Annotated in this window: 234 protein-coding genes, 5 tRNA genes, 1 other RNA gene, 1 pseudogene and 1 riboswitch (1 of these 242 running past the window's edge); of the genes and pseudogenes, 83 read left to right on the top strand and 158 right to left on the bottom strand. The window is 49.5% G+C overall.

Annotated features, from left to right (window positions below; translation table 11 throughout):
* The first annotated feature begins 6 nt into the window (after positions 1 to 6).
* The 10 genes from ygfZ to QUE64_RS04850 are packed head-to-tail and all read left to right on the top strand — an operon-like array spanning position 7 to position 7,197.
* Complete coding sequence (gene ygfZ, locus QUE64_RS04805; protein ID WP_286224790.1) at positions 7 to 939, top strand: CAF17-like 4Fe-4S cluster assembly/insertion protein YgfZ; 933 nt, start codon at positions 7 to 9, stop codon at positions 937 to 939.
* A gap of 17 nt (positions 940 to 956) precedes the next feature.
* Positions 957 to 1,814, top strand: a complete 858-nt coding sequence (locus QUE64_RS04810; RefSeq protein ID WP_286224791.1) for an NRDE family protein — start codon at positions 957 to 959, stop codon at positions 1,812 to 1,814.
* Positions 1,793 to 3,283: a protein adenylyltransferase SelO gene (locus QUE64_RS04815; protein WP_286224792.1), complete on the top strand. Its 1,491-nt coding sequence runs from the start codon at positions 1,793 to 1,795 to the stop codon at positions 3,281 to 3,283. Before QUE64_RS04810 ends, QUE64_RS04815 begins: the two co-directional genes overlap by 22 nt.
* A 21-nt stretch (positions 3,284 to 3,304) precedes the next feature.
* Positions 3,305 to 3,715 (top strand): peptide-methionine (R)-S-oxide reductase MsrB, encoded by a 411-nt coding sequence (msrB, locus tag QUE64_RS04820; protein WP_286224793.1) that lies wholly within the window; start codon positions 3,305 to 3,307, stop codon positions 3,713 to 3,715.
* Positions 3,712 to 4,263, top strand: coding sequence for a septation protein A (locus tag QUE64_RS04825; RefSeq protein WP_286224794.1), 552 nt, complete (start codon positions 3,712 to 3,714; stop codon positions 4,261 to 4,263). Before msrB ends, QUE64_RS04825 begins: the two co-directional genes overlap by 4 nt.
* Positions 4,260 to 4,538 (top strand): BolA family protein, encoded by a 279-nt coding sequence (locus QUE64_RS04830; protein WP_286224795.1) that lies wholly within the window; start codon positions 4,260 to 4,262, stop codon positions 4,536 to 4,538. The genes QUE64_RS04825 and QUE64_RS04830 overlap by 4 nt, the downstream gene beginning before the upstream one ends.
* 28 nt (positions 4,539 to 4,566) lie before the next feature.
* Entirely contained in the window at positions 4,567 to 5,358 is a 792-nt protein-coding gene (locus QUE64_RS04835; RefSeq protein WP_286224796.1) for a peptidylprolyl isomerase, read from the top strand.
* A 1-nt stretch (position 5,359) separates the two neighbouring features.
* On the top strand, positions 5,360 to 5,743 hold the full coding sequence (gloA, locus tag QUE64_RS04840; protein ID WP_286226171.1) for a lactoylglutathione lyase: 384 nt from the start codon (positions 5,360 to 5,362) through the stop codon (positions 5,741 to 5,743).
* A 23-nt stretch (positions 5,744 to 5,766) separates the two neighbouring features.
* Positions 5,767 to 6,960 (top strand): GNAT family N-acetyltransferase, encoded by a 1,194-nt coding sequence (locus QUE64_RS04845; protein ID WP_286224797.1) that lies wholly within the window; start codon positions 5,767 to 5,769, stop codon positions 6,958 to 6,960.
* Between the two features lie 3 nt (positions 6,961 to 6,963).
* A complete protein-coding gene (locus QUE64_RS04850) occupies positions 6,964 to 7,197 on the top strand; it encodes a DUF1289 domain-containing protein (RefSeq protein ID WP_286224798.1) in 234 nt (77 codons plus the stop codon).
* On the opposite strand, the gene QUE64_RS04855 is transcribed toward QUE64_RS04850, so the two are convergent.
* From QUE64_RS04855 to QUE64_RS04875, 5 genes are all read right to left on the bottom strand, one after another.
* Positions 7,194 to 8,801, bottom strand: coding sequence for an ABC-F family ATPase (locus tag QUE64_RS04855; protein ID WP_286222962.1), 1,608 nt, complete (start codon positions 8,799 to 8,801; stop codon positions 7,194 to 7,196). The genes QUE64_RS04850 and QUE64_RS04855 overlap by 4 nt on opposite strands.
* A gap of 71 nt (positions 8,802 to 8,872) precedes the next feature.
* A complete protein-coding gene (locus tag QUE64_RS04860) occupies positions 8,873 to 10,513 on the bottom strand; it encodes a gamma-glutamyltransferase family protein (protein WP_286224799.1) in 1,641 nt (546 codons plus the stop codon).
* Entirely contained in the window at positions 10,510 to 11,118 is a 609-nt protein-coding gene (locus QUE64_RS04865) for a protein-methionine-sulfoxide reductase heme-binding subunit MsrQ (protein ID WP_286224800.1), read from the bottom strand. Before QUE64_RS04865 ends, QUE64_RS04860 begins: the two co-directional genes overlap by 4 nt.
* Before the next feature lie 3 nt (positions 11,119 to 11,121).
* Entirely contained in the window at positions 11,122 to 12,090 is a 969-nt protein-coding gene (msrP, locus tag QUE64_RS04870; protein WP_286224801.1) for a protein-methionine-sulfoxide reductase catalytic subunit MsrP, read from the bottom strand.
* Positions 12,087 to 12,794 carry a queuosine precursor transporter gene (locus QUE64_RS04875; RefSeq protein ID WP_286222966.1) on the bottom strand — a complete coding sequence of 236 codons (708 nt, stop codon included), beginning with the start codon at positions 12,792 to 12,794 and terminating at the stop codon, positions 12,087 to 12,089. The genes msrP and QUE64_RS04875 overlap by 4 nt, the downstream gene beginning before the upstream one ends.
* 96 nt (positions 12,795 to 12,890) lie before the next feature.
* Here QUE64_RS04875 and QUE64_RS04880 point away from each other — a divergent pair, with 96 nt between their 5' ends.
* Positions 12,891 to 14,069, top strand: coding sequence for an acyl-CoA dehydrogenase (locus QUE64_RS04880; RefSeq protein ID WP_286224802.1), 1,179 nt, complete (start codon positions 12,891 to 12,893; stop codon positions 14,067 to 14,069).
* Here the strand turns inward: QUE64_RS04880 and mnmH are convergent.
* The 19 genes from mnmH to QUE64_RS04975 form a co-directional block, all read right to left on the bottom strand.
* On the bottom strand, positions 14,062 to 15,117 hold the full coding sequence (gene mnmH / locus QUE64_RS04885) for a tRNA 2-selenouridine(34) synthase MnmH (protein ID WP_286224803.1): 1,056 nt from the start codon (positions 15,115 to 15,117) through the stop codon (positions 14,062 to 14,064). The two genes, QUE64_RS04880 and mnmH, sit on opposite strands and share 8 nt — an antisense overlap.
* Complete coding sequence (locus QUE64_RS04890; protein ID WP_286222969.1) at positions 15,114 to 15,539, bottom strand: acyl-CoA thioesterase; 426 nt, start codon at positions 15,537 to 15,539, stop codon at positions 15,114 to 15,116. The genes mnmH and QUE64_RS04890 overlap by 4 nt, the downstream gene beginning before the upstream one ends.
* Positions 15,540 to 15,588: 49 nt before the next feature.
* Positions 15,589 to 16,026, bottom strand: coding sequence for a DUF2244 domain-containing protein (locus tag QUE64_RS04895; protein WP_286224804.1), 438 nt, complete (start codon positions 16,024 to 16,026; stop codon positions 15,589 to 15,591).
* A 5-nt stretch (positions 16,027 to 16,031) separates the two neighbouring features.
* Positions 16,032 to 16,337 carry a 4a-hydroxytetrahydrobiopterin dehydratase gene (locus QUE64_RS04900; RefSeq protein WP_286224805.1) on the bottom strand — a complete coding sequence of 102 codons (306 nt, stop codon included), beginning with the start codon at positions 16,335 to 16,337 and terminating at the stop codon, positions 16,032 to 16,034.
* A gap of 8 nt (positions 16,338 to 16,345) precedes the next feature.
* On the bottom strand, positions 16,346 to 16,690 hold the full coding sequence (locus tag QUE64_RS04905) for a protein tyrosine phosphatase family protein (protein ID WP_286224806.1): 345 nt from the start codon (positions 16,688 to 16,690) through the stop codon (positions 16,346 to 16,348).
* Between the two features lie 29 nt (positions 16,691 to 16,719).
* Positions 16,720 to 17,157, bottom strand: coding sequence for a YeeE/YedE family protein (locus tag QUE64_RS04910; RefSeq protein ID WP_286222973.1), 438 nt, complete (start codon positions 17,155 to 17,157; stop codon positions 16,720 to 16,722).
* 4 nt (positions 17,158 to 17,161) lie between these two features.
* On the bottom strand, positions 17,162 to 17,593 hold the full coding sequence (locus tag QUE64_RS04915; protein WP_286224807.1) for a YeeE/YedE family protein: 432 nt from the start codon (positions 17,591 to 17,593) through the stop codon (positions 17,162 to 17,164).
* Between the two features lie 16 nt (positions 17,594 to 17,609).
* Positions 17,610 to 18,737 carry a YeeE/YedE family protein gene (locus QUE64_RS04920; RefSeq protein ID WP_286224808.1) on the bottom strand — a complete coding sequence of 376 codons (1,128 nt, stop codon included), beginning with the start codon at positions 18,735 to 18,737 and terminating at the stop codon, positions 17,610 to 17,612.
* An 8-nt stretch (positions 18,738 to 18,745) separates the two neighbouring features.
* Positions 18,746 to 19,063 carry a hypothetical protein gene (locus QUE64_RS04925; RefSeq protein ID WP_286224809.1) on the bottom strand — a complete coding sequence of 106 codons (318 nt, stop codon included), beginning with the start codon at positions 19,061 to 19,063 and terminating at the stop codon, positions 18,746 to 18,748.
* A gap of 141 nt (positions 19,064 to 19,204) precedes the next feature.
* Positions 19,205 to 19,639: a DsrE family protein gene (locus QUE64_RS04930; protein WP_286222977.1), complete on the bottom strand. Its 435-nt coding sequence runs from the start codon at positions 19,637 to 19,639 to the stop codon at positions 19,205 to 19,207.
* 27 nt (positions 19,640 to 19,666) lie between these two features.
* Positions 19,667 to 21,397: a thiosulfohydrolase SoxB gene (gene soxB, locus QUE64_RS04935; protein ID WP_286224810.1), complete on the bottom strand. Its 1,731-nt coding sequence runs from the start codon at positions 21,395 to 21,397 to the stop codon at positions 19,667 to 19,669.
* A 20-nt stretch (positions 21,398 to 21,417) separates the two neighbouring features.
* The gene (gene soxX / locus QUE64_RS04940; protein WP_458574674.1) at positions 21,418 to 22,026 is read right to left on the bottom strand and encodes a sulfur oxidation c-type cytochrome SoxX; all 609 of its coding nucleotides are present in this window, start codon (positions 22,024 to 22,026) and stop codon (positions 21,418 to 21,420) included.
* 15 nt (positions 22,027 to 22,041) lie between these two features.
* Positions 22,042 to 22,905, bottom strand: a complete 864-nt coding sequence (soxA, locus tag QUE64_RS04945) for a sulfur oxidation c-type cytochrome SoxA (RefSeq protein WP_458574675.1) — start codon at positions 22,903 to 22,905, stop codon at positions 22,042 to 22,044.
* Between the two features lie 45 nt (positions 22,906 to 22,950).
* Positions 22,951 to 23,259 carry a thiosulfate oxidation carrier complex protein SoxZ gene (soxZ, locus tag QUE64_RS04950; RefSeq protein ID WP_286222979.1) on the bottom strand — a complete coding sequence of 103 codons (309 nt, stop codon included), beginning with the start codon at positions 23,257 to 23,259 and terminating at the stop codon, positions 22,951 to 22,953.
* 52 nt (positions 23,260 to 23,311) lie between these two features.
* Positions 23,312 to 23,764 (bottom strand): thiosulfate oxidation carrier protein SoxY, encoded by a 453-nt coding sequence (soxY, locus tag QUE64_RS04955; protein ID WP_108508443.1) that lies wholly within the window; start codon positions 23,762 to 23,764, stop codon positions 23,312 to 23,314.
* Between the two features lie 110 nt (positions 23,765 to 23,874).
* Positions 23,875 to 24,201, bottom strand: a complete 327-nt coding sequence (locus QUE64_RS04960) for a c-type cytochrome (RefSeq protein WP_286222980.1) — start codon at positions 24,199 to 24,201, stop codon at positions 23,875 to 23,877.
* A gap of 31 nt (positions 24,202 to 24,232) precedes the next feature.
* The gene (locus tag QUE64_RS04965; protein WP_286224811.1) at positions 24,233 to 25,327 is read right to left on the bottom strand and encodes a c-type cytochrome; all 1,095 of its coding nucleotides are present in this window, start codon (positions 25,325 to 25,327) and stop codon (positions 24,233 to 24,235) included.
* A 7-nt stretch (positions 25,328 to 25,334) separates the two neighbouring features.
* Positions 25,335 to 26,708: a sulfite dehydrogenase gene (gene soxC, locus QUE64_RS04970; RefSeq protein WP_286222982.1), complete on the bottom strand. Its 1,374-nt coding sequence runs from the start codon at positions 26,706 to 26,708 to the stop codon at positions 25,335 to 25,337.
* 45 nt (positions 26,709 to 26,753) lie between these two features.
* Complete coding sequence (locus tag QUE64_RS04975) at positions 26,754 to 27,128, bottom strand: ArsR/SmtB family transcription factor (protein ID WP_286224812.1); 375 nt, start codon at positions 27,126 to 27,128, stop codon at positions 26,754 to 26,756.
* A 154-nt stretch (positions 27,129 to 27,282) separates the two neighbouring features.
* Here QUE64_RS04975 and modB point away from each other — a divergent pair, with 154 nt between their 5' ends.
* Together modB and QUE64_RS04985 are read left to right on the top strand one after the other, a co-directional pair.
* The gene (gene modB, locus QUE64_RS04980; RefSeq protein ID WP_286224813.1) at positions 27,283 to 27,933 is read left to right on the top strand and encodes a molybdate ABC transporter permease subunit; all 651 of its coding nucleotides are present in this window, start codon (positions 27,283 to 27,285) and stop codon (positions 27,931 to 27,933) included.
* Complete coding sequence (locus QUE64_RS04985) at positions 27,899 to 29,038, top strand: ABC transporter ATP-binding protein (protein WP_286224814.1); 1,140 nt, start codon at positions 27,899 to 27,901, stop codon at positions 29,036 to 29,038. Before modB ends, QUE64_RS04985 begins: the two co-directional genes overlap by 35 nt.
* Here QUE64_RS04985 and QUE64_RS04990 read toward each other — a convergent pair whose 3' ends face one another.
* The 23 genes from QUE64_RS04990 to QUE64_RS05100 form a co-directional block, all read right to left on the bottom strand.
* Entirely contained in the window at positions 29,039 to 30,244 is a 1,206-nt protein-coding gene (locus QUE64_RS04990) for an O-succinylhomoserine sulfhydrylase (protein WP_286224815.1), read from the bottom strand.
* 70 nt (positions 30,245 to 30,314) lie between these two features.
* Positions 30,315 to 31,853, bottom strand: coding sequence for an amidophosphoribosyltransferase (gene purF, locus QUE64_RS04995; protein WP_286224816.1), 1,539 nt, complete (start codon positions 31,851 to 31,853; stop codon positions 30,315 to 30,317).
* Between the two features lie 2 nt (positions 31,854 to 31,855).
* Entirely contained in the window at positions 31,856 to 32,407 is a 552-nt protein-coding gene (locus QUE64_RS05000; RefSeq protein WP_286222988.1) for a CvpA family protein, read from the bottom strand.
* 2 nt (positions 32,408 to 32,409) lie between these two features.
* The gene (locus QUE64_RS05005; protein ID WP_286224817.1) at positions 32,410 to 33,174 is read right to left on the bottom strand and encodes an SPOR domain-containing protein; all 765 of its coding nucleotides are present in this window, start codon (positions 33,172 to 33,174) and stop codon (positions 32,410 to 32,412) included.
* 3 nt (positions 33,175 to 33,177) lie between these two features.
* Positions 33,178 to 34,455: a bifunctional tetrahydrofolate synthase/dihydrofolate synthase gene (gene folC, locus QUE64_RS05010; protein WP_458574699.1), complete on the bottom strand. Its 1,278-nt coding sequence runs from the start codon at positions 34,453 to 34,455 to the stop codon at positions 33,178 to 33,180.
* 30 nt (positions 34,456 to 34,485) lie between these two features.
* Positions 34,486 to 35,388 (bottom strand): acetyl-CoA carboxylase, carboxyltransferase subunit beta, encoded by a 903-nt coding sequence (accD, locus tag QUE64_RS05015; protein WP_286224819.1) that lies wholly within the window; start codon positions 35,386 to 35,388, stop codon positions 34,486 to 34,488.
* A gap of 19 nt (positions 35,389 to 35,407) precedes the next feature.
* Positions 35,408 to 36,208 (bottom strand): tryptophan synthase subunit alpha, encoded by an 801-nt coding sequence (gene trpA, locus QUE64_RS05020; RefSeq protein WP_286224820.1) that lies wholly within the window; start codon positions 36,206 to 36,208, stop codon positions 35,408 to 35,410.
* Between the two features lie 3 nt (positions 36,209 to 36,211).
* Complete coding sequence (gene trpB / locus QUE64_RS05025; protein ID WP_286222993.1) at positions 36,212 to 37,405, bottom strand: tryptophan synthase subunit beta; 1,194 nt, start codon at positions 37,403 to 37,405, stop codon at positions 36,212 to 36,214.
* A gap of 31 nt (positions 37,406 to 37,436) precedes the next feature.
* The gene (locus QUE64_RS05030; protein ID WP_286224821.1) at positions 37,437 to 38,120 is read right to left on the bottom strand and encodes a phosphoribosylanthranilate isomerase; all 684 of its coding nucleotides are present in this window, start codon (positions 38,118 to 38,120) and stop codon (positions 37,437 to 37,439) included.
* A 2-nt stretch (positions 38,121 to 38,122) separates the two neighbouring features.
* The gene (gene truA, locus QUE64_RS05035; protein WP_286224822.1) at positions 38,123 to 38,947 is read right to left on the bottom strand and encodes a tRNA pseudouridine(38-40) synthase TruA; all 825 of its coding nucleotides are present in this window, start codon (positions 38,945 to 38,947) and stop codon (positions 38,123 to 38,125) included.
* Positions 38,948 to 40,321 (bottom strand): FimV/HubP family polar landmark protein, encoded by a 1,374-nt coding sequence (locus QUE64_RS05040; protein ID WP_286224823.1) that lies wholly within the window; start codon positions 40,319 to 40,321, stop codon positions 38,948 to 38,950.
* 10 nt (positions 40,322 to 40,331) lie between these two features.
* A complete protein-coding gene (gene asd, locus QUE64_RS05045; protein WP_286222997.1) occupies positions 40,332 to 41,495 on the bottom strand; it encodes an aspartate-semialdehyde dehydrogenase in 1,164 nt (387 codons plus the stop codon).
* Between the two features lie 24 nt (positions 41,496 to 41,519).
* A complete protein-coding gene (leuB, locus tag QUE64_RS05050) occupies positions 41,520 to 42,590 on the bottom strand; it encodes a 3-isopropylmalate dehydrogenase (protein WP_286224824.1) in 1,071 nt (356 codons plus the stop codon).
* A gap of 53 nt (positions 42,591 to 42,643) precedes the next feature.
* The gene (gene leuD, locus QUE64_RS05055) at positions 42,644 to 43,291 is read right to left on the bottom strand and encodes a 3-isopropylmalate dehydratase small subunit (protein WP_286222999.1); all 648 of its coding nucleotides are present in this window, start codon (positions 43,289 to 43,291) and stop codon (positions 42,644 to 42,646) included.
* A gap of 2 nt (positions 43,292 to 43,293) precedes the next feature.
* Entirely contained in the window at positions 43,294 to 43,506 is a 213-nt protein-coding gene (locus QUE64_RS05060; protein WP_286223000.1) for a hypothetical protein, read from the bottom strand.
* Positions 43,507 to 43,525: 19 nt separating this feature from the next.
* Complete coding sequence (leuC, locus tag QUE64_RS05065) at positions 43,526 to 44,935, bottom strand: 3-isopropylmalate dehydratase large subunit (protein WP_286226174.1); 1,410 nt, start codon at positions 44,933 to 44,935, stop codon at positions 43,526 to 43,528.
* A gap of 31 nt (positions 44,936 to 44,966) precedes the next feature.
* The gene (gene gltA / locus QUE64_RS05070; RefSeq protein ID WP_286223001.1) at positions 44,967 to 46,280 is read right to left on the bottom strand and encodes a citrate synthase; all 1,314 of its coding nucleotides are present in this window, start codon (positions 46,278 to 46,280) and stop codon (positions 44,967 to 44,969) included.
* 30 nt (positions 46,281 to 46,310) lie between these two features.
* Complete coding sequence (locus QUE64_RS05075; protein WP_286223002.1) at positions 46,311 to 46,568, bottom strand: succinate dehydrogenase assembly factor 2; 258 nt, start codon at positions 46,566 to 46,568, stop codon at positions 46,311 to 46,313.
* Positions 46,565 to 47,269 (bottom strand): succinate dehydrogenase iron-sulfur subunit, encoded by a 705-nt coding sequence (locus QUE64_RS05080; protein WP_286224825.1) that lies wholly within the window; start codon positions 47,267 to 47,269, stop codon positions 46,565 to 46,567. Before QUE64_RS05080 ends, QUE64_RS05075 begins: the two co-directional genes overlap by 4 nt.
* Positions 47,270 to 47,285: 16 nt before the next feature.
* A complete protein-coding gene (sdhA, locus tag QUE64_RS05085) occupies positions 47,286 to 49,061 on the bottom strand; it encodes a succinate dehydrogenase flavoprotein subunit (protein ID WP_286224826.1) in 1,776 nt (591 codons plus the stop codon).
* A 3-nt stretch (positions 49,062 to 49,064) separates the two neighbouring features.
* Positions 49,065 to 49,430: a succinate dehydrogenase, hydrophobic membrane anchor protein gene (sdhD, locus tag QUE64_RS05090; protein ID WP_286223005.1), complete on the bottom strand. Its 366-nt coding sequence runs from the start codon at positions 49,428 to 49,430 to the stop codon at positions 49,065 to 49,067.
* A gap of 10 nt (positions 49,431 to 49,440) precedes the next feature.
* Positions 49,441 to 49,866 carry a succinate dehydrogenase, cytochrome b556 subunit gene (sdhC, locus tag QUE64_RS05095; RefSeq protein ID WP_286224827.1) on the bottom strand — a complete coding sequence of 142 codons (426 nt, stop codon included), beginning with the start codon at positions 49,864 to 49,866 and terminating at the stop codon, positions 49,441 to 49,443.
* 169 nt (positions 49,867 to 50,035) lie between these two features.
* Entirely contained in the window at positions 50,036 to 50,770 is a 735-nt protein-coding gene (locus QUE64_RS05100) for a GntR family transcriptional regulator (protein ID WP_286224828.1), read from the bottom strand.
* A 108-nt stretch (positions 50,771 to 50,878) separates the two neighbouring features.
* Between QUE64_RS05100 and QUE64_RS05105 the strand changes: the two genes are divergently transcribed.
* Both QUE64_RS05105 and QUE64_RS05110 read left to right on the top strand, forming a co-directional pair.
* The gene (locus tag QUE64_RS05105; protein ID WP_286224829.1) at positions 50,879 to 51,868 is read left to right on the top strand and encodes a malate dehydrogenase; all 990 of its coding nucleotides are present in this window, start codon (positions 50,879 to 50,881) and stop codon (positions 51,866 to 51,868) included.
* Between the two features lie 37 nt (positions 51,869 to 51,905).
* Positions 51,906 to 52,286 carry a hypothetical protein gene (locus QUE64_RS05110; protein WP_286223009.1) on the top strand — a complete coding sequence of 127 codons (381 nt, stop codon included), beginning with the start codon at positions 51,906 to 51,908 and terminating at the stop codon, positions 52,284 to 52,286.
* A gap of 15 nt (positions 52,287 to 52,301) precedes the next feature.
* On the opposite strand, the gene QUE64_RS05115 is transcribed toward QUE64_RS05110, so the two are convergent.
* From QUE64_RS05115 to QUE64_RS05125, 3 genes are read right to left on the bottom strand one after another with little or no spacing between them, the layout of a single operon-like run.
* On the bottom strand, positions 52,302 to 53,513 hold the full coding sequence (locus QUE64_RS05115; RefSeq protein WP_286224830.1) for a DUF2863 family protein: 1,212 nt from the start codon (positions 53,511 to 53,513) through the stop codon (positions 52,302 to 52,304).
* Positions 53,514 to 53,553: 40 nt separating this feature from the next.
* Complete coding sequence (yaaA, locus tag QUE64_RS05120) at positions 53,554 to 54,333, bottom strand: peroxide stress protein YaaA (protein WP_286224831.1); 780 nt, start codon at positions 54,331 to 54,333, stop codon at positions 53,554 to 53,556.
* 51 nt (positions 54,334 to 54,384) lie between these two features.
* Entirely contained in the window at positions 54,385 to 55,647 is a 1,263-nt protein-coding gene (locus QUE64_RS05125) for a SulP family inorganic anion transporter (RefSeq protein ID WP_286224832.1), read from the bottom strand.
* Between the two features lie 60 nt (positions 55,648 to 55,707).
* Between QUE64_RS05125 and QUE64_RS05130 the strand changes: the two genes are divergently transcribed.
* From QUE64_RS05130 to QUE64_RS05145, 4 genes are read left to right on the top strand one after another with little or no spacing between them, the layout of a single operon-like run.
* Positions 55,708 to 56,946 (top strand): methionine aminotransferase, encoded by a 1,239-nt coding sequence (locus tag QUE64_RS05130; RefSeq protein ID WP_286224833.1) that lies wholly within the window; start codon positions 55,708 to 55,710, stop codon positions 56,944 to 56,946.
* A 35-nt stretch (positions 56,947 to 56,981) separates the two neighbouring features.
* Positions 56,982 to 57,698 carry a glutathione binding-like protein gene (locus tag QUE64_RS05135; protein WP_286226175.1) on the top strand — a complete coding sequence of 239 codons (717 nt, stop codon included), beginning with the start codon at positions 56,982 to 56,984 and terminating at the stop codon, positions 57,696 to 57,698.
* On the top strand, positions 57,695 to 58,552 hold the full coding sequence (locus QUE64_RS05140; RefSeq protein ID WP_286224834.1) for a 3-hydroxybutyryl-CoA dehydrogenase: 858 nt from the start codon (positions 57,695 to 57,697) through the stop codon (positions 58,550 to 58,552). The genes QUE64_RS05135 and QUE64_RS05140 overlap by 4 nt, the downstream gene beginning before the upstream one ends.
* Positions 58,533 to 59,021: a DUF3429 domain-containing protein gene (locus tag QUE64_RS05145; RefSeq protein ID WP_286224835.1), complete on the top strand. Its 489-nt coding sequence runs from the start codon at positions 58,533 to 58,535 to the stop codon at positions 59,019 to 59,021. Before QUE64_RS05140 ends, QUE64_RS05145 begins: the two co-directional genes overlap by 20 nt.
* Before the next feature lie 16 nt (positions 59,022 to 59,037).
* Here QUE64_RS05145 and QUE64_RS05150 read toward each other — a convergent pair whose 3' ends face one another.
* On the bottom strand, positions 59,038 to 59,580 hold the full coding sequence (locus tag QUE64_RS05150) for a TIGR00645 family protein (protein ID WP_286223015.1): 543 nt from the start codon (positions 59,578 to 59,580) through the stop codon (positions 59,038 to 59,040).
* Between the two features lie 76 nt (positions 59,581 to 59,656).
* Between QUE64_RS05150 and QUE64_RS05155 the strand changes: the two genes are divergently transcribed.
* From QUE64_RS05155 to QUE64_RS05200, 10 genes are all read left to right on the top strand, one after another.
* Positions 59,657 to 60,964, top strand: coding sequence for a replication-associated recombination protein A (locus QUE64_RS05155; protein ID WP_286224836.1), 1,308 nt, complete (start codon positions 59,657 to 59,659; stop codon positions 60,962 to 60,964).
* A gap of 57 nt (positions 60,965 to 61,021) precedes the next feature.
* Positions 61,022 to 61,468, top strand: coding sequence for a LexA family protein (locus tag QUE64_RS05160; RefSeq protein WP_286223017.1), 447 nt, complete (start codon positions 61,022 to 61,024; stop codon positions 61,466 to 61,468).
* A gap of 6 nt (positions 61,469 to 61,474) precedes the next feature.
* The gene (locus QUE64_RS05165) at positions 61,475 to 62,770 is read left to right on the top strand and encodes a Y-family DNA polymerase (protein ID WP_286224837.1); all 1,296 of its coding nucleotides are present in this window, start codon (positions 61,475 to 61,477) and stop codon (positions 62,768 to 62,770) included.
* 39 nt (positions 62,771 to 62,809) lie between these two features.
* Positions 62,810 to 63,388: a peptidylprolyl isomerase gene (locus tag QUE64_RS05170; protein WP_286224838.1), complete on the top strand. Its 579-nt coding sequence runs from the start codon at positions 62,810 to 62,812 to the stop codon at positions 63,386 to 63,388.
* A gap of 4 nt (positions 63,389 to 63,392) precedes the next feature.
* Positions 63,393 to 65,207: a bifunctional chorismate-binding protein/class IV aminotransferase gene (locus QUE64_RS05175; protein ID WP_286224839.1), complete on the top strand. Its 1,815-nt coding sequence runs from the start codon at positions 63,393 to 63,395 to the stop codon at positions 65,205 to 65,207.
* Positions 65,204 to 65,758, top strand: a complete 555-nt coding sequence (locus QUE64_RS05180; RefSeq protein ID WP_286224840.1) for an NUDIX hydrolase — start codon at positions 65,204 to 65,206, stop codon at positions 65,756 to 65,758. Before QUE64_RS05175 ends, QUE64_RS05180 begins: the two co-directional genes overlap by 4 nt.
* A 15-nt stretch (positions 65,759 to 65,773) precedes the next feature.
* Positions 65,774 to 66,511: a leucyl/phenylalanyl-tRNA--protein transferase gene (gene aat, locus QUE64_RS05185; RefSeq protein ID WP_286224841.1), complete on the top strand. Its 738-nt coding sequence runs from the start codon at positions 65,774 to 65,776 to the stop codon at positions 66,509 to 66,511.
* Complete coding sequence (locus QUE64_RS05190; protein ID WP_286224842.1) at positions 66,508 to 67,269, top strand: arginyltransferase; 762 nt, start codon at positions 66,508 to 66,510, stop codon at positions 67,267 to 67,269. The genes aat and QUE64_RS05190 overlap by 4 nt, the downstream gene beginning before the upstream one ends.
* On the top strand, positions 67,262 to 68,290 hold the full coding sequence (locus QUE64_RS05195; RefSeq protein ID WP_286224843.1) for a quinone-dependent dihydroorotate dehydrogenase: 1,029 nt from the start codon (positions 67,262 to 67,264) through the stop codon (positions 68,288 to 68,290). The genes QUE64_RS05190 and QUE64_RS05195 overlap by 8 nt, the downstream gene beginning before the upstream one ends.
* A 97-nt stretch (positions 68,291 to 68,387) precedes the next feature.
* Entirely contained in the window at positions 68,388 to 69,194 is an 807-nt protein-coding gene (locus QUE64_RS05200) for an IclR family transcriptional regulator (protein WP_286223025.1), read from the top strand.
* A gap of 3 nt (positions 69,195 to 69,197) precedes the next feature.
* On the opposite strand, the gene QUE64_RS05205 is transcribed toward QUE64_RS05200, so the two are convergent.
* From QUE64_RS05205 to QUE64_RS05215, 3 genes are read right to left on the bottom strand one after another with little or no spacing between them, the layout of a single operon-like run.
* Positions 69,198 to 70,295, bottom strand: coding sequence for a serine hydrolase (locus QUE64_RS05205; RefSeq protein ID WP_286224844.1), 1,098 nt, complete (start codon positions 70,293 to 70,295; stop codon positions 69,198 to 69,200).
* A 43-nt stretch (positions 70,296 to 70,338) separates the two neighbouring features.
* Positions 70,339 to 71,223, bottom strand: coding sequence for a DMT family transporter (locus QUE64_RS05210; protein WP_286224845.1), 885 nt, complete (start codon positions 71,221 to 71,223; stop codon positions 70,339 to 70,341).
* Positions 71,220 to 72,143, bottom strand: coding sequence for a histone deacetylase family protein (locus QUE64_RS05215; RefSeq protein ID WP_286224846.1), 924 nt, complete (start codon positions 72,141 to 72,143; stop codon positions 71,220 to 71,222). Before QUE64_RS05215 ends, QUE64_RS05210 begins: the two co-directional genes overlap by 4 nt.
* 157 nt (positions 72,144 to 72,300) lie before the next feature.
* On the opposite strand from QUE64_RS05215, the gene QUE64_RS05220 reads away from it, so the two are divergent.
* A complete protein-coding gene (locus QUE64_RS05220; RefSeq protein WP_286224847.1) occupies positions 72,301 to 72,861 on the top strand; it encodes a phasin family protein in 561 nt (186 codons plus the stop codon).
* A gap of 81 nt (positions 72,862 to 72,942) precedes the next feature.
* On the opposite strand, the gene lpdA is transcribed toward QUE64_RS05220, so the two are convergent.
* Genes lpdA through aceE form a run of 3 tightly spaced genes read right to left on the bottom strand, consistent with a single transcriptional unit; the run spans position 72,943 to position 78,739 of the window.
* Positions 72,943 to 74,724, bottom strand: a complete 1,782-nt coding sequence (gene lpdA / locus QUE64_RS05225) for a dihydrolipoyl dehydrogenase (RefSeq protein ID WP_286224848.1) — start codon at positions 74,722 to 74,724, stop codon at positions 72,943 to 72,945.
* 9 nt (positions 74,725 to 74,733) lie between these two features.
* Positions 74,734 to 76,035 carry a dihydrolipoyllysine-residue acetyltransferase gene (gene aceF, locus QUE64_RS05230; protein WP_286224849.1) on the bottom strand — a complete coding sequence of 434 codons (1,302 nt, stop codon included), beginning with the start codon at positions 76,033 to 76,035 and terminating at the stop codon, positions 74,734 to 74,736.
* A 7-nt stretch (positions 76,036 to 76,042) separates the two neighbouring features.
* Positions 76,043 to 78,739, bottom strand: a complete 2,697-nt coding sequence (gene aceE, locus QUE64_RS05235) for a pyruvate dehydrogenase (acetyl-transferring), homodimeric type (protein ID WP_286224850.1) — start codon at positions 78,737 to 78,739, stop codon at positions 76,043 to 76,045.
* A 184-nt stretch (positions 78,740 to 78,923) separates the two neighbouring features.
* On the opposite strand from aceE, the gene QUE64_RS05240 reads away from it, so the two are divergent.
* From QUE64_RS05240 to folD, 3 genes are read left to right on the top strand one after another with little or no spacing between them, the layout of a single operon-like run.
* A complete protein-coding gene (locus tag QUE64_RS05240) occupies positions 78,924 to 81,500 on the top strand; it encodes a PAS domain-containing sensor histidine kinase (RefSeq protein WP_286224851.1) in 2,577 nt (858 codons plus the stop codon).
* Positions 81,463 to 82,095, top strand: coding sequence for a response regulator transcription factor (locus tag QUE64_RS05245; RefSeq protein WP_215368546.1), 633 nt, complete (start codon positions 81,463 to 81,465; stop codon positions 82,093 to 82,095). Before QUE64_RS05240 ends, QUE64_RS05245 begins: the two co-directional genes overlap by 38 nt.
* 17 nt (positions 82,096 to 82,112) lie before the next feature.
* Positions 82,113 to 82,982, top strand: coding sequence for a bifunctional methylenetetrahydrofolate dehydrogenase/methenyltetrahydrofolate cyclohydrolase FolD (folD, locus tag QUE64_RS05250; RefSeq protein ID WP_286224852.1), 870 nt, complete (start codon positions 82,113 to 82,115; stop codon positions 82,980 to 82,982).
* On the opposite strand, the gene QUE64_RS05255 is transcribed toward folD, so the two are convergent.
* A complete protein-coding gene (locus QUE64_RS05255; protein WP_286224853.1) occupies positions 82,975 to 83,106 on the bottom strand; it encodes a hypothetical protein in 132 nt (43 codons plus the stop codon). The genes folD and QUE64_RS05255 overlap by 8 nt on opposite strands.
* 143 nt (positions 83,107 to 83,249) lie before the next feature.
* On the opposite strand from QUE64_RS05255, the gene QUE64_RS05260 reads away from it, so the two are divergent.
* Positions 83,250 to 85,376, top strand: a complete 2,127-nt coding sequence (locus QUE64_RS05260; protein WP_286224854.1) for a M3 family metallopeptidase — start codon at positions 83,250 to 83,252, stop codon at positions 85,374 to 85,376.
* Here the strand turns inward: QUE64_RS05260 and QUE64_RS05265 are convergent, their stop codons facing one another.
* The 11 genes from QUE64_RS05265 to hrpA all read right to left on the bottom strand — a co-directional run bounded on the left by QUE64_RS05265 (position 85,377) and on the right by hrpA (position 99,674).
* On the bottom strand, positions 85,377 to 85,928 hold the full coding sequence (locus QUE64_RS05265; RefSeq protein WP_286224855.1) for a hypothetical protein: 552 nt from the start codon (positions 85,926 to 85,928) through the stop codon (positions 85,377 to 85,379).
* 170 nt (positions 85,929 to 86,098) lie between these two features.
* Positions 86,099 to 86,950, bottom strand: coding sequence for an exodeoxyribonuclease III (gene xth / locus QUE64_RS05270; protein ID WP_286224856.1), 852 nt, complete (start codon positions 86,948 to 86,950; stop codon positions 86,099 to 86,101).
* A 30-nt stretch (positions 86,951 to 86,980) separates the two neighbouring features.
* Entirely contained in the window at positions 86,981 to 88,444 is a 1,464-nt protein-coding gene (gene ntrC, locus QUE64_RS05275) for a nitrogen regulation protein NR(I) (protein ID WP_286224857.1), read from the bottom strand.
* Positions 88,441 to 89,577: a nitrogen regulation protein NR(II) gene (glnL, locus tag QUE64_RS05280; RefSeq protein WP_286224858.1), complete on the bottom strand. Its 1,137-nt coding sequence runs from the start codon at positions 89,575 to 89,577 to the stop codon at positions 88,441 to 88,443. The genes ntrC and glnL overlap by 4 nt, the downstream gene beginning before the upstream one ends.
* Positions 89,578 to 89,600: 23 nt before the next feature.
* Positions 89,601 to 91,016 (bottom strand): type I glutamate--ammonia ligase, encoded by a 1,416-nt coding sequence (gene glnA, locus QUE64_RS05285; RefSeq protein WP_108508496.1) that lies wholly within the window; start codon positions 91,014 to 91,016, stop codon positions 89,601 to 89,603.
* A 187-nt stretch (positions 91,017 to 91,203) separates the two neighbouring features.
* Positions 91,204 to 92,019 carry a competence/damage-inducible protein A gene (locus QUE64_RS05290; RefSeq protein WP_286224859.1) on the bottom strand — a complete coding sequence of 272 codons (816 nt, stop codon included), beginning with the start codon at positions 92,017 to 92,019 and terminating at the stop codon, positions 91,204 to 91,206.
* On the bottom strand, positions 92,012 to 92,881 hold the full coding sequence (locus tag QUE64_RS05295; protein ID WP_286224860.1) for an EI24 domain-containing protein: 870 nt from the start codon (positions 92,879 to 92,881) through the stop codon (positions 92,012 to 92,014). The genes QUE64_RS05290 and QUE64_RS05295 overlap by 8 nt, the downstream gene beginning before the upstream one ends.
* 18 nt (positions 92,882 to 92,899) lie before the next feature.
* Complete coding sequence (locus QUE64_RS05300; protein ID WP_458574700.1) at positions 92,900 to 93,892, bottom strand: sterol desaturase family protein; 993 nt, start codon at positions 93,890 to 93,892, stop codon at positions 92,900 to 92,902.
* A gap of 19 nt (positions 93,893 to 93,911) precedes the next feature.
* Positions 93,912 to 94,661, bottom strand: a complete 750-nt coding sequence (locus QUE64_RS05305; RefSeq protein WP_286224862.1) for a polysaccharide deacetylase family protein — start codon at positions 94,659 to 94,661, stop codon at positions 93,912 to 93,914.
* 10 nt (positions 94,662 to 94,671) lie between these two features.
* The gene (locus QUE64_RS05310; RefSeq protein WP_286224863.1) at positions 94,672 to 95,658 is read right to left on the bottom strand and encodes a YVTN family beta-propeller repeat protein; all 987 of its coding nucleotides are present in this window, start codon (positions 95,656 to 95,658) and stop codon (positions 94,672 to 94,674) included.
* Positions 95,659 to 95,723: 65 nt separating this feature from the next.
* Positions 95,724 to 99,674, bottom strand: coding sequence for an ATP-dependent RNA helicase HrpA (gene hrpA, locus QUE64_RS05315; RefSeq protein ID WP_286224864.1), 3,951 nt, complete (start codon positions 99,672 to 99,674; stop codon positions 95,724 to 95,726).
* A gap of 85 nt (positions 99,675 to 99,759) precedes the next feature.
* Between hrpA and argA the strand changes: the two genes are divergently transcribed.
* Together argA and QUE64_RS05325 are read left to right on the top strand one after the other, a co-directional pair.
* Positions 99,760 to 101,109, top strand: coding sequence for an amino-acid N-acetyltransferase (gene argA / locus QUE64_RS05320; protein WP_286224865.1), 1,350 nt, complete (start codon positions 99,760 to 99,762; stop codon positions 101,107 to 101,109).
* A gap of 77 nt (positions 101,110 to 101,186) precedes the next feature.
* Complete coding sequence (locus QUE64_RS05325) at positions 101,187 to 101,459, top strand: oxidative damage protection protein (protein ID WP_286224866.1); 273 nt, start codon at positions 101,187 to 101,189, stop codon at positions 101,457 to 101,459.
* A 6-nt stretch (positions 101,460 to 101,465) separates the two neighbouring features.
* On the opposite strand, the gene rpiA is transcribed toward QUE64_RS05325, so the two are convergent.
* Complete coding sequence (gene rpiA, locus QUE64_RS05330) at positions 101,466 to 102,191, bottom strand: ribose-5-phosphate isomerase RpiA (RefSeq protein WP_286224867.1); 726 nt, start codon at positions 102,189 to 102,191, stop codon at positions 101,466 to 101,468.
* Between the two features lie 47 nt (positions 102,192 to 102,238).
* Here rpiA and tal point away from each other — a divergent pair, with 47 nt between their 5' ends.
* Complete coding sequence (gene tal / locus QUE64_RS05335) at positions 102,239 to 103,183, top strand: transaldolase (protein ID WP_286224868.1); 945 nt, start codon at positions 102,239 to 102,241, stop codon at positions 103,181 to 103,183.
* Here tal and rlmB read toward each other — a convergent pair whose 3' ends face one another.
* Both rlmB and rnr read right to left on the bottom strand, forming a co-directional pair.
* Entirely contained in the window at positions 103,184 to 103,945 is a 762-nt protein-coding gene (gene rlmB / locus QUE64_RS05340; RefSeq protein ID WP_286224869.1) for a 23S rRNA (guanosine(2251)-2'-O)-methyltransferase RlmB, read from the bottom strand.
* Positions 103,942 to 106,269 (bottom strand): ribonuclease R, encoded by a 2,328-nt coding sequence (gene rnr, locus QUE64_RS05345; protein ID WP_286226176.1) that lies wholly within the window; start codon positions 106,267 to 106,269, stop codon positions 103,942 to 103,944. Before rnr ends, rlmB begins: the two co-directional genes overlap by 4 nt.
* Before the next feature lie 74 nt (positions 106,270 to 106,343).
* On the opposite strand from rnr, the gene QUE64_RS05350 reads away from it, so the two are divergent.
* A tRNA-Leu gene (locus QUE64_RS05350) sits at positions 106,344 to 106,430 on the top strand.
* Positions 106,431 to 106,461: 31 nt separating this feature from the next.
* On the opposite strand, the gene QUE64_RS05355 is transcribed toward QUE64_RS05350, so the two are convergent.
* The 13 genes from QUE64_RS05355 to ndk form a co-directional block, all read right to left on the bottom strand.
* A complete protein-coding gene (locus QUE64_RS05355) occupies positions 106,462 to 107,793 on the bottom strand; it encodes an adenylosuccinate synthase (protein WP_286224870.1) in 1,332 nt (443 codons plus the stop codon).
* Between the two features lie 53 nt (positions 107,794 to 107,846).
* Positions 107,847 to 109,022, bottom strand: a complete 1,176-nt coding sequence (locus tag QUE64_RS05360) for an ATP phosphoribosyltransferase regulatory subunit (RefSeq protein WP_286224871.1) — start codon at positions 109,020 to 109,022, stop codon at positions 107,847 to 107,849.
* A gap of 11 nt (positions 109,023 to 109,033) precedes the next feature.
* Positions 109,034 to 109,903, bottom strand: a complete 870-nt coding sequence (hflC, locus tag QUE64_RS05365) for a protease modulator HflC (protein WP_286223055.1) — start codon at positions 109,901 to 109,903, stop codon at positions 109,034 to 109,036.
* Positions 109,904 to 109,923: 20 nt separating this feature from the next.
* On the bottom strand, positions 109,924 to 111,330 hold the full coding sequence (gene hflK / locus QUE64_RS05370) for an FtsH protease activity modulator HflK (protein WP_458574676.1): 1,407 nt from the start codon (positions 111,328 to 111,330) through the stop codon (positions 109,924 to 109,926).
* On the bottom strand, positions 111,287 to 112,543 hold the full coding sequence (gene hflX, locus QUE64_RS05375; protein WP_286224872.1) for a GTPase HflX: 1,257 nt from the start codon (positions 112,541 to 112,543) through the stop codon (positions 111,287 to 111,289). Before hflX ends, hflK begins: the two co-directional genes overlap by 44 nt.
* Positions 112,521 to 112,769 (bottom strand): RNA chaperone Hfq, encoded by a 249-nt coding sequence (hfq, locus tag QUE64_RS05380; RefSeq protein WP_108508513.1) that lies wholly within the window; start codon positions 112,767 to 112,769, stop codon positions 112,521 to 112,523. Before hfq ends, hflX begins: the two co-directional genes overlap by 23 nt.
* Positions 112,770 to 112,883: 114 nt before the next feature.
* Entirely contained in the window at positions 112,884 to 114,242 is a 1,359-nt protein-coding gene (gene der / locus QUE64_RS05385; RefSeq protein WP_286224873.1) for a ribosome biogenesis GTPase Der, read from the bottom strand.
* A gap of 12 nt (positions 114,243 to 114,254) precedes the next feature.
* Complete coding sequence (gene bamB, locus QUE64_RS05390; protein ID WP_286224874.1) at positions 114,255 to 115,385, bottom strand: outer membrane protein assembly factor BamB; 1,131 nt, start codon at positions 115,383 to 115,385, stop codon at positions 114,255 to 114,257.
* Positions 115,385 to 116,038, bottom strand: a complete 654-nt coding sequence (locus tag QUE64_RS05395; RefSeq protein ID WP_286224875.1) for a YfgM family protein — start codon at positions 116,036 to 116,038, stop codon at positions 115,385 to 115,387. The genes bamB and QUE64_RS05395 overlap by 1 nt, the downstream gene beginning before the upstream one ends.
* A 50-nt stretch (positions 116,039 to 116,088) precedes the next feature.
* Positions 116,089 to 117,375, bottom strand: a complete 1,287-nt coding sequence (hisS, locus tag QUE64_RS05400) for a histidine--tRNA ligase (protein WP_286224876.1) — start codon at positions 117,373 to 117,375, stop codon at positions 116,089 to 116,091.
* On the bottom strand, positions 117,362 to 118,639 hold the full coding sequence (gene ispG, locus QUE64_RS05405) for a flavodoxin-dependent (E)-4-hydroxy-3-methylbut-2-enyl-diphosphate synthase (RefSeq protein WP_458574677.1): 1,278 nt from the start codon (positions 118,637 to 118,639) through the stop codon (positions 117,362 to 117,364). Before ispG ends, hisS begins: the two co-directional genes overlap by 14 nt.
* An 18-nt stretch (positions 118,640 to 118,657) precedes the next feature.
* On the bottom strand, positions 118,658 to 119,812 hold the full coding sequence (gene rlmN, locus QUE64_RS05410; protein WP_286224877.1) for a 23S rRNA (adenine(2503)-C(2))-methyltransferase RlmN: 1,155 nt from the start codon (positions 119,810 to 119,812) through the stop codon (positions 118,658 to 118,660).
* Positions 119,813 to 119,819: 7 nt separating this feature from the next.
* Positions 119,820 to 120,245, bottom strand: a complete 426-nt coding sequence (gene ndk / locus QUE64_RS05415) for a nucleoside-diphosphate kinase (protein ID WP_108508520.1) — start codon at positions 120,243 to 120,245, stop codon at positions 119,820 to 119,822.
* 269 nt (positions 120,246 to 120,514) lie between these two features.
* Here ndk and QUE64_RS05420 point away from each other — a divergent pair, with 269 nt between their 5' ends.
* Positions 120,515 to 121,216, top strand: coding sequence for a Bax inhibitor-1/YccA family protein (locus tag QUE64_RS05420; RefSeq protein WP_286223063.1), 702 nt, complete (start codon positions 120,515 to 120,517; stop codon positions 121,214 to 121,216).
* Positions 121,217 to 121,261: 45 nt separating this feature from the next.
* Here QUE64_RS05420 and QUE64_RS05425 read toward each other — a convergent pair whose 3' ends face one another.
* From QUE64_RS05425 to dnaX, 9 genes and pseudogenes are all read right to left on the bottom strand, one after another.
* On the bottom strand, positions 121,262 to 121,819 hold the full coding sequence (locus tag QUE64_RS05425; protein WP_286224878.1) for a peroxiredoxin: 558 nt from the start codon (positions 121,817 to 121,819) through the stop codon (positions 121,262 to 121,264).
* A 40-nt stretch (positions 121,820 to 121,859) separates the two neighbouring features.
* Positions 121,860 to 123,218, bottom strand: coding sequence for a 23S rRNA (uracil(1939)-C(5))-methyltransferase RlmD (rlmD, locus tag QUE64_RS05430; protein ID WP_286224879.1), 1,359 nt, complete (start codon positions 123,216 to 123,218; stop codon positions 121,860 to 121,862).
* A gap of 35 nt (positions 123,219 to 123,253) precedes the next feature.
* A complete protein-coding gene (locus tag QUE64_RS05435) occupies positions 123,254 to 124,066 on the bottom strand; it encodes a 3'-5' exonuclease (protein ID WP_286226179.1) in 813 nt (270 codons plus the stop codon).
* Positions 124,067 to 124,092: 26 nt separating this feature from the next.
* Positions 124,093 to 124,926, bottom strand: coding sequence for a peptidoglycan DD-metalloendopeptidase family protein (locus tag QUE64_RS05440; protein ID WP_286224880.1), 834 nt, complete (start codon positions 124,924 to 124,926; stop codon positions 124,093 to 124,095).
* Positions 124,923 to 125,546, bottom strand: a pseudogene (locus tag QUE64_RS05445) (protein-L-isoaspartate(D-aspartate) O-methyltransferase); the annotation flags it as partial. The pseudogene QUE64_RS05445 and the gene QUE64_RS05440, both read right to left, overlap by 4 nt.
* Positions 125,547 to 125,572: 26 nt before the next feature.
* The gene (gene surE, locus QUE64_RS05450) at positions 125,573 to 126,358 is read right to left on the bottom strand and encodes a 5'/3'-nucleotidase SurE (RefSeq protein ID WP_286224881.1); all 786 of its coding nucleotides are present in this window, start codon (positions 126,356 to 126,358) and stop codon (positions 125,573 to 125,575) included.
* 20 nt (positions 126,359 to 126,378) lie between these two features.
* Entirely contained in the window at positions 126,379 to 127,011 is a 633-nt protein-coding gene (gene recR / locus QUE64_RS05455; protein WP_286224882.1) for a recombination mediator RecR, read from the bottom strand.
* Between the two features lie 6 nt (positions 127,012 to 127,017).
* Entirely contained in the window at positions 127,018 to 127,341 is a 324-nt protein-coding gene (locus QUE64_RS05460) for a YbaB/EbfC family nucleoid-associated protein (protein ID WP_286224883.1), read from the bottom strand.
* 23 nt (positions 127,342 to 127,364) lie between these two features.
* The gene (gene dnaX / locus QUE64_RS05465) at positions 127,365 to 129,029 is read right to left on the bottom strand and encodes a DNA polymerase III subunit gamma/tau (protein ID WP_286224884.1); all 1,665 of its coding nucleotides are present in this window, start codon (positions 129,027 to 129,029) and stop codon (positions 127,365 to 127,367) included.
* A gap of 33 nt (positions 129,030 to 129,062) precedes the next feature.
* On the opposite strand from dnaX, the gene ffs reads away from it, so the two are divergent.
* Positions 129,063 to 129,160, top strand: an RNA gene (gene ffs / locus QUE64_RS05470) — signal recognition particle sRNA small type.
* 34 nt (positions 129,161 to 129,194) lie between these two features.
* Here ffs and QUE64_RS05475 read toward each other — a convergent pair.
* The gene (locus tag QUE64_RS05475; RefSeq protein ID WP_286224885.1) at positions 129,195 to 129,347 is read right to left on the bottom strand and encodes a hypothetical protein; all 153 of its coding nucleotides are present in this window, start codon (positions 129,345 to 129,347) and stop codon (positions 129,195 to 129,197) included.
* A 126-nt stretch (positions 129,348 to 129,473) separates the two neighbouring features.
* Complete coding sequence (locus QUE64_RS05480) at positions 129,474 to 129,956, bottom strand: TlpA family protein disulfide reductase (RefSeq protein WP_286224886.1); 483 nt, start codon at positions 129,954 to 129,956, stop codon at positions 129,474 to 129,476.
* A gap of 130 nt (positions 129,957 to 130,086) precedes the next feature.
* On the opposite strand from QUE64_RS05480, the gene QUE64_RS05485 reads away from it, so the two are divergent.
* The 3 genes from QUE64_RS05485 to QUE64_RS05495 are packed head-to-tail and all read left to right on the top strand — an operon-like array spanning position 130,087 to position 131,909.
* On the top strand, positions 130,087 to 131,064 hold the full coding sequence (locus QUE64_RS05485) for a helix-turn-helix transcriptional regulator (RefSeq protein WP_286224887.1): 978 nt from the start codon (positions 130,087 to 130,089) through the stop codon (positions 131,062 to 131,064).
* 45 nt (positions 131,065 to 131,109) lie between these two features.
* On the top strand, positions 131,110 to 131,463 hold the full coding sequence (locus tag QUE64_RS05490; protein ID WP_286224888.1) for a DUF6152 family protein: 354 nt from the start codon (positions 131,110 to 131,112) through the stop codon (positions 131,461 to 131,463).
* The gene (locus tag QUE64_RS05495; protein ID WP_286224889.1) at positions 131,463 to 131,909 is read left to right on the top strand and encodes a hypothetical protein; all 447 of its coding nucleotides are present in this window, start codon (positions 131,463 to 131,465) and stop codon (positions 131,907 to 131,909) included. The genes QUE64_RS05490 and QUE64_RS05495 overlap by 1 nt, the downstream gene beginning before the upstream one ends.
* A 43-nt stretch (positions 131,910 to 131,952) precedes the next feature.
* Here the strand turns inward: QUE64_RS05495 and parC are convergent, their stop codons facing one another.
* Together parC and QUE64_RS05505 are read right to left on the bottom strand one after the other, a co-directional pair.
* On the bottom strand, positions 131,953 to 134,328 hold the full coding sequence (gene parC / locus QUE64_RS05500; RefSeq protein ID WP_286224890.1) for a DNA topoisomerase IV subunit A: 2,376 nt from the start codon (positions 134,326 to 134,328) through the stop codon (positions 131,953 to 131,955).
* An 8-nt stretch (positions 134,329 to 134,336) separates the two neighbouring features.
* Positions 134,337 to 136,325, bottom strand: coding sequence for a DNA topoisomerase IV subunit B (locus QUE64_RS05505; RefSeq protein WP_286224891.1), 1,989 nt, complete (start codon positions 136,323 to 136,325; stop codon positions 134,337 to 134,339).
* Between the two features lie 59 nt (positions 136,326 to 136,384).
* Between QUE64_RS05505 and QUE64_RS05510 the strand changes: the two genes are divergently transcribed.
* From QUE64_RS05510 to QUE64_RS05555, 10 genes are all read left to right on the top strand, one after another.
* Entirely contained in the window at positions 136,385 to 137,602 is a 1,218-nt protein-coding gene (locus tag QUE64_RS05510) for a CaiB/BaiF CoA transferase family protein (protein ID WP_286226180.1), read from the top strand.
* Entirely contained in the window at positions 137,599 to 138,822 is a 1,224-nt protein-coding gene (locus QUE64_RS05515; protein WP_458574678.1) for an MFS transporter, read from the top strand. The genes QUE64_RS05510 and QUE64_RS05515 overlap by 4 nt, the downstream gene beginning before the upstream one ends.
* 51 nt (positions 138,823 to 138,873) lie before the next feature.
* The gene (locus QUE64_RS05520) at positions 138,874 to 139,032 is read left to right on the top strand and encodes a hypothetical protein (protein WP_286224892.1); all 159 of its coding nucleotides are present in this window, start codon (positions 138,874 to 138,876) and stop codon (positions 139,030 to 139,032) included.
* Positions 139,033 to 139,038: 6 nt separating this feature from the next.
* A tRNA-Arg gene (locus tag QUE64_RS05525) sits at positions 139,039 to 139,113 on the top strand.
* A 235-nt stretch (positions 139,114 to 139,348) separates the two neighbouring features.
* Positions 139,349 to 140,173, top strand: a complete 825-nt coding sequence (locus QUE64_RS05530) for an NUDIX hydrolase (protein ID WP_286224893.1) — start codon at positions 139,349 to 139,351, stop codon at positions 140,171 to 140,173.
* A gap of 48 nt (positions 140,174 to 140,221) precedes the next feature.
* Positions 140,222 to 140,318, top strand: a riboswitch (TPP riboswitch).
* Between the two features lie 41 nt (positions 140,319 to 140,359).
* A complete protein-coding gene (thiC, locus tag QUE64_RS05535) occupies positions 140,360 to 142,261 on the top strand; it encodes a phosphomethylpyrimidine synthase ThiC (RefSeq protein WP_286223084.1) in 1,902 nt (633 codons plus the stop codon).
* An 8-nt stretch (positions 142,262 to 142,269) separates the two neighbouring features.
* Positions 142,270 to 143,385, top strand: coding sequence for an FAD-dependent oxidoreductase (locus QUE64_RS05540; protein ID WP_286224894.1), 1,116 nt, complete (start codon positions 142,270 to 142,272; stop codon positions 143,383 to 143,385).
* Positions 143,382 to 143,582 (top strand): sulfur carrier protein ThiS, encoded by a 201-nt coding sequence (gene thiS / locus QUE64_RS05545; RefSeq protein WP_353506761.1) that lies wholly within the window; start codon positions 143,382 to 143,384, stop codon positions 143,580 to 143,582. The genes QUE64_RS05540 and thiS overlap by 4 nt, the downstream gene beginning before the upstream one ends.
* A gap of 18 nt (positions 143,583 to 143,600) precedes the next feature.
* A complete protein-coding gene (locus QUE64_RS05550; protein ID WP_286224895.1) occupies positions 143,601 to 144,413 on the top strand; it encodes a thiazole synthase in 813 nt (270 codons plus the stop codon).
* Positions 144,414 to 144,422: 9 nt separating this feature from the next.
* On the top strand, positions 144,423 to 145,352 hold the full coding sequence (locus tag QUE64_RS05555; RefSeq protein WP_286224896.1) for a thiamine phosphate synthase: 930 nt from the start codon (positions 144,423 to 144,425) through the stop codon (positions 145,350 to 145,352).
* Positions 145,353 to 145,357: 5 nt separating this feature from the next.
* Here QUE64_RS05555 and thiD read toward each other — a convergent pair whose 3' ends face one another.
* The gene (gene thiD, locus QUE64_RS05560; protein ID WP_286224897.1) at positions 145,358 to 146,233 is read right to left on the bottom strand and encodes a bifunctional hydroxymethylpyrimidine kinase/phosphomethylpyrimidine kinase; all 876 of its coding nucleotides are present in this window, start codon (positions 146,231 to 146,233) and stop codon (positions 145,358 to 145,360) included.
* Between the two features lie 82 nt (positions 146,234 to 146,315).
* Here thiD and QUE64_RS05565 point away from each other — a divergent pair, with 82 nt between their 5' ends.
* A complete protein-coding gene (locus QUE64_RS05565; protein ID WP_286224898.1) occupies positions 146,316 to 146,834 on the top strand; it encodes a zeta toxin family protein in 519 nt (172 codons plus the stop codon).
* Between the two features lie 203 nt (positions 146,835 to 147,037).
* Positions 147,038 to 147,113: transfer RNA gene (locus QUE64_RS05570), tRNA-Asn, on the top strand.
* Positions 147,114 to 147,167: 54 nt separating this feature from the next.
* Here the strand turns inward: QUE64_RS05570 and QUE64_RS05575 are convergent.
* Together QUE64_RS05575 and QUE64_RS05580 are read right to left on the bottom strand one after the other, a co-directional pair.
* Positions 147,168 to 147,938, bottom strand: a complete 771-nt coding sequence (locus tag QUE64_RS05575) for a substrate-binding periplasmic protein (protein ID WP_286224899.1) — start codon at positions 147,936 to 147,938, stop codon at positions 147,168 to 147,170.
* 38 nt (positions 147,939 to 147,976) lie between these two features.
* Positions 147,977 to 148,873 carry a hypothetical protein gene (locus tag QUE64_RS05580; RefSeq protein WP_286224900.1) on the bottom strand — a complete coding sequence of 299 codons (897 nt, stop codon included), beginning with the start codon at positions 148,871 to 148,873 and terminating at the stop codon, positions 147,977 to 147,979.
* Here QUE64_RS05580 and QUE64_RS05585 point away from each other — a divergent pair.
* Positions 148,857 to 149,129, top strand: a complete 273-nt coding sequence (locus QUE64_RS05585) for a hypothetical protein (protein WP_286224901.1) — start codon at positions 148,857 to 148,859, stop codon at positions 149,127 to 149,129. The genes QUE64_RS05580 and QUE64_RS05585 overlap by 17 nt on opposite strands.
* Here the strand turns inward: QUE64_RS05585 and QUE64_RS05590 are convergent.
* Together QUE64_RS05590 and QUE64_RS05595 are read right to left on the bottom strand one after the other, a co-directional pair.
* Positions 149,126 to 150,820: a GMC family oxidoreductase gene (locus QUE64_RS05590; protein WP_286224902.1), complete on the bottom strand. Its 1,695-nt coding sequence runs from the start codon at positions 150,818 to 150,820 to the stop codon at positions 149,126 to 149,128. The two genes, QUE64_RS05585 and QUE64_RS05590, sit on opposite strands and share 4 nt — an antisense overlap.
* A 24-nt stretch (positions 150,821 to 150,844) precedes the next feature.
* Positions 150,845 to 151,489: a lipid-binding SYLF domain-containing protein gene (locus tag QUE64_RS05595; protein WP_286224903.1), complete on the bottom strand. Its 645-nt coding sequence runs from the start codon at positions 151,487 to 151,489 to the stop codon at positions 150,845 to 150,847.
* Positions 151,490 to 151,633: 144 nt separating this feature from the next.
* On the opposite strand from QUE64_RS05595, the gene QUE64_RS05600 reads away from it, so the two are divergent.
* Genes QUE64_RS05600 through QUE64_RS05615 form a run of 4 tightly spaced genes read left to right on the top strand, consistent with a single transcriptional unit; the run spans position 151,634 to position 154,613 of the window.
* Positions 151,634 to 152,143 (top strand): ZrgA family zinc uptake protein, encoded by a 510-nt coding sequence (locus QUE64_RS05600; RefSeq protein ID WP_286224904.1) that lies wholly within the window; start codon positions 151,634 to 151,636, stop codon positions 152,141 to 152,143.
* Positions 152,144 to 152,845 (top strand): ABC transporter ATP-binding protein, encoded by a 702-nt coding sequence (locus tag QUE64_RS05605; protein ID WP_286224905.1) that lies wholly within the window; start codon positions 152,144 to 152,146, stop codon positions 152,843 to 152,845. It begins immediately after the preceding gene.
* Positions 152,845 to 154,077, top strand: coding sequence for an ABC transporter permease (locus QUE64_RS05610; protein ID WP_286224906.1), 1,233 nt, complete (start codon positions 152,845 to 152,847; stop codon positions 154,075 to 154,077). The genes QUE64_RS05605 and QUE64_RS05610 overlap by 1 nt, the downstream gene beginning before the upstream one ends.
* Positions 154,074 to 154,613, top strand: coding sequence for a DUF3299 domain-containing protein (locus QUE64_RS05615; RefSeq protein WP_286224907.1), 540 nt, complete (start codon positions 154,074 to 154,076; stop codon positions 154,611 to 154,613). The genes QUE64_RS05610 and QUE64_RS05615 overlap by 4 nt, the downstream gene beginning before the upstream one ends.
* Here the strand turns inward: QUE64_RS05615 and QUE64_RS05620 are convergent.
* From QUE64_RS05620 to QUE64_RS05630, 3 genes are read right to left on the bottom strand one after another with little or no spacing between them, the layout of a single operon-like run.
* Positions 154,604 to 155,260 carry an aquaporin gene (locus tag QUE64_RS05620; RefSeq protein WP_286224908.1) on the bottom strand — a complete coding sequence of 219 codons (657 nt, stop codon included), beginning with the start codon at positions 155,258 to 155,260 and terminating at the stop codon, positions 154,604 to 154,606. The two genes, QUE64_RS05615 and QUE64_RS05620, sit on opposite strands and share 10 nt — an antisense overlap.
* Positions 155,257 to 155,745 carry an arsenate reductase ArsC gene (locus QUE64_RS05625; protein WP_286224909.1) on the bottom strand — a complete coding sequence of 163 codons (489 nt, stop codon included), beginning with the start codon at positions 155,743 to 155,745 and terminating at the stop codon, positions 155,257 to 155,259. Before QUE64_RS05625 ends, QUE64_RS05620 begins: the two co-directional genes overlap by 4 nt.
* Positions 155,736 to 156,065, bottom strand: a complete 330-nt coding sequence (locus tag QUE64_RS05630; protein ID WP_286224910.1) for an ArsR/SmtB family transcription factor — start codon at positions 156,063 to 156,065, stop codon at positions 155,736 to 155,738. Before QUE64_RS05630 ends, QUE64_RS05625 begins: the two co-directional genes overlap by 10 nt.
* A gap of 99 nt (positions 156,066 to 156,164) precedes the next feature.
* On the opposite strand from QUE64_RS05630, the gene QUE64_RS05635 reads away from it, so the two are divergent.
* Together QUE64_RS05635 and QUE64_RS05640 are read left to right on the top strand one after the other, a co-directional pair.
* On the top strand, positions 156,165 to 156,428 hold the full coding sequence (locus tag QUE64_RS05635; protein ID WP_286224912.1) for a type II toxin-antitoxin system RelB/DinJ family antitoxin: 264 nt from the start codon (positions 156,165 to 156,167) through the stop codon (positions 156,426 to 156,428).
* Entirely contained in the window at positions 156,415 to 156,672 is a 258-nt protein-coding gene (locus QUE64_RS05640) for a type II toxin-antitoxin system YafQ family toxin (protein WP_286224913.1), read from the top strand. The genes QUE64_RS05635 and QUE64_RS05640 overlap by 14 nt, the downstream gene beginning before the upstream one ends.
* 46 nt (positions 156,673 to 156,718) lie before the next feature.
* Here QUE64_RS05640 and QUE64_RS05645 read toward each other — a convergent pair whose 3' ends face one another.
* The 7 genes from QUE64_RS05645 to QUE64_RS05675 form a co-directional block, all read right to left on the bottom strand.
* Positions 156,719 to 157,372, bottom strand: coding sequence for a DUF502 domain-containing protein (locus QUE64_RS05645; protein ID WP_286224914.1), 654 nt, complete (start codon positions 157,370 to 157,372; stop codon positions 156,719 to 156,721).
* Between the two features lie 36 nt (positions 157,373 to 157,408).
* On the bottom strand, positions 157,409 to 158,107 hold the full coding sequence (locus QUE64_RS05650) for a pirin family protein (RefSeq protein ID WP_286226183.1): 699 nt from the start codon (positions 158,105 to 158,107) through the stop codon (positions 157,409 to 157,411).
* A 3-nt stretch (positions 158,108 to 158,110) separates the two neighbouring features.
* A complete protein-coding gene (locus QUE64_RS05655; RefSeq protein ID WP_286224915.1) occupies positions 158,111 to 158,665 on the bottom strand; it encodes a flavodoxin family protein in 555 nt (184 codons plus the stop codon).
* A 31-nt stretch (positions 158,666 to 158,696) separates the two neighbouring features.
* Positions 158,697 to 159,113, bottom strand: coding sequence for a MarR family winged helix-turn-helix transcriptional regulator (locus QUE64_RS05660; protein WP_286223118.1), 417 nt, complete (start codon positions 159,111 to 159,113; stop codon positions 158,697 to 158,699).
* A 135-nt stretch (positions 159,114 to 159,248) separates the two neighbouring features.
* Positions 159,249 to 160,136, bottom strand: coding sequence for a protease HtpX (gene htpX / locus QUE64_RS05665; protein WP_286223119.1), 888 nt, complete (start codon positions 160,134 to 160,136; stop codon positions 159,249 to 159,251).
* Positions 160,137 to 160,236: 100 nt separating this feature from the next.
* Positions 160,237 to 160,653 carry a DUF4149 domain-containing protein gene (locus tag QUE64_RS05670; protein WP_286224916.1) on the bottom strand — a complete coding sequence of 139 codons (417 nt, stop codon included), beginning with the start codon at positions 160,651 to 160,653 and terminating at the stop codon, positions 160,237 to 160,239.
* A complete protein-coding gene (locus QUE64_RS05675) occupies positions 160,619 to 160,873 on the bottom strand; it encodes a TIGR03643 family protein (protein ID WP_286223121.1) in 255 nt (84 codons plus the stop codon). The genes QUE64_RS05670 and QUE64_RS05675 overlap by 35 nt, the downstream gene beginning before the upstream one ends.
* Before the next feature lie 45 nt (positions 160,874 to 160,918).
* On the opposite strand from QUE64_RS05675, the gene QUE64_RS05680 reads away from it, so the two are divergent.
* The gene (locus QUE64_RS05680) at positions 160,919 to 161,614 is read left to right on the top strand and encodes an SDR family NAD(P)-dependent oxidoreductase (protein WP_286224917.1); all 696 of its coding nucleotides are present in this window, start codon (positions 160,919 to 160,921) and stop codon (positions 161,612 to 161,614) included.
* Here the strand turns inward: QUE64_RS05680 and QUE64_RS05685 are convergent, their stop codons facing one another.
* The 9 genes from QUE64_RS05685 to QUE64_RS05725 form a co-directional block, all read right to left on the bottom strand.
* The gene (locus QUE64_RS05685) at positions 161,615 to 162,601 is read right to left on the bottom strand and encodes an NAD(P)/FAD-dependent oxidoreductase (RefSeq protein WP_286224918.1); all 987 of its coding nucleotides are present in this window, start codon (positions 162,599 to 162,601) and stop codon (positions 161,615 to 161,617) included.
* A complete protein-coding gene (locus QUE64_RS05690; protein ID WP_286224919.1) occupies positions 162,602 to 163,840 on the bottom strand; it encodes a DASH family cryptochrome in 1,239 nt (412 codons plus the stop codon).
* Positions 163,841 to 163,851: 11 nt separating this feature from the next.
* Positions 163,852 to 164,193, bottom strand: coding sequence for a hypothetical protein (locus QUE64_RS05695; protein WP_286224920.1), 342 nt, complete (start codon positions 164,191 to 164,193; stop codon positions 163,852 to 163,854).
* A 100-nt stretch (positions 164,194 to 164,293) separates the two neighbouring features.
* A complete protein-coding gene (locus tag QUE64_RS05700) occupies positions 164,294 to 165,808 on the bottom strand; it encodes a cryptochrome/deoxyribodipyrimidine photo-lyase family protein (protein WP_286224921.1) in 1,515 nt (504 codons plus the stop codon).
* A gap of 110 nt (positions 165,809 to 165,918) precedes the next feature.
* On the bottom strand, positions 165,919 to 167,304 hold the full coding sequence (locus tag QUE64_RS05705) for an APC family permease (RefSeq protein WP_286224922.1): 1,386 nt from the start codon (positions 167,302 to 167,304) through the stop codon (positions 165,919 to 165,921).
* A gap of 119 nt (positions 167,305 to 167,423) precedes the next feature.
* Complete coding sequence (locus tag QUE64_RS05710; protein WP_286224923.1) at positions 167,424 to 167,669, bottom strand: EF-hand domain-containing protein; 246 nt, start codon at positions 167,667 to 167,669, stop codon at positions 167,424 to 167,426.
* 19 nt (positions 167,670 to 167,688) lie between these two features.
* Entirely contained in the window at positions 167,689 to 169,395 is a 1,707-nt protein-coding gene (locus QUE64_RS05715; RefSeq protein ID WP_286224924.1) for an amidohydrolase, read from the bottom strand.
* Between the two features lie 110 nt (positions 169,396 to 169,505).
* Positions 169,506 to 170,348 (bottom strand): GGDEF domain-containing protein, encoded by an 843-nt coding sequence (locus QUE64_RS05720; RefSeq protein WP_286224925.1) that lies wholly within the window; start codon positions 170,346 to 170,348, stop codon positions 169,506 to 169,508.
* On the bottom strand, positions 170,345 to 171,520 hold the full coding sequence (locus QUE64_RS05725) for an HD domain-containing phosphohydrolase (protein WP_286224926.1): 1,176 nt from the start codon (positions 171,518 to 171,520) through the stop codon (positions 170,345 to 170,347). The genes QUE64_RS05720 and QUE64_RS05725 overlap by 4 nt, the downstream gene beginning before the upstream one ends.
* A gap of 147 nt (positions 171,521 to 171,667) precedes the next feature.
* Here QUE64_RS05725 and QUE64_RS05730 point away from each other — a divergent pair, with 147 nt between their 5' ends.
* From QUE64_RS05730 to QUE64_RS05740, 3 genes are read left to right on the top strand one after another with little or no spacing between them, the layout of a single operon-like run.
* Positions 171,668 to 172,972 (top strand): glycosyltransferase family 2 protein, encoded by a 1,305-nt coding sequence (locus QUE64_RS05730; protein WP_286224927.1) that lies wholly within the window; start codon positions 171,668 to 171,670, stop codon positions 172,970 to 172,972.
* Positions 172,969 to 173,907, top strand: a complete 939-nt coding sequence (locus QUE64_RS05735; protein ID WP_286224928.1) for a hypothetical protein — start codon at positions 172,969 to 172,971, stop codon at positions 173,905 to 173,907. The genes QUE64_RS05730 and QUE64_RS05735 overlap by 4 nt, the downstream gene beginning before the upstream one ends.
* 16 nt (positions 173,908 to 173,923) lie before the next feature.
* The gene (locus QUE64_RS05740) at positions 173,924 to 174,409 is read left to right on the top strand and encodes a hypothetical protein (RefSeq protein WP_286224929.1); all 486 of its coding nucleotides are present in this window, start codon (positions 173,924 to 173,926) and stop codon (positions 174,407 to 174,409) included.
* A gap of 30 nt (positions 174,410 to 174,439) precedes the next feature.
* Here QUE64_RS05740 and QUE64_RS05745 read toward each other — a convergent pair whose 3' ends face one another.
* From QUE64_RS05745 to QUE64_RS05760, 4 genes are all read right to left on the bottom strand, one after another.
* On the bottom strand, positions 174,440 to 175,513 hold the full coding sequence (locus tag QUE64_RS05745) for a patatin-like phospholipase family protein (protein WP_286224930.1): 1,074 nt from the start codon (positions 175,511 to 175,513) through the stop codon (positions 174,440 to 174,442).
* Between the two features lie 153 nt (positions 175,514 to 175,666).
* Positions 175,667 to 176,965 carry a lipase family protein gene (locus QUE64_RS05750; protein WP_286224931.1) on the bottom strand — a complete coding sequence of 433 codons (1,299 nt, stop codon included), beginning with the start codon at positions 176,963 to 176,965 and terminating at the stop codon, positions 175,667 to 175,669.
* A 44-nt stretch (positions 176,966 to 177,009) separates the two neighbouring features.
* Positions 177,010 to 177,855, bottom strand: coding sequence for a hypothetical protein (locus QUE64_RS05755; RefSeq protein ID WP_286224932.1), 846 nt, complete (start codon positions 177,853 to 177,855; stop codon positions 177,010 to 177,012).
* Positions 177,856 to 177,871: 16 nt separating this feature from the next.
* A complete protein-coding gene (locus QUE64_RS05760; protein ID WP_286224933.1) occupies positions 177,872 to 178,681 on the bottom strand; it encodes a hypothetical protein in 810 nt (269 codons plus the stop codon).
* A gap of 149 nt (positions 178,682 to 178,830) precedes the next feature.
* Here QUE64_RS05760 and QUE64_RS05765 point away from each other — a divergent pair, with 149 nt between their 5' ends.
* Positions 178,831 to 179,946: a DSD1 family PLP-dependent enzyme gene (locus QUE64_RS05765; RefSeq protein ID WP_286224934.1), complete on the top strand. Its 1,116-nt coding sequence runs from the start codon at positions 178,831 to 178,833 to the stop codon at positions 179,944 to 179,946.
* 16 nt (positions 179,947 to 179,962) lie between these two features.
* On the opposite strand, the gene QUE64_RS05770 is transcribed toward QUE64_RS05765, so the two are convergent.
* The 3 genes from QUE64_RS05770 to QUE64_RS05780 form a co-directional block, all read right to left on the bottom strand.
* Entirely contained in the window at positions 179,963 to 181,060 is a 1,098-nt protein-coding gene (locus QUE64_RS05770; protein WP_286224935.1) for a patatin-like phospholipase family protein, read from the bottom strand.
* Complete coding sequence (locus QUE64_RS05775) at positions 181,057 to 182,742, bottom strand: alpha-keto acid decarboxylase family protein (RefSeq protein WP_286224936.1); 1,686 nt, start codon at positions 182,740 to 182,742, stop codon at positions 181,057 to 181,059. The genes QUE64_RS05770 and QUE64_RS05775 overlap by 4 nt, the downstream gene beginning before the upstream one ends.
* Positions 182,743 to 182,991: 249 nt before the next feature.
* The gene (locus tag QUE64_RS05780; protein ID WP_286224937.1) at positions 182,992 to 183,900 is read right to left on the bottom strand and encodes a LysR family transcriptional regulator; all 909 of its coding nucleotides are present in this window, start codon (positions 183,898 to 183,900) and stop codon (positions 182,992 to 182,994) included.
* Between the two features lie 86 nt (positions 183,901 to 183,986).
* Here QUE64_RS05780 and QUE64_RS05785 point away from each other — a divergent pair, with 86 nt between their 5' ends.
* Positions 183,987 to 184,955 carry a sodium-dependent bicarbonate transport family permease gene (locus QUE64_RS05785; protein WP_286224938.1) on the top strand — a complete coding sequence of 323 codons (969 nt, stop codon included), beginning with the start codon at positions 183,987 to 183,989 and terminating at the stop codon, positions 184,953 to 184,955.
* Positions 184,956 to 185,055: 100 nt separating this feature from the next.
* On the opposite strand, the gene QUE64_RS05790 is transcribed toward QUE64_RS05785, so the two are convergent.
* On the bottom strand, positions 185,056 to 186,738 hold the full coding sequence (locus QUE64_RS05790; protein WP_286224939.1) for an amidohydrolase: 1,683 nt from the start codon (positions 186,736 to 186,738) through the stop codon (positions 185,056 to 185,058).
* A gap of 167 nt (positions 186,739 to 186,905) precedes the next feature.
* Positions 186,906 to 188,684 (bottom strand): sulfatase-like hydrolase/transferase, encoded by a 1,779-nt coding sequence (locus QUE64_RS05795; RefSeq protein WP_286224940.1) that lies wholly within the window; start codon positions 188,682 to 188,684, stop codon positions 186,906 to 186,908.
* A 147-nt stretch (positions 188,685 to 188,831) separates the two neighbouring features.
* On the opposite strand from QUE64_RS05795, the gene QUE64_RS05800 reads away from it, so the two are divergent.
* Positions 188,832 to 189,437: a GNAT family N-acetyltransferase gene (locus tag QUE64_RS05800; RefSeq protein WP_286224941.1), complete on the top strand. Its 606-nt coding sequence runs from the start codon at positions 188,832 to 188,834 to the stop codon at positions 189,435 to 189,437.
* Between the two features lie 11 nt (positions 189,438 to 189,448).
* On the opposite strand, the gene QUE64_RS05805 is transcribed toward QUE64_RS05800, so the two are convergent.
* The 3 genes from QUE64_RS05805 to QUE64_RS05815 form a co-directional block, all read right to left on the bottom strand.
* Positions 189,449 to 190,462, bottom strand: coding sequence for a GNAT family N-acetyltransferase (locus QUE64_RS05805; protein WP_286224942.1), 1,014 nt, complete (start codon positions 190,460 to 190,462; stop codon positions 189,449 to 189,451).
* A gap of 30 nt (positions 190,463 to 190,492) precedes the next feature.
* Positions 190,493 to 190,855 (bottom strand): Rap1a/Tai family immunity protein, encoded by a 363-nt coding sequence (locus QUE64_RS05810; RefSeq protein ID WP_286224943.1) that lies wholly within the window; start codon positions 190,853 to 190,855, stop codon positions 190,493 to 190,495.
* A gap of 49 nt (positions 190,856 to 190,904) precedes the next feature.
* Positions 190,905 to 190,981, bottom strand: a tRNA-Arg gene (locus QUE64_RS05815).
* 110 nt (positions 190,982 to 191,091) lie between these two features.
* Between QUE64_RS05815 and QUE64_RS05820 the strand changes: the two genes are divergently transcribed.
* The 3 genes from QUE64_RS05820 to QUE64_RS05830 are packed head-to-tail and all read left to right on the top strand — an operon-like array spanning position 191,092 to position 194,208.
* A complete protein-coding gene (locus QUE64_RS05820) occupies positions 191,092 to 191,934 on the top strand; it encodes a methyltransferase domain-containing protein (protein WP_286223151.1) in 843 nt (280 codons plus the stop codon).
* A gap of 22 nt (positions 191,935 to 191,956) precedes the next feature.
* Positions 191,957 to 193,300, top strand: a complete 1,344-nt coding sequence (locus QUE64_RS05825; protein WP_286224944.1) for an APC family permease — start codon at positions 191,957 to 191,959, stop codon at positions 193,298 to 193,300.
* A gap of 53 nt (positions 193,301 to 193,353) precedes the next feature.
* The gene (locus QUE64_RS05830; RefSeq protein ID WP_286224945.1) at positions 193,354 to 194,208 is read left to right on the top strand and encodes a hypothetical protein; all 855 of its coding nucleotides are present in this window, start codon (positions 193,354 to 193,356) and stop codon (positions 194,206 to 194,208) included.
* 28 nt (positions 194,209 to 194,236) lie between these two features.
* Here the strand turns inward: QUE64_RS05830 and QUE64_RS05835 are convergent.
* Positions 194,237 to 194,313, bottom strand: a tRNA-Pro gene (locus tag QUE64_RS05835).
* 82 nt (positions 194,314 to 194,395) lie between these two features.
* Here QUE64_RS05835 and QUE64_RS05840 point away from each other — a divergent pair.
* Together QUE64_RS05840 and QUE64_RS05845 are read left to right on the top strand one after the other, a co-directional pair.
* On the top strand, positions 194,396 to 194,809 hold the full coding sequence (locus tag QUE64_RS05840; protein ID WP_286224946.1) for a hypothetical protein: 414 nt from the start codon (positions 194,396 to 194,398) through the stop codon (positions 194,807 to 194,809).
* 100 nt (positions 194,810 to 194,909) lie between these two features.
* Positions 194,910 to 197,000 (top strand): TonB-dependent receptor, encoded by a 2,091-nt coding sequence (locus tag QUE64_RS05845; protein ID WP_286224947.1) that lies wholly within the window; start codon positions 194,910 to 194,912, stop codon positions 196,998 to 197,000.
* Here the strand turns inward: QUE64_RS05845 and QUE64_RS05850 are convergent.
* Entirely contained in the window at positions 196,990 to 197,739 is a 750-nt protein-coding gene (locus QUE64_RS05850) for a lysophospholipid acyltransferase family protein (protein WP_286224948.1), read from the bottom strand. The two genes, QUE64_RS05845 and QUE64_RS05850, sit on opposite strands and share 11 nt — an antisense overlap.
* A 96-nt stretch (positions 197,740 to 197,835) precedes the next feature.
* Between QUE64_RS05850 and QUE64_RS05855 the strand changes: the two genes are divergently transcribed.
* The 4 genes from QUE64_RS05855 to QUE64_RS05870 all read left to right on the top strand — a co-directional run bounded on the left by QUE64_RS05855 (position 197,836) and on the right by QUE64_RS05870 (position 201,161).
* Complete coding sequence (locus QUE64_RS05855) at positions 197,836 to 198,702, top strand: UDP-2,3-diacylglucosamine diphosphatase (RefSeq protein ID WP_286224949.1); 867 nt, start codon at positions 197,836 to 197,838, stop codon at positions 198,700 to 198,702.
* The gene (locus QUE64_RS05860; RefSeq protein WP_286224950.1) at positions 198,699 to 199,727 is read left to right on the top strand and encodes a glycosyltransferase family 4 protein; all 1,029 of its coding nucleotides are present in this window, start codon (positions 198,699 to 198,701) and stop codon (positions 199,725 to 199,727) included. The genes QUE64_RS05855 and QUE64_RS05860 overlap by 4 nt, the downstream gene beginning before the upstream one ends.
* Positions 199,727 to 200,128, top strand: a complete 402-nt coding sequence (locus QUE64_RS05865; RefSeq protein ID WP_286224951.1) for a diacylglycerol kinase — start codon at positions 199,727 to 199,729, stop codon at positions 200,126 to 200,128. The genes QUE64_RS05860 and QUE64_RS05865 overlap by 1 nt, the downstream gene beginning before the upstream one ends.
* 85 nt (positions 200,129 to 200,213) lie before the next feature.
* Positions 200,214 to 201,161: a GNAT family N-acetyltransferase gene (locus tag QUE64_RS05870; protein WP_286224952.1), complete on the top strand. Its 948-nt coding sequence runs from the start codon at positions 200,214 to 200,216 to the stop codon at positions 201,159 to 201,161.
* Here the strand turns inward: QUE64_RS05870 and QUE64_RS05875 are convergent.
* Positions 201,158 to 202,726: a Ppx/GppA phosphatase family protein gene (locus QUE64_RS05875; protein ID WP_286224953.1), complete on the bottom strand. Its 1,569-nt coding sequence runs from the start codon at positions 202,724 to 202,726 to the stop codon at positions 201,158 to 201,160. The genes QUE64_RS05870 and QUE64_RS05875 overlap by 4 nt on opposite strands.
* 77 nt (positions 202,727 to 202,803) lie before the next feature.
* On the opposite strand from QUE64_RS05875, the gene ppk1 reads away from it, so the two are divergent.
* Complete coding sequence (gene ppk1, locus QUE64_RS05880; protein WP_286224954.1) at positions 202,804 to 204,897, top strand: polyphosphate kinase 1; 2,094 nt, start codon at positions 202,804 to 202,806, stop codon at positions 204,895 to 204,897.
* On the opposite strand, the gene phoR is transcribed toward ppk1, so the two are convergent.
* The 12 genes from phoR to QUE64_RS05940 form a co-directional block, all read right to left on the bottom strand.
* Complete coding sequence (gene phoR, locus QUE64_RS05885; RefSeq protein WP_286224955.1) at positions 204,863 to 206,155, bottom strand: phosphate regulon sensor histidine kinase PhoR; 1,293 nt, start codon at positions 206,153 to 206,155, stop codon at positions 204,863 to 204,865. The genes ppk1 and phoR overlap by 35 nt on opposite strands.
* Positions 206,156 to 206,206: 51 nt before the next feature.
* The gene (phoB, locus tag QUE64_RS05890; protein ID WP_286224956.1) at positions 206,207 to 206,917 is read right to left on the bottom strand and encodes a phosphate regulon transcriptional regulator PhoB; all 711 of its coding nucleotides are present in this window, start codon (positions 206,915 to 206,917) and stop codon (positions 206,207 to 206,209) included.
* A 3-nt stretch (positions 206,918 to 206,920) separates the two neighbouring features.
* Entirely contained in the window at positions 206,921 to 207,625 is a 705-nt protein-coding gene (gene phoU, locus QUE64_RS05895; protein ID WP_286223165.1) for a phosphate signaling complex protein PhoU, read from the bottom strand.
* A 12-nt stretch (positions 207,626 to 207,637) separates the two neighbouring features.
* Entirely contained in the window at positions 207,638 to 208,444 is an 807-nt protein-coding gene (gene pstB / locus QUE64_RS05900) for a phosphate ABC transporter ATP-binding protein PstB (protein ID WP_286224744.1), read from the bottom strand.
* Between the two features lie 14 nt (positions 208,445 to 208,458).
* Positions 208,459 to 209,316 carry a phosphate ABC transporter permease PstA gene (pstA, locus tag QUE64_RS05905; protein WP_286223166.1) on the bottom strand — a complete coding sequence of 286 codons (858 nt, stop codon included), beginning with the start codon at positions 209,314 to 209,316 and terminating at the stop codon, positions 208,459 to 208,461.
* The gene (gene pstC, locus QUE64_RS05910) at positions 209,316 to 210,302 is read right to left on the bottom strand and encodes a phosphate ABC transporter permease subunit PstC (RefSeq protein ID WP_286224957.1); all 987 of its coding nucleotides are present in this window, start codon (positions 210,300 to 210,302) and stop codon (positions 209,316 to 209,318) included. The genes pstA and pstC overlap by 1 nt, the downstream gene beginning before the upstream one ends.
* A 70-nt stretch (positions 210,303 to 210,372) precedes the next feature.
* Complete coding sequence (gene pstS, locus QUE64_RS05915) at positions 210,373 to 211,410, bottom strand: phosphate ABC transporter substrate-binding protein PstS (protein ID WP_286224958.1); 1,038 nt, start codon at positions 211,408 to 211,410, stop codon at positions 210,373 to 210,375.
* 165 nt (positions 211,411 to 211,575) lie between these two features.
* A complete protein-coding gene (locus QUE64_RS05920; RefSeq protein ID WP_286224959.1) occupies positions 211,576 to 212,202 on the bottom strand; it encodes a phasin family protein in 627 nt (208 codons plus the stop codon).
* A gap of 96 nt (positions 212,203 to 212,298) precedes the next feature.
* Entirely contained in the window at positions 212,299 to 213,642 is a 1,344-nt protein-coding gene (gene glmM, locus QUE64_RS05925) for a phosphoglucosamine mutase (protein ID WP_286224960.1), read from the bottom strand.
* 6 nt (positions 213,643 to 213,648) lie between these two features.
* Positions 213,649 to 214,524 carry a dihydropteroate synthase gene (folP, locus tag QUE64_RS05930; RefSeq protein ID WP_286224961.1) on the bottom strand — a complete coding sequence of 292 codons (876 nt, stop codon included), beginning with the start codon at positions 214,522 to 214,524 and terminating at the stop codon, positions 213,649 to 213,651.
* A 2-nt stretch (positions 214,525 to 214,526) separates the two neighbouring features.
* The gene (gene ftsH / locus QUE64_RS05935; RefSeq protein ID WP_108508702.1) at positions 214,527 to 216,413 is read right to left on the bottom strand and encodes an ATP-dependent zinc metalloprotease FtsH; all 1,887 of its coding nucleotides are present in this window, start codon (positions 216,411 to 216,413) and stop codon (positions 214,527 to 214,529) included.
* A gap of 162 nt (positions 216,414 to 216,575) precedes the next feature.
* Positions 216,576 to 217,241: an RlmE family RNA methyltransferase gene (locus QUE64_RS05940; RefSeq protein WP_286223172.1), complete on the bottom strand. Its 666-nt coding sequence runs from the start codon at positions 217,239 to 217,241 to the stop codon at positions 216,576 to 216,578.
* A 55-nt stretch (positions 217,242 to 217,296) separates the two neighbouring features.
* Here QUE64_RS05940 and QUE64_RS05945 point away from each other — a divergent pair, with 55 nt between their 5' ends.
* Complete coding sequence (locus QUE64_RS05945; RefSeq protein ID WP_286224962.1) at positions 217,297 to 217,752, top strand: YhbY family RNA-binding protein; 456 nt, start codon at positions 217,297 to 217,299, stop codon at positions 217,750 to 217,752.
* On the opposite strand, the gene QUE64_RS05950 is transcribed toward QUE64_RS05945, so the two are convergent.
* The 9 genes from QUE64_RS05950 to gloB form a co-directional block, all read right to left on the bottom strand.
* Positions 217,720 to 218,220 carry a DUF4149 domain-containing protein gene (locus QUE64_RS05950; protein ID WP_286224963.1) on the bottom strand — a complete coding sequence of 167 codons (501 nt, stop codon included), beginning with the start codon at positions 218,218 to 218,220 and terminating at the stop codon, positions 217,720 to 217,722. The genes QUE64_RS05945 and QUE64_RS05950 overlap by 33 nt on opposite strands.
* 8 nt (positions 218,221 to 218,228) lie before the next feature.
* Complete coding sequence (locus QUE64_RS05955; RefSeq protein ID WP_286224964.1) at positions 218,229 to 218,555, bottom strand: type II toxin-antitoxin system PemK/MazF family toxin; 327 nt, start codon at positions 218,553 to 218,555, stop codon at positions 218,229 to 218,231.
* Positions 218,555 to 218,809 (bottom strand): AbrB/MazE/SpoVT family DNA-binding domain-containing protein, encoded by a 255-nt coding sequence (locus QUE64_RS05960; protein ID WP_286224965.1) that lies wholly within the window; start codon positions 218,807 to 218,809, stop codon positions 218,555 to 218,557. Before QUE64_RS05960 ends, QUE64_RS05955 begins: the two co-directional genes overlap by 1 nt.
* 64 nt (positions 218,810 to 218,873) lie before the next feature.
* Complete coding sequence (gene greA, locus QUE64_RS05965) at positions 218,874 to 219,356, bottom strand: transcription elongation factor GreA (protein ID WP_286224966.1); 483 nt, start codon at positions 219,354 to 219,356, stop codon at positions 218,874 to 218,876.
* A 38-nt stretch (positions 219,357 to 219,394) separates the two neighbouring features.
* On the bottom strand, positions 219,395 to 222,643 hold the full coding sequence (carB, locus tag QUE64_RS05970; protein ID WP_286224967.1) for a carbamoyl-phosphate synthase large subunit: 3,249 nt from the start codon (positions 222,641 to 222,643) through the stop codon (positions 219,395 to 219,397).
* Positions 222,643 to 223,821: a glutamine-hydrolyzing carbamoyl-phosphate synthase small subunit gene (gene carA, locus QUE64_RS05975; protein WP_286226184.1), complete on the bottom strand. Its 1,179-nt coding sequence runs from the start codon at positions 223,819 to 223,821 to the stop codon at positions 222,643 to 222,645. The genes carB and carA overlap by 1 nt, the downstream gene beginning before the upstream one ends.
* A gap of 191 nt (positions 223,822 to 224,012) precedes the next feature.
* Positions 224,013 to 225,890, bottom strand: coding sequence for a propionate--CoA ligase (locus QUE64_RS05980; RefSeq protein WP_286224968.1), 1,878 nt, complete (start codon positions 225,888 to 225,890; stop codon positions 224,013 to 224,015).
* A 40-nt stretch (positions 225,891 to 225,930) separates the two neighbouring features.
* Positions 225,931 to 227,325, bottom strand: a complete 1,395-nt coding sequence (locus tag QUE64_RS05985; protein ID WP_353506762.1) for a transglycosylase SLT domain-containing protein — start codon at positions 227,323 to 227,325, stop codon at positions 225,931 to 225,933.
* 1 nt (position 227,326) lies between these two features.
* Positions 227,327 to 228,145: a hydroxyacylglutathione hydrolase gene (gene gloB / locus QUE64_RS05990; protein WP_286224969.1), complete on the bottom strand. Its 819-nt coding sequence runs from the start codon at positions 228,143 to 228,145 to the stop codon at positions 227,327 to 227,329.
* Positions 228,146 to 228,186: 41 nt separating this feature from the next.
* Between gloB and QUE64_RS05995 the strand changes: the two genes are divergently transcribed.
* From QUE64_RS05995 to QUE64_RS06005, 3 genes are all read left to right on the top strand, one after another.
* Entirely contained in the window at positions 228,187 to 228,981 is a 795-nt protein-coding gene (locus QUE64_RS05995; RefSeq protein WP_286224970.1) for a class I SAM-dependent methyltransferase, read from the top strand.
* Between the two features lie 7 nt (positions 228,982 to 228,988).
* The gene (gene rnhA, locus QUE64_RS06000) at positions 228,989 to 229,438 is read left to right on the top strand and encodes a ribonuclease HI (protein ID WP_286223182.1); all 450 of its coding nucleotides are present in this window, start codon (positions 228,989 to 228,991) and stop codon (positions 229,436 to 229,438) included.
* Positions 229,439 to 229,509: 71 nt separating this feature from the next.
* Positions 229,510 to 230,686, top strand: partial view of an efflux RND transporter periplasmic adaptor subunit gene (locus QUE64_RS06005; RefSeq protein WP_286224971.1) — the 5' portion only. 89 nt of this gene lie beyond the right edge of the window; the window shows 1,177 of its 1,266 coding nt (coding positions 1-1,177); it begins with the start codon at positions 229,510 to 229,512; its stop codon lies beyond the right edge, outside the window.

Consider the following 230,686-nt stretch of genomic DNA (forward strand, 5'->3'; position numbering starts at 1 on the left):
AACGCTATGAACCCACCCACCATTTGCCGCTTACCAGACTGGGGCCTGATTCTGGTTGAGGGACCCGATGCAAGTTCATTTTTACAAGGTCAGTTAACGAATTCAGTGCTCGGGTTAACCACCACCCCCACCGGAGGAGTTGCTCATGGAAGTTCAGCCGTCCGATTGACTGGATATTGCACTGCCAAGGGTCGCTTACTCGCCTCTGCATGGATTAGTTTGCATTCATCCCAAACAGCAACACAATATGCATTATTTGTCTCGCGTGATCTTGCGTCGGCTTTTGCAAAACGACTGAGCATGTTCGTTTTGCGTTCCAAAGTTACGATTCGTGACGCAAGTGATGATTGGCTCGTATATGGCTCTCTTGAGACTATTGAGGGGCTTCTCCCTCGCCTTCCAGCCGATGCAATTGCCTTAGCGATGCAATCCCCCGGTGACACAAATCCTACAAAGCGGATTGTGTTTGCATCCCAAATGACAGTCGACGCCCAACTCAATTCAAGCGAGTGGAATGCAGCAGAAGTAGCCAGTGGCATTCCCCGAATTGTGGCGGCTACGCAGGACCAATTTGTTCCTCAAATGGTGAACCTGGAATCCGTGGGTGGGGTCGATTTCAAGAAAGGGTGCTACCCAGGCCAAGAAGTCGTTGCTCGCAGCCAATATCGAGGGGCGATTAAGCGTCGCCTCTATTTGGCTAAAGCACAAATTCCTTCTGAGTCCTGCCTGCCAGCAACCGAGATTTTTCATGAAGAGGATCCAGGCCAGCCGGCCGGAATGGTCGTGCTCTCAGCGCCTAATTCGAATAACCCTGATTGGATAGATCTTCAAATTGAATGCAAATCAGAACTTGCGCAAAGCGGCAAACTTCACCTTGGTGACGCTAGCGGCCCCAGTCTGGAGCTTGGAAAACTACCCTATTCCCTAGTTGAGATTTAATCAGGCATAGTATTGATATGTGCCTCATTTTATTTGCCTGGAAATCGCACCCAAAATACCCATTGGTGGTAGCTGCCAATCGGGATGAGTTCTACGAGCGCAATACCACTGGCATTGCTTGGTGGCCTGAGCATCCAGATGTATTGGCCGGTCGAGATCATGCTGATGTGATTGGTAGTCCAGGCACCTGGTTAGGGCTCAATCGGCAGGGGCGTTTTTCTGCACTTACGAACGTGCGCTCACCCAGTGAGAAAAAACCCGATGCGAGAACCCGAGGTGAGCTACCCTTTTTATATCTTACGAACCCAGATAAACCCAGCCACTTTATTGAGAAGCACAGCAAGCGCTTTGATCAGTACAACGGTTTTAATCTATTGATGGCTGATCTGAGTGATCCGAGCGATGCTCAAATGCACTGGGTGAGCAATCGCGTGGTGATGGGTAAATCCGTGCGCCCCCGCAAAACATTTCCAAGTCAGCCACTAGCTCCAGGCGTCTATGGGCTATCGAATGCCATGCTCGATACTCCATGGCCCAAAGTGAATCACCGGATTGCTGCGTTTGCTCAAACTCTAGCCATGGATGCTGGCGGCTTAAAAAATGCCGATGCCTATCTCCACGTATTAGCCGATGACCATCAGGCACCTGAACGTGAACTTCCAAGCACCGGTGTTAGTTTGGAATGGGAAAAAGCGCTTTCTTCGGCTTTTATTCGGACCGAACATTACGGCACGCGTTCAAGCACAGTATTGCGAGTTCGTAACGACGGCAACTATGAGATGGTGGAGCGACGCTTTGATGCCAAGGGCGTGATTGCGCACGATGTAATTACCGGAAATTTAATTGGCTCCGCTTGGGCCAATTACTCGGTGTAGCAATGGCTTTTCCCTTACAGGGTGACAATACCTGTCAATCAATTGCACCCACACCCATACCAGAGCCCTATTGGGTCGGATTCTCATCTTTACTCGGACAAGAGCTCGGTATTGCCCTTAATGAATCTGGTCTTCCTGCCGACCTACTTTGGTTGGATGTCTTAAGTGGTAATACATTAGCTACCAAAGAACATGCTTTTTCTAACCCAATCGCCACAGCATATAGCGGTCACCAATTTGGTGTCTGGGCTGGGCAACTGGGTGATGGTCGCGCCATTCTCTTGGGCGACATTGGTCCCTATGAGATTCAATTAAAAGGCTCCGGAATCACCCGCTATTCGCGTATGGGAGATGGTAGAGCTGTTTTGCGTTCATCCATTCGTGAGTTTTTGGCTAGTGAGGCCATGCATGCTCTTGGCGTACCAACTAGTCGAGCTTTAGCGGTGACGGGATCCAAAAAACCAGTCATGCGAGAGACCCTTGAAACTGCAGCGGTCTGTACGCGCTTAGCCCCCAGCTTTCTGCGCGTAGGTCATTTTGAGCACTATGCGGCTGCGCGCCAAACCGAGCATCTCCAGCAATTGGCCGAGTATCTTCTCGATAGCCATTACCAAGAGTGCAGAGATGGTGATGATCCTTATCTTTCATTATTCTCAGCGATTAGTCGTCGTACTGCTGAGCTTGTGGCACATTGGCAATCCTTGGGCTTTTGCCATGGGGTTCTCAATAGTGACAACATTAGTGTTTTAGGTCTTACCATCGATTACGGCCCCTTTGGAATGATGGATCGCTTTCAAATGGATCACATCTGCAACCACAGTGATTCGCAAGGAAGGTATGCCTATCATCGCCAACCACAAACCATGCATTGGAATATGGCGTGCTTGGCAGGCGGCATATTGCCTTTATTAGAGAAGAGGTATTCAACCGAAGAGGCCCAGCAGAAATTACAAACTGCGCTCGAGCAATTTCCGAATCAATACCGTGAGGCTTGGTTACGGCGCTTTCGTGCAAAGCTGGGTTTAATGAATGAGCACGCCAATGATTTCGCATTAATTGAGAACTTACTGGAATTAATGCATCAGAATCGAGTGGATTTCACAAACACATTCCGTCTTTTTGCTCAGGTTCAATCGCATGCCGATGATCAAACCAATCCATTACGCGATCAGTTCATTGACCGCCAAGGGTTCGATCTATGGATGCAATCCTACTTGGATCGACTAAAACTTGAACGGCTGTCTGATTTTGATCGACAGAGTGCCATTCTCAATACCAATCCAAAATTTATTTTACGCAATTACTTGGCACAGCGCGCCATCGAACTCGCCCAGCAGGATGATTTTTCTGAAGTCCAAAAACTTCTCAAGATCCTCGAAAATCCGTTTGCAGAGCAAGCTGAACATGAGGCTTACGCTACCCCTCCCCCCAAAGAGCTCGAGGATGTTGTCCTTAGCTGCTCCTCTTAATCCTTCTTTACAATCCAATCTATGACTAAAAGTGATGAGCAATACCGTCAAGAGCTATCGGAGATTGAGTATCGGGTAACGCGCCAAGCGGCGACCGAACCACCCTTCTCAGGTCGGTACTGGGATCATTGGGAAAATGGTCTCTACCGTTGTGTCTGCTGTGGCACGCCATTATTTGTATCAAGCACCAAATTTGATGCCGGATGCGGTTGGCCAAGTTATCACAGCCCCGCCAATCCTCAGGTTATTAGCGAACATCGTGATTTGACGCATGGCATGATCCGAACCGAGGTCCGTTGCTCAAACTGCGATGCCCATCTTGGACACGTCTTTGAAGACGGTCCAGAGCCTACTGGACTGCGCTATTGCATTAATTCTGCGTCATTGCGCTTTGAGCCAAGTCAAAACGCCACCCTCAAGCAATCCTCATGAAAAAATTTCTCTTTGACCTATTCCCGGTCATCCTCTTTTTTGCTGCATTCAAGCTTGCCGATATCTATGTAGCAACCATCGTGGCGATCATTGCAACTATTGCCCAAATTGTGTGGCTTTATCTGCGTCGGCAAAAAATTGAGGGCATGCAGTGGGCGAGCTTAGTGCTCATTGTTGTCTTTGGTGGTCTCACCATACTGTTAAAAGATAAAACCTTTATCCAGTGGAAGCCCACCGTCTTATATTGGTTATTTGCAGCAGTGCTCTTCTTTAGCGCCCAGTTCTTTAAGAAAAATTGGATTGAGAGCCTCATGGGAAAGCAAGTGACCTTGAAACCCGGTAGTCCACGCTCAGTCTGGATTAAGCTCAATCATGCCTGGGCGGCATTTTTCTTCTTCATGGGTGTTCTGAACCTTTATGTGGCCTATACCTTTTCTGAGGATGTGTGGGTGAACTTCAAACTCTTTGGTGGCATTGGTTTGCTTATTCTCTTCATCATTGCCCAAGGACTGTGGTTAAGTCGTCATATGGAGACGGATGAAGCATGATGACCAATCAAGAGCGTATTGCCGCATTTCAGTCTAGTTTGCAAAAGCAACTCCAGCCATCTCATCTAGTCATTGAAGACGAGAGTCATTTGCATGCTGGTCATGCGGGTGCTGCTGGGGGCGCAGGTCACTTTCGGATCAAAATTACAGCGCAGGCATTTATGGGTCTTAACAGCGTGGCACGTCACCGCTTAGTATATGGTGCATTGAAAGGGTTCATGCCGCACGAGATCCACGCACTGGCCATCCATGCACTTGCACCAAATGAGTCATAATTCCTCTTTTATCCCCTTTATTCTCTATATGCGTCTGACCAAAAAAATCATCTTCGCCTGCTCTATCGGCTTCATAAGTACCGCAGTAATGGCTCAAAATGCAGCGATTGTGAACGGCAAGCCCATTCCCAAGGCGCAACTTGATCGCCTCATTAAAAATTCAGGGCAATCTGCAAGCGATCCAAAAATTCGTGAGCAAGGCCGTGAACTTCTCATTACCCGTGAACTGATTATTCAAGAATCGGATAAACGTGGTGTTAGTCAAAAGGATGATGTCAAAGATCAAATTGAGCAGGCTCGCTTAGGAGTATTAGTAGCAGCCCTGTTTGATGATTACATTGATAAAGGCGGCGTTACCGAAGAAGATTACAAAACAGCATACGACTCCATTAAGAGTCAATTTGGCGGTAAAGAATACAAAGTACGGCATATTTTGGTAGAGAAAGAAGCCGATGCCAAAGCTCTCATTGCCAAAATCAAGGCCGGTGCAAAGTTTGGTGATCTGGCCAAGGCTAACTCCAAAGATCCGGGCTCTGCTCCTGAGGGTGGAGAGCTTGGTTGGGTAAGCGATAAGGCACTCGTTCCTGAGTTTTCTAAGGCAATGATCTCTTTGCAAAAAGGCCAGATGACCGATAAGCCTGTGAAGTCCCAATTTGGCTGGCATATTATTCAGCTCGAAGACGTACGTGATGTGAAGATACCCCCAATGGCTGAAATCAAGGAGCAGTTAAAGACAATGCTGATGCAAGATCAGGCCTGGCAAAAGGCTAAGTTCTCTGAAATGATGAAGAAGATTCGCGAGAGAGCCCGGATTGAGTAAGATGATTTTGCACACCATGCTGCGCGTGGGCGACATTGCCCGCTCGGTTGATTTCTACACCCGCGTATTAGGTATGAACTTACTGCGCACAACGAATCGCGAGGAGCAAAAGTACTCTCTCGCCTTTGTGGGATTTGGGCGTGGTAATGAGGATGGGCAGGCGGAGATTGAGCTCACCTATAACTACGGCGTGAGCACGTATGACCACGGTAGCGCATACGGTCATATCGCAATTGCTGTCCCCGATGTTTACAAGGCATGCGAGGATATTGCTGCTGCTGGAGGCACGATTACTCGTTCTGCCGGCCCAGTTCAGGGTGGCAAAACATTGATTGCCTTCATCACCGACCCCGATGGATACAAGATCGAACTGATTCAACGCTGATTGAATGCACTTGGCTGATTTATATGCAAGCTAAGTATGAGGTTCGGGTTCTAAATCAAATTTCGGATGTCCCGCAGCAGGCATGGGACTCAATCCTCCCGCCCACTGCTGGCCCCTTCATGCAGTATTCATTTCTGAGTCTTTTAGAGAAAACCGGTTGCGTGAGTGCAGAAACGGGATGGCAGCCATCGCATCTGGTGCTCTATGAAGCTGGTAGTGACGCGCTTCTTGGCGTATTGCCTCTCTATCTCAAAACTCACTCCTATGGAGAATATGTCTTTGATTGGTCCTGGGCAGAGGCCTATACCCAAGCAGGGCTTCCCTACTTTCCAAAAGCACTGAGCGCCATCCCATTTACTCCGGTTACCTCTTCGAGATTATTAGCCCGATCAACTGAGCATCAAGAAGCCCTAATTACCGGTTTAAAACAATTGGTTGGCGAGCTAAATCTATCATCTGCCCACCTTCTTTTTCCTGTCGAAGAGGAGGCAAAGCTTCTTAGTGAGGCGGGATTCTTAAAGCGGGAGTCGGTCCAGTTTCATTGGCATAACCATGGCTATCATGATTTTGAGTCCTTTTTATCTACCCTCACCATGAAGCGCCGCAAGAATATCAAGCGTGAACGTAAGCAGGTACAAAGTGCAGGGATTACCTTTGAACACCTTCCCGGAGAGTTAGTCACCGAGGAGGATGTGCTGTTCTTCTATCGCTGTTATCGCAATACCTATCAGAACCACTACTCCACTCCCTATCTAAATCAACTCTTTTTTCAGGAGTGGGTACAGCAGATGCCCTGCAATCTTCATTTGATTGTTGCAAAGCGTGAAGGTCAAGCGATTGCCAGCGCTCTATTGGTCGTTGATCGTGAACAAAGTAAAGCCTATGGACGGTATTGGGGATGCGTGGAGCAACATGCCTGTCTACATTTTGAGACCGCCTTCTATCAAGCAATTGAGTATTGCATCCGCGAGGGAATCCAAACCCTGGAAGGTGGTGCGCAAGGTGAGCATAAGATGGCGCGAGGGTTTATGCCAACCAGCGTCTTCTCATACCACCATCTGAGTGATCCACGCTTTGCTGCTGCAGTGGCACGATTTCTGGAGCGTGAGCGTCAAGGGATTGGCCTATATCTTGATGAATTAGCTGAACATAGCCCCTTGCGCCAAGACCCTAATTCAAGCAGCCTCGGCAGGATTGAACTTGATGCATTAAAGTAAGGCATGAGCTCAATCAATAACGGTGCTAATTCTTTGGGAATCGGTGATAGTGATTCTGATTCCCCATGCATTGGGATCTGTTCCACCCTCTTTGACGAGATCTGCAAAGGTTGTGGCCGTACTGCCTTAGAAGTCAGTAACTGGGTCTTTATGAGCCCCGAAGAGAAGCAATCGGTCTGGGCTCGTATTCAGGCAGAAGGTACTGCCATGCGCTTTACCCGCGAGCAAAAATCTTAACCCGCAAGTTCCTGGCTTCGCAAATACTCCTCATAGGTGCCGGAGTAGTCATTAATCGTGCCATCAGGTTTGATCTCCAGAATCCGATTTGCTAAGGCTGAAACAAACTCGCGGTCATGGGAGACAAAAATCAGAGTGCCATCGAATTTCTCAAGGGCGATTTGTAAACTCTCAATTGACTCCATATCCATATGATTGGTTGGCTCATCCATTGCGAGCACGTTATGCTTTTGAAGCATCAACTTACCCCAAATCATGCGCCCCTTCTCGCCACCCGAAACCACCTTCACCGATTTACTGATCTCATCGCCTGAGAATAAGAGGCGCCCTAAAATCCCGCGTACGACCTGATCGTCATCACCTGGTTTGCGCCATTGGGTCATCCACTCAATGAGGTTCTCATCTTTAGGAAAGCATTCGCTGGTATCTTGCGGCATCACACCCACATTGGCATTCTCAGCCCACTTCACATCCCCAGTATCAGCAGCAATGCCATCAAAGCGTTTACTCAGAATGGTTTTCAGTAAGGTGGTCTTCCCTGCGCCATTCTGACCAATAATCGCGATCTTCTCACCCGGACGAATCGCAATCTTGAAGTTCTTAAAGATCACCCGATCAAACTGTTTGGTGAGCGCATTACACTCCACTGCCATATTGTGTAACTTCTTCTCAGTTTCAAACCGTATAAATGGGTTCTGGCGCGATGAGGGCTTAATATCAATCAGCTCAATCTTCTCGAGTTGGCGCTGGCGTGAGGTCGCCTGTCTAGCCTTTGAGGCATTGGCCGAGAAGCGACTCACGAATGCCTGAAGTTCAGCCATCTTCTCTTTGGCCTTGGCATTAGCCGCCATTTGCTGGGCCCGTGCCTGGGTGGATGCCAACATATAGGAATCGTAGTTGCCAGGATAGACCTTCAGCGTACCGTAATCCATATCGGCCATATGCGTGCACACTTCATTTAGGAAGTGGCGATCATGCGAGATGATGATCATGGTGCTATTGCGTTGATTCAGAATTTCTTCGAGCCAATGAATCGAATGAATATCTAAGTTATTGGTTGGCTCATCAAGCAGCAAGACATCTGGATCCGAGAATAATGCCTGAGCAAGCAAGACACGCAATTTCCAGCCCGGTGCAATATTGCTCATCGGGCCATTGTGTTGCTCTAGTGGAATGCCAATCCCAAGCAGCAACTCGCCAGCACGTGCTTCAGCGGTATAGCCACCAAACTCGGCATACTTGGCTTCGAGCTCAGCCGCACGCATATAGTCTTCGTCAGTGGCATCGGGGTTGGCATAAATCGCATCGCGCTCTGCCGCCGCTTGCCACATTTCGGCATGGCCCATCATCACTACATCGAGCACCCGAATATCTTCGTACGCAAATTGATCTTGACGCAACTTTCCTAAACGAATATTGGGTTCAAGGCTGACATTGCCAGCCGATGGCTCCAACTCTCCGCCAAGGATTTTCATAAAGGTTGATTTGCCACAACCATTGGCGCCAATTAAGCCGTAGCGATTGCCGCCACCAAACTTGACTGAGATGTTTTCAAACAGGGGTTTTGCCCCAAACTGCATGGTGATATTAGACGCGTTTAACACAAGAACTTTCTCAATAATGATGCCGTGCTGGCAAAGCTCGTTATTTTAACGGTCTTCCATGCCAGTGATGCTTAATACGCAGCAGCAAGCCCATCTCGGCGACTATCGCTTGCTGCAACATAGCCATCGTCAATTTGATCAGATAGGCGCCAGATAAATTGGCCAGAACCAAAATCCATATAGGGATCATCCACCTTTTTCAGAACATGCCCCCGTTCGATGAGGCCCTTAACCGTTTGAGGATCCATATTGGCCTCGACATCGAGACTGAAATCTCGATTGATCTTCCAACGCGGTGCATCACACGCAGCTTGGGGCTGCTGTTGATAGACCAACATGCGCAAGAGGGTTTGTAAATGCCCTTGCGGTTGCATATCACCTCCCATCACTCCAAAACTCATTTGGGGAACGGTTTTGCCATTCACTTCTTTAGTTAAGAATGCCGGAATGATCGTATGAAATGGTCGCTTATTGCCTGCCACCACATTGGGTGATTGAGGGTCTGATGAAAATCCATATCCCCGATTCTGAAAACTAATTCCCCAGTTCGGTTCCACTACACCAGAGCCAAAACCCATGTAATTACTCTGAATAAACGAGATCATGCGTCCCTTTTCATCAGCCGCACTTAAATAGATAGTGCCTCCCGTATTGGGCATGCCAAAGGTAAATTGGGTGGCGCGTTGTAAATTAATTTCCCCTGCTCGCTTGGCAAGGTATTTGGGATTAAGCATCTGTTCGGGGCTGACCTCCATCGAGCGCGGATCCGCTACATATCGATAAATATCTGCGAAGGCTAATTTCATGGCCTCGATTTGCAAATGCTGACTATCGACACCGTCTACTGGATACTTTGATAGATCATGGTTCTCTAAGATCCCCATCGCCATTAGAGCGCCAATCCCCTGGCCATTTGGGGGTATCTCATGGACGTCATAGCCCTGCACCCGTGTTGAGATGGTACCAACCCAGTCTGGCTGATAGTTAGCCAAATCACTGGCCTTCAATGCCGCTTGGTGCTCCTGAGCAAATTCAACGATTGATTTGGCAATCTCACCTTCATAAAAATCACGGATGCCCTTTTGGGCAATTTGCTTCAATGCTCGTGCAGCTGCTGGAAAATGAAAGATCTCACCCGTGAGTGGTGCTCGACCATTTGGCATGAATGCCTTAGCAAAACCTGGCTGGGGGCTAAGCTCCTTCACAGCGGCAGCCCACTTATGCGCCACGATTGGTGCAACCGCATGCCCACGCTCTGCAATCTCAATGGCGGGCTGCAGGATATCAGCCAAAGGCAAGGATCCAAAGCGCTGATGCAGCGCCTCCCAGCCAGCAATGGCGCCCGGCACGGTCACACTATCCCACCCTCGCATGGGGCGATTAACAAACCCCTTTGAATCGCGTCCATACTTCGTGGTAAAGTAGTCAATACTCCAGTCGGCTGGTGAGACCCCTGAGGCATTTAAGCCATGTAGTTCATGCCCATCCCAAACGATGGCAAAACAATCGCTGCCTAAACCATTAGAAACTGGCTCAACGATCATTAAGGCCGCTGCGGCAGCAATGGCAGCGTCAATTGCGTTACCCCCCTGCTGCATCATCTTCAATCCTGCTTGAGCGGCATAGGGATGGGAGGTTGAGCAAATATTGCGGCCAAAAACGGGCATCCGTACAGTGGGATATGGGTTGTGCCAATTAAACGGTGAGCTCATGATCGTGTCTTTATTCTTCGAAGTTGTTCACGGATAACGGGAATCCGCACTACTAACAATATCAAGATTATCCCAGCATAGATGTAAACGGTCTGAAAATCGTTTTTGCCGGCCTTATGCCAAAAGTAATGCAGTACCCCAAGGATGGCAATCAAATAAATGAGGCGATGCAGTGTGCTCCAGCGACGTCCTAACCAGTGCATCGCTGCTCTGTTCGAGGTAATAGCCAAAAGACTCATGCATGCAAAGGCAACAAACCCTACGGTAATGAATGGGCGTTCAATCACGTCTGCAAACATCTCTTGGAAATCAAGATTGTGATCCAGCCAATACCAAATCGTGAAGTGTAAGAATGCATAGAAGAATGTAAATAGCCCCAGCATCCGACGCATTTGGATCCAGCCAGACCATGCCGTTATCCAATGCATTGGACTCATGGCCAAGGTGATGCACAAAAAGGTAATGGTCCAGGTACCAGTTGAACGAGTAATGAACTCGACAGGATTAGCACCCAGCTGTCCAGCATAGGCAAGAACAAATAATCGGGCAAGCGGAATCAGCGCTACAACAAAGAGCCAGCGCTTGATCTGCGTAATTGCAAGCATGCTTTAGTAAAACTTACGCAAATCCATCCCTGCATAGAGCTTGGCAACATACTCGCCATAGCCATTAAAGGGCTCAGTTTTAATCTTGGGTGCAAAGATCCCCCGACCATCAATGCGACGCTCCGTGGCTTGACTCCAACGTGGATGACTCACCGCTGGATTGACGTTTGAATAAAAACCATATTCGCGTGGTGCGGATGCGCTCCAGCTCGTGAGCGGTTGTTTCTCGGTCAAGCGAATCGTTACTAAGGATTTGGAGCTCTTAAAGCCATACTTCCAGGGTACGATCAAACGAATGGGCGCACCATTTTGTTTGGGCAATAACTCGCCATACATCCCAAACGTAAGAAGAGTTAATGGGTTCATGGCCTCATCCATCCGCAGACCCTCACGATAAGGCCAATCGAGTACGGGTCGCTTTAATCCAGGCATCTGTTTAGGGTCAGCCAGACTAATAAACTCGACATACTTGGCAGAGCCCAGGGGCTCCACTCGATTGAGAAGATGTGATAAGGCATAGCCATTCCATGGAATCACCATCGACCAACCTTCCACGCAGCGCAGTCGATAAACGCGCTCTTCCATGGGTGCCAACTTCAGTAGTGCATCAATATCGAGTGTGACCGGTTTTTTTACCATCCCCTCGATTGATACGGTCCAGGGTCTAGTTTGTAAACGATCGGCAAACTTGGCAGGATCATCCTTATCCATTCCAAACTCATAGAAATTATTGTAGGTGGTTGCATCCTCATACGAGGTTTGGGTCTCGCGGGTGGAGTATTGCTCATTAAGCTTAGAAGGTAATTTCTCGCGCGGTGCTGCTGTTTTAGCAAAGGCATCGCGCTCAAGCCAGGATCCCATGCCCACTGCTGCACTTCCCAGGGCAATGGTTTTTAACCATTGACGACGGTTCTCAACAATCGCACGTGGAGTGATTTGACTGGGATGAATTCTTGGGTCTTTAAATATCATCGATCTACCTTTAATTGAAATGGTGTGAAATTAGTATTGGTATCGTAATAATCCTCGTTCTCTTTACGCTTCAAGTATCCCACCACCGCATAGGTCAGCGGGGTTGCCAAAATCTCCCACGAGGTTTTGAGGATATATTGTGCAATCGCTACCTGAATAATCTCATTCGTGGGCCAAATCGCATAAAAGGCCAAGAAATAGAATAATGAAGAATCCACCAGCTCACCAACCGCCGTTGAGCCGATCGTGCGGGTCCATAAATACTTCCCTTGGGTCCAGATCTTCATCTTGGCCAGCACATAACTATTCGTAAAACTGCCGCACCAAAATGCCAGCATGGAAGCCAATGCGATCCGCCAAGAATTACCAAAGACCGTTTCTAGACCATGCTGATAGTTCGCCATATAGGATCCCGGTGCCACTGGTAGCGCGATCACGATCAAGGCCATGATGGCAGCAAAGCCAAGGGCTGTAAATCCGGCCCATACTGCGCGACGATCATAGGCATAGCCATAGACCTCGGTCAGAATGTCGCTAAAGAAGTACGAGATGGGGAAAAATAGAATCCCGGCGCCAAAGATGACGTAACCAAAATATGGCAGCTCAACCGTCGCCGCCTTACCGGCTCCAATGAAGTTTGAGCAAAGCAGCACCGCGACGAATGCCCCCAGGATTAGGTCGTAATAGCGATACTGGCGACGCATGGGATGTTAAGGCCTTATAGGTTCGGTGAGGCGGTTAAAAGGGGAAATATTTCATAGAATAGCGGTATTGGCATGAATTCACAGAATAGGTAAATAATGAGTAAGCCGCAGTTTCATTGGGAAGACCCCCTCCTCTTGCAAGACCAATTGACCACCGAGGAGCGCATGATTGCCGATGCGGCCCGTGAGTATGCTCAGGGGAAGCTGGCCCCGCGGGTGCATGAGGCCTACCGCTCTGAAACAACCGATCCAACCATCTTTCGAGAAATGGGTGAATTGGGCCTACTTGGCATTACCATTCCCGAGGAATACGGTGGCGCTAACCTCAATTACGTCTCCTATGGCCTCATTGCCCGTGAAATTGAACGGGTTGACTCTGGCTACCGTTCCATGATGAGTGTGCAATCCTCCTTAGTGATGGTACCCATTTACGAATTCGGTAGCGAGGCTCAAAAGCAAAAGTACCTTCCTAAATTAGCTACTGGAGAATGGATCGGATGCTTTGGTCTCACAGAACCAAATTACGGCTCAGATGCTGGTGGCATGATCACACGCGCCAAGAAAGTTCCTGGCGGATATTCGCTCACAGGCTCCAAGATGTGGATCTCCAACTCCCCGATTGCTGATGTATTTGTGGTGTGGGCAAAGAACGATGATGATCAAATTCGGGGCTTCATCCTTGAAAAAGGCATGAAGGGCTTAAGCGCCCCCAAAATCACTGGCAAACAAGGGCTGCGCGCCTCGATTACCGGTGAAATTGTGATGGATGAAGTATTTGTGCCCGCTGAAAATGAGTTCCCAGAAATTACGGGTCTGAAAGGCCCCTTCACTTGTCTAAACTCAGCGCGTTATGGTATCTCGTGGGGAGTACTCGGTGCTGCGGAATTTTGCTGGCACGCAGCACGCCAATACACTTTAGATCGAAAACAGTTTGGCAGACCTTTAGCGGCCAATCAACTCATTCAGAAAAAATTAGCCGATATGCAAACCGAGATTACCTTGGCACTGCAAGGCGTTCTGCGATTGGGGCGCATGAAGGATGAAGGAAGCGCTGCCCCTGAGATCACCTCCATCATGAAGCGCAACTCCTGTGGCAAATCGCTTGATATTGCACGGATGGCACGCGATATGTTGGGCGGGAATGGTATCTCGGATGAGTACGGTGTGATCCGTCACATGCTCAATCTTGAGGTGGTTAATACCTATGAAGGCACGCACGATATTCATGCCCTCATTTTGGGTCGAGCCCAAACTGGTATCCAGGCGTTTAGCTAGATTGCAAAAGTTGCTGCGCTAATTCAAGATAGCTTGCCTGCTGCGCACTTTGGACCTTGAGAGTACGAGCATTTTGATATTGGCTAAAGTTGCGAGCAATTGAATCTTGATACGCTGGATCGTAGTGCTTAATCAGTAATTCTTCGACTAATACTGGGTAGCGCCCCTCAGTGGCCAATTGCTGCCATTTTGTAATTTGTTCCTTGCCATAGCGTTGCGTCAACAGACTCAGCAAATGCCGCAGCCCATCATGATCACTTAAGAGATGGACGTACTCTTCCATCAGTACATCGACCCGCACCGAGCGATCCGCTTTGATTTCAACGCAATCTCCCTGCCGAATTTGATCCATCAGAGCATCTGGAATATGCAGGCAACCCACCTTCTTACTCTCCGACTCGACATAAATGGTTTGATCAAATGTAAATTGCCGTAACGCATTCCATAGGCGACTCTCAAACATTTTCTGACTGGGCTGCACTTCATTAGGCAAGCCACCCAGCACTGAGCCACGATGGGCCGCGAGACCCTCGAGATCCAAAACTTGAGCATGACTATTTAAGGCTTGTAATAAACGAGTTTTACCGGTGCCAGTCATGCCACAAATAACGGTGAACTTTGCAAGCGGCGCCCAGCGCTCAAGATCAGCAATCACCTGACGCCGATACCCTTGATAGCCACCTTGCAGCTGCTGGGCCCTCCAACCAATTCGTTGCAGAATATGAGCAAAGGCACCACTTCGCTCCCCGCCCCGCCAGCAATACACCAAAGGTCGCCACTCACGCGGCTTTTGAATAAAGTGTTCTTGCAAATGACTGGCAATATTTTTAGCAACTAGAGCAGCACCTAATTTCTTGGCTGCAAAGGGAGACTCTTGCTTATACAGTGTGCCAACAGTAGCACGCTCTTCATTGTTTAATACCGGGCAATTGATCGCGCCTGGAATATGATCTAAGGCATACTCAGCAGGTGAGCGCGCATCAATAATGCAATCAAACTGACCTAAGCTCTGACCCAAGGTCTCGGGGGAGAGTAAAGCGGAACTCAACGCAGCCCTAAATTTTGCTTAATTGGTTCTGGCCACGGTGCAGGACGATTAGTCTTGAGATTAACCCACACCAAGGTTGCGCCACCGGCTGCACATAGTTCTTCTGGATTGCTCGCAAGCGACATGAGGTTATAGGTATCCACGCTGGTACGCCCCACTTTACCAATATAGGTACGCACCACAATATCAGCAGGGTAACTTACTTGGGCATAGAAATTACAAAATGCGTTTGCAATTAAGGCACCACCTTCATCGTGATGCGCACCGAATCCAAACGACTCAATCCAATGAATACGGCCTTGCTCCATGTACCGAAAGTAAAGTGTATTGTTCACGTGACCAAATGCATCCATATCACCCCAACGTAATGGGATGATCGTTTCATGAACAAATTTCTTATCGGCAGGAATTTCAATGCGCATGATTGAGGAGTTCTAAATGACAAAGCAAAGCGCTAGTTTACCTCTAGGCTTATGCTTCCATCCGTATTTGGGCGCGCAGATCCCGGTAGAACTGAGGCCTTGCATCAAGAGGCACGAAGATACCGATCGGCATTTCCTTGCTTCTCTCCTCCACCCGAATTAAACGCTTACCGCTCTCCTCTTGCGTAAGCGTTAGCCAACGGGTATTAAATACATGGCGCTCGAGCTTTCCACCAATACTTTTTTCGATCTTCAGGGCCGTGCCATCGATAGCAATTGATTCGTAGTCGAGCGCATGCCGTGCGTAGACGATCAGCGCAATACCAAGTACGGTTAACTCAATCACGGTGAAGATCAAAATCATCCAAACGCCATGAAGCAAAAAGTACGTGGCAATAAACGATGAAAACAGAAACATCGATAAATAGAAATAACCAACCTGGCGTGGCGTGAACGAACAATTTCGTTTCGTGTGCCACGTACGCATGGGGATTATTTTGCTAAGAGAGCATTGGCGTATTGATCCATGGATCGCGCCAAATCCAGATCAAGTTTTGTGAGACCGCCAGCGTCATGAGTCGAGAGCGTAACCTCAACCCGATTCCAGACATTAAACCACTCGGGATGATGATTCATTTGCTCAGCCATGAGTGCACACTGGGTCATGAATGCAAAAGCTTCCTTGAAGTCCTTAAACTGGTACGAACGGGTAATGGCATCTCGATTAGCAACCATTGCCCAATGCGCTAGATCAGTCGCAATGGCCAAGCGCTCGTCTGCACTGAGAAGGCTTGCCATGGCAATACTTAAGAGTTTTGTAAGGCCAGTTGATACAAAAAGGTTGAGCGCGCGCCCGAGCGGCAAAAGGCTAAGATCGGTTGCGGCATTGCCTTAAGGAGATTGGCCATCTCCACCACTTGCTCGGGAGTAATTGCACCGCTCACCACGGGTAAGTAGGCATATTCAAGGCCATGCTCTTTGGCCATGGCAGCGATGGAAGCATTGCTAGGTTGCTCTGGGCCCTCTTCACCATCTGGGCGATTATTAATAATGCTCTTGTAACCCTGCTGTGCAATTTGAGCAACATCGGTCGGCTCAATTTGACCAGCGGTTCCAAAATTGGGGTTGTGACATGAAATATGAACGCTCATAGGATCCTTACAAATATCTCATCAAGAATTTAAACAGACTTTTTCTGGGTTCGCTCGAACAACCACATCCCCGCAACCATGGCGACGACAAAAACTAAGGCTTTGGTTTCACCGGAACCAAGAGAGACCAGCGCAGGCCCCGGACAAAAACCAGCAAGTCCCCAACCCACACCAAACATTGCACTACCAATAATTAAGGGACGATCAATGTCGCGCCGAGTTGGGATATGCATTGCGCCACCCAAAAAACTCTGGGTGCGTTTCTTGGCTAAGTAGAAAGCAATGAGCCCTACAAGCACAGCACCGCCCATCACAAAAATGAGAGATGGATCCCAGTTGCCAGCCAGATCAAGGAAGGCCAAGATTTTGGCAGGATTGGTCATGCCTGAAATCATTAAACCAAGACCAAACAAAACGCCGATGAGATACTCGCTACCGTTTGAAAAGAAGGATTGATTTTGATTCATCGACTTAGATCCAATGCCGCACGAGATACACCACTAAGAATCCACAACCCATAAATGTGAGGGTTGCAAGCAAGGAACGTGGTGACAGGCGCGATAAACCACAAATGCCGTGACCACTGGTGCAGCCCGATCCATAGCGAGCACCAAAGCCTACTAATAAACCAGCTACGATGAGCGTGATGTAATCCGCATCAATGACTGCGTTTGTGCTCATCTGGAACACATACTTTCCCCACAAAGGAGCGGTTAACAATCCCAATATGAAACTGGCGCGCCATAACCAATCGCTTTTCTTGGGGCCAATCAAGCCACCCAAAATGCCACTGATTCCGAGAATGCGGCCGTTGATGAGAACGTATAGCGCAGCCGCAATTCCCAGCAAAATACCGCCTACTAGAGCGGGCCCCGGGGTAAAGGATGTCCAATCGACTGTCATGACATCATTTTAATACTTAACAGGGTTTTGGACTCATGCGCCACTGTAAGTATTGAAGCCCCAAATAGCCTCCCAAGAAAAATCCAGGGAGTGCAATAAATGCATTGAGTGCTAAAGTTGATATTCCACTCAAGCCCTGCCCGACCGTACACCCCATCGCAGTGACTCCGCCAAATCCCATCAGCGCGGCACCCACGAGATGATTGGCAGTATCCTCAACACCCCGAAATGCTTCCCAACGAAAACGTTTGCTGATGATGGCGCTAATCGCCGAGCCAACAATCATGCCCAACACCGCCACAATGCCAATGGTGAGCACTTTAGACTTATCACTCGTGAACATTAACCAATCCAAGGAATAGGCATACGGCGCCACAAATGAGAGGCTTTCCATCCGACCCGAGTTCGTCACCAAGAATGCTTCTTGCAATGTATTGGGGTCCTCTTCAAGATGCGCAAAGTGCCCGGATACCCACCAAATAGCGGTGATCGCCAAGCCAACCCCGACTCCTGCTAAGAGATTATCAATAGTCCAAAACGATTTCTTTAAAAGTGCGTAGGCAATAAAGGCGCCACCAATCACAAGGGACAGAATCCAACGTAGTTGTTCTTTGCCCATACCAACGCTGGCGGAAAGAACGCTTGGCAAATCTTGTGAGGTTTTGAGATTCAATGCCACTTGGTCGATCGAATTGGTTCTCAGGACTCCTAAAAATCCACGCATGGTCATATAGGCAACGAGTCCCAACACAATAAATACCACGATGGATTTCAGATTGCCACTGCCGATCCGAACGAGGGTTTTGCTACCGCATCCGGATGCCAGAACCATCCCGATCCCAAATAGAACGCTACCGATTAGGGTCGATAGATAAAGCACGCGGTTACCGGTATAGAGGGATTTGGTGACATCAATCCATCCAAGGTGGGACATCGTAGCAACCCCCAGTATTGCGATGCCAATCGCTAAGCACCATTGGCGCATACGAGACCAATCTTCCATTAGGAGGCCATCGGATACGGCACCCAGTGTGCAAAAGTTCGTGCGCTGCATGATGGCGCCCAACACTGCGGTAATCGCAAAGGTAATCAGCAAAGCCTGACTACCCAGAGAGCGAATCTGCTCTGGTGATAAATCAGTCATGATGATTCCTAGGGTTTAAATTTGTAGTATTGTTGGTTTAGGTAAGCAACGACGTCTGCTTCATCCTCTGGGAATAGATCTAGGCGTAATTCGGTATTACAGCGTGCGACCATCACTTTCAAGCGATCTAAGCCCTTCACCCGACGATCCTTGCGGGTGTAAATCAAAGTGCCATCACCCAAGCCAGACTTCTCAGCATGGCATTGATAGCACTTGGTATCTTCAATCTTCTTGCCATTGGCAAGGTTGGGCGCAGCCACGACAGGCTGCGCGGCTAATCCACCTAAAACACCGATGAAAATTGCTAAGGTCGATAAAGTCTTCATAGTATTTGTATGTATCAATTTCTGAAGATGTGATTCTATCGGACTGAATTAAAAAACTACAGCAAAATCAGTGTTTTAGAAGCCAAAATCAAGATTATTCCGTAATGCTAATATAAGCAAAAGTTATAAAGCAATGAGTAATCAGGGCCGGATATAGGCGTATTTATCCTTAAATTGCAGGTCAGCAATCCGAACCACGCCGGAGGGGGTGAACTCGGCATCTAGGATAAATTGATCGCGCTTGAGGTTGCGGTTGCGCAGGGTAATCTCGCAGACTTCAAAACGTACCCCACGAGACTTTAAGGCGGCAACCAGTGGAGCGTATTCGGTTCCATTCTTGTCTTTGCCACCCTCCATCAGAATATCGACCCCGTTGGCATGGGTCACCACAATAATTTTGGTCTGTGGTGAGACATCGAGGTGATTGCGTATATTGCGTAAGCCTTTTAAGCCTTGGGTAGCTGCATCATCGATGTGATAAACCACCCGGGTTGATTCGGCTTTTGCTAAATTAGAGCCAATCGTTAAAGCGATGGCTAGAAAGCCCATCAATACTGCACGAACGAATGCTTTCATACCATCCTCCAGTTAAAAAAGGAACGACTAAATAGGAGCCATCCCCGGATTACCCTTGACACCTTTAATGACAGGCTCATTAAGCTTCACGGCCTTAATGGTCTTCACCTCCCGCAAGTGACGTGCCATTAGATCCCAAATGGCTTCGCCGCCGGCATTCTTTGCCTCTTCCGAAACCGGCGCCCAGCCAGCTACTTTATAGGTCTTACCTGCCTCAATCAGATTGCCATTTAAGCGCATCTCAGAAATGCGTTTGCCAGCACCACCCGCTGGATCAATCGTATATTGCAAGCCACCGACCCGCACCATATCACCACCCTGTTGGTAGTAGGGATCGGGGTTGAATAAATTATCAGCGACGTCTTCCAATACGGTTTTGATCATCTCACCACTCATATTGGTGACCGTGGTGTAGGGATAAGTAATCGCGGTCTGATCGAGTAGATGCTCCATCGTGATCGACTCACCAGGCAATAAGGAGGTGCCCCAACGGAAGCCAGGCGAGAATGAAATCTCCGCATTCTTTTGCTTTAAGAGCCCATCTAAGATCACTTGATCAAAACTACCATTGAAGTTACCACGGCGATACAAGAGGCCATCGGTCACTGCGAGCTTCTCAGCAAGCTTAGACTCATACGGTGCCCGAATCTTCTTAATCAAAGCACTCATCCCTGCGTCTGCGGGCAATAAGTTGGAGAATACCGGTAGAAGTTTGTAGCGGAAGTCGCTTACTTTGCCGCCCTTCACATCAAAATCCAAAACGCCTAAGAACTTACCATTGGATCCAGCGTTGGTAACCAAGGTGACGCCACCAGGATTTTTCACTTTCACGGGGGCTGGCACGCCATCGTGCGTATGGCCACCCATGATGGCATCAATGCCCCGTACGCGGGAGGCCATCTTTAAATCCACATCCATACCATTGTGTGAGAGCACAACAACGACTTTTGCACCCTTCGCACGCGCTTCATCCACCACCTTTTGCATATTCTCTTCTTGAATACCAAAGGTCCAGTTGGGTGTGAAATAACGGGGGTTCGCAATCGGTGTGTATGGGAATGCTTGGCCAACTACGGCAACCTGAACACCATTCATGGTCTTCATGGCATACGGCGCAAAGACGGCATCACCAAAGTCGGCAGTCTTAATATTTTGAGCGACAAACGAGACCTTACCCCGGAAATCCTTCTCCACAATCTCCATGACGCGTTTCTCACCCAAGGTCATTTCCCAATGGGGGGTCATCACGTCAACGCCCATCGCTAGACAGGCATCCACCATATCCTGACCATTAGTCCAAAGCGCTGTTCCTGAGCCCTGCCAGGTATCGCCCCCATCAAGTAATAATGCGCCAGGTCGGCTCGCCTTAATTTGTTTAACCAATGCCGCCAAGTGAGCAAAGCCACCAACCTTGCCATAGGTCTTCGCTGCAGAAGCGAAGTCTAAATAGGTAAAGGCATGCGCATCACGCGTGCCAGGTTTCACCCCGTAGAACTTCAATAAATACTCACCCACCAAATGGGGTGGCTTGCCTTCTTGTGCGCCAATGCCTAAATTGACATTGGGTTCACGAAAGTAGATTGGGAGCAATTGCGCATGGCAATCCGTGAAATGCAAGAAGTGCACATTGCCAAACTTTGGCAGGTCATAAAACTTCTGTGCAGCACTTTGAGCATGAGAAAAATTGGACTGCAAGCTCATTCCACCAGCCGATGCCACTGCAAGGGCTTGCAGAAACTCCCGTCTACTAAAAGACATACAACTCCTTTGAAATTGGTTTACTGATTAACGGGGGAGTTCGGATCTAATAACAAGGCCATCACGTCTTGCATTTGCTTCTCGGTCAACAAATTGAAGTGACCAAAGCGCGGCATATTGCTGCACACGTTATAAGCCTTGGAGTTGTAGATTCGATTCCAGGTATAGGTCACAACTTCTTTGCTGTAACCGCGTAGCTTGCCGTAGTTCCAGAGGCTTGGGCCAATGTTTCCGTAGGAGAGCTCAGCTTTATTAATTTGATGACAGTTATAGCAACCACCACCATTCACTGCATCCGCTTTATCACTCCAGGTCGCGCCGCGACCACTCTGCGCAATTCGCTCACCGGCCTTCCAGTCGCCGATGTATTTGCCATCAGCGGGTTGCTTAATACTTGCCATATTGGCCTTCTGAATCGACTCAGCCTGCTTAGGGTTGCCCTTACCTGCTAATACCGCAGGATCCGAGCAATACTTTTGTGCAGCATCTTGCTTCAGACGATCAATCGAGGCGATGCCTTTCGTTTGAAAACTATCCTTCATCATCTTGTCAAACTTTGCATCGGCGAAGGCAGACCCCATGGGTAACGCCAATAATGTTGCTGCTGTAATTAGATATTTATTCTTCATGTTGTTCTCCAGCGATTAGCGTTTCAAACCAGGAGCGGCCATCTTGCCGCCATTTGCCGTGACGGCCATATACATCGATACCGCAATCGTGTCATCGGATATATAGATCGGCTCTGGGAAACGTTGCTGACGATAACAATCGTTCAAACGGTATTGCATGGTCCAGAAGGTACCGCTTGATACGCGATACGCTGGCCAAGCACCCCAACCGAGCGCGGCGCCCTTTTGTTGGGTTAAATCAGGCAAATCTTGCAAGCGAATCCGCTTACCAGGATCAGCATGGCAGGAAGCGCATGAGAAATCCATCGGACCGGCTTGATAGAAGAATGACTTCTTACCAAGCTCGTACATTTCTTTCTCTTTGGGGTGCTTCATGGAAACATTAATGGTTGCACCTTTGGAGTTAGCAACCACATAAGCCACAATCGCCTCAACGTCTTTGCGCTTACCTTTTCCAAAACTACCAGCAATAATTTCTTTGCCATCAAAACCTTGAAGGCGTTCCATGCAGGTCACAATGCGTGACTCAAGATCTTGAACCTTATTCGTATCTTTAAAGTACCTGGGTAATACGGCATAGACACCCTTCACCACACCGGGTCCCAAACCAAGATCACACTTTTCTAGAGTGGCATTCTTGGGGCCCATGGCTTTCTTCCAAAGCTCTTCGCCAGCCATTTCATACAAATCAGAGGGATTACCATCAGCAATCATTGCACGGTACTTCTCAATCTCAGCCGTTGGTGCGCCAGCCGGTGCGGCTGCTTGAGGCGCCGGAGCAGGAGCCGCCGCTTTCTTAGGTGGCTCAGGTGTAGTACATGCTTGCAGAACAAATAGCGATGACACAATAAGCGCCCCGCGAGTCCAGTGTTGTCTCATGATATCCCTCTTCTTGTTATTAATCAGTGAAGTACAAACTATCAATTACGAAACGGTTGCCTCATCGGTGCGCTTACCACCTTTGTTATCAACCCAGCTAACGGTGACTTTGTCGCCTTTGGCGCCTTTGTACTTGAAGTTCAAGAATGGGTCTTTGGATACTGCTGGGCCAAATTCGCCCACAAAGACATCTTTACCATTGGCTTTGGCAGTTACGGTGCTAATAAACCAAGCTGGAATCGCCTTGCCAGACGCATCTTTGCGTTGACCAGTTTCCATATCATGTTTCATTAGGATTTTGACATCCACTACACCGCCGCTCTCGGTTGCTCGTACGCGCATCGGATCTGACATTTTGCTTCCTCTCTAATTCGTTAAATAAGTAATCGACTATTCGGCTTAATCATTAACCGCCGCAACCACCGAGGGTTACTTTCACTTCTTTCACGGCCACGCTCCACTTGTTATCAGCTTTCACCAAAGCGTAGACATTGGAGGTTTGACCCATCTTGATACGAGTTGTAACAAATGGCTCGGTCCCGGCCGGAATGAAAAACTGGGCAGCCAATGCGCTGGGGTTCTTATCCACCAAAATTGCCATTTGCTGGGCCTTGAGGGTGGTGTTAATGCCAACAGGAACCACGGCGCCGTTCTCGGCAATATCGGGTGCGATCATGGTAATTGCTGCCGAGGTCTCTGGCTTACCAGCACCTAGCACTTTGAACACATCATCCAAAGTTTTACCTTCAAAGGCGGCTTTGTTCCACTCTTGCGCTTGTGCGGGAGTAATCAAACCGGCTGAAGCCATCAAACCAAAGATGGCTGAGTATTTCAGTACATCACGTCGTTGCATATCCATAAAAACTCCTTGTTATCAACTGCTACTCATTCGTTGTTGCTTACCTAAAACTATAAAGCCGATGGGGTGTTACCTTCGTTAGTAATAACCCCTAATTTCTGACGAAATACTTATTTTGCTCCACTCAGGATCCACTGCACGATCGCTTTGTTATCAGCATCCGATAACTGCGCTTGAGCAGGCATTGGAATTGGACCCCAAACACCTGATCCTCCGGCCTTGACCTTCTTCTCTAACTTCGCTTGGGCGTCGGCTTGACCTTTGTATTTATTAGCAATATCTGCCAATGAGGGGCCAACCATTTTGGCAGCTGGAGCATGGCATGCGGCGCAGCCATTCTTTTTAAAGAGCTCTCCTGGGGAGGCATAGACCGCACCCGCGAATAGAGCCGCCGAACTAAGCACTGCCATTTTTCCAACTAAATTACGAACTTTCATATTGTTCCTTTATTTCAAGTGTTAACTAATCTTATTTGCCGCCGTTTAACATCCACTGCACCAAAGTCTTATTGTCGGCATCCGAGAGCTGTGGTTGAGCGGGCATTGGAATTGCACCCCAGACTCCCGCACCACCCGCCTTCACCTTCTTCTCAAGTATCGCTTGCGCATTCGCAACGCCTTTGTACTTATTGGCAACATCCGCAATCGATGGGCCTACTAATTTCGCTGCAGGTGCGTGGCAAGCCGAGCAATTTTCTTTCTTGAATAAATCCGCAGGACCCGCCGCTTTCGGTGCCGCAGCACTTGCAGTCGATACCATCATCATGCCGGCCGCTGGCAAAGCAGATAAAGGTGGTTTGGTGGTATCAACTCCACGATACGGACCATACTCTCGGTTTTGCTCTGCCAGGTTATTGTGCGCATTGCGAGCATAGTCAGGTAAGACCGATCCAATCGCAACGTGTTGGGCGCAATTGCTCATACAAGCTGTATTCTTCACATCGGGTGTACCCTTCACGGTCCATAAACCGTGTTTCTGGGTCATGCCATTGCGATTAGGCATCATGCCTTGCACTTGCGCAATATTTTTGTTCGATAGTACAAAGTCATCCGGAACCACTTCACTCAAGTTGAGCATGAAAGCAACTAGCGCATAGGTCTCGTCAACCGTCAGTGTGCGCGGCGCATTCCATGGCATGGCACGATAAACATAATCCCACAAAGTTGAAATCGTGGCCACCTTCATAATCGTGGTTCGCTGCGGTTGCTTCTCACTCGTTAATGAAGCAACACGGCCGGTTTTAACATCATCCTTTGTGGTTCCACCGGCAATTGGCGTAAAGACCTCGTTGGATTCGCCGAATGTGCCATGGCAGCTCGCACATTTTTGCTCCCAAATACCCTGCCCCTTGGATACTGAGCCAGATCCAGGTGGTAAGCCCTTAAAGTCAGGGCGCACATCAATGTCCCAGGCTGCTACTTCTGCAGGGGTCGCATTACGGCCCATATTCATATAGGGCTTTGGTTTACTTGCCGCTGGAGTAGCTTGAGCAGATTGCGCATGCGCAGCACTGCTGGAGAAAATAACAGTAGCAACTAGGGCGCTTGCAAAAATGGGTTTCATCAAAACATTAGCCGACTTGAACATTGCTGACCTCGCCATTGGTATCAACCTTCCACGATTGAATTGCATTGTTGTGATAGATGGAGCGCGTACCACGCACGGCTCGTAATTGACGAATCGTGGGTTGCACATAACCCGTGTCATCGATCGCACGCGATTGCATGATGGTGGGCGAGCCATCCCAAACCCAATCGATGTTAAAGCGCGTAAGAGCCTTCGTTAAGATAGGGGTCTCAAGTCGTGCAGTGCGCCAATTATTACCACCATCAAACGAAACATCCACGCGCTTGATCTTGCCACGACCCGACCACGCCAAACCACTCACGTTGTAGTAACCCTTATCAAAGAGTTGCTGACCACCTGATGGTGTAGTGATGACGGATTTGCATTCCTGAATTGAAGTGTATTGACGATGCAAGCCATCTGGCATCAAATCAATATAGTGAATTGCCTCATCCTTGGTGGCGTATTTCATATCACCCACCTCAAGACGTCGTAACCACTTCACCCAACTGACGCCCTGCACACCTGGCACGACTAAGCGGAGTGGGAAGCCATTTTCTGGGCGCAACATCTCACCATTCATGCCCCAAGCAACGATGACATCGTCCAACGCCATTTCCATGGAGATGGTGCGGGTCATACCTGAGCCATCGCCACCTTCGGCCAAAATGTACTTGCCCTTCTTTAGATCAGCGCCACAGATATCCAGAAGCGTTGATAGTGGTACGCCCGTGAACTCGCAGCATGAGAGCATGCCATGGGTATATTGCACGGTTGGTACAGCCACATTGCCCCACTCTAAACCGGTGTTGGCACCGCACTCGATAAAGTGAATGCGTGATACCGATGGCAATCGTAAGAGGTCGTTCATCGTGAACACTTTTTCATTCTTCACGAGGCCATTAATCATCAAGCGATGCTTATTGGGATCAATGTTGTACCAACCCTGATGGTGGCGCTCGAAGTGCAAGCCATTGGGCGTAATGATGCCAAACAACCCTTGCAGTGGAGTAAACGCCACGGATGCCGCCGATACGCGGGTTAATCCCGGTGACTCGCGACGGATTAAGTTCTTTTCATAAATGGATGGGGTGCCATAGGGCTCGGTAGCCACATTCTTACCGAGAGTCGTTTGCCAAATTTGCTTTTCCAGAATCGCTGGGTCGCCCTGGGGATTAGCAAGGGCCAAGCCGCTTCCTGCAGCGCCTACACCACCAAGGGCCGCCATGAAACTCTTGCGCAGAAATCCGCGGCGGGTCTCATCAGCGCCATGTTGGTTGATTTCAGCGATTGTCTCTTGCGACAGAAAGTTCTCGGGCGCCTTCCGAATGAGATTCGGATTACCCAGAGATTGCGTGGTTTTGGTTCGTTCACTCATATTCATTAAGGATTAGATGGTTAAACAAAAATTCATCAGACTTAATCAAGACAATTCATTCATGACGCGGCCACAAACGCGTTGACAGATTTCAAGCGTGGCGTCGTCGCAGATCGAGTAATAAACCGTGGTACCAACTTTGCGACGCGTTAATATCCCGGCCTGATGGAGTGTTCCCAAATGGCGCGACACGTTTGCTTGACTCGATTTCGAGAACTCAATCACCTCACTGACGGATTTTTCACCCTCGCATAATGCATACATGATGCGCAGACGGGATGGCTCAGCAAGAACCGCAAAGAACGCAGAGACCTCTTTAAAAAGGGTTTCCATTTGTTCCGGGGATAAATGTTTTTTAGACAAGCCATCCGCAAAGCCCTGGGCTAAAGAGTTTTTAGTTTGAGGTAATGGACTTGACATAAATATGCGTAATTGCGCATATTACACCGAATATTTGTCTAAATAAATATACAGAGTTACCCTGATTCGATCCGACTAGAATAGAGACTTGGTAAACATCAATACCCAGATTCATTCTAGAAACATTTTATAAGTAACTGATTTAAATAATTAATTGTTAGATACCCAAGCAATTTTCCTGTCCTTACAGTTGGCCTTTTGGACCTTGGTGGTCTTGATCCCCATTGGGATCTGGCTTGGCTATCAGTTAGCCCAAGCTGGCCCCTGGAAATCCTGGGCCGAAGCCGCACTCGCCCTACCCTTGGTCTTGCCGCCCACGGTCTTGGGTTACTACTTTATCGTGGCGTTTGCTGGCAAAAGTCTCTTTGGGGAACCCCTGGTGTTCTCATTCACTGGTCTCTTAATTGCCTCCATCATCGTCAATCTACCGTTTGCAATCCAACCCATCCAACGGGCCTACGAAGCGATCCCCACAGAGATTAAGGAAGCAGCCAAGGTCAGTGGACTTAGTACTTGGCAGCGCTTTCGCTTCATTGAGCTGCCCTTGGCCTGGCGAGGCATCCTTAGTGGTGCGGCGATGACCTTTGCCCATACCTTGGGTGAGTTTGGAGTGGTCCTTATGGTGGGGGGCGCCATTCCTGGAGAAACCAAAACTGCATCGATCGCAATTTACGACAAGGTGCAGACGTTTGATAGCGCAGGAGCCAGTGCTCTTTCTGTGATCCTGTTGTTGATCTCGCTTGTTGCCATTGCTATTTCCTATGGAGTCTTTGGTCGCAATACTGCTGGGGCGCGCCGTGCTTAAGGTTCATCTTCAGCAAACGCTTCCCAACCCCCTGTCGATTCAGCTAGAGATTGATGCCGGTGAAGTTCATGCCTTAGTGGGCCCCTCGGGCAGCGGCAAGACCAGTATCTTGCGTTCCATTGCCGGCCTTCACCATCCGGAGTTTGCTTACATTGAATGCGATCATCAGGTCTGGCTCAATCGTGATCCGGCCCGTGGGCCTATGATCATCTTGCCACCCAATCAACGCTCATGCGGATTCTTATTCCAACAATACGCTCTTTTTCCCCATCTCAGCGCCCTCGATAACGTATGTATGGCGCTTTACAACGCCATCAGCGATCCACAAAAGCGTAGGGCTGAAGCTCAGCGTTGGCTCGATGAACTCAATATTGGCGAACTTGGAGAGCGCTTACCCAAACAGTTATCGGGTGGGCAGCAACAACGTGTTGCTCTGGCGCGCGCCTTAGCACGTTCACCCAAGATGCTTTTGCTCGATGAGCCTTTCTCAGCAATCGATATACCGACTCGCCAGAAACTGTATCAAACGCTGGCTGAGCTTCGCAAGCAACTCAACATCCCCATCATCTTGGTCACGCACGATCTGCGTGAGGCCCATTTATTAGCCGACCGCATCACCGTGCTCGATCACGGTGTGGGTTTACAAACCGCGAACCCACAATCCTTATTTACTAAGCCCCGTAATGCACGTGTTGCCCAGCTCGTTGGCATCCCTAATCTCTTTCATGGGGTGTTTAATGGCGGCACTCTGTCGTGGGGTTCAAGCCCCTGGACCTTTCAAGTGATTGATAAAGGTCGCATTCCACCCAATGCTCAAGTAGCATGGGTGATTCCTCAAGAGGGGCTCAGTGTGCACATCAACCCAGACAGCCATCGCATTCCGTGTCGCGTTAACGCCATCAGTGCTTTGGGTCAGATTGCACTCATTGAGTTCTCGATCGATGGTTTGAATGAACTCTTAACATGGGAAGCTTCTGCTGCAGAAGTGAAGCGTTTAGGTTTGGAACGAGATGCGCAGGTGTATCTCGAGCTCGATTGCAAGCTGATTCATATCATGCCGCTGCGCCCAATTAACGACCCGCGACGTTTTGTTGGTGTTACTTAATTACTTCTTTAATCCAGCCGATAGGTCGCGCTTGAGATCGTCAATGTTCTCAAGGCCAACGGCAATCCGGACTAGACCATCAACAATGCCGGCGTCTTTACGTGCTTGCGGTGTAATACGAGCGTGGGTCGTACTGGCTGGATGTGTAATCGTAGTACGCGTATCGCCAAGGTTTGCTGTGATGGAGCATAAACGTGTTTGATTAATGAGCTTATACGCCGCTTTCTTGCCACCCTTCAGAACAAATGACACAATCGGGCCACCTGCTTTTTGCTGGCGCTTTGCCAAGGCATGCTGCGGATGGCTCTTCAGACCTGGGTGATACACGCGCTCGACTCCAATTTGTTTCTCTAACCACTGCGCCAATGCTAGAGCATTCGCACTTTGCGCTTGCATTCTCAGCTCTAAGGTCTCGAGCCCTTTCAAAAAGATCCAGGCATTAAACGCGGAGAGCGTGGGACCCGCGGTACGAACAAAAGGAAATACTTTACCCATGACGAAATCACGACTACCCACAATTGCCCCGCCGACGACCCGCCCTTGCCCATCAAGATACTTGGTCGCTGAATGAATCACCACATCTGCACCGAGCGCCAAAGGCTTTTGTAAGGCCGGGGTACAAAAACAGTTATCCACTACCAATAGCGCTTTGGCTTTCTTAGCAATCTTCGCAATTCCCGCAATATCCGCAATCTCCGTTAAGGGATTGGACGGAGTCTCTAGATAAAAGAGCTTGGTATTGCTTTGTACCGCTGCTTGCCAAGCCTTCAGGTCAGCAATTGCCACATAGCTTGTCGTAATGCTAAAGCGACTCAGAATTGATGAGAACAGCTGGGTGGTTGCACCAAACACAGATTTTGAGCACACGACATGATCACCTGCTTGCAGATGCGCCATCGCCGTGGTCAAAATGGCGGCCATTCCAGAGGATGTGGCAATGCATGCCTCGCCACCTTCGAGTGCCGCAAGACGGTCCTGAAACATACTGACCGTTGGATTGGTAAACCGTGAATAGATAAATCCTTGATCGGCATGGGCAAAGCCATGCTCTGCCTCTTCGGCTGAGTTAAAACAAAAGCTGGAGGTCAAGAACATCGCCTCCGAGTGCTCCTGATAATCGCTTGAACGACGAGTACCAGCTCGAACCGCTAGGGTCTCAGGTGCCAAGGTTTTGAGATTAGGTTTAGGCCGTATGGATTTTTTCATAACAGATCAAGTTTGACAGGTAAATGACGGGCTGTCACGCAGAGCATGCTGCAAATGCCACGACTGTTGTTTAGTCTCCGTTGGCTAAATGCAAATGCAGTTGTGAGCGTGCAAAGTCACTAGGGTCGCTCTTGCGATCCTCTTCCTTGTTTGCAATATTACGTGCTGCCTCGAGTGCATCCAAATAAGCCTCGGTGATATCGCCCGTAATGTAATGGCCATCAAAGCACGATGCCTCAAAATTTTTGATATTGGGATTAATGTCTTGGACCGCTTTTTTCATATCCTCAACGCTTTGATAAATCAGCTGATCGGCTCCGATGAGATCATTAATTTCGTCATGGGTGCGGCCATACGCAACCAGCTCACTGCGGGTTGGCATATCAATGCCGTAGACATTGGGAAAGCGCACTGGCGGTGCAGCAGATGCAAAGATCACCTTCTTGGCTCCTGACTCACGCGCCATCTGCACAATCTCATACGAGGTGGTGCCGCGCACAATCGAATCATCGACAATTAAGACGGTCTTATCCTTAAACTCAATCCGCATCGCATTTAACTTCTGACGCACAGACTTTTTGCGTACCGCTTGACCAGGCATGATGAAGGTGCGACCGATGTAGCGATTCTTAAAAAATCCTTCACGATAGGAGATGCCTAAGCGCTTTGCCACTTGAAGTGCAGCCGGTCGACTCGAGTCAGGGATTGGCATCACCACATCGATCTTACTAACGTCGGTCTCCGCCCGAATCTTCTCGGCCAAGTAGTCACCCATGCGCATGCGAACGTTGTACACGGTCACGCCATCAATGGTTGAATCGGGACGAGCCAAGTAGACATACTCAAAAATACATGGATTAAGACTAGCATTGGGTGCGCACTGCCGCGTATGAAAGTTTCCATCGAGATCAATGTAGATCGCCTCACCCGGCGCCACATCCCGCACGAAGGTGTAGCCCAATCCTTCCAGCGCAACCGACTCGGAAGCCAACATCCATTCCGGCCCATCGGGTGTATCGACCTTACCGATGCATAAAGGACGAATCCCAAAAGGATCCCGAAATGCTAACAAACCAAATCCAGCAATGAGAGACACCACTGCGTAGGATCCCTTCACCCGTTTGTTAAGGCCTGCGACGGCTTTAAAGATCGAGTCATCATCCAAGGCAGCACTGTTGGTCTCTTTTTGTAACTCATCAGCGAGGACATTGAGTAAGACCTCGGTATCGGAGCTAGTATTAATATGGCGGCGATCACGATAAGCCATTTCACTCCGCAGCATAGGGGCATTGGTTAGGTTGCCGTTATGCGCCAAGATAATGCCAAAGGGTGCGCTGACATAAAACGGTTGTGCCTCCTCTTCACTGCTAGCCGAACCAGCAGTGGGATAGCGCACCTGGCCGATGCCTGCATTGCCTACAAGACTGCGCATATTGCGAGTGCGGAATACATCGCGCACCAAGCCATTGGCCTTATGCATCGCAAACGAATTACCGTTCATGGTGGCAATCCCGGCTGCGTCCTGGCCGCGATGTTGCAGCAGGAGCAAGGCGTCATATAAGAGTTGATTTACAGGTCGATGCGAAATCGTTCCGACAACACCACACATAGTTAGCCCCCTGCCGATCGGGAACGATCGGTCATTGAAATTGCATTTAACTGCTTTGCCCAGTTTTCAGGCAACCATGAACGGATTAGGCCCGTTCCCTGTTCAAGCACTGGCCGAATTGCAGAAGCTTGCCATGCCTGCGTCTCCTGCGCACCAGTGAGCGCCCCCAGCGTGCTCAATACAACCAGTACCAAGGCGCCCCGCACAAAACCAAACAATAATCCAAAGAAACGATCAACCAAGGTAAGCCCAGCGCTCGAGAGTAAGGACTGAAAGGCGCGAGCCAATAACCCAGCGGCAATGAGGACGGCAACAAAGATGAGTAGGAAAGCAGCGGCTAAGCGCGCGGTCTCATTGGGAATAAATGCCGAGAGCCATTCGGTCGCCAAATAATTACAGAAATGGTAAGCGAGCCACGCAGCAGCAAACCAAGATGCGAGCGCAATGATCTCCCGAAAAAATCCGCGCCACAAGCCAATCACTGCTGAAACTATCAAGATGCCAATCGCAAAGTAATCTAAGGTTGTTAGTTGGATGGCGCCGAGTGACTGCATGATTAACTCTTATTCAGCTCAACGATGCGAGGGCTTAAGCCAAGGGAGCGGATTCGTTTCTCGGCCGACTCTGCCGCCTCGCGCTCCGAAAATGGGCCAGCTCTTAGCAAATAGAGCTTGACGCCCTCGGCGTTATTACGGGTTAAAACGTAATACGGAATCTTGTTCTCTTTTAACTTAGCAACCCAACCATTGGCACGCTCCTCAGAAGCAAAGGCCCCAATCTGAATCACAAACTTGCCATTGGCTGCTACCTTGGCATCAGCTGCGCCAGCAGGCTCTTTGCTGGTGCTCACCAATTCTTCACCCGGTGCTAAACCTAAACTTTTATTTGGGGCATTCGAAGTTGCTGGGGCTGGGCTAGCTGGTTTTGGCGCTGCCACCGGAGGGCTCGCAGGGGCTGCTGGCGCAAGCTCAGGTTTTGGTTCTGCTTTCACTTCCACCGGTGGTTTTTTATCAGGTTCGGCATTGAGCACACCAGCTGCAGGATTAGGCAAGTTACTCACAATTTGCACCGTGATGTCATTAGCGACTGGTTTGGGTTGTTGATCCAAAATCTGCGGCAAGCCAATCACTGCAATTAATACCAGCGTAGCAGCACCGATTAAGCGGTGACGAGCACGTTGCTTTTCAGGGTCCTCGGTCAGCGCAAGGTCTTCTCCATTATCTTCAGCAGACTTTGCGCGCTTTGCTAGGGTGCGACGAGCCAGGGGCTCAATTTTTTGGGGGGCAGGCTTGCGTCGAAACAGATTCGATAAGAAGGTCATGGATCAATGTGCCTGGTTATTTCGATAAGCCATTACGCCTGCAACGGTATAGAAGGATCCGAAGACTGTAATTCTATCACCCTCACCTGCTTTATCCAATGCCGCTTGATAGGCAGCTCCTGGATTTGGGAACACTAAGGCTTCTTTGTTGAGAGCCTGCAAGCGTTTTACAAGATCGTGCGCTGAGGCAGCTCTTGGCGTTGGTAAATCGGTGCAATACCAATAATCAACGATATCTAACATTGGTTTGAGTACACCTTCAATGTCTTTATCGGCCATTGCCCCGAACACGGCATAGGTGTATGGGTGATATGCCATAGCTTCAATACTTTGAGCCAAGGTCGCTGCCGCATGCGGATTATGGGCAACATCTAATACCACGGTGGGCTTGCCTGGCAGAACCTGAAAGCGTCCAGGTAACTCCACCAGCGCTAAGCCATTCCGAATATCCTGAGCGCTAACCGGTAATCGATCATGCAAGGCCATCAATGCAGCAATTACTGCTGAAGCATTGAGAAGTTGATTAGCGCCCCGTAATGCAGGATAGCCAAGACCACTAAAGCGCTTACCCCGTCCCGACCAACCCCATTGCTGTTGATCGCCCGTAAATGAATAATCCTTGCCCATCAGGTAGAGGTCAGCACCAATCTCCTTAGCGTGATTGATCAAAGACGTGGGAGGCATCGGATCACCGCAGATTGCAATCGCCTTGGGTCGGAAGATACCTGCTTTCTCAAAAGCGATCGCCTCACGGGTATTACCTAAATAAGCCATGTGATCCAAATCAATACTGGTCACAATCGCGCAATCCGCATCGACAATATTGACCGCATCGAGTCGCCCGCCCATCCCGACCTCTAAGATCGCAGCATCAACCTTCGCATTGGCAAAGAGATCCATGATTGCTAAAGTGGTGAACTCAAAATATGTGAGGGTTGGTGGATCACTCAATCGACAACGCGCCTGTTCAACTCGCTCAAAGGCGTTTAGTAAATCAGCATCACCGACATCAGCCCCATTGATTCTGGCGCGCTCGTTAAATCGCAAGAGATGGGGTGATGTATGACAGGCTACCTTATATCCGGCCGCCAGTAAGATACTTTCTAGAAATGCACAAGTCGAACCTTTGCCATTCGTTCCGCCCACCGTAATCACGGGGCATGGAAACTTCAGTCCCAGCGATTCCTTGACCCGGGTAATACGGCCAAGTCCCATATCGATTCCTACTCGATGCGCAGTCTCCAAGTGGGATAACCACTCGTCTAGGTTTGTAAATAGAATTGGTTGGCTCTGCTGGGGTTCAAGCACGACTTAGCTCGAACTATTAGTTTGCAGCAATTGCTTCGGTAGCTTCTCAGCCGGGATCCTTTGCAATAAGGCGAGTAATTTTGCGAGCTCGGCACGCATCTGACGACGGTCAACAATCATGTCGATACCGCCCTTTTGCATCAGAAACTCGGAGCGCTGAAATCCTTCGGGTAATTTCTCACGCACGGTTTGCTCAATCACGCGCGGACCGGCAAAGCCAATCAAGGCCTTTGGTTCAGCTATCACCACATCGCCCATGAATGCAAAACTGGCTGAGATACCCCCCATCGTAGGATCGGTTAGAACGCTAATGTAGGGCAAGCCCGCTTGCGAGAGCTTAGTTAGCATCGAGTTTGTTTTGGCCATTTGCAGGAGTGATAACAAGCTCTCCTGCATGCGTGCGCCGCCAGTTGCTGTTATACAAATGAAGGCGCATTTTTTCTGGATGGCCTCTTGAACACCCCGCACAAAGCGCTCACCCACTACCGAGCCCATCGAGCCACCCATGTACTCAAACTCAAAACACGCCACCACTGCAGGAATGGATTCAATCTTGCCAGCAATTACTACTAGGGCTTCTGATTCACCCGATGCATCACTGGCTTGCTTTAAACGATCGGGGTATTTTTTACTATCTTTGAACTTGAGAGCATCAACCGGATACACTGATTCACCAATTTCAACGCGAGGCTTAGGATCTAATAAATGATCAAGGCGTTTGCGCGCATTGATGCGCATATGGTGGGAGCACTTTGGGCAAACCGAAAGATTGGCTTCAATATCGCTGCTGTAAAGAACCGCATCGCACCCGCCACATTTGACCCATAAACCCTCGGGGACGGTCTTCCGACTGGCCGGATCGCTTTGTTGGATCTGGGGCGGAAGTATTTTGTCAATCCAGCTCATAGCGGTATTGTAACGACCTTCAATCGTGGTCTAAAGCCTGGCGGATTTCGTGGATAAAGCGCTCAAGCACCACCAACTCTTCACCCTTTTTTGCCTCTTCAAGTAATTGAACAATCCGACTACCAATCACGACTGCATCAGCTGTTTTAGAAACCGCTTTGGCACTCGCCGCATCCCGAATCCCAAACCCAACGGCAACCGGAATCGAGGTCGCTTGCCGAATCAGGGGCAATACACTCGCTACATCTTGCGTATTTAAGTTACTTGCACCGGTGACGCCACGCAGCGATACGTAATAGATGTAACCCGCTGCAATTTGTGCGGCATGATGAATACGTTCTTGACTTGAGGTGGGCGCCAACAAGAAGATTGGATCAATACTCTCACTGCGCATTTGTTTAGCAAACTCTTCGCATTCTTCAGGTGGATAATCCACAATCAATACACCATCAACGCCAGCTGCTTTAGCAGCTTTTGCAAATACCGCGTGACCCATCTGCTCAACTGGATTGGCGTAACCCATCAACACCACGGGAGTGTTTTGATTCTTTTGTCGAAACTGCTGCACATTGGCTAAGCATTGCTTGAGTGTTACGCCTTGTGCAAGGGCGCGCTCGGACGAACGCTGAATCACAGGGCCATCAGCCATTGGGTCTGAGAAAGGAACGCCCAACTCAATGACATCAGCCCCGCCCTTCACCAAGGCATGCATGACGTCCACGGTTAAATCAGGATGCGGGTCGCCCGCTGTAACAAAGGGGATCAGCCCTTTTTTATTTTTGGCCTTGAGTTCTGCAAATACGCCAGCAATCTTTGACATGAATTAGCCTTCCGAACCGGTTGCTTGAGCAACGGTATGCATATCTTTATCGCCCCGACCCGAGAGATTAATCAAGATCACTTTATCTTTACTTAAGGTCGGTGCCAATTTGCAGGCATACGCCACTGCATGAGAAGACTCAAGTGCAGGAATAATGCCCTCAATGCGGCAGCAGTCATGGAAGGCCTTTAACGCATCCTCATCCGAAATCGCCACATACTCTGCCCGACCCGAATCTTTTAACCACGCATGCTCTGGTCCAACACCGGGGTAGTCCATACCCGCTGACACTGAATGGGTCTCGGCGATCTGACCGTTCTCATCTTGCAAGAGATAAGTACGATTGCCATGGAGTACGCCCGGTTTGCCGGCGCATAGTGCCGCGGAGTGATCACCGGTACTCATGCCGCGACCTGCAGCCTCAACGCCGACCAAACGTACGTTAGGCACATCAATATACGGATAGAAGATGCCCATGGCATTTGATCCACCACCCACGCACGCTAATACATAGTCGGGCTGGCGACCAATCATCTCTGGCATTTGGACTTTGCACTCTTCTCCAATCACACTCTGAAAATCCCGCACCATCATGGGATAAGGATGGGGGCCAGCGACTGTACCAATGATGTAGAAGGTGTTTTCCACATTGGTAACCCAATCGCGCATGGCTTCATTGAGCGCATCTTTGAGCGTTTTACTACCTGACTCGACTGGCACCACTTTGGCGCCGAGCAACTTCATGCGATATACATTTTGGGCTTGGCGCGCAACATCGACAGAGCCTTGATAAACCGTGCAGTCCAGACCAAAGCGAGCACAAATGGTAGCGGTTGCCACGCCGTGTTGACCCGCACCAGTTTCGGCAATGATGCGAGGCTTACCCATGCGCTTAGCCAACATCGCTTGGCCAATCACATTGTTAATCTTATGAGCTCCGGTATGGTTCAGATCTTCGCGCTTGAGATAAATCTGCGCCCCACCCAATTGCTCACTTAAGCGTTTAGCGTGGTAGACCGGGGACGGACGACCCACAAAGTGTTTGAGTTCGTAATGAAACTCCTCAATAAATGCTGGGTCATGTTGGTATTTTGCATAGGCTTCTTTGAGCTCGTTTAAGGCATACATCAATGTCTCAGAGACAAAGATGCCACCATAGGGGCCAAAGTGACCACGTTCATCTGGTTTGTCGTACATAGGTACCTCGACTTGGTTTAACGCCTGAGCGTTAGGAATAACTGCTTGGATCTGTTTGATCGGCGCTTCGTACTGCATCCGCAAACTGCCTGATTAATACCGGGTCTTTTACCCCTTTACGAACCTCGACTCCGCTCGAGATATCAACCGCGCAGGGGCGCAGACGAGCGATCGCCTCGCCAACGTTGTGCGAGTTCAATCCACCACTCAAAACGACCCGATGCGCGTTTACGTTTGCCCATGTGTCCGGTATTAGGTTCCAATTGAAGGCGGTACCACTACCGCCGTAGCCATCGACGAGTGCATCTAGCAAAAAGCCGGCGGCATCCCCATATTGTAGGGAAAATTCTGGGAAATTGAAGGACTGGCCAATTCGGGCGGCTTTGATCCAGGGTAGACCCCCTGAAAGCCGCCGACACTGCTCAGGGGTCTCGTCCCCATGAAATTGCCATAGAGTAATGGCAGCATTCGCCCGAATCTCCTCCATCTGATTGGGGGTGGGATTAACCACCAACCCTACAGCATCCATGGAGGCAGGTAATTGGGTAATGAGGGTGCCAGCATCTTCTGGGCTAATCGCTCTAGGGCTTTGGGGATAAAAGACAAAACCCACCGCATCGACCTGAGCCGCCACCGCCGCCTCAATATCGGCGGGTGTGCGCAAGCCACAGATCTTGATCCGGGTTCGGTTAGGGGTGAAAGTGAGTAAGCCCATCGTTAAGATTGGAGCATAAGCTCTTTTGGAAAACCGGCATTTTGCAGATGCGGTGCTGGGATGGCAAATTCGTCTGGATAGGCCACCCTTACCAAGTACAGCCCATCCGGAGCAAAGGTTGGCGCTGCTAAGTCCCGATTTTTGCCATCAAGGATGGTTTTCATCCAGTGACTGGGTTGCCGCCCTTGGCCAACATGCAAAAGACTCCCAACAATATTGCGCACCATGTGATGTAAAAAGGCATTGGCCCTAATCTTGAAATACACAAAGGGTTGTTGATCCAAGATAGCACATTCATAGAGATGCTTCACAGGGGTTTTACTCTGACACTCCGACGCCCGAAATGATGAGAAATCATGTTCACCCACTAAGTGCTGTGAAGCAGTTTGCATTTGCTTAATATCAAACCATTGACCGGCTGGCAGCATCTGGTAGCCGTAGCGCTGATGCAAAACGGGCGAGCGTGTTGGTCCAGCCAGTAAGGCATAAATATAGGTGCGCTCTTTTGCACTAAAACGTGCATCGAAATCATCGGCGACAGGCTTTGCCCAGTTCACCACCACATCGTGCGGCAAGAAGGTATTGATGCCTCTCACCCATGACCAATCCTCACGCTCTACCTTCGCATCAAAGTGCACCACTTGCCCAAGGGCATGCACCCCCGTATCGGTTCGCCCTGCCGCGGTGACTCGCACTGCTTGTCCGTCCCCAACGAACTGACAAATCGCTGATTCAAGGGTGGCTTGAACGGTCGGTTGATTGGGCTGAACTTGCCATCCGCAGTAGGCGCGGCCGTCATATTGCACGCCTAGAGCAATCCGCATCATTTAACGATCGTTGCGTTGATTAATCTGTGCCATCATGCCACGAGCGGCGATGGTAATCTGCGGATCAACCTGACTACTCACCAGCAAAATCTCTTCCAAGGCTTTGCGCGCTGCGACAAAGTCTTCAATCGTGATGTAAGCCTTTACCAAATTGAGCTTTACCCGCAAGGCATCAGCCTCATGCTGCTTAGGTGAGTCTAAATTGAGGTCAAGACTCGACAAAATAGCGGCCGCTTTGGGCGGAATCGCTGTGGGGCTCGGAGCTAGCTTGGTCTCTTTGGCATCAACGGATGATTCATGAGAATGCGATTCAGCACGGCGGGTGTAGCGGGCTAGAGACCAAAGCAGCAAAGCTGTGATACCAATGAACCCAACCCCTACTACGGCTGGTCCCCATTGATCCATGCCTGACTTCGGTGTAGCAGAATCACTCGGGCTCTCGCCCTCTTTGCGAGCCTCTAAGAGCTTTTGGAGGTCAGCAATATTTTTCTCAAGCTCTGCCACGCGTGCCTTGCTTTGTGCCAAGGCCTTTTCTTGGGCAACCATCTCCTCCACATAACGCCGTGTATCCGCCTCGCTACCTGCGCCTGGGCCAATGCGCAAGCGATCCTCGCCAACACCCGGTGTCGGGTTCAAGGCCTGATTCGCTACACGACTTGAGGCAGCGCTCTGACCCGATCCACCCTCCTGTTCCAGCCATGCGCGGTTTGCCTCTTGTGCAAACTCTTTTGCTTGTGCGGGAGTAATGGAACCCAACAAGCTGGCATCGGGCCTATTGAGTTGTGCGCCAGCTTTTAGGCGGTGAATACTACCCCCAATAAATGCATCGGGATTGGCTTTGTATAAAGCAAGCAAGGCTTCGTCCATATCGGCGCTACCCAATTGCGGTCTGATCTGCGAAGCGATCTCACTCAAACTTTGGCCCGGTCGCACCGTGACCTGGCTAACGTCGCCGACCATCAAGCTATAGGTCTTGGCAATACCACCGTTCGTCCATTTGAGCCCCAAAATGATGTCAACAAATGGATCCTTCCCGGTTTCAATGGGGTTCTCGGTTTGCACCACGATCAGAAATTGCTCGGGCTGATTACGCTTGAGGGTAATGGATGGCTTGTAATCCAAAACGCGTGTAGAGATCCCCAAGCGCTCATAGTCAGCCTTGGTAACCGGATCAATCGCTAGCGACTCGAGATAGGGTCGATCCTCAATACCGGTTCGCACTGGAATCTCCGCACGCAATGGCTCCTTAGGTTTGGACAAAACAATGGGCGATCCCAAGGTCACCGCCTGCGCGGTCGGCCACATGAAAAAGATCACGATGGCCAGTACGAGCCAGTTAAAAAGGGTTTGCAGAACGCAACGCCAAGGCATCATAGATCTTGTCTTAGGTATTAAGCAGAATGCGTAGCATGCGACGCAGAGGTTCAGCGGCACCCCATAGCAACTGATCGCCGACCGTGAATGCACCGAGATACTCGGGACCCATGGCTAATTTATGCAAGCGCCCAATTGGAATCGTCATGGTGCCACTTACTGCTGCTGGTGATAGCTCACGCTCGGTGATCTCCCGCTCATTAGGAACCACTTTCACCCACTGATTATCGGCCGCCAACATCTTCTCGATCTCAGCGAGCGGAATATCTTTCTTTAACTTGACGGTTAAGCCCTGTGAGTGGCAACGCATCGCGCCAACACGCACACAAATGCCATCAATGGGAATGCTGCCTGGTGACCGAAATGGCGGATTGCCCATAATCTTGTTGCACTCGGCTCCTGCTTTCCATTCTTCTTTGGTCTGACCGTGTTCAACCGGCACATCAATCCAAGGAATCAAGCTCCCAGCTAATGCAGTGTTCCGAAAGTTGGTTTTGGGAAACTCTGCCGAACGAATGGTCTGCGCTACCTTGCGATCAATATCCAAGATCCATGAGGCTGGATTAGCGAGTTCGCTGGCAACGCTATGATGCAAAGTGCCCATTTGTTCGAGAAGCTCGCGCATATTGGCAGCTCCAGCACCAGATGCTGCTTGATAGGTCATGGCACTGATCCATTCCACATGACCGCTTTTGAGAAGTCCGCCCATCGCCAGCATCATCAAGCTAACCGTACAATTACCACCGATCCAGTTCTTACCGCCCGAGTCCAGCGCCTTATTAATCACAGGCCGATTAATGGGATCCAACACAATCACTGCGTCGTTTTCCATCCGCAGTGCACTCGCTGCATCAATCCAATGCCCCTGCCAACCCGCTGCGCGTAGTTGGGGGTAGATCGCTTTGGTGTAATCACCGCCCTGACAGGTCAAAATCACATCGCAGCGAGCTAAGGCCTTTACATCATTGGCATCTTGCAAACGAGTCTCACTTTTAGTAACGCGTTGACCATTGATCAATGGCACCTCGCCACCGGCATTACTAGTGCTAAAGAAGACAGGTTCGATATGAGTAAAGTCGTTCTCGTCTTGCATGCGTTGCATCAGCACACTGCCAACCATGCCGCGCCAGCCGACCAAACCAACTACAGGATTAATTAAAGGGGTATATGCCATATTCAAGTTCTTTTAAAGAATTTATTAACTAAGAGCTGCAACCACGGCATCACCCATCTCTGAGGTAGATACACGTTTCATTCCAGCGGTATCTATATCAGCCGTACGATAACCTTGAGCCAGAACGGTTTGTACAGCCTTCTCAATCCGCTCTGCTTCATTTGCTAAGTTAAGAGAAAAGCGCAACATCATTGCTGCTGACAAAATGGTCGCCAAGGGATTGGCAATATTCTTTCCAGCAATGTCAGGGGCTGAACCATGGCTGGGCTCATACAAACCTTTATTGTTCTTATCAAGCGATGCCGAGGGCAACATCCCAATCGAACCCGTGAGCATGGCAGCCTCATCAGAGAGAATGTCTCCAAACAAGTTACCGGTCACGATCACGTCGAAGGATTTGGGGGCTCGCACTAATTGCATGGCAGCGTTATCCACATACATGTGACTTAACTCTACATCGCTGTATTCCTTCGCAATGCGGGTCATGACCTCGCGCCATAATTGCGAGGTCTCCAACACATTCGATTTATCCACACTACACACTTTGCGATTGCGCTTGCGTGCCGCTGCAAATGCTACATGTGCAATACGCTCAATCTCGGGTTCGCTATAGCGCATGGTGTCAAAACCTTCGCGCGCCCCAGTAAAGAGGCCATCAGGAGCATTACGAATACCCTTGGGGGAACCAAAATAGATATCGCCGTTGAGTTCGCGCACGATCAAGATATCGAGGCCACCCACAATTTCAGGTTTTAGGCTCGAGGCGGCAGTTAACTCCTTGTAGCAAATCGCTGGACGGAAGTTTGCAAAGAGGCTCAAATGCTTACGCAAACCCAAGATCGCTTGCTCGGGTCTTAACTCGCGCGCTAGAGTATCGTATTTCCAGTCGCCCACCGCTCCAAATAAGATGGCATCGGCTGCTTTGGCTAAATCGAGAGTGGCTGGGGGTAAGGGATGACCCGCCACGTCATAGGCGGCCCCGCCAACTGGAGCAGTTTCCATCTCGAGAGGCAACTTGAGCGCTTCTAGAACTTTTACGGCTTGCGCAACAATTTCCGGACCAATGCCATCGCCCGGGAGAACAGCAATTTTCATGATGAACCTTTATGTAATGGCGCTAGCCCATTGAGCGCCAGGAATGCGTCAGTCTACGGGAGCTGGGTCGCAAGCCATGGCATGCGCAATATGCGTTCTGCCTCAAAAGCTTTTATTTTATCGGCATGCCGTAAGGTCAGACCAATATCGTCTAGACCGTTGAGCAAACAATACTTCCGAAATGGGGTGACCTCAAAGCGATAGCGACGCCCATCTGGGGCAATCACTTCTTGGCTCTCAAGGTCAATGGTGAGCTGATAGCCTGAGAACGCCTTGGTCTCATTAAATAGATGATCGACCTCTTGCTCCGATAAAACGACGGGTAAGAGGCCATTCTTAAAGCAGTTATTAAAGAAGATATCGGCAAAACTTGGGGCAATAATGGCCCGGAATCCGTATTGCGCTAAGGCCCATGGCGCATGCTCACGGGAGCTTCCGCAACCAAAGTTCTTACGAGCCAGCAAAATACCAGCCCCTTGGTAGCGCGGTTGATTTAGGACAAAGTCAGGATTTAGGGGGCGCTTCGAACAGTCTTGACCAGGCTCACCCTGATCCAAATAGCGCCACTCATCAAAGAGGTTCTGACCAAAACCGGTCTTCTTAATTGACTTCAGAAACTGCTTAGGAATAATCGCGTCGGTATCGACGTTCTCGCGATCCAATGGGGCAACTAGCCCCTGGTAAACCGTAAATGCATCCATGATTATTTGACCGGTGTGACTGTAACGTCTTTGTTATTGGTACTTGTGCTTGGAGTACTTGCTGGATTAGGTGCGGTCTCAGCGGGCTTCGCCTGAGGATCCATTTTCTTGCCCATCTCCTGCAAATCCTTACCAACGCCTGTCCAAGTGTTGGAGCAGGCCACTAGCGTGATCACTGATAGAAACATTAATCCAGAGCGCATCAAAGAGTTCATATTCGTATTCTAGAAAAGATCAGGCAATCTTGCGCACATCCACAAAATGCCCCTCAATTGCTGCTGCGGCTGCCATGGCAGGACTCACCAAATGGGTTCGGCCACCCGCCCCCTGACGCCCCTCAAAATTACGGTTGGAGGTTGAGGCACAGCGCTCCTCAGGTTCCAGACGATCAGCATTCATTGCCAGACACATCGAGCAACCAGGCTCGCGCCACTCAAAGCCCGCGGCCTTAAAGACGCGATCAAGACCTTCGCGCTCTGCTTGTGCTTTCACCAAGCCAGAGCCGGGAACGACCAAGGCTTGCTTGACATTGACCGCTACCTTCTTACCTAAACGCTCAACTACTTTTGCGGCAGCCCGCAAGTCCTCAATACGGCTATTAGTGCATGAGCCAATGAATACTTTATCGACATAGATCGTATCAAGCGGCAAATTGGGTTCAAGCCCCATGTATTGCAGGGCACGCTCCATCGCTTGACGCTTGACAGGGTCACGCTCGCGCTCCGGGTCGGGCACGCGACTACCAATCGGCAGAACCATTTCTGGGGAGGTGCCCCAACTAACTTGGGGGGCGATCTCTTCAGCCCGCAACTCAACCACGCGATCAAAATGGGCGCCAGGATCTGAATGCAAGGTGCGCCAATATTGCAAGGCTTGGCGCAAAGTCTCGCCCTTGGGAGCGTAGGGTCGACCTTGAATGTACTCAATGGTAGTTTCATCGACCGCCACTAGGCCAGCACGCGCACCGGCTTCAATAGCCATATTGCAAATGGTCATGCGCCCTTCCATCGATAGCTGACGAATGGCTTCACCTGCAAACTCAATGGTGTAACCGGTACCACCGGCGGTACCAATCTTGCCAATCACAGCCAAGATAATGTCTTTTGCAGTGCTTCCTGGTTGCAGGCGACCCTCAACCCGCACCAACATGTTTTTGCTCTTTTTCATGAGCAAGGTTTGGGTTGCAAGCACATGCTCAACCTCGGAGGTACCAATCCCAAAGGCCAATGCTCCAAATGCACCATGCGTGCTCGTATGCGAATCCCCGCACACTACGGTCATCCCAGGCAAGGTAGCGCCCTGCTCAGGGCCAATCACGTGTACGATGCCTTGCCGTTGGTCATTCATCTTGTATTGGGTAATACCAAAGCGATCGCAATTTTGATCTAAGGTATCCACTTGCAACTTCGATACCGGATCGGCAATCCCTTCGGAACGATCCGTAGTTGGGACATTGTGATCCGAGACCGCGAGGTTGGCTGACACACGCCAGACTGGGCGTACAGCGAGACTTAGGCCCTCAAAAGCTTGCGGGCTCGTCACCTCATGAAGTAACTGTCGATCGATATAGATGGTTGCTGTACCATCTTCCTCCGAATGAACGACGTGTTCATCCCACAACTTGTCATAAAGCGTACGCATAATTCCCTTTAAAGCAAAAGAAGCAATATAACGCTTATTTTCGCCCAGAAATGGGAGGTACGGCTCGTGGGGTTGCGCCGATGAACAACTGACGTGGACGACCAATCTTGTATTCAGGATCGGTAATCATTTCTTCCCACTGGGCAATCCAACCCACGGTTCGGGCAAGCGCGAAGATGCAGGTGAACATCTCGGTTGGGATGCCGAGTGCTCGTTGAACGATGCCGGAGTAGAAATCCACGTTGGGATAAAGCTTGCGACCCACAAAGTAATCGTCCTCAAGCGCAATCTTCTCAAGGGTCATCGCGAGCTTAAAGAGCGGATCGTTCTCCAATCCAAGCTCTTTGAGAACCTCATGACAGGTCTCACGCATGAGCTTAGCGCGCGGATCAAAGTTCTTGTAGACGCGATGGCCAAAGCCCATCAAGCGAACATTGGAGTTTTTATCTTTCACTTGGGCAATAAACTCACCAATTTTCTCGACACCACCACTTGCTTGAATATCATTCAACATTTCAAGGCAAGCTTCATTAGCACCGCCGTGGGCTGGGCCCCAAAGGCATGCAATACCGGCAGAGATGGCAGCAAACGGATTAGTCCCTGAGGATCCAGCCAAGCGAACGGTAGAGGTCGATGCATTTTGCTCATGATCGGCGTGCAAGATGAAGATGCGATCGAGCGCACGAACTAAGACCGGATTGACTTTATAAGGCTCGCATGGCGTTGCAAACATCATGCGCATGAAATTTGCCGTGTACGACAGGCTGTTATCTGGGTACATGAACGGCTGGCCAATCGAATACTTGTACGACATAGCCACTAGGGTCGGCATCTTGGCAATCAAGCGAATTTGAGCAATCTCCCGCGCCTTGGCGTCACCATAATCAATCTCATCATGGTAGAAGGCCGCCATGGCACCAACCAAGCCGGTTAATACGGCCATCGGATGCGCATCGCGCCGGAATCCCCGCAAGAAGAACTGCATTTGCTCGTGCACCATGGTGTGATGCATCACCATGTCCTGAAACTCACGATTTTGCTTCTGATTCGGTAACTCACCATTAATTAAGAGTTGGCAAACTTCTAGGAAGTCACAATTCTTGGCTAGATCTTCAATGGGATAACCGCGATAGAGTAATTCGCCTTTATCCCCATCAATGAAGGTGATCTTTGAACTACATGAGGCGGTCGATAAAAAACCAGGGTCGTAAGTGAACTTTCCAGTTTGACCGTAGAGCTTACGAATATCAATCACATCGGGACCTTGGGTACCCTTATAGATTGGCAGCTCGATATCGGGCGTACCGTCTGAGAAAGAAAGTTTGGCTTTGATGTTCGATTCAATCATGGTTTATTCCCAATCAGTCAATGCAATTTATTATCGTTGACGCAACATACCCAATACCGCTCGAGCAGGCTCAGAATCCATCGCTGGATTTAACTCTTTGCGAGCCAACAACAAATCCAGCAAATCATTGTCATCCAATTCCAAGAGCGTGGATAACGCCCTGCCCTGCTCATCATTTAGTTCATGAGCGTATCGATGAAAGAAACGCTCCAGAATTAAATCGTTTTCCAACAATCCGCGTCGCGCTGCACTGCGAAGCTGATAAATCTTCTTAGCGTCAAGGCTCATACTGCCCGACGCACCATCAATTCTTTAATCTTGCCAATCGCTTTAGTTGGGTTGAGATGCTTTGGACAAACATCAACGCAGTTCATGATGGTATGGCAACGGAACAAGCGATACGGATCTTCCAAATTATCTAAGCGCTCAGCGGTTGCTTGATCACGGCTATCGGCAATAAATCGATAGGCTTGAAGCAGGCCTGCCGGACCAACAAACTTATCGGGATTCCACCAAAACGATGGGCATGAGGTTGAGCACGACGCACACAGAATACACTCATACAAACCATCGAGCTCCTCACGCTCTGCTGGACTTTGCAAACGCTCTTTCTCGGGTGGCGGCATGTCGTTAATCAAGTAAGGCTTGATCGAGAGGTATTGCTTAAAGAACAAAGTCATGTCGACGATCAGATCGCGAACCACCGGTAGTCCTGGTAATGGACGCAAAGTAATCTTCTGCGGTAAGGAGCGCATATTGGTCAGACATGCAAGGCCATTCTTACCATTGATGTTCATCGCATCGGAGCCACACACGCCCTCACGACAGGAACGACGATAGGAAATACTTTCATCTTGTTTCTTCAGCGAGATCAGGGCATCTAAGAGCATGCGCTCACCCTTGAGCTCTAACTCATAGCGTTGCATCCGAGGAGCTTTATCAACGTCTGGATCGTAGCGATAAATTTCAAAGATACGGGTATCACTCATAGTCTTTATCCAAGTATTAGAACGTACGCTCTTTGGGTGGAACTGATTCCACCGTCAGGGGTTTAAGTTGCACCGGCTTGTAATCCAATTGATTACCTTCGTACCACAGGGTATGTTTCATCCAGTTGGCATCATCCCGCTTCGGATGGTCATCATGGGCATGCGCACCACGACTCTCTTTGCGAGCAGCTGCCGAGATCATCGTGGAGTTTGCCGTCTGAATTAAGTTATCAATTTCTAGCGCCTCAATCCGTGCAGTATTGAAGATCTTTGATTTATCTTTCACCCACAAGTGTTTGGCACGCTCAGTGAGCTCTGCCATCTTGCGCACACCCTCATCAAGCAACTCTTGATTACGGAATACGCCGGCGTAGGTTTGCATGGTCTTACGAATATCGTTCGCAAGATCTTGCGCATATTCACCCGAACTGCTGTTATCAAGCTTAGCAATGCGCTCAAGCGTGAACTCACCTGCGTCTGCAGGCAATGGTTTGTGCTCACGCGCTTTCAGATTGGCCTGCACGACGTGATTACCTGCGGCGCGACCAAAGACCAGTAGATCTAAGAGCGAGTTGGTTCCTAGACGATTTGCACCGTGCACTGATACACACGAGCACTCGCCAATTGCGTAGAGACCGTTCACAATCGTGTTGGGATTGCCATTCTTGGGAACCACCACTTGACCATGAATATTCGTGGGAATACCGCCCATCTGATAATGAATCGTTGGAACCACAGGAATGGGTTCTTTAGTCACATCCACGTTCGCAAAGTTCATACCAATTTCGTAGACCGATGGTAAGCGCTTCATGATGGTCTCTGCACCAATGTGCGTGAGATCCAACACCACGTAATCACCATCTGGACCACAACCGCGGCCTTCTTTGATCTCTTGATCCATCGAACGTGATACAAAATCACGTGGGGCCAAATCTTTCAGTGTGGGTGCATAGCGTTCCATAAAACGCTCACCATTTTTGTTACGCAGAATCCCGCCTTCACCACGACAGCCCTCGGTCAGCAAAACACCTGCGCCTGCCACACCGGTTGGATGGAACTGCCAGAACTCCATATCCTCTAGAGGCAAGCCGGCACGCGCCGCCATGCCCATACCGTCACCGGTATTGATGTATGCGTTGGTTGAGGCGGCCCAAATGCGGCCTGCTCCACCTGTAGCCATCAAGGTAATCTTGGCTTCGAGGATATAAACCTCGCCCGTTTCCATTTCTAGTGCGGTAACACCAACTACATCACCCTCTGCGTCCCGAATTAAATCAAGCGCAAGCCACTCAACAAAGAAATGGGTCTTTGCTCTGACGTTGCGTTGATACAAGGTATGCAACATGGCATGTCCGGTGCGGTCAGCTGCTGCACAAGCGCGTTGCACAGGCTTCTCGCCATAGTTTGCGGTGTGGCCACCAAAGGGGCGTTGGTAAATCGTGCCATCGGCATTGCGATCAAACGGCATACCGAAATGCTCAAGCTCATAGACTACCTTGGGTGCCTCGCGGCACATGAACTCAATCGCGTCTTGGTCACCCAACCAATCAGAACCCTTCACCGTATCGTAGAAGTGATAGTGCCAGTTATCCTCGCTCATATTGCCAAGCGATGCGCCAATGCCACCCTGCGCAGCAACGGTATGTGAGCGGGTTGGGAATACTTTTGATAAGACTGCAACGCTAAGTCCTGCTTCTGAGAGCTGCAAGGCTGCACGCATCCCAGAGCCGCCGGCCCCCACGATCACAGCATCAAAACGCCTGCGGGGAAGTGATTTTTTAATGGCTGTCATTTCTTAGACTTTCCATAGGATCTGAATGGCATACGCAGCACAGCCGACGAGCCATAAAACGGTAATAACTTGTAAACCCAAGCGAATGCCAACGGGCTTGACGTAATCCATCCAAATATCACGCACACCAATCCAGGCGTGATAGAAAAGGCTTAACAATGCGAGAAGGGTCAGCACCTTCATCAAAGGGTTGGCAAACAATCCTGCCCAACCGTCATAGCTGGGATTGCCATTCAGAAGATAAACAATCAATAGAACAATGGTGAATGCGACCATCACGATCGCGGTGACGCGCTGAATAATCCATTCTTTAAGCCCATAATGGGCGCCAACCACCAGACGCTTAGGACCAATATTATTTTTTGACATAGCGCGTGACCTAGAAGAGACCAAATAAACGCAGACCCAAAATCACTGTCAACGTGAGACTAATCACCATCACCGATACTGCTGAACGATTTGCAGCAGCCTTGTCCACACCGATCTCGAGATCAAGAAATAAATAACGAATTCCGGCGCAGAAATGGTGCAAGTAGCCCCAAATTAAGCCCAGGCAAATTAATTTGACGAGCGGGTTACCCAGCAAGTTCGAGAAGTAAGCAAAGCTGACCTCAGACGCTAGGCTTTTATCAAACAAAAAGAGAATAAAGGGAAGAAACAGAAATAAGGCGGCGCCAGAAATACGGTGGAGGATAGAAACTTTACCGGGCCAAGGAAGTCGATATTGGGCAAGTTGCGCAATCCCGATGTTCCGGAATACTGGCCGCTGCTGGGCTGGATTTGAGTCCTGGTGTGAGTCACTCATAGCTGGTTGTAATCCTGAGTAATGAAGGGCCAAATTGTTAAATTGTTGTATTGCAACATATTCTATTAGAAACGTCAGACTTAGTGGACACTTTTTTACATTAACCGGTCTAAATTATTGATTTTAATTAGTTTTATTAATTTATCTTTAGGTGTTTATCCATAATGGGTTAGCTTAATTCGTTCACATAGTGCAACTTCGTGGTCTCGTAATACGCCATACGGACCTCAACCGGCTTATTGCCGTATGTGAAGCTGCGGCGCTCAACCGATAAAAGCGCAGCACCAGGGTCAAGATTGAGATGTTTGGCTAACTCGGCACTCGCATTCACAGCCTTGATTTGCTCCTCGGCCCAGACCATATGAGTATTGAATTCGCTCTCATAAAAGCCGTATAAGGGTCCATGCCAAGTACTCAAGCGCTCAAGGCTGATTCCCTCAAAACGCTTTGGCAAAAGGTAAATGGTCTCAAATACCGTTGGTTGCCCACCAAAGCGCTGAATTCGTTTGACTTCGATCACTGAGTCGCTTGGCCTGAGCTCCAAAAGCGAAGCGATATGTGCGTCGGCCTGGCGTGACGCGCAGCTCAGAAAACTACTCTTCAGAATCAGCTCTTTGCCATCATCTGGAACGAGACGCAAGAACCGAAATTGCACGGCATCTTCGCGATGGCTAGCCACAAAGGTGCCCTTCCCTTGATGTCGCACCACCACATTCTCAGCTGCAAGCGCGTCGATAGCTTTGCGCACAGTTCCTTGACTGACCTTATAGCGCTCGGCCAGGTCCATTTCACTGGGGATCGGATGCCCGGGTTGCCATTCACCAGCTTGCAAGCTCTGCAATAAGAGACCTTTGATCTGTTGATACAGAGGACTAAAACTGGCGGATTGTTCTACGGATCGCATCGTGACTAATCTTAATTCTTTTATCTTATAAAAGACTTGGCTCTAGTGTAAATGTAAACTAGTGGTTTGTAAGCAAGTTCATCATTAACCCTTTATCCGGAGTTTGTAATGGCAAAAGCCCCTATGCGTGTCGCTGTCACTGGTGCAGCAGGTCAAATTGGTTATTCCCTACTGTTTCGTATTGCCAATGGCGATATGTTGGGTAAAGATCAGCCCGTCATTTTGCAGTTACTCGAAATCCCGGATGAGAAGGCACAAAAGGCCCTCAAAGGGGTCATGATGGAACTGGAAGACTGCGCATTCCCTCTATTAGCCGGAATGAGTGCGCATAGCGATCCAATGACCGCCTTCAAAGACATTGATGTAGCCCTTCTCGTTGGCGCTCGTCCACGCGGTCCCGGTATGGAGCGTAAAGATTTACTCTCCGCCAATGCACAAATTTTTACGGCTCAAGGCAAAGCTCTCGATCAAGTTGCCAAGCGTACCGTCAAGGTATTGGTGGTTGGTAACCCCGCCAATACCAATGCCTACATTGCGATGAAGTCTGCACCTAGCCTACCGGCTAAGAACTTCACTGCCATGTTGCGCCTTGATCACAACCGCGCCCTCTCCCAATTGGCAAGCAAGACCAACAAGGCAGTAGCTGATATTGAGAAGCTCATTGTGTGGGGCAATCACAGCCCAACCATGTACCCCGACTATCGCTTTGCAACGGTCAATGGTCAGTCGGTTAAAGATCTAATTAATGATCCTGCTTGGAACAAAGATGTCTTTATTCCAACGGTGGGTAAGCGCGGTGCTGCCATCATTGAAGCGCGTGGCTTATCGTCAGCCGCCTCTGCAGCGAATGCGGCGATTGATCATGTGCGCGATTGGGTCTTGGGTACCAACGGTAAATGGGTCACCATGGGCATTCCCTCCGCCGGTGATTACGAGATCCCTGCTGAGATCATTTATGGCTTCCCCGTAATTTGCGCCAACGGTGAATACACCCTCGTTAAGGGCTTAGAAATTGATGCGTTCTCCCGCGAGCGCATGACCGTAACCTTAAATGAGTTGCTTGAAGAACAAGCGGGCGTCAAGCATCTTTTGGGTTAAGATTGATTTATTGAAGAAGTTCACTCTTGGAGATAGCATGCGTAAATTACCAAGCTCATTACTTGCAGCACTGCTCGTGAGTATGGCGCTTGGTGTTGCGCATGAAGTTCGTGCGCAAGAAAGTGCATTGACTGTGCCGCATGTCTGGACCTGCAGTAACAATGAACGCTTCATTACAAGCGGTCCAGTTGAGAAGCTGGAAGTTCAATGGCGCTCTAAGTCCTATGCTATGCAGAAAGAGCAGTCCTTGCCAGGTAGCATGCGATTTAAGAACTACGACAGTGGTCTTGATTTAGTGGTGATTGGTCCTAAAGCGATGCTGTTTAATATCAAATCGGGCATTCGGTTGGCAGACGAGTGCAAGACCGTGGCGATGAAAGAGGGTCGAGAGGCCCACCTTCTCGCCTTCGAGAAGTAATTGATTCAATACCTATCAATGAAATAAGGGTTGCTGCGAAGGACTATCTTCGGGCATCTCGGCGTGAACCACCTCACCCTGCCGATCGGGAAATAGCGGCACCCCACAATCATCACATAACTCGGGTGTAAATAAGACGGCGTGTCGAAATACGTCTTCCACACCAGCGTCATGCAAAGCATCGCAGATCCGTTTTATCGGACTTTCCTCGTCCGAGACATCATTGAGTGCATCACTTGCCACACTCTCACGATCGTATAGGGGCCAAATCACGCCATAGATAATCTCTGAAGAACCCTTGAGACTAAACGAGATGCGGTACTCATCGGCTTGCTCTTCACCAAAGGCTCCAACCACACATGACAAGCCAGCAGGTAGCACGCCCAGGGTAGATTCAAGGAAATTGACTGCCGCACGAATACTCAAGGGTCGCACATGCTTATCCGCCAAGCGGCAGTTCGTGAAATACGCCTCCGGCAAGAGGAGTTCAAACTCACAACCGGGCAAGAGCTGACATAAGGGATCGTACATGGCGCTTTGCCATTCTGCTAAAGCCACGCCGCGCTCTTGGCGTTGTGGACCATCCATTTGCCACCGAAAGATCGGTTGCTGATGTGGCGCAATAATGACCGCCAGAATGAAGCGCGGATCGGCCAGAACAGCAATGGTCTCTGACATATCACGCAGCTCGAGTTTCATTTCGCCACCGGATACGGCGGCATTCGCTAGGGTTTCAAGTAAGGTACGAGTTTGGGTATGCGAATGGGGCATCTGATCAATGCTATAGAGCCAGGGCACGATGGCAAATTGCGTGCCCTCGGCAGCTACGGCTCGTTGTAATGCGCCCGCCGATGCTTCAATTAAGGAAACGGGCAAGGGTCCTGAAGGAATTTGATAACGAGTATGAGCCACAATGGGCATGGCAATCAATAATGCATCCCAATGCGTACCCTCATGCTCAAAACTCATGGACTCGGCCAAGGTCTCGGCGGTATCGGCTAACACCTCAAAGGCAACCGTATTGATCCGAAAGGTTTGATCAAGCGCCGCGTCAATCACTGATTGATGATGATTCTTCAAAAGCTTAAGAAGACGGGTTCGTAACCGCTCTTCCCAAAACCGATCTTCAACCTGACTACCCGATGCCGCCAACGAGATGGAATCGGCTACTAAGCGCTCGGTCTCGGGCGAGGTCCGTTGAGATGTTTTGGAACGATGAACCGCCATAATGAATGATCACTCCTGCTAAATGAATTTACTTCAGAATTTACTTCGCTTGTTCCGCACGACGAAATACGGGTTTATCCGGCTTCGATTCGGCAGCACTGTAGCGATAGCCTTCGGATTTAAAGTGCTTGAGCTCTGCAGGATCGGTAATGCGATTCTCCACCACAAAGCGCGCCATGAGTCCTCGTGCTCGCTTGGCGTAAAAAGAGATGATTTTGTACTTGCCATCCTTCTCATCCTGAAAAACCGGTGAGATCACTGGACACCCCAAAGCATCGGCTTGCAATACTTTGAAATATTCTTCCGATGCTAAGTTCAGTAAGAATAGTTTTTTCTGTTGAGACAGTGTTTTCTCAAGAGCTTTAGTAATGCGATCACCCCAAAAGGCATACAAATCTTTACCACGGGCATTTTTCAAAGCAGTACCCATTTCCAGGCGATAGGGTTGCATTAAGTCCAAGGGCCGCAAGACTCCATACAGACCAGACAAAATCCGCACATGCTCTTGTGCAAAGTCTAGCGCCTTCGCATCCAAGGATTTTGCGTCAAAGCCCTCGTACACATCCCCATTAAAAGCGAGGAGCGCTGGCCGACTGTTCTCGGTCGTGAATGTTTTGGACCAATCGCGATAACGTCCCACATTCAGTGCTGCTAATGGGTCTGAGATTCCCATTAGTTTTCCAACTTGCTGGGGAGAAAGTTTTTTGAGATCCGCTATCAGCTTGGCGGACTCCCCCACAAAATCAGGCAGGGTGTGTTTTTTAACTTTCAGCGGTGATTCGTAATCGAGAGATTTGGCGGGCGATAAAACAATTAACATAAATGATGGCTCGTTTAATAGTGCTTAGTACCCTATTCTAGTCACCTTCAATTATTTTGCAGACGCGCTAATCCGCTTGGCAATCGCGGCGCTGCAAATACCAGCCAGAACGGCCCATTCCAAAGAGATGGTTACGGTACCAACGCCAGTAATGACCATCGGAATCCATTCTTGTGCCCCCGAGCGAAATTCATGGCGAATCTGCCTAAGATCAATCAGGTTCCAAGCCACCGCCAAGAGTAAGGCAGCAATTACGGCATACGGTAGATGCTCTGCCAAAGGCGAAACAAAGATCAAGATCACTAATAAGAAGACCGCGGCACAAATCGCGGCCAGCGGCGTTTGCGCATTAGCTGCTAGGTTTACGCCAGAGCGATTAAAGGAGCCGCTCGAAGGATAGGCAGAGAAGAAGGATCCGCCCACATTCGCAAGTCCCTGACCAATGAACTCTTGGTTTGCATCAAACGAGTCATTGCGTTTCAGGGCTAGAGCACGTGCAATTGCCATTGCCTCGGTCGATGCCAACAGAGTCATTACTAAGACGGGCCCAAATAGGAGTTGCAGATGCTCTAACGTGAGGGCTGGATACGAGAGTGGTGGCAATGCCCCAGGAATCGCGCTCACCTTGCGGATCCCAGAAAATTCGGTGAAGTACTGTTCCAGAACCAGCAGGGCAACACTACCCGTAATCACCGCAATCAGCATCGCGGGGATCCAACGATTGAGCGGTTTCCACAAACGCATGGTCACCAAAGTAATCAGTACTAGAGCCAATACCTGTGGTCGCCACTGGCCTTGATGAATCGCAATGATGGTTTGCACGATAGTGTCAACGACACTCGTGCCACGCGCGATCTCAATACCCAATAAGGTTCCGACCTGACTATTGATAATGAGTACAGCAGCGCCAGCGGTAAATCCCACGATCACCGAATGCGGTACTTTCTCAACCCACTTTCCTGCCCCACCCAAACCCAATGCAATCTGAATTACACCAATTAGAAAACTAAGCGTGAGTACCAGCACTACGTAATGCTCGCTCTCTGGAATCGCGAGCGGCGCAATCAATGCCATGGTGGTTAGCGAAATTGCATTGGCCGGTCCGGTCACCATTAAGCGGCTTGATCCAAAGAGTGCGGCAATGATGCATGGGACCATCGCAGCATACAACCCATAGTGCGGGGGCATGCCTGCTAATAGAGCAAATGCAATCCCTTGAGGCAACACCACGATGGCACCCGTTAATCCAGCAAGAAGATCTGCGCGCACTACTCCCGGCTTCTGATATTCGGGTAACCAACGGGTAAAGGGCAAAGAGAACCGCAATTTATGAATGATCCTAAGTACTTAGAGTTAGCGTGGCACAATTTAGTTATGCCATCACCGCTTCTCCAAACTCCACATTCTAGCGATAGTCTTGCGCCCGAGGGCTGGTTTACCTCCAAACTACCGCAAGTTGGCACCACGATTTTCACCACCATGTCGGCTTTGGCCGCTGAGCACCAAGCCATCAACTTAGGGCAAGGATTTCCGGACTTTCCTTGTGATCCGGCCCTACTCGATGCCGTCAATCACGCCATGCGATTTGGTCATAACCAATATGCCCCCATGCCGGGCATTCTTGAACTGCGTGAGGCACTTACGCAGAAGATTGCAAGCTTGTATGGCCATCACTACGATCCGTACTCTGAAATTACGGTGACCGCTGGGGCAACCCAAGCAATCTTTACTGCAATTGCCGCTTGCGTTGGTCTCAATGATGAAGTGATTGTGATTGAACCCGCCTTTGATAGTTACTTACCAGCCATTCAATTGGCTGGCGGCAAAGCGGTTCCTGTGGCGATGGAGATTGTGCGCGATCACAATGGACTCGTCGATGCCTATGCCTTGCCATGGGAAGCACTAGCGAATGCCATTACTTCAAAGACCCGTTTAATTATTACCAATACGCCACATAATCCTACGGCCAGCATTTGGGAAGCCGCCGATTTGGAACGCTTATATAGCTTGGTCAAAGATACCTCGATCTTGATCCTTAGCGATGAGGTCTATGAACACATGGTGTTTGATGGCAAACCTCACGAGAGTATCGCGCGCCATGCGGCACTCGCAGAGCGCAGCTTCTTGGTTTCTAGTTTTGGCAAGACCTTTCATGTCACGGGCTGGAAACTGGCCTTCATTGCTGCCCCCGCTGCACTCATGCATGAATATCGCAAGGTACACCAATTTAATGTGTTCTCAGTGAATACACCCATGCAATACGCCATTGCTCAATATATGAAAAACCCCGAACCTTATCTTGCACTTCCTGCGTTTTATCAAGCCAAGCGCGATTATTTCCGGGCGGGGCTTGCCAGCACCACACTGAAGTTATTACCGTGTGCAGGTAGTTATTTTCAATGCGTTGATTACACCGCTCTGCCACGCAAAGAGGCCAGTCTTCCAGAGGCAGAGTTCTGTCGTTGGTTAACCACGGAGTTGGGCGTTGCAGCCATTCCAAACTCGGCCTTCTATGCCAATCAAACGGAATCGGGTGTCATCCGTTTTTGTTTTGCCAAACAAGAATCAACACTGAAGACCGCGCTGCTTCGTTTACAAGCCTTAGTACCCTAATCAATACCGACAAGAGAACCATGATGAAAAAATCTATGATCGATGTATATAGCTGGGCCACTCCCAATGGCCATAAGATCCATATCATGATGGAAGAATGCGGCTATCGCCTAGATCGCGATTGGCGTGCCATTCCGATTGATATTGGTAAGGGGGATCAATTTAAGCCCGCCTTTCTGAAAATCAGTCCCAACAATAAGATCCCAGCGATCGTAGACCCCAAGGGACCTGATGGCAAACCGATTCATCTATTTGAATCTGGCGCCATCTTGCTCTATCTCGCTAATAAAACGGGGCGCTTCCTACCGAAATCGATTCGGGGTAAATACGAGACCATGGAATGGCTCATGTTTCAGATGGGTGGCTTAGGACCGATGCTGGGTCAGAATCATCATTTCCGCTTATACGCACCTCAAAAAATTGATTACGCGATTGAGCGCTATACCAATGAAGCAAAACGCTTATATGGTGTGTTGGATGAACGCCTAAAGAAACATCAGTTCATCGTTGGTAATGAATACACGATTGCTGATATTGCAATCTATCCATGGACACGACGTTGGGATAAACAAGGGATGGATCTCAAGGACTACCCAAACTTCAAACGCTGGTTTGAAATGATTAGTGCAAGACCAGCAGTGCAACGCGGTGTTGAAGTACTAACAAATCTGCGTAAGCCCGAGATGGATCCAAAGGAAAAGGAACAGTTGTTTGGTGCAACCCAATATCAACGCAGGAAGCAAACAAAATGACCATCACTTCGATTGGAATCATTGGCGCTGGCACGATGGGCAATGGGATTGCGCAAGTGGCTGCAAGTGCTGGATACGATGTTGTATTACTGGATGTTAGCGATGCAGCACTCGAGAAAGGCTTAGCAGCACTGAATAATAGCCTTGATCGCCTCATCAAAAAAGAGGTCATCAGTGCTGAGCAAAAGTCGCAAACCTTGGCGCGGATTAAAACTACTACGCAATACTCTGAGCTTGCACCAGTTTCTTTGGTGATTGAAGCAGCTACTGAAAATCAAACAATTAAAGAGTCGATCTTGCAGCAAGTAGATCGGGCGGTTAGTCAAGATACGATTATTGCGAGCAATACATCGTCCATTTCGATTACGCATCTGGGTGCACTCAACTCACGGCCCGAGCGCTTTATTGGGATTCATTTTTTCAATCCCCCACCCCTCATGGCTCTCATCGAGGTCATCATGGGCAAGCAAACTAGTCCTGAGACCCTGAAGGCAGTCCTGGCGATGGCCGCTCGTATGGGCAAAGAGCCTATCACTGTACAAAGCTCACCTGGCTTTGTCGTCAATCGCATCCTTTTACCAATGATTAATGAAGCCTTCTTTGTCTTACATGAAGGAATTGCTAGCCCCGAAGACATTGATACCGGCATGAAACTTGGTTGCAACCACCCCATTGGCCCCTTAGCATTGGCCGACCTGATTGGTCTTGATACCTGCCTTGCGATCATGGAGGTGTATCACCAAGAATTTAAGGACGATAAATATCGTCCATCACCCTTACTGATTGATTTGGTTGCCAAGGGTCATCTAGGACGCAAGACTGGACGCGGAGTGTATGTCTACGACAAAAAGTGAGTTGCCAACGATTGTGCGGATCCTCGGATACGCGGGGCTCATCCCATTTATTGGGCTGGCGTTCATGGTCCAGTTAGCGGATAGCCCCAACGACCTCATCGCTCTTGAGTCATTGGTTGCCTATGGTGCAGTGATTGTCTCGTTTTTGGGCGCCTTGCACTGGGGCGCTTGCTTTAAGACCATCGGCGAGTCAACCCAAAATCGCTGGCTTGATCATAGCGTTTGGATTTGGGGCATCATGCCAGCACTGATTGCGTGGTTGGCGATTCATATCTTTATTCCATTGGCACTACTCTTACTAGCAGCCACTTTGATCGTACAACGGGCGATTGATCAACGCACTTACGCGTACTATTTTGAGAACACTCAAATGGCCAATGCGTTCTTACGCATGCGCACTCACTTAACAGTGGTGGCTTCAGTGTGCTTGATCTGGGCGGGTCTAGCTAGCTTGATTCGTAATTACTAATCGAGTTTTTCTGATGCTAGTGCTTCTGGTGGGCAGCAGAAATAATTTTCTCGGTATACGCAATTGCTAATGCCGACAACACAAACGTCACATGAATTAGGGTCTGCCAGAGCAAGGTCTTCTCATCATAGGATGCGGCATTGATAAATGTCTTTAGCAAATGAATCGAAGAGATCCCAATAATCGCGGTAGCCAGCTTGACCTTTAATACCCCAGCATTGACATGCGAGAGCCACTCGGGCTGATCGGGGTGATCTTGCAAATCAAGACGTGAGACAAAGGTCTCCCAACCGCCCACGATCACCATGACCAAGAGATTGGAGATCATCACGACATCAATCAATCCCAAGACGATCAGCATCAGTGCGGTCTCGGTCATCTCATTGGCACCCATCATCGTAATGAGATGAATCAACTCTAACCAGAACTGCCAAACGTAGACGCCTTGGGCAATGATGAGGCCAATATAAAGTGGGGCCTGCAACCAGCGGGACATAAAGATCCAGCGCGGCAAGGGGCGCAATTTTTTCTCGAACACAAATTCTTTGTTTTCACTCATGGCGAGGATTTTAACGAAGTTTGTGTCATGGCCATGACGCCAGGGGCTTCCTTAAAAGTGTGAGAATATCAAGGCCATGCCTAGCCTATTTGACTCCAAACCGATTGCGCCATTAGCTGAGGCCTTGCGCCCCAAGACCATCGATGAAGTGATTGGTCAAGCGCACTTATTGGGGCCCGGTAAACCATTACGCTTAGCCTTTGAAAGTGGTCAACCGCATTCGATGATTTTGTGGGGGCCGCCTGGAGTCGGTAAAACTACGATTGCTCGATTATCCGCGCAAGCCTTTCATCACTCCTTCATCGCGATCTCCGCTGTCTTAGCAGGTGTTAAAGAAATCCGAGAAGCGATTGAACAGGCGCACCATGACATGGCTCAGTTTGGTCGACAAACAATTTTATTTGTTGATGAGATCCATCGGTTTAATAAGAGTCAGCAAGATGCATTGCTACCGCATATGGAATCGGGTCTCTTCACCGTGATTGGCGCAACTACCGAAAATCCTTCCTTTGAGGTCAACGCCGCCCTTCTCTCGCGCGCTCAGGTCTATGTTCTCAAATCGCTCACTGGGGATGAGTTAAGACAACTCTTGGTGCGTGCCTGCGATCATGCTTTGCCAAGCGTTACGCTTAGTGACGATGCGAGAACAACCATCGCGGCCTATGCCGATGGAGATGCACGGCGCTTAATGAACTTGGTCGAGCAATTGCAACAAACCGTCCGCACTCAAGGTATTACTTCTGTGGATCGGACTCTGATTGAGAACACCCTCAATCTCAATGTACGACGCTTTGATAAAGGTGGTGATCAGTTTTATGACCAGATCTCAGCCTTGCATAAATCGGTGCGCGGCTCACACCCCGATGCTGCGCTCTATTGGTTATGCCGCATGCTCGATGGCGGTGCTGATCCGCGTTACCTCGCACGTCGGATTATTCGGATGGCCTGGGAAGACATTGGTCTAGCCGATCCACGGGCGATGCAACTTGCCAATGATGCTGCGCAGACTTATGAGCGTCTGGGATCGCCCGAGGGCGAGCTAGCCTTAGGACAAGCCGTGGTTTATCTAGCGGTGGCGCCCAAGAGTAATGCGAGCTATCGCGCATTTAATGCGGCTCGCGCTTTTGTTGCCACCGATCGCAGTCGTGAAGTGCCGGTGCATTTGCGTAATGCCCCAACCCAACTCATGAAAGACCTCGGGCATGGTCATGCCTATCGCTATGCGCATGATGAACCCCATGCCTACGCTGCAGGAGAATCGTATTTACCCGAAGGGATGGCAGAGCCGCGCTGGTATGAGCCGGTTGAGCGTGGCCTTGAAAATAAGATTGCAGAACGCATGGCCTTCTTGCGCAGTTTGGATGAGCAGGCCAATAAAACGTAAGGTATGGCCCGTTTCTGAACTAACAAAATTACTATATACTGTATAAATATACAGTATATGAAATCCCCTGATTTAAACCCTCTGCTGTCTTCGTGCTTCGCCCCCATCCGGCGTGGATCTTGCTATCGACCCCTGATTGCTGGGCGCGCACCTGCCGGGTTTCCATCACCCGCCGCTGATCATTACGACAAGCGCCTTGATCTCAACGAGCACTTGGTCTTGCATCCGGAGGCTACCTTCTTCTTGCGAGTGAAAGGCAACTCAATGATTGGGGCGGGGATTCATGATGGGGACTTATTGGTGGTGGATCGCTCGCTTGAACCCAGTCACGGTCGCGTCGTGATTGCCGCGCTCGATGGAGAGCTCACCGTCAAACGCTTACATCAACAACGCGGCAAGATTTTGCTCTGTGCTGATAACCCCGATTACCCTGCGATTGAGATTCGTCAGGGGCAAGAGTTACAAATTTGGGGGGTGGTCGCGCACGTGATCCATAAGGTGTAGTTATCCATGCGCCCTGTCTTTGCTCTGGTGGATGGCAATAATTTTTATGTCTCGTGTGAGCGGGTCTTTAACCCTCGTCTCGAAGGCAAACCCGTTGTGGTGTTATCCAATAATGATGGCTGCATCGTTGCCCGCAGCCAAGAAGCACGCGCACTCGGCATTCGGATGGGAGCCCCCTTCTTTGAAGCCAAACATCTGATTCGCTCACACGGCCTCATTTGGCTCAGCTCCAACTACACCCTCTATGGCGATATGAGCGCTCGCCTGATGGCTTTGTTAGGGGAGTTTGCACCTCACCAAGAAATCTACTCCATCGATGAATGCTTTTTAGATCTAACTGGTATCCCAAATGACTTGGTAGCCCATGCCCACCAAATACGTAAGCGCATTAAGCAGTACCTAGGACTACCAACCTGCGTTGGGATTGGGCAGAGCAAGACCTTAGCTAAATTAGCAAACCACATTGCCAAGAAACGCTTGCGCTATCAAGGCGTATTTAGTTGGTCGCATTGCAATCGCCTGGAGGCCGATGCCTTAATGGCCGATATTGAGATTGGTGAAGTATGGGGGGTGGGTCGACGCCTAAAGATCAAACTCGAGCAATGCGGTATACGGAGCGTATGCGACCTGAAATATGCCCCAACTAGTTTGATTCGTAAACGCTTTGGTGTAGTGCTTGAGCGCACCGTGCATGAGCTCAATGGGATTAGTTGCCTTGATTTAGAGGATACCGAAGACCATCAGGCAGTGCGTAAGCACCAAATTATCTCGAGCAAAAGTTTTGGTAAGCCCGTGCATCAACTCGATGAGCTACGCCAAGCAGTAGTGAGTTATGTCACGCGCGCCGCCGAGAAATTGCGCCAACAAGGTTCGTGGTGCTCCCATCTTCTGGTTTATCTGCGCACGAATCCATTTGCACCCCATGATCCTCAATACGCCAAGAGCATGACCATCCCCCTATTGGTGGGTACGGATGACACACGCGTCTTGGCCAAATACGCTAGCGCAGGTATTGAGCGTATTTATCGTCCTGGCTTTGCATATAAGAAAGCAGGTGTGATGTTGTTAGGTCTGCACCCAGCGGGTCAGGATCTTGGCGATCTTTTTTACAATCTGCCACAACGTGAGCGCTCATCGCAACTCATGCAAGTGATGGATCGACTCAATCAAGAGTACGGCTCCAACACCCTGCGCCTAGCAGCCGCTGGTTTGCGTCCGCAGTGGACCATGCGCTCTTCGCAGCGCAGCCCCAACTACACCACGGCCTGGCATGAACTTGCGCAGGCATGCGCAAATCGCTAATACAATGAAGCATCCATAACCATTGCAATTAAAGGAAATATGATGCGCAAATTTTGGCTCTCGCTTGGTCTCGCGATTGGTATCGCTACCCTCTCTGGGTTCTCATACGCAGGACCCAAAGTAGAATTTAAGACTAATCTCGGTAACTTCGTTGTCGATCTTGACTCCGATAAAGCCCCCAAGACCGTCAATAACTTTTTGACCTATGTAAAGAGCGGTTTCTATAACGGCACCGTGTTCCATCGCGTAATTAATGGTTTTATGGTGCAAGGTGGTGGCTTTACCACCGAGCTGGTACAAAAACCAACGCAGCCACCCGTGGTCTCTGAAGCACAAAATGGTTTAAAGAACCAGATCTACACCATTGCCATGGCAAGAACCTCGGATCCCGATTCAGCAACTGCGCAGTTTTACATCAATGTCAAAGATAATCCAGGCTTGGATTTTCCGAATGCGATGGGAAGCGGTTATACCGTCTTCGGAAAAGTGATTTCAGGGACACAAACCATTGATAAGATTAAGCAAGTCCCAACCGGGGTTGCTTCAACCCCACGCGGTCGCATGGCCGATGTGCCCAATACGCCTGTCGTGATTGAGTCGGTTACCATCCTCAAATAAGCCAATGCTATTGTTAGACGATGTTGAGAGCAGTCGGGAGCAACCCACCAGTCGACTCTATCAACACGTCCAACACGAGTGGTGTGCCAATCGATTTAATGAGTTAGACACTTGTTTTGATAGTATCGAGACCGCTCTCGGTCGGGGTCAATATGTGGTTGCACTCTTTGCCTATGAGCTTGGTTATTACTGGCAAGGCATTGCGTGTAAGCACCCTGAACCACTGCCTTTACTCAGAGCGTGGTCCTTTGCTGAGGTCAGCAAACTTTCCAAAGAGGCGGTCGATGCGTTTTTACACGAACGCCTAACGATTGAGTCAGCGCCCAGTGGCATCCTCAATCGGCATGACTCAATCAATCACGCACGTTTTACCGAGGATATTGAGCGTATTCAAGCATGGATTGCGGCGGGCGATACCTATCAAATTAATCACTCCTACCGGGTGTATGGCGAGGCCTATGGCTCACCCCTTGCTCTCTATGCGCGCTTGCGAGAGCGGCAACCGGGGCGTTATGGTGCGTTCATTGAAGATGGCCATCAAGTAGTCTTATCGCAATCCCCCGAACTATTTATTCGGCGCTCTGGTGACACCTTAATAGCAGAACCGATGAAGGGCACGGCCGATGCAACATTGGCACAGGCCAGTGAGCTAGCCAATGATCCCAAGAATCAAGCGGAGAACGTCATGATTGTGGATCTCCTGCGTAATGATCTAGGGCGCATTGCACAAACTGGATCGGTTCATGTTCCCGCACTCTTTGAGGTCAAGCAACACGGTCAGGTCTTGCAAATGACCTCAACCGTACAAGCAAAGCCACGAGCTAATCTTCGGATTGAGGATGTGTTGCGAGCTGTGTTCCCATGCGGCTCGGTAACTGGGGCTCCCAAAAAACGCAGTATGGAGATTATTCAAGCGCTGGAGGATCAACCACGCGGCTGGTATTGCGGGGCATTAGGCTGGTTTGATCCCAACGGAGACTTTGCGATGAGTGTGCCAATCCGCACGCTGCAGATGGATCACGACCCACAATCCGACTCATCGTCGTTTGTCTTGGGTGTTGGCGCCGGAATTACCATAGACTCTGATGCTGATACGGAATACCAAGAATGCCAACTCAAGGCATCATTCTTAACGAGCCTGCCAAGCGGTGTAGGGATTTTTGAAACCATCCGCTTTGATCGCGGTAGCGATCTCAACCGAATTGCAAATTGGTCAAAGCATCTCGAGCGCCTATCGAGCTCAGCTCGTGATTTAGGAATTCAATTTGATGATGATGCCTTGCAGAGTATCGTGCGAGCGGCTGCAAGGGATTTGGCGCACGATCACATCCATCGCGTGCGGATTGATTTAAGTGCAGCCGGCCAACTATCACTATCGCATTCCATCATTGAGAAGCTCCCCGGTCCTGTTCAATTATTTTGGGCCCATGAGATTTTGCAAGATCAATACACACCACAGCAACTCACCATGCAGTCGCATAACCCCTTATTGCGTCACAAGGTTAGTGAACGTGTAATCTACGACGCCGCCTGGCACAAGGCAGTTGAGCTGGGTGGCTTTGATGCCTTATTTATGAATGAGCATAGGCACGTCACCGAAGGTGGTCGTACTAGCGTATTGATCCGTGAAGATGTCAATGGTCCATGGCTCACACCACCGCTATCGGCAGGTGTGTTGCCGGGTGTGATGCGATCGGTCATCTTGGCCGATCCAAGCATGAATGTCCGCGAGGCCAACCTGACTATTTCCCAGGTAGCAAATGCTAATGAAATAATGCTATGTAATGCTTTGCGCGGAATGATCCCGGCTCATTTATGAACTACTGCTCCTCCTGCGGCTCCAATGTCCGCCTGCAAATACCGCCTGACGATACTCGCATGCGTCATGTCTGTGCGCAATGCGGTGAGATTCATTATCAGAATCCGCGCAATGTAGTTGGCACCATTCCCATTTGGGAGAATCAAGTTCTACTCTGTCGACGCGCGATTGCACCACGACATGGTTACTGGACTCTGCCAGCAGGCTTTCTAGAGGTTGGTGAGAGTACTGAACACGGCGCTGCCCGCGAGACCCTTGAGGAGGCAGGCGCGTATGTTGATATTGGCCCCCTCTTCTCACTTCTGAATGTGGCGCATGTTGAGCAAGTCCACCTCTTTTATTTAGCGCAGATGCGCACACCCCACTTTGAAGCGGGTATCGAGAGTTTAGAGGTCGGCTTATTTACCGAAGCACAAATCCCCTGGTCGGAGCTTGCCTTTCCGACCGTGAAGCAGACCTTGCAATGGTATTTTGAGGATCTCCGTAGCGGTGGGATCTTGCAAGGCCGCACGCGCTCGCGTGATATTTTGCCCGGTGAGCGCATTGAGTAAATTGCATCACTGATCATGAGTACCATCCCATGGCTTGGCCCAAGCGATCCATTCCCTAACCCACTCACCCAGCCTGATCCTGACCCAGAGGTGCCGGGATTGCTCGCAGTGAGTGAACGGATCTATCCTGGACAGTTAGAGCGTGCTTACCGCAGCGGTATTTTCCCCTGGTACTCCGATCATCAGCCCGTCTTGTGGTGGTCACCTGACCCGCGCATGACTCTCAGGCCCGCGAATCTCAAAATTAGTCAGTCATTACGTAAAACAATCCGCGCATGCTTGGATGATCCAAATATGACATTGCAGGTTGATCATGATTTTCCGGGGGTAATGCGCGCCTGCGCCACCACCGAGCGCCAAGGCCAAGATGGTACCTGGATTACGCATGAGATCATGGATGCATACACAGCATTGCATGATCAAGGGCATGCTCATTGCATCACCGTGGAGCAGAATCAGCACGCCATTGGTGGCCTATATTGCGTCTCTTTTGGGGCGATGGTGTTTGGCGAGTCGATGTTTTCTAGGGTTCGGGACTCGTCTAAGCTTGCTTTAGCAGCCTTGTGCGCATGGTGCTACGATCATGGAGTGACTTTCATTGATTGCCAACAAGAAACCGCCCATCTTCGCTCTTTGGGTGCCTTGCCGATTAGCCGCTCTGAGTTTTTAGGGCATATCGAGCGTGCGGTATCCACCCCAATCCAAGAAAAATGGGTAATGGATAAGTTCATTCTAGAGAGATACCTGCGATGAGCCGTGTCCATGAACTACCGATTACGGCAATCCAGTTTTATGCCACAGCACCCTATCCGTGTAGCTACATTCCCAACCAAATTGCTCGCTCGCAAGTTGCCACCCCTACGCATTCCATCGGCGCCGATGTTTATAGCAATTTAGTGAATGCGGGTTTTCGTCGCAGCGGCTCTTATACCTATCGACCCTATTGCGATCATTGCAAGGCCTGTATCGCAACACGTATTCCAGTAGCCTCCTTTACTCCTAATCGCAGTCAACGCCGCGCTTGGCAAAAACACGCCGGATTGCAGACTCAGGTCTTAAGCCTTGCGTTTACTGACGAGCACTACCAACTCTATCAGCAGTATCAATCAACCCGTCATCACTCCAGCTTGATGGAGCACGACAATCAAGAGCAATACACACAGTTCTTATTGCAAAGCCGAGTTAACTCGCGCATGGTAGAGTTTCGGGATGGTCCGAATGATCCACATCCCGGGCGGTTGCGGATGGTGAGCATGATTGATGTCTTGGAGCAAGGCATTTCCTCGGTCTACACCTTTTATGATTCCAGTCAAGCAGGTACGAGCTATGGCACCTATAGTGTCTTGTGGCAGATTGATCAGGTTCAAAAACTGGGTCTACCCTATTTATATTTGGGCTACTACATTGCACAAAGCCCTAAAATGTCATACAAGATTAAATTTCAACCACTGGAAGGATTGATCAACGATCAGTGGCAACCCTTGTTGCCGCATCAGCTTACTGATGATTAATACCTACCCGCTTGTTCGTCCCCTGCTGTTCTCAATGGACCCCGAAGAGGCTCATGACTTCTCCTTCGCACAACTAGATCGCTTAGAGCGCTGCGGACTTCTGAAAGCCTTAATTGGCAAACCCATCATCAAGCCGGTTGAGCTCTGCGGTTTACGATTTCGTAATCCAGTGGGTTTGGCTGCCGGTTTAGATAAAGATGGCAAACATATTGACGCACTTGCAAGCCTTGGATTTGGGTTCTTAGAAATTGGCACCGTGACCCCCTTACCACAACCAGGTAATCCCAAGCCGCGCATGTTTCGTCTGCCAAGTGCAAACGCCTTAATTAATCGCATGGGCTTTAATAATGATGGAGTTGATGCCTGTATTGAACGTGTCAAACGCTCTCGGTTTTACCAAGAGGGTGGCGTGATTGGTCTCAATATTGGTAAGAACGCCAGCACTCCGATCGAAGATGCTGCTAATGACTACGTGACCTGCATGCGCAAGGTGTATCCAGTGGCAAGCTACATCACGGCTAACATCTCATCACCAAATACCAAAAACTTGCGCGATCTTCAGGGTGAAACGATGTTGCGCCAGTTATTACAAGCGCTTCACCAAACCCGTCAAGATTTAAGTAATCAGTTAGGCGTGCGTAAGCCACTCTTTCTTAAAATTGCACCGGATCTTGAGGCCGCTGATCTTAGGCTGATTGCCGAGCTCTTAATGGAGTTTGAGATCGATGCGGTGATTGCTACGAATACCACTATTGCACGCACCGGTGTAGAGGAGCTCGAGCATGGTCATGAAACTGGGGGTCTCTCAGGGTCGCCTGTTTTGGCTCGCTCCAATCAAACGATTTATGATTTATTTCAGGTGCTTCATAACCGTATACCCATTATTGGGGTTGGCGGCATACTGTCTGGCGAGAACGTCAAACAGAAACTCGATGCAGGCGCTAGTATGGTGCAAATTTATACGGGGCTCATCTATCAAGGACCTAAACTCATTGCAGATTGCGTCCGGGCCTTTCCATAAACATTTCATTCGCTTCTCAGTTGTTGAATTGCCTGTGTTGATTTACTATTAGATTTCACAATACGCAACGCTGTAAAAACTCATTACAATCATCAATATGGATAGCAAGGCAACCAAAAACTCCGGTGATGTTGGCAAGACGGCAATTCAGGTCGTTGAGCGCATGATGAACCTGCTTGATTGTTTGGCCGATCAGGAAGAAGCGAGTAGCCTCAAACTGCTCTCTCAAAAAACCGGATTACATCCTTCTACGGCGCACCGCATTCTCAACGACATGGTTGCCTGTCGCTTAGTCGAGCGTGGTGATGGTGGAACTTATAAATTAGGCTTACGGCTCTTAGAGCTTGGTAATTTGGTCAAAGAGCGTCTATCCGTTCGAGAAGCTGCTCAACTGCCTATGCGAGCCCTTCATAAGCTGACCGGGGAAACCGTCAATCTCTCTGTTCGTCAGGGTGATGAAATTGTCTATGTCGACCGTGCCTATAGTGAACGCTCTGGGATGCAAGTGGTGCGCGCCATTGGTGGTCGTGCCCCATTACATCTCACCTCCGTTGGTAAATTATTCTTGGCGGTCGATGACCCCAATCAAGTACGCGCCTATGCTACCCGAACGGGTCTTGCCGGCCATACGCGCAACAGCATCACACAGTTAGCGAAGCTTGAGAGTGAGCTTGGTAGTGTTCGTCACGTGGGCCACTCACGGGATAACGAAGAGCTTGAGCTCGGAGTGAGTTGCCTCGCGGCTGGCATTTTGGATGACACGGGTAAGTTAGTGGCAGGTCTATCACTGAGCTCACCAACCGATCGCATGCAACCCGATTGGCTCAAGGCCTTACAAGAAACTGCGCTACAGATTTCTAAGGGTCTGGGATATAAACCCCAAACCAGCTCTAAAACCGACTAGTCTCTACATTGTCAGGCGGCGAATCGGCTTGGGCTCACCAGGCTGATAACTTTCAATCCAGTCTCGTACCCGAACGGCATCCGCAAAGCGCGATTGGGTTCCAACCGAATCCAAGAACACGAGCAGTATGGGTAGGCCGTTTACTTTGGCTTGCATCACTAAGCACTTACCGGCCGCACTAATGAACCCCGTTTTTTGCAAGCCGATTTCCATATCACCCGCGCGCACCAGTCGGTTGGTATTTAAGAATACCTGTGGGCGTTTATTAATGACCAAGGTCGTATCGGGCCAGACTGAGAACTCCCGAATCAATTTGTAGTTATAAGAAGCAACCAACATTCTGGCTAAATCCTCAGCGGTCGATACATTGGTCGCCAATAAACCGGTTGGATCGGTAAAGTTGGAATGGGTCATTCCCAAAGAATAGGCTTTGTGATTCATGGCCTCGACGAAGGCCTTCGCACCGCCTGGATAATTGCGAGCCAATAAATACGAGGCGCGGTTCTCTGAAGACATCAACGCCAGGAGGAGCGCTTCCTCACGGGTTAACTTGGTCCCCAAAGACAAGCGAGATTTAGCATAAATCTTCACATCCTCTTGGGTAATCGTGAGAACTTCGTTCAGTGGTGCGTTGGAATCAAGCACCACCATCGCGGTCATGAGTTTAGTAATGGATGCAATAGGCAAGCTGACATCTGGATTTTTCTCAAAGAGGATATCTTTAGAGTGCTGATCCACTACCATCGCCACACTCGACTTGAGATTGAGATCATCGGGTTGGTTTCGTAACCCCATGGCAGTTGCAAATGATGGACGACCAGAGGCCTGGGGGGGATTCTTGGGGCGATTGACCGTGGTTCGAACCTGCTTCGAATTAGCAGACTTGGGCTTTTGAGCCGCCGTCGACTTGTTTCCCTGGACGCTCTGTTTCGGCTTGTTCGCTTGAGAACTATTTGAAGACTGCGCCAAGGCTGGCTCAGTAACACCAAGAGTAATGCTAAGAATGCCAAGGAAAAGAATCTGGAGGGGGCGTCGGGCCCTTGTCTGCTGTTCAGACAAATGACGAGTAACTGAATTAATAAACGCTTGAATCAATCTCAATATAAATCCCAGAATTCAGTACAGTTACATAATAATAACTGGATTAGCGCTTGGCTGGTATTTTTCCTTGGTAGTTGACCAAGATCACCGCGGTCATCGTTAGCAATAGCCCCGCTAGCATCATGAGAGTCAGGGGTTCGTCAAATAGTATCCAGGCCATCAACGCTGTGGTGGGTGGTGTTAGATATAAAAGACTCGTAACCTTGGTGGCAGCACCCTTACGAATCAAAATAAACAATAAACTAATTGCACCAATCGAGGTGGGCAAAATGCCCCAGAGCAAGGCCCCAATCACTGGCGTATTCCAGATAATCTCACGGGTCTCAAAGAGCAAGGCAACAATCAAGCATAAGAGAGCTGAGATCGAAAACTGAATCATCGATCCAGCCCGAAGATCAAAATCTGGGCAGTATTTTTTCTGGTAAAGCGTACCAAAGGTAATGGCAAATAAGGCGGCAATCGCAAAACCATAGGCACTGATTGGAATATCCAAAAAGCTGGTTTTATCAGCCACCACCAAAGCCACACCACCAATGCCCAAAACCAAACCAAGCCATTGGCGATAGTTAACCCGCTCGGCAACCCATGACGCACTCCACGCCGTTAAGATGGGTTGCAATCCCACAATCAATGCGATCAGTCCAGCGGTCATCCCCAAACGCACCGCACTCCATACCCCCATGACATAGCCAAATTGCAATAGCACTCCAGCGACTGCAATATGGATGGTCTGGCTGCGGTTGGGCCAGATGGGTTTCCAGAACAAAATGATGAGACCCATCACGAGCAATACGCCAGTAAAGCGTAAGAATAAAAATGTGGCGGGCTCCATGTATGGCATACCAAAGCGCGCAATGATGAAGCCCGTACTCCAGATAAATACAAATAATGGCGCGGCAAATGCCTCGATTGGAGTGGCTGACTTCATGAAGAGGGTCGAGATTTGGAGGTTCTCATTTTATGCTGATGCGCACTTGCAATTTGGATCGTTTGATAATGAATCTGCACGGTATCCTCAATTGGATTAGCGTACCCTCCTGCCATCGCAATGGCGATGGAGATACCCCGCTCTCCCACAAATGCCATGACGCGCTGATCACGTAGCGCTAGTCCCTCTTTTGTGAGTCTTAGGCGTCCCAAGCGATCACCCTCAAAAGGATCGGCACCGGCCAAGTAAATCAGAAATTCAATGTCATGTTTTGCAAGAAACTCGAGGGCCTGTTCGACAGCCTCTAGATAGATGGTGTCGCCACTACCGTCGGCTAAGGCAATATCCAGATCACTGTTCGTTTTTGCGAATGGATAGTTTTTCTCACCATGGATCGAGACCGTGCAAATCGCAGGATCATGTTGCAAAATCGCTGCCGTGCCATCGCCTTGATGAACATCGAGATCCAGAATGCCGACTCTTTGAGGACCGATTGGGTACTTCATCAGCATCCGCGCCGCAATCGCGGCATCGTTGAAAACGCAAAAGCCCGAGCCCTTGTTACGGTAGGCGTGATGGGTACCACCCGCTAGATTGACTGCGACACCCTCCTCGATAGCAGATTGACAAGCGGCAATCGTGGCACCCACCGAGCGGCGGGAACGCTCCACCATTTTCTCTGACCAAGGAAATCCGATTTCTTTCTGCTCTGCCTCGCTCAGGGTTCCACTAATCACCCGTTGCAGGTAGGAAGCGTCATGGGCTAAGAGCAGTTCTGTATCACTTGCCCTGGGTGCCTCAAGTAATTGAGCGTCTGGAAGATCAACAACCAAATCTCGCAGCATCTTGTACTTCGCCATCGGAAACCGATGCCCCGCGGGCAAGGGTAATACAAAGTGATCGCTGTAGTAGGCTTTCAAGGAATCTAAGGTTTATTGTATAAGTTACTGATTATATTGAATTATTAATATTAACCTTACGGCTAATATTTTTTGTTGCGACGCAACAAATCTTCTCCTATAATCAAAGGTAAGATGACTATAACCAGTCTCCCCCATTTAATTAAAGGAGTTCATCATGAACCTAACCCCAGAACAAATTGCGGCCGCCCAAAAGGCTAATCTGGAGACCCTTGCCGGTCTTACCAATCAAGCCCTCAAAAGCGTTGAGAAACTCGTTGAACTCAATATGCAAATCGCCAAGAATAGTTTGAGCGAGAGCATGAGCAATGCCAAGAAAGCACTAGAAGTACGCGATGTTCAACAACTCATTACCCAGCAAGCTGAAATGATTCAGCCAATGGCTGAGCGCATGATGAACTACGGTCGTGATCTCTATGAGATTGCACAAGATAGCTCCCATGCGTTTACCAAAACGGCAGAGGCAGAGTTCGCTGCTAACCAGAAAAAATTGCAATCCATGGTTGATGAGTGGACCAAAAATGCTCCCGCCGGGTCAGATGCTGCCGTGCAAATGATGAAGCAAGCAATCGCGGCAGCAAACAACAGCTATGAGACCAGCCAAAAGGCTATCAAGCACGCGATGGAAGTGGCGCAAGCCAATATGCAAAATGCAGCAGATACTGTGACCAAAGCGGCTAGTAAAGCAGCAAAAGCCTCGAAGAAGTCTTCTGAGTAATTTATAGAACGATTGAAGTTGAAACCCCGCTGCGGCGGGGTTTTTTCTTGGGGCCCAGGATTCGTAAATCGTTTATATGCGCTATTTCTTCTTGGCGGGTGGCAAATCGGTACACGATCCATGATGTGCTTCTGCTGCCAATCCCACGGACTCCCCTAGGGTTGGATGCGGATGAATAGTCTTACCAATATCAACCGAATCGGCTCCCATCTCAATGGCTAAGCACACCTCACCAATGAGGTCACCCGCATTGGTTCCCACAATGCCTCCACCAATAATGCGATGGGTGTTGGCATCGAAGAGCAATTTAGTAAAGCCTTCGTCGCGACCATTGGCAATTGCTCGTCCACTAGCTGCCCATGGGAATAAACCTTTCTCATAGGCAATGCCTTGTGCCTTGCATTGCTCTTCAGTCAGCCCTGCCCAAGCAACCTCGGGATCGGTATAGGCTACCGACGGAATTTGCTTCGCATCAAAGTAGGATTTCTGACCAGCTGCTGCTTCAGCTGCTACATGGCCTTCATGAACGGCCTTGTGCGCCAACATGGGTTGCCCAACGATGTCGCCAATCGCAAAGATATTGGCTACATTGGTTCGCATTTGTGCATCTACGGGAATAAATCCGCGCTCGTCAACCTGCACACCGGCAGCACCTGCATCAATCTTCTTACCATTGGGGGTACGCCCTACTGCTACCAACACGAGGTCGTAGCGTTGTGGACTGCCTGGTGACTTCTCACCCTCAAAATAAACCTCAATGCCATCCGGCTTGGCTTCTGCACGAACCGCCCGAGTTTTGAGCATGATGTGATCAAAGCGATGCGAGTTCATTTTTTCCCAAACGCGCTCGAGGTCACGATCAGCCCCAGCCATCAAACCATCCATCATCTCCACAATATCGATGCGAGAGCCGAGTGCGCTATAGACGGTGGCCATCTCTAAACCAATAATGCCACCACCAATGACCAGCATCCGCTTTGGAATACTCTTTAATAGCAATGCGCCCGTACTATCCACCACCCGGGGGTCTTTAGGCATAAAGGGCAAGGCAATGGGTTGACTACCAGCGGCAATAATGGCTTTCTGAAAACGGATCACCTCTTTCTGACCCGATAGATCTTGTCCACTACCTGTGCATAGATCCACTTCAACGTGATGAGCATCCAGAAAACGTCCCAGACCTCTGACGACATTGGCCTTGCGCATCTTAGCCATACCCGCTAGACCACCAGTTAATTTAGCAATCACGCCCTCTTTGTGTTGGCGCAATTGATCGAGATTAATTTTGGGAGGAGCAAATTCAATGCCATGCTTAGCCATGTGCTTCACCTCATCCATCACCGCTGCGGTGTGCAAGAGTGCTTTGGATGGAATGCAGCCCACATTGAGGCAAACGCCACCGAGGGTTGGGTAGCGCTCGACCAAAATGACATTCGCACCAAGATCTGCACTCCGAAATGCGGCACTATAGCCACCGGGGCCGGCACCTAAGACAAGTACTTCGCATTCATGCTGTACCTTACCCTGATACGCGCCAGCGGGAACTGGAATGGCTGCAGGCGGTGCTGGTGGTACTGGTGGTGCAGATGATTTTGTAGTCGCTGGAGTAACTGATGATGCTGTACCCGATACTTCAAGCTGCCCAATCACCGAACCTTTACTTACCTTGTCACCCACTTTCACCGCAAGACTAGTGACGACACCCGCTTGATCCGCGGGGACCTCCATCGTGGCCTTGTCGGACTCCAGAACAATCAGTGGCTGCTCTTTCTCAATTGCATCACCAACTTTCACCAAAACCTCAATGACCGGTACATCAGAGTAATCGCCAATATCAGGCACTACGATCGCATGTTGACTCATCACCTTCTCCTACAAAACAGCGCGACGGAAGTCGGCGAGTAACTGCGAAATGTAAACATTAAAGCGCGTCGCTAACGCCCCATCAATTACTCGGTGATCCGCTGTGAGTGATAGTGGGCAGATTAATCGCGGCACAAAGGCTTTGCCATCCCAAACGGGTTTCATGGCAGCTTTACTAACGCCCAGAATCGCTACCTCAGGAGCATTAATGATGGGCGCAAAGTATGTACCACCAATGCCACCCAAGGATGAAATCGTGAAACTGGCTCCTTGCATTTGCTCGGGCTTTAACTTGCCCTCACGTGCAAGCGCTGCGAGTTCTGCGGTCTCTCTGGCAATCTCGAAGATCCCTTTTTGATCCGCATTGCGAATCACTGGCACAACCAGACCATTGGGGGTATCGGCTGCGAAGGCAATATGGAAATACTTTTTGAGAACGAGATCATCACCATCGAGTGAGGCATTGAACTCAGGGTACTTCTTCAATGCGGCAACCGAAGCCTTAATCAAGAATGCAAGCATCGTAATTTTGCTGCCCTGCTTCTCATTCTCTTTATTGGTCTGAACTCTAAATGCCTCAAGGTCGGTAATATCCGCATCCTCATGATAAGTAACCGCCGGAATCATCACCCAGTTACGTGCCAAATTAGCAGCTGAGAGTTTCTTGATTCGGGAGAGCGGTTGACGCTCGGTCTCACCAAATTTACTGAAGTCAACCTTAGGCCATGGCAAGAGATTGAGGCCTCCTAAACTGCCGCCTGGGTTTTGACTTGCTGGCGCACTCGCACCGGTCATCACGGATTTAACAAACGCTTGCACATCCTCTTGTGAAATCCGCCCTTTGGGGCCTGTGCCTTTGACCTGCGCAATCGTTACGCCCAACTCACGGGCAAACTTACGAACCGATGGGCTGGCATGGCTTGCGCCATCAATTGAGCTTACTGGCTCAGCTCGCACAGGAGTTGCGGCAGGTATTGGTGCTGGTGGGGGTGTTGGTGTGGATGCTGAGACAACCGGCGCAACTTGGGCTGGCGGAGCTGCAGGGGCAGCGGGCGCAGACGCACTCGCATCGCTTGGTTCCAGCAAGAGAACGACGCCGCCTTCTGAGATGTTATCTCCCACTTTGACCTTCACCTCTTTCACCACTCCTGCGTGGGAGGATGGCACATCCATGGTCGCTTTATCAGACTCGAGCGTGATGAGGGATTGTTCTTTCTCAACGCGATCACCTGGTTTGACATGCACCTCGATGACCGGCACATCCTGATAGTCCCCAATATCAGGAACTTTGATTTCAAGTAATTGACTCATGATGGCCTTACATCTTCATGGGGTTGGGTTTATTGGGATCAATTTGGTACTTCGTAATCGCTTGTGCAACCTTACTGCGATCAATCTTCCCATCATCGGCCAAGGACTTCAGTGCAGCAACCGCAACCCAGCGACGATCCACCTCAAAGAAGTGACGCAGTTGCTCGCGTGTATCGGAGCGACCAAAGCCATCGGTTCCCAACACCTCATAACGACGACCCAGGTTCTGAATCGCTGGGCGTATTTGCTCTGCAAACATACGCATGTAGTCGGTGGCAGCAATGACTGGACCCTGATGATCTTTCAGTAAGCGCTCGACATGCGATAACTTCGGTGTGGCAGTTGGGTTAAGTAGATTGCTGCGGTTGGTTTGATTCCAATCCCGCCCAAGTTCGTTCATACTGGGGCAACCCCATAGATCCGAAGCAATTCCCCAATCCTGGTTTAATAGTTCTGCAGCAGCAATCACTTCGCGGAAGATCGTGCCACTACCGAGTAATTGAACGCGTAATGGATTTTTTGCGTCACCCATCGACTGCAACTTGTACATTCCCTTAATAATGTCTTGCTCAGCACCCTGAGGCATCGCTGGGTGAGCATAGTTCTCATTCATTAAGGTGATGTAGTAATAGATATCCTCTTGCTCGGTCAGCATGCGACGCATACCATCCTGAATCACAACCGCTAACTCAAACGCAAAGGTGGGGTCATAGCTCACGCAGTTCGGCACGGCTGCCGCCCAGATCTGACTATGGCCATCCTCGTGTTGCAAGCCTTCACCGTTCAGAGTCGTGCGACCGGCAGTACCACCAAGAAGGAAACCGCGACTGCGCATATCCCCAGCAGCCCATGCTAAATCACCAATGCGTTGGAAGCCGAACATCGAATAGAAGATGTAGAACGGTAACATCGGCACGCCGTGGGTGGAATATGATGTCGCGGCTGCAATCCAGTCACACATGCCACCGGCCTCGTTAATACCCTCTTGCAGAATTTGTCCGGCCTTATCTTCTTTGTAGAACATCAACTGATCGTGATCTTCTGGGGTGTAAAGCTGTCCTAACTGATTCCAGATACCAAGTTGGCGGAACATACCTTCCATACCAAAGGTACGTGACTCGTCAGGCACGATCGGTACAACTCGGCGACCAATGGTCTTGTCGCGCACCACCGTATTGAGTAAACGCACAAAGGCCATGGTGGTTGAGATCTCACGGCCTTCAGTCGTTGCTTCTAAAAGAGGCGCGAAGGCATCCAAAGCAGGCACTGGTAAGCTCTCAGCTTTTGTGCGGCGCTGTGGCAGATAACCACCTAACTCCATGCGACGTGAGCGCATATATTCCAGTTCGGGGCTGCCCTCTGGGAACTTCACAAAGGGCATATCAGCCAATTGTTCATCGCTTACCGGAATCTCAAAGCGATCCCTAAAGCGCACCACATCGTCATGACTCATCTTCTTCGCTTGGTGAGCAATATTCATGCCCTCACCCGAGCCACCCATGCCATAACCTTTAATGGTTTTTGCCAAAATCACTGTTGGTTGACCACGATGGTTCACAGCCGAATGAAACGCGGCGTAGACTTTATGGGGATCATGGCCACCGCGATTGAGGTTCCAAATATCCTCATCACTCCAGTCGGCCACTAAGGCTTTTAGTTCCGGAGTATTAAATACCTTCTCACGGACATAGGCACCATTTTTGGCTTTCATGGTCTGGTACTCACCATCTACAATCTCACCCAAGCGCTGCATCAAGATGCCATTCTTATCGCGGGCAAAGAGTGCGTCCCAATGACCACCCCAAACCACTTTAATGACATTCCAACCAGCGCCTCGGAACTCGCTCTCTAGCTCCTGAATAATCTTGCCATTACCACGAACCGGCCCATCAAGGCGCTGTAGGTTGCAGTTCACCACAAAAATGAGGTTGTCGAGTTTCTCGCGGCCCGCCATACCAATAGCACCGAGCGACTCGGGTTCATCGGTTTCACCATCGCCCAAGAAGGCCCACACTTTGCGACCTTCGGTCTTCGCAAAACCGCGATCCTCGAGGTAACGCATAAAGCGTGCTTGATAAATAGCCATGATGGGACCAAGGCCCATCGATACCGTGGGGAACTGCCAGAAATCAGGCATTAGCCAAGGATGGGGGTAGCTTGAAATGCCTTTGCCATCCACCTCTTGGCGGAAATTATTAAGCTGCTCATCGCTTAGGCGTCCCAACATATAGGCACGAGCGTATACACCGGGCGCCGAGTGTCCTTGGACGAAGATTAAATCGCCGCCATGTTGTTCGGACGGCGCATGCCAGAAGTGGTTGTATCCAACGTCATATAAGGTAGCAGCCGATTGGAAGGAAGAAATATGCCCGCCAACGTTTGTGTTCTTGTTGGCGCGCAATACCATCGCCATGGCATTCCACCGAGTAAAGGATCGAATCCGATGTTCAATATTTTGATCCCCTGGAATCCGCGCTTGGATCTCTACTGGAATCGTATTGATATACGGTGTTTCTGCATGAAAGGGTTGATCAACACCATTCACACGCGCATGCGCGATTTGCTGATCAATCAGATACGCAGCACGATCGGTGCCCTCATGCTTGATCACGCCATCGAGTGCTTCTAACCACTCTTTGGTTTCAACTGGATCAACATCCATTGGATTCATTTGACCTGCCACTTGCTCGGGTACAGCTGCCATGGTTTGCCTCCGTTTTAATCTGTGACGAGGGATTGTGTCCCTCTATGGCTAATATTCTAAGAATAGGTGACGATTGTGACAATTAATTTTCCACATTCCGGTAATCTTTATCACTATATGGAATAATATTGCAGTGCAAAGCCCTTTATATTAGGAACTTCTTTTAATTAGAAAGACCCTTGGATTGGCTACTGGGAACTCCTTGCAGGTAAAGCTCTACGAAGCGTTTAAACGAATGCCTTCGATCCGGCGCTTTATTGGTTCGCGCTTGGTTTACACGCCACTAATGGCGATTGTGATCTTTTTGGTGGTGATGGCCATCATTCTTGGAACACTGCAAGTTCAAGAGCGACAACAACAAGAGGGCTCCCTCTTTCGTGAACTAAGTTTGGTGAAGCAGCGGATTCAGCTGCGCTTTATCAATAACAGCGAAGCCTTGCAATCCTTTAGTCGTGATCTCGCCCAAACCCAAAATGATCGCGCCGGACGTGACAAGGTCTTAGCTCAAATCGAGTCCTTTGTCTTAGGCAACCCCGAGATATTGCAGCTCATCTGGTTAAACGATAACGAGTGGCGGCAATGGATGGTCCCTCCCCCTGCTCGTAATCATGAATGGTTTGATATCGTGCCCCAAGCAACCGATATTGATCGAGAACTAAAGAAAGCTCTGTTCTTAAGTCGTGAGACTAATCGACCCGCCTATAGTCAGGTAATTAGTATTACCGTCCCGAAAGACGATCCAATCATGAGTGAGCGTCAATCGGTTTTTTGGGAGGTTATTTCAATCTTCAAAGATGGGGAAGCGACAGGTGCATTAGCTGTGATGTACTCGAGCCAAGGGATCTTGCAATACATTATTCCACCCGAGCTAAAGAGCCAGCACCGCTACTCCTTAATTGGTAAAGATAATCGAGTGCTCGCCATCTCATCCGATCGCGATACACCCACGCGCTCACTCAGTAATGAAACGAGTCTGGACTTTGGTGCGCTGGGCCCCAACATTATGTTACGCGTGGATACCTATCCACCTCCAACTGACCTCACCTTTCGGATGCTGCTGGGTGTTGTGATTGGCTTATCCGCTTTTGTGGTCTGGAGTTTGTGGTCGGTTCTAAAACAGATGCAAGTGCGTCAACTCACTGAAGCAAACTTACGAACTGAGAGTAGCTTCCGTAGGGTGCTAGAAGACTCCATGCCGGTCGGAATTCGGGCGCATGATATGGAAAAACGCATTACCTATGTCAATCGATCATTTTCTGAAATGACCGGCTGGGCCCAAGAGGAGTTGCTTGGATTAAAACCGCCCTTTCCATTCTGGCCAGCCGAGCTTCACGAAGAATTAATGCAAAAGATGGCTGGGGCGCTTGAGGGTAATGCGAAGAATGGGATCGAGGGCACGATTCAGCGTAAGAATGGAACCCGGATTGCAACACGTACCTTTATCGCCCCATTAATCAATGATAAGGGCCAGCAAACCGGTTGGGTGACATCGGTGATTGATATCTCAGAACCCAAAAAGATCCGAGAAGAATTATCGGCTACTCAAGAACGCTTTGTCACAGTGCTTGAGGGCTTAGATGCGGCCGTATCGGTGGTCTCGATTGAAACTGGCGAACTGCTATTTGCTAATCGCTATTACCGTGAGCGCTTTGGTGATACCGCCAAGGGGCATATTGATCTAACCGGCCATGAGATGGATCCATCTTCCATCTTCCATTTTGAAGGTGATAACGTCGATGCCTTAGCAGGCTTGCCTGCCTCTGCCTTAAAACAATCCAATGAAATTGAATCTGAGGAGATTCAGTTACGAGGCGATACGACGCATTGGTACGAGGTACGGCGCCGTTATATTTCCTGGGTGGATGGTCACCTGGCACAGTTACTGATTGCTACGGATATCACGCTGCGCAAGAATACCGAGGAGCTCGCCAGACAACAGGAAGAGCGGATGCAATTTACTAGCCGTCTTACCACCATGGGTGAGATGGCATCCTCACTCGCACACGAGCTCAACCAACCTCTCTCTGCGATCTCGAACTATTGCATGGGAATTGCTAAGCGGCTATCGAGCACCCAAAATCCGCTTTCCACTGAATTAGTTCCTGCACTCGAAAAAGCCAGCGACCAAGCACATCGGGCAGGCACCATCATTTCGCGCATTCGTAGCTTTGTAAAACGGAGTGAGCCACAAAGTAAGTTATGCAATATTGGCGACATCATCGCTGACTCTGTTGGTCTGGTGGAGATTGAAGCAAATCGCCATCGCCTCAAGATTATTTCCGAGATAGCCCCTGATATTCCTCAGGTTCAGCTTGACCCTGTTCTGATTCAGCAGGTCTTGGTCAACCTCCTGAAAAACTCCTTAGATAGCCTGCGCGAGGTTTACCCCCTCTCCTCACGTTGGTCGGCCCCACCGGTGAAGATTAGCGCTGACCTCGAAACCAGCACCTTCCCTAGCATGCTGCGGATTCGGGTGACCGATGCTGGGGCCGGCATCGCCGAGTCGGTTCTCAACCGAATGTTTGAACCCTTTTTTAGCACCAAATCCGATGGAATGGGCATGGGCCTAAATATCTGCCGCTCCATCATCGAGTCCCACCATGGTAGGCTGTGGGCCAAAAATCACATGGATACCGAGCACACACGCTTAGTCGGCTGCACCTTTACAATTCTGTTACCGTTGGAATCCAGTCAAATAACAAAGACGTCAATAGGAAATAGCAATGAACATGAGCAATCCACCGAAAACAACCCAGGCTGAAGTCGTTTATGTGGTTGACGACGATGAGGCAGTGCGCGACTCTCTGACCTGGTTACTTGAAAGCAATGGCTACACCGTCCGTTGTCATGCCAGTGCCGAGCGCTTCTTGCAGTCACTCCAAAACACTGATAAGTCGACAATCTCGTGCTTAATCTTGGATGTGCGCATGCCTGGTATGTCTGGTCTTGAGCTCCAAGAGCGTCTCATCAGCGAGAACTTACCGATGCCCATTTCGTTCATCACTGGTCACGGGGATGTCTCGATGGCAGTGTCGACCATGAAACGTGGCGCGGTCGACTTTATTGAGAAGCCCTTTAAAGAGAATGAACTATGCGCGCTGGTTGAGCGAATGCTCACCAAGGCACGCGTGGATTTTGCACAGGCAGATCAACGTAAGAACACACAGAGCCTCTTGAGCAAACTCACCGGTCGTGAGCGCCAGGTTTTGGAGCGCATTGTGGCAGGTCGTCTGAACAAACAAATTGCCGATGATCTGAGCATCTCTATTAAGACCGTTGAAGCACATCGTGCCAACATCATGGAGAAGCTCAACGTCAACACTGTTGCCGACCTGCTACGTCTGGCACTCTCTTAATCATTCGAGTAAGCGCGATGCCAGCCCAACTGATTGACGGTAATCTTCTCTCGAAAAAACTTCGGGCTGAGATTGCAACCCGCTCGGCCATTCTGACCGCCAAAGGTGTGCGTCCCGGATTGGCTGTGATTGTGGTCGGAGATGATCCTGCGAGCCAAGTGTATGTTCGCAATAAAGTGAAAGCCTGTGAGGATGTGGGATTTCATTCGGTCTTGGAGCGCTACCCTGCGGAGCTTGATGAAGCCCAACTTCTGGCGCGCATTGCGACTCTTAATGCAGATCCGAGTATTCATGGGATCTTGGTGCAATTACCCTTGCCTAAGCATATCGCTGCTGATCGCGTCTTAGAGGCGATTGCTTCCGAGAAGGATGTTGATGGATTTCATGTGGCTAATGCTGGCGCCCTCATGGTCGGCGCCCCACTCTTTAAGCCCTGCACACCTTATGGCTGCATGAAGATGCTCGAGAGCATTGAGTACCCACTGCGTGGTGCGCGTGCGGTTGTGATTGGGGCATCCAATATTGTGGGCAAGCCCATGGCAATGCTTTTACTTCAAGCGGGCGCCACGGTCACGATTTGCAATAGCAAGACCAAAGATCTCACAGCTCACACTAAAGAGGCGGATATCCTCGTGGTTGCAACTGGCAAACCCAAGATGATTACTGGCAATATGATCAAGCCAGGGTCGGTTGTCATTGACGTGGGTATTAATCGCCTACCAGATGGCAAGCTCTGTGGCGATGTGGATTTTGATACGGCCAAGTATGTGGCAGGTTGGATTACCCCCGTACCAGGCGGCGTTGGTCCCATGACCATCACCATGCTCCTCATGAATACCTTAGAGGCGGTTGAGCGTAGTACCAAGCCAGTGAGTAAGCTTAGCTAGTTTTTACTTCCCCTAAGTTTTGATTCATTTGTTTTGGTTTTCTAGTTGAAATAGATTGATATTCGGCTATTTGCTGAGCGTTAATCACTCCGGCCTTTTTTAAGGTAGAAAAAGTTTTATTCATGTCTTGAATAATTCGACTTTGCTTTTTTAAGTTCTCCACCACGAAATCCTATTCATAAATTCCATATTTTATGACTCTTAATAAAGATGCAGTCATCTAGTGTTGATAAAACCTTTTGAAGAAAATTCCATTAAGCTATCCCTATGAATGCTCCAATCAATCCCTCCTCCCTCGATTCCCGAAATCCCCTTTTATCCTTTGGTCGCGGCATTGCGCAGTACGATGCCGTGCGTCCTGACCAAATTGCTCCAGCCATTGAGCACTTGCTAGGTATTTGCGAGAGTGCGGTTACTGTGGCGGTCGATCCAAAAACACCAGCAACGTGGCTTGATTTAGTCGAACCACTTGAGGATGCCACCGAGCAATTGGGTCGTTCATGGGGGGTGGTATCGCACCTCAATGCAGTCGCTGATACTCCAGAACTTCGTGCAGCGTATGGTGCGATGTTACCCAAAGTTACCGCCTTCTTTGCCAGTCTTGGGCAAAACTTAGCCCTCTACCAGCGCTATAAAGAGTTAAGGAATAGCTCTTCATTTGAAGCTCTAAGTGTTGATCAAAAGAAAGTGATTGAGAACTCCTTGCGTGACTTTCGTTTGGGAGGCGCGGAGCTACCCGATACTGATAAGCCCCGCTTTGCCCAGATCCAGGATGAGCAGGCGGTTTTGGCTAAAGCTTTTTCAGATCACGTGCTCGACGCCACCGACGCATTTGTGCATGTGGTGACCTCGATTGACGATCTGGCTGGATTGCCTGAGGATGTGATTGCGGCAGCGGCTGATACTGCCAAACAAAAGGGTTTGGAAGGTTGGGCATTTACTCTGCACTTTCCATCCTATTATCCTGTGCAACAGTATGCTGAGAATCGCTCACTGCGGCGTCTCATGTATGAGGCATACGTCACCCGCGCCTCCGAGCTAGCTGCGCAATATGGTCGTGGTCAACTGGAATGGGATAACACCCAAAACATGATTGATCAATTACGTCTGCGGGATGAAGAAGCAGGAATGCTTGGGTTTGCAAACTATGCGGCACTCAGCTTAGCTCCCAAGATGGCACGAGATGTGGCTGAGGTCGATACCTTTTTAAGTGACTTTGCCCAACGCGCCAAACCATTTGCACAAAAGGATTGGTTAGAGCTGCAAGAGTTTGGAATGAAGTCCCTAGGCCTTCAAGAAATTGAGCCATGGGATATGGCATTTGTATCCGAGAGGCTCAAGCAAGCTCGTTATGCGTTCTCTGAGAATGAACTCAAACAGTACTTCCCTCTTCCAAAGGTTTTAGAGGGATTGTTTAAGGTAATCCAGACCCTATTCTCAGTGAGTATCCGCCCTGCATCGCTGCCCACATGGCATCCTAGCGTTCAATCGTTTGAGATCCTAAATGGTCAGCAGCAACCCATTGCTTACTTTTACCTAGATCCCTATGCGCGTCCAGGCAAACGCGGTGGTGCATGGATGGATGATGCGCGTGGCCGTCGTGTTTTTAGTAATGGCGAGGTGCAGGCACCAGTTGCGTATCTGGTTTGTAATTTTGCTGCACCCGTTGAGGTTGATGGTCAATTGCGCCAACCAACAATTACTCACGATGATGTGATTACCCTCTTTCATGAAAGCGGTCATGGTCTTCACCACCTTCTCACGCAAGTGGGCGCATTGGGTGTCTCTGGTATTAATGGAGTTGAATGGGATGCAGTTGAGTTACCCAGCCAGTTTATGGAGAACTTCTGCTGGGAGTGGGAAGTGTTACAAGGCATGACCGCTCATATTGATACGGGCGAGCCTTTACCCCGATCCTTATTTGACAAAATGCTGGCTGCCAAGAACTTCCAAAATGGCTTAACCACCATGCGTCAGCTAGTGTTTTCCTTAACTGATTGGCGTTTGCATTCGCGCTTTGATGCAAATACCGCACAAGGTCAGGCGGTCTTAGACCTGGCCCGATCGATCAATAACGAATACCACGTGATCCCACAAGCATCGATCTCACGCTGGCCCAATACCTTTAGTCATATCTTTGCGGGCGGTTATGCCGCAGGCTATTACAGCTATAAATGGGCTGAGGTTTTATCGGCAGATGTGTATGCTGCATTTGAGGAAGCGGCCAAGATTAAGGGTACGGTCTTGGATCCAGAGACGGGTGTTCGGTATCGCCAAGAGATTTTGGAGGTAGGCGGTAGTCGCCCGGCTGCTGAGTCATTTGCGGCGTTTCGGGGGCGTCCTCCACAAATTGATGCGCTACTGCGTCATGGTGGCTTGGTGGCGCAGGCCTAGCTACTGCTTAATCCAAGCCTTTATTTGATCAATGGTTTGCTGCTCAATGTCATGAAAGCCATGATAAGAAAATGCTTGGCACGCATCGCCCGTTGAGCTCCCACCTTCCATGGTAATCAAAGGTGTTTTATACCGCTCATGATTAGATTGGGTACTGGCATAGGTGGTCAAATGGCATGGATCATTTTTATGATGAACCATCAGGTGTCTACTCTTGAACTTGCGAGTATCAAAGCGGGCAATTTGGTTCATGGATGCTGTATGAATGATGCAATTGATCTTACCGTCAAACTTTTCTGCCAATCCCATTGTGGAGTAGGTACTCCGACTGGTTCCCACCATACAGATTTTGGCATTTGGGAAGCGTGTCCCTAAATCATTAATTAAGGCACCCATCCTCTCTGGGCTCTCCGTTGAATTAGTTGAGGCTGTTGCAAATTGCGAATCACAAAACCGGTTCCTGGAACGAATCAGGAAGTTGCCAGCGAAGTCAAATTGCAACTTACCCTCATTATTGATGTGCGGATTGAGAGTACCAGCTCCTCCGGGCATTAAGATTAAAACGTACTGGGGTGATTGATTTTGACTAGTTAATATGTATGGAACTGTAAATTCATTTGAATACTTCACATTATCAATAAGCTGATCAGTACAGCTTGCATGTAGATGCAAACCTGTAAGAGACAAAATAGCAAAGACTATTAATCTCATGAGGCTACTTTTCAATAGGCAATCTGTGCGATTACCGGCGCATGATCCGATGGTTGCTCCCAGCCTCGGGGGGTCTTATCGATAGTGCTGGCTATACACTTCTCTTTGAGTTCTTTGCTGAGTAATACGTGATCTATGCGAAGACCCGCATTGCGCCTAAACCCCATCATGCGATAGTCCCACCAGCTATAGGTCTTGGGTGCTTGTTCAAAGAGTCTGAAAGAGTCGTGCAATCCCAATTGAATGAGTTTCTGAAACTGCTCTCGCTCTTGGGGTGATACTAGATTTTGCCCTTCCCAGGCCTTAGGGTCATGCACATCCTGATCTTCGGGGGCGATATTAAAGTCTCCCAAGAGTGCTAGACGTGGATAGGTTTTCAGCTCGGTGGCGAGCCATATTCTGAGAGCATGAAGCCAATTAAGTTTATAAATAAACTTATCACTAGCAGGATCTTGACCATTTGGGAAATAGGCCGAGATTAAGCGTATCGGTGGCATCTCTTTAAAACAAACGGTAGCAGCAAGGATGCGTTGTTGCTCATCAGCGAAATTTGGGATGTTCTTGGTCACTTTCAGAAAAGTGGTTTGATGATCGGTGCTGATAGCGCCAAGCGCAGCCTTACGCACCACAATTGCGACCCCGTTATAGGTTTTTTGACCATTGGTAAGACTCAAGTAGCCGGCTTGCTCCAACTCGTGATGGGGATATTTATCGTCAGTGAGCTTAAGCTCTTGAAGGCACAGAGCATCGATTGGGCGTTGCGCTTTTTCCTGGCCCTCTAACCACTGAATCACATGCGGCAAACGAACCTTGATGGAATTAACATTCCAAGCCGCTAAACGAATACTTGAATGAGTAGACATCACTGGATTGTAAAGGCCAGCGATGTTAACTTAGGCTTCGATCTGCAACTCTTGCAGTTTGCGAGTGATCGTATTGCGTCCAATTCCTAAGCGGGTTGCTGCCTCTACCTTACGGCCGCGCGTGACCTCAAGCGCCGCACTTAAGACCGAGCGCTCAAACTTAGCTAAGAGAGAATCAAATACCTCGTCTTGGTTTTCTTGCAGCATCTTGACCGCCAAGCGATGTAAGTTACTCTCCCAATCCCCGCCCCTCTGACCAATGCTCGGCTCTAGGCTTGGTATGGAAGTAGCTACTGATGAAATTGCGCTTGCAGCAGGTGGATTGGCCGATTGCAGTAAATCCTCGGGGAGATCATGAACCCCAACAATGGTGGAGGGTGACATCACGGTCATCCAGTGGCAAAGGTTCTCGAGTTGGCGGACGTTTCCGGGAAAGGACATTTGGCTAATCGCCTTAATGGCCTCATCCGATAGGCGCTTTGCCTCAACCCCTAAAGACTTCGCACTGGAGATCATGAAGTGCCGTGCAAGTGCAGGAATATCCTCCGAGCGCTCGCGTAAAGCGGGCAAACGGATCCGAATCACATTTAAGCGATGCAATAGATCTTCCCGGAATAATCCTTGCGCCACTCTTGCCTCTAGGTTCTGATGGGTCGCAGCAATAATGCGCACGTTCGCCCGAATCGGATCATGCCCACCCACGCGGTAGTAATGACCATCCGATAACACCCTTAAGAGCCGAGTTTGCAAATCAAATGGCATATCACCGATCTCATCTAAGAAGAGTGTGCCGCCCTCAGCCTGCTCAAAACGTCCACGCCGCAGTGCTTGCGCACCGGTAAATGCGCCGCGCTCATGGCCAAATAACTCGGACTCAAGTAGGTCTTTGGGAATAGCTGCGGTGTTCAAGGCGATAAATGGTCCCTTGGCCCGTGGGCTGTGTTTATGCAGTGCGTGCGCCACCAACTCTTTACCCGTTCCAGACTCACCTGTAATCAGCACCGTGACTTGCGATTGGGATAAACGTCCGATGGCTCGAAAGACCTCTTGCATAGCTGGCGCTTGACCAATAATCTCTGGGGCCTCTTGAAGCCATGCATTGGATTCTTTATTGGGTCCTGGTGAGCGCTTGCCTTCACTAACCGCACGATGAATCAACTCCACGGCCTTATCGATATCAAATGGTTTGGTGAGATACTCAAACGCCCCACTCTGAAACGATGAAACCGCTGACTCGAGGTCTGAATAGGCGGTCATAATGATGACTGGCAAATGCGGGTGGCTCGCCTTCACATGCTGTAACAAATCAATGCCATTGCCACGAGGCATACGGATATCGGAGATCAATACCTCTGGGGATTCTTTTTCAAGGGCATTGAGCACGTCATTGGGATTGCTGAAGCTACGATGCGGTATCTTCTCGCGACTTAGTGCCTTCTCGAGAACCCAGCGAATAGATTGATCGTCATCCACGATCCAGATTGGTTTGCTCATGCCGCTATCTCCTGCTTCCGATAAGGAATCTGTATATGAAAATCTGTATAGCCTGGACGGCTCTCGCAGGCAATAAAGCCCTGATGCTGCTGCACAAAGGTTTGCGCAAGGGTTAAACCAAGACCACTCCCGCCCTCGCGTCCCGAGACTAAGGGAAAAAAGATCCGCTCCCGAATCTCATCGGGGATACCAGGACCGTTATCAATCACATGCAGATCCAAGGCTAATTTATGACGTTGCTTCGCAATCGTGACCGAGCGTGCGACGCGGGTTCGTAATTCAATCTGGGCGGTCCCACGGCGAATTTCATCAGCCAAGGCTTGCGCAGCGTTGTGCACAATATTGAGGACCGCTTGAATCAGCTGCTCCTGATCGCCTAATATATCGGGCAAGCTGGTGTCGTAGTTCCGAATAATCTTCAAGCCTTGGGGGAACTCAGCCAATACCAGGCTACGAATGCGCTCCAAAACCTCATGAATATTAAGCGGCTCCATCGCATGGGCTTTGCGATGCGGCGCCAGTAAACGATCCACGAGGGTTTGCAGGCGATCTGACTCTTTAATAATGACCTGGGTGTACTCGCGCAGGCCCTTCTCGGGTAACTCAAACTCTAAAAGTTGAGCAGCCCCTCGAATGCCACCGAGGGGATTTTTGATCTCGTGCGCAAGGTTACGCATGAGTTGTTTATTGGCTTCAACTTGATGCGAGACGCGCTCGTCACGCTCACTACGTAATTGTTGATCGATCGGGAACCACTCCATCATCATGAGCGTTGGATCTTCTAACATTGCAATCACCACATGCACTGCAAGTGGCTCACGATAGATTTTTCCAGGAACCGAGTACAACACTAACTCTTGGCGCTGAGCCGCAGCGCGGCCTGCAAAGACCTCATCAATCATGTGATTTAAGGATTGGTTATCGCCAAAGAGGTCGTACAGGGTTAAGCCTTGTAAGCTCTTGCGGGATAAATCCAAGGATGCTTCGGCAGCAGCGTTGGCATAGGCTAAATCTTTTGTGGCGCCCACAAACACCAATACCGAGTTTGGCATTTGGTCGAGCATGCTGGAAACAAAAGGGGCAGCGACTGGCGAACCAGTAACCGCCCCTTTACTTAATGGATTACGCAACATAGCGCGCGCAACCAATCAAATAATTACAGCGAGTAATACATATCAAACTCGATCGGATGCGTGGTCATTCTGAAGCGGGTGACTTCTTCCATCTTCAGATCAATGTAAGCATCGAGCATCGAATTTGTGAACACGCCACCACGAGTCAAGAACTCGCGATCCTTATCCAAGCACTCCAGAGCTTGATCCAAGCTATGGCACACGGTTGGGATCTTGGCATCTTCTTCAGGTGGCAAATCATAGAGGTTCTTATCAGCTGCTTCACCTGGATGAATCTTGTTCTGTACACCGTCCAGGCCTGCCATCAACAAGGCAGAGAATGCCAAGTATGGATTTGCTAATGGGTCAGGGAAACGGGTCTCAATCCGACGACCTTTTGGATTAGCAACGTATGGAATACGAATCGATGCCGAGCGGTTACGTGCTGAGTATGCCAACTTCACAGGGGCCTCAAAGCCTGGAACTAAACGCTTATAGGAGTTCGTACCTGGGTTGGTAATCGCATTGAGTGCACGAGCGTGCTTGATAATGCCGCCAATGTAATAAAGCGCGAACTCAGACAATCCCGAGTAGCCATTGCCTGCAAAGAGGTTCTCACCGTTTTTCCAGACCGACTGATGCACGTGCATGCCTGAGCCGTTATCACCAACCACTGGCTTTGGCATAAAGGTTGCGGTCTTGCCATAGGCGTGCGCTACGTTCTGGACGACATACTTTTGCCAAATGGTCCAATCGGCGCGCTGTACGAGCGTGCTGAACTTGGTACCCAATTCATTTTGGCCTTGACCCGCAACTTCATGGTGATGCACTTCCACGGGAATGCCCAAGGACTCAAGAATCAAGCACATCTCCGAACGCATGTCTTGGAAAGTATCAACAGGTGCAACGGGGAAATAACCACCCTTCTTACCAGGACGATGACCCGTGTTACCACCTTCAATATCAGCACCCGATGACCATGGTGCCTCTTCAGAATTGATCTTTACGAAGCAACCTTGCATGTCGACATTCCACTGCACGCCATCAAATACAAAGAACTCTGGTTCTGGACCAAAGTAAGCCGTATCTCCTAAACCGGAGCTCTTTAAATACGCTTCAGCACGCTTAGCAATCGAACGTGGGTCGCGATCATAGCCCTTACCATCGGATGGCTCGATCACATCACAGGTGAGAACCAAAGTTGGCTCTTCATAGAATGGATCGACATACGCTGCGGTTGGGTCTGGCATGAGCAACATATCCGACGCCTCAATACCCTTCCATCCAGCAATCGATGAACCATCGAACGCATGACCACTCTCAAATTTATCTTCATTGAATGCGGAGATAGGAACCGATACGTGCTGCTCTTTTCCCTTGGTATCCACAAAGCGGAAGTCCACAAAAGTACATTCCTTTTCTTTGACTAATTTCATTACGTCTGCGACAGTTTTGGTCATGCAACTCTCCTCAATGAATAGATAATGCGTTTTTCAACAACATGGTTTTAACCATGCCAATTCCGATTTAATACACAGGATGAACTGTACTCGTGCAGGATTGCACAATTTTGACATTTTGCACTACTTTGGTGAATAAATCGCGATTTAAGCCAATATTGCACTATTTAAGTGCAATAAAGTGGATTTATTGGTGAATAAAAACCTCAAAACCAAGATCAGAAGTGCCAGATTTGAGCTTTTCAAGGGCCATTGGCACGATATCTGCATCACCCTTCACGCCCAACTCAATGTGGCGTCTAGCAAACACGCCACCCCGAATCGGATCACCCACCGAAGGCAAGCTAAACACTTTAATCCCTTGAAATTCAGACTCAATGGATTCCATGAGTGGGGTTAAGGTCGATTCGATACCACTAGGAACAATGAAACTTTGCTCTAACCAGTTCGTTTGATGAAAATGATCACGGTAATGTTCATCCAAACACCAGGCCATCATCGGCGCAGCCATTACTGGAAATCCTGGAAAGAAATGGTGCTCACGGATCCGAAATCCCGGAATCTGATTGTATGGATTGGGAATGATCTCGCTACCGATTGGGAACTCACCCATCTTAAAACGATGTTGGTTCTCAGGACGATTGAGATCGGCTTTAATAGGGTCGCCCTCGGCACTGGCAACGATGCGCGCCGTAATGAGCTCTTTGGCCTGCGGATGCAAAGCAAGTTCAACCCCTAAAGCGCGAGCGGCGGCTAGACGCGTATGGTCATCCGGTGTTGCGCCAATACCACCCGTACTAAACACCACATCACCACTTGCAAAGGTTTCTTTAAGGGTTTGGGTAATGTGATTGGGGTCGTCCGCCACATAACGAGCCCATGACAAATGCATGCCCCGCTCACTGAGTAACTCAATCATCTTGCTCAGATGCTTATCACTGCGACGGCCTGACAGAATCTCATCTCCAATGACGATTAAGCCAAAACGACGCTCATTAGCCATCAATTACTCCTGGATTCGATGGATTAGCGATCAAGGTTGCCGAGGTGTCAATCGTGTTCAATTGCTCCTTCTGACGTAATTGCTTGAGGGCATGCAATAAGAAATGGCTAAACCAAAGAGCGGAGAAGATAAAGATGAGTGAGTAGATCCACAGTGCCACAAAGGATACAAATGGAAAGAGGATTAAAGCCAATACCGAGGTGGCCCAAAAGAATGTAGGAACCGCACCAATCATCCCTGCGACCACGCCCATTCCCAAAAGAGTCCAGCGATGCTTCTCCAGTAATTGATTGCGCTCTTCTGCTGTTGCGTGATCTAGTAAAACATCATAGGCCATCAAACGCATCGTTAACCAGCCCCACAAGAGCGGTGGCAGAATCGCAAATAATGGGGGGATCCACCATACCGGTAGGGTCAGCATCACCAGAGCCAAGCAAATCAGTGCGGACCACAGGGTATAAAAGAAGCTGCCAACCAAGCTGCCACCCTTGATTCGCATGATTCCTTCGTAGGATTTTTGTTTCACGACCGAATCCACTACAGCAGGAACGGTCGAGAATGTAATAAAGACCAAGAGGCTAATGGCAATGATTGGTATTAATAAGATCACTAAGAACAAGGGTGCAATCCAAGCACGCGCCTCATCAAAGCCAACGTACTCAAGTCCCGATTGAATCCAGCTTGTGAAGATCGATGCAGTTAGGAAGGTACGAAGCATCTCTAGCGCAGGCGACCAGATCAACCAAATCACGACCCCCCAGAAGATCGACACAATTAGAAATGGCCGAAAGCTCAACCACAGCATTTTTGGGTGCATGGTCCCAACCAATGCGAGGCCCAGTGAACGAATTAACTCAGACAATCGTGCTCCTTCATCTACTTAGCTGATCGATTTGGATTTGGTCTCTGTTGACCGGGGTAGATTCAACAGGTATCGCAAGGAGTGTGTGAAGCCCTGCCATTGCTGTACCAAAAGATTATTCGATACTTCAAGATTACGAACACCCGTTGGAAAAACGCGCTTCTCAAACACCGCAGTACCAAACAACATATCCCACCACGGAAATAACACCCCAAAATTACAACCTCCCAATACGCCAGGCTTACCCGGCGCATCATGGCCATAACCGACCGCGTGGTGATAACGATGAAACATGGGTGATACCAATAGATACTTTGCGGGGCCAAGATCAATCTTCAGATTGGCATGTTGCCAGCTTTGCACCAACTGTCCGACCACTACCAAAAAGATAAATTGCCCAGGCGGTACACCAAAGATCAGGGCAAAGAAAGCAAAGACCATGGCACGCATCACATCATCGATGATGTGATTGCGATCATCGGACCATGCGGTCATGCGTGTTTGGCTATGGTGCAAGGCATGCAACTGCCACCACCAATGAAAGCGATGCGAGGCGCGGTGATACCAATAATCAATGAAATCGAGAATGATCAGATAGATCAGAAAACTGACGATGGGGATGGTGGTTACACCGGGGATCCAGCCCTCGACATTAAAACGCTCAAAGCGCCAATCGTGTAAGACACCCGAGAGGTAGAAAAACAGGCTTGAGAACAAGATAAAGAATGCCCCATGGAATAAACCAAGGCGGTGAATCAGGGTGTAGAGAATATCCGTCCGCACATACGGTCTTGTATTGTTCTGAGATTCAGCAGGGTTGATACGCTCCCAGGTCCGAAACACAATGGCAATGATCAGAATCTGAATCACGCCCAACATAAACCATTCGGTACCGTCAAACAGATCTTCCGCCCATGCCATCGCACCGGCTCGGAACAAAATAGGTTCGACCATCTGCGTATACAACCAGGTATGCAAATCTGCGTAAGCGTCTTGAATCGATTGAATCAGGCTCATGCCCCTATTATCGTCAATTCGGGATTAAGGCGAAGCAGAAGCCGCGTTTCTTCCAGTTCTCAATGAGCGGCTCCAGAACCGCAGGCGCCCATGGATCCTCGCGGGACCAAATCCCCAAATGGGCAATAGCAATATCACCATTCTTGAGACCCCGACTGGCCTGCTCCAGTAACTTTGCATTCGGAAAACGCTTAGAGTCCAACTCATCACCCAGAAAGCCGCTGGGGGACCAACCAATGTGGCGATAGCCACACCGCTCACCCATGGCAATTAGTCGAGGTGAGGTCTTACCGCCCGGCGCACGCCAGATCAGATCAATCGGCTTACCTGTGAGCTCCTGAAAACGGGTGCTCACTCTGGAAATTTCTTGGCAAAGTTGCGCTTGATCAAAACGAATCGCTTTGCCAGCATTTTTGCCAAACTGGGGTCTTAACATCACATCACTCTCACCAACATCTTGGACCCAATAGCTGTGATCGTAGGTGTGACTACCAAAGCGATGGCCCTCTTGAAGTCTGGCTTGCCAATACCCCTTCCATGAATCATCCAACGAATAGCCGCCCTGTTTGGTTTTCTCATTGGCTAAGAAGAAAGTGGCTTTAATGTTCTGTTGCTTGAGTACTTGCGCGATGTACTCAGCAACCGCCATATTGCCAGTATCAAACGTGAGGTAAGCCGTATTTTTACAAGCACTGGATTGTGCAGACACGACTTGGCTCAAGAGAATGCATGCGATGATGAGTGGATACCGAATCATGCGCATGCGAGACACCCTACTCCCACTTAGCGCGGGGATAGAAAAAGACACCGTGTGGAGAGCGCCCCACCGGAATCACATCAATCAGTTTCATCGAGGGTACATCGATCACGCCCACTCGTTTTGAGAAGCGCAGGGTGACCCACAAGGTTTTACCATCAGGCGTTAACTCCATATCGTCCGGTCCTGCGGGAAGTCCCGTGATATCACCGACCTTCTCAAGAGTTTGCATATTCAAAAGGCTAATCGAGTTCGCTACACGATTGGTGACAAACACATGCTTCTTGTCACCCATTGGCCGAAAGTTATGCGCTCCGTTGCCTGTCTTGATACGTTTAATCTCTTTTTGGTTGCGCCAATCAATCACCTGCACATAATCTGCCCCAGTAATGCCGACTAATAAGTACTGATCATTGGGCGTCATCCACAAGCCGGCAGGAACCGGTCCGGTGCGCATCCGCCAGACGATCACCTGCTTATCCAAATCAATCGCCACTACCTCAGCCGAATCTTGCAAGGTCACAAATGCCAGTTTGCTATCGGCAGTAAACGCGATGTGACTAGGGGTCTTGGCTGCAGGAATTGATTTAGCCAACTTAAAGTCGGCACCATTGGCAGCGTAGACATCAACACGGTCTAAACGATTGGCAGCCGCCACAAACCATTTATTGTTAGGCGAATAGCCAATCTGATAAGGATCGATAATTTTGGGGATCCGTCCAGTAATCTCACCGGTTAATGGATTCAGCAAGGCAATGTCATCGCCCACCGCATTGGCGACCAAGAGAGTTTTCTCATCCGGGGTCATCATCAAATGATGCGGCTCTTTGCCAACATAAAAGGTTTTGGTCACCTTGCGGGTTTGCATATCGATGAGGCTCACGGTTGCCTCGCCGGAGTTCAGCACAATCGCGAGTTTAGGTTCAGTGGGGGCAGCATGTGCGACTGAGATCCATAGCAGCGAGGCTACTGCAATGATTGAGATTCGTTGAATAATTTGCATAGAGTGATTGTAAGGCCCTACTTGCCGCACCCAAAGTGGCCAAAGGCCTAAGAACTCTAGGCTTATTAGCGCAGACTGGCTAAGACCTTTTCGAGACGCTTGACCGACATTGGCATGGGGGTCTTGAGTTCTTGGGCAAATAAGGCAACCCGTAACTCCTCGAGCTGCCACCGGAACTCACGCAAGCGCGCATCGTGCTCATCATTCATGCCAACGGTACTTTTACTCTCCTGCATCATCCTCTGCCAAGGCCTGGCAACGGACTCCCAATCGCGCTGGTTTTGAGCGTCGCGGCTAGCATTACTACGCAGTTTTTCAATCCTTAGCCCAATGGCCTTCAGGTAGCGTGGTATGTGCACCAAATGCTCATAAGGTATTTGCTTCACAAACTGCGCATGAATCAATCCCTGTAATTGCGAGCGCATGTCTTCATAGGCACTACTTGATAGGGCTTTGGCAGCAATTAATTTCTTATGCAACTCGGCATACTCTTGCAGGCTGGTTAACACGTGTTTCGCGATCTCACCAGCAATGAGCATGAGGCGGGGTTTGCCTTGTTTTAGTGATTCTTCAAACTCTGCTTTATTGGTGGGATATTGGTTTTGTAACATGGCACGCTCAATCGCCATCATGCCAATGTGCTCGATGAGCTCCTCGGCTGATCCTAATTGAATAAAGAGTAAACCGATGTCACGTGCATGTGGCAATTGTTTATGCAAAGCCTTCGTGTACTCTTTTAAGACCAAGCTATATAGTCGGCACAAACCCTGGCGGTGGATTCGTTTCGCCTCCGCTGGATCATCAAATACCTCCAGCTCTACTGCTGTCTTACGATCCACTAACGCTGGATAACCCTGAATAGTTTGGTTTCCACGTGTCATGGTGACGGTCTGCGCTAGCTCACCAAAATCCCAAGCCTGATAACTACCCTTCTGAATGGGTAATGCCTGTGCTTGATCCGTTTGTACCGTTCTTATATTGGCATCAGCAAGGCTCTGGAAGGCGTCACGCGCTATCGCACCATACTCGCTACGTAAGCGATTTAAGTTACGCTCTAACTCTAGCTGTCGACCATGCTCATCGATTAAACGGAAGTTCATGAAGCAATGGACCGGTAGGGTCTCAGGTCGAAAGTCGGTGCGCTTGACCTCAATTGGATTCTGGTCACGGATATAGCGCATCAGCCGATCAATCAAATCCCCCTTCCCAAAACTGTTGCTGTCTAAGTGTTCTTGAACAAATTGTTTAGCACTCTCTGGCAATGGGATGCAATGACGACGAATCTTTTGTGGCAAGGACTTCAGAAGTAGCTGGACTTTCTCAACACAGAGGCCTGGCACGAGCCACTCCACTTGAATCGCATCGACCTGATTCAGAACGGTGATGGGTACGATCAAGGTAATGCCATCTTTGGGACTACCCGGTTCAAAGTGATAGCTAGTTTGCAAGCTCACACCATTCATGACGATTGTTTTGGGGTAGCGGTCAGCGCTAATACCTGCAGCTTCATGGCGCATCAGGTCTGATTTCTGGAGACGCAGACTCTGGTCTTTTTGTTCCAGTTTGGCACGATCCTCCTCAAGCCAGGCTTGGAGACCGCTACGACTATAGACCGTTTCTGGAATTCGTTCGCGATAGAAAGCGCATAGCAACTCATCGTCCACTAATACATCAGGGCGGCGTGACCGATGCTCGAGCGCCTCCACTTCCCGAATCATTTGACGGTTGTGCCAAAAGAAGGCAAATAATTTACCGTAACGACGTTTTGCTTCCGCTTGGGTCTCACGCTCCAAAGCTGGGGTGTCGACCTTACCAAACATCTCCCCTTCGACTAAGGCTTTCTGAATAAACAAGGCATGCGCCTCCCTTGCATCGTGCGGCGCATAAGCCACTCGTCGACCATGGTAGACGGGTAAGCCATACAGTGTGGCTCGCTCAAAGGCTAAGACCTCGCCGCGTTCCTTATCCCAAAAGGGGTCGCTCAATGATTTCACCAAACGATGTTTGGCAACGCGCTCAATCCATTGAGGCTCGATCTTGGCTAAGGTTCTCGCGTATAAGCGAGTGGTCTCTTGAATCTCACCCGCCACAAACCATGCGCCCACTTTTTTACCCAGGCTCGATCCCGGCCAAATGAATAAACGAATACCCCGAGCCCCGAGATAGTCACCGGCTTTATTGCCCCGTTGATCGCTTGCATCTTCGTCGCGCTTGCCAATATAGCCAAGAAGCCCAGTAAGAAGTGCTGTATGGATTTGCTCATAGGTTGCTGGGGTTTGATTCTCTTTCCAACCCTTCTCCGCCAGCAAGACATGTAATTGCCCATGCACATCGCGCCATTCTCGAAGACGCCTAGGCGAAAGAAAGAGGCTGCGGCATTGATTCTCCAGCTGGCGATTACTTTGCTTGTGTTTCAGAGCCTCTTGATACCAGTTCCACAGTTTCACAAACGATAGGAACTCAGAACGCTCATCAGCAAATTGCAAGTGGGCTTGATCGGCGGCACTGGCAAACTCCATCGGTCGCTCACGCGGATCCTGACAGGCCATGGCTGCAGCAATGATGGTGAGTTCTTTGAGTGCCTGCTGCTCACGCGCAGCGAGCAAGATCCGCCCGATACGAGGATCTAAAGGCAGCTCAGCGAGAGCCTTGCCAATCGCGCTGAGTCGAACACGGTGTTGACCCTGCACATCTGGCTCGGCTACGTTCTCAATCGCACCCAGCTCCTCCAAGAGCTGCATGCCATCCACAATCGCCCGGCCCAAGGGTTTATCAATGAATGGAAATTGCGCAATATTGGGTAGGCGCAATGCGGCCATTCGCAAGATCACGGCGGCGAGTGAGCTGCGCAAGATCTCTGGGTCGGTATACGCGGCGCGCGCTTGGTAATCCACTTCACTATAGAGGCGAATGCAGATACCGTCGGCTACCCGGCCACAACGACCCGCGCGTTGGTTCGCTGCAGCCTGAGAGATCGGCTCCACTTGAAGCTGTTCAACCTTATTCCGATAGGAGTAACGCTTGACGCGCGCTAATCCTGAGTCAATCACATACCGAATGTTCGGCACGGTCAAGGAGGTCTCGGCCACATTGGTTGCCAACACAATCCGGCGGCCATTGCCGGTTTGGAATACGCGCTCTTGTTCACTCACTGCTTGCCGTGCGAATAGGCTGAGGATCTCTGGATGGAAACGTTGTTGTAGAAATGGGTCTTTGCGTAAGGCTTCAGCACACTCCCGAATCTCCCGCTCACCCGGCAAAAATACCAGGACATCGCCAGCCCCTGCGGCACCCTCACGCCACACATCGCCAATTGCTTTGCAAACCGCTTCGGGGATCTCAAGAGCCTCCTTTTGACCATCAACTTGCAATGGTGCATAACGTTGCTCCACTGGAAAGAGTCGACCACTCACCTCAATCACCGGAGCAGCTTGACCATGGATTGCAAAGTGGTTGGCAAACCGTTGGGCATCGATCGTCGCTGAGGTGATGATGAGCTTGAGATCGGGTCGCTTGGCGATCAGTTGCTTAAGATACCCAAGTAAGAAATCAATATTGAGACTGCGCTCATGGGCCTCATCAATGATGATGGTGTCGTACTTTTTAAGGAGAGGATCAGCCTGGGTCTCCGCCAACAAAATCCCGTCGGTCATTAATTTGATCGATGCTTGGCTACTGGTGTGATCGGCAAAGCGCACCTGAAAGCCCACGTCCTCACCCAAAGGTGTACCCAGCTCTTGGGCAATTCGTTTGGCGGTACTTGTGGCGGCAATACGACGCGGCTGCGTATGACCGATTAGTCCACCCTGATGGATTTTGCCTCGACCCAAGGCCAGGCATATTTTGGGGAGCTGGGTGGTTTTGCCTGAACCCGTTTCTCCGCACACAATGATCACAGGGCTTGCCAGTAAGGCTTTGGCGATTACCTCGCGCTGCGAGGAGACCGGCAAACTCTCTGGGAAGGTAATGGGTTTACCCCGTAGTGAATGCCAAACGATCGCGCTTGACTCGCTCATAGTCTAGCCCGAAGCATGAGTTGTAGGGATTGGCATCCATGATTTATTTGGTATCTACGCGCTTGCACCCTATAATTTTCGCATTATGTCCGCGCTTCCATCCTCCTCCCATTCTGCTCACTTTCCCTTCGTTGGCTGGCTACGCGAGGTAGCGCCCTATATCCACGCTTTTCGTGAGAAAACCTTTGTTATTGCCTTTGCCGGTGAGCTAGCCCAGGACTTCGATCAACTCGAGAACCTAATTGAGGACATTGCCATGTTGCATGCCATGGGTATGCGCATCGTCCTGGTTCATGGTATTCGTCCCCAAATCGATGAGCAGCTCTCCTTGCGTAAGATCAAGAGCAAGTTTGGTAAGGGCCACATGAGCAGTTATCGGATTACCGATGCTCCCGCTCTTGAGTGTGTCAAAGAGGCGGCTGGTGAACTGCGTCTGGATATTGAAGCTGCGTTTAGTCGCGGTTTACCCAATACCCCCATGGCGGGCTCCCGCATCTCGGTGATCTCGGGCAACTTTATTACGGCAATGCCGATTGGTGTGGTTGATGGGATCGATTACCTACTCACTGGGCTTGTCCGTAAAGTCGACTCCGAATCGATTCGGATGTCCCTCAATAGCGGTAAGTTGGTATTACTCTCACCACTTGGATTCTCACCCACTGGTCAGGCATTTAACTTGTCGTTTGAAGATGTGGCTGCCGCTACTGCTGCAGCCCTCAAAGCCGATAAGCTGATGTTCTTAACTCCATTCCCAGGGTTGCAAGATGAGGAAGGTCATCTGGTTACCGAGCTATCGATTGCCCAACTACAGCACTACCTCCAGCTCTACCCTGATCTACCCAGTAATATGCGCAACTTCTTGAACACGGCTATGCGCGCGGTGCGCTCTGGTGTGAGCCGTGCGCATTTCTTACCCTGCGATCGGGATGGCGTTTTACTCGAAGAATTGTTCACACACGATGGAGTAGGCATGATGCTGGCCGCCTCCGATATTGAGAACCTGCGTGAGGCAACGCAAGATGATGTGGGTGGTATTTTGCAACTCACACTGCCACTCGAAGCAGAGGGCATTTTGGCTGCGCGTGGTCAGGACGTGATCGAGCGCGATATCGCCAGGTTCTCGGTCATCGAGCACGATAAGGTCTTATTTGGTTGCGCCGCCCTCTTTCCGTTTCCGAATGGTGTGGGTGAGCTTGCTTGCCTAGTGGTCGACCCCAACTCCCAGGGTTCGGGTGATGGTGAGCGGCTATTAAAACGCATTGAAGCACGCGCCAAGCAAGAAGGCATTAACAAATTATTTGTTTTGACAACCCGTACGGAGCACTGGTTCCTCAAGCGCGGCTTTGTGCGTGCCACCGTTGACGATCTTCCAGAAGAGCGTAAGCAGATCTACAACTGGGATCGCAAATCCATGGTGCTCACCAAGAAGATTTAATCCCCCGCATTTTGAGGTGCAATACCAACTCGGGTGGAGTGCCTATAATCAATGCAATTAGTTCAATCGAGGTTGATATGGCACGAATGGTTCAATGCATTAAGCTTAATAAAGAAGCTGAGGGCTTAGATTTTGCTCCCCTACCTGGCGATCTTGGTAAAAAGATCTGGAATCAGGTATCTAAAGAGGCTTGGGCTGGATGGCTAAAGCACCAGACCATGCTCATTAATGAGAACCGCCTCAATATGGCCGATCCCCGAGCCCGCCAATACCTTCTCAAGCAGGTCGAGAAGTATTTCTTTGAAGGTGGCGCCGATATGGCTAGTGGCTATGTGCCACCTACGCAGTAGTTGCGCTTAGCTAAATCGAAGAGTTTCTACGGTTTCCTCTTTACCCAAAAGCAATACATCTGCCTTACGTTTGGCAAAGAGTCCCACACTAATTACGCCTGGGATTTGATTAATAGCCTCCTCAAGGGTGATCGGATCTTCAATGGATAAGCCATGGATATCTAAGATCCAAGCCTTGTTATCGGTGAGATACGGTTGACCTTCGGCTTTACCGGATTTGATCAGTCTTAATTGAGCTTGCCCACCAAATAGGGCAAGGGCTTTGGTAACCGCCGTTTGCGCCAGGGGAATAATCTCTACCGGGAGGGGAAAGTGGCCAAGTTGCTGCACGAGTTTAGTCTCATCGCAGATGCAGATAAAGTCTTGAGCCATGCTAGCAATAATCTTCTCGCGGGTTAAAGCGCCGCCACCACCTTTGATCATATGACCCTGCGGATTAATTTCATCAGCACCATCCACATAAATTGGCATGGGGTAGGATTGCTTTGCAATCGCATCAGGTAATTGGTTGGCGTCGACCACATGAAAGCCCAATTTAAGCAAACGCTCAGTGCTTGCTAGTGAACTTGAGATCACTCCCGCAAAATGATCGCGGTACGGTGCAAGTAGATCAATAAACCAGTTAGCGGTTGAGCCAGTCCCGATCCCCAAATACTGACCCTTGGGCATAGCCCCAATGACATAGTCTTTGGCAGCTTGGGCAACGCGTTTTTTGAGGTCGTCTTGATTCATAAACGCAATGATACAGAAGGATATTCGCTATCATATGCCATTACCTTATGGACACATTAGCCCAACTCAAACGCTATACCACCGTGGTTGCTGATACTGGCGACTTTGAGCGCATGCGCGCCTTTGCTCCGCAAGATGCAACCACTAATCCATCGCTCATTCTCAAGGCGGTCTTGCTGCCAGAGTATCAAGCCTTGGTTGCATCGGTGCAGCGTGATCATCCCAACGCCCCCCCTGCCCAATTAATTGATCGGATCTTGGTGGCGTTTGGGGTGGAGATACTGCGCATTGTGCCGGGTCGGGTCTCAACCGAAGTCGATGCACGTCTGTCATTTGATACCGCTGCCACCATTGCGAAGGCCAAAGAGATCATGGCGCTCTACACGGCAATGGGCATCCCCCGCGAGCGGGTTTTAATCAAACTTGCTAGCACCTGGGAGAGCATTATGGCGGCTCGTGAGCTTGAGCAAGAAGGTATTCATTGCAATATGACTCTGCTTTTTTCGGTGGTGCAAGCAGTTGCGTGTGCGGATGCTAAGGCTCGATTAATTTCTCCATTTGTGGGACGCATTAGTGATTGGTACAAGAAGTCGTTAGGCGATCAATGGTCTTCAGAGCAGTATGGGGGAGCCAATGACCCCGGGGTGCAATCGGTACGCAGCATCTATACCTATTACAAACACTTTGAGATTGAAACCGAGATCATGGGGGCGAGTTTTCGCAATACCAGCCAGATCTTGGAGCTTGCGGGTTGCGATCTCCTCACCATCAGCCCTGAACTCTTGGCTGAGTTGCAAGCTAGTACCGAGCCAGTAAGCCCGAAATTGCTGGTTGCCGATGCTAAATCAGCTCATGTGGAGCGATTGAACTTGGATCAAGCAAAGTTTGGGAAGCTCTTAGCAGAGAACGCCATGGCCTTCGAGAAACTCCAAGAAGGTATTCAGGCCTTTTGTGCCGATATTGAGAAACTCGAGGCCTTGCTAGTTCGCTAATCACTTCTTCGTTGATTTAGCTTGTGCGCGTTGGCGGCGCGCCTCATACAGTGTCACACCAGTAGCCACGGAGACGTTCAAGCTCTCGACCGCCCCTTGCATCGGAATATGCACCAATTGATCGCAAGTCTCGCGGGTTAAGCGCCGCATACCCTCACCTTCTGCACCCATGACGATCGCAGTGGGTCCCTTAAGATCAACATCGTAAATCGATTCCTGGGCCTCATCATCAGTACCAATGATCCAAATTCCAAGCTCTTGCATCTCGCGCATGGTTCTTGCAAGATTGGTCACCGTAATAATTGGGATTACCTCGGCAGCGCCACTGGCGACCTTACTCACGGTGGCATTGATGCTGGCCGAGCGATCTTTAGGAACGATCACGCCATGCACTCCTGCACCGTCGGCTGCACGCAGGCAGGCACCTAAGTTATGAGGATCGGTAATGCCATCGAGCACTAAGAGTAAGGGTGGATCACTTTTAGCATCTAAGCTATCTAATAGTTCTGGCAAGGTTCTTGCTACAGAGATGCCCTCTGCCATCGCCACAATCCCCTGATGACGATCATGGCCAGCAAGATTATGTAAGCGCTCGGCATTAGCGGTGTACAAACGCTTCCCCAAGATGGGTTCTGCTTGCTTAATGAAATCCGCCATCCGACGATCGCGTCTAGCAGGATCGTAGTACACCGACTGAATACTCTGGGGATCAACCCGCAAACGCGTCTGCACCGCATGAAATCCCAAGAGCAACTGCTTCATTTGCGTTTACCCTTATGACTCTTGCGACCAGTTCCCTGACCCATCGATGGCTGACGTGCAGTCTTACCCGTTTTTGCCTTTGATTTCTTGCTGGCGGTCGTGGTCTCGCGCTTAGGTGCTTTCTCGGCAGGACGGGTTTTCTTGTGGGCCGCTTTCTTAGAGGGGCGACCTGAGTCATTGGCCAAGACCGCTGATTTAAATCGTGAGCCATCGCGCTCATTGCTGCCATTGGCTTTCACGAGGCTGAACTCAATCTTGCGAGCATCGAGATCCACTCGACTCACTAAGACATGCAAGCGATCACCAATTCGATACCGAATCCCAGTACGCTCCCCCCTTAACTCCTGGCGGGCCTCATCGTATTGGTAATAATCACCGCCTAATTCTGTAACGTGGACCATGCCTTCCACAAATAAACTCTCGAGCTGCACAAAGAGGCCAAAGTTAGCCACCCCGGTAATTGTGCCGGCGTACTCCTGACCCAAATGGTCGCGCATGTAATAGCACTTCAGCCAAGCCTCCACATCGCGTGAGGCCTCATCGGCACGGCGCTCGTTGGCAGAGCAATGCACCCCAAACTGGGCCCAGACGGCGAGCGCTGCACCCTCTTTGGATCCTTTGGCGTTAGCTGCGCGCTTACTCTTTGCCTTGGTATCCTGCTGTGACTGCTTCACCGCAGCGGCATTGGCGCGACCTTGCCCCTTACGAGGCATGGTGAGGTTCATGGGTACATCTTCTGGCAAATGCGGATGATAGGCTTTCTTACTCAAGATTGCTTTGATCGAGCGGTGCACCAGGAGATCGGGGTAGCGCCGGATGGGGCTTGTGAAGTGAGCGTACGCAGGGTATGACAGACCAAAGTGGCCCTCGTTCTCTGGTTGGTAAATGGCTTGTTGCATCGACCTCAGAATCAACATCTGCAAGGTGCTGGCATCGGGCCGGCCCTTAATCTCTTTCATGAGCTTTGAGAAGTCTTTGGGATGAGGCTTCTCGCTTCCGGTTAGATGTAAGCCAGTGGTTCGCAACACCTGCTTGAGAGTCTGCACTTTCTCAACCGAGGGTTCGCCGTGTACTCGAAAGAGACTGAGATGCTCATGCTTTTGTAGAAAATTAGCAGCACAGACGTTCGCGGTCAACATACACTCTTCAATCAAGCGATGGGCGTCATTACGCAATCGGGGCTCAATGCGCAAGATCTTGCCGAGCTCATTACTAATGATCTGGGTCTCAACGGTCTCAAAATCAATTGCGCCTCGCTTCTCACGGGCGGCAAATAGTATTTTGTAGAGTTGGTAGAGGTGATTTAGTTGATCATTAAACTGGGCAAAGCGTACTGCTTCGGGTCCACGAGTATTACTTAATATCTCCCAGACGGTATCGTAGGTGAAGCGTTGCGCAGAGTGCATCACGCCTTGGTAAAACTGATACGCCAGAATCTCACCCTTTTGATCTACCACCGCATCACAAACCATGCACAGGCGGTCGACTTCGGGATTAAGGGAGCAAAGGCCATTCGAGATTTTCTCGGGTAGCATCGGAATCACTCTGCGAGGGAAATACACCGAGGTGGCCCGCAGTAAGGCATCCTTGTCCAAAGGGTGACCGGGCTTCACATAATGGGCAACGTCAGCAATCGCCACAATTAAACGCCAGGCTTTGGTTTGGCCATACTGGACTGGCTCGCAATAGACCGCATCATCGAAGTCTCTGGCATCGGCGCCATCAATCGTAATCAGTGGGATATCGCGTAGATCAACTCGGCCCTTGAGATCCTCCTGCGTGACTTCATTCGGTAATGCTTCAGCTTCTTTTAGGGCAGCAGGTGAGAACGTATGGGGCACACCATACTTACGAACCGCAATCTCGATCTCCATACCGGGGTCATCAATCTCACCCAGGACCTCAACAACCCGGCCAACAGCCTGGCGATAACTATCGGGATAATCAATAATCTCAACACTCACCACCTGGCCCAATTTGGCCATGCCTTGCCCGCGCGGTGGAATGAGGATGTCGTGACCGATACGCTTATCCTCAGGCGCTACAATCAGAACACCGTTCTCATTGAGTAGACGTCCAATGACCAAGCGATTGGCATGCACCAGCACTTCCACAATTTGACCCTCAGGTCGGCCGCGTCGGTCGGTACCCAATACTCGAATCGAGACCCGGTCACCATGCATGACCCGAGCCATCTCACGCTCGGCTAGGAAGATATCCTCACCGCCATCATCGGGCACCACAAAGCCAAAGCCATCGCGGTGACCCTGAACCGTGCCCATGCGGTCGCTATCGCGGGTAATAGGTTGATCCGATTTACGCATGAACGGCTTTCGCAATTATGGTCATTAGAGTGATTTGACCACAATGTGATGACTGCAACCTATAATGCAAATATGCCCAAATGGCGAAATTGGTAGACGCACCAGCTTCAGGTGCTGGCGATCGAAAGGTTGTGGAGGTTCGAGTCCTCTTTTGGGCACCAAAATGCAAGAGGATTAAATACCAATCCTCATTTAATCTTCAAACGGATGCTGCAAGAGGATGGTCTCATCCCGCTCTGGTCCGGTAGAGACCATCGCAATCGGTTTGCCACAGATCTCTTGCACGCGTTTGAGATAGTCTTGAGCGGTCTTGGGTAACTTGTTCCAATCTGTAATCCCAACGGTACTCTCAGTCCAGCCCTTAAAGTCTTCGTAGATGGGTTCACAACGCGCGACCGCTTCAGCACCTCGTGGCAAAACATCCAAGGTCTTGCCATCCAGCTTGTAGCCTACGCACAGACGAATGGTCTCAATGCCATCGAGCACGTCAAGCTTCGTGATGCACAAGCCAGAGAGACCATTAATTTGGATGGAGCGTTTCAATGCAGCGGCATCAAGCCAACCCGTACGCCGTGGTCGTCCGGTCACTGATCCAAACTCTTTACCAACTTCAGCCAAGCGAATACCTACCGGATCTTGCTTATTGGGGTTCTCATGGTCATACAGCTCACTGGGGAATGGTCCTGCGCCCACCCGGGTGCAATAGGCTTTGGTAATTCCTAAGATGTAATGCAATGAACCGGGTCCTACACCAGAGCCAGCAGCCGCATTACCAGCAACGCAATTACTCGAGGTCACAAAGGGATAAGTACCGTGGTCAATATCAAGTAAGGTGCCCTGTGCACCTTCAAAGAGAAGGTTCTGACCCGCTTGCTCAGCCGCATAGAGTGCGCTTGAGACATCCACCACCATGGGTTTAATGCGCTCCGCATAGGACATAGCTTCATCGAGCACACGATCAAAGTCTAGAGGATCCACTTTGTAATACTGAGTTAATGCGAAGTTGTGATAATCCAAGTTCTCGCGCAACTTAGAGGCAAATTGTTCAGGATAAAAGAAGTCTTGTACCCGGAGTGCTCGTCTAGCTACTTTATCTTCATACGCAGGACCAATTCCACGCCCGGTCGTGCCAATCTTATCGCTGCCACGTTTTTTCTCACGCGCATGATCAATCGCAACGTGGTACGGAAGAATGAGCGTGGCTGCTTCGGAGATCTTTAAGCGTCCTTGTACATTAAGACCTGCGCTTTCAAGTTCTCCAATCTCTTTAAATAGAGCCTCCGGTGAGAGCACTACACCATTGCCGATATAGCAAATGACTTGAGGATGCATGATCCCTGAAGGAATCAGGCGTAAGATAGTTTTCTTGCCACCAATAATGAGTGTATGTCCGGCGTTATGTCCACCCTGAAAGCGTACGACGGCTTGTGCGTGATCGGTGAGCCAATCAACCACCTTGCCCTTCCCCTCATCGCCCCACTGCGTGCCAATCACGACAACATTACGACCCCGAGACTTACTCATATCCATTCCACTTCATTTTTTATTGATTTAGCCTAATTGTAGTGATCAAGCCACTAGGCACGTGATTTTAGTTCCCAGCCAGTGCCCTGCTTAACGAGCTCGCGTTGGCACTCAAACTCCTCAGAATGTGCGTCATCCCCTTTGTGAACCTGGATCACCACCTCACCCTCGGCGCGTAACTCTGCAATGCGATGGTTTAAAGCAGGGTCGTCCGACCATGGCGCCAGAATAGCCTGGCGCTTGATGGAAATCGTCGATAGGTCGGCCAGCGTGAGCAGGTCAAGAGAGAACCCCGTAGCCGGACGTGAGCGACCAAAGGCTTGACCCACATGGTCATAGCGACCACCTCGCGCAATCGGCTGAGGTAAACCATCGACATAGGCCGCAAACATCACGCCGCTGTGGTACTGATAGCCACGCAAGTCCGCCAGATCAAGTGAGAGCTCGAGTTGATCGGATAAGCGACTGATCGCCTCAATCAAACGCTCAAGGTCTTTGAGAGACCGCTCAATCATCGGCTGATTGGGCAATGCCAGGGGGCCAGAACGGGCATTGGCCAAGACCTCGGCACATGCTCCATTGAGTTGCAGTAATGCCAATAAAGGCTTGCTAATCGAGGGCGCAAACTGGCTCACCCATTGAGCGAGACTCGGCCGGTCTTTCGTTTGTAATAAGGTGTAGAGGGTCTCGGTATCAGCATGACTCAATACTAAATCCCCCAAGATTCCTTTGAGAACGCCGGCATGCGAGAGATCCAAATAGATATTGCCAATGCCAGCTTGGCTAAGTGTTTTCAGAAGGAGTTGGATCGCCTCGTGATCAGCTTCCCATCCGGAATGCCCATAAATCTCGGCACCCAATTGCAACTCTTCACGCGAGGTCGAGCCTGGCGGTGTGCGCACGCGCGCCACTGACCCCGCGTAGCACAAACGGGTTACGCCTTCACGATTGAGAAGGTGTGCATCAATGCGCGCCACTTGAGGTGTGATGTCGGCACGCAAGCCTAAGGTGCGGCCAGAAAGCTGATCAACTAGCTTGAAGGTCTGCAAATTAAGATCAGATCCCGTCCCAGTTAAGAGCGAATCCAAGAACTCCAATAACGGCGGACTAACGAGCTCATAGCCATAGGATTGATACAGATCGAGCGAGCGGCGCCGCAACTCCTCGATCTTACGAGCCCGGGCTGGCAATACATCAGCAATATCCTCGGGCAATAACCAACGGTTCATGGTGAACTCGATTAGTTCTTCTTCTGCATGAACCGGAAGAAGTCGTTACTCGGCTCGATCACCATCACGTCTTTCTTATCCTTGAACGAATTGCGATACGCCTCAAGGCTGCGATAGAACTGAGCAAACTGCGGGTCACGGTTAAATGCATCTGCGTATAAAGCGGTGGCACGTGCATCGCCTGCTCCCTTAATGCGCTGGGCATCACGATAGGCCTCTGCCAAGATCACATCGCGCTGACGCTCCGCACTCGCCCGAATCTTATCGGACTCTGCCGCACCAGTGGATCGCAACTCATTCGCAACGCGCTTACGCTCGGCTTCCATCCGGCGATAAACCGAATCGCTAATCTCGGCTAGGAGGTCAATCCGCTTGAGACGAACGTCGACGATCTCAATACCAATGGCTTTGGCATCGTCCTCCACTTTTTTCTGAATGCCCTGCATCACCTGATCACGCTGCTCAGAAATAATCTCGCGAATGGTGCGTTTAGTGAACTCTTCGTTCAATGCCGACCGAATGAGCTGATTCATACGATCCGTTGCTAAACGCTCATCGCCACGGAAGCTCACGAAGAACTTAAGCGGGTCGATAATGCGCCATTTCACATACGAATCCACCAAGAGGTTTTTCTTCTCAGCAGTAATGAAGCGCTCAGCATCGGGATTATCAATCGTCATGATGCGACGATCAAAAAAGATGACGTTTTGGAATGGCGCAGGAAGTTTGAACTGCAGACCTGGCTCTTCAATTACTCGTACGATCTGACCGAAGGCAAACACCACCGCAAACTTGCGTTGATCCACTACAAAGATGCAAGAACTAATCAAATAAAACGCAACGATTAGACCCAGAATAAGACCAAGGAGACGATTAGGCATGATAACTTTTTCCTCGATTCTTAACGTTCACGACTACGCAAGCCTTCACGACGCTCAGGAGCGCGCTCTGCGGGCGAAGGAGTTGCGTTGGGGACAGGAGCGGAGATGGCATTCGGTGATACGACGCCAGGCAGCGTGGCGCCCTGCACTTGGGCAGCTTGCTGTGCCTCGGTGGTTACCTGATTAATGATTTTGTCGAGCGGTAGATACAACAAGCTATTGCTCTTGGTGGTATCCACCAAGACCTTCGAGACGTTGTTATAGATTTCCTTCATGGTGTCGATGTACATCCGATCGCGGGTCACCTGTGGGGCCTTCGCGTACTCACTGTAAATTTGTTTAAAGCGCAAGGCATCACCTTCAGCCATCGCCGAGACTCTGGCTCGATAACCCTCAGCCTCTTGAATCAGACGAGCTGCAGTACCTTTGGCGCGCGGCAGGATGTCATTCGCATACGCCTCACCCTCGCTCTTGAGACGCTCTCGGTCTTGGCTGGCTTTCACAGCATCATCAAACGCGGCCTGAACTTGCTCAGGCGGTTGTACGTTTTGCACGGTTACGCTGGTCACAAAGATACCGGTTTTGTAACTATCCAAAATAGTTTGGATAGCCAGCGCCAGATCAATCGCAATCTTCTCACGACCTTCATACAGAACCGTATCCATCTTGCTGCGTCCCACAATCTCACGCACCGCGGTCTCAGCGGCTTGAATCACAGCCATGTCTGGATCGCGATTATTAAAGAGGTACTCCATCGGGTCTTTTAAGCGATACTGAACTGCAAAACGCACATCAATGATGTTTTCGTCTTCGGTCAACATCGAGGAGTCTTTTTGATTGGTGCCCTTAATCATGACCGAGCGACCGATCTCAACCGAACGAACGGCCGATAAGTTCACGGTCTCGGTTGATTGAATTGGCCAAGGCATCCGCCAGTTAATACCGGGGCGCGCGGTGTAATCGTACTTACCAAAGGTGAGAACAACACCCGCTTGACCTTCCTGAATCATGAAGAAGCCACTAAAGAGCCATACTAGGGTCACAATCACCAAGGCGCCCAAACTAGCCGTCTTAGGATTAAAGCCTTCAACATTAAATTGCGGTGGCTTACGACCACCACCACTTGGGGGCTGACCACCGCCCGATGGGCGCTTCTTACCGCCAAAGAGATTATTCAACTTGTCATTAAAGTCACGCCAGAGATCATCTAAATCGGGTGGCCCACTATTTGGACGGCGATTACCTTGAGGCTGCCCGATTGGATCATTGGGCTGAGCCTGATCACCACCTTCTTTGGGGTCTTTATCCCCTTTGGGTGCTTGGTAATTATTTCCCCAGCCAGGATCATTGACGGAGAAAAACCCTTTAAAGTAGTCACCTACTTTATGGAGTGTTTGGCGAATAGTTTCGGGTCGAATGGAAATCAAAATCAGCGGTTTCTGGTCTATCGGTTAAGGGTTGGAGCAGATCGCCATGCGCCTTGCGATGTTGGACGTCAGCGTGCTCAACCTTTAGTTTATCAGTCCTGTGCGCAAACTCGCATAGACACTCACGCAGGAGGTCTAAACCCATACCGGCTTGAGCGGATATAAAGACCCTATAGGGCACTCCATGGATATCACGCTCAATCTGGGGACCCTTCGTAAAGGTCTGTGGCATCAAATCAATTTTGTTCATGACCTCTAAGCGGGGAATACCATCCGCCCCAATTTCCTTGAGAACTGCCTCGACTTGGGCCTGCTGTTCCTTCGCAACGGGGCTGCAGGCGTCGATCACATGCAAGATCAAATCCGCATGCACTGTTTCGTCGAGCGTGGCCCGAAAGGCTTCCACCAATTGATGGGGTAACTCACGAATAAATCCCACAGTATCAGAAAGGACAATTTGTCGCCCCTCTTCCAAGTGAACCCGTCGAGAGGTGGTATCCAAGGTTGCAAAGAGTTGGTCAGCAGCATAGGTACCGGCTTTCGTGAGCGCATTAAATAAAGTGGACTTACCGGCATTGGTATACCCCACTAGTGACACCGAGAACACCTCATTGCGAGCGCGTGCCCGCCGTTGAGTGCGCTGCTGACGTTGCAACTTTGCAAGCTCGGCTTCTAAGCGTTTTGCTTTAGTGGCGAGCATGCGGCGATCCAACTCCATCTGGGTCTCACCCGGGCCACCACGCAGACCAATACCACCCTTTTGACGTTCCAAGTGACTCCAAGCGCGCACTAGCCTTGACATGCGATAGCGCACATTGGCCAACTCCACCTGAGTCTTACCCAAATGACTCTTCGCACGCTGTGCAAAGATGTCCAGAATCAACCCCGTGCGATCGATCACATGTTTACCGAGATGCCGCTCAAGATTACGTTGCTGGGTTGGGGAAATCGCGTGATTGACGATCGCGAGTTCAGCATCGTGCTCTTTCATGGCCCGCAGCAATTCATTGGCCTTACCGGAACGGATGAATAAGGATGGATCCACACTGCCGCGGCGACCAATCACCGAGGCACTTGGAATGGAGCCCGCACTCTCTGCCAAGAGTGCAAGCTCAGCCATGCTTTCTGGGAAATCGTCTTTGCCGGTATCAATCCCAACCAATACCGCGCGGACCTCCTCGACTCCGGTGTTATGCAGCTGGAGCGTCCTCATCGTCTGCCCTAAAGCTCACAGCTCGGGCGGGTACCACGGTCGATATCGCATGCTTGTAGACCATTTGCGTGACAGTATTGCGCAACAGAATCACGTATTGATCAAATGACTCAACGTTACCTTGCAACTTAATTCCGTTTACCAAGTAGATGGATACCGGAATATGCTCTTTACGCAAGGCATTGAGAAAAGGGTCCTGCAGCAACTGGACTTGTTTGGTATTCATACTGCTCCTTAATCGTTATTTAAGTTAGGGAGTCTTGCTTTTGTATACAACACTGATGTTTTCTATAAGGATATTAACCCTAATTAATGGATTTCTGTATTTGTGTGACAAATCCTACTTACGGCGTGGTTTTTCATCCTTGACATAAGGGTTTGCCGCAGTACGGAACTCAATTCGCAAGGGGGTGCCGCGCAGCTCAAAGATCTCCCGAAAGCGCCCTTCGAGATAGCGTTTGTAGCTATCGGTAATCCCATGCAGTGCACTCCCATGAATAATCACGATTGGGGGGTTCATACCACCCTGATGGGCATAGCGAAGTTTGGGTCGACCCTTGGCCACCCGCTTGGGCTGCTGGTGTGCCACTGCATCGATCATGGCGCGGGTCAGTTTAGGGGTGGAGAGTTTCGCCATCGCAGCTTGGTAGGCCTTATCCACATCCTTAAACAGCTCTTTGATCCCAAATCCTTTTTTAGCTGAGATGGGATGCACATTGGCAAAGTCTAGAAAGCGAAGCTTTTGGGCAATCTCAACCCGTGCACGTTCTTTCACATAGGCATCAATGCCATCCCATTTATTCACAGCTACTACTAATGCGCGCCCTGCTTCCACAATATAGCCAGCAATGTGTGCGTCTTGCTCCGAGATATCCTGTTGGGCATCGAGCATCAAGATCACCACATTGGCATCGTTAATTGCTTGCAGAGTCTTAACCACCGAGAACTTTTCGATGGCTTCAAACACCTTGCCACGCCGGCGCAGCCCCGCGGTGTCAATTAAGACATAGGATTTGCCATTACGCTCAAACTCGACTTCAATGGCATCGCGCGTGGTGCCGGGAAGATCAAAAGCAATCACTCGATCTTCGCCAAGCAAAGTATTAATGAAGGTGGACTTGCCGACATTGGGTCGACCGACCACCGCAATCTTCATGGGTCGCGTGCCATCGGCAACGGCAGCATCATCGGGCTCAGGTTCGGGGATCTGAAGCTGATCAAGAGCCTCTTCAATTAAAGCCCGCACTCCATCGCCGTGCGCAGAGGAAATGGGCTCGGGTTGACCGAGACCCAGTTCATGAAAATCTGCGGTGACCACGCTAGCTGACATACCTTCGGTCTTATTCACTGCCAAGATCACCGGGCGTCCGGTCTTGCGCAAGAAATCCGCAATCACGCGATCCTGCGGTGCAAGTCCGAGTCGACCATCGACCAAAAAGATCACGAGGTCCGATTCAGCGACCGCTTGCTTGGTTTGCTTGGCCATCTGGGCCATGATGCCGGTCTTGGCAACGGGCTCAAAGCCGCCCGTATCAATGCAAATAAATTCACGATCCCCCACTCGACCGTTGCCATAGTGGCGATCGCGCGTGAGTCCAGGAAAATCCGCCACCAAGGCATCACGGGATTTGGTTAAGCGATTGAATAAGGTGGATTTGCCGACATTGGGTCGGCCCACGATGGCAATAACGGGTTTCATGAGTAATGGGTCTTAACGCGGGCGATACGCCGCAATCTTGCCACCTTGAGAAGCAATGATGATCACGCCCCCGGCTGCAATCGGTGCTGCTGTGACCGGTGAGCTGTCGTGACGAATACGCGAGACCATCTGACCACTATTTTGATTCAGAAGATGCACATAGCCTTGTTTATCACCCATCATCACCACGCGTCCAATCGCAAGTGGCTCACCAACATCACGCCAGGTTAACTGGGTGTTCTCCCAAACTTGCACACCATCGCTTGCACGGTAGGCATACACATGGGATTTTTCATTGGCAGCAAACACAAACTCGGTACTTTGGGTGGTACCGGTATAGCTTGAGAAGTCCTTCGACCACACTAAATTACCGCTACGCAGTTCAGCGCAGCCGATCTTGCCCTGATACGAGACCACGCAAAGACGCCCCTCTTCTAAGCTGGGTCGACTGGTGACATCATTTAAGCGCTCAATCTCAGAGAAACCCTTGGGGAAGGAGACGGCCGATTCCCAGATGAGACCACCGTTGGAGAGCGCAAGCGCTCCAAAGCGACCACCCCCAAATCCAGTCACCACCGCATCATTACCCACCAGGAGCATTCCGTAGCCGACACGCAACGACAAAGGAGTCTGTTGTCGCTGATAGATCCAACGCCGCTTACCCGTCGCTGCGTCCAAACCAATGAAACGATGATCTAAGGTGCGGATTACGACCACCCCCGCCCCCACAATCGGATCGGAGAGCACCTCGCTACCAATCGGGGTCTTCCAAATATTTTTGCCCGACTCATCGTAACCGTAGGCATTGCCTTCCGCGCTCACCACAACCGTGGTCTTACCATCCGATCCTGGACCAATCGAGAGTTTCTCAGGAACACTAACTTCCCACACCACGCGTCCATTCTGAATATTTAATTTACTAAGGGTGCCACGCGCAGATGCCGCAAATACATGATCGCCAGCAACTACGGGGCGGAAGTTCGCGGGTATCGAACTGCCTACATTGGTTGACCAAACCTCAGCAAGCTCGACTTGATTTCTAACATTGACGAGCTCAGCGGGTTTGCGAACTTTAGACGAGCCAGAACAAGCAATCAATGCAAGTGAAAGTGATGCAATGAGTCCCCAGCGCAAAACTTGCACTACATACCCCCTACGGCATCAATCTTCACTTTCAACAAACCACGTGCGTCCTCTGGAAAGGCTTTATCACTTTGCATCGCCTTCATCGCCTTGAGGTACTCGGTGCGGGCCTCCGGAATCTTCTTTTGCACCAAATACCAATCGCCACGGCGCTCAATCCATAAAGGCTCAAATCCTTTGACGGCTTTTTCTTTAAGGAGTTGATCGGCCTCTTTCAGGCTGGCTTCCGTTCCTTGATCAATCAGAAGTCCTAAAAGACGCAATTGCGCCAGCGCCCGAAACGAATCATCACTGGCTTTATTGGCGGTCCACTTCAAATACGCTTGTGCTTTTGCAGCATCATTGCTGTCCATCGCAATCTTGGCAGCCACGAGGTTGCCCATTGCGGCATAGGTGGTACCGCCGTATTTCTTTTGCAGATCATCGGCGGCGAGATAGGTTTTGTCCTTCTCGTTCTTCGTGACTGCATTAATCAGGGTCTCGTACAACTTACCCGCGTCGGCAGCTTGGCTGCGCTGATACCAGCCCCAAAGATTGAAAGCGGCATAGGCGAGCAATGCCACGGTAATGACACCGATGATGAAATTGCCATAGCGGGCCCAAAACGATTTAAGGTTCGCTAGGTTCTCTTGTTCTTCGAGGTCAAGTGCCATTCCAATACTGCTTTCTTCAATTGTTCAAACGCTTATTTTATGCTTTATGGCTAGGAATCCACTAAAGCATCCACCACGGCCACCAATAAGCCAGAGAGTGGCACGGCATGTTGCGCACCGGTGCCACGCAGATTCTTTAATTGCGCTTCATCACGAGCGAGTTCATCGGGGCCAATAATCAGAGCCAATTGCGCACCGCTGGCATCCGCTTTCTTCATTTGAGATTTAAAGCTTGCACTCTGCCCATCGGGTGGGCAATGCAAAATCACATCGACTCCAGCGCTTCGCAGCGCCTCTGCCGCAATCATTGCCTGTACTAGAGTATCGCCGCCTTGATGCAAGACATACACATCGCATACGGGTTCACTAGCGGGAGTACTTTCCGAGATCGCCATCAGATCGAGTACGCGCTCCATGCCCATCGCCCAACCGCAGGCTGGGGCACTTTTACCACCCATCCGCTCCATCAAGGGGTCGTAGCGACCACCGCCGGCGATCGTACCCTGGGCACCCAATGCCTCAGTGGTCCACTCAAACACGGTCAGGTTGTAATAGTCTAAGCCACGCACCAGACGTGGATTGATCTTAAATGGGATGTTGTTGGCCTTTAGAAGCGTTTGTACTGCTTCAAAGTGAGCTAATGACTCTGAACCCAAAAACTCCAAGAGTTTGGGGGCGCCCTCAATGAGAGCCTGCATTGCTGGATTCTTCGAATCCAAGATCCGCAGTGGATTGGTTTGCAAACGCCGCTGCGAGTCCTCATCCAATTGTGCGTGGTGTTGCGTAAAGTAATCGACGAGTGCTTGGCGATGCGCAGCGCGCTCTGGTGCCTCACCTAGAGAATTGAGCTCCAAACGCACGCCTTGCAAACCCAGTTCATCCCACAGGCGTTGGCCCATCAAGATGATCTCGGCATCGATGTCTGGGCCTGCAAATCCCAGTGCCTCAATCCCAAATTGATGAAACTGGCGATAGCGTCCACGCTGTGGGCGCTCATGCCGAAACATGGGTCCCGTGTACCAAAGCCGTTTGGGGCCGTCATAAATTAAATTGTGTTCAATCGTGGCGCGCACGACCGCTGCCGTTCCCTCGGGGCGCAATGTGAGTTGTTCACCATTGAGTCGATCTTCAAAGGAGTACATCTCCTTCTCGACAATATCAGTCACCTCACCGATACCGCGCTGGAACAGTGCGGTGGCTTCCACAATGGGTGTCCGAATCTGTTCATAGCCGTAGGCTCGAGTCAGATCCGCTAAGGTGCGCTCGAGATAAGACCAAGCTGCTGCATCCTTAGGCAGCAGATCGTTCATGCCGCGGATGGCATTAATTTTTTGCATGGTAATTGGCTTTAACGTACTCGTCGACGATTAGTTGAAATTCTTCGGCGATGCCCTCACCGCGTAGGGTCTTGACCTTCACACCATCGACAAAGACCGGTGCTGCGGGGCTCTCACCAGTGCCTGGTAGAGAGATACCGATATTGGCATGCTTACTCTCGCCTGGGCCATTGACGATACAACCCATCACTGCCACGTTCATATTCTCCACGCCTGGATGGGTTTTCTTCCATACTGGCATTTGTTGACGCAGATACGATTGAATCTTGGCAGCCAGTTCTTGGAAGGTGGTGCTCGTAGTGCGACCGCATCCAGGACAAGCAATTACCATCGGCGTGAAATTGCGCAATCCCATGGTTTGCAAGATCTCTTGCCCGACAATCACCTCATTCTCACGCGGCGCACCAGGATCAGGTGTTAAGGAGATACGAATGGTGTCACCAATTCCTTCTTGTAAGAGCACTGCAAGTGCAGCAGTTGATGCCACGATGCCTTTGCTACCCATGCCTGCTTCCGTGAGTCCGAGATGCAGAGAGTAATCACAACGTCTGGCGAGATCGCGATAGACCGCAATTAAATCTTGCACACCGCTCACTTTGCACGAGAGCGTAATCTGATTAGGGTTCATGCCGAGCTCAACCGCTTTACTCGCTGATTGCAAAGCCGACTGAATCAAGGCTTCAATCATCACCTCTTGAGAGGTTTTGGGAGTGGCCAGCTTGGCGTTCTCATCCATGATCTGCGCTAGCAGATCTTGATCGAGACTGCCCCAGTTCACCCCAATCCGAATTGGCTTGTCGTAATGGCAAGCTGCCTCGATCATTTGCGCGAATTGCGGGTCCCGCTTAGCGCCCTTACCCACATTACCGGGATTAATACGGTACTTCGATAAGGTCTTGGCGCAATCGGGATAATCTTTGAGTAAGGCGTGGCCGTTGTAATGAAAGTCACCGATCAGTGGCACCTTCACATCCATCTTATCGAGTTGCTCGCGAATATAGGGCACTTGTGCTGCGGCTTCAGGGGTGTTCACGGTAATACGCACCAGTTCCGATCCGGCACGCGCCAACTCCTTTACCTGAATCGCGGTTGCAATCGCATCCTCGGTATCGGTATTGGTCATCGATTGCACCCGCACCGGGGCATCTCCACCAACTGTGACGCGGTTATCGCCCCACGCCACCACCGACTGGCGCGATAGGCGGCGCGGTAATGGTCCGAGGGGTAATGGTGGCAAACAGCCTGGCTCGATCTTATTCATCATGGCATCCAATTGCGTTCATTATCGTCCCTGAAACTGAATCACCTGCTCATTGAGTGCTTGCATGCGCTCCGCGCGGCGGGTTCGATCAATCACATCGCCTGCCAACTGGCCGCAGGCAGCCGCAATATCGTCACCGCGGGTCTTACGCACGGTGGTTACTAAATCAGCGTCTTGCAAAATTTGGGCAAACTGTTTGACGCGCTCTGCGGGTGAACGCTTGAGGCCCGAGGCTGGAAATGGGTTAAAGGGAATGAGATTTAATTTGCAACGCAAGCCCTTTAAGAGTTTGATTAGCTCTTTGGCATGCTGGTCTTGGTCATTGACGCCATCGAGCATGCAGTACTCAAAGGTAATAAAGTCGCGCGGTGCAAATGGTAAGTAGCGATCGCACGCGGCAATCAGTTCTTTTAAGGGGTATTTTTGATTCAGTGGCACGAGCTCATCGCGCAGAGCGTCGTTCGGTGCGTGCAAGGATACAGCGAGAGCCACTGGGCAATCCTGGGCCAAGCGATCCATCATGGGCACCACACCCGAGGTTGAGACAGTCACGCGACGGCGCGAGAGTCCATAGGCGTGATCGTCGAGCATCAAACGCAATGCCACGAGCACCGCATCGTAGTTGAGCAAAGGCTCGCCCATGCCCATCATCACCACATTCGTAATCACACGACCCTGTGCTTGCTCCGCACAATCCTCATCCAGCCTGCGAATCGCAAGCGGATCCTCGCGCAAATGATGCTCGGCAAACCAGAGTTGTCCAATAATCTCGGCCGGGGTCAGATTACGAGCAAAGCCTTGGTGACCAGTGGAACAAAATCGGCAATTGACTGCACAACCCGCTTGGGAGGAGATACACAATGTGCCGCGATCATCCTCTGGGATGTACACCATCTCAACGGCATTACCTGCCCCAACATCCAATAACCACTTGCGGGTACCGTCACCGGCCTTCATATCCTGGATGACTGGCAGGCTAATGACTTCTGCTTCTTCTGCGAGTTGATGACGAAAGGATTTAGCCAGATCGGTCATCAGCGCCACGTCAGAGACGCCACGCTGATGAACCCACTGCAAAAGTTGCTTGGCCCGAAAGGGCTTCTCATTTAGTCCCGCAACGTACTCTGCCATCTTGGCAGCATCAAAATTGAGTAAGTTCGTGCGGCTTGAATTCAATGGTGAATTAACGTGCGTAGATGTTCATGCCGGGGAAGAAAAAGGCGACTTCCACTGCAGCGGTCTCTGGTGCATCGGAACCATGCACGGCATTAGCATCAATGCTATCTGCAAAGTCAGCGCGGATCGTGCCCTTGTCGGCTTTCTTGGGATCGGTCGCACCCATCAGCTCACGATTTTTGGCAATCGCGTTCTCACCTTCAAGTACCTGAATCATCACCGGACCTGAGATCATGAAGCTCACGAGGTCTTTGAAGAAAGGACGCTCTTTATGCACGGCATAGAACTGCTCAGCTTCATTTTTTGAGAGGTGCGCCATTTTGGCGGCGACGATCTTCAAACCAGCCTGCTCAAAACGAGCATAGATTTGGCCAATCACGTTCTTCGCGACTGCGTCAGGTTTGATGATGGATAAGGTGCGCTGAATTGCCATGCAAAAACTCCAGTGAGGTTGTATGAAACGGTTTTTCGGTTTTATTGAATCATTTGTCAGCAATACTCGGTATTGCGATGCGAAATTATACGTTGTTTTTAGGGTTTTATCCCCGATTCCGACCCCTAAGCCATTGAATTTCTTAGGTATATCACCAAAAGACCCTAATGCCAGCGACCTTCCTGTCACAAAGGTCTTGATTTTTATATGTTTTGTCTATACTTGGTGACTATCAAGTCCATGTTGGACTTACTTTAAGGAGCTACTCAATGAGTGATCTGAATTCGTATGGTTTTGGTCGTGGTGCTGCAGTTGCAACTGCCCAATCCCGTAACCGTGTCCTAAGAAACACCTACGCCCTCTTGGCACTCTCCATGGTGCCTACCGTGATTGGTGCGTGGCTGGGTGTGGCCATGGGCTTTACCTTCTTTGAAGGTAGTCCATTTATGGGCGCAATTTTGTTCTTGGCCGTTGCCTTTGGTTTCTTCTGGGCAATTGAGAAGAACAAAGATACCGGTATGGGCGTCGTGCTCTTGCTGGCGTTTACCTTCTTTATGGGCGTGATGCTCTCTCGCTTGATCGGCATGACCCTAGGTAGCTACAGCAATGGCGCTGCTCTTATCATGGGTGCCTTTGGTGGCACAGCTGCAATCTTCACCGTGATGGCGTCGATTGCCACGGTCTCCAAGAAAGACTTCTCGGGCATGGGCAAGTTCCTGTTCGTAGGTGTCATTCTGTTGATCTTGGCTTCCTTGGCCAACATCTGGTTGCAGATCCCTGCCCTGATGCTCACCTTGATGGTTGTAGCAATTGCCATCTTCTCCGCGTTCATCTTAGTGGATGTGCAGCGCGTGGTTAATGGTGGTGAGACCAACTACATCATTGCAACCTTGGGCATCTACCTAAGCATCTACAACATTTTCTCCAACCTCTTGGCTCTTCTAGGCATCTTTGGTGGAGACCGCGACTAATAGCAACATCTTCATGCGGTAACTTAGGGCGCTGCGGCGCCCTTTTTATTTCTTGCTCTTCAAATAATCCAATACCCAAGTAGGATCACTATCACTTGGGAAGATTGGGTAATGTACTGCCTCAATATGCCCATCATTGGTAATCAGGGTCACGCGTTTGAGTAAGGTCATCCCTGCCGCTACAAAGGTTGGCAAGTTGAGCGCCTGCTGGAACTGATACTGCTCATCACTGAGCACCTGAAATGGCAAATGCAAACGGGTAGCCATCTCGCGTTGGTAATCCGTACTCTGCACACTGAGGCCATACACATTGGTATTTAAGGCTTGGAGTTCTTGATAGTGATCACGATAAGCACAGCTTTGGGGTGTGCAGCCACGCGCGCCTGGGATTTGATCCCACCCTTCGGGCAATGACACATTAGGCTGCCCGGTCATGGGGTAGCAATAAATGACTGTGCGCCCGGGTAGTTGTGAGAGGTTCACCATCGATCCATCGGTTGCTAATAAAGCAACATTCGGCAAAGCCATGCCGACCAAATGATTGCACGCCCCATCGTCTTTGGGAACGGGTAAATCAGTCGGTAGCTGGTTGAGGTTGGTCATGGGGAATCTAATCGATGAACCCTATCAGAATACCTAACTTTTATCCCAGTCGATCAAACACCGCAATCGATTCAATGTGCGAGGTGTGAGGGAACATATTGATGATCCCTGCTTTACTCAGGGTGTAATTGAGTTCGTGCGTCAGAATCGCTGCATCACGTGCCAGTGTTTTGGGATTGCATGACACATAGACAATGCGTTTCGGTAGCGCTGTTGTTGGCAGATCTTGCATCGCCTTACAAATCTCCATAGCGCCCTCACGCGGTGGGTCAATCAGCCATTTATCGGCCCTGCCCCAGACATTGAGATCAGAGGCCGTGATCTCAAAGAGATTGCTCTGACTAAATTGGGTTTTGTGATCGAGTTGGTTATGCCGAGCATTTTGCAAGGCACGCTGAGTTAGGGTCTTACTACCCTCAATGCCAAGCACTTCCTTGGCTAGGGTTGCAATGGGCAGTGTGAAGTTATCAATGCCACAAAAGAGATCAATCACACGATCACTCGCCTGGATATCCAGTAATGCAATGGCTTTACTGATGAGCACTTGATTAACTGCATGATTAACTTGGGTGAAGTCTGTCGGCAGAAACGGCAAGGTGACCCCGAACTCTGGCAAGGTATAGCTCAGGGACTGCTCAGTGGGATAAAACGGTTTGGCGCTCTCAGGCCCTTGGGGCTGTAACCAAATACCAACTTGATGATGTTTGGCAAATGATTCCAGATTCTTGAGATCGGTGGGTGTCAGCGGTAGTAAATGCCGAATCACTAAGGCAATTTGAGTGACGCCCGGTTGGTTTGTGTCTTCTCCAACAGCAAACTCGATTTGCGGAACGCGATCCCGGATACTAAGTGAGCCCACCAGTTCCCGCATCGGTACCAAGAGATCGGAGATTCGCTTGGGGATGACTTCGCAGGTCAGCATATCCGCCACATAACTACTGTTGTGCTCATGAAAACCCACCAAGATCGTGCCCTTCTTAATCGAGCGATCGATCACACTCAAGCGTCCACGGTGGCGATAGTGCCAAGCGGGTCCTGCAATTGGTCGTAGGATCTCCTGGGGCTTAATCCGTCCGATATGCCACAGATCATCCTCTAAAACTCGCTGCTTCATTGCAATCTGAGCCGCAAAATCCAGATGCTGCATGCTGCACCCTCCGCAGGTCCCAAAATAGGTGCAGCGAGGTGTGGTGCGATAGACCGCCGGTTTAATCAGCTCATGAAGTTTGGCTTTGGCAAAACGCGCTTTCTCCCGCGTGATGGTGTAAGTCACTTGCTCGGTAGGCAATGCTCCCCGTATAAAAAGTACTTTGCCACCCTCTTCATTCGATTGCCGTGCGACGCCTTGTGCATCGAGATCCAAAGAGTCAATCGTAACGATCGGAGATGCTTTTGGCATCGGTGCTTCCGTACTCATTCTGAACGAGATGGATGCTAGTAACTAAAGCCGGCTAAGTACTCAGCCCAAGGGGCTTTACCTTGCTTGGCATCCTGCTCGAGTTGCTGCTTCACGTAGATGATTTCTTCATCGTACTCATCGGCAGTAAAGCCGCCACGCATTTGTTGAAAGCGGCAGTAGACCAAATAGGTATTGACCACATCGGTCTCACAATACTGTCGGATTTGCTCGATCTCTCCGCGTTGATACGCAGGCCACACTTGCGAGCCATCCATGCCCAGTTTTCCGGGAAAGCCGCACAGCTTCGCTAGCGCATCGAGCGGTGCATTAGCGCGCGCATTGTGTTTGGCCAAAACATCCATCAGATCAATGTGGCGCATGTGATAGCGGTTAATGTAGTTATTCCACTTAAAGTCTTTACTATCGCTGTCCATGCTCTCACCCATCTCCCAGTAGCGCGGCGCGGCCACTTGATTTAACAGCGCCCGATAATGCAAGACCGGTAGATCAAAGCCGCTACCATTCCACGACACCAACTGAGGGGTGTATTTTTCAATGAGTTCATAGAAGGCTTGCACAAGGGTTTTCTCATCATCGGCTGCGGTTCCGAGACTACCAACCTTAAATTGCGGTAAGCCCTCTTTGGTGGTTCTGCGAATCACGCACGAGATCGCAATGATCTTTTGCAAATAGAGGGGTAAGAACTCGTGGCCGGTTTGGGCAGCACGTTCATCCATCGCAGCCTTTGCGACCTCAGCATCGCTCATCGAATCTGGATAAGAATTAAGTAACCGTAGACCCGCTACATCCGGAACGGTCTCAATATCAAAAACCAGTACGCTGGGGATCGATTTAGCCAAACGGGTGATTACAGTTATTGCAAATACTGCATCGGGTTAACGGGTTTGCCGTTCATGCGCACCTCAAAGTGCAACTTCACCATATTGGCATCGGAGTCGCCCATCTCAGCAATCCGTTGGCCCTTGCGCACGTTCTCACCCTCTTTCACTAAGAGTGTACGGTTATGGGCATAGGCCGTGAGATAGGTGTTGTCATGCTTGACGATCACCAGATTGCCATAGCCTCGCAGACTGTTGCCGGCATAAACCACTTTGCCATCGGCTGCCGCTTGAATGGGCTCGCCCATCTTGCCGGCAATATCGATGCCTTTGTTCTTGGCCTCATTGAACTCTTCAACTACTTTACCCTTCGCGGGCCATGAGAGCTTAATCGGCGGATCGATGGCATTGGCTTTGGGCTCAGCAACCGCCACTTCTTTCTCTTCCACCTTCTTAACGGCAACTTTACTATCAGCCGGCGCTTTACTATCAGCGGGTTTGATCGGCTCAATCGGCTTGGTTGTTACCCGAGCCATACTTGGCGGTGGCTTCACCCGCAAGACCTGATCAACCTCAATCAAATTAGGATCGGTGATGTTGTTCCATGCTGCAATGTCCCGATAGGACTGTCCGTTATCGAGCGCAATCCGAATCAAGGTATCCCCGCGCTTAACCCGATAGAACCCAGGCGGCACTGGCTCTTGAGCAGGTATGCTGGCTACCGGCGCACTGCGATCTGTAATGGTGGCTGGCTTGGTTCTTGGAGGGGTCGAGCATGCTGCAAGCCCAAAAGCGATAACCGCTACGAGAGCGGTCTGGCCGACGCGAATCGTGTATCGGGATTGTGGGCTGTCATGCAATGGGTTCATATCACCCCTGATTGTAAGGGCACAAAAAAGACCTCATCAAGTGCGGTCCTTTGATAGCGGTGGGAGCTCACCCGCTCAATGAGTAAGAGCTGTTGCTCGGTCTCGCTTTTAGAGACCGGCGCAATTAAGCGCCCCCCAATCGCCAGTTGATCCAATAAGGGGTCGGGCACCCCCAACCCCGCCGCTGCGAGGATGATTCCGTCAAAAGGTGCCGCTTGCGCTAGCCCGCGGATTCCGTCGCCATAGATGAGGCGCAAATTGGCGATGCGGAAGGGTCGTAATTTGGTGCGAGCCAGATCATGCAAAGCACGAACTCGCTCAATCGAGTAAACCTCTTGCGCTAACAAACTCAGCACCGCTGCTTGGTAGCCACATCCCGTACCAATCTCTAGCACCTTGCCCAAGGGTTGTTTATTCTTGTGCAAGAGCTCAATCATGCGTGCCACCACCGAGGGCTTCGAGATGGTTTGCTGATGACCAATCGGTAATGCCGAGTCTTCATAGGCTTGCGCGTGCAATCCAGCATCCACAAATGAATGGCGTGGTACGGTGGCAATGGCTTGCAAGACCTGCGGGTTCTTAATCCCCACCGCATGCACCTTGCGTGCGAGGTCTTGGCGATGCCCAGCGAAGCGCTCGGCTGCTTTCATTCGCGGTCCCAACCGGATGCGCGCATACTGGCTTGACGCGCATGGTGTGTGAGATCGAGTTGCATCGGCGTAATTGAGATGCATCCCTCATTAATCGCATGAAAATCCGTCCCTGGAGAGATATCACGTGCTTCGCCTGCGGGACCAATCCAATAAATGTTTTCACCACGAGGATTTTGTTGCACGATCACGGGTTGCGAGTGATGGCGTGTTCCTAAGCGCGTCACCCGCCAGCGTTTGAGTTGCTCATAATGGCCATTGGGAATATTGACATTTAGTAAGGTGGCGATGCCATCGACTCGCTCCATCGGCTCTTGCAGAGCCTGGGTCACGATGTCGCGCGCCGCCTTTGCAGCATTTTCAATTTGAGCCCAGCCGCGATCTACTTGTGAGAATGCAATACCCGGTACCCCAAACATCACGCCTTCAATTGCAGCGGCGACGGTGCCTGAGTAGAGGACATCTTCTCCCATGTTCTCGCCTTGATTAATTCCTGAGACCACCAGATCGGGTTTACTCTCCAAAAATCCGGTCATGGCCATGTGCACACAGTCGGTGGGCGTGCCATTTACAAACAGAAATCCATCGCGCTCACCACCGGCGACCCGATGAATACTCAAGGGTCGTGAGAGTGTGAGCGAGTTCGATGCACCGCTGTGATTTTGCTCGGGCGCCACAATCGTTAACTTGCCTAAGGGGCGTAGTGCATTAACCAAAGCGAGTAAGCCAGGAGCTAAATAGCCATCGTCATTACTCACTAAGATGTGTGGGACTTTACTCATAAATGCTTTCGTTAATGGATTTAGCTGATGGAGCGGCGATCGAGTAAGGCGCGAGCCAAGGTGCCAGCATCCACATACTCCAACTCGCCACCCACCGGAATGCCGCGGGCGATGCGGGTTGCTTTGATGCCTTTGATCTTTAAGACCTCACCAATGTAATGGGCGGTGGCCTCACCCTCGCTCGTGAAATTAGTGGCCAGCACCACTTCTCGTACGGGTCCACCGAACTCCGGTTTCTCGATCCGATCAAGTAAGCGATCAAAATGAATCTCATTGGGGCCCATGCCATCCAGTGGTGAGATACGCCCCATCAGCACGAAGTACTGACCCTTAAAGCTCATGGTTTGCTCAACCATCACTTGATCGGCCGGGGTCTCCACCACGCACAGTAAGGCGGGATCGCGACGTGAATCGCTGCAGGTCGTACAAAGCTCGAGTTCAGTAAAGGTATTACAACGCTGGCAATGGCCGATGGACTCGACTGCCTCACCCAATGACTGAGCTAGAACCGCGGCGCCATTGCGATCATGTTGCAATAAGTAATACGCCATACGTTGCGCTGATTTGGGGCCAACGCCTGGCAAGACCCTCAGGGCCTCCACCAAACGACTAAGTGCGTCTTGAGGCTCGTTTGGTACTTTGGTCCGGCTCATCCGACTTTAGAACGGTAACTTAAATCCGGGGGGCATCGGCATCCCAGCGGTCGCTCCCGACATGAGAGCTTGGCTAGCGGCTTCAGCCTGCTTGAATGCATCGGTATAGGCAGTGACCACCAGATCTTCGAGCATCTCGCGATCATCCATTGCTGCCGGATCAATTTGTACCCGCTTCATCTCATACTTGCCACTAATCGTGACCTTCACCATGCCGCCAGCGGCTTGGCCCGTGAGTTCCAAGGCATTGAGCTCCTCTTGGGCGCGCTTCATCTTCTCTTGCATTTGCTGGGCTTGCTTCATTAAACCCGCAATTTGACCTTTCATCATGGTGTGCTTCTCCGCTATCGAAATTAATTAATGGGACGAACTGAGCCCGAGACCACTTTGGCTCCGAACTCACGCTCCAGCTCTTTTAGGAATGGGTCTTCAGCAAGTTGCTCTTCGGCATTGAGTTTTTTCTCTTCGTAAATTTGGGCATCTACTTTAGCAATCGTGTGATTAGCCTTACCCTCACCCAATTGCAGCTTCACGGGTTTACCGTACTGCGCCCGGAGGGTCTCCCCAAAACGGGCGAGCGCATCATCCGTCGCCAGCTGAGGCATTGCGGTCGTCAGAGTAATAAAGAGTGTCGTTGGGGTGTCGCGCCACTCCACCAGTTCGGTTTGGTGAGCCAGTTGTTGCAAGAGTCCTCGCAATGGCAAATTACGTACCATCGCATGCCAATCGGGTTTGATCTCACTATTGAGGTTCGGCGTATGGGTGACGGTTTCGGGTGCAGTATTTGTAACAGTACTCGCAACAGTCTTTGCAACCGGCTTTGCTTCTACTGACTTGTTTACAGGAGCGGCTGATTTAGGAGTTGCTTGCGTAGCAGGCTTGGGTATGCTGTTCGCTGTTACTGAAGTGCTACCACTGCCACCGGGTTTGAAGGCTAACATTCGTAGAAGCGCCATTGCAAATCCAGCTTGCTCATCGGGGGCCAATGACAAATCAGCACGACTGGTAATAGCGATCTGATAAAAGAGTTGGGTCTCTTCGGGAGTAAATACTTTAGCAAGCCTCCGAATCTCATTTGCCTCTGGCCAATCCTCCAATACAGAGTCTGGCACGATCTGGGCGGTCGCTATTTTGTGTAAGAGACTGGCCAGATCTTGCAGTGCTAAGGAGAAGGACATGCTGCGCAGACCCATCTCTTCCGCAATGTCGTTTAAGGTCTTGCCATCTTTATTCTGGAGGGCATCTAAGATCTTGATGAGATAGGTCTCATCAATCGTGCCCAGCATGGTGCGAACTGCAGCCTCTGTGACCGGCCCTGCGGCATAAGCGATGGCTTGGTCGGTAAGCGATAGCGCATCGCGCATGGATCCCTGGGCGGCTTTTGCAATCACCCGTAAAGCGTTGGGCTCAGCGCTGACCGACTCCGAACCCAGAATCTGCTGCAGGTGCTCTACGATCAGAGGCACTGGCATTTGCTTGAGATTGAACTGCAAGCAGCGGGAGAGTACGGTGACCGGCACCTTTTGGGGATCGGTAGTCGCCAGAATGAACTTCACATGCGGTGGTGGCTCTTCGAGGGTCTTGAGCATGGCATTAAAGGCATGTGTGGAGAGCATATGCACCTCGTCGATCATGTAGACCTTAAAGCGTGCACTGCTTGGTGCATAAGCGGCTTTCTCTAATAGAGAGACCATCTCATCCACACCACGATTACTCGCCGCATCCATTTCGATGTAATCAACAAATCGTCCGGCATCAATCTCGGTGCAGGCTTGGCATTGGCCACACGGTTGTGAGGTCATTTGCCCTTTACCATCCACTCCAGTGCAATTGAGGGCTTTGGCCATGATGCGAGAGATGGTGGTCTTCCCCACCCCACGGGTGCCCGTGAATAACCATGCATGGTGTAAGCGGCCTTGATCTAAGGCGTGGGTTAAGGCTTTCACTACGTGATCCTGACCCACCAGTTCAGTGAAGGTTTTAGGGCGCCATTTACGAGCCAGTGCAAGTGCAGTCATGGGCTCAATTCTAACAAGGCTACAATAAGTACGGACGGGCCTCCTCGCATGGTGGCTTGGCAACCTGGTCAGGTCGGGAACGAAGCAGCCATACCCAAATACTATCAGTGCCGAGGGTCGGGCTCGTCCTTATTTCCTGTTGATGCAAACGAATTGATCATTTTGCTATTTGCCAAATAATCCGAGAAATATGCCAAGCAAACTTTTGAAGGTCAAATAGGCAATCCCCAAGATCGTGATCGCCATGAGCATGCGAGAGCCAAACTCAATACGGAATATTTTGGCTCGATTGTGAGTGAGTTCAATTAAAAACACCATTCTGAATGCCTAACCTTTTGGATTTAATAATCACTAGATTATTAGCATGTATATGGTTTGTGAAGAAGGTTGGGGCTAAATGTTTGTAATCACAATGGAAGTAGTAAGTAGGTATTACTTGATTATTTACTGAACTTTCGCAAAGCGCTTAAGGTCTGCATACTCCTCAGGAAATATCTCGCCGATTTCCCGGTAAATAATTTTGTTGTTCTTGTCCAGAATAATGAGGATGGGTATGCCCTTCACCTTGCCCATTGATTTTTGCAGTTCCGGAGTCATCATCGCTGCTGGGAATGTGTACTTATTGTTCTCCATGTATTGCTTGGCAAGTAATGGGTTCTTATCAATGGAGATGGTAATGACGTTCAGTGAGTTGGGTGGTAACTCTTTATAGAGTTTCTCAAGGTAAGCATTTTGCTTCTTACAAAATGGGCACCAGGTGGCCCATACCTGGATTAAGGTGTTCTTGGTGTTGTTGGCCGGTATGGCATACGGCACGCTATTGAGTGTTTGCATTGGCCCTAACTCAATGGTTTGGCCAACCGTCAGCGCCAGGGCCAAGCTTGGCAGAAGCATGAGGCACGCGATCAGGAGTTTGAAGATTCTCATACCCCAATGCTAACTGAAGTGATTAGCACCTGGGGCTCGTATATGGCGTCATTGACTTACCTTAAACTGGCTCATATAGTGAGCCTTTTATGGCCCATGCTAATGCCTATTTAGTTATGAAAGATTGCTCATGAGCGATATGGAGCGCTTGCACAAGATTAAGTACATGATCCAGAGTCGGGGTTGCGTGCCGATTGAGGATTTCTTGAGTGGCTTAGAAATCTCGCGCGCAACCTTCAAACGCGATCTTGACTATCTGCGTGATCGCATGAACGCGCCAATTGTCTACAACCGCGCTATGGGTGGCTATCGCTTTGATAAGCCCAATGCTGGCGATAAGTTTGAGTTACCCGGCTTGTGGTTCTCTGAAAAGGAGGCGACTGCCCTCGTTCTGATGCAACACCTATTATCCAATCTAGATACCAATGGCTTACTGAGCCCCCATATTGCACCGCTAATAAATATCATTGATGGCATCTTAGGACAATCCGAGATCTCTGCAAAAGAGTTACGTAAACGCATTAAGGTCTTTGGTGTGTCAGCCCGCAAGAATGTGCTCGAGAACTTTGAAGAGGTCGGTATCTCACTCCTAAAGCGCCAGCGCTTACACCTGTCCTATTACTCCAAGGGTAAGGATGAATCAACCGAGCGTGATGTATCACCACAGCGCTTAATTTTCTATCGGGATAACTGGTACCTCGATGCGTATTGCCATCTACGCAAAGGTCTACGAAGTTTTGCCATGGATGGAATTCAGGCAGCCCATGTATTAGATGAAAAGGCAATTGAGGTTCCCGAAAAAGAATTACATGAAAACTTTGCAGAGAGTTATGGCATCTTCTCTGGTAAGGCCACGCAACGCGCCAAATTACGCTTTACCCCAGAGAAAGCCCGCTGGGTTGCTGCGGAGACCTGGCATGGCCAGCAAGTAAGTAGCTTCGATAAAGAAGGCAATTACCTCCTTGAGTTTGATTACAACCAAGATCCGGAACTCATCATGGAGATCATGAAGCATGGGGATGGTGTTGAGGTACTGGCGCCTGCCAGTTTGCGTAAACGTGTTGCCGAGGAGCTTCTAAAGGCCGCCAAGCGCTATCAATCATTGTGATGCGTGCCATCTCACCATAAAATCAATTATCCGAACGAGGTGCATATGATCCCAATCATTAAACGAATCATTCTGAGCTGCTTGTTATTCAATCTTGGTCTTGCTCATGCCCATCACGGTTGGTCTGAATATGATCAGACCAAGACCGTGAAGCTCACTGGCACGATTACTCAAAGTGGCTATGAGCATCCGCATGGAGTGATTAAATTAAGTGCCGATGGTAAGTCGTGGACGATTGTGCTTGCCCCACCCTTTCGAATGGAAAACCGGGGCTTGAGTAAAAGTGATATTGCTAATGGTTCGCAAATCACGGTGGAGGGCTATATCAATCGCACCCAACCCGATGAACTGCGTGCCGAGCGCATCACTGCTGGCTCTAAAACCATTGAACTGCGCTAATGAGTAGTCCCGTCATGGCCTTGGAGGGCTTATGGCTAGCTCAGGCCATGAAGCACTCGACTTGGCTCTACCCTACGGTTGAGACCATGCACATCTGGGGCATTGGCATGCTCTTTGGAAGCGTGGTCATCATGGATTTACGGGTCTTAGGGTTTGGCAACAAACTCAATCTGTCGGACCTATCTCGCTTGGGCGTCTTGGTTGCATTTATCGGCTTTGGTCTAGCGGTTCTCACTGGGTCGCTGATGTTTATTGCGCAAGCCTCTGAGCTCATTAGCTCACGCTTATTTATCCTCAAGATGTGCCTTATCTTCCTATTACTCGCCAATGCCATGATTCTGCGTATGCGCACAGTAACAAATGGAATCAGTAAATTACAAGCCCTTCTATCACTCACCGGTTGGGCGAGTGTCATTGGGATGGGGCGTTGGTTGGCCTACGTTTGATCAATACCCAATTTGGGTATGACCCTACCCATATTGGGTATGTTTAGATTGCTTTGAGTCTTGCTTCTTTGAGTCGGGGTTCAACGAGGTGGCCCTTACGTGCGCGGTTGCCTGCAAAGCCCTTCAGCGTTTTGGCATCCAGATGCGTATCGGTTAGTTTGCCACCGCGACCAAGTCCAGAATAACTCGCACCATCGGCGCCCACAGCAATTGCTGAACGCATGAATTCTTTAGGATCAAGTCCCATCAGGATCACACCTTTACCACCAGTTGGTAGACGCTTGAGCTCATCGAGTGGGAATACCAAGAGTCGGCCGTTCTCGGATAAGCAAGCGACTTGACGCATCCCCTCGTTTACCTCGGCAGCACCAAGAGGTGCATCACCGGGCGTCTTCTTATCCAGACCCACAAACGATTTACCCGCTTTATTGCGAGTGATCATGTCTGCGACATTCGCTAAGAACCCATTACCACCTTTGGTGGAGATGAGGACCAGATCATCGGCGTGACCCGCATAGTAGGCGACCATTTGCGAGCCTGGCGCGAGATTGACGTAGCTTGTGAGTGGTGAGCCATCGCCTCGTGCACCGGGTAACTCACTCACAGCGACCGTATAGACCCGACCGTCACTACCAAAGCCCAACATTTGATCGACAGTGCGGCACTCGAAGGTATCGTAGAGAGCATCGCCCGCTTTGAAAGTGAACTGTTGGGGATCGTGCTCATGGCCCTGACGGACTCGCACCCATCCCTTTTGGGATACGATCACAGTCACCGGCTCATCAATCACCCTCACCTCGGCCACTGCACGCTCATCTTCTTTCATGAGGGTACGACGCGCATCACCAAACTCTTTGGCATCACTTTCAATTTCTTTGATGATGTGTTTACGCAATGCCGATTCGTTACTGAGTAACTCATCAAGTTCTGCCTTTTGCCCTTTGAGCTCTTTGAGCTCCTGCTCAATCTTGATCCCCTCCAGGCGCGCTAACTGGCGCAAACGAATCTCTAAGATGTCTTCTGCTTGACGCTCGGTGAGCTTGAACGCCTTCATCAGATCGGGTTTTGGCTCATCGCTATTGCGAATCAGCTTAATGACCTTATCAATGTTCAGAAAGACGATCTTGCGCCCTTCCAAGATATGCATCCGGTCCTTGACCTTGCCCAAACGATGCTGGGTACGACGAGTGACGGTCTCGACTCGAAACTCAATCCACTCGGTGAGGATCTCTTTTAATCCTTTTTGACGGGGACGGCCGTCATTGCCGATCATCACTAAATTAATCGAGGCATTCGACTCGAGCGAGGTATGCGCAAGTAGTAAGGTGATGAACTCACTCGGCTCCACATTCTTGCTCTTAGGCTCGAATACCAAACGTACCGGGGACTCACGACTCGACTCATCGCGCACACCATCCAAGACGTTCAGAATAGTTTGCTTGAGATTGTTTTGCTCGGTGGTCAGTGATTTCTTGCCCAACTTCACCTTGGGATTAGTGAGCTCCTCAATCTCTTGCAGGACCCGTTGTGCCGAGGTCGCGGGTGGTAACTCATTAACCACCACTTGCCATTGCCCACGTGCGAGTTCTTCAATGGTCCAGCGGGCGCGCACCTTGACCGAACCACGCCCACCCTCATAGATCTGGACGATCTCACTGGCCGGCGAGATGATTTGGCCACCCCCTGGAAAATCCGGACCTGGGATGTGCTTGAGCAAATCGTCCAAACTGGTTTTGGGAGACTTCATCAAAGCCACGGCGGCGCTTGCCACCTCGCGCAAGTTATGCGATGGAATTTCGGTCGCCATACCCACGGCAATGCCGGAGGCGCCATTGAGTAAAACAAATGGCAGACGTGCTGGGAGTAATTTCGGCTCTTTAAACGAACCATCGTAGTTGGGCACAAAATCGATCGTGCCCTCATCAATCTCAGATAGCAGCAGGCTCGCAATCTTAGTCAAGCGTGCTTCGGTATAACGCATCGCCGCAGCCCCATCACCATCGCGCGAGCCAAAGTTGCCTTGACCATCAATGAGTGGATAGCGTAAGGAGAAATCCTGTGCCAAGCGCACCAGGGCATCGTAGGCCGATTGATCGCCGTGTGGATGGAACTTACCTAAGACATCACCAACCACGCGCGCACTCTTAACTGGCTTCGCATCAGCACGCAAGCCCATCTCGTTCATGGCAAACAGAATGCGACGTTGCACGGGCTTTTGGCCATCAGCAACTTCGGGTAATGCGCGCCCTTTGACCACACTAATCGCGTAATCAAGGTACGCACGCTCAGCGTAGATGCCTAAGGATAAGAACTCCTCAGGGTTAGCGGTATTTGCTTTGGGCCGCTCTTGCGTGAAGAGGTCGCCCTGTTCAGGACTGCCTTTCTTATTGTTACTCGATGTGGATTTTTTACTTGCCATGCTGTGTCCTAAATGTCGGCTTCTACTTCATTACCGCGCTCTTCTAACCAATCGCGGCGTGCGCCAGATTCTGCTTTGCCCATCAACATGTCCATGGTCTTAATGGTCTCGCTCTCACTCATCTCGCCCAAGGTCACCGGCAAGAGACGACGAGTATCTGGATTCAAGGTGGTATCCCACAGTTGCTCAGCACTCATCTCACCTAAGCCCTTAAAGCGCGAGATTTGCCAGGCGCCCTCGCGCACACCGTCTTTGCGCAGCTTATCTTCAATGGCAGTTAGTTCGCCCTCATCAAGTGCGTAGATCTTCTGTGCGGGCTTCTTACCACGCGCAGGTGCGTCCACGCGATACAGTGGTGGTCGCGCAATATACACATGACCGTTCTCGACTAAGCGTGGGAAGTGTTTATAAAAAAGTGTGAGCAGCAGCACCTGAATATGCGAGCCATCCACATCGGCATCGGACAGTATGCAAATCTTGCCGTAGCGTAAGTTGCCCAAGTTGGGCTCATCACCTGGCCCGTGGGGATCAACCCCAATCGCTACTGCAATATCGTGCACTTCATTATTCGCAAAGAGCCGATCACGCTCGGTCTCCCAGGTATTTAACACCTTACCGCGTAAGGGCAAAATCGCTTGGTATTCTTTATTACGACCCATCTTGGCAGAACCACCGGCGGAGTCGCCCTCCACCAAGAAGATCTCATTTAAAAGAATGTCTTCACTCTCACAGTCGGTGAGCTTTCCAGGCAGTACTGCCACACCCGAGGATTTTTTCTTTTCCACCTTTTGCCCAGCGCGGGTGCGCGCTTGCGCTTGCTTAATGACGAGCTCTGCAAGTGCTTTGCCGTAATCGACGTGTTGGTTGAGCCACAGCTCAAGCGCTGACTTCACAAAGCCAGAGACCAGGCGCACCGCATCGCGGGAGTTCAGGCGCTCTTTAATTTGTCCCTGAAATTGTGGATCCAATACCTTGGCAGACAATATGAATGAGGCCCGAGCAAATACGTCCTCAGGCATGAGCTTCACACCCTTGGGTTGTAAAGCGTGGATCTCGACAAAACTTTTGACCGCATTAAAGAGTCCTTCGCGCAAACCGCTCTCATGCGTACCGCCCGCTGGAGTGGGGATAAGGTTCACGTAACTCTCACGCACCGGCGCACCCTCTTCGGTCCAACTCACCACCCAAGCGGCGCCCTCACCTTCGGCAAAGGCTTCTTCATCCCCTGTGCCGCTGGCGTAATGCTCGCCCTCAAACGCAGGAATCACTGGGGCACTATGGCCACCTTGTGCCAAGGCCTCATCGAGATAGCCTTTTAATCCTTGGGTGTAGAGCCACGATTGGCTTTGACCGCTTTTCTCATGTACGAGCGTGACCTTGACTCCGGGTAAAAGCACTGCCTTGGAGCGCAAGAGGCGCTCGAGATCAGCCATGGGAATGGTGGCGCTATCAAAGTATTTAGGGTTGGGCCAGACACGCACTTTGGTGCCATGCGCTTTATCGCCTTTGGTAGCCGCTTTGGATTTGAGTTTCTCGATCACATCGCCATCAGCAAAGGCAATGTTCGAGACCTGCTGCTCACGCCACACTGTGACCTCTAAGCGTTTAGCGAGCGCGTTCGTAACCGACACACCAACCCCATGTAAGCCGCCTGAGAATGCATAGGCACCGCCACTGCCCTTTTCAAACTTACCGCCAGCATGCAGTTGGGTAAAGACGATTTCAACGACGGGTTTTTTCTCTTGCGGGTGCATCCCCACGGGAATGCCGCGGCCATCGTCTTCAACACTCACACTACCGTCGGTGTGTAAGGTCACCACCACTTCTTTACCGTAACCACCAAGTGCTTCGTCAGAGGCGTTATCCAAGACCTCCTGAATGATGTGCAGGGGATTATCGGTGCGGGTGTACATGCCCGGACGCTGACGCACCGGCTCCAAGCCTTTTAAGACTTTGATCGAGGATTCGCTGTATTGGGATGGTTTACGAGTCGCCATGCGCAGAAATTGTAGTCATATCCCAAAGGCGTGTGACAAAAGCGTGGGAAAATAAGCCCATGGGAGCATTAAGTCATATTCGAGTATTAGATCTGAGCCGGGTATTAGCGGGTCCGTGGTGTGCTCAGAACTTAGCTGATTTGGGTGCTCAGGTGATTAAAGTGGAGCGCCCGGGCGCAGGTGACGATACCCGCCATTGGGGCCCTCCCTTTGCTAAAGACCCCAATGGTCAAGACACCACCGAGTCAGCGTATTACATCTCGATTAATCGCAATAAGAAATCCATCACGCTCGATATCAGCACCCCCGAGGGTCAAGCGATTGTGCGCGATCTGGTCAAGACCTCCGATGTGGTGATCGAGAACTACAAGGTTGGTCAGTTAGCGAAGTACGGTCTTGACTATCCATCGTTATGTGCGATCAAGCCCAATCTTATTTATTGCTCGATCACCGGCTTTGGTCAAACCGGCCCCTATCAACATCGCCCTGGCTATGACTTTATCTTGCAAGGCATGGGTGGCTTCATGAGCATTACCGGTGAAGCAGATCATTTACCGGGTGGCGGCCCTCAAAAGGCTGGGGTTGCGATCGTGGATTTATTTACGGGCATGTATGCCAGCTCAGCGATTCTTGCGGCGGTGATCCATCGCGATCGCAGCGGTGAAGGTCAATACATTGATATGGCTCTCCTCGATACGCAGGTCGCGATGCTTGCCAATATTTCCAGCAATTATTTATGCAGCGGGGTCTCGCCGCATCGCTGGGGTAATGCTCACCCCAATGTGGTGCCGTATCAAACCTTTCAGACTGCCGATAGCTGGATCATTGTGGCGGTTGGTAACGATAGTCAGTTTCGTAACTTCGTGAAAGTTGGTAACCGCGAGGCTCTTGCTGACGATCCGCGCTTTGCAAGCAACCCCGCGCGCATTGAGCACCGCGCTGCATTAATCCCACTGTTAGCCGAGATGGTGAAGGAGAAGACCAAGGCGCAGTGGATTTCTTTGTTGGAGACGGCAGGTGTGCCATGTGGGCCCATTAATAATTTGCAAGAGGTGTTTGAGAACGAGCAAGTGATCTCGCGTGGGATTGAGATGCGCGTGCCCCATCCAACCGCCGGCACCATGAAATTGGTCGCAAGTCCGATGCGTCTCTCCAAAACCCCTGTGGAGGTGCGCATGCCACCCCCACTGTTGGGACAACACACCGATGAGGTCTTGCACGAACTGGGTATGAGTGCTTCACAAATTAGCGAGTTGCATCAGAAAGGCATTGTGTGACCCAGCGCACGCCAAGCCTATCGATGCTTCAAGTGCTGATCTTTGGCAGCCTAATGGTCACCCTCTCCATGGGGATTCGTCATGGCTTTGGTCTCTTTAATATGCCCATCACCTCCGCCAACGGTTGGGGGCGTGAGACCTTCGCATTAGCGATTGCCCTACAAAATTTGATTTGGGGATTTGCTCAACCCGTCGCTGGTGCGCTTGCCGATCGCTATGGTCCGTTCAAGATCATGATTCTGGGTGGATTCTTATATGCCGTGGGTCTGATTGGTATGGCGCTCACCAATGATCCTTTGCTGTTTCATTTGGCAGGTGGCCTATCAATTGGTATTGGTCTAGCTGCTACGACCTACAGCGTGGTGTATGGCATTATTGGTCGCAATGTATCACCCCAGAAACGCGTCTGGGCGATGGGGGTTACTGCAGCGGCCGGCTCCTTTGGTCAGTTTTTGATGATGCCGCTTGAGCAAGGTTTGATTAGCAACTTTGGAGCCAGCGAAGCACTCATTTATTTAGGACTCATGGCTTCACTCATGATCCCGATTGCGTTTTTCTTACGCGAGACCGGTTTTGCGCCCAATCAAGCGGGTGATCAAACCATCCGACAGGCTCTTAACGAAGCGATTGGTAATCGCAACTTTCGCTTTTTGATGATGGGTTACTTTGTGTGCGGCTTTCAGGTGGTCTTTATTTCGGTTCACCTCGCGCCCTATCTCAAGGATATGTCGGCGATCTATCCGGGCATCAACGGTGCGACTGTGGCAACCACCGCCTTGGCCTTGATTGGTTTATTTAATGTGATTGGCACCTACTACGCTGGGGTCTTGGGTGAACGCTTTCCTAAACGATTTTTACTCTCGGGTATTTACTTCACACGCTCGCTAGCGATTGCCCTCTTTTTATTGTTACCCCTCTCCTCGATGAGCACCTATGTATTTGCTGCCGTGATGGGGGTACTTTGGCTCTCGACCATTCCGCTCACGAATGCGATCGTCGCTCAGATTTTTGGGGTCAAGTACCTCACCATGCTCTCGGGGGTGGTGTTCTTCTCCCATCAATTAGGGAGCTTTTGTGGTGCCTACTTTGGTGGCTACCTCTACGATCTCACCGGCTCTTATCAGATCGTATGGGGCATTGCCATGGCCCTCGGGGTCTTTGCCGGTCTGATTAATTTACCGATCCGCGAGGAACCCTTACAGCGCCCAGCAAGCGCGTGAGGCGGTAGAGTTTCTGTAGCGATGACCACCTGCTTTCGGTAGAATGAGCACATGAGTCAATCGCTATCAATTACTTCAACTCTCACCTGGAAGAAGGTCGCGCTCTATGCAAGCGTTGCGATCCTTCTGATGCTGGTCTTTGCGCTCTACTTCATTCCAGAAGTTGTGATTGGTCTAGCTGAGCAAGCATGGGCCCTGTGTGGCTGGTAATCCACTCCCGCTGTAGCACAATGGATAGTGCAATCGCCTCCTAAGCGATAGATCCAGGTTCGACTCCTGGCAGGGGGACCAAATTTATTCATAACGCATTGATTGTTGAATTAGGAAAACTACTAATCTTGTTTGATGTGAACATGTCCTTTATTTGTTACGCTTTTTAATTCATGCACGATCGATTGGTGATGAAGTTATCCACAGCGTATGTGGACAAATCGATAAAAATTTTCCTAAGTGCTGATTTTTAAACGAGTGAGCTGGCATGCTCAAAAATTGAGCATGGTCGACATAGTTCGCTTACACTTGATTCATGTCAACAATTCCTGTAAGCACACTCGCCGCTCTCGAAGAAATGTTGCAAAACGCGAGTTGTCATCTACCACACGCGTGCCTGCCGATTCTGTTAGGTGAGCGCACTGTTGGTCACCTCGTCCCTGAATTCACCCCCTTCGTGATCGAGAGTTTGCAATGCGAGCCAATTGCCCATCTGAATGTCAGTGCGCGTGGTTTGTCTTTGGCAGCAGTTCCTCCTGCCCACCTCAGTGCCAGTTTGCGCGTCTTGGCGATGAGGATGCGTGACGCTGGCTTGATCCCCGCGTGGCGCAATGAAGAGTTTGCATTCTATGGCGCTGATGGTCATGAGTACTTTCGGGTTGAGCGCGCGGCGTTTCGTAGTCTTGGGGTGCAAAGTCAGGCAGCGCACATCAATGGCGTAAGCGTAAATGGCCAACTCTGGGTAGGACGGCGCAGCGAGAGTAAGCAAATTGATCCCGGCAAACTCGATAACCTCGCCGCAGGGGGCATTAGCGCCTCTGAGACCGTGGTGCATTGTGCGATTCGGGAGCTTTGGGAAGAAGCAGGCATTCCGGAGCCGATCGCCAGTGCCATTGCCCCAGCGGGCAAGCTACTCATTAGTCGCCCCCACCCACCCCATGGCATCCACCATGAAAGCCTCTTCATTTTTGACCTTGAGCTCCCTAATCATCTAATCCCCGTCAACCACGATGGCGAGGTCAGTAGCTTTATCCAACTAGATCTCGCGGAGGCCGCTGCTCGCATCCTAGCGGATGAGTTCACGACCGATGCGGCCCTGGTCACTGCCGACTTGATATTGCGCCGCAACCGGATGGCTTGATGAAGCTCAAGGATGGGCTTGGGGGATTCGTGGTTAAATAGGGTCATAAGGATGAAACAGGGGTGCCCCCACTGCGGTGGTGCTGAGAAAGACCCTCGAACCCGATCCAGGTAATGCTGGCGTGGGGAGTTCCATCAAACCGGCACCCGGTTTCGTCCACTCTATGAATATTGCGAGGAGATGGACATGAGCGTTAGCACCGAGAATCAAAAGAAGGCCAAACCTGAGATCCCCAGTCTGAAGAGTTTGGAGCGTGACTTTGGGCAAAAGTTTGCCTATCCGGCTTCCACCAAAACCTATTTGCAAGGGTCGCGCCCCGACGTGAAGGCACCGATTCGGGTGATTGAGCAGTTACCGACCAAAACCGGTGAGACCGAGACTCCTAATCCGCCGATTCCGGTGTATGACACCTCAGGTCCTTACAGCGATCCCGATATCGTCATCAATTTAGAGAAGGGTCTGCCTAAATTACGTAGTCAATGGATTGGTGAGCGCGGTGATACCGAGCAACTCGCTGGCCCCTCCTCCGAATACGGTGTGGCCCGCGCACACGATCCAGCCACCGCGCATTTGCGCTTCTCACACATTGCTGCGCCTCGGGTTGCCAAGTCCGGTGCGAACGTCAGTCAAATGCATTACGCCCGCAAAGGCATCATCACCCCTGAAATGGAATACGTGGCTCTACGCGAGTCCATGGGCCTTGAGAAACTCCGCCAAGATCCACGCTATCAACAGATCCTCAAGCAGCATCCTGGCAAATCCTTTGGTGCGAATATTCCGGATGTGATTACTCCAGAGTTTGTACGCTCGGAGATTGCTGCAGGTCGCGCCATTATCCCCGCCAACATCAACCATCCAGAGCTCGAGCCCATGATCATTGGCCGCAACTTCCGTGTGAAGATTAATGGCAATTTGGGTAACTCCGCCGTGACCTCCTCGATTAATGAAGAGGTCGAGAAAATGGTCTGGGCGATCCGTTGGGGTGCCGACACCATCATGGATCTCTCCACCGGTAAGCATATTCATGAAACGCGTGAGTGGATTATTCGGAACTCGCCAGTACCCATTGGTACGGTGCCGATTTATCAAGCACTCGATAAGACCGGTGGTATTGCCGAAGATCTCACCTGGGAAATGTTCCGTGACACCTTGGTGGAGCAAGCCGAGCAAGGCGTGGATTACTTTACGATCCATGCGGGCGTATTGCTGCGTTATGTACCACTCACTGCCGATCGCATTACCGGCATCGTCTCCCGCGGTGGCTCGATCATGGCCAAGTGGTGCTTAGCGCATCACAAAGAGAACTTCCTCTATACCCACTTTGATGAGATCTGCGAGATCATGAAAGCCTATGACGTGTCATTTAGTCTTGGCGATGGTTTGCGTCCTGGTTGCATCGCAGACTCCAATGACGCCGCTCAGTTTGGTGAGTTGCATACTTTAGGTGAACTTACCGCTAAGGCCTGGAAGCACGATGTGCAAGTAATGATTGAGGGTCCTGGTCACGTTCCAATGCAACGCATTGAAGAGAACATGACCGAAGAACTCAAGCATTGCCTTGAGGCCCCCTTCTACACCCTAGGACCCTTGATTACTGATATTGCTCCTGGCTACGATCACATCACCAGTGGTGTGGGTGCGGCGCAGATTGGTTGGTACGGCACGGCGATGCTGTGCTATGTAACTCCCAAAGAACATTTGGGTCTTCCCGATAAAGAGGATGTGCGCGAGGGCATCATTACCTACAAGATCGCTGCCCATGGCGCTGACCTTGCGAAGGGCTTTCCGGGTGCTCAGTTGCGCGATAACGCCCTCTCCAAAGCACGTTTTGAGTTCCGCTGGGAAGATCAGTTCAATCTCGGCTTGGATCCCGAGCGTGCGCGTGAGTACCACGATGCCACCCTACCGGCCGAGGGTGCCAAGATTGCGCACTTCTGTTCAATGTGCGGTCCCAAGTTCTGCTCGATGAAGATCACCCAAGACGTACGTGATTACGCCGCGAGCCTCAAAGAAGGTGTTGATCCTGCCAAGGGTATGGAAGAGAAATCGATCGAGTTCCGCAAACGCGGCAGTGAGATCTATCAGTAAGTCTTGCAATGAGTATGTCGTACGCCATCGTCGGTGCCGGCCTCATGGGTCGGATGATGGCGTATACCCTCACCAAATCGGGTGCACGCGTTGAATTGTTTGAGCGCAGTGGCCCCGATGCAGAGCACTCGGCAGCACGGGTTGCCGCTTCCATGCTGGCGCCTCTTGCCGAATCCGCCATTACCGAAGCACCGGTGGTGCGCATGGGGCTATATGGGCTTGATCGCTGGAAGCAACTCATTACTGAACTAAATACCCAAGTATCGCAACAGACCTACTTTCAGCAAGACGGCACCCTCGTTTTATGGCATCGCCTTGATGCACCCGAGGCGCAACGCTTTGCTGAACATCTTGAGCGTAATGTGCGTATGAACCCAGCTCTGGCGACACCCTGGCATCTTGATAGCAAGGCACTCACCGAGCTTGAGCCTGCCGTAGCGGAGCGCTTTACCCAAGGTCTCTTTTTGCCTCGCGAGGGCCAGCTCGATAATCGTCAACTCTTAACTGGCTTACTTGAGTTCTTAACGAAAGCACAAGTGCCCATGCATTGGCATCGCGCGATGGAGCCCCATGAGCTACGAGGCCGTGGCTTTGACTGGGTGATTGACTGCCGGGGCTTAGGTGCCAAAGCCAGCTGGGCCGATACTCGTAATCCCCTGCGTGGAGTTCGAGGGGAAGTGATTCGGGTGCATGCCCCAGAGGTCAAGCTCAAGCGTCCTACACGTTTGATCCACCCCCGCTATCCCATCTACATTGCGCCTAAAGAGAATGATCTGTATGTAATTGGGGCCACTGAGATTGAGTCCGATGACCTCTCGCCCGTGAGCGTGCGCTCTTCCATGGAATTACTCTCAGCGGCCTACTCGGTGCACTCCGGCTTTGCCGAGGCACGGATTGTGGAAGCGGCTACGCAATGTCGTCCAACACTTAAAAATAATTTGCCGGAGATATGCATCCCTGAACCTGGGCTCATGCAAATCAATGGGCTCTATCGCCATGGTTATTTAATTGCGCCAGCAATGATGGATGCGGCACTGCAAGTACTACAGGGCGAATCCCAAACGCTTGCCAAGCGCTTTGATTTGCAAATCCAGCAAGCTAGCTTGAGTGGATCCCTCGTATGATGCGCGTGCTCGTCAACCAACAGGTCCGTGAGCTTCCCCCTGCGAGCAAGGTTAGCGATCTCTTAACAGTGCTCGATGCCAAGCCACCGTATGCCGTGGCGGTTAATTTGCAGTTCGTTCCTAAATCACAGCATGCGGAGTATGTTTTGCATGACAACGACTCCATTGAAATTATTTCACCGGTGACCGGTGGTTAAACTATCCATATTCAACTCATGACCGCTCCTTTACCAACCCACCTCAATGATCCTCTCATTCTGTATGGGGAGTCATTTGCGAGTCGTTTGCTACTAGGTACCTCACGCTATCCCTCGCCTCAGGTACTAGAGACCGCCGTGCAACGTGCACGCCCAGCGATGATTACAGCGAGCTTACGTCGTCAAGGCTCAGCTGCAACCGATGCACATAGCGGCTTTTGGGAGCTCCTCAAGAAAATGGCAGTACCGGTATTACCGAATACCGCTGGTTGCCACAGCCCACAAGAGGTAATTACCACCGCGCAGATGGCGCGTGAGGTGTTTGAGACCAACTGGATTAAGTTGGAACTGATTGGAGATGATTACACCCTGCAACCGGATACCTTGCGCCTGGTGCAAACCGCCGAGCATCTGATCAAAGATGGGTTTAAGGTTCTGCCCTATTGCACCGAGGATCTCATTTTGTGTCAGCGCTTAGTCGATGTTGGTTGCCAAGCGGTCATGCCCTGGGCTGCACCGATTGGCACCGGTCAAGGGCCTCTTAATCCTTATGCGATGCGCTTACTACGCGAGCGTTTGTCGGTTCCCTTACTCGTCGATGCGGGCTTAGGTCTACCGTCCCATGCCTGTACCGTGATGGAATGGGGCTTTGATGGTGTGCTACTGAATACGGCCGTGGCACTCGCCCAAGATCCTGTTGCCATGGCTCAAGCCTTTGCCAGCGCGGTTCATGCAGGTCGTCAAGCGTTTTTGTCAGGAGCGATGCAACCACAGGATTCAGCGCAGGCAAGTACCCCCTTGGTCGGTACGCCATTTTGGCATCACGAATAGGAATCTAGTGTGAGTCATATTCGGGAGATGGCGAAGCAAATTGTGGCAGCGCATTGCCATCATGAGTTGTGCTTACCCTTGCCAAGCTTTAGTCCTGATCAACCACCGCCAACCATTAAGACCGAGGCCAGCCAAGATCAATACGAACTTGCTGGTACGATTGCGGCGATTGAGATGGGTTTTATTGAGAGTGATGCACGCGTGTTAGGCAAAGCATGGTCACGTATGATCAAAGACGTAGGTGACTTTAATCCCAAGCTCTGGCCCTCACGGCCAGAGTATTTTGAGATGTTGCCCTACTCGCGCAATTCGAATCCAAAAGCCTTTAAAGAGTGTCCGAAGCGCTTGGGTCTTTATGGGGTGTTCCCCGATGCGGATTGGATTAAGCGCATGGTCGATGCTGAGCTACCTACCGCACAGTTGCGATTTAAATCCGATGATGTAACCCAAATACGTTCACAAATCCGTGAGGCGGTTGCGGCAGTTAAAGGTAGCAAGACCCTCTTATTTATCAATGACCATTGGGAAGAAGCGATTGCAGCTGGCGCCTATGGAGTGCACTTAGGTCAGGAAGATTTAGTAAGCGCCAATTTGGATGCGATTCGTGAGGCAGGCCTGCGTTTGGGGCTGAGTACCCATGGCTACGCTGAGTTGGTGATTGCGGATCGCTATTGCCCAAGCTACATTGCCATGGGTGCGGTGTTCCCGACCAATCTAAAGAAGATGCCCACCGCACCTCAAGGCTTAGGACGCTTATACGCCTATGCCAAGCTGATGCAGCACTATCCACTCGTCGCGATTGGTGGCATTGATGAGGGAAGTATTCATGCGGTGGCACAAAGTGGTGTGGGATCGGTCGCAGTAGTACGCGCGATTGTGGCCAGCGATGATCCCAAAGCGGCGGTCAAGCGCTTACAAGAGCTCATGAAAACCAACTAAGCAAGCTATTGTTGATCTGGTAGTTGAGTAGGATAGAAGTCGTGCATATGCCACAGCGGCCCGGGACCCTTACCAATTTCTAAACGCTGCCCTGCTTCAATTGCTGCACTCACAAATGAGATTGCTTTCGCTACCGAGTGACTGAGATCATGCTTGTCAGCCAAGTAGGTTGCAATAGCACTTGAGAGTGAGCAGCCTGTGCCATGGGTGTTCACCGTCGGTATGCGTGGATGCTTAAACTCTTTATGAAACACCACTGGTACATCGTCTTTGCGATCATGCCAGATTAAATAGTCGACTAGCTCATTGGGCTCACCTTCCAGGTGTCCACCTTTGATCAAGACCGCGCGTGGGCCAAGGGCTAATAGTTCTTCAGCAGCTGCCTTAAATTGATCAACCGCCACAATCGGACGTCCCAATAAGATCGAAGCTTCATGTAAATTGGGGGTGATGATGGTCGCAAGGGGAAAGAGTTCGGTCACCATGGTGCGCGCTGTATCGTCACCACCCAAACTGGCTCCTGAGGTAGCCCGCAAGACTGGATCCAATACGATTTTACGAATACCGTGTTTCTTGAGTGTAGCGGCCACTGTTTTTACAATGGCGGGGCTCGCCAGCATGCCGATCTTGACCACATCCACACCAATATCCGTCACTACTGCATCAATTTGCGCTTCAATCACATCAAGGTCAATATCTTGGATACGGGTTACACCCATCGTGTTTTGTGCAGTAATTGCCGTAATGGCGGTCATCCCAAAACCACCCAAAGCAGTAATCACCTTCAGATCGGCCTGAATGCCTGCGCCACCACCACTATCAGATCCGGCAATGCTTAATACCTTGGGGATCAGGATGGGGTTGGGTTTGGAGGTTTTCATGTTGATATAATTTAATCTAAGTGCACTTAGTCTATTTTCCTCTTTCACTGGCATTCCATCAACACTTCTAATGAATAATTAATTGCCGAAAATACTAATACTCGCGGGTCCAAATGGTGCTGGCAAAACAACTTTTGCAAGAGAATTTATCCTCAAAGAGCTGAAATTTAAACGCTTTGTAAATGCTGATTTAATCGCAACTGGTTTGTCACCCTTTAATCCAAATCTTGCAGCATTTAGTGCCGGCAAAATCATGCTTCATGAAATATCTAATTTAGTAAGAAATAGAGAGAGTTTTGTGTTTGAAACTACCTTATCGGGTAAAAGTTATGCCGCCAAACTAAAGCGCTGGAAAAAAGCAGGTTATGAAATATCACTCATTTTTTTAAAGTTACCTACCCCTGAATTAGCTGTGGAAAGAGTTAAAAATAGAGTCAAGCAAGGCGGGCATGATGTTCCTAGCAATATAATAAAGAGAAGATACCTATCAGGACTTCAGAATCTAAATACTATTTATAAGCATTTAGTTGATCATTGGGCAGTATTTGATAATACAAATGAAGCACCTATCCTTTTGGAGTGCAAAAGTGAAATTAGTTAAAAATCAAAGAATCCCTCAAGAGACTCTAGACGCCCTCAAAGCACTTAGGCGGTCTGCGAAGTTAGCAAAAAAAATATCTTTTCTAACGGGCACCTTTTTTGTCCATATGAAAGATGGAAAAATTGTTAAGGAAAAAGTTACCCAAATGCCCTAATGGGGATATCTGAGGGCAAATCAAAATCTTCGCTATAATCAAAATCTATTCCCTGATAGCTCAGTCGGTAGAGCGACGGACTGTTAATCCGCAGGTCCCTGGTTCGAGTCCAGGTCGGGGAGCCAAATTCAATAAGGCTTGCAGCTTAATTGGCTTGTAAGCCTTTTTCTTTACTCTGACTACTTATAAAACTGTTGGTTAGCACTCTCAATCAGTTGATCGACCGTGCCACTGGCAACTGCTTTTTTGATCCCCTCAGTAAAGCCCTTTTCTAATTGGGAGTAACACTTCGATTTTTTAGAGAAGGCAATATACATATCTGCTGTTAACACGCTCTTGGGCAAGAAAACCACCTTGGAGTCCAGATTTAACTTCTTGGCTTCTAATTTGCCTGGGTAGCTTCCAATAATTAAATAGTCAGCCTGTTTATTGAGTAACTGAGCAAACGCCTGATCAACGCCATTGGATCGAACAACATTCAATTCGGTTTTGATATAGGCATCAAATTGACTGCCATAACTCTCTCCTTGGTTGGTCACGCCACGATGCCCTTTTAGATCAGACCATTGAGTGAACTTAAAATTGTCACCCTTACGAATCACGATCGATACTGGATCGAGCATGTATGGTGGCTCTATGTAATGCATATACTCGGCTCGGGCCGGATTTTTATAGATACCAAAGATGATGTCTGCGCGACCATCACGTATGGCTTGTTGCGCCTTCTCCCATGAACCAAAATCCATCGAGGTAACTTTCTCAACCCCAAGACCTTTGGCAATATTGCTGACTAAAGTAACCGATGACCCTTGCAGTTTTCCGTCGGCTGCCCAAGCAACTGGCGGATATGCTGGATGGCCAGTGATAACCAATGCCTTACATTGCTGCGCTTGAGCGATATGAGTTAGAGATAAAGTAATTAGGATTGTTAGTAAATAACGGCGCATCATCAAGAGCCTTTCGTTTAGAAGCTTCATCATACTTGACCTTATTGGGCTGATTTAATACTAACCCCAAGGTAGGCTCCAAAGCCTTTAGCACTGGTTGGTGTTGTGGTCACCATATAGGTTGGTCCCAACTGAAATGAGACGTGATAGTCCAGCAATTTGACCGTTTTGCCACCACTCAAGGTGAGCTGATTAGTAGCATTACGCGCGGTATAATTGAAGTTCATTTGACTCGATAAGTTGTAAGTCCACGCATGATCACTCGTATAGGACAGTGTTGGTTGTACATTCAGAATATTGGCTGAGCTACCTGATAGGTCATTGCCAATCCCCCAAGAATTAAACATGGTCGCGCCAATGGTCCAATTATCTGGTGCATATAGAGCCCCAGCCGATATACCAATACCCGTTTGCCTTGACCCATTATTGGCATTACTGGCTGGGGTCTGAACGTAGGGACCGATTCCGGCAAACCATCGTTTATCGAGAATGACAGTGAAATAACTTGGGAACTGAATTGGTTGTTGCTGATTAGTGACCTGCTGATTGCTGATATTGCGGTTGTAGGTTAATGTCGGGTTCAGAATCAAATGAATGTTTGATCCAAGATGCAGTGGAATGACTGGAGCAACCATATACTCATCTTGCTTAATATTACTGTTGGCACCTAACTTTTGATTAGCGTTATAGGTGACTAAGACATGCGATTTAGGGTACAGCGGATTTTGCATTTGCTGCCCTGATTTGGCAGTATGGCTCATAGTACTCGTTGGGGATTGGGCCAGTGTCACACCTGAAAGCAAGGGAATGGTCAAGCAAATGAATTTAATTAAATTAATCAGCAGTAGCATGTCATTCGTAGTACGATCAATCAATTGGCTTAATGTACAGCATCCTTCCAACTTATCTACGGAGAATGAAATGATTCGATTACGCATGAGTCAACCTATATTAACAATTAGTACTGTTCTAATGATCTGGGTGAGCCCTGGAATGGCTCAAGATACCAGCAATGAACAACGCATGATTGATCATTGCCGCCAACGCCATCCTGAGATGAGTGTTGACCAGTGTCGCTCGATGTATCAAAACATGAAGAACATGACCCCTGAACAACGAGTTGAGCGTTGTAAGCGCAATCATCCCGAGCTATCCGCCGAGGCCTGCCAGAAAAAATACGGTAGCTCGACCTAGCGCTGCGCCAGGATTTGCTTGGCAATAGTTTCTGCGATGAGCATCACTGGCGCATTGGTGTTACCGGAGGTAATACAGGGCATCGCTGAGGCATCGATGACTCGTAAGCGTGCTACTCCGCGCACCCGACACTCAGAATCCAATACGGTATTTGGATTATCAGTTTGACCTTGGGCGTCGACCTTCCCCATAGCGCAGGTACTCACTGGATGAAAAATCGTTGTTCCTAAATCACGTGCCGCGTGCTCAAGGTCTTGCTCGCTTTGTAATTGAGTACCAGGTAACACCTCTTTGGGGGCGTAAGGCTTTAGGGCATCGCTTCCCATAATTTGGCGTGTGATTCGAAGGCTATCGACTGCCACCTTTAGATCGTCTGGGGTCGATAAATAATTGCACCGGATTTCTGGATGCATCTGGGTATCGGCTGATTTAGCCCTCACCCAGCCGCGTGAGCTGGGTCGCAAATTGCATACACTGGGTGTAATCGCATTAAAGGGATGTAGCGGTTCCCCAAATTTAGGTAAGGAGAGTGGCTGTACATGCCATTCAATATTCGCTGTGGGCTGCGATGGATCGCTTTTGGTAAATGCACCCAAGGTCGATGGTGGCATCGTTAGTGGTCCAGTACGTTTGATGAGATATTCAAGGCCCATTCCCATTCGGGTCAACCAGTTTTTATAGAGTGTATTGACGGTCTTGCAGTTCTCAACCTGATACACCGTGCGGATCTGTAAGTGATCTTGCAAGTTCTCGCCTACGCCCGGAAGGTCTACCCTAGTTTCGACCCCGATGGAATTGAGGTGATGGTGCGCACCGATTCCTGAGACTTGCAATAGTTGGGGGGATCCAATCGAACCGGCTGACAGAATCACTTGGTCCTTGGCATGGGCAGTGACGCGTGATCCCGCATGGATTAGATCCAAGCTAGTGACCTCCCAGGCTGCGCCATACCAGGCATTCATCTGTTGTTTTGGATTATTTTGGGTTTGGGGTTGCGTCGGTATTAAATTGAGTTGCAATACCTGTGCTTTAGTCAGAATCGTTAAGTTCTTTCGATGACGAATTGGGTGGAGATACGCATCGGCCATCGACCAACGCACTCCCTTCTTTTGGGTCATCTGAAAATATGCACAACCCTCGTTATCGCCTCGGTTGAACTCCTCGATCGAGGGAATGCCCCGCTCCTGTGCAGCTTTGCGCCAAGCATCTAAGATCTCCCACTGCACCCGAGGCTGCTCGACTCGCATCTCCCCTTGATCTCCGTGCCAGGCATTGGCTCCAGCAAAGTAGTTTTCTAGGGATTTATATGTCTCTAGGGAGTGATCCCACCTCCAGATGGGATCACCGGTTAACTCGGCCCAGCGTGCATAGTCACTCGCCTGACCACGCATATAGATCATGGCATTAATCGATGAGGATCCGCCAATCACACGCCCTCGCGCATAATGAATCGAGCGCTGATTGAGGCCAGGATCGGACTCAGTTTTAAAGCACCAATCGGTTCTTGGATTAGCAATCGTGTAGAGGTAGCCGACGGGGATTTTGATCCAAAACCAATCATCTTCTCCTCCGGCTTCGAGTAATAAGACTCGATGGTTTGGGTCTGCGGAGAGACGGTTTGCTAAGAGGCAACCCGCACTACCAGCGCCCACAATAATGGTGTCAAACTCAAGCGCTGCTGGGGTGCTCACTTCTGTGTCTCACCAAACTAGAAATTATTTCTTCTGACGGCGCTCTTGAATGGCTTTTAAGACCGCTGGGGTATTAAGCTGCTGATCAACCATGTATAAAGCGCCGCCATAATTGGCTTGCAAATCGTAGCCCGAGATGCCCACGGTATAGAAGGTCACATTCGGATTAAACGAGCGGATCGTACTGCTTGAGCCAGCAGAGAAATTTGCTTCAACATCGAGACCCAACTGCTGACCATCAACGGTAGTCAGAATAAATTGTTCGATGGCATCTTGGGTCTTAAAGATAATAATTTGATATTGCTCTTGGTATCCAGCGCCGAGACCCTCGCCGGTTTTCATATCACGCATGAAGACCGGTTGGTCTTTATAGCGCTTATCGTATAAAACCCCCTCGCCGCGCGCCACCACCACCAAGATGACGTTCACATTCGTGGTATTGAATATGGCATAACCTGCCGCGCTTTCAATATCTTTGCGAACCTTGGGGTCTTGCTTCAATAGAAGATTTAAGCCCGTCTCTGCCATTTTGATGGTTGCTTGGCGCTTTTCCGTAATCTCGGCTGGGGTCAATGGTTTGCCATCTTTGCCCGTCGATTGACATGCGATCAAAAGCAGTGGGCAAAGAAGAGTTAAAAAGATGGCAGTCCAGCGATTGGAAATACGCATTGATGGGTCCTGTGGATAAAGATCGATTACAAAAACGTCATAAATGACTAAGCCCACATATTTTATAGACCATTCATGAAATGGGATTAATTTCTAGGTAGTATGCTAGGTTGATCAATAGTTATTTCCTTTAAAGAGCCAGCGATGATCATTATTCCTTTTTTATTAATTGGGGCTTTATCCCTCACAAGCGGACATGCTCTGGCTCAGGCGAAGCATGGCCATGCGCATGAGCATGGTAAGGGCAAACTTGAGCTCACAATTGAGTCTGGTAGGGCAATTGGCAACATGAAGCTTCCGCTGGAGGCGCTCGTTGGGTTTGAGCGCGCCCCCAAGACAGAGGCGGAGACTAATGCCATTAATACTATGAACCAGAAACTGCAAAATCCAGGCGCATTCTTTGTGGCAAATAATGATGCAGAGTGCTCCCCCAAATTAATTAGTAGCACCATCGTGCGCGATCAAGCAGGTAAGCATGCCGATCTGGACTATCAGTTTGATCTGAACTGTGCCAAAATCGGTTCACTCAAACAACTTCGCATTGGCCTCTTTTCGGAATACAAACGTCTCAAAGAGATTCGGGTAGAGTCAGTTGGTCCTTGGGGTCAAAAATCAGCGACCGCCGAACGCGATTCCAGTACGGTTAACTTTTAAGTGAGCCGCTCGCCCCACTCCCTCGCGATTGAGGTTAAGCATTTGGAGTTTGCTTGGCCAGCTCAGGCGCCACTCTTTACCAATCTATCGTTCTCGGTGGCCCCTGGAAAGAGTCTCTTCATCTCAGGGCCATCGGGGTGTGGCAAAAGTACTTTATTAAACCTGCTCGCCGGGGTGATGCCACCCAAGCGTGGTGAGATTTGGATCCATGGCGAACGTTTACAGGACTTAAGTCGGAGTGCGATAGATCGCTTACGCGGCGAAGAAATGGGTTTTATCTTTCAACAATTTAACTTGATCTCTTACCTTAGTGTTGCCGATAACATCCTGTTGCCTACCCATCTGTATCCCAAGCGGCGTCAAGCTGCCATTGCGGAGTTTGGTTCCCTAGACTCCGCACTGTCGCATTTAATAGAACGCCTAGGTCTCGCTCCAGCTCTCCTCACCCAACCCGCACATCGGCTCTCGATTGGTCAACAGCAACGCGTTGCGGCGGCACGTGCCTTTATTGGTCGGCCATCGATTGTGATCGCAGATGAACCTACCTCAGCCTTGGATTGGCAGAATCAGACCCAACTGATGGATTTATTTTTGAGTCTTGCACAAGAGCAACGCACTGCCTTAGTGATGGTCAGCCATGATGAGCGTCTGAGTGAGCAATTTGATGAGCGCATCAGCTTTGCTCGGAAGGTGACCGTCTAATGGTTTGGTTACGCATTGCACTTTTGAGCGCCTTAGCTCGCAAAGGCGGCTTATTGATTATGGTCTTATCGACCGCTATCTCGGTGGCGATACTGCTTGGGGTCTTTAAGATCCGGGATGACACCAAGACCAGTTTCTCGAATGCCATCAGTGGTGTCGATTTGGTGGTAGGCGCCAAGGGAAGCCCAACTGAGCTGATTTTATATAGTGTGTTTCATATTGGTCGAGCGACCAACACCATTACCGCTTCTTATGAAAAATCCCTCATGGCCATTAAGCCTGTTGCCTGGGTGGTACCTGTCCAATTGGGCGATAGCTTCCGGGGCTATCCAGTGGTGGGTACGAGCATTGAGTTCTTTACTCGTATCAAGGCACAAGGTCGTCATCTGGAATTATCCGAAGGCAAGGCACTGACCGATCCCACACTCTTTGAGGTCGTGCTGGGTGCTAACGTGGCTAAGAACACCCAACTGAAACTAGGTGAACAAATTGCCATTACCCATGGCTCAGGTACCGGCCCCAAGCAAGACCACAGTAACTCGCCCTTTCGGGTGGTAGGCATCCTAAAGCCTAATGGCACCCCCATCGATAACGCGGTGTTCATTTCCACCAATGCCTTTGATGCGCTCCATGACATTGAGGAAGGCGGAATTCAGTTTGCCAAGCTCAATCCGGATTCTCAGGTGAGTGCGTTCTATGTCGGGCTCAAGGATCGCGGCAGCGTGTTCTCAGCACGGCGCCAAATCGACGCCCTGCCCAATGCAGGGCTTATGGGTGTGATGCCCGGGGTTGCCTTAGATGACTTATGGTCCACCATGGAGGTGGCTGAGAACGCGCTCTTAATTATTTCTTTAGGGGTGTTGATCACCACCATCCTAGGAATCACGGCCACCCTATTGGTCTCACTGGAGAACCGGCGTCGTGAGTTAGCGATCTTTCGGGCGATTGGAGCCAAGCCCTATCAACTGTTACGCCTTGTACTTTTTGAAGCGCTCTTGATTAGTCTAATTGGTATTGCACTAGGCTGGCTGATGTTACAGATCGCGATCCTCTTATCAGCCGATTACTTCCGCACCTCCTGGGGCGTGGTCACCAGCATTGGGCTTCCGACTACCCATGATCTACTCTCCTTACTCGCCTTGGTGATTGTTGTGCTCCTCTGTGCCTGCATTCCGGCCATCAAAGCCTATAGAATGGCACTCAACGAAGAGTTAAATCCCCCATCCACATGAGACGATCCTTTTTACGCTTATCGAGTGTCAGCTTACTGGGCCTCATGCTTGGGGCGCATCCACTTCGCAGTGAGGCTACGACCTATAAAGAGATCGAGTGGGATGATCTGATGCCTGAGGGTTGGCGCAAGAAAATGATCTTGGAGGTCACTCGCATGCGCCGCTACGGCAGCTTAATGGATGGCGACCCCAAGGCCGATGAGGCCTATGCTCGACTAAAGAAAGCTTGGGACACCGCGCCGCCGTCCAAGGTTTATATCGGTAAAGCAATACGTATTCCTGGTTATGTGGTGCCACTTGACGCGGAACGCATGCAAAGTAGTGAGTTTTTATTAGTCCCCTACTTTGGTGCCTGCATTCATTCGCCACCACCTCCGGCCAATCAAATTATTTTGGTCAAGCCTCCCAAGGGCTCGAAGGTGCGCACCATGGATGCCATCTGGGTGGAAGGCATTCTGAGCGAGGGTCGAACTTATTCTGAGATTGGCAGTAGCGCCTACGTTCTCAACGCCGACAAGATTACGCCCTATCGTTGATGGATCGACTTACTCGCCTTACAAAACAGCATCACCATCACGAGGGCAGCAATCAGTTCAGCGCTGACAAAGCCCAACACATCGGCAGGCGCAATGCCCACAAAGGTATTGGTGAGGCTTCTCGCCACAGCGACCGCAGGATTGGCAAAAAAAGTGGATGAGGTAAACCAGTAACCCGCAGTGACAGTAAGCGCCACCAACATTGGCACCTTATCTTTTGCCGCCTGATCCCCAATCCGAATCACCGAGAGAAGCACGAGTGTTGAGATCAACTCACTAACCCAAATACCAACACCAGTGCGCACCTTGGTTGACTCTTGCAAGATTGCTAGACCAAACATTAGATGCGTTACCCATATTCCAGCAATCGCACCACTAAACTGACATGCCCAATAGGCAAGTAGCTTGTTGAGATTAAGCTGCCCCAGCTTCCAAAACATCAGGCTCACTGCTGGATTGAAATGCGCACCTGAGATGGGGCCCAAGAGGACGATTAAGACATAGAGCCCTGCCCCGGTGGCGATGCTATTACCGAGCAAGGCCACGGCTGCATTACCATTCGAGAGGGTCTCACCCATGATGCCGCTACCCGCCACAATCGTAAGCAGTAATGCGGTGCCGAAGAACTCGGCCGCGTAGGACTTCATGAGGCTTTGTGGTGAATATCTTTCAGAGCCATCGAGTCGAGTTTATCGAGCGGCATGCTGGCTAACAAATCAATGCGTTTTTTGAGACCGTTCATCACCTCAATGAATGCAAGGCGCTTTTCTACATCCGAACCCGTAACCTGCGATGGATCTGGAAATCCCCAGTGTGCGGTGGCAGGATTGCCTGGCCAGACGGGGCAAACCTCACCGGCGGCGTTATCGCAGACCGTAATAATGAAATCCATCTTAGGGGCATTGGGTAAACCAAACTCATCCCAGCTCTTACTGCGTAATTTGGATTCGTCATAGCCTATCTCTAAGGCTAACTCCTTGGCAAAAGGATTGACTTGAGTACCTGGTGTCGAGCCTGCAGAGTAACCGATGAATAGACCGCTGGGATGGGTGGAGGCCAGTGCCTCCCCCAGAACAGACCGGGCGGAGTTATGGGTACACAAGAAGAGTACGTTGTATTTTTTCATGGGCATGCGACCTTTTTCTTAGACTTATGAGTTCCGCACGATTGACCTTGGCAACAGTTATCCAATAAAAATTCACTGAGATCCTCAATCACATTGGGATTAGGGCGATAGATCAAGTTGCGGCTTTGGCGCTCTACCAATAACAGCTTGGCATTGACTAGCTCTTTCAGATGAAAGCTCAAGGTTGCATTGGGAATGCCTAACTTCTCAATCAACTGGCTGGGGGTCAGGCCAATATCGCCGCGTTGCACGATTAGACGGAAGATATTGAGGCGGGTCTCCTGGCCAAGGGCTAAAAGAACTTGGATGGCGTCGGTATTTTTCATATTTCCAATTATATAGAAATGTTTGTGTCAAATTAATGACAACTAGGATTGGCTGGGATATGAAAAAATTTGTGCTACAATGTAGCACAAGGAGTTAAAATGGTCGCAAATGCAGTGGTCCGAGCCAGGATTGATGAAACGATTAAAGAGGAAGCCACAGCAGTACTTGCTGCTATGGGTCTCACTCCATCTTCAGCATTTAGGATCATGATGACCAAAATCGCTAAGGAGAAGGCTCTTCCCTTTGAGCCGTTGATTCCAAATCCTGAAACTATTTCAGCAATGAAAGAGGCTAGGAAAGGAAGATTAAAGTCCTTTCGTTCAATTGACGATTTAATGAATGATTTAAATGCGGACGATTGAGCGGACCAGTAAATTCAAGCGCGACTTTAAAAGAGAACTCAAAGGAAACCACAAACAATCACTAACAAGTGATTTAACTCTGATTCTTAAATTATTGATTGCAGATAAAAAGCTGCCCAGTCGGTATCGGGATCATTCGCTGATTGGCGATTGGAGAGATCATCGAGACTGTCACATCAAGCCTGATTTAGTACTCATATACCGCAAGCCAGATGATTTCAGGCTTCAGCTTGTTCGACTTTGATCCCATAGTGAGCTGGGTTTATAAGTGCTGAAATAACCTGTTGCAGCTATGTAGCTTTATAGGTCTTCATAAACTGCGGCGATGTAACACCCATCGATACGTAGATGCTGGTAAGTTCTTCCATGCCAATCTCGGCAGGACTTACCCAATCAACTGGCACATAGAGTAAGCCGCCCCCAATGGGCACTGGCGCGGTTGGCACAATTACTGCATAGCAGGCCTGCTCTTTGACCATTACCGCTTGGGGGGATGAGAGCAAAGCCAGAGCAGATACACCGCCTGCCCCACCAAAATGTACCCATACCGGGCGCATCGTTTTGAGCTCCTCATCATCCCGCTTGGCAACCAAACTCACAAAGCTATGAATGGTGTCATAGACAGTTCGTACCACGGGTATCTTCCGAACCAAGCCATTAATGATGGCTGTAAATCCCTTCTGCAAACCCTTCTCAACCAACAGGCCAAGAATGAGCAAGGCTAGGATCACGATCGCCAAGCCAATGACATAACCAACCCACTCGAAACCTGCAATGCCTAAGCCCATCTTTGCCATCACACTGCCGACTGCGCTCGATGGTCCAAGCCAACGAATCACGATCCCCACTACAAAGGCAATCAGCAGAGCCGTTGCTATCAGAGGAAACGCCGCTAAGAGTCCGGCTAGGAATAGGCGAACAAGTTTGGATGAGCTTGGTGACATAAGATCAAATAAGTTCTATTAATGCTTGAGTGTAATTCACACAAGATCAAAGACCAACACCTCCGCCTCTTCACCTTGGCTGATCTCAATCCTTGACTCATCTGCAATCATGGCAGCGTCGCCACCACTTAAGCGCTGACCATTCACCGTCAGGGTGCCTTTGATGAGATGCACATATCCTTTGCGACTTGGGTCCAGTTTGAGGATCGCTGATTGATCACCATTAAAGGTACCGGCATAGAGCTTCGCATCCGCGTTCATGGTGATCGAGCCCTCTGCTCCATCGATGGAGGCTAAGAGGCGTAATTTGCCATCTTTATCTTGGGCTGGAATCGTTTTTTGCTCATAGCCTGGTTTGACTCCCGTAAATTTGGGCTGGATCCAAATTTGCAGAAAATGGGTGGTCTGATCCTTGGCATAGTTGAACTCGCTATGGGTGACGCCCGTACCGGCACTCATGCGTTGGATGTCTCCAGGCGGGATGGATTTGACGTTACCCATACTGTCTTTGTGTGCCAACTCACCTGAGAGAACATAGCTAATGATTTCCATATCCCGATGGCTGTGTTCACCAAAGCCGGTGCCAGGATCAATCCGATCCTCATTAATCACCCGCAAATTACCCCAGCACATAAATTTAGGGTCATAGTAATTAGCAAAGGAAAATGAGTGAAAACTCTTAAGCCAACCATGATTGGCATAGCCCCGCTCCTGCGATTTACGAATCTGCATCATCATTTAAGCGTGAAACTGGCTAGCAATTTTGGCAATCCGCTCACCATACAAACGGGCGGTCTCGAGGTCCCCGGGGTTAACTTCATCGGCGCTGGCATCGGATGGGGTTTGCATCATCGCGCCAGCAAAAGAGCCGACATAGTTCACATCATCACGCTTTGCGGACTTGGCATTCGATGGCATGAGACCAGTGCCGACCCAGATACCTGAGTGTTGCATCGCCAAAGTAAAGAAATAATGCAAGGTAGAGTGTTTGTCACCATTCATGGTTGCTGAGTTAGTAAAGCCACCGAAGATCTTATCTTTCCACTGTTGACCAAACCATGGTTTTGAGCTGGCATCAGCAAATTTCTTGAACTGCCAACTCACACTGCCCATATAGGTGGGTGAGCCAAAGATAATCGCTTTGGCATTCTTTAATACTTCCCATTGGGCTTCGGTAATATTGCCGTCGGCATCAATAGCGATCAATGTTGCGTTTGCGCCTTTGGCAACGGCCTCAGCTTGCTTTTGAGTATGGCCATAGCCACTATGAAATACCACTGCAATGTTTGACATGTTCTCTCCTGATAATTTAGGTTAATTGGAATTAAATAAACTGACTACGAATTCGGTCTAAGGCTTCGATGGTTTGATTGAGCTCTTTCGTGCTGCACTTGGCAAAGCCCTGCTCTAAATACTGCACATGTTCAGGGAAGGCTTTCTTAAAAAGGCGCTCGCCCGCTTTGGTCAATCCAATTCGGTAACTGCGGCCATCCTCCGCATTGGGTATTTTTGTAATCAAGCCCTTTTGCTCTAAGCGCTCGAGTACGCCCGTCATCGTGCCCTTCAAGATCAAGGTCTTCTCACCCAACTCCTTGCAGGTCATCGGCGGCTGATTACCCAAAGTAGCAATCACATCAAACTGGGTCATAGTGAGCCCCATTCCCTTAATGTGCTTGGTCGAGTAGGCCTCAAAGGCTTGGTAGGTACTGGCGAGGCTGCGGATAAAACGAAGGTAACTCATGGTATTTCCAATTAGTCTGTATGCGTACTATTTTAGTACGAGTACAGACTATTTGAATACCACCAGTTTTTCTGGGGAAATTGATTACTTTTGATGAAATGTGATGGTTGGCGGTAAACCGCCAACCACCCAGGATTAATCGGCCATATTGCGCAAGGCGGCAATACGCTCATCCAATGGCGGATGACTCATGAAAAGACGCTTAAGGCCAGTGCCCATACCACCTGAAATTCCAAAGGCTTCTAACTGCTCAGGCAAATGAGGCTCGTTAATCGACTTCTGCAGGCGTTCCAATGCCCGAATCATCTTCTGTTTACCTTCTAGATAGGCTGCGCCGGCATCGGCACGGTACTCCCGCTGACGGCTAAACCACATCACAATCGCACTGGCCAAGATACCCAAGACCAACTGCGCAATGATGGTAGTGATCCAGTAAGCAGGACCATGCCCACGCTCGGTCTTAAAGACCGCCCGATCAATAATGTGACCGATTACGCGAGACAGGAAGAAGACAAAGGTATTGATCACCCCTTGAATCAGCGCCAAGGTCACCATATCGCCATTGGCCACATGGCTTACCTCGTGGGCCAGTACTGCTTCTGCCTCATCGCGGGTCATGCCGCGTAATAAGCCAGTGCTGACCGCCACCAAGGAACTGTCGCGCATCATCCCGGTTGCAAAGGCATTGATATCTGGTGAGTCGTAGATTGCCACCTCGGGCATGCCAATACCTGCTTCCTTGGCTTGCCGAGCTACTGTATTTACGAGCCACTGCTCCTGCTCGTTACGGGGTTGCTCAATCACATAGGCACCGGTGGAGTGCTTGGCCATCGTTTTAGATAGAGCTAAGGAAATAAATGATCCCGTAAAGCCCACCACTCCCGAGAGCATCAGCAAGGAGGTCAGATCGAGCCCAACACCCTGCTCATCCAAGATCTGGCCTAAGCCAAAGATATTGATGATGATCGTGATCACCAACATGATGGCAATGTTGGTGATTAGGAACAGAAAAATACGTTTCATGCGTAATACTCCTTATGACAATAGGGCTACGCTATCAGGAATTTCTTAAATGTGCTGAAAACAAATTGGTTGACTATTTTTAGGGGAATTATCGGTTGTATCACCAAACTAGATAAACAAAGCTCCCGAGCTGGATAAAGTTGATCACTATGCTCAAGCCGTGCAAGATCCCAAATTTCTTCTTCTGCCCTTGATCCGATGCGCGGTTAATGGCGGGCGTAAGAACCCATAGGGAGATAAAGAATAAGGCGGCACATATTACTAATAAACCCATGCTAAGCGTGTCGTTCGCCAAGAAGGAGGCAATGATCGAGACTGCTCCTAGGAAGGCGTAGTACTTAGGAAAGAAATTGCGTACATATTTACTCGCCCACTCTTGAGGCAGCACCTTAAATACCGTCGGTGCCACGGCGATGGTGAAGAACACCATGATGCCGATCATGGCGGAAACGAGATAAAGACTGAAATTAGGATTCATCGATTTATTTGTGTTTGTATTGGGTTGGACAATAAGCACGCTGCACATCAGGGTCGCGCAATTGCCGATGCTTGGTTTGTCGTCCGGTGACTCGCGCGCGCCATAGACGATAGGAGCTCGGCTTTAAGACACTGCGCATAAGTGCCTTGACCTCGGGTTCGCTCAACTGAAATTGCGCATGGATTGCCTCAAAGGGAGTGCGGTCTTCCCAGGCCATTTCGACGATACGCGATAGCTCAGATGGATTAAGTGTGTGCATGCATTGGATTAAACACGAATTTACAAAATCAGGTACAGTCGCCGCATGTCCTTGCTCCAAAAACCGTTTCGGGCCCTTGTAATTGGCTCCTCCGGAACCATTGGCTCTGCCTTGGTATCGGCCCTCCAAATGCACTCTAACTGCGCCGAGGTGGTCGGGATCCATCGTGGATCTGAGCCATCCATCGATTACGCTCACCCGAACTCGATTACTTTGGCAGCAGAGCAATTAGTAGTTCATGCGCCCTTTGATCTGATCATTAACACCATTGGGGTTTTGCATAATCAAAACGTTTCTCCCGAAAAGCGCTTGGCAGATCTACGAGCCGCACAACTCCAAGAGCAGTTCTTGGTAAACGCTATTGGGCCAGCGCTGACCATCAGCCAGTTCACGAAGCTCTTAAATCCAGCGGGTGCTATTTATGCCACCCTATCAGCTAAGGTGGGCAGCATCAGCGATAACCGTTTAGGAGGTTGGTATAGCTACCGATCCTCGAAAGCAGCTCTCAATATGTTGATTAAGACTGCGGCGATTGAGCTCAAACGCACCATGCCAAAGGTTGCCTTGATTGCGATCCATCCTGGTACCGTGAACTCCAATTTATCCAAACCGTTTCGGGGTGAAGAAATTGGTCGCGACCCTCAACAAGCCGCCAATGAAATCCTAACCGTTCTATTAAAAGTGAGTGCCGAGAACTCTGGAAGCTTTGTGTCCTACAGTGGCGAAGTGATTCCCTGGTAATTAGAGAATCTGCTTTAGTTGCTCCGCAAGGCGATAGCCACTCAACCAAGCTCCTTCCACGGTGGAGTTCTTTAACCAGTCACCACAGAGGCCCACTGCAATCGATGGATCAAGGGCAAACTCTCGTTTATTGGCTTCCTCAAGTTTGGCATAGCGCCATAAATGACTTTGGTGCAAATCGGGCTCCACCCCAGTCAGCTCCTGAAATGCTTTAATCAAAATGGGCTCGATCTCAAACTGAGTGCGATCTACATGCTCTGATGACCAAGCATGACTCGCTTGTGCAACCCAGGCCTCATATATGGGACGATCGGGCTTGGAGTTATCACGCGCCAACCAGGAAAACAAACTGTCCTCCACAAAAGCACCATCAAAAGAAAGATTGAGCGGCTCTTTTAAATAGGCCAAGAGAGTCCAACAGGGCAGCATCACCACTTCCTGGCAAATCGCTTTTAAGGATGCTGAGTATTGACCAATCAGGCGTTCAGCCTGCACCGACGGAATCGCTAGTACGAGATACTCAAATGCCCCAGCGAGTTGGCCATGCTCTTTGGTGGTGATTTTCCAGAGATCATTAATCCGATGCAGATCCACTACCGTATGTTGGGTCAGCACATTCAAATTCTGTGCTAAGTGTTTGGCTGGCGAGGTCATCGCCGGAATACCTACATAGCGCGTCGCATCCGAGGGTTTATCGATGGCATTGCCATGATGGAGGGTCACGATCCGACCTGACCACGGTTTTGCAACCTCAGCTTCTACCCACTGAGTGACTTCACTCTGGAACAGAGGATCACGCGCTGTGAAGTACTGGGCACCATGGTCGGCTTCCCAATCACCAAAATAGCGATGGCTCATGCGACCGCCTACCCCTTTGCTCTTGTCAAAGAGGGTGACTGCAAAGCCATGAGCTTGCAATTCTTGGGCACAGGATAGACCAGCAATCCCCGCACCGATGATGGCAACCCGTTTTTTAATAGTAGTCATTTAACTCAACCAGCGTTTTCGATAAGAACCATCTGCATCATATTGCGCAATCTGTTTGGCGACATTAAACGCTCGACCACCCCTTGGGTCGGTACCATGACCCGCGATATACAACCAGTTGCCTTGATTGCTATAGACATCATAGTCAATCAAGCAGGACTCAAACCAGGCTGCCCCCGCCTGCCAATTACCGTTCATGGCATAGATCCAGTGACTCGCCACAATTTGGCGCATGCGATTCGATAGAAAACCCATCTCAGCCAGCTCCCGCATACCCGCATCGATGAGATCAACACCGGTAGTAGCGGTAGACCACTGATAAAAGCATTCGGGGTCAAAGGTGTTGGGTGCACGCTGACTTAATCCCTTTGGACTAAACAAGCGTTTACCGTATTTAAGCATCAGAAAGCGAAAGTAATCACGCCAGAGCAGCTCAAACCAAAGCCAATAAGTGCCATCATTAGCCCCGTATTGTTCTTCATATTGATGAATCCGCCCAGCAATCGTGCGCGCAGAGATCGATCCGACCGCCAACCAAGGTGAGAACTTACTCGATGCATCAAATTGACTTAAGGCATTTCGGGTCTCTTTATAGGTATCAGGTAAGCGTCGCTCGCAATATTGTTCGAGATGTCTTAAAGCATGGGACTCACCACCATTCACAAAGAGCGTGACGGCACTCTCTTGAATTTGATCCTGGGGTGGCAACCTGGATGGCAGTGGTGGAATCGCTTGAGGGATCGTTACTGGCTCGGCAAACTTGAGGCGACGCTTTTCAACCCACTGTCGAAAGTTAGTGAAGACATCCGGTAGCTCGCCAATATCCATGCCCAGGGTTTGAGGATCGAGCATCGTCGATTGCCATTGGGTGTGTATATTTAGTCCTGCTCTTTGTAATTCCAAAATATCCTGCCCTTCTTCAGGAGCGGCGATCACTTCGCAATAAAGTGCATCAGCACCAATCTCTTTGTAAAGTGCTGGCAAGACATTCTTTGAGTCACCCTCCAGAACGAATAGGGTTGAGCCCTTCTCTTCTAGTGAGTTTCTTAAGTCACGAAGGTTCTGGTGCAGCCATGCAAGGCGTCCTTTACTGATTCGATCAAACCCCCAAGGTGTTTGCTCTTGCGGGGGGAGTATAAAAATCGGTAAGAGGTTTTGAGAGTTCTGGCAGGCGTTTACAAACTGGGGGTTATCAAGAAGACGCAGGTCTGCTCTAAACCAATAGATTGAACAACCCACGATGAAATGCTTTAAGTTGACTGTAGCTTAGCGCTGGGATCTACCATGCACTGTTTTTGAGCGTTGCGCTCGATCGCTTTGAGCCACTCGGGCTTGGCTTGATTGGTCAATGAATTAAGCTCACTCAATTGTTGATCATTGGCTAAATTACGCACTACCCGCGCGACACAGGTACAGTAATTACTAAAGTCACTGGCCTCAAGGCTTCGATTCTTGACGTTTTGATGATTACGTAGCTGCTGATTAATACAGCTTTTAGCGATCGGGTCGCTGCTAACCGTAGCTAGACTCGGGCTAGACGTGACAAGCAACAAGCTACTCAAGACAGTGGCGAGGATTGGGATCAATTTCATGGATGGCTTTCAAAAAGATGAGTCCAGCATACCAAAATCCACTTTTTTATGCAGAGGGTTCATCGCCCTCACTTTCAACCATACTATTTAGAACAGATCATTAAAAGTCAAAGCCCAGTTGTGCCTTTGCGGGAGCGGTCTTTGCCCTGGTCCGATGCATCGTTTTGCGAGAGCCGTGCTTTTCTAGTACTGCTTGCTTGGCAATTCTGACTTCAGCCTGCTGGCGGCGCCGATACAGGCGTGACTTGGCTTCTTTGGTAGCAATCGCCAAATCCACAATCGGTAGCGGAATCTCAACCCCCACCCGAATGCCAAGTTGCTCTTGCAGAGCTTGGGGCATATTCCAGGGCTCAAAGAGATAGGTATCGGGCACTTTGCGCATCGCTGGTAACCAAGTGCGCACAAACTCCCCAGTAGGATCATGATCCATCGCTTGCTTAATCGGGTTATAGACTCGGGTGGTATTGATACCAGTAGTGCCGGATTGCATTTGCAATTGACTCCAATGAATCCCAGGTTCGTAATCCAAAAACTGGGTAGCCAACCATTCGCCTACGGGGCGCCAATGTAGCCATAGCGGGTAAGCCGCGACCGAGACTAACATCGCGCGCATCCGAAAGTTGAGCCAACCGGTCTCGCGCAACATTACCACGCATGCATCGACCATCGGCCAACCGGTTCGTGCCATCTTCAATGCCTCAAAGTGCTCGTGATGAAAGTCATTCTCACGCAAACCATCGTAGCCGCGGTGCATATTGCGCCACTCAATCTCGGGCTCACTCTCGAGCTTTTGAATGAAATGGCAGTGCCAATACAGTCGACTCAGAAACGCTCGTAAGCCCGCTTTTTGCCTTGCTGCAATCCCCTCTTCCGTGATTCTGGCGCGGGTGCGACTCACCACCTCACGCATACTCAGACAACCATAGGTAAGATAGGTCGAGATACGAGAGCATGCTTGCGGGGACGTTAAAGGCGATGAGATTCCACCTCGATAGCCTTGACTGCGATTGGTCAAAAAATCATCTAAGGTCTTGAGTGCAAGACGACGCCCTCCTCGCTGACGCCGTGGTGGGTCGTGCCGAAGATGTGCTGGAGCTTTGATTGCTGACAAAGATGGTATCGCGGGATTCCAGAATGAAAGTGTTGGAGTTTTTTCTGGCGGGCTAGCCATATGACGCTCCCAAGCCGACTGCCAGGCATTAAGGCTCTTTAGGCGTCGCACCACTCCAAACTGCGGATACTCATGCCACGCAATCTGATGATCTGCGCACCAATGCGACACGAATCGATCTCGATCATACGTCCATTGATTACCGGTCTCCTCATGCGAATGGATTGCAGCAAAAGGCTGGGATTTCCACAAGCGCTCCAAAACCTCAAGCATCTCTCCCGTAAACACCTCCAAGCCACCACCATGTTTACGGAGTTCTGCATCGAGATCCCTTAGCGACTCGGCAATAAACCCAAAATGCCCTAAAGCCATATCGGGCTGCTGCCAGAGGCTCGGCTCAATCACATAAATACAGCGTATCGGTCCGCGCTTTGCCGCATGTGCTAAGGCGGCATGATCCTCCCAACGCAGATCACGCTTAAACCAAACGAGCTGATAACTCATGACAAATCACTCTTATAGACAGAGTGATAACAATAGCATTGAAGTAAAAATTGTGTTGGTTACCAAACCATCGATACTGGGGTTGATCCTTCAATTATCTCAATGGATTATTAGTTAGATAAACAGCGTTGACGATTGCGGATTCGATTGAGATACAGAGGAATAAAACCAAGAGCAAGACCACCTAAGCCAATGAGATTAGTCAGAAAATCAAAAGTTTGGGCACTGTAGATCGCAATAAAGACCATGAATAATGCTGATAGAAATGGCCAGATGACATAGCCAATTGCACGACTTGGCCCATTGACTAATTGAGAGCGGTAGTACCAAGCACATGCAAAACCCGCAAGACTCATATAGAAACAAATTTGAAATCCAATCGCCATGATGGAGCTTGAGAGGATCGATTTCACGGTCGGCATATACGATGAAGTAAATAACAGCAAAAGTCCTAAAACCCAGATTGCCAGGGTTGCAATCCATGGCGTTTGCCACTCTGGATGAATTTTTGAATAGGAAGGATGCATCATGCCATCCCGTGACATCGAGAATAAACTCCGACTAAATTGCAGAATTTGGGTTTCGATTGTTCCAACTGTACTCAAAATCGTACAAAAGACAGCAAGATAGTTCCATGGTTCCGGAAATAGCTTGCTTGCAACTGCGAATAAGACATTAGTATTGGCACTTGAAATCTCATCGTCCGTCAATACAATCAAGACCACTACCATCATGATCGAGAAAAAGAGAATCATGTTGATCACAGACCAAAAGGCACCGGTACTTGCCGCACCAGATGCATGACCCTGACTCGATTTACTCTCCTCACTTAGGTTCATCGTGACATCCCATCCCCAGAAGAAGAAAATTGCGATTAAGGCGCCTGTCGCGAATAGTCCTGGAGAGAATGACAATGGCGAAATCCACTGCAACGTTGGCATGCGCACCGGGGCATCCCAGTATTGAATAAATGCGCCAACAATAATGGCAATCAAAATAGTTGCCTCAATGATTGTGAAGCTAATTTGTACATAGCTGGAGTGCTTGATTCCCCTAGCCACCAAAAGTGTAATTAGTGTCAGCCAAATCGCTGCAACAGCTGCAATGGCATGGGTATTCTCAACATAGCTTGGCGCAATTAATAACAGTGTGGAGCTAGCGGCTGGAATCGTTGCCGACACCATAAAGCATACCGAAGCCACCAAAAGACCCCAACCAGTAAAAAATCCCCAATTGGGTCCAAATACGTGGCCCACCCATGCATAAGCAGCACCCGCATTAGCAGTAATTTTGCTTAGGTTCATGAAGGCTAAGACAATGCCAAACATAATGAGCCCGCAAAATAGCACGCTACCAACCGAAAGCTCCCCTACCGAAGAAACAATCGCTGCAGTGGTTACCGCCACACTAAATGCGGGGGCAGTTCCTGCAATACCCATAATGATGGATTCAGAACTACCTAGGGTATTTTTAGATAGTTCATCGGGTACAGACATGCTCAACTTTCAAGGCTTAATGAAAAGCCAATATTGTAGAGCTACCCACCAGGGTGCCTCAGTTAGCTGGCTAATTGCACTGAAGAATCAAAAAAGATGTTGGCTACTCACCCAAAAAATTAACGATCAGCCATTGCCTTAATTTCTGCGGCGGTTACATAGCCCTTCTTCTGGGTATCAATACGTTGGAAGTTAGCTGCCACTCTTGGCATGCCGGCTTTTGCTTCCTCTAAGGTCAACTTGCCATCCTTATTTTTATCAGCGGCTGCAAAGCGCTCATCAATCTCACGATCAGTTCTTGATTCTTGAGCGTATGCCGTACCAATGGCTGCAAGCATGATTAAAGAGAATGCGGCTTTCTTCATGAACTCGATCCTTCAGTAATTACTTCAAACTGACCTGCTTGCCATCGATCCAGGTCGACATGACCTTAATATTACGAATCTCTTCAGGCTTGGTTTTGCGTGGGTTCTTTTCCAGAATTACCAAATCGGCTTGCTTACCAACTTCTAGGCTACCAACCAATTGATCAGCAAAGATCTGGTAGGCAGCGTCAATGGTGATTGCTCGAATTGCATCATCAACTGAAATAGCTTGATCAGGACCCAATGCTTTACTCGGTGGTAATTGCCACATACGGGTAACCGATTCAGTAATGTAGTTCAGTGGTCCCACATTGGAGACTGGGGTATCACTATGCAAGGTGAACTTGCCGCCAGCCCGCTTGATCTCACCGGCCGGGTCAATACGTTTGGCTCGATCTGCACCAATAAGCTGGTTATAAAAAGCCGAACCCCAATAATCCACATGACCAATCGTAAAGCTTGGAATCACCCCAAGTTTCACGGTTTGCTTGACCTGTTCAGGATGGTTTACCGTAAAGTGCTCGATGCGTAAGCGTCGATCTTGTGGCTTAGAATTACCAGAGAGCAGTTTGGTATAGCTTTTGAGCGTTTGATCGATTGCTTTATCACCATTGGAATGGGTTGAGATTTGCCAACCTTGATCAAAGTAAGACTTCATCGATTGGTAGATTTCGTCATCCTTAAAGTTCAGTGCCCCACTCCAAGAACTTCCCTTCGGATAGGTATAGGGCTCGCGCAGCGCGGCGGTTAAACCTTGGGTTGAGCCATCCGAGATGTATTTGATACCGATAAAGCGCAAACGATCATCACCATCATTCGGCTTAATGGTTTTGTATCCAGGTGGCATTGCCTCACTAAACAAATAACCCCGGACTCGAATCGGTGACAGATTCTTGGCAAAAAGACCTTTATAAATGGCGATTTCTTGATCAACCCCAAAATTACCGCCCACGCTCATCTCCGAGGCGGTGGTCACGCCAACCGAAGCTATCTTGCGCATCGTTGCCAAGATTGCCGCTGTCAACTCGGCCTCCGAAGGGTTAGGCATTTTGGCCATGAATGGCAAGTACGATGGTGGCTCAACTAACTTACCAGTCAGCTTGCCATTCGCATCTTTCACATAAATACCGCCACCCTTCGGGTTTGGGGTTTTATCAGTAATGCCAGCAAGTTCAAAGGCCTTGCGGTTTACGTAGCCAATATGACCTGATTGATTGACGATAAAGATGGGTACATCTTTGGAGACCTTGTCGAGATCATCTGCGGTGAGCTCGGCCATGAATGGAGAAGTTCGCGATGGATCGACACCAAAACCAAATAGCCAACCACCCTTGGGCACATTTTTCAGATGCGCCTTCATTTTGGCGATTAAGGTCTCTTTGGTGTCATATGGTAAGTTGAAATTACTGAGATTTAGTCCCAAGCCCTCAAAGACCGAGGTCACAATGATGTGCACATGAGGCTCCACAAACCCGGGCATTAAGGTTTGGCCTTTGAGATCCACCAACTGCGTCGTTTTGGATTGCCAATCTTTCATGACCGCATCTTTGTTGCCCACCGCCACAATCTTGCCACCCTGAACTGCCAAGGCTTGAACTTCTTCATTTTTCTGATTGACGGTCACAATCGGGCCACCATAAAAAATGGTGTCGGCATTACCTTTCGCAAAGGATAAAGAGGCAAAGCTTATTAGAGCAATGGTGAGTATTTTTCGAAATAAGGTCATTGATTCTTCCTAGTATGATTTTTCTGAAATAATTTCACGGTGAAATTAGCGATATTTTTATCACAATGTAAGATTATTTAAAGTAGTAATATCACTTATTTGCTATAAAACTAGGCGCTTTCAGAGTCCGACCAAACTACGCTTTGGTTTCGCCCTCTCTGCTTAGCCCGATACATTGCTAAATCAGCTTGCTGAAAATATTTATTTGCTAAGTCCTTGTGGATTAAATCCAGCTCTTGTTCAGGATCGAAAATAGAAATTCCACTACTAATTGTGATTTTTATTGGCTCATGATTGACGCGTGCTATAACGTGATCCTGTAATGCTTTACGAAGACGCTCAGCAATTTCAAGAGCATCAGCTTCATTGGTAGCTGGCAGGATTACCAAAAACTCCTCACCGCCAACCCGGCCTAAGATATCAATATCACGCAATCCCTCTTGATAGAAAGCGACTAAATTTTTTAGCACAACATCTCCTACCAAATGCCCATAGCGATCATTCACAAACTTGAAGTGATCAATATCCATCATGACGAGCGCTAATGGCTGGTGATTACGAAAACTACGACTGATCTCTTGCTCCAAGCGATGAAAGGTTTCTTGGCGTCTTAAGGCACCTGTCATAGCATCTGTTTTGGCATCGAGCTCGAAAATATGACCTTGATCTTCCAGTGATGTATAGATCCGAATCATGTAATACATGCCGATCATAATGAGCCCTGAAATTACTACTGCCTTTATCGCATCAATCTCATTAAAAATCTTACCTTCCAAAGGCGACACCAAAGGATGTATTCGTGTTAACGCCATCATCAAAAATCCCAACATTAAAAATAAACAGGGGATTCGGTAAATGGTTGCTTTGCGAAAAAGCTGAAAAGAAAAATAAACCGCTATTATCTGAAACAATAAAGATATGACATACAAACTTACGACGATGTTATGTGTCATTCGGTTGGTGCCATTATTTTTTGAAATTCATCTTGTTCAAGCAGTTGGCATGCCACCTCACAGATAGCCGGATCTAAAGTTTTACCCGCCTCAGCCTTAACTTGAAGGATTGCTTTTTCCAATCCTAAACCAGGACGATATGGTCGATGAGAGGATATCGCCTCAATCGTGTCAGCAACAGCTAATATTTTCGCCTCCGGGATAATTGAGTCTCCAGATAATTTATTAGGGTAGCCACTTCCGTCAAGGCGCTCATGGTGCTGATAAACCGCTTGTGCAATCGGCCATGTAAATGGAATATCTTTGAGTATGTTGTATCCGGTCTTTGGATGCTCTTTGATTAAAGTCATCTCTATCTCAGTGAGCATTGAGGGCTTTGTTAAAATTTCGGCAGGCGTAGCAATCTTCCCGATATCATGAACTAGTGCAGCAAGATATAGTCCTTTTATTCTCTTTTCCCCCCAACCCAATTTTCTTGCAATTGCTTGGGATAGTAAGGCGACCTTTTTTTGATGTCCTGCTGTATAGGGGTCTCGCCATTCCATTGTTTTTGAGATTGCCTCAATGGTTGCCTTTAAGGAATCAACTAATTGAGTATTTAATTGTTCGCGCTTGGTGATTTCTTCATCAAGCAGGCGTTGCTTTTCAATAGCCGCGAGTCCAAAGCCAATCTCTTTAGCCAAACTCTCAAATAATTGAACCTCAATCTCACTAAACGCATTTGGCAGATTGGCATAGACCGTAAGCGCACCAATTGCTTGGGGTTCATGGTTTTTAATTGGAACAGCAATCACTGAGCGAATGCCATATAGTTTAGAGCGCTCTCGCCAAGGTAAAAAGCGAGGGTCATTCTCAGAATCCGCAATCAAAACAGGCAAACTGGTTTGAATACAAAGACCGGTGGGTCCTGATGTGTCAGGCGACCATTTCACATCAATTCCCTTGGCGTAATCTGCTGCTGCGCCATGCGTACCGATTAACTGAACGGTTTTTAGATCGTCATGCATAGCCAGACCAACCCAAGCCAGTATATAAGGTGATTGATTAACGATTGCGTTACAAACACCTTCGATGAGCTCATCCCGGTTGTTCGAGTGAACTAAAGCAGAGGATGCCTTCGCGTACGCAAGTAGCGCCCAGTTTTGCTTCTGCAGATCATTAAGACTTTCCAACGCTTGACTACCTATTCATTGGATTAAAGTTCAATGATACGCTGGAAACTACTAATTTCGATGGATAAGTCAATCAAAATCGCCATACATGCGTAATTAAGTCAGGCTCTTGTATAATGATCCAGAGCAGCGTGTTAACCTGAATTCATGGCTTATCAAACAATCAAAGCCAAATACGTGATCTGCCTCATGGCGGCACTTGCCTGGATGGTAATCTCGATTTGGTTATCACTACCGTGGTACCAAGATCTTTCTCAGGTTATTGGCTGGCCACTCGCTATTTTCTTTATCTCATTTATTGCCATTATTCCGGGCTACATGAATGCGTTTGTGGTTAGCTCCTTGCTGTTTGATAAGCGCCCACCTATCTTACAGGAACAGCACTACCCTCCCATTACGATTTTGATTGCAGCCTATAACGAGGCTTCTGACATTGCAACGACACTGAATAGTATTTTTCAAGAGGACTATCCCAATGCGGTCCATGTCATTGTGATTAATGATGGCTCCCGAGATGATACGGCTACTATCGTGAGTCGGTTTATGCCCGATCATCCCCAGCTCCAGTTGATTGATTTACAAAAAAATGGGGGGAAAGCCAATGCGCTCAATCGTGGGCTAAAGGAATGCACGACAGATATTGTGATCACAATTGATGCAGACTCCTACTTATTAAAAGATGCATTGCGTCACCTCGTGGGACGCTACTTGTCGGATCCTAGCAACACTCGCGCAGTTGCTGGCGAAATCTTGATTCGGAATTCACGGGAGAACTGGATTACTAAAGCACAGGAATGGGATTACTTTTTAGGGATCGCTTCGATAAAGCGGGTTCAGTCACTATTTCAGGGAACCTTAGTCGCACAGGGCGCTTTTTCACTCTATGACCGCAAGACTGTTGAGACCCTTGGGGGCTGGCCAAATAAGGTGGGTGAAGATATTGTGCTGACCTGGAAAATACTGCTAGCGGGCTATCGAGTAGGTCACGCTGAGAATGCCTGCGCATTCACAACCTGCCCAAATACGTTAATGAAATTTGTAAATCAACGTCGACGCTGGTCGCGAGGTTTGATTGAGTCCTTTAAAGAAAATTGGCCCATTCTTTTTAAGGCTCAAAAAAGCACCCTTTACATTTGGTGGAACACCCTCTTCCCAATCATTGATGTGGCCTACACCTTTGGCTTTATTCCCGGACTAATCCTTGCTGGCTTCGGTATTTACTGGATCGTGGGCCCAATGACCATTGCCCTAATTCCGATGGCATTTCTACTCAATATTGTGATGTATAACCGTAGTAAAGCCATGTTTGTTCAAGAAAATCTTCATATCCGAAAAAACTATCTTGGTTTCATTTTCTATGTTTTGGCCTATGGCATGGTGTTGCAACCGGCCTGTGTTTGGGGATATGTCAGCGAGATTTTTAATCTTCGTAAGCACTGGGGCACCAAATGATCAGACTGCTTGGCGGATTCATCCTATTGCTCCTAACAACGCAGGTTGGCGCTCAAGATGCAACTCTCAAGCCAAAACATGCCATATCAATTCCAGAAGTGTATGTATCGTCCGATAGTGAGGGCTTTTTAACTCATAAGTACAAAGCTAGCATCTATCCTCTATATCAGAATGCCGATAACTACACTGGACTGCAATACCAACACAATTACTTTAGTCAAAGTAATTGGAACTCCACCGCTGAGCAATATACGTTAGTAACCAAGAAAATTAATCCACGCAACGGCCTCGGTTATAACCTTAACCTTGGCTACAACTTGGAGGGCGGCTATAAATTGCTGACGACTGACAGTAATTACTCCACCATGCTGACTGACACTACGCGGGCAGAGATTATGGTGTTTCGGGATCGAGTAGAAACCCAAAACTCTCTGATTAATGGTATTTACTACACCATGGGCGGAATTAGCATTGAACAGCAAGTCATGGAGCGGCTAAGCATTGTATTGTTCGGGGGCAATCTCTACTTCTCAGACACCAATACCCGCCCCACCCTGCGTGCCAGAATCATTTACGATCTGATTCCCGATTACGGCATTACAGCGCAGTTGCGATACCGCCAGTATCGCGATACCAATACCAATGTCGCGAACAACTACTTCAACCCAGATAGTTATAACGAATCCATGGTAGCCTTGGGGATGCGTCAGCGTATCCAAGGCTGGATGATCAATGGCACTGCTGGTGTAGGGCAGCAAAGCATTGATCAAGGCCCCAGTACAACTACACAACTCTATGAGTTAGCGCTCACGAGCCCTGTCAATGCGAATGATGTATTCTTACGAACAAAAGCAGGATATGGCAAATCAGCGGGCTTTTTGGGCCCCAATTATTTTTACCGCTACTTTATGGCTGAACTGATTTTCCCTTTTTAAGAATGGTAGCGAGACAATGAACGACGATATTGAAAAAATCTATGCCAAATTAGTGGCACATGAGACTGAGATCATTAACCTGCGCAAAGGCTACATGATCGTTAATGAGCGCTATACCAAAGCACTTGCCTCTCTGAAAGAACTAACCAGCAGTGCTGCTGAAGCTGCCAAGAAAGCTTGCTTAGCAGCCGAACATGCCAAAGGCGCGACCGAGCGCTGTGCCAATGCCGCTAGAGAGGCAGCCAGTCAATCGGTCATTGCTGCGGCTGAAGCGGCGGCCGAGGCTGCCAAGTTCTCAGCGGAGGCGGCTATTCAAGCAGCCGCTGCAGCATCCTCGGCAGCAGCAGCGGCGGCGGCTGCAGTTGCCCATCAAGCAGAGGCTTCATCGCTTCAGGCATCGGCTGAGGCAGCATCGGCAACAAAGCGTGCAGCTGAAGCGGCAGCTGAAGCAGTCAAGCTGGCTAACTTGGCATCTGACTCTGCAAAATCCCTTCGCCCCTAAAGCAATTCTTAGGTACATTTTTTGATTACCTCAGGCCCAAAAGGCCTTAATTTGAGCAGCCTCTCTCTTGGACCGCTCATAGCCAGCTCGCAGAGCGGGTTGAATTTGACGAGGATCCGTTAGGTTTATCCCATCTGGCGCTCCCGCCACAATCCATTTCACTATGGTGCCAACACTCTCAATATCTTTGATATTTTGTGCCATCGGATGCGGAATCTTTGTCAGAATGGGGCCTGTTACACCATCGGTAAGAGTAATCACTAGAGCACGTTTTGATCCGGCCACTACATCAACATGGGCTGGATTGGAGCACATTCCACCATCCATACCGTAACGCTGGCCAAGTAAAGTGGGTCCCACGATTCCGGGGAGCGAGCTACTCGCTGCCACGGCATGAGCCAATGCAATCTTATTCTTTCGAGCACTAGCTTGACCAACAATTAGCCGTTCACCGGTATAGCAATCAATCGATGATGTGAACATTTTGGGTGTTGGCCAATCTGTTTTACTATCCCCCGTGAGTAATGCCGCTAGGGCTTCAACTCGGGATCCATTCAAACGGTTATCGGCTGCCAGTGCAGCTCGTCCAATGACTTGCCTTGTTTCAATGCTGCCATCGGTTGCACTCATATTGATTTCCATCGCTCTGAGCTGACTTGCGTTGGGGTTAGTCGTTGGCGCAAGTTTGGCAAAAATCTTCGGAAATTCACCAAAGAAATCCATTTCAGAGCGTAAGCGTTTGAAGTGCCCTGACAACAGCGATGAGCCCATGTAGGAACCAGCCGAGGTTCCCACCACCATTTGAGGTAAGCCGGCCATATCAAGGCCGGCTTCCATTAGGCCGTGAAAGAATCCGCAGTACCAGGCAATGTAATACTCCCCACCACCACCCAATACCATCGTACGATCCAAGCCTTTGGCAAGTAGTGAAACCTTAGGTGTCGTAGCAATTGGAATTGACAAACCATCGTTACCAAAGATCTTCTCTGAGATCTGTTCAGCTCTTTTTGCTAAGCCCTGTGCATGAGCAGTAGATAAATAGGAAGCACTCGCAAGTGCAGGGGCCGCTAGGGAAGAAATTTTTAGGAAGGTTCGACGTTGCATAGTGTAGTTAATTGAACGGTGAGTTTAAGGATTGAATTAGTCAATAGAATGATAGCAACCCAAGAGACCGCACCCTATAAAAACTACAAGCGCAACGAAAAGAAAAACCCCCGTCATTACTGATGAGGGTTTGGTTGCAATCCTCGCGATTGGTTAACTTTTGGGACAGCCATTGCCCAAAGACTTGCCTGCGACCCGGTCCTTCACCCATTGCAAATACATAGGAGCAGATACTCCGGGAGTTGAGAAATGGGTTTGTTGCCCTGGTAATTGAATCCGCTCGATATTGGCACCCATGGCACACATTTGTTTCTGATAGAGCTCATGCATGATCGGTGGCACCGCGGTATCTTTTGTTCCCCAATAAATGACAACCGGTGCAACCGGCTTTACCGGGGGAACGCTACCGTCGATCAAGGCTTTTACCCATGCGATCGAATTAATGGGCTTATCTCGAAGAAGCGATTTGAAATCGGCGCCGTAGGCGTAATTAAACGTATCCGCAACCACATGCATGCACTTATTCAACAGCACTTGATCAATTACTTTTGCACCCTGATCAGTAAATAAGTCGGTCAGCTTGAGATTGGGGTATGCCGCTTGGGTACCCCACATCGTCATCGCAAAATGCGAGAAATTGAATACATTGTCAGAGAAGAGCTTAATTAGTCCGTTTAAAGCTTTATCAGCGGTTGCTTGATCTTTGTTTGCATTTTGGATCATCACCCCAGCATCCTCGGGTGCCATCGCAACAAAACCAAGCACTTGCAAATCATCAGCAACACTACCCTTCTGGCTTAAATAATTCCCCAAGCTTGCGGCTGCAATCGTAGCGCCTCCACCTTGAGACCAGCCGTAGAAAATAGTGCGCTTACTTGCGCCTGTATCTTTCATGGAAATGGCAGCGCGCGCTGAGTTAATTAAATCACGACCATTAGTGCCAGCCACTGCGTATTGATGTTTACCACCTCCGCCAAGACCCTGATAATCAGTCGCTACAACCACATAACCCTCTTTAATAAATTCTTCAAGGTTGGGAATGCCATAGTCTGTCCATGAATTACCGCCAACCAAAAAATACTGATTCAGCGGGGCTGCGGGGTTGATTACCTGTGAGGGCCCACAATTTTGCGCAGTACCAGTCGTACCATGCGCCCAGGCTAATACGGGACGACCTTCTTTGGGAGCAGCAGCGACCGGAGCTACCACCAAACCGGTGGAGATAGTAGTACGTCCACCCACGTCCGATGAAATATAAGCAATCTTCCAGGCCTGTGCACCCTTAACCGAAGTCTCAATCTTTTCTTGTTTGATGACCTGACCCAACTTACCTTCGGGTTTCATTTTGATGACATCGGCATAAAACGGTAGCATCGGTGGATTAGCGTGCGCCACGGATACAGAAATACTCAATAAGGCACTGACTGCCAGAACTGAAACTAGTTTATTCATACAAAACCCTAAGAAATAATTGCGCTAGGTTTGGGTGAAAAGAATCACTTCAGAATAATCAGTGTCACCGTTGCTCTAGCACCCCAACCGGATGGACCGCCTGGGGTATTACTGACGTAATACATGGGGCCTGCACCGAAAGAGAATGGTAGGCCGCCGATGACTGCCACTTTCGATACTCCAGCATAGAGCGGGTTAGATGTGCGACGGGTGTCATAGTTATAGAGCGCTTCCATATTGGTAGTGAAGGTCCAAGCTTCTTTGTTGGTATAGGCAATAAATGGCTGACCATATAAATTGTTTTGGGTACCAAAAGCTGGATTACCTCCGACCTCCCATGACTGATAAGCAAGTAAGCCATAGGTCCATGGACCCTTGCGATTCAGCACTACCCCAGTAACACCCGCACCCGTTTGCTGAGAGCCAAACTTACCGCTATTACCCGATGGCGAGACTAGGTAAGGACCAACGCCCCAAATCCATGAAGAGTTTGTGTTTGGTGCATAAAAGGATTCCACGGTGACACTCGCAATACCATATCCTGAGAATGGCGACCCCGTTGGACCTTGAACACTCACCTCACGTACACCGGCGACGATGGGTCGCACAATGAAGGTATCTCCACCACCCAAATCAAATGGAATAACTGGCTGAAATAGCAAGCTTTGTTCCGAACCAGCTTGATTAACACCGACTCCGCGGCTGTACTGATACTGGGTTTGTACTGAGATCATATTGGCAATCGGATTGGCTAATTTCTTGGCAATCGCTACTGTATCAATACCACCTGTTGAAGCTGAGGAAGCGCTTGGTACAGCCTGCTGTGCAATGACAGCACTAGACATTGCACTCATGATGAGTGCAATACCAATGGTTCTCATGATTGTCATAGAAAAGTCCTAGGAATCAGAATTTAAAGGTGATTGCAAGCTGTGGACCTTGCATCGTAGTCTTTTGCAAGACGCCGCCGGCTTTCATGTCGTAGTACAAAGCACGATAGCTCAATGAGGCATCAATTAACTTACCAAAGGATTTGCCCACACCGACCATTGCCTGCCAAGTAATATTCGTCGTACCTCCGCCACTACCGATATCACCATAGAACGGGACATACCAACTCGAATTAGCGATGCGGTAACGCCCTTTGGCACCAATAATCGGGTCAACCGTCGATGTCGTCTTCGAAATCGTCTCTTTTTCGGGGGTGCCAACTAGATTGCCACTTAATGTCGCAGTAACATCAATGGCACGAACGCCCAATAAAGCATCTACATAAGCATCTTTGGAGTTGGCTAAGGTGTATGTGGCAGCCCCAGTCAAGATGGTTTGCTGCAAGGTTATTTTGTCAGCCACAGTCGCAGCGCCCCCTGCAACCGGAATCGAGCCAGAGTTTTGAAGAGTGGCTGATACTAGATCACCCATAATTCCCCACCTGCCATAGTGCGCTTCGGCAGCAATCATACCGCCAGACTTTAAATTACTTAGAACATTACTCGAGTTGAAGTCTGCTGATCGGGCTAGACCATTATCAAAACCCATCGTGCCTTTGATTCCTGGCGCCCATAGGTAAGGGGTTATCTCAAAGCGCCATTGATCAGCAACGGGAGGAATCGGATTATCGGTATTGGCAGATGCTGTACCGAACCCCAGGAGGCAGGCGGTTGCCAACATTGCATGTAAGGGGCTACGAAAAAGATTGAAAGAGGTTGATTTCATAAAGATCATGTTTTTTTAGGATGGATTTAGGATATAAATTATATTAAGCATAAATGCCTTATTTTATTACTTTAGTTGCACTGTTTAATCTGTTCTAGAATGAGTTGTTAAACCCATGCTGGTATGCAATTGATATGGAATAGAGAGACATGGCACCCTGGAAAGCAGCACGCGTTGGTGATCACATTGATCAGATTGATACTCCTGCTTTAGTTCTAGAACTTGATGCCTTTGAGCGCAATATGAGTCGCTTACAAGATGCAGTCTCGAGTGCTGGGGTGCGCTTACGCCCTCACGCCAAGAGCCATAAATGCCCGGAAATTGCATTACGTCAGATTCAGATGGGTGCAGTGGGCATCTGTTGCCAGAAAGTCAGTGAGGCGGCGGTCTTTGTGGATGCGGGTATATCGGATATCTTGATTACCAATCAAGTGGTGGGTGAGAAAAAAGTAGCACATGCGCTTGACTTAGCTGCACGCGCACGCATTGGTGTGCTGGTTGATCATGAAGATCAAATCAGTGCTTTTGCACGTGCTAGCGCAGAGCGCCAAATCCCGATTGATATCTATCTTGAGATTGATGTAGGTATGGGTCGTTGCGGTGTGGTTTCGATTGAGCGTGCGGTCGCAATGGCTCAACAAATTGATGCTGCGCCCTACTTAAACTTTATGGGTCTGCAGTGTTATCACGGTAGTGCCCAGCACTACCGACTACCTGAGGAGCGCCAACAAGCCATTACAGCAGTCTGTGCCAAAGCAGCCGCTGCCAAAGCGGCGATTGAGGGAGTGGGAATTCAGGTGGAGCGTATCTCGGGCGCAGGTACTGGCTCGGTCATGCTCGAGAGTCACTCCAAACTGTTTAATGAAGTACAAGCGGGTTCTTACATCTTGATGGATCGTGATTACGCAACCAATCAACGCGATCCTAACGATCTACCCTTTGAGCATGCCTTGTTTGTGAAGACTGCTGTTCTCAGTCATCCAAGCGCTAATCGCGCAGTGGTCGATGCTGGCTTGAAAGCGTCGAGTGTGGACTCTGGGATGCCAGTGGTGTGGAAGCGCACCGATGCGAAATATTTGAAGGCCTCTGATGAGCATGGAGTTCTGGAACTTGCACCAGATTCAACCTTGGGCCTTGGCGACTATCTACTTTTGGTTCCCGGGCATTGCGACCCGACCGTCAATCTCTATGATGAGTTAATTGCGATTCGTGGAGATCGGGTCGAAGCCATCTGGCCTGTAGCGGCACGCGGCGCACTCCTTTAATACTAATAATCCTTAATTACGCCCAGAACTTTTTCATTTCTGGGAGATCTTGCATGCCACGATCGTAGCCGTACTTAATCGCGGGTGCCATGATGCCAGGATCCACTACGCTTAATGTCTTACGACCAGGCAACATGCCAACCACAACCAATTTAGTCTTGGTACCACCAGCTTCCAAGTCTTTCACCTCTTGCAAAATGGTATTGGGTAGGTGATTGAGGCGCAAACCAGCCTTCTCTTGCGCAATCGTATCGGCCAAGGCAAATACCAAGGCGCGCTTCGAACCAGCGACGATATCGCAATGGGTTTCAGTGGGGCCAATCGTGCCATCCATGCAGACGCGATCTTTTACCCAAGTCGGGCCGGTCACCCCAGGGGCAGATGCGCTAGCAGCAACCGCGGTTGCAACTGATACACCAGAATCCGGAGCAATCACTAAACGCTCGGCGGTGTAGCAATCAATCGTGGTGATGTACATCTTAGGCGGAATCTTTTTGAGATCGCCCAAAAATACTTTGATATTGGTCTCGAACTTATCCTGGGGAATTGATTTAGCTGCCATCGCTGCATGTCCAATCGCCTGGATGGTGGCGGGATTACCATCTTTGGCCTCAATACCCATCTTCATGACGCGCTCTTGACTGGGTGAGAACTTATTCGTTGGCACAAACTTGGCCATGATTTTGGGGTAATCAGCTAAGAGATTAAATTCAGCAGAGAACAGATCAAGACGCCCTCCTAATAAGGCACTACCCAGCAATGCGCCTGCTGAAGAGCCCACCACAATATCGGCTAAGCGCAAGTTGACACCATTCGTTAGCATGGCGTGGAAGTATCCTACTAAGAATGAGCTCATGTACTCCGAGCCACCACCCAATACGAGTGCGCGATCTTTACCTTTGCCCGGGGGGTTCTTGTATGGAATGGGATGTGCTAGTCCATCATTCCAGTTCGCAGTCGATGCCTGAATATTTTTAGCATCCTGCGCCTTCGCCTCCGCTACAGCTTTGCTACATGCATTACTGGTCTGCGCTAACGCAGATGTCCCAGTAACAGATGCGGCCATCCCGAGTGCAGAGCTTTGTAGAAATTGGCGACGGTTCGATGATGTCATGCTGATCTTCCTGGAATATTAGTTTTGTAGATTTGGTTTTGAACTGCCTCTGGGAGTGGCTGACTCTCAGCAGCAGGAATCATGACCTCGATATACGAGGCGCAATCGCTGGTATTGACTTTCTCAATCGCGGCATCGAGCTCTGCCACGGTGCTCACGCGGGCGGTGAACCAAGTGTTGCATCCCATCGCCCCGGGAATTTGTGCGTAGTTCCATTGGGCCAGATTGTCATATGATGGGCCAATCTCACTTAATACGTTCTCAACCCCATAGATGCCATTGTTCAATACAAAAATGATGGGCTTGATGCCATAGCGTCCCATCACCCCGATTTCATTGGCAGTGAGTTGATGGGAGCCATCACCCGTTACCAAGATGGTTCGGCCTTTGGTATTGGCCATGCAAATCCCTTCGGCGGCGGGGGTAGCCCATCCAATCGAGCCCCACAAGGTCTGGGTCTGGAAACCAACTCCGTCAGGTAAGCGCATCGGCGTGGTGTCAAGAACGCAGGTTCCGGTTTCAACTACTAAGACATCACCGCTCTTTAGCAAAGCGTGCAGACGGGGATAAAAATTAGCAGACGTCGTTGGATCGGATGGTTTGGTAATGGCCGGGGTTGCAGGTGGATTTAAGGGATTAGATCGGGCACGGGCTTGGATCCTCTTGGTCACGCCTTGTAAGACATCCTCCATGGCAACGCCTGTAAATATAGTACTACCCATACGCACAAACTGATCGCCAATGGTAAGTTGCTTAGCTGATGCGATGGTATCGGACCAGAAGGTGGTATTGAAGTCTTCAAAAATGATCCCGCCGATATCGAGGACCAGATCAGCCCCCTCCACCATCTCTTTCACTTGGCTGGGGCTGGACCCCGCGCCATTGTAGATACCCAAATAGCTGGGATGCGCCTCTGAAAGAGTGCCCTTATCCATAGGTGAGGTTGCAAACGGTATCTTGCTTTTATTTAAAAACTCGACTGCACTTGAGATGGTTCCATAGCGTGCCAGCAGTTGAGTGGGTAATGCCACAATGGTCTTGCTGGCCGCGATCTTGGTGATGATGAAATCAACTGCGGCCTCTAGTGAGGCAGGGTCGCTACTGGCCCGCTCAATATTGGCTAATAGTGTTCCCTTGACAGGCTTACCAATTACCGGCATCTTGGCGAGATCCATCGGTACTGTGATGTATGCAGGTGCACTCAGACGCAATGCTTCCCGAATCACGCGCTCCATCTCGGCAATCGCATTATCTGGTGTGAGATAAGCGGATACACAACAGGCTGCCTCTGAAAGATAGCGAAAGTTGTTATACACCCCATCCCCCAAGGTGTGGTGGGTAATCAATCCTTGACGCTGGATTTGCGTACTAGGCGCCCCAACAATATGAAAGATTGGCAAGCGCTGAGCCTTGGCGCCCATCACACCATTAATGGCGCTCAACTCTCCTACCCCATAGGTGGTTGATAAGATGGCAGCCCCCTGAATTCGGGCATAGCCATCGGCGGCATAGGCGGCATTAAGCTCATTGGCACAGACGATCCACTCAACCCGATCGCAAGATTCAATCGCATCATCGAATGGAAAGGAATAGTCGCCTGGCACGCCAAAGACTCGGTCAATTCCTAAATCTGCTAAGCGATTAACTACATACTCTGCGACAGTTGGTGCATTTGAAGCCATAACCACTCCCAGTGCTTGATCTGAATTTGGCTATTGTAAGCAGACTCTTAATATGCCCCTTACCCATTTAGATAAGTTGGCATTGATCGTGTTCTTTCTAAACCCCGCCATTCAATTGACGGGGATTTTGATAAGTTAATTAAGTAACAGCGACTTTGCCCAGAGGTGGCTTTGGATAAAAACGAGGCTTTTGTTTCACCTGTTGAAATATAGGTAGCTTAGATAATAAACATCCTTGAACGATGAATACTAAGATTTTCCATTGTTTACATTGGTGGTTAGACGTTCAAGTAAATGAGCCTTAAAGCTGACTGCCAGCGGCGATAACTTTTTTCCCTGAAGACTCACAATATGCCAGTTCGATGACAATGGAAAATCTTGAACGTTTAAGACCTTAATATCCCGACTTAGGCTATCCCCCAAGGAATGCATCGACAGCGCAGCAATGCCAAGATTCGCCGCAACCGAATTTCGTACTGCCTCATTCGTTCCAAGTTCAAGACGAATGTTAGGACTAAAGTGCTTCTTACGAAAATAAGCATCAACCGCCATGCGTGTTCCAGAACCCCGTTCTCTCATGATAAATTTTTCTTGCTTTAGATCCTTAAGCTCTACATTTTTTTTCTTGCTTAATGGATGATTTTTGGCAGCAATGATGGCAATTGGATTTGACATGAAGATTTCATCGTCAATGTCTAGGTGCGATGGCGGCATGGACATGATGTAAAGATCGTCTTGATTGTTTTCAAGGCGCTGAACTACGCCATCGCGATTGAGCACCTCAAAGGCAATCTCAATATCCGGATGAGTTTTACAAAAATCGCCCAACATCTGGGGAATAAAGTATTTCGCGGTACTGACGGCAGCTACCTTTAAGCGCCCCTTGGTGAGACCCTTCATGAGCGCAATCTCTTGCTCAAAACTTTGCCATTCATCAAACATGGCACGAGCTGATTTAGCTAATTGCTCGCCAGCGTATGTCAAATGAACTTTTCTAGAGATCACTTCGAATAGCGGTTCTCCAATGTTCTCACCGAGCTCTTTGAGTTGCATCGAGGCAGTAGGCTGGGTGACATGCATCCGTCTAGCCGCCCCGCTGACACTTCCAGTCTCGACAAGGGCAAGAAATAAACGCAGTTGACGAAAGCTTGCATGCATAGATATTTATCTATATATAAGTATTTAATTATCGATTTTACTTTATAAATAGGTCTGCCTATGATTTCTCAACTTTAGGAGATTTCATGCAAAACCTACTCGACCCCGCGATCCTGTTCTTTGTCTTTGGCTGCTTTGCCGGACTAATTCGCTCAAATCTTGAAATCCCCCGCTCGATCGCCAAGTTCTTATCGCTCTATTTATTAATGGCCCTTGGACTTAAAGGGGGCTTCGCTCTGGCAAAAACTGGACTAAACCCAGAGATCGCATTGAGCCTTGCGATTGCCCTAGCCATGGCTTTCATTGTTCCAACGATTGGCTACTGGTTCTTAAAGGACCGGATTGCTAAGTTTGACGCCGCCGCAGTGGCCGCATCGTATGGCTCAGTCAGCGCAGTCACTTTTGTAACTGCCATTCAGTTTATGGAGCAGAGCCAACTGAATCCAAATGGCTATATGGCCATTGCTCTAGTGATCATGGAATCTCCTGCCATCATCATGGCAGTGTTATTGGCTAACATGTTGCGTCATGAAAACAATACTGCAGCAACCAGCAAAGGGCCCTCGCTAAAGAACATCTTGCACGAATCCTTTACCGATGGCGCCCATTTGCTCCTACTCGGATCGATGGCCGTCGGGTACTTCAGTGGTGAAGCAGGAAAAACCGTGATGCAACCTTTCTCTGGGGATTTGTTCAAGGGGATGCTGGCCTTCTTCTTACTTGATATGGGACTCATGGTTGCCAAAAACTTTAAGGAAGCCAAAAATAACTCATTGACATTAATCGCTTACGCATCAGTTAGTCCACTAGTTCATGCGAGCTTAGCATTAGGGCTTTGCTTGCTATGTGGCATCTCACTCGCTGACACCATACTACTCATGGTGCTATCCGCAAGCGCCTCCTACATTGTGGTGCCTGCGGTATTGCGGTACGCTATTCCGGAGGCAAATCCATCCATTTACTTTGGTCTCTCAATCGGTATCACCTTCCCTATCAATATCTTAGTTGGAATACCGCTATATGCTTGGCTGGCACAAACACTAGTCCGGGCATGATCATTAAGGTTGCGATAGTTAGTGGCGGCACAAAACTTAAGATCGTCGCCGAGAAGATGAACAAGGCCTTATGATCCCAATAGAGGCCTACTCAGACTAATTAAATCGGTCTTTTAAAGAGAGATTTACCCTGCTTAATTGTTTCTAGAACCTGAATGTCTTTAATTTCATCGGGATTAACCTTTAATGGGTTTTTATTGAGAATGACTAAATCGGCAAACATTCCCTGAGCAATTATTCCCTTAGTCCCCTCTTCTTTGTACTGATAAGCAGCATTACTTGTAAAACCCTGCAACGCTTGGTACGGCGTGATTCTCTGATCGGGGCCAAGAAGTGTGCCCTTCACTGTCTTACGATTGACTGCTGTCCACATGGAAAAAAGAGCGCTAGGTCCTGAGGATGGCGTGTCATTATGGATACCAATCCGCAAACCAGCGTTTTGAACCCACTTGAGAGGGTTATGATTGGCGGCTCGCTCAGGCCCAACAATTTGTTGATAAACATCGCCATACAGCCATAAATGATTAATCAGCATGATGGGCAATATCTGTTTTTCTTTAAATTGCTTGAGCTGATCTTGACGGGCAAACATGGCATGAGAAACCACGGTTCTGCGATTTTCAGTAATACCAGTCTCCTTGATTGCCTTATCTAAGGCAGCCAGGGTCATATCGATACCAGCGTCCCCATTACTATAGGCAAAATATTGAATATTTTTCTCGTAAGCAAGCTTTGCGTAATGGTCGATGAGGCTTTGTGGGTTGTATGGGAAACCACGCCAATCTTTATCAAAGCCGGTGGTTACCAAATACGGCTTAGTCATGTATGCCAAACGGAGTTGTGGTGCGCCATCGGTAGGCACCATCATGCCGGCCACCTTAAATCCTTGCTTTCCTTTGTTATACCTGCCAAAAGGATATTGTGGATTTGCTTTGAGTAGTTGATCCACCACATCGTAGGTTGGCAAGGCAATCAGATCAATTGATACGACTCCCTTTTCAATGGCTGTCTGCATTGACTGAATATCACTCACCTCAGCTTGATAGCTCTGGGCGGTCGTAAAACCATTCTCTAGATAGATCTTCTCTGCCTTTTGGTAAGTTTGGAAGGTCAAATCCTGCGAGTACTTGCCTACGGCTTGGGCAATAGCACTTAGGTAGGGCATACCAATCAATTCGCCGGTTAATTCACCAGTTTTGGGATTAATTGGAATAAAGCCTGAGACTGCTTTGGTAGCTTTAGTTATTCCAAGTTTTTTAAGCCCCGCTGAGTTCGCAATCCCCGTTAGAGTCGAGATGTTCGCAATTAGTACTGGTTGACTCGGAAATGCCCGGTCCAAATCTGCTAGCGTCAATGGGCCATCGCTTAAGAGTGGATCAGCATAACCAGTTCCAATGAGCCAGCCGTTTAATGGCTTACCCTCAGTCTTTAATCGCTGAATTAGTTGGGCTTTAGTCTTGGGAGGATTATCTGAAAAGTAGGCCAGATTAACACCCAAGGTATTTTGAGCGATCAAGGTAAAGTGTCCCCAGGAGTCAATAAAGGCAGGCAACATCGTGCGCCCATTTAAATCAACTAGTTTTGGACCCTTACCCGCGACTGTCATTGCCTTGGCTTTATTTCCCACATAGGTAATTTCATTACCTTGCACCACGACTGCTTCAACGTATTGAGGAGTGTCTCCCCTCATTGTGAGAATGTCACCGTTAAAGTACACCGTTGAGTTTTGAGCTGTTGCAATGGTTGAAAAGAATGTGATTGCAAGATAGATGATTTTTTTCATAAAAGAGAAATATGGGTTGAGGCTGTATGAATTAAAAGTATTTAACTGAGTTCATTGTACGTAGGCGCTATTACCGGCAGAGAAATATTGCATCGGGGGCTGAGTCGGGCCAAGCTGTGAAAAGGCAGGCTACCCGCTAGTACACTGCCGACCAAACAGACCCAATCTTAACGCTGACTTTCTGGTGGAAAATACCACTTACCATTACGAATGGGTAAAAAATGTCCATCATCAATTCCAACCTCTTGCGAAATCAATAAATTGAGATTTTGATTCAATGCGAATAACAAGTCCCCGCTTAATTTTGGATTAACAGCAAGATTATTTAACTCGTCAGGGTCATTCACCAAGTCATACAACTCCACATCATTATTGGCAAGTAGCTGCTCAATGGATGTTGGTGTATTAAATTTTAACGGTGAAAAATAGCGTGTAAATCGATAACGGCCGTCATATAAGCTACGGATTGCCACTCGAGTATGAAAATTAGGTTGATTTTTTAATAAGTACTGAACTTTATCTTTATTCGAAACATTCCCAGCAAACATATAGTCAAAAGTGACCTCTGCCCACACTGGGCTTTGATAAGACAACATATCAAAATTAAACAAGCTGCCAATTCGGATGGAATCAGGTTTAGCCACCTCGGGGTTCGCAACTAATGAAGAAAAGTCTTTTCCCTTAAGCCCCTGAGAAGCTTTGGTTCGTGATGCAGAATCCTTACCCGTAAAACCAATAATCGTTGGTGTTAAATCAAGTTGAGACGTCACTGCATTACAGCTCTTGCCCCCAGCAAAAGCAGGATGCACAACGATGAGTGGTAAATGATTTTGCTCGCGATAGGCGTTGGTTCCCTTACCGCGCATTTGGTGAGCACCGCCAAGCTCCCCATGATCTGAAGTAAAAATTACAATCGTATTGTTCTCGAGACCTGAGTCTTTTAATGATTTAAGCACAAGCTCAACTTGTCTATCACAATCACGGATGCAATTAAAGTAGTAATCCAATAAAAGTCGCCAGCGACGATCCTCGTTGGGCCATTGCCCTAACATAACATCCTGAATGGTTTGATAAATGGAATGCGCGCGGGGGCGCCCCGGAGCGTTCAATGCTTGATTTCGAGACCGTGGCAAGGGATAGTTGGTCCAACTCGCCTTATAGATCTCACTATTTGGGGGCGGCAAGATTGGTACGGCATGTTTTTTTCCTTGCACTACCTGATTTGGCAAATCAGAATTAATCCACATTGCATCATGCGGATTAACAAAATTGACCGCTAGATACCAGGGTTGTTTTTTAGTACGCAAATCTTGCGCTGTGGTCCGAAACCAGCGATCCACAGTGCTAGCAGTTGATTGATCAAAAGTGTACCCACCCTGTGGCCCATCGGTAATATCGCCCACACCAAAGTAATCAGCAAATCCATAGCTGGCGATGATCTTTTGGTACTGCTCAACCGGCGCTTTTGCGGGATCGGCCTGCTGATTTAAGTTATACGATAGATGCCATTTCCCTTGATAAGCAGCATGGTAACCAAGCTCGGCCAGACGACTGCCAATGGTTTTAACTTTGGTTGACATATCAGGCTGCCACAAATAATTCAAATTATCAAACACACCCGTTTCTTGAATATGCTGTCCGGTATAAATCACCGAGCGGGCTGATGAGCAAACACATGACGCTGCTTGATGGTTAACAAAACTAATTCCTCGCTTTTTTAAGGATTCTCTTGCGGGGACTGGAAATGGCCATTGAGGAAAAAAATGCTCCTGATCAACCAGGATGAAAAGAATGTTATAGCCAGCCGGTAATTGTTGTTGCTGGGAATTTTGAGATTGCAAAGTACTCGCTGCTGCTTTATTGGTAGTGGGCAATAATGAAGTGCCAAGTATCCCGGCACCAGCGGCTAAAGCATTACGGCGTGATGGATTTTCAATTGAACTCATTAGAGTAAATGTCTACTAATAAATAGAAGATTTGTGAATAGCGCAAGATTAACCTTTTTCCTCTGAAATGCAAAATTAAGATTCCAGCCTAATTTACCCTTTTTGTCTTTTGGATAATTTTTCATATGCTAATCTGTATTAAATAATATGAAAATCTCAACTCCCCTAACCCTACAAGGCAAATATGCGGCTTTGGTTCCGTTAGAGATGGCTCATCACGATGCCCTGTGCGATGCCGTCAGGGATGGCGAGCTTTGGAAACTTTGGTACACAACTATTCCAACGCCTGAGGGCATGGCAAAAGAAATAGAAAGACGCTTAGGGTTACAAAAAATAGGTTCGATGAATCCATTCTGCGTTTTGGATTCCAAAGGCAGTCCTATTGGCATGACAACGTATATGAATATTGACGAACATAATCGAAGAGTGGAAATCGGCTCTACTTGGTATCGCAAATCTGTCCAAAGAACTGCAATTAATACCGAATGTAAATTAATGTTGTTGACGTATGCTTTTGAGACGTTGAACTGTATTGCCGTTGAATTTCGGACCCATTGGTTTAACCACCAAAGTCGAAGTGGCATTGAAAGACTAGGCGCAAAATTAGATGGCGTCCTGAGAAGTCATCAACTAAATCGCCATCCTGATGCTATGAACAGCATCAGAGATACCTGTGTGTACAGCATTATTGCCAGCGAATTCCCTGCAATAAAAGCAAATCTTTCCTATAAATTAGCCAATACTTTCGAATAATTTCAACGAAATTACCGTGTTCTACGCCATTCTGATAAAACGTAATCTCGAATAAATTCACTTTCTTTTCTTGCGCAAACAATGCTTGTTTCATTTACAGATGGATCTAACAAACACTGAAGTCTAAGTACATCACCATTTTGGTCATAATTTGGTAACCAAGCACCCCAAAAGAATCCTAGAGACTCTACATCACTTATTGATTGGCTCGCTAAGGGATCGCTCAATGGAATATCGATGTAAATTACTGGATGATTTTCAGTTCGCAGTACATCCATAAGGCTTTCAATTCTTCTCAAAAAATCCTGGCCAATTTCCCTTACTTTGATAAATGATGGCTTTCCTTCTGGGGAGTGATGGATACTTAAGTTTGATAGATCAACGGATTTATTCAAGGTGGCTTGACTAATCAGTTTTCTTTTAATTCCCGTATGCCTCAGTAAGTCCTCAAAAAAGGATGTGTGATGTGGGGAAACATATGCCAAAAAATTACCTTTATCTTGAATATTTACGTAGCATGGAATAAGGGAATGTCGTGCATCATCAACATTTTGCAATCCATCCATATGAACAGACTTAGGTTGTCCGTTTATTAATAATCCAGTTTCTATACCTCCCAGGGAGATAATTTCTAATTGACTATAGGGGTGATTAGTAACGCAGGCCGCCCAAAAGCCCTGTAAACCAATTAATTGGGCATGTTTTTTTCGCTCCTTTGCCAACATATCAGAAAGATGTTTTCCTCGATAATCAGGATCAACAAATAGCTTTCCAGCCTCCGGAACTTGATCTAAGGGATGTTCATAACTAAGGGCGCAATGTCCGGCAACCGACCCCTGGGGAGAGATTGCTATGACTGAGTGCATTAGCTGAGATTGGATCAAATTTTTTACCTCATCGACCTGATACATCTGCGGATTAGGATAACTATTACCGTAGCAACGAGTTAGTGCCTCGATAATTGCTTTTGCATCACTTGGTTCTGCAGGTCTGATTAAAAAACCATCGGTTGAATTTGAATTCATTTGGATCTCTAATTAAACAGAATGAATACCCTACTTGCTACGACAAGGCCATTTTTGAGCCATCGCATCAAAAGTTAATGAAGCAAAAGCCTCGCCTGCCCTATTTGATTGAGTGGCAATATAGTTATTTACTACTCGAATGCGTTCTTTAATATCTATATCCTTAGGAACACAAATTTTTTTATCGTAATGGGCATTATCTTCAACCCCCAAAATAATACCGACACACAGGCCTTGGTTAAAGCCAACGGCCTGTTGCTTATCATCTAATAATTGATTACAAATTGGAGTTAATCTGCCTGTTGTGAGATTGGGTATCGGCATGGTCGAAGATTGAGCTAGTACGCTCACGGGTAGCAAAACTGTGATTAGAAATAGAGTAAGAGTATTCATATACCTGTTCAATTCTTTAGATTAACAAAAAATCTATAAACAGATGAATTGGCCTGCCCAGCAGGAGTCGAACCTGCGACCTACGGCTTAGAAGGCCGTTGCTCTATCCAGCTGAGCTATGGGCAGTTGGATAGCTGATTTTAATGGACTATCCCCTGCCTTGGGCTCTTTTGGGCAATTTATTAAACTCCTGTTATAAATAGTGTTTTCATAACAAAAACTGTGTTGGAGATTTCATGAAATTCCTCAAATCCTGGCTTTTATTGGTTGGTTTAAGCCTGTCCGTTTCCTCATTTGCTCAGTTCCCCGCTGATGTGGGCGACGACAAGTATCAGCCCCGCCTGGGTCAAGAAGGCAAGGATGTCATCTGGATGCCAACTGGCAACGAACTCGTTACTCAAATGCTCAAGACCGCCAAAGTAGGTCCCAATGATTTGGTCTACGACCTCGGTGCTGGTGACGGCAAGATCGCAATTGCTGCAGCCAAAGAGTTTGGTGCCCGTGCTGTGGGTATTGAGTTCAATCCCGATATGGCAGCCTTTGCCCAACGTAATGCCAATCGTGCAGGCGTTGGTGATCGTGTGAAGATCATTAATGGCGATATCTTCAAAGAAGATTTCAGTAAAGCAACTGTAGTGACTCTTTATTTGTTGCCTGACCTCAATTTGCGTCTGCGCCCCACCATCTTAGCTATGAAGCCCGGTACTCGCGTGGTCTCGCACGCATTCACGATGGGTGATTGGGAAGCGGATAAAGAAATTGATGTAGGCTCCAAGGGTTACTTCTGGGTGGTTCCTGCCAATGTGGCTGGCGAATGGCAGCTCGATGGTGTCGATGTAAACGGCAAAGGCACCCTGAGTTTGTCGCAACGTTATCAACGCATTGGTGGCAATCTCACCATCAATGGCAAATCACAACCGATTCTGAATCCAACTCTTGAGGGTGACAAACTGAGTTTTGGCTATCTCGATCGTAAGAACAATCTACATACAGTCAAAGTGACAGTCAATGGCTCTCAGCTAAAAGGCGAAGACAAAGGTGGCACGACGTTTGCTGAAGTAACTGGTAAGCGTCGCTAAATCTTTATAGATGGGAAGCTCTTTGGGCGCTAACGCTAGCGCCTCTCCTCAACGTTTGCTCAGCCCCCTTGGGGCTGTTGCCATTATTGTGGGCATCGTCATTGGTGCCGGCATCTTCAAAACCCCATCGATGGTTGCCGGTATCACTGGTGATGTTGGTTGGGCAATTACGATTTGGATCGCTGGCGCACTCATCTCATTGATGGGCGCCCTTTGCTACGCTGAGCTTGCTACCCTCTATCCTCATGCAGGCGGTGATTACCATTTCTTGACCCGTGCGTATGGCAAGAGCGTCTCGTTCTTGTATGGCTGGGCCAAAGCGATGGTTATTAATACTGGCTCGATTGCATTGCTAGCCTTCGTCTTTGGTGACTATATGACCAAAGTATTGCCTTTGGGAGCTCACTCCTCCCTCTATTGGGCATTCTTGATTGTGATTGCACTTACGCTCATTAATTTGATTGGTATTCATGCGTCGGCTAATGTGCAAACAGTACTGACTATTTTAGAGGTGACTGGTTTAGTCGCCATCATCATCGCTGGCTTTGGTTTATTCGGTAATACTCCACCCCCCGTTGATAACCCACCCTTATTTAGCAATACCCCGCAACTCGGCATGCTTGGCCTGGGGATGGTCTTTGTCTTACTCACCTTTGGCGGTTGGAACGAATCCGCCTACATTTCCGCTGAACTCAAGGGCACTAGCAAAACGATCGTGAGCGTGATTGTGATTAGCCTGGTGGTGATTACCATCATCTACTTACTGGTCAATATTGCTCTTATTAATGGACTAGGCCTGAAAGCGTTAGCCGGTAGTAAGGCGGCTCCTGCTGACTTATTAGGTTTGGTCTTTGGCCCCGTCGGTGAAAAATTACTCGGTTTGTTTGTGGCAGTTGCAGCGCTAACTAGTATTAATGCCACCATGATTGTGGGAGCCCGTACCAACTACGCAATGGGTGAAGACTGGGATGGCTTAAGCAAAATGGGCAAATGGGAATCCGCCCGTGGCACCCCCACATTTGCATATCTAGTTCAGGGTGTCATCAGCCTGGCTTTAGTTGGCTTTGGTGCTTTGCAAAGTGATGGCTTTGAAGCCATGGTGGAATTTACTGCCCCAGTGTTTTGGACCTTCTTGTTACTGGTTGGCCTTGGCTTATTTGTATTGCGGTTTAAAGACCGCTCTCCGCGCCCCTTTAGTGTACCTCTCTACCCCATCACACCACTGATCTTCTGTGCCTCATGTGCCTACTTAGCCTATTCGAGCATTATGTATGCCCACAGCAAAGGAGCAGTCGAGATCTCCTTCTATGTGATGCTGGCAGGCTTAGTTGCTCTTCTTATTCTGCGGTTACGGAAGATCTCTTAGGTCATTGAACTGACATCTTGCTCTGTAAACTAGAGCTTTTGTGGATGTGGTTCATGCGTTTGTCCTGGTTCATTCATTGCGCTTTGCTGATACTGGTCTTGGCTGGATTGCCAAGACTTGGTCATGCATTTGAGCCCTTGAACACCGATGATGCAGGCACGATTGGCAAGAGGGTCAATCAGATCGAGCAGTACTTTTATGTTCTGCACAACAACACGCCAGGTAATCCTGGTAGCGTCGCCACTCCTGGCGAGGAGTTCCGGGGGCTTGGTAATGCGAAGGCATTTCCATTTACCTATACGCACGGCATCTCCGATACGACCGAGATCGCATTTTCAACAACCTACTATGCAACCCCGCGCGGATCGTATTCACCATTCTCAAACAACATTGTTTCCTTGAAATGGCGCTTCTGGGGCGATGGTCAAACGGGTCTTGGAATGGCAATTAAGCCTGCGATTACTCTGCCAGCTAGTACTTCGCAACAAGTGCAAGGTTTGGGTCTGGCAAAAACCAACTATGAGATCAATTACATCATCTCCTACTATTGGGAACGCATTCAGGTACATACCAATATTAGTTATGCCCGCAATCCCTACAACACCAACTATCCCATAAGCGGCACATACAGTCCGTATCAAATCAATTTAGTATCGGGTTCTATTGCGCCTGTTTGGATTGTGAACTCATGGCTTAAGCTTGCTTTAGATATTGGTAGCTCGATTGATACGTCCCCAAATGCAGCCGCTGTCAATGACTACGGAATGGTGGCAGCAATATTCTCGATGAATAAGAATGTGGATATTGGCCTGTCTTATCTGCAGAGCAGCACCACACCCAACAATGCTTGGACTAGCAAGGGCATTACATCCGACCGGACCGAGGTTGGGGTAACGTGGCGTTTTTGAGGAGGTTACGAGCGTAACAAGAGAAAAGTGGTCGGAGTACAAGGATTCGAACCTTGGACCCCCTGCTCCCAAAGCAGGTGCGCTACCAGGCTGCGCTACACTCCGACAGACCTCTATTATAGCCTGACTGGGCTCTGAACACCTTCCTACATTAGGGGGGCTTGACAGCTCAGGTAGTATTGACGATATGCCTTCTTTATTGCACCATCGCCTCTTTGCCCAAGATACCCCGCCCATCAAGCGCTGGGGCATGCTTGGCTTGGTGCTGCTGAGTCTCTTAAGCACCCAATGGCTTGGGTTGGTTCACCAGATAGAACACCAAGAACTTAAACCCTCAGTAACTCTACAGACCCATGAGTCCCATGCCAGTTGCGAGAGCCATGATCACTCAATTTTTGCATTCCTGGGTCATGAAGAACATTCGGTCGAGTGCCAACTCTTTGATGCAATCACACTCGCAGGTCTTATTACTAGTAGTCCAACTCAGTTGGTTGTTCCAAATGGTTTTAGCCAATCTCTCTTTGGCTTTGTTAAACAAGTTAGTGCAACCCGCACTCACGAGCCCTATCAATCGCGGGCACCTCCACTCCTCATCCTCTAATCCCCCTTCGTAAATCGGTCTTCGCTTGAAGACTGATTTGGATGATTAAACGGTTTGACCTGGCGTGGCCGGGTCATCCCCCCATTTGGATGAATCAATCATGAACCTGACATATTCAGTGATCGCAACACGGCGATCAGCCCTTTGGCTTGTGGCAACAGCTGCATTTAGTAGTGCAGCCATCGCACAACAAAATCCCATGCAAATTGATGTCACGGGCTCCCGTGAGTCTGCAAGCAGTATTTTGACTCCCACCAAGATCTTGCAAGGTAATGAGCTGCAAGATAAATTAGGCACCACCTTAGGTGCCACCATTGGAAATGAACTTGGTGTATCGCAAACGGGTTACGGTCTTGGTGCCTCGCGTCCTGTGATGCGCGGTCTCGAAGGAGCACGCGTACAGATCTTACAAAACGGTCTATCGGTTGGCGATGTCTCAGCAATCTCTGCCGATCATGCGGTAGCCAGCCCAGTAGCGAACGCCAGACAGATTGAGATTTTGAGAGGGGCTGCCGCCCTGCTCTATGGCTCAGGATCGAGCGGTGGTTTGGTGAATATCGTCAATGATCGGATTCTGACAACGCTACCTGGTAAAGCTACGGGTGCTGTGAACACTAGCTATGACACGGTGAGCAATGGTCGTGCCGCATCGGGTGTCATTGAAGGCTCCGTAGGATCTGTGGCAGTTCATGTGGATACAGCAATCAATAACAACCAGAACTATCGGATTCCGGGGAATTCAACCTTAGCTCCAGGGGGATGGCCAATCGGCCCCTATGAGGGAGAGACCGCTCCCAACTACACCGGGAAGCTTCCCAACTCTTTTAACAACCAAAATAACTTGGGTGTAGGTGCGTCGTACATCGGTAAATCAGGGTACACAGGAATCTCAGTTGAGCGTTTGAACAATAACTACGGTATTCCAACGCCTGAGGGTGGATTTATTAATCAATCTCAAAATCGATACGACTTCCAGCACCAAACCCGTGAGCCATTTGCGGGGTTCTCTTCGATTAAGTTCAGCGCAGCGAATGGCAACTACAACCATACTGAATTTAAAACTTCTGGCGAAGCAGCTGCGGTTTGGAAAAACATAGCTAATGAATTTCGTTTAGAGCTTGCGCATAAACAGTTCATGGGCTGGAAAGGAACGTTTGGCGCACAAGTAACTAACAGTTCGATGGAGGCCACAGAGGTTGAAAGCGGAAGTTATGCCATCTTGCCATCCACCAAAACAAACTCGAATGCGCTCTTCTGGATTGAGGAAGGAAGATGGGGGGCATTGCAAGGAAATCTAGGCTTGCGTTACGACAACGTTGGGCAAAAACCGAATCTTGCAACAGAGTTTGAGGCTCCTTATTATGCAGGTCCAGGTGCCGCCCCTCTAGCGCCAGGCTTACAAAACCGAAATTTCAATCTTCTATCGTATTCAGCAGGAGGTCTCTGGAACTTTGCAAACGGTTATGGAACTGGGTTGTCTTACACCGTTTCACAAAGAGCTCCTTCGGCTCCTGAACTTTACTCCTATGGGGTTCATGAAGCTACAGCGACTTTTGTTGTTGGAAACTCAAACCTCAATAAAGAAACCTCTCATAACCTCGAGTTGAATATCCAAAAAACATTAGGCAAAGTCAAAGGTAAGGTGAATGTATATCTCAACAAATTTAATAACTACATTTATGGTTACTACCTTCCGAATGAGTATGCTGGGGCAGAAGATGATGAGCTATTCAACGTAGTCCAATATCAACAAGCCGCTGCCACCATTAAGGGGGCTGAGGGTGAGCTGACCTACAACTGGGGTAATGTCGGCAGTGGTGCACGCTTGTTTGCCGATGCGTCTCAAGGCACCTTTGATGCGGGTGGTAACCTGCCCTTGCAGCCTGCTCCTCGCGTTGGTGTGCAGGTGGCGCATCAGAAGAATGGTTGGTTGGCGAACGCCAGTTATACCTATAGCTTTCAGCAAAATCGTCTTGCTGACTGGGAGGTTGGCCCAACTCCAAGCTATAACCTCTTAAATGCCGGTTTGTCCTATACCGAAAAGATCAATAAGGTGAGTTGGACGGGCTATATGATGCTCAGAAATATTCTGAACGATGATATTCGCTATGCCACCACACCGATGGCAGTTCGTTTGTATGCACCCCAACCGGGTCGCAGTTTGATGGTGGGTGTTCGAGCTAACTTCTAGAAGTCTCAATCATGGATCGCACCTGGTTCTCGCAATACAGCGCGAGATCCTTGCGATCCAGTTCGACTGCAGGGCTTGGTGCAAAGATCAGCTCGACGGTAATAGCTTTGGCTCTCAGCATCTTGGCAATGGAATCAATCAAGGTCATGTCGCCAATGAAGGCGGTGGCATCGCTATATTCCTGATGCGCATTGCGATACCGAATGGCCATTGGGAAGGTTTGAACCTGGGTTTGGGCGGCTGACTCAAAGAGATTCGTCTTGAAGGGTAAAACCCGATCTCCTGCCGTCGAGGTGCCCTCTGGGAAGATGCATATTGGCTCTTTAGGCAGAAGGTCTTCTAATTGTTTAGCAATCTCTTTGCCGTGTCGTTTGTTATCTCGACGAATAAAGAGCGTACCGGTTTGCCTTGCCATCCAGCCAAAGATGGGCCAGCTTGCTACCTCGGATTTGGCGACAAAGCGGCAAGGCAAGAAGGAATGAATACTGGCAATATCAATCCAAGAAATATGGTTAGCCGAAATCAGATAGCCCCCGCTCTTGGGTAAATACTCGGCATTGATGACCTTGAGTTTGAGCTTAAAGATCTTAAGAAGTTGTCTTGACCAAGTCTGAATATGATGTTTTTTGGTCGATTCCTGCGCAAAGGGGAAAATCACAATCAGAATCAATGCGCCTTTGATCACATGGAAAATGATTTGCAAGGCGGGCCAGAATAAGAGTCGGGATGAATCTGCCATAGTTGAGATAATAAAGGGGGTTGCCCCGGAGCTTGTCATCAAACTGACACCAAAGTGTCATGATGATTTCATGATGCGGTGGCATTGTAGAGGTCCATGGAGCACTATCGAGCCATTTGGATCTCAGACGTGCATCTCGGGACACCTGGATGCCAGGCAAAGTTCCTCCTCGATTTCTTAAAGCATAACGAATCCGATACTCTTTATTTGGTTGGCGACATCATTGATGGCTGGCGCTTAAAGAAGAGTATTTACTGGCCTCAGTCGCATAACGATGTCGTGCAAAAGATCTTACGCAAGGCTCGCAAAGGTACTGAGGTCGTCTATGTGCCCGGTAATCATGATGAGTCTGTGCGTCAGTTCTTGGGCCTCTCCTTTGGTGAAATCAAAGTCGTTCCGGAGGCTATTCATACGACGGCCGATGGTCGCAAGCTCTGGATTACCCATGGTGATTTATTTGATGGCGTGATGCAATACGCCAAGTGGCTTGCCTATGTGGGCGACAATCTCTACTCCCTCATTTTGTACTTCAATCGCTATCTCAATCTACTGCGTATTCGGATGGGCATGCAGTATTGGTCGCTCTCACAATACTTAAAGCACCAGGTCAAGAATGCGGTGAGCTACATTGCCGACTTTGAAATGATCATGGCCCGCGAGGCCCGTTTACGGGGCTGCCAAGGCGTGGTCTGTGGGCATATTCATAAAGCCGAGATCCGTATGATCGATAACCTCCTCTATTGCAATGATGGCGATTGGGTCGAGAGTTTGACCGCCTTAGTTGAGACCCATGAGGGTGAGCTCAAGATTGTGCATTGGCCACGCATCTTAGATGACAAACCGGTTATCGAAGAGGTGATGGTTGAGCAAATGAGTCTATCGATTTCTTTTCCGAGCCGAGCCGCATCGCCTGCGTTGATGGCGCAATCCACTACCACTCATTCAATGGAGACTATTTCATGAGAATCATGATCGTAACTGACGCTTGGGAACCCCAAGTCAATGGGGTTGTCAGAACCCTCAAGCAAACCACCTATGAGCTCCAAAAGATGGGGCATCAGGTCGAGATGATTACGCCCACAGAATTTAAGACCATTCCCTGCCCCACCTATCCAGACATTTCTTTATCGATCTTGCCTGGCAAAGGTGTCACTAAACGCATGAAGGCCTTCTCGCCCGATGCAATTCATATTGCGACCGAGGGTCCACTGGGCCTGGCCGCACGCTCCTACGCACTGCGCCACAACTTACCATTCTCCACCGCTTATCACACCCGTTTTCCGGAATACGTCTACGCACGCACCCGCATTCCACTGGCGTGGACTTATCGGTTTCTGAAGTGGTTTCATGGTCCCTCGATGGCAGTGATGGCGCCCACTCAAGTGGTGAAAGACGATCTCGAGAAATACGGTTTTGACAATGTCGTGATCTGGTCGCGCGGCGTTGATCTAGAGATATTTAAAGTCCAACCCTCCAAAGTATTAAATTCAGCTCATCCTATCTTTTTATATGTGGGTCGGGTTGCGGTTGAGAAAAACATCAATGCGTTTTTGGAAATTGATCTCCCGGGATCAAAGTGGGTAGTCGGAGATGGTCCGGCCTTAAAGGAAATTAAAGAGAAATACCCACTCGTCAACTATCTTGGTGTCTTAAATCAATATCAATTGGCTGAGGTCTATGCAGCCGCTGATGTCTTTGTGTTCCCGAGCAAGACTGACACCTTTGGTCTCGTTTTACTTGAAGCCATGGCTTGCGGTTTGCCTGTAGCAGCCTATCCTGTCACTGGTCCAATTGATGTACTGGGTGATTCCAAAGCTGGAGTCATGCATGCGGATTTAAAGACCGCGTGTATGGAAGCCCTAAGGATTCCGCGTGAGGTGGCCCGCGCCCATGCCGAGAAGTTCTCATGGAAAGCGGCGAGTGAGCAGTTTGCCAATCATCTAAAGCCAGTGCGTGTGCATGTGAGCACGCAAACGGTTCCCGCTTGATGAGCCAACCATACGACATTAAACAAAATCCCCATAAGGGGAATCGCGGTCTGACCCGAGCGATTCATGCGGCCAAGAACTCCTGGCATGGTTTGGTCTTTGCATTTAAAGAGGAAAGTGCTTTCCGGCAGGAACTGGTCTTATTAGTAGTCTTAAGTCCCGTTGCTGCTCTCTTGCCGATCGGCCTTCTTGCGAAGGCTCTCATGATCTGCTCCTTAATCATGGTGCTGGTGATTGAACTGCTGAACTCGAGCGTAGAAGCCGCTATCGACCGAATCTCCTTTGAGCACCATGACCTCTCCAAGCGGGCCAAGGATTTTGGCTCTGCCGCTGTGATGCTAGCCCTACTCATTGCCTTTGTGATCTGGGCTACCGTCCTCTATCAAGAATTTATTCAATAAAAACAATTACTTATGATTTTGTCACCCCTGCCTTATTCCTGTAATATATGCCCTATAGGATCAGGCTATCAACTAAGGAATCACAATGCCTGATATCCCAAATCCTTTTTCGCCTTTAGACAACCTATTTATTACAACGAAACGTCATGCGAACGCATCAATTTCCACTAAACCCTGGGCGGATAAATTGAATCCTCTCAAAAAGCTCTTTGGCAAAAAGCCAGAGACTCCTGAGGGCGATATCAAGTCCGACACGCCCACGTCTAAGACTGGATTAGAAAACGTTCCTCAGCTCTTAGGTAAAGCCAAGCGTGCTCCCTTTAAGATCTCGTGGGCCATCAATGCCGAGGAGATTAAAGAGGCGCAGCGCCTGCGTTACAAGGTATTTGCCGAAGAGATGGGTGCGCATCTGCCAGTCAATGAAGAGGGTCTTGATATCGATGAGTTTGATGCCTATTGCGATCATTTATTGATTCGTGACCCAGAGACCTTACGCGTCATTGGTACTTACCGGGTCCTGCCACCTCATAAAGCCAGTCAACTTGGCCGCCTTTACTCAGATTCGGAGTTTGATCTCTCCCGCATTAATCACTTGCGACCCAAAATGGTTGAGGTGGGTCGCTCGTGTGTGCATGAAGACTATCGCTCGGGTGCAGTGATCATGGCGCTATGGAGTGGTCTTGGCCAGTATATGAAGCAGCACCAATACGAGATCATGCTTGGTTGCGCCAGCATCCCAATGGCCGATGGCGGTCACTATGCAGCCAGCCTCTACAACTCGCTCGGACCAGAGCAAATGGCACCCGTTGAGAACCATGCGTTTCCGAAGCTACCTCTCCCCTTAGATCGCTTAAATGGCGGTCTGCATGTGGAAGCACCACCGCTCATTAAGGGCTACCTGAAACTCGGGGCTAAGATTTGCAGTGCTCCTGCTTGGGATCCCGACTTCAACACCGCCGACCTACTCACGATGCTGCGCCTCTCAGAAATGAATCCGCGCTACGCGAAGCATTTTCTGGAAAAGGCGGACTAATCCGTTAGCTTTAGGGTGTAGCGGTACCCGATTCGTTCCCACTCCGCCGCTTCTTTACGTAGACTGAACTCGGTTAAGGGGTGGGCATTGGCCCACTGCCGATCAATCGCAACCTCAAAGGTCTCGCTATTAGGATTCTTTATCTTCACCTTTGGTAGGTGCTCATCCATGCGTGAGCGGCACAAGACATGCGCTAGACGAATGCAGAATAACATACGCCAGTCGGTGAAGTTGGCATTGTTTGAGAGCTTGCCCAGTTTGCCTGTATGTCCTAATAAGAGCGCTGCCAGTCGGGCTTGATCATTCTTGGAGAACCCTGGCATATCCGCATTTGCGGCGATATAGGCTGAATGTTTGTGATAGCCGTTATGCGAGATTGATAATCCGACTTCATGTAGGTTTGCTGACCAACCAAGTAAGGCAAGGTTATCGGTACGGCTCTCGTGATTAGGCTTTGGTAATTGGGCTAAGAACTCCGCTGCCAAAGTGCCTAAACGATGCGCCTGCTCACGATCAACTGCATAACGTTGCATAAACTGCTCAACGGTCACAAAGCGCATGTCGTCGTGCTGCGTCCGTCCTAATAAATCGTAGAGCACGCCAACTCGGAGGGCTGCATCACTAACTTCCATACGCTCAATACCTAACTCATCAAAGATGGCGAGCATGATGGATAGTCCACCCGGCAAGACGGGGCGACGATCATCCTTGAGGTTGATGAGATTGACTCGATCGATGTGATCAAAATCTAGAAGGCGTTTCTTCAGGCCCTTGAGACCCTGCAAGGTAATTACTCCGGCACCACTATTGTCTAGCGGGTCCAGGGTTGACTTCTCCCCTGAACCATTCAATTTGTTATCCGCTATCAAGTCAGCCAAAGCGCGTGCCGTTCCCGATGAGCCAATCACTTGATTCCAGCCCGATTTACTAAATCGGCCCTTAATTACCTGCACCTCACGACGCGCAGCCAGCTCAGCCTCTTTGAATGCGTGGGGATCAATCACTCCATTGGGGAAAAAACGAATACTATGCGATACACAACCAATATAAAGGCTCTCCAGGAGCTTCGGCTCGTAACCCTTACCGATGATGAACTCACTCGAGCCACCACCCACATCGATTACCAAGCGATTGCCTGAAACAGCTGGAGCCTCATGCGAGGTACCGATATAAATGAGACGGGCTTCTTCCACTCCAGCGATTACCTCAATCGGAAATCCCAAAGCAACCTGAGCCTCTTGCACAAACTTTTGCGCATTGCGCGCTACCCGTAAGGTGTTGGTGGCAACGGCTCTCACCTGTTCAGGTCGAAAGCCCCGCAAGCGCTCGCCAAAGCGTCGAATCGCCCCTAAACCCCGCTCCATCGCCTCGTCATCCAAGACCTTGCCAGGGGTTAGGCCGGCTGCCAAACGAACTGGCTCGCGCAAGGTGTCGATGGTACGTAACTGCATCCCGGAGGGAGTAATGTAGGCCTGGCAGATGAGCAATCGAAAGCTATTGGAGCCAAGGTCTACAGCGGCCACTAGGTCTAGTCCGGGCTTATTAGGGGTGCTGGTCTTAGACACGGTATTTAGGATTTATTAAAGTCAAAGACTATTATCGTATGAAATAAAAGTGACACATTTGTGAAATATAAAGAGATATGTCACTTCTATTACTCAACCGTGAAATCGGTATCCTCGAGTTTAATTCACGGGTTCTGGCGCAAGCGGAGGATCCGAAGATCCCCCTACTGGAGCGCATTCGCTTTCTGAGCATTGTCTCGAGTAATCTCGATGAGTTTTTTGAGATTCGGATGTCAGGTATCAAGGAACAGCTCATCGATAACCCCTTAAAGGTAGGCTCTGATGGGCGGACCATTGCAGAGAGTTATGAACTGGTCTCTCAACATGCCCACACCTTGGTTGAGCGCCAGTATCATCTTTATCAACAGGTGCTGATCCCGCAGTTACGCAAAGCGGGTATTGAATTTTTACTACCCGATTACTGGAATGATGAACAGCGAGTTTGGGCTGAAGACTTCTTTAAAGAAGAACTCTTTCCCTTACTCACACCCATCGCCCTCGATCCGGTTCACCCTTTCCCACGCGTCATCAATAAAAGCCTGAACTTTATCGTTCAACTTGATGGGAAGGATGCTTTTGGACGCAAGGCTAATCTTGCTGTGGTGCAAGCACCGCGCGCACTGCCTCGTTTGGTCAAAATGCCTCACCGCTTATCAGGCAATACGAACACCTTTGTATTTTTATCCTCCTTTATTCAAGCGTATGTGGGTCAGCTATTTCCGGGGATGAAAGTGCTTGGTTGCTATCCATTTCGGGTGACGCGTAATTCTGATCTGTTCGTTTCCGATGATGAGATCACCGATCTTCGTCAAGCCTTGCAAGGCGAGCTACCTACCCGTCACTTGGGTGATGCAGTGCGCCTAGAGGCGAATATCAATATTCCAGATGCTCTCTTACAGCGCTTATGCAAGGAAAATAATCTTGATATGCGCGATTGTTACCGTGTCAATGGCCCGGTCAATTTGGTCCGCCTTGCTCAACTCCCAGACTTGGTTGATGAGCCTAAGCTGGTCTTTAAACCATACACTCCTGCCATACCATTTAAGCACGGCTCAGGTAATGGAGCTGTCTCATTCTTTGAGCGCATTAAGCAGGCCGATATTCTTTTGCATCATCCCTATGAGAGCTTTGAGCCCGTCTTAGATCTATTGCGCGAAGCAAGTCGCGATCCTCACGTATTGGCAATTAAGCAAACGGTGTATCGGACTGGTGATAAATCGCCAGTCATGGAGGCTTTAATTGAGGCTGCCCAAAATGGCAAAGAGGTTACGGTGGTCCTTGAGCTCCTTGCCCGTTTTGATGAGCAAACCAATATCAACTGGGCAGCTCGCTTAGAGGAAGTGGGTGCACATGTGGTCTATGGAGTGGTCGGACATAAATGCCATGCCAAACTATTGCTGATCGTTCGTAAAGAGAAAATCCATAAGTCCGGAAAATCCTCATTGGTGCGCTATGCCCACCTTGGAACCGGCAACTATCACCCCCGTACCGCTAAGCTCTACACCGACTTTGGTTTGATGACCTGCGATCCACTCATCACCAAGGATGTGCATCAAGTTTTTCAGCAACTCACTGGCACTGGGATGCAGCTCGAGACCCGCGAACTGTGGGAAGCGCCCTTCACTATGCTCGAGCAACTCGTACATCACATCCGCGCCGAGACCAAGGCCGCAAAACAAGGTAAGAAAGCGCGCATTATCGGCAAGATGAATGCTCTTTTAGAAAAGACCATTATCGAAGAGCTCTATAAAGCCTCGCAGGCCGGAGTGAAGATCGATCTGATTGTGCGCGGGGTCTGCGCTCTGCGCCCTGGGGTGAAAGGTCTGTCCGAGAACATCAAGGTACGCTCGATTGTGGGTCGCTTTTTAGAGCATCACCGGATTTATTACTTCTATCATGGCGGCTCTGAACAGGTCTATCTGTCGAGCGCAGATTGGATGGAGCGTAATCTCCTGCGCCGCGTGGAGGTTGCCTTCCCGGTAAAGGATCCCAAACTCAAGCAACGGGTGATTAACGAGGGCTTAATGATTTTTCTCAAAGACAATGCCTCAGCATGGCTAATGAAGCCCGATGGTGGTTACGTGAAGAGTAAGCCACGCAGCAACCAAACCCCGATCGTGGGTCAGCTCGAACTGCTTAAGAAATTCGCTCGGGGGGAAAGCGCAGGGTAAAGGTACTACCCTTGCCAAGCGTACTCTCAACCACTAACTGGGCTTGATGACGGCTCGCCACATGCTTCACAATCGCTAGCCCAAGACCGGTACCACCGGTCTCGCGCGAGCGACTCCGATCCACTCGATAGAAGCGCTCCGTTAAGCGTGGAATGTGTTCCGCTGAAATCCCAGGTCCCGTATCGGTTACCGAGAACTCGCCCTCACCCGCAGGATTGATACCCCACGAGACCGTAACTGATCCCACTTCAGGTGTGTACCGTATGGCATTTGATACTAAATTACTAAAAGCCGATAACACCTCGCGCTCTTCACCCAATAAATTACAGGTTGTATTGAGATTAAAGTTCAGAGCATGTTTACCCTGCGATAAGGCGTAGGCATCATTCTTAATGAGCGACATCAGATAGCTCATGGAAACGCTGTTCAGAGGTGCTGGCTGCGTATTGGCCTCAAGGTTTGCCAGAGTTAAGAGGTCCTCAACTAAATTCTTCATGCGCTTACCTTGATCCATCATCATCTCGAGGTATTGGGCCTTTTGCTCGGGTGGTAGATCCAAGGTTTGCATGGTCTCCAAAAAGCCCATCATGACGGTGAGCGGTGTGCGCATCTCATGCGAAACATTGGCCACGAAATCACGCCGCATGGCCTCAGCCTTACTCAAATCCGTGATGTCCTGAATCAAGACTAAGCGGCGGTTCTCAGAGAACGGAAATGCTTGCAGACGAAGTATCAGGCTTGAACCACTCATCTTCTCCAACACAATCGGCTCTTCATAATTGCGCTCAGTGATGTATTGCACAAACTCTGGTTTGCGGACGATGTAATGAATCCGTTGTAACACATCACGTTTGAGCTCAATCCCCAAAAAGCGTTCCGCAATCGCATTGCACCACTCGATTTGATCTTGATCATCAAGCATCACAATACCATTCGGGGATGCCTGAAACGCCTCAATAAAGCGTTTATGCTGGCGCTCTGCCTGCTCAATGTCTTTACGCAAGCCAGTAATAATGCGTTGGAGCTTGAAGAAGATTTCTGCCCAAGCGCCGCCAAATCCCGATAAATGAGAGATTCCTGCTCCCTTTACAAAGGCGTCTAGGCGGGATTGATTGACATAGGCAATGAATAGGCTAAACACAATGATGAATACCGCAAGAAGCCAACCAAGCTCATCCCGTAGAAACCACTCACCAATCAAGCCAGCAACGCCGGCAAGCAGAAGGATTGGGATAAGGCGGAGAAATCCAGAAAGCATGGCGACATCTTAGAGCATCTTCCGGAGATGCTCAAAAATTAAGCATAACGCCTAAGCTGGGGTTTTAGTGATCCGGTAGCCGCTACCGCGCACGGTCTCGATATATTGATCACAATTGGCTTCCGATAGGGCCGCGCGTAAGCGCTTAATATGGACATCAACGGTCCGCTCCTCGATGTAGACCTGATCGCCCCAAACCCGATCCAGAAGATGCGAGCGGCTATGAACCCGCTCAGGATTGCCCATGAAGAACTGCAGAAGGCGGAATTCGGTTGGGCCCAAGTTGAGCGATTGCTCTTTTTCTCCAAGATGGGTTACTGTGATGCGATGAGTAACTGGGTCTAATAGAATGGGTCCGAGTTTTAATACATCGTCACTCATCCCTAAGACCGTATTACGTCGTAATAGTGCCCTCACCCGAGCAATGAGTTCATTTGGCGAAAATGGCTTGGTCACATAATCGTCTGCCCCAGAGTCTAGCCCCTGGATCTTATCGGCTTCTGCGCCTTTGGCGGTCAGCATCAGAATGGGTATATTTTGTAACTCAGGACTAGCGCGAAGTTCTTTGGTGAATTGCACCCCCGATTTACCGGGCATCATCCAATCCAAGATCAATAAATCGGGTTTTTGAGATTTAATCTTTTGCAGCCCCTCCTCCGATTGCAGGGCACGCTCCACAGTAAAACCTGAATGAGTTAGATTAATCGCAATCAGTTCTGCAATCGAAGGTTCATCTTCAATAATCAGAATGCGGTGTGACATGGGCTACTTAGTCGCCTCGCGAACTAGGTCATCATGTGGCACATGACGAACGTCGGCGCCTTTCACAATATAGATCACAAACTCTGCAATATTTTTTGAGTGATCTCCAATCCGCTCGATTGCTTTTGCAATCGATAAAAGATCCAGTCCGGTTGAGATCATCTTGGGATCTTCTGCCATGTAAGTAATGAGTTTACGCACAAAACCCCTAAACTCTTCATCGATTTGTTTATCATCCTCAACCACTTTGGCAGCCGAGGCGGCATCAAGACGTGCAAAACAGTCAAGGGAACGGCGCAATAGCTCAATGGCCATTTGCCCGGAGAGCTTAATCTCCGCAGCATTAATTTTATAGTTCGGCGCCTGCTCAATCACGCGCTTGGCACGCTTCGCAACAATTTCTGCTTCATCGCCGGCTCGTTCAAGATTGGTAATCGCCTTAGAAATCGCCATGACCAATCGCAAGTCACGGGCTGTTGGTTGACGACGCGCAATTAACTCAGTGCATGCAGAATCAATTTCAACCTCTAAGGTATTAATTGATTTTTCTCGTTCAATGACTTGATTGCATAAATCAATATTAGTTTCTGAGAATCCACGCATGGCAACCTCGACCTGGGACTCTACTAGGCCACCCATTTTAAGCAGCTTGCTACATAAAGAATTTAAGTCCTCGTCAAATTGAGATGATAGATGGCGATCGTTCATTGCTTCTCCTCACTAACCAAAGCGACCAGTGATGTAATCCTCGGTTTCTTTACGCTTTGGCTTAATAAAAATTTCATCGGTTTTGCCGTATTCAATCAGTTCACCCAAATACATATAGGCGGTGAAATCAGAAACACGCGCAGCTTGTTGCATATTATGAGTCACAATCGCAATCGTGTAATCCTTTTTGAGCTCATTGATTAGCTCTTCGACCTTAGCCGTTGAAATGGGGTCTAGAGCTGAGGTTGGCTCATCCAATAACAGAACCGATGGCTTCACTGCGACACCACGAGCAATACAAAGACGTTGTTGCTGACCGCCCGAAAGAGATAGACCACTTTGATTGAGCTTATCTTTCACCTCATTCCACAAGGCGGCTTTATTGAGCGCCCACTCAACCCGCTCATCCATCTCTGCTTTCGATAAGCGCTCATAAAGACGAACTCCAAAGGCAATGTTCTCATAGATCGACATCGGAAATGGTGTCGGTTTTTGAAAGACCATCCCAATTCGGGAGCGGAGTAAATTAACATCCTTACCCTTTTCCAAAATATTCTCGCCATAGAAGGTAATTTCACCCTCAGCACGCTGACCTGGGTAAAGGTCATACATGCGGTTTAAGGTTCGTAATAAGGTCGATTTGCCACAACCTGATGGGCCAATAAACGCAGTAACCTTACGCTCCAAGATATCGAGGTTGATATTCTTGAGACCCTGAAAACTGCCATAGAAAAAGTTTAGGTTCTTAATCTTGAGAGCAACGGCCACTTGCTCAGCGGACTGCTGTTCAACAGTCTGATTAATATCCGCATGAAACATCGTTTTCATCATTGTCATACTTTTACCTTTTCACGCAATACTACGCGAGCCAAAATATTTAAACCGAGAACCGCAAACGTAATTAGGAGCGCCCCACCCCAAGCCAAATTGACCCAATTGTCATATGGGCTCATAGCAAACTGGAAGATCACCACGGGTAAATTAGCCATCGGGGCATTCATATTGGTTGAGAAGAACTGATTATTTAAAGCAGTAAATAGCAAAGGCGCGGTTTCTCCACTTACCCGTGCAATCGCCAACAATACACCCGTAATCACACCACTCTTAGCGGCCCGCAAAACCACGCTCAGCGATACCTTCCACTTTGGGGCGCCAAGCGCAAAAGCCGCTTCACGAAGTGTGGTGGGTACCAACTTCAGCATGTTTTCAGTGGTACGTACGACGACTGGGATTGCGATTAAGGAGAGTGCAACCGTTCCAGCCCATCCTGAAAAGTGCTTTACTTGATAGACGATGATGGCATAGACAAAGAGACCAATCACAATAGATGGAGCCGACAACATAATATCGGTGACAAAACGCGTCACTTCTGAAAATTTATTATTTTGGCCATACTCGGACAAATAGATTCCTGCCAAGATTCCGATGGGTGTGCTGATAAAGGCACAGAAAGCCACCATCATCAAACTACCGACGATGGGATTGGCTAGACCGCCCCCCTCTGATCCGGGTGCTGGAGTGCTGGCAAGGAATAAAGATGGGCTAATTGCGGCAAAACCCTTCCACAGAAGAATGGCCAAGATCCAGAAAAGGAATAGCATGCCGATCGACATGGCAATCATGGAGAAAGTCAGGCCCAGGGCATTAGCCCGCTTTCTTTTAGCAAATAAGGATGGATCGCGCGTGCTCATTAGGTTTTGACTCCTTGATTAGCTTCCATGCGCATCAACATGATCTTTGCGAGCGATAAAACGATGAAAGTGATCACAAACAATGCCAAGCCTAAGGCAAATAATGAGGAATAATGCAGGCCCACTTCTGCTTCACCGAACTCATTTGCCAAAGTCGATGCAATCGAATTTCCTGGAGCAAAGAGCGACGCTGAAATCTTGTGCGCATTGCCAATCACAAAGGTGACGGCCATGGTCTCCCCAAGAGCGCGCCCTAGACCTAACATAATGCCCCCAATGACACCGGTCTTGGTGTAGGGTAAAACAACGTTCTTGACCACTTCCCAGGTGGTGCAACCAATACCGTAGGCAGACTCTTTTAATACCGGGGGAACAATTTCAAATACATCACGCATCACCGAAGCAATAAATGGCAGAACCATCATTGCCAAAATTAAACCGGCACACAAAATACCAATTCCATTAAAGGCGCCTGAGAACAGAATACCCAGCCCAGGAATTTGCCCCAATGTTGCAGCAAGAGCTGGTTGAACATAGTCGGCAAATAAAGGTGCAAAAATGAATAATCCAAACATACCGTAAATAATGGACGGCACTGCAGCCAAGATCTCAATTGCGGTTCCAAGCGGGCGTCTTAAAATAGTAGGACAGATCTCAGTTAAAAATACTGCGATACCAAAACTCAATGGAACTGCGATCACCAGAGCAATCAGCGAGGTCATGATGGTTCCGTAGATGGCAATCAGGCCACCAAACTCGCCATTAATAATGTCCCACTCTACTGTGGTGAAGAACCCGAAACCAAATTTACTAAGCGCTGGAGCAGCATTAAAAATTAAGGAAGCAATAATGCCGAGTAATGCAAGCAATACAGTCAATGCAAAAAATTGCGTGGAATATTTAAAGACGCGATCGAGAGCACGCTGTCGTTTAGCAATACTTAGGACTTCGTGATTGACTACGTGATTGCTTAACGCGGCTTCCATAAATAGACCTTTTTAGACAAAATCAGCCCCAGTGATACTAGGGCTGATTTTAGAACAGTCGGTAAAGAGATTACTTTGTATTAATTTGATTCCAAACACTCTTGCGAATGAAGTCAGTCGTGGCATCAGGCATTGGCACATAGTCCAACTCAGCTGCCATCTTTTTACCCTCTTTGAAAGCAAAGTCAAAGAACTTTAATACTTCGGCTGAACGTGCTTTGTTTGCAGGCTCTTTGTACATCAAGATAAAGGATGCACCAGTAATGGGCCAGGATTTGGCACCGCCAGCATTGGTGATAAAGGTTCCCATTCCAGGAATCTTTGCCCAATCGGTACCGGCAGCGGCAGCCGCAAATGTATCGTCATCGGGCTGCACAAACTGTCCAGCAGCATTACGAAGTTGTACGTGGGTCATGTTGTTCTTCTTAGCATAGGCATACTCCACATAACCAATGGAGTTCTTAACACGTGAAACGTTTGCAGCCACGCCTTCATTGCCTTTACCACCAACCGATGAAGCGGCAGGCCACTTCACAGCAGCACCAGCGCCAACAGCGGATTTCCAATCGGCACTTACTTTGGCCAAGTAGTCAGTGAAAATTGCAGTAGTACCAGAACCGTCGGCACGATGCACCACGGTGATCTCTCCCGCAGGAATCTTCACGCCAGGGTTCAAGTCAGCAATGCGCTTGTCGTTGAAGTTCGTGATCTTGCCTTGGAAAATATCAGCCAAGGTTTGGCCGTCCAAACGAATTTGACCGGGCTTGATGCCATCTAAATTAATGATTGGCACAACACCACCAATAATTGCAGGGAACTGAACCAATCCATCGGCCTGTAGATCTTCAAACTTCACTGGGTTGTCGGTTGCACCAAAGTCTACAGTCTTGGCTTTAATTTGTTTGACACCGCCTGAAGAGCCGATTGATTGATAGTTCAAACCATTGCCAGTGCGAGCTTTATAAGCTTCGGCCCACTTGGCATAAATGGGGTATGGAAATGTTGCACCAGCACCAGTAATGTCTGCAGCAAAGGCTGCTGGAGCAAAACTGGCAGTGGATAGAGAAAGAGCCGCTACTACTAGGGCTTTTTTCAAGGTAATCGTCATTTATCTTCCTTTAAATGGTTCTCGCACAACGCGATACTTGAACAATAAACAGGAAATATGACGCTTTCATGACAAGAAACTAAATGAAGTTTCTTAAAAAAATCAAATGAATCAATGGGCTAGCAGCATATGCCACCCCACTGTCTCTTCAATAAATAAAAGAGATCACTGATCGGAAGTTTTTCCAGGAGTGCTTGATTCGGCCTTTTTGACGGCTCGGGATGTTTTTCTGGGGACTAATTTTTTAACCGCAGTCTTTCGTTTGGTTGGTGCTTTGGGTGCAATGGCTTTACTGGCCTTTTTGGCAACTGTATGCAAATTCTTTTCAGCAGAATTAATTGCGCCCTCTACTGCCTTACGGCCCTCTTTAAATACTTTGGCGCCCGCATCGGATACCTCACGCACAACCTTCGCAAGTTTTTCTCCGCCCATTGGTATTTTTTTGTCAGCCTCTTTGATCCAGTCACTGATGGCATCACGAGCACGATCAAAATGCTTTTCAGCGCCATCGGCTGCTTCGTTACCGATATCTTTCAGGATTGCCTTAACCTTCTTTTGGTAGACGCTCATACGCTTAGTCGCATCTTCTGCTGCCTTTTTCTGTAGGGCTTGCAACTTGGTGACGTCCTTTTGTGCAGCAGTCTTAGCGGCCTCCATCGCTTGCTGCATGTTGTAGCGCAACTCTGCTGCATGATGCTCACTTAGCTGTTTGGCAGCATCTAATAATTTGTGGGACAAGGTAAATAACTCTTGTGCTTTGGCTTTCTTAGCAGCTGCTGACGGCTTTTTCATGGAACACCTCTCGTTAAATGAAGATTATTCAGTCTAACAAACGAATATGACAATCGCTTGATGCGCCGCACAAGTTACAAGTCGCTTAATTTAACCTCAAGAAACGCTGACTTCCTTTGCGATTGCCTCGGCACTTGCCTGTGCCAGACTTTGCTCATTGGCTTCAACCATGACGCGCAGGACCGGTTCAGTTCCTGATGGCCGGATTAAGACCCTGCCCTTACCAATTAGGCTTTGCTCCACCTTACTGACCATGGCATTAAGCTTTTGATCGGCCTGCCACTGATAGCTTGGAGTAGTCTTTACATTGATGAGCACTTGCGGATAGATGGTGATGCCATCTAACAGTTCGTTGAGAGATTGTTGCTTTTGTTGCATCGCTGCAAGTACTTGTAAGGCTGCAATCGTGCCATCGCCGGTACTGTGTTGATCCAAACATAAAAGATGCCCTGAACCTTCACCGCCAATCACCCACTGCTTGGCTTGTAAGAGCTCCAATACGTAGCGATCTCCGACCTTGGCTCTCTCAAATCCAAGGCCTAGGTTCTTGATAGCGACTTCAATCGCCAAGTTCGTCATCAAGGTACCCACTACTCCGCCAATTGCCTTGCCTTGCTCTAAACGATCTTTAGCCAAGATATAGAGGAGCTTATCGCCATTAAAGAGGCGCCCACTTTGATCCACCATTTGCAGACGATCGGCATCGCCATCAAGTGCAATCCCAATATCAGCATTCACTTCCTTAACTTTAGCAATGAGCGCAGCTGGTGCGGTGGCACCACAATGATCGTTGATGTTCTTGCCATTAGGCTCTACTCCAATCGCAATCACCTCGGCACCCAGCTCATGAAACACTGGCGGTGCAGTGTGATAGGCAGCACCATTGGCACAATCCACCACAATCTTTAATCCTTTGAGGTTAAGGTCTTGTGGAAAAGTAGATTTGCAAAACTCAATATAGCGCCCTGCTGCATCATCCAAACGAAAGGCCTTGCCAATCTTGTCAGAGCTGACACAACCCATTGGCTTCTCGAGCTCTGCTTCAATCTCAAGCTCGATCGCATCAGAGAACTTATCACCCTTGCCATTAAAAAACTTGATGCCGTTATCTTGATACAGATTATGCGACGCAGAGATCACTACACCGGCAGATAAGCGCAGTGCTTTGGTGAGATAAGCGACCCCAGGAGTTGGCATTGGACCGCACAAGGTGACATCGACCCCGGCAGCCGAGAACCCAGACTCCAAGGCAGCTTCGAGCAAATAACCTGAGACCCGCGTGTCTTTACCAATTAGGATGCGTTGACGCTCATTGGGTTTGCCATGGCGCTTAAGCACCATGCCAGTAGCGTAACCGAGGCGCAACATAAACTCCGGAACGATGGGTGGAATACCAACTTCACCCCGAATGCCATCGGTCCCAAAATATTTTTTAGTCATGATTCATTATAAAACTGAGGTACTTTGCTCTCGCATAGCCTGCCAGACCTGCAGTGCATTCACGGTCTCAGGTACATCGTGCGTACGCACAATCATCGCGCCGCGCTCCACTGCCAAGATGGCTGCCGCAATACTCGGGATCAAACGCTCGCCCACCTCAAGATTGGTGACCTTGCCAAGCATGGACTTACGCGATAGGCCCGCTAAGACCGGGTAACCATGTTCAGTAAATACGTTCATTTGTGCCAATAATTGATAGTTATGCTCCAAGCTCTTACCAAAGCCAAATCCAGGATCAATGGCAATCCGTTGCGAGTCAACTCCTGCTTCTTCGATCACTGCCGCACGTTCTAATAGGAATGCTTGTACCTCTTGAACCACATGTTCGTAATTGGGATCAAATTGCATAGTTTGAGGATCACGCTGCATGTGCATCAACACAATGCCACATTGGCTTGACTTGATGGCATCGACTGCTCCCGCTTGTCGCAAGGCCCAAATATCATTGACGCAATCAACACCCATGGCGAGTGCTGCTTGCATGGTTTGGGGCTTGTAAGTATCAATCGAGAGAGCAACACCACACTCTTTGAGTGATTCGATGACTGGCAAAACGCGATCGAGCTCCTCTTGCAAACCAACGGGCTCGGCCCCAGGTCGGGTTGACTCTCCGCCAATATCAATGATGTCAACGCCCGCAGCAAGCATTTTTTCTGCTTGAGCAAGGCCTGCGTCGCGCTGATAAAACCGCCCGCCATCTGAGAAGGAATCCGGCGTGGCATTGAGGATGCCCATTACCAATGGGCGTCGATGCTGATTGGCGGAGAGCTCAAAAAGAAAACGCCCGCAGCGCCATGCCACGGGCGGTGATGAATACGACATGCTTACGCGGTTGCGGGTGCGCTACCTGCTGCAGGACCCTGAGTACCACCGCCACCCGCAGAGTTACCAAACGCAGTCGCGGTGACTGGCTTAGGTGGCTTCGGTGTGCGACCCGCCATAATGTCATTGATCTGCTCCGAGTCAATCGTCTCCCACTCTAAGAGGGCAGTAACCATGGCTTCCACCTTGTCACGGTTCTCTTCCAAAATCTTTTTGGCGAGTGCGTATTGACTATCAATCAAGGTGCGGATCTCCGCATCAACCTTTTGTTGGGTAAGCTCCGATACAGTCTTGCTGTTCATGCGACCGAACATGCTGTCTTGCTCGGTATCCACGTAGACCATGGTACCCAAGCTATCGCTCATGCCGTAACGGGTAACCATATCACGAGCCATTTTGGTGGCGCGCTCAAAGTCGTTCGATGCACCCGTGCTCATGGAGCCCAAGAATACTTCTTCGGCAGCACGACCGCCAAACAAGATGGCTAACTCTTCGAGCATGCGATCTTTGTATAAGTTCACACGATCGAACTCTGGCAGCTGCCAAGTGACGCCAAGCGCCATACCGCGAGGCATGATGGTGACCTTGTGAACGGGATCGGCCTTTGGCAGCATCTTTGCCACCACCGCATGACCCGACTCGTGATAAGCCGTATTGCGACGCTCTTCCTCGCGCATCACAGCGGACTTACGCTCAGGACCCATATAGATCTTGTCTTTGGCATCCTCGAAGTCTTGCATATCCACTGCGCGCTTACTACGACGAGCTGCAAACAAAGCCGCTTCATTGACTAAGTTAGCAAGATCCGCACCCGAGAACCCTGGAGTACCACGAGCCAAGACCGCAGGATCAACGTCAGCATTAATCGGCACTTTGCGCATGTGCACGCGCAGAATTTGCTCACGACCCCGAATATCAGGTAAGCCAACATGCACTTGGCGGTCAAAACGGCCAGGGCGTAGTAAGGCGCGATCCAAAACATCCGAACGGTTGGTCGCAGCAATCACGATTACACCGCTATTGGTCTCAAAGCCGTCCATCTCAACGAGCATTTGGTTTAAGGTTTGCTCGCGCTCATCATTACCGCCGCCCATGCCGGCACCACGATGACGGCCTACTGCGTCAATCTCATCGATAAAGATGATGCAAGGTGCATGCTTTTTAGCGTTCTCAAACATGTCGCGTACACGCGCAGCGCCCACGCCCACAAACATCTCAACGAAGTCGGAGCCCGAGATTGAGAAAAATGGTACTTTGGCCTCGCCAGCGATGGCACGGGCCAATAAGGTCTTACCGGTTCCAGGAGGACCAACTAAGAGCACGCCGTGTGGAATACGACCACCCAGCTTTTGGAACTTTTGGGGATCTTTGAGGAAGTCAACAATCTCAAATACTTCTTCTTTAGCTTCATCGCATCCTGCGACATCGGCAAAGGTCACCGAGTTACTGTTCTCATCAATCAGACGTGCTTTGGATTTACCAAAGGAGAATGCGCCACCCTTACCGCCACCTTGCATCTGACGCATCATGAAGAACCAAAAGCCGATGATTAATAAAGTAGGTCCTAGGTAATAGAGCGCAGAGACCAATAGATTGGGTTCGTCTTCGGTCTTGCCGGTAACCTGAACACCGTATTTCATGAGATCACCCACCATCCAGATATCGCCTGGGGAGATGATCGAGTATTTATTGCCATCAACTGGGGTGATTTGCAAGGTACGGCCTTGCACATCCACGCGCTTGATCTTGCCAGCTTTGGCATCATCCATAAATTGGGAATACGTGACCTGATCTTGAGTCCGTGGTTTATCAAACTGTTTAAACACAGTGAACAAAACCAAGCCCACGATGAGCCATACACCCACTTTTTGGAACATATTGTTATTCAAAATACACCTTTGCCGGATCAATCCGGGAGTTATCGGGGTTGAGAACCAAACCTCACCCTATGTATTTGATTCTACTCCCGTTGAAATTCAAGGGTTGGAGGACTAATTTATCCTAAAAATGCTGGGTTTTCTATGGTTTTTGGGCAATCTCTACCATTTGCCCTACTTCAAATAGCGCCCTAGCAGAAAGGTTTCCGAGGATTTATCCCGTGAGGCCTTGGGTTTACGAGGGGCAACGGTCTTAAATACCCCCTTAAATGCCTCAACTATTTGGCTGTAGCCACTGCCATGAAAGCACTTGATCAGAAGTGCCCCATCGGGCTTGAGATGCTCTTTGGCAAACTCCAAAGCGAGCTCCGCAAGATTAGCCATCCGCGCTGCATCAGCTACACCAACACCAGAGAGGTTAGGCGCCATATCGGATAGCACTAAATCAACTTTGCCATTGGCCTCTGGGGGCAAAGCAGCCTCGAGTGCTCGCAAGCCCTCCTCCTCCCGAAAATCACCCTCTATAAAGGTGACATCCGCCACGGGCTCCATCGGCAAGAGATCAATAGCGATGATGCAACCATCGGGCTTGCCAGCTGTCTCGGGTGTGGGATGTTTGCGAAGCTTTACTAAGCGATTACGAATGTACTGACTCCAACTGCCCGGGGCACTTCCTAAATCAACCACAGTCATCCCAGCCTTGATGAGGTGATCTTGTTCATCGATCTCCGAGAGCTTATAGGCCGCGCGCGCACGATAACCCTCTTTCTGCGCGAGCTTGACGTAGGGATCATTGACATGATCGTGTAACCAATTTTTGTTGAACTTATTCTTTGCCACAAACGCTATTGTCCTTGTTTTGGGTTACACACTGCAAATCCTCTATGATGCAGGGATGACTGCTCTCTCACTAACACCAGCGCAACGCAAGGCGCACCGCGCTAAAGCCCATGCTCTTAACCCCGTCGTCATGATCGGTAACGAAGGACTCACTGCTGCCGTTCGCAAAGAAATTGATCGTGCCCTATCGAGCCATGGCCTGATTAAGATCCGCGTGCTAGGTGATGATCGCGATGCCCGCATTGCGATGTATGAATCGATTTGCGATGACCTGAATGCTGCCCCGATTCAGCACATTGGCAAACTGCTCGTGGTGTGGCGCCCTGTTGCATCCAAGCCTGAGAAAGTAGTTCCCAGTAAAAAAGTGGCACGCGCGTATCAAACCGCTCGCAGCAATCAACGTGGCAGTGGCTCGCGTGCAGGCTTTAAAAAGGCAACCATGGCTAGCCCCAGCAAACCAAAGCGCCGCAAGACTCGCTTAGCTAGTCCCAAAAAAGCGGCTTTGGGTTAAGCGCCAAACCAAGTAAATACCCAAGAGGCTTTGTACCAAAAAAACACTGCTTGAGATACCGTGCAAAGTAGCAAATAAACTCGCAGAAGCTGAATACATTACTGGCATACCTTGCAACAAGGCATCCTCGCGTAAGTTCTCCATCCAGGGCATGAGCACAAAGCTACCAAGCGCAGCACACACAAGCATCGCAAGCAAAATCCAACGAATCGCACGATAGGCTTGCAACCCACGACTTACCAAGAGGTTTGCCAAGACCAGTAGCGCTACGCAGAGCACCAGACTCACATATGCCTCCACCTGAAAGATCGCACCAGCCACCATACCGGCGACCTGACGATCGGTGAGCGTTGCAAAGAGCGTCGGTGCAACCAAGTAGCCAACAGTAATGAGGCTACCAACCCAAAGACTACTCACAAAGAGAAAAAGGCGTTGCGCAATTTGGTGCTGAGTAGATTGAGCTTGCATAATGCGTGCTAGGTAACTAAGGTTGCTAGTTTAGCCAAGACCTCATCAATCACAGTCGCCGACACCGTCTCAATTCGTTTTGCTTTGCGCGCTGCAAGGTCTAGTGTGCGAGGTTGATCGCAGCGCGCAATACCAACAGTTTTAGTTCCAACCAGCTCAACTGCAAACCCTGCCACCCGCGCAAACTGACCTCCAGTGGAGATCGGTACAACGATTGGGGTCTTGGTTAATTGATTAAATGGTGCTGGTGACACTACCAATACGGGTCGATACCCTTTTTGCTCATGGCCAGCGGTTGGATCAAGAGATACCAAATAAATATCGCCTCGCTTCATTACAGAATCTCATTGCCGATCGGGGGGCTATCCAACCAAACCCGATCCTCGCTTGGCATTTTTGCTTTAGGATCGCATTGCGCTAATAAATCAGCGAGTTCGTACTTCGACTTTGCGATGGGTCGAACGACCAATTGCCCGTCCTTTAGGGCGACATCAACGGTCGAGCCGCAAGTGATCTGAAGTTCTTTAAGGAAAACCGGGGACACCGCCAGCATCACTGAACCTCCAACCTTTCTTAAATTGGTATGCATACGCCCTCCGAATAAGTTATACCGAAGTATAACAAATTCAGGAGGTTATTATATTTTTATATAACTAGATGTAACGAACCGAGAGGATCTCAACTTCCCGAGCGCCTGCAGGGGCTTGGACGGTCACCACATCGCCCTCCTCTTTGCCAATTAAGGCGCGAGCAATGGGGGAGCTAATCGAGATCTTATTGGCAGCAATGTCGGCTTCATCATCGCCTACGATTTGGTAGCTCATTTTTTTACCGTCATCCAGATCTTCCAGTTCAACGGTGGCCCCAAAGACGACCCGACCTTCTGCTTCGAGTAATGCAGGATCAATAATTTGTGCAGCCGATAATTTGGTCTCAAGCTCTTTGATGCGACCCTCAATAAACGCTTGCTTCTCTTTGGCAGCATCGTACTCGGCGTTCTCAGAAAGATCGCCTTGGGCGCGCGCTTCAGAGATCGCATTAATCACGGCAGGACGATCAATATGCTTTAAGCGCGTGAGCTCTTCCTTCAAGAGCTCAGCGCCATGCTTGGTAATGGGAATAGTGTTTGTACTCATACTGCTCAACCTTAAAATCGATGAAGCTCGATTTTAGTCTAGCTAAGCGAAATGTGTAAATTCTGTAAGGAATACACCTCGAGCGAATCCTTCGCCCGCATCCCTTCCATTACCGCACGTGCCGCACTAATTGTGGTGTAGTAGGTCACACCATTGGCTTGTGCGGTAGTTCGGATCGAACGAGAGTCCGCAATTGCATTACGGGTTTCATCCACGGTTGTAAATACCAAGGTGATCTCACCATTTTTGATCATGTCGACAATGTGAGGACGACCCTCTTTGACCTTGTTCACAACCGATACCGGAATATTCGCTGCGGCAATGGCTGCGGCAGTCCCTTTGGTGGCGACCATCGGAAAGCCCATCTCATGCAAGAGCTTGGCAACCGCAACGGCGAGAGGCTTATCACTATCTTTCACGGTCAACACCACATTACCGCTCTTAGGTAATTTGATACCCGCCGCCAACTGTGATTTGAATAAAGCTTCACCAAAGGTCTTACCCACGCCCATCACCTCACCGGTGGAGCGCATCTCAGGACCCAGGATCGGATCAATGCCTGGGAACTTATTAAATGGGAACACCGCCTCTTTAACCGAGTAGTACGGAGGAATCACCTCTTCTGCGATACCCTGCTGATCGAGGCTCTGCCCCACCATGCAACGCGCTGCGATCTTTGCTAACTGTAAGCCAGTTGCTTTGGAGACATAGGGCACTGTACGCGATGCACGAGGATTGACCTCTAATACAAAGATCGTGTCTTTGCCATCACTTTGCTGAATGGCAAATTGCACGTTCATTAAACCAACGACATTCAGACCCTTGGCCATCGCCGCAGTTTGGCGCTTAAGCTCAGCAATGGTCTCTTTCGATAAAGAGTATGGTGGTAATGAGCAGGCCGAATCACCCGAATGTACACCCGCTTGCTCAATGTGTTCCATGACCCCACCAATGAACACTCGAGCTCCATCGGAGATGCAATCCACATCACACTCAATCGCATCGTTTAAGAAGCGGTCTAATAATACCGGTGAGTCATTCGATACCTTGACGGCCTCGCGCATATATCGCTCAAGATCACGACCATCGTGCACGATCTCCATGGCTCGCCCACCTAACACATAAGAAGGACGAACCACTAAGGGATAACCAATCTCTTCGGCCAGCTTGAGTGCTTCATCCTCAGCACGTGCAGTGCGATTGGGCGGCTGACGTAATTTGAGGGCATGCAGGAGTTTTTGGAAGCGTTCCCGATCCTCAGCAGCATCAATCATGTCAGGCGATGTGCCAATAATCGGCACGCCATTTGCCTCAAGATCAAGGGCAAGCTTCAATGGGGTCTGACCACCATATTGCACAATCACACCCTTGGGCTTTTCCTTGGCGACAATCTCTAGTACGTCCTCTAAGGTCAGAGGCTCAAAGTACAGACGATCCGAGGTGTCATAGTCGGTTGATACGGTCTCGGGATTGCAGTTCACCATGATGGTCTCGTAACCATCATCGCGCATTGCCAGTGCCGCATGGACGCAGCAGTAATCAAACTCGATACCCTGACCAATCCGGTTGGGCCCACCGCCTAGCACCATAATCTTCTCGCGCTGCGTGGGCTGTGACTCGCACTCGCCATGCTCTGCTTCGTAGGTAGAGTACATGTATGCCGTATTGGTTGCAAATTCGGCTGCACAAGTATCGACTCGCTTGTAGACTGGGAATACGCCATGGCGATGACGCGCTTGACGCACCGCCGTCGCATCGGTCTTTAATAATTTGGCAAGACGACGATCCGAAAATCCTTTTTGCTTTAAGAACCGTACTTCTGCAGCGCTCAGGCTTGCCAAGGCATGCTCTTTAACCGCATTCTCAATCTCAACGAGCTCTTCAATTTGCTCCAAGAACCATGGGTCAATTTTGGTCTCTTCGTAAACCTCATCGATTCCCATACCCATACGGAAGGCATCGGCCACATACCAAATGCGATCCGGGCCAGGCTCACCAATCTCGGCAATGATGTCCTCGAGGTCAGTGGATTTCTCATCCAGACCATCAACCCCTACTTCAAGACCGCGCAGAGCTTTTTGAAATGACTCTTGGAAGGTGCGGCCAATTGCCATCACCTCACCCACCGATTTCATTTGGGTGGTTAAGCGTGGATCGGCTTCACGGAATTTCTCAAAGGCAAAGCGTGGGATCTTGGTGACGACATAGTCAATACTGGGCTCAAACGATGCCGGCGTAGCGCCACCCGTAATATCGTTTTGCAACTCATCTAAGGTATAGCCCACCGCTAATTTGGCAGCGACCTTGGCAATCGGAAAGCCGGTCGCTTTCGACGCAAGGGCCGATGAACGCGACACGCGCGGATTCATCTCAATCACGATCATGCGGCCATCAACTGGATTAATCGAGAACTGCACATTCGAACCACCGGTATCCACACCAATCTCACGCAAGACCGCGATCGAGGCGTTCCGCATGATTTGATACTCTTTATCAGTGAGCGTTTGTGCAGGAGCCACCGTGATCGAATCCCCGGTATGCACGCCCATCGGGTCTAAGTTCTCAATCGAGCAAACGATGATGCAGTTATCGGCACGATCGCGTACCACCTCCATCTCAAACTCTTTCCAGCCGAGGAGAGATTCTTCAATCAACAGTTCTCGGGTTGGGGAAAGATCAAGGCCACGCTTGCAAATCTCTTCAAACTCTTCGCGGTTATAAGCAATACCGCCGCCCGATCCTCCCATCGTGAACGAGGGCCGAATCACCACCGGGAATCCTGAGCTACCCGTTTCTGCCTGAATGCGTTGCTGAACTGCGATCGCCTCTTCCATCGAATGCGCAATCCCAGACTTGGCCGATCCCAAACCAATCTTGGTCATGGCGTCTTTGAACTTCTGACGATCTTCGGCTTTATCAATTGCCTCAGGAGATGCGCCAATCAACTCACAGTTGTATTTTTTGAGAACGCCATGCCGATGCAAATCGAGAGCGCAGTTGAGTGCGGTCTGGCCACCCATGGTGGGCAATATCGCATCGGGCTTCTCGGTGGCAATGATGCGTTCCACCACTTCCCAGGTAATCGGCTCGATGTAGGTGACATCGGCCATTTCCGGATCGGTCATGATGGTCGCTGGATTACTGTTGACCAGAATGACGCGATAGCCCTCTTCACGCAAAGCTTTGCACGCTTGCGCACCTGAGTAATCAAACTCGCAAGCCTGTCCAATCACAATTGGACCGGCGCCAATGATCAAAATACTCTGAATGTCGGTACGCTTTGGCATTAGCGAGCTCCTTGGCCAGCGGCATTCATGAGGTGCATGAAGCGGTCAAATAAATAGGCAATGTCATGTGGGCCTGGGGAAGCCTCTGGGTGCCCCTGAAAACAAAATGCTGGCTTATCTTTCCAAGCTAGGCCTTGTAAAGATCCATCAAATAGAGAGATATGCGTCACCCGTAAATCATTTGGCAAGGTCTTGGCGTCGACCGCAAAGCCATGGTTTTGTGACGTGATCGCCACCCGACCACTGTCTAAATCTTTTACAGGATGGTTCGCACCATGGTGCCCAAACTTCATTTTCAGAGTCTTCGCACCCGCAGCCAAGCCCATGATCTGATGACCTAAGCAAATGCCAAAGGTTGGGATATTTTTACCAATAATGGTTTGTGCAGCACTAATCGCATAATCACAGGGCTCGGGGTCGCCAGGGCCGTTGGATAAAAATACGCCATCAGGCTTTAGGGCCAACACTTCAGCCACCGGGGTTTTGGCAGGCACGACTGTGAGCGCACAACCGCGCTCAGCCAGCATACGCAGAATATTGCGTTTCACACCAAAGTCATAGGCCACAACGCGCTTCATTGGGTTCCTCATGATTCTGAATGCGGGCTTACCATGCTCGCCATGCAACTGCCACTCACCTTCTTGCCACTCATAGGCTTTATCGGTGCTAACCACTTGCGCCAAATCGAGACCTGCCATTCCCGGAAATGCCTTAGCTAGGTTTAGAGCACGCTTGGCAAGCGCTTCTACATCATCGCCGATCTTACCAGCCACAATGGCGCCCGATTGAGCGCCGCGGTCACGCAATAAACGTGTGAGCTTGCGGGTATCAATACCGGCGATACCAGGGACTTTAGCGGCACGCAAGTAATGATCGAGACTGTCTTCGGCTCGAAAGTTCGAGACACGTGCAGAGAGATCTTTAATGATGAGGCCGGCAGCGTAGATTTGTGCTGACTCAGCGTCTTGGGCATTAACGCCCACATTGCCGATGTGCGGATAGGTTAAGGTAACAAGCTGACGTGCGTAACTGGGATCGGTGATGATTTCTTGATAACCCGTTAATGCGGTATTAAAAACAACTTCACCGCTGGTCTCGCCAGGAGCGCCGATACTTTGACCAGAAAAAATGGAGCCGTCAGCAAGAGCTAAAACAGCGGGGGGAAAGGAAGGAAGCAAGGGCGACAAACAATCTCCAATACCCTGTTGCCGTCCAACACTTTTTGCCCCAAAAGACAAACCCGAGGCGAAATTGCGGGGAGGTAAGTGTCTTTAAGCGCTAGGGCAATTTATTAGTTACTGATAAACGTAATGATACCAGTTCTCCGCGCCTCACCCTGCCTTCACGCAAAACGGTTTACTTTGCCAAGCTACTTTCCAATCACCTGTTTAATCTGCGCTAGAACCGATTGATCTTCCATCGTACTGATATCACCAGGATCGCGCCCTTCCGCAACCGCTTGTAATGCGCGTCGCACAATCTTGCCCGAACGCGTCTTTGGTAATGCACTCACCAAGTAAACCCGTGCTGGTCGCGCGACCGCTCCTAATTGAGAGTCGACGGTTCTCATGACCTCCGCCTCCATGGTCTCGGTTTTGCTTGAGTCTTTTGCAATCACAAAGCCAATTGCTACCTGACCCTTGAGTTGATCTTCCACACCAACAACTGCCACTTCGGCGACATTAGCGTGACTTGAGATACTCTCCTCGATCTCGCGCGTTCCTAATCGATGTCCAGCGACGTTAATCACATCATCGGTACGACCCAAGATGAAAAAGTAACCATCCTTGTCTTTAATTGCCCAATCAAAGGTGGAATACACCATCTTGCCAGGTACGGTCTCCCAATAGGTCTTGATAAAGCGTTGATCATCACCCCAGACGGTTTGCATACATCCCGGTGGCAATGGCCCTTCAATCGCAACTACGCCCTTTTGATCCGGACCCAACTCAGCACCGGTTGCTTCATCGAGCAGTTTCATGTTGTAGCCATAGACCGGTACACCGGGCGACCCAAATTTATGTGGCATGACCTCCACACCTCGTTGAATCGCCAAGATTGGCCAACCGGTCTCGGTCTGCCAGTAGTTATCAACCACCGGCTTCTTCAGCGCATCATGAATCCATGATGCCGTTGGTTCATCGAGTGGCTCACCGGCCAAGAACAATGTCCGCAGCGTCGATAAGTTGTATTTACTGAGGAAGGCGGGGTCCTGTTTCTTGAGTACTCGCACCGCCGTGGGGGCAGAGAACATCACCGATACCTTGTATTTCTCAACCAAGCTCCACCAAATACCCGCATCAGGGCGCAAGGGCGTACCCTCGTACATGATGGTGGCCATGCCGTTAATGAGTGGGCCATAAATAATGTAGCTATGCCCCACCACCCAACCAATATCGGAGGTGGTAAACATCGTCTCACCCGGATTGCCACCAAAGATGAGGCGCATCGAGCTTGCGAGTGCAACTGCATAACCGCCCGTATCACGCTGTACCCCCTTTGGTTTGCCAGTGGTGCCCGAGGTATACAAAATATAGGATGGATGAGTTGCATCGACCCACTCGACGGGAACCCTGGTGTTGAGGTGCTTCTCACGCTCAGTGGCGTAATCCAAATCACGATTGGCCACGGTTGTGAACTCCGAGAGGCCGCGGTTCACAATCAGAACCTTCTCAGGCTTGGCGGTTGATAACGTGATCGCCTCATCGAGAAGTGGCTTATACGGTACCGCCTTACCACCGCGCATTCCAGCCTCAGCGGTAATAATCATTTTGGGTTTTGCATCATCGATGCGTGAAGCCAAACTATGCGATGCAAATCCACCGAACACGACTGAATGAATCGCACCGATGCGGGTACAGGCGAGCATTGCAAAACAGGCCTGCGCAATCATTGGCATGTAGATCAAAACACGATCGCCCTTCTTCACGCCGTTGGCTTGCAAGATCGCAGCCATACGATTGACCTCATCGTGCAGCTCTGCAAATGTGTAGGCGTGCTCCTGATTGGTTTCGGTCGAGACTGCAACCAGTGCGATTTGGTTGGCGCGATCCTTCAAATGCCGATCAACGGCGTTATGGCACAGATTGGTTTGCCCACCGACAAACCACTTCGCAAAGGGTGGATTGGAATAATCAAGGACTTGTGAAAACGGCTGATGCCAATCAACTAGTTTGGCCTGCTCGGACCAAAATGCTTTTGGATCCCGAATGGAATTCTCATGAAACGATTTGTAGCCAACACTCATCCTGCATTCCCTTCACAGCAAAATAATCAATGGCCAGGAATTAAGGAGCCGTTTTTACACTGGCACTTACTCCAGAGCCGGAGGTAGTTCCAGTTTTCGCTGATTTTGTGGTGTTTGTCGATGGGGATTTTTGCTGAGTACTTGCGGTCTTCGGGTTGGCGGCCTTTTTGGGGGCCGATTTGCTCGCAGTGTTTGCCTGAGCCGGCTTACTGGTCTTGGGTTTGGGCGGGACTGCCTTGTCGAGCTTCAACTGCCCATGCTCAGCCAAATACTCAGAAATATCCGACTGTTTTCCTGGGGGTTTGGGGATCAGAACGGTTGATCCCGCCCGGATCCGCATGCCACGGGGGATGTTATTGACATCCCGAATCGTTTCCGGATTTAAAGCCAGACGAGTTGCCAATTGCTCAGGGGTCTCACTCTTGGTGACTTTGAGTGCGGTCCAAGACGATAAGGGTTTGGTGTAGCTTGCCAGGTTCATTTGAAAGAGCTCGGCACGCGCAAAAGGTAAGAGCATTTGCTGATCGGTTGCGGCCAAGATCACGGGTTTATTAAATGCCGGATTGAGATTACGAAAATCCTCCAAAGACATTTCGGCTAATTGGGCAGCAACATCGACATCAATATCGCGGGTCACATCAATCGCTACAAAATAGGGGTGGTTCTCAAGCTCCGGTAACACGATGTTGTATGCAGCTGGGTTTTGCACAATGTTTTTGTAGGCCATCAACTTAGGCACATACTCACGGGTCTCGCGTGGCATCGTGAGGCTCTGGTAATCCGTGGGCTTACGCTGGGCTTGATTGCGCTTAATCGCACGGGCCACATTCCCCTCACCCCAGTTATAGGCAGCCAGAGCGAGCTGCCAATCACCAAATTGTTTATACAGGCGCTGAAGATAATCGAGAGCGGCGTTCGTGGATTGCAAGACATCACGTCGCTCATCCCGGAAAACATTCTGGGTTAACTTAAAGTCCTGACCGGTTCTGGGCATGAACTGCCAGATCCCCATGGCTTTGGCGGTCGACTTGGCTTCAGGATTGAAGGCGCTCTCAACAAATGGCAAGAGTGCGATCTCGGTGGGCATATTGCGACGATTAACTTCTTCAACAATGTAGAAGAGATAGCGAGACGAGCGTGCCATCGAACGATTGACATAATCTGGACGCTTAACCAGCCATTGGGTTTGCTGCTCGACCAAGGGGCTATCGAGCTCGGGTAATTGAAAGCCCTGCCGAATCTGGATCCAAAGATCATTCGAAGGTGCCATGATGCTACTCACCGATTGCTTACTAAGATCTACACGCGGCGCTTTGGCTGCCCGCGGGTCACGCCTTGAATCAGTGCTTGAGGACCACTCGGGCGAAGTACTGGCGCAACCACTCAACACCAGAACAGCTGCGCTTGCAATTAGTAGGAGTGAACGGCGCATCATCTTAGAAGCGATCCTTCCAGGCCCGCACGACCGCCAAAACCTCGGCGGGACTTATGAGGTCTTGCCCAATTTGGGCACGCGCAGCGGCAATGACTGGGGCTTGATCGCAGCGCATGAATGGATTAACCCGCTTCTCATGGGCAATCGTCGTGGGTACCGTGGGTTGATTGCGCTGACGTAAGGCATCGGCGGTTTGCGACCACTCGATTAGATCTGAATTATCTGGCTCGACCGCGAGTGCAAAACGAATATTGGATAAGGTGTACTCGTGGGTACAGAACACCAGCGTATCGGGAGGTAAGGCCAAGAACTTGGCCAGTGAGCTCGACATTTGAGTGGGGGTGCCTTCAAAGAGCCGTCCACAACCGGTAGCAAAGAGTGTGTCGCCGCAAAACAATTTTGAGGTTTGTCCAGCGTTATCCTCGCTGCGTGCCACGTAAGCAATGTGACCCAAGGTATGTCCAGGGACTTCTAGGACGTTTAATTGAATGGGCGGCTCATCAAAGCGGACGGTATCACCCTCAAAGAGTGCGTGACTGCGCAAGGCAATATCCTCAGCCGCGGGGCCATACACTGGGACTGAGAGGCCCCCTTGACTTGCCCACGCGAGGATCTCTGGTAATCCTCCAATATGGTCAGCGTGGTAATGAGTGATTAGAATTCCGGTAAGACGTAAGTTCTGCTGAGTTAAATAATCAATCGCTGGCTTTGCTTCACCAGGGTCAACCAAAATAGCCGACTGTTGATCGTGTATGCACCAGATGTAGTTGTCAGTAAAGGCGGGTATGGGCCACACTTGCAATAAGGAATTTGTAACCACGGCAACACCTTAGGACACAAGATAATCCTTCTATGATACCAATGACCCCGCCAAACGTGCAGACCAACGCTCCGCCAGAGAGTTCGTGGGAGACGTGGCTGCAATCGCCTCCAGGGCAATACATCCTCAAATCCGAGCAAGAGCTCTTTAATCAAGCGGTTGTCGATGTGTTTGGCTACTACGCTTTACAAATTGGTTTACCGCAAATCAATACCCTCGCAGAAAATCGGATTTCACTCAAATTGATGTTGCTTCCCCACGGGATTGCGAAAGCCGATGGCGATCTGCCCTATCAATCGATTGAAGGGATTCCGGAAGAATTACCATTTGCCGATCAATCCATCGATTTAGTGGTGCTGCCGCATGTCTTGGAGTTTGCCCAAGATCCGCACCAAATTCTGCGCGAGGTCGATCGTGTCTTAATACCCGAAGGTCGAGTCGTGATCTCTGGATTTAATCCAGCGAGCCTCTGGGGCTTGCGGCAATATGCAGGACGACTAATTGGAAAAAACTATTTACCGCGTGAGGGTCAGTTCTTAAGCTTGCTGCGTGTTAAGGATTGGTTGAAGTTACTCGACTACTCTCTCGATCGTGGTCACTTTGCCTGCTATCGCCTGCCACTGCGCAAAGAGAAAAATATCGCTCGCATGGCTTTCCTAGAAAAAATGGGTAATCGCTGGTGGCCGATCTTTGGCTCGGTCTTTTTAATCTCGGCAATTAAGCGCCATCCGGGTACCCGTTTGGTAGGCCGCGTTCCCAAACAAGCCTTGCAAGCACTCCCCCAACTCAACCCTGCGGCTCAGCAAACTTCCCATCGGGTAACTGAAGAGGTATAAAGAGCGCATGAGCAAACCCCACATTACGATCTACACCGATGGTGCTTGCAAAGGCAATCCCGGTCCTGGTGGCTGGGGAGTGGTGCTGCGCTCCGGCGCGCATGAGAAGCACTTGCATGGCGGCGCCCATGACACCACCAATAATCGGATGGAAATTAGTGCGGTGATCCACGCACTCAAGGCGCTTAAGCAAGCCAGCGTGGTGGATCTCTACACCGACTCCCAATACGTCCAAAAAGGAGTGAGTGAGTGGCTTGCCGGTTGGAAGGCTCGGGGGTGGAAGACAGCCGACAAGTCCCCGGTCAAGAATGTCGATCTTTGGCAAGAGCTCGACGCCCTATTGCCCCTTCATGAAATTCAGTGGCACTGGGTCCGTGGCCATAATGGCCACCCTGGAAATGAGCTGGCCGATCAACTCGCCAATCAAGGTGTGGAAGCCTTTTTATCCAATAACTGATCTGCGCCCCGCTTGGGCTTATGAGAGAATGCTTTAACTCTTTAAATAACAAAGCAATTTAGACTAGCGCTGTGACCAAACCTCCATCCTTTATTGCCCGAATCAAACAAACCATCATGGCTTGGGGTTGCCAACTGGTCACCCAACTCCAGAAAATCGACGTGAAGCAAATAGTGGCGTTTTTAATGAAGCGCAAATGGTGGGTGCTGGCGATCCTCGTATTAATTTATGCCGGTGATAAAGCCTACGATCATTTCTTCCCGCCCGAGAGTAAACGCGGTGGGCCACAAACGGTGGTTACCCTGGTCCTCGAGAAACAAGATATCCCCATCATCATTGAATCGACCGGTACCGTGGTGGCAGCTAATATTGTGGATATCCGTCCGCAGGTTAGCAATGTGGTCAAAGAAGTCCACATTAAAGAAGGTCAAGAGGTCAAGAAGGGGCAACTACTATTCACCTTAGACGATCGCAATGATCGCGCCAATTACGATAAAGCCAAAGCCGTAGCCGATGATGCGCAACGTCAGTTACAACGTGCCAAAGAGCTCGTTGCTCAAAACTTTATCTCCAAAGCAGGTTTAGATACTGCCGAAGCCAATGCCAAATCTGCTGCCGCTACTGCTCGCGCTGCTGAGGTGCAACTCTCCTTTGATTACATTCGCGCTCCAATCGATGGACGTGCAGGTATTATTAATGTGTTCCCTGGCTCCTTAGTGGCGCCTGGAAATATCGTAACCACCACCTCAAGCTCTACCGCAACCACTGCTTTGGGTGCGATGGTCACGATCACTCAGTTAGATCCCATCAACGTCCAATTTATCGTCGGTGAGGACAATATTCCCCTCTTGATGCAAACCGATCCTGCTAACTTAAAAGTATCAGTGACCGTAGGCGATAACCGCACCCAGGTCTACGAGGGCAAAGTTTTAGTCATCGATAACCAGGTTGATCCAGCAATCGGGGCTGTTCGGGTCAAGGCACAAATTGCCAATGACAAACGCACTCTATTACCTGGACAATTTGCTCGGGTCAAACTCGAAGCCAATACCTTAAAGGACGCCATTTTGGTTCCATCCCAAGCGGTGGTGATTAATCCGCGCGGGCGCTTTATCTATGTGGTGGGGGCTGAAGATAAGGTCAGCCTCAAACCCATCAAAGTGAGCTATGAGTATCAGGGCAAAGCTGCAATTACTGGTGTTGAGGCTGGCGAGCGCGTGGTGATCGAAGGTAAACAGAATCTACGCC

This window comes from Polynucleobacter sp. HIN7 (genome assembly GCF_030297595.1).
Taxonomy (GTDB): domain Bacteria; phylum Pseudomonadota; class Gammaproteobacteria; order Burkholderiales; family Burkholderiaceae; genus Polynucleobacter.

Bases quoted from the DNA above. Each gene is read 5' to 3' on its own strand.
- ygfZ (WP_286224790.1), top strand. From the start codon at position 7: ATGAACCCACCCACCATTTGCCGCTTACCAGACTGGGGCCTGATTCTG.
- QUE64_RS04810 (WP_286224791.1), top strand. From the start codon at position 957: ATGTGCCTCATTTTATTTGCCTGGAAATCGCACCCAAAATACCCATTG.
- msrB (WP_286224793.1), top strand. From the start codon at position 3,305: ATGACTAAAAGTGATGAGCAATACCGTCAAGAGCTATCGGAGATTGAG.
- QUE64_RS04825 (WP_286224794.1), top strand. From the start codon at position 3,712: ATGAAAAAATTTCTCTTTGACCTATTCCCGGTCATCCTCTTTTTTGCT.
- QUE64_RS04830 (WP_286224795.1), top strand. From the start codon at position 4,260: ATGATGACCAATCAAGAGCGTATTGCCGCATTTCAGTCTAGTTTGCAA.
- QUE64_RS04835 (WP_286224796.1), top strand. From the start codon at position 4,567: ATGCGTCTGACCAAAAAAATCATCTTCGCCTGCTCTATCGGCTTCATA.
- gloA (WP_286226171.1), top strand. From the start codon at position 5,360: ATGATTTTGCACACCATGCTGCGCGTGGGCGACATTGCCCGCTCGGTT.
- QUE64_RS04845 (WP_286224797.1), top strand. From the start codon at position 5,767: ATGCAAGCTAAGTATGAGGTTCGGGTTCTAAATCAAATTTCGGATGTC.
- QUE64_RS04850 (WP_286224798.1), top strand. From the start codon at position 6,964: ATGAGCTCAATCAATAACGGTGCTAATTCTTTGGGAATCGGTGATAGT.
- QUE64_RS04860 (WP_286224799.1), bottom strand. From the start codon at position 10,513: ATGAGCTCACCGTTTAATTGGCACAACCCATATCCCACTGTACGGATG.
- QUE64_RS04865 (WP_286224800.1), bottom strand. From the start codon at position 11,118: ATGCTTGCAATTACGCAGATCAAGCGCTGGCTCTTTGTTGTAGCGCTG.
- msrP (WP_286224801.1), bottom strand. From the start codon at position 12,090: ATGATATTTAAAGACCCAAGAATTCATCCCAGTCAAATCACTCCACGT.
- QUE64_RS04875 (WP_286222966.1), bottom strand. From the start codon at position 12,794: ATGCGTCGCCAGTATCGCTATTACGACCTAATCCTGGGGGCATTCGTC.
- QUE64_RS04880 (WP_286224802.1), top strand. From the start codon at position 12,891: ATGAGTAAGCCGCAGTTTCATTGGGAAGACCCCCTCCTCTTGCAAGAC.
- QUE64_RS04890 (WP_286222969.1), bottom strand. From the start codon at position 15,539: ATGCGCATTGAAATTCCTGCCGATAAGAAATTTGTTCATGAAACGATC.
- QUE64_RS04895 (WP_286224804.1), bottom strand. From the start codon at position 16,026: ATGCGTACGTGGCACACGAAACGAAATTGTTCGTTCACGCCACGCCAG.
- QUE64_RS04900 (WP_286224805.1), bottom strand. From the start codon at position 16,337: ATGGCAAGCCTTCTCAGTGCAGACGAGCGCTTGGCCATTGCGACTGAT.
- QUE64_RS04905 (WP_286224806.1), bottom strand. From the start codon at position 16,690: ATGAGCGTTCATATTTCATGTCACAACCCCAATTTTGGAACCGCTGGT.
- QUE64_RS04910 (WP_286222973.1), bottom strand. From the start codon at position 17,157: ATGAATCAAAATCAATCCTTCTTTTCAAACGGTAGCGAGTATCTCATC.
- QUE64_RS04915 (WP_286224807.1), bottom strand. From the start codon at position 17,593: ATGACAGTCGATTGGACATCCTTTACCCCGGGGCCCGCTCTAGTAGGC.
- QUE64_RS04920 (WP_286224808.1), bottom strand. From the start codon at position 18,737: ATGACTGATTTATCACCAGAGCAGATTCGCTCTCTGGGTAGTCAGGCT.
- QUE64_RS04925 (WP_286224809.1), bottom strand. From the start codon at position 19,063: ATGAAGACTTTATCGACCTTAGCAATTTTCATCGGTGTTTTAGGTGGA.
- QUE64_RS04930 (WP_286222977.1), bottom strand. From the start codon at position 19,639: ATGAAAGCATTCGTTCGTGCAGTATTGATGGGCTTTCTAGCCATCGCT.
- soxB (WP_286224810.1), bottom strand. From the start codon at position 21,397: ATGTCTTTTAGTAGACGGGAGTTTCTGCAAGCCCTTGCAGTGGCATCG.
- soxX (WP_458574674.1), bottom strand. From the start codon at position 22,026: ATGAAGAATAAATATCTAATTACAGCAGCAACATTATTGGCGTTACCC.
- soxA (WP_458574675.1), bottom strand. From the start codon at position 22,905: ATGAGACAACACTGGACTCGCGGGGCGCTTATTGTGTCATCGCTATTT.
- soxZ (WP_286222979.1), bottom strand. From the start codon at position 23,259: ATGTCAGATCCGATGCGCGTACGAGCAACCGAGAGCGGCGGTGTAGTG.
- soxY (WP_108508443.1), bottom strand. From the start codon at position 23,764: ATGGATATGCAACGACGTGATGTACTGAAATACTCAGCCATCTTTGGT.
- QUE64_RS04960 (WP_286222980.1), bottom strand. From the start codon at position 24,201: ATGAAAGTTCGTAATTTAGTTGGAAAAATGGCAGTGCTTAGTTCGGCG.
- QUE64_RS04965 (WP_286224811.1), bottom strand. From the start codon at position 25,327: ATGAAACCCATTTTTGCAAGCGCCCTAGTTGCTACTGTTATTTTCTCC.
- soxC (WP_286222982.1), bottom strand. From the start codon at position 26,708: ATGAGTGAACGAACCAAAACCACGCAATCTCTGGGTAATCCGAATCTC.
- QUE64_RS04975 (WP_286224812.1), bottom strand. From the start codon at position 27,128: ATGTCAAGTCCATTACCTCAAACTAAAAACTCTTTAGCCCAGGGCTTT.
- QUE64_RS04990 (WP_286224815.1), bottom strand. From the start codon at position 30,244: ATGAAAAAATCCATACGGCCTAAACCTAATCTCAAAACCTTGGCACCT.
- purF (WP_286224816.1), bottom strand. From the start codon at position 31,853: ATGTGTGGTGTTGTCGGAACGATTTCGCATCGACCTGTAAATCAACTC.
- QUE64_RS05000 (WP_286222988.1), bottom strand. From the start codon at position 32,407: ATGCAGTCACTCGGCGCCATCCAACTAACAACCTTAGATTACTTTGCG.
- QUE64_RS05005 (WP_286224817.1), bottom strand. From the start codon at position 33,174: ATGACCTTCTTATCGAATCTGTTTCGACGCAAGCCTGCCCCCCAAAAA.
- accD (WP_286224819.1), bottom strand. From the start codon at position 35,388: ATGAGCTGGATTGACAAAATACTTCCGCCCCAGATCCAACAAAGCGAT.
- trpA (WP_286224820.1), bottom strand. From the start codon at position 36,208: ATGTCAAAGATTGCTGGCGTATTTGCAGAACTCAAGGCCAAAAATAAA.
- trpB (WP_286222993.1), bottom strand. From the start codon at position 37,405: ATGTACGACAAACCAGATGAACGTGGTCACTTTGGCCCCTATGGTGGC.
- QUE64_RS05030 (WP_286224821.1), bottom strand. From the start codon at position 38,120: ATGGGCTTACTCACTTTCACCCCTAACCGAACCCGGATCAAGATCTGT.
- truA (WP_286224822.1), bottom strand. From the start codon at position 38,947: ATGATGCGGATTGCTCTAGGCGTGCAATATGACGGCCGCGCCTACTGC.
- QUE64_RS05040 (WP_286224823.1), bottom strand. From the start codon at position 40,321: ATGATGCCTTGGCGTTGCGTTCTGCAAACCCTTTTTAACTGGCTCGTA.
- asd (WP_286222997.1), bottom strand. From the start codon at position 41,495: ATGGCATATACCCCTTTAATTAATCCTGTAGTTGGTTTGGTCGGCTGG.
- leuB (WP_286224824.1), bottom strand. From the start codon at position 42,590: ATGAAAATTGCTGTTCTCCCGGGCGATGGCATTGGTCCGGAAATTGTT.
- leuD (WP_286222999.1), bottom strand. From the start codon at position 43,291: ATGGATGCATTTACGGTTTACCAGGGGCTAGTTGCCCCATTGGATCGC.
- QUE64_RS05060 (WP_286223000.1), bottom strand. From the start codon at position 43,506: ATGAACTCTTTGATGCGCTCTGGATTAATGTTTCTATCAGTGATCACG.
- gltA (WP_286223001.1), bottom strand. From the start codon at position 46,280: ATGATTGAATCGAACATCAAAGCCAAACTTTCTTTCTCAGACGGTACG.
- QUE64_RS05075 (WP_286223002.1), bottom strand. From the start codon at position 46,568: ATGAGCCTTGACGCTAAGAAGATTTATCAGCTTCGCAGTGCAGCGCGA.
- QUE64_RS05080 (WP_286224825.1), bottom strand. From the start codon at position 47,269: ATGAGTGATACCCGTATCTTTGAAATTTATCGCTACGATCCAGACGTT.
- sdhA (WP_286224826.1), bottom strand. From the start codon at position 49,061: ATGACAGCCATTAAAAAATCACTTCCCCGCAGGCGTTTTGATGCTGTG.
- sdhD (WP_286223005.1), bottom strand. From the start codon at position 49,430: ATGTCAAAAAATAATATTGGTCCTAAGCGTCTGGTGGTTGGCGCCCAT.
- sdhC (WP_286224827.1), bottom strand. From the start codon at position 49,866: ATGAGTGACTCACACCAGGACTCAAATCCAGCCCAGCAGCGGCCAGTA.
- QUE64_RS05100 (WP_286224828.1), bottom strand. From the start codon at position 50,770: ATGCGATCCGTAGAACAATCCGCCAGTTTTAGTCCTCTGTATCAACAG.
- QUE64_RS05105 (WP_286224829.1), top strand. From the start codon at position 50,879: ATGGCAAAAGCCCCTATGCGTGTCGCTGTCACTGGTGCAGCAGGTCAA.
- QUE64_RS05110 (WP_286223009.1), top strand. From the start codon at position 51,906: ATGCGTAAATTACCAAGCTCATTACTTGCAGCACTGCTCGTGAGTATG.
- QUE64_RS05115 (WP_286224830.1), bottom strand. From the start codon at position 53,513: ATGGCGGTTCATCGTTCCAAAACATCTCAACGGACCTCGCCCGAGACC.
- yaaA (WP_286224831.1), bottom strand. From the start codon at position 54,333: ATGTTAATTGTTTTATCGCCCGCCAAATCTCTCGATTACGAATCACCG.
- QUE64_RS05130 (WP_286224833.1), top strand. From the start codon at position 55,708: ATGCCATCACCGCTTCTCCAAACTCCACATTCTAGCGATAGTCTTGCG.
- QUE64_RS05135 (WP_286226175.1), top strand. From the start codon at position 56,982: ATGATCGATGTATATAGCTGGGCCACTCCCAATGGCCATAAGATCCAT.
- QUE64_RS05140 (WP_286224834.1), top strand. From the start codon at position 57,695: ATGACCATCACTTCGATTGGAATCATTGGCGCTGGCACGATGGGCAAT.
- QUE64_RS05145 (WP_286224835.1), top strand. From the start codon at position 58,533: ATGTCTACGACAAAAAGTGAGTTGCCAACGATTGTGCGGATCCTCGGA.
- QUE64_RS05150 (WP_286223015.1), bottom strand. From the start codon at position 59,580: ATGAGTGAAAACAAAGAATTTGTGTTCGAGAAAAAATTGCGCCCCTTG.
- QUE64_RS05155 (WP_286224836.1), top strand. From the start codon at position 59,657: ATGCCTAGCCTATTTGACTCCAAACCGATTGCGCCATTAGCTGAGGCC.
- QUE64_RS05160 (WP_286223017.1), top strand. From the start codon at position 61,022: ATGAAATCCCCTGATTTAAACCCTCTGCTGTCTTCGTGCTTCGCCCCC.
- QUE64_RS05165 (WP_286224837.1), top strand. From the start codon at position 61,475: ATGCGCCCTGTCTTTGCTCTGGTGGATGGCAATAATTTTTATGTCTCG.
- QUE64_RS05170 (WP_286224838.1), top strand. From the start codon at position 62,810: ATGATGCGCAAATTTTGGCTCTCGCTTGGTCTCGCGATTGGTATCGCT.
- QUE64_RS05175 (WP_286224839.1), top strand. From the start codon at position 63,393: ATGCTATTGTTAGACGATGTTGAGAGCAGTCGGGAGCAACCCACCAGT.
- QUE64_RS05180 (WP_286224840.1), top strand. From the start codon at position 65,204: ATGAACTACTGCTCCTCCTGCGGCTCCAATGTCCGCCTGCAAATACCG.
- aat (WP_286224841.1), top strand. From the start codon at position 65,774: ATGAGTACCATCCCATGGCTTGGCCCAAGCGATCCATTCCCTAACCCA.
- QUE64_RS05190 (WP_286224842.1), top strand. From the start codon at position 66,508: ATGAGCCGTGTCCATGAACTACCGATTACGGCAATCCAGTTTTATGCC.
- QUE64_RS05195 (WP_286224843.1), top strand. From the start codon at position 67,262: ATGATTAATACCTACCCGCTTGTTCGTCCCCTGCTGTTCTCAATGGAC.
- QUE64_RS05200 (WP_286223025.1), top strand. From the start codon at position 68,388: ATGGATAGCAAGGCAACCAAAAACTCCGGTGATGTTGGCAAGACGGCA.
- QUE64_RS05210 (WP_286224845.1), bottom strand. From the start codon at position 71,223: ATGAAGTCAGCCACTCCAATCGAGGCATTTGCCGCGCCATTATTTGTA.
- QUE64_RS05220 (WP_286224847.1), top strand. From the start codon at position 72,301: ATGAACCTAACCCCAGAACAAATTGCGGCCGCCCAAAAGGCTAATCTG.
- lpdA (WP_286224848.1), bottom strand. From the start codon at position 74,724: ATGAGTCAACATGCGATCGTAGTGCCTGATATTGGCGATTACTCTGAT.
- aceF (WP_286224849.1), bottom strand. From the start codon at position 76,035: ATGAGTCAATTACTTGAAATCAAAGTTCCTGATATTGGGGACTATCAG.
- aceE (WP_286224850.1), bottom strand. From the start codon at position 78,739: ATGGCAGCTGTACCCGAGCAAGTGGCAGGTCAAATGAATCCAATGGAT.
- QUE64_RS05245 (WP_215368546.1), top strand. From the start codon at position 81,463: ATGAACATGAGCAATCCACCGAAAACAACCCAGGCTGAAGTCGTTTAT.
- folD (WP_286224852.1), top strand. From the start codon at position 82,113: ATGCCAGCCCAACTGATTGACGGTAATCTTCTCTCGAAAAAACTTCGG.
- QUE64_RS05255 (WP_286224853.1), bottom strand. From the start codon at position 83,106: ATGAATAAAACTTTTTCTACCTTAAAAAAGGCCGGAGTGATTAACGCT.
- QUE64_RS05260 (WP_286224854.1), top strand. From the start codon at position 83,250: ATGAATGCTCCAATCAATCCCTCCTCCCTCGATTCCCGAAATCCCCTT.
- QUE64_RS05265 (WP_286224855.1), bottom strand. From the start codon at position 85,928: ATGCCCGGAGGAGCTGGTACTCTCAATCCGCACATCAATAATGAGGGT.
- xth (WP_286224856.1), bottom strand. From the start codon at position 86,950: ATGTCTACTCATTCAAGTATTCGTTTAGCGGCTTGGAATGTTAATTCC.
- ntrC (WP_286224857.1), bottom strand. From the start codon at position 88,444: ATGAGCAAACCAATCTGGATCGTGGATGACGATCAATCTATTCGCTGG.
- glnL (WP_286224858.1), bottom strand. From the start codon at position 89,577: ATGTTGCGTAATCCATTAAGTAAAGGGGCGGTTACTGGTTCGCCAGTC.
- glnA (WP_108508496.1), bottom strand. From the start codon at position 91,016: ATGACCAAAACTGTCGCAGACGTAATGAAATTAGTCAAAGAAAAGGAA.
- QUE64_RS05290 (WP_286224859.1), bottom strand. From the start codon at position 92,019: ATGGCTAATGAGCGTCGTTTTGGCTTAATCGTCATTGGAGATGAGATT.
- QUE64_RS05305 (WP_286224862.1), bottom strand. From the start codon at position 94,661: ATGCGCATGATTCGGTATCCACTCATCATCGCATGCATTCTCTTGAGC.
- QUE64_RS05310 (WP_286224863.1), bottom strand. From the start codon at position 95,658: ATGCAAATTATTCAACGAATCTCAATCATTGCAGTAGCCTCGCTGCTA.
- hrpA (WP_286224864.1), bottom strand. From the start codon at position 99,674: ATGAGCGAGTCAAGCGCGATCGTTTGGCATTCACTACGGGGTAAACCC.
- argA (WP_286224865.1), top strand. From the start codon at position 99,760: ATGTCCGCGCTTCCATCCTCCTCCCATTCTGCTCACTTTCCCTTCGTT.
- QUE64_RS05325 (WP_286224866.1), top strand. From the start codon at position 101,187: ATGGCACGAATGGTTCAATGCATTAAGCTTAATAAAGAAGCTGAGGGC.
- rpiA (WP_286224867.1), bottom strand. From the start codon at position 102,191: ATGAATCAAGACGACCTCAAAAAACGCGTTGCCCAAGCTGCCAAAGAC.
- tal (WP_286224868.1), top strand. From the start codon at position 102,239: ATGGACACATTAGCCCAACTCAAACGCTATACCACCGTGGTTGCTGAT.
- rlmB (WP_286224869.1), bottom strand. From the start codon at position 103,945: ATGAAGCAGTTGCTCTTGGGATTTCATGCGGTGCAGACGCGTTTGCGG.
- rnr (WP_286226176.1), bottom strand. From the start codon at position 106,269: ATGCGTAAATCGGATCAACCTATTACCCGCGATAGCGACCGCATGGGC.
- QUE64_RS05355 (WP_286224870.1), bottom strand. From the start codon at position 107,793: ATGAGTAAGTCTCGGGGTCGTAATGTTGTCGTGATTGGCACGCAGTGG.
- QUE64_RS05360 (WP_286224871.1), bottom strand. From the start codon at position 109,022: ATGAACCGTTGGTTATTGCCCGAGGATATTGCTGATGTATTGCCAGCC.
- hflC (WP_286223055.1), bottom strand. From the start codon at position 109,903: ATGCCTAATCGTCTCCTTGGTCTTATTCTGGGTCTAATCGTTGCGTTT.
- hflX (WP_286224872.1), bottom strand. From the start codon at position 112,543: ATGAGGACGCTCCAGCTGCATAACACCGGAGTCGAGGAGGTCCGCGCG.
- hfq (WP_108508513.1), bottom strand. From the start codon at position 112,769: ATGAATACCAAACAAGTCCAGTTGCTGCAGGACCCTTTTCTCAATGCC.
- der (WP_286224873.1), bottom strand. From the start codon at position 114,242: ATGAAACCCGTTATTGCCATCGTGGGCCGACCCAATGTCGGCAAATCC.
- QUE64_RS05395 (WP_286224875.1), bottom strand. From the start codon at position 116,038: ATGGCACTTGACCTCGAAGAACAAGAGAACCTAGCGAACCTTAAATCG.
- hisS (WP_286224876.1), bottom strand. From the start codon at position 117,375: ATGCAAAAAATTAATGCCATCCGCGGCATGAACGATCTGCTGCCTAAG.
- ispG (WP_458574677.1), bottom strand. From the start codon at position 118,639: ATGATGAATAAGATCGAGCCAGGCTGTTTGCCACCATTACCCCTCGGA.
- ndk (WP_108508520.1), bottom strand. From the start codon at position 120,245: ATGGCAATTCAGCGCACCTTATCCATCATCAAACCTGACGCAGTCGCG.
- QUE64_RS05420 (WP_286223063.1), top strand. From the start codon at position 120,515: ATGAGTGATCTGAATTCGTATGGTTTTGGTCGTGGTGCTGCAGTTGCA.
- QUE64_RS05425 (WP_286224878.1), bottom strand. From the start codon at position 121,819: ATGACCAACCTCAACCAGCTACCGACTGATTTACCCGTTCCCAAAGAC.
- rlmD (WP_286224879.1), bottom strand. From the start codon at position 123,218: ATGCCAAAAGCATCTCCGATCGTTACGATTGACTCTTTGGATCTCGAT.
- QUE64_RS05440 (WP_286224880.1), bottom strand. From the start codon at position 124,926: ATGAACCCATTGCATGACAGCCCACAATCCCGATACACGATTCGCGTC.
- surE (WP_286224881.1), bottom strand. From the start codon at position 126,358: ATGAGTAAAGTCCCACACATCTTAGTGAGTAATGACGATGGCTATTTA.
- recR (WP_286224882.1), bottom strand. From the start codon at position 127,011: ATGAGCCGGACCAAAGTACCAAACGAGCCTCAAGACGCACTTAGTCGT.
- QUE64_RS05460 (WP_286224883.1), bottom strand. From the start codon at position 127,341: ATGATGAAAGGTCAAATTGCGGGTTTAATGAAGCAAGCCCAGCAAATG.
- dnaX (WP_286224884.1), bottom strand. From the start codon at position 129,029: ATGACTGCACTTGCACTGGCTCGTAAATGGCGCCCTAAAACCTTCACT.
- QUE64_RS05475 (WP_286224885.1), bottom strand. From the start codon at position 129,347: ATGGTGTTTTTAATTGAACTCACTCACAATCGAGCCAAAATATTCCGT.
- QUE64_RS05480 (WP_286224886.1), bottom strand. From the start codon at position 129,956: ATGAGAATCTTCAAACTCCTGATCGCGTGCCTCATGCTTCTGCCAAGC.
- QUE64_RS05485 (WP_286224887.1), top strand. From the start codon at position 130,087: ATGAGCGATATGGAGCGCTTGCACAAGATTAAGTACATGATCCAGAGT.
- QUE64_RS05490 (WP_286224888.1), top strand. From the start codon at position 131,110: ATGATCCCAATCATTAAACGAATCATTCTGAGCTGCTTGTTATTCAAT.
- QUE64_RS05495 (WP_286224889.1), top strand. From the start codon at position 131,463: ATGAGTAGTCCCGTCATGGCCTTGGAGGGCTTATGGCTAGCTCAGGCC.
- parC (WP_286224890.1), bottom strand. From the start codon at position 134,328: ATGGCAAGTAAAAAATCCACATCGAGTAACAATAAGAAAGGCAGTCCT.
- QUE64_RS05505 (WP_286224891.1), bottom strand. From the start codon at position 136,325: ATGGCGACTCGTAAACCATCCCAATACAGCGAATCCTCGATCAAAGTC.
- QUE64_RS05510 (WP_286226180.1), top strand. From the start codon at position 136,385: ATGGGAGCATTAAGTCATATTCGAGTATTAGATCTGAGCCGGGTATTA.
- QUE64_RS05520 (WP_286224892.1), top strand. From the start codon at position 138,874: ATGAGTCAATCGCTATCAATTACTTCAACTCTCACCTGGAAGAAGGTC.
- QUE64_RS05530 (WP_286224893.1), top strand. From the start codon at position 139,349: ATGTCAACAATTCCTGTAAGCACACTCGCCGCTCTCGAAGAAATGTTG.
- thiC (WP_286223084.1), top strand. From the start codon at position 140,360: ATGAGCGTTAGCACCGAGAATCAAAAGAAGGCCAAACCTGAGATCCCC.
- QUE64_RS05540 (WP_286224894.1), top strand. From the start codon at position 142,270: ATGAGTATGTCGTACGCCATCGTCGGTGCCGGCCTCATGGGTCGGATG.
- thiS (WP_353506761.1), top strand. From the start codon at position 143,382: ATGATGCGCGTGCTCGTCAACCAACAGGTCCGTGAGCTTCCCCCTGCG.
- QUE64_RS05550 (WP_286224895.1), top strand. From the start codon at position 143,601: ATGACCGCTCCTTTACCAACCCACCTCAATGATCCTCTCATTCTGTAT.
- thiD (WP_286224897.1), bottom strand. From the start codon at position 146,233: ATGAAAACCTCCAAACCCAACCCCATCCTGATCCCCAAGGTATTAAGC.
- QUE64_RS05575 (WP_286224899.1), bottom strand. From the start codon at position 147,938: ATGATGCGCCGTTATTTACTAACAATCCTAATTACTTTATCTCTAACT.
- QUE64_RS05585 (WP_286224901.1), top strand. From the start codon at position 148,857: ATGATTCGATTACGCATGAGTCAACCTATATTAACAATTAGTACTGTT.
- QUE64_RS05580 (WP_286224900.1), bottom strand. From the start codon at position 148,873: ATGCGTAATCGAATCATTTCATTCTCCGTAGATAAGTTGGAAGGATGC.
- QUE64_RS05595 (WP_286224903.1), bottom strand. From the start codon at position 151,489: ATGCGTATTTCCAATCGCTGGACTGCCATCTTTTTAACTCTTCTTTGC.
- QUE64_RS05600 (WP_286224904.1), top strand. From the start codon at position 151,634: ATGATCATTATTCCTTTTTTATTAATTGGGGCTTTATCCCTCACAAGC.
- QUE64_RS05610 (WP_286224906.1), top strand. From the start codon at position 152,845: ATGGTTTGGTTACGCATTGCACTTTTGAGCGCCTTAGCTCGCAAAGGC.
- QUE64_RS05615 (WP_286224907.1), top strand. From the start codon at position 154,074: ATGAGACGATCCTTTTTACGCTTATCGAGTGTCAGCTTACTGGGCCTC.
- QUE64_RS05620 (WP_286224908.1), bottom strand. From the start codon at position 155,260: ATGAAGTCCTACGCGGCCGAGTTCTTCGGCACCGCATTACTGCTTACG.
- QUE64_RS05625 (WP_286224909.1), bottom strand. From the start codon at position 155,745: ATGCCCATGAAAAAATACAACGTACTCTTCTTGTGTACCCATAACTCC.
- QUE64_RS05630 (WP_286224910.1), bottom strand. From the start codon at position 156,065: ATGAAAAATACCGACGCCATCCAAGTTCTTTTAGCCCTTGGCCAGGAG.
- QUE64_RS05635 (WP_286224912.1), top strand. From the start codon at position 156,165: ATGGTCGCAAATGCAGTGGTCCGAGCCAGGATTGATGAAACGATTAAA.
- QUE64_RS05640 (WP_286224913.1), top strand. From the start codon at position 156,415: ATGCGGACGATTGAGCGGACCAGTAAATTCAAGCGCGACTTTAAAAGA.
- QUE64_RS05645 (WP_286224914.1), bottom strand. From the start codon at position 157,372: ATGTCACCAAGCTCATCCAAACTTGTTCGCCTATTCCTAGCCGGACTC.
- QUE64_RS05650 (WP_286226183.1), bottom strand. From the start codon at position 158,107: ATGATGCAGATTCGTAAATCGCAGGAGCGGGGCTATGCCAATCATGGT.
- QUE64_RS05655 (WP_286224915.1), bottom strand. From the start codon at position 158,665: ATGTCAAACATTGCAGTGGTATTTCATAGTGGCTATGGCCATACTCAA.
- QUE64_RS05660 (WP_286223118.1), bottom strand. From the start codon at position 159,113: ATGAGTTACCTTCGTTTTATCCGCAGCCTCGCCAGTACCTACCAAGCC.
- htpX (WP_286223119.1), bottom strand. From the start codon at position 160,136: ATGAAACGTATTTTTCTGTTCCTAATCACCAACATTGCCATCATGTTG.
- QUE64_RS05675 (WP_286223121.1), bottom strand. From the start codon at position 160,873: ATGCACACACTTAATCCATCTGAGCTATCGCGTATCGTCGAAATGGCC.
- QUE64_RS05680 (WP_286224917.1), top strand. From the start codon at position 160,919: ATGTCCTTGCTCCAAAAACCGTTTCGGGCCCTTGTAATTGGCTCCTCC.
- QUE64_RS05685 (WP_286224918.1), bottom strand. From the start codon at position 162,601: ATGACTACTATTAAAAAACGGGTTGCCATCATCGGTGCGGGGATTGCT.
- QUE64_RS05695 (WP_286224920.1), bottom strand. From the start codon at position 164,193: ATGAAATTGATCCCAATCCTCGCCACTGTCTTGAGTAGCTTGTTGCTT.
- QUE64_RS05700 (WP_286224921.1), bottom strand. From the start codon at position 165,808: ATGAGTTATCAGCTCGTTTGGTTTAAGCGTGATCTGCGTTGGGAGGAT.
- QUE64_RS05705 (WP_286224922.1), bottom strand. From the start codon at position 167,304: ATGTCTGTACCCGATGAACTATCTAAAAATACCCTAGGTAGTTCTGAA.
- QUE64_RS05710 (WP_286224923.1), bottom strand. From the start codon at position 167,669: ATGAAGAAAGCCGCATTCTCTTTAATCATGCTTGCAGCCATTGGTACG.
- QUE64_RS05715 (WP_286224924.1), bottom strand. From the start codon at position 169,395: ATGACCTTATTTCGAAAAATACTCACCATTGCTCTAATAAGCTTTGCC.
- QUE64_RS05720 (WP_286224925.1), bottom strand. From the start codon at position 170,348: ATGACACATAACATCGTCGTAAGTTTGTATGTCATATCTTTATTGTTT.
- QUE64_RS05730 (WP_286224927.1), top strand. From the start codon at position 171,668: ATGGCTTATCAAACAATCAAAGCCAAATACGTGATCTGCCTCATGGCG.
- QUE64_RS05735 (WP_286224928.1), top strand. From the start codon at position 172,969: ATGATCAGACTGCTTGGCGGATTCATCCTATTGCTCCTAACAACGCAG.
- QUE64_RS05740 (WP_286224929.1), top strand. From the start codon at position 173,924: ATGAACGACGATATTGAAAAAATCTATGCCAAATTAGTGGCACATGAG.
- QUE64_RS05745 (WP_286224930.1), bottom strand. From the start codon at position 175,513: ATGCAACGTCGAACCTTCCTAAAAATTTCTTCCCTAGCGGCCCCTGCA.
- QUE64_RS05750 (WP_286224931.1), bottom strand. From the start codon at position 176,965: ATGAATAAACTAGTTTCAGTTCTGGCAGTCAGTGCCTTATTGAGTATT.
- QUE64_RS05755 (WP_286224932.1), bottom strand. From the start codon at position 177,855: ATGACAATCATGAGAACCATTGGTATTGCACTCATCATGAGTGCAATG.
- QUE64_RS05760 (WP_286224933.1), bottom strand. From the start codon at position 178,681: ATGAAATCAACCTCTTTCAATCTTTTTCGTAGCCCCTTACATGCAATG.
- QUE64_RS05765 (WP_286224934.1), top strand. From the start codon at position 178,831: ATGGCACCCTGGAAAGCAGCACGCGTTGGTGATCACATTGATCAGATT.
- QUE64_RS05770 (WP_286224935.1), bottom strand. From the start codon at position 181,060: ATGACATCATCGAACCGTCGCCAATTTCTACAAAGCTCTGCACTCGGG.
- QUE64_RS05775 (WP_286224936.1), bottom strand. From the start codon at position 182,742: ATGGCTTCAAATGCACCAACTGTCGCAGAGTATGTAGTTAATCGCTTA.
- QUE64_RS05780 (WP_286224937.1), bottom strand. From the start codon at position 183,900: ATGCATGCAAGCTTTCGTCAACTGCGTTTATTTCTTGCCCTTGTCGAG.
- QUE64_RS05785 (WP_286224938.1), top strand. From the start codon at position 183,987: ATGCAAAACCTACTCGACCCCGCGATCCTGTTCTTTGTCTTTGGCTGC.
- QUE64_RS05790 (WP_286224939.1), bottom strand. From the start codon at position 186,738: ATGAAAAAAATCATCTATCTTGCAATCACATTCTTTTCAACCATTGCA.
- QUE64_RS05795 (WP_286224940.1), bottom strand. From the start codon at position 188,684: ATGAGTTCAATTGAAAATCCATCACGCCGTAATGCTTTAGCCGCTGGT.
- QUE64_RS05800 (WP_286224941.1), top strand. From the start codon at position 188,832: ATGAAAATCTCAACTCCCCTAACCCTACAAGGCAAATATGCGGCTTTG.
- QUE64_RS05805 (WP_286224942.1), bottom strand. From the start codon at position 190,462: ATGAATTCAAATTCAACCGATGGTTTTTTAATCAGACCTGCAGAACCA.
- QUE64_RS05810 (WP_286224943.1), bottom strand. From the start codon at position 190,855: ATGAATACTCTTACTCTATTTCTAATCACAGTTTTGCTACCCGTGAGC.
- QUE64_RS05820 (WP_286223151.1), top strand. From the start codon at position 191,092: ATGAAATTCCTCAAATCCTGGCTTTTATTGGTTGGTTTAAGCCTGTCC.
- QUE64_RS05830 (WP_286224945.1), top strand. From the start codon at position 193,354: ATGCGTTTGTCCTGGTTCATTCATTGCGCTTTGCTGATACTGGTCTTG.
- QUE64_RS05840 (WP_286224946.1), top strand. From the start codon at position 194,396: ATGCCTTCTTTATTGCACCATCGCCTCTTTGCCCAAGATACCCCGCCC.
- QUE64_RS05845 (WP_286224947.1), top strand. From the start codon at position 194,910: ATGAACCTGACATATTCAGTGATCGCAACACGGCGATCAGCCCTTTGG.
- QUE64_RS05850 (WP_286224948.1), bottom strand. From the start codon at position 197,739: ATGGCAGATTCATCCCGACTCTTATTCTGGCCCGCCTTGCAAATCATT.
- QUE64_RS05855 (WP_286224949.1), top strand. From the start codon at position 197,836: ATGGAGCACTATCGAGCCATTTGGATCTCAGACGTGCATCTCGGGACA.
- QUE64_RS05860 (WP_286224950.1), top strand. From the start codon at position 198,699: ATGAGAATCATGATCGTAACTGACGCTTGGGAACCCCAAGTCAATGGG.
- QUE64_RS05865 (WP_286224951.1), top strand. From the start codon at position 199,727: ATGAGCCAACCATACGACATTAAACAAAATCCCCATAAGGGGAATCGC.
- QUE64_RS05870 (WP_286224952.1), top strand. From the start codon at position 200,214: ATGCCTGATATCCCAAATCCTTTTTCGCCTTTAGACAACCTATTTATT.
- ppk1 (WP_286224954.1), top strand. From the start codon at position 202,804: ATGTCACTTCTATTACTCAACCGTGAAATCGGTATCCTCGAGTTTAAT.
- phoR (WP_286224955.1), bottom strand. From the start codon at position 206,155: ATGCTTTCTGGATTTCTCCGCCTTATCCCAATCCTTCTGCTTGCCGGC.
- phoB (WP_286224956.1), bottom strand. From the start codon at position 206,917: ATGTCACACCGCATTCTGATTATTGAAGATGAACCTTCGATTGCAGAA.
- phoU (WP_286223165.1), bottom strand. From the start codon at position 207,625: ATGAACGATCGCCATCTATCATCTCAATTTGACGAGGACTTAAATTCT.
- pstB (WP_286224744.1), bottom strand. From the start codon at position 208,444: ATGTTTCATGCGGATATTAATCAGACTGTTGAACAGCAGTCCGCTGAG.
- pstA (WP_286223166.1), bottom strand. From the start codon at position 209,316: ATGAGCACGCGCGATCCATCCTTATTTGCTAAAAGAAAGCGGGCTAAT.
- pstC (WP_286224957.1), bottom strand. From the start codon at position 210,302: ATGGAAGCCGCGTTAAGCAATCACGTAGTCAATCACGAAGTCCTAAGT.
- pstS (WP_286224958.1), bottom strand. From the start codon at position 211,410: ATGACGATTACCTTGAAAAAAGCCCTAGTAGTAGCGGCTCTTTCTCTA.
- QUE64_RS05920 (WP_286224959.1), bottom strand. From the start codon at position 212,202: ATGAAAAAGCCGTCAGCAGCTGCTAAGAAAGCCAAAGCACAAGAGTTA.
- glmM (WP_286224960.1), bottom strand. From the start codon at position 213,642: ATGACTAAAAAATATTTTGGGACCGATGGCATTCGGGGTGAAGTTGGT.
- folP (WP_286224961.1), bottom strand. From the start codon at position 214,524: ATGTCGTATTCATCACCGCCCGTGGCATGGCGCTGCGGGCGTTTTCTT.
- QUE64_RS05945 (WP_286224962.1), top strand. From the start codon at position 217,297: ATGACTGCTCTCTCACTAACACCAGCGCAACGCAAGGCGCACCGCGCT.
- QUE64_RS05950 (WP_286224963.1), bottom strand. From the start codon at position 218,220: ATGCAAGCTCAATCTACTCAGCACCAAATTGCGCAACGCCTTTTTCTC.
- QUE64_RS05955 (WP_286224964.1), bottom strand. From the start codon at position 218,555: ATGAAGCGAGGCGATATTTATTTGGTATCTCTTGATCCAACCGCTGGC.
- QUE64_RS05960 (WP_286224965.1), bottom strand. From the start codon at position 218,809: ATGCATACCAATTTAAGAAAGGTTGGAGGTTCAGTGATGCTGGCGGTG.
- greA (WP_286224966.1), bottom strand. From the start codon at position 219,356: ATGAGTACAAACACTATTCCCATTACCAAGCATGGCGCTGAGCTCTTG.
- carB (WP_286224967.1), bottom strand. From the start codon at position 222,643: ATGCCAAAGCGTACCGACATTCAGAGTATTTTGATCATTGGCGCCGGT.
- QUE64_RS05980 (WP_286224968.1), bottom strand. From the start codon at position 225,890: ATGAGTGTTGGCTACAAATCGTTTCATGAGAATTCCATTCGGGATCCA.
- QUE64_RS05985 (WP_353506762.1), bottom strand. From the start codon at position 227,325: ATGATGCGCCGTTCACTCCTACTAATTGCAAGCGCAGCTGTTCTGGTG.
- QUE64_RS05995 (WP_286224970.1), top strand. From the start codon at position 228,187: ATGACCCCGCCAAACGTGCAGACCAACGCTCCGCCAGAGAGTTCGTGG.
- rnhA (WP_286223182.1), top strand. From the start codon at position 228,989: ATGAGCAAACCCCACATTACGATCTACACCGATGGTGCTTGCAAAGGC.